Origin of the sequence: Nocardia arthritidis (assembly GCF_011801145.1) — a bacterium.
Classification (GTDB): Bacteria; Actinomycetota; Actinomycetes; order Mycobacteriales; family Mycobacteriaceae; genus Nocardia; species Nocardia arthritidis_A.
The window spans coordinates 4,871,969-5,102,654 of record NZ_CP046172.1; the positions used below are offsets into that span (position 1 = coordinate 4,871,969).

Annotated in this window: 194 protein-coding genes, 1 tRNA gene and 1 pseudogene (1 of these 196 only partly in view); 82 read left to right on the top strand and 114 right to left on the bottom strand. The window is 67.6% G+C overall.

The annotated features are described in order from the left end of the window. The 4 genes from F5544_RS22045 to dinB all read right to left on the bottom strand — a co-directional run. On the bottom strand, positions 1–1,273 hold the 5' portion of the coding sequence (locus F5544_RS22045; RefSeq protein WP_167474945.1) for a hypothetical protein. Its footprint begins 287 nt before the window's first position; only the first 1,273 of its 1,560 coding nucleotides appear in the window; its start codon is at positions 1,271–1,273; its stop codon lies beyond the left edge, outside the window. 9 nt (positions 1,274–1,282) lie between these two features. Continuing rightward, positions 1,283–1,663: a hypothetical protein gene (locus F5544_RS22050; RefSeq protein ID WP_167474946.1), complete on the bottom strand. Its 381-nt coding sequence runs from the start codon at positions 1,661–1,663 to the stop codon at positions 1,283–1,285. Between the two features lie 84 nt (positions 1,664–1,747). Then, positions 1,748–1,885 carry a hypothetical protein gene (locus F5544_RS22055; RefSeq protein WP_167474947.1) on the bottom strand — a complete coding sequence of 46 codons (138 nt, stop codon included), beginning with the start codon at positions 1,883–1,885 and terminating at the stop codon, positions 1,748–1,750. A gap of 152 nt (positions 1,886–2,037) precedes the next feature. Further along, positions 2,038–3,273: a DNA polymerase IV gene (gene dinB / locus F5544_RS22060; RefSeq protein WP_167474948.1), complete on the bottom strand. Its 1,236-nt coding sequence runs from the start codon at positions 3,271–3,273 to the stop codon at positions 2,038–2,040. 245 nt (positions 3,274–3,518) lie between these two features. Between dinB and F5544_RS22065 the strand changes: the two genes are divergently transcribed. Then, on the top strand, positions 3,519–4,847 hold the full coding sequence (locus F5544_RS22065; RefSeq protein WP_167474949.1) for a hypothetical protein: 1,329 nt from the start codon (positions 3,519–3,521) through the stop codon (positions 4,845–4,847). Between the two features lie 150 nt (positions 4,848–4,997). Here F5544_RS22065 and F5544_RS22070 read toward each other — a convergent pair whose 3' ends face one another. The 7 genes from F5544_RS22070 to F5544_RS22100 form a co-directional block, all read right to left on the bottom strand. After that, positions 4,998–6,434, bottom strand: coding sequence for an FAD-binding oxidoreductase (locus tag F5544_RS22070; RefSeq protein ID WP_167474950.1), 1,437 nt, complete (start codon positions 6,432–6,434; stop codon positions 4,998–5,000). 96 nt (positions 6,435–6,530) lie between these two features. Next, a complete protein-coding gene (locus tag F5544_RS22075) occupies positions 6,531–7,031 on the bottom strand; it encodes a pyridoxamine 5'-phosphate oxidase family protein (RefSeq protein ID WP_167474951.1) in 501 nt (166 codons plus the stop codon). 116 nt (positions 7,032–7,147) lie between these two features. Then, complete coding sequence (locus tag F5544_RS22080) at positions 7,148–7,645, bottom strand: SET domain-containing protein (protein WP_167474952.1); 498 nt, start codon at positions 7,643–7,645, stop codon at positions 7,148–7,150. Between the two features lie 18 nt (positions 7,646–7,663). Next, a complete protein-coding gene (locus F5544_RS22085; RefSeq protein ID WP_167474953.1) occupies positions 7,664–10,156 on the bottom strand; it encodes an Hsp70 family protein in 2,493 nt (830 codons plus the stop codon). Continuing rightward, entirely contained in the window at positions 10,153–10,533 is a 381-nt protein-coding gene (locus tag F5544_RS22090; RefSeq protein ID WP_167474954.1) for a hypothetical protein, read from the bottom strand. Before F5544_RS22090 ends, F5544_RS22085 begins: the two co-directional genes overlap by 4 nt. 25 nt (positions 10,534–10,558) lie before the next feature. Further along, complete coding sequence (locus F5544_RS22095; RefSeq protein ID WP_167474955.1) at positions 10,559–13,426, bottom strand: tetratricopeptide repeat protein; 2,868 nt, start codon at positions 13,424–13,426, stop codon at positions 10,559–10,561. 257 nt (positions 13,427–13,683) lie between these two features. Continuing rightward, positions 13,684–14,136: a DUF6010 family protein gene (locus F5544_RS22100; protein ID WP_238847383.1), complete on the bottom strand. Its 453-nt coding sequence runs from the start codon at positions 14,134–14,136 to the stop codon at positions 13,684–13,686. On the opposite strand from F5544_RS22100, the gene F5544_RS22105 reads away from it, so the two are divergent. Beyond that, positions 14,102–15,019 (top strand): GlxA family transcriptional regulator, encoded by a 918-nt coding sequence (locus tag F5544_RS22105; RefSeq protein WP_167474957.1) that lies wholly within the window; start codon positions 14,102–14,104, stop codon positions 15,017–15,019. The genes F5544_RS22100 and F5544_RS22105 overlap by 35 nt on opposite strands. A 23-nt stretch (positions 15,020–15,042) precedes the next feature. Here the strand turns inward: F5544_RS22105 and F5544_RS22110 are convergent, their stop codons facing one another. Genes F5544_RS22110 through F5544_RS22125 form a run of 4 tightly spaced genes read right to left on the bottom strand, consistent with a single transcriptional unit; the run spans position 15,043 to position 17,405 of the window. Then, on the bottom strand, positions 15,043–15,348 hold the full coding sequence (locus F5544_RS22110) for a transcriptional regulator (protein WP_203217628.1): 306 nt from the start codon (positions 15,346–15,348) through the stop codon (positions 15,043–15,045). After that, positions 15,336–15,800 carry a hypothetical protein gene (locus F5544_RS22115; RefSeq protein ID WP_167474959.1) on the bottom strand — a complete coding sequence of 155 codons (465 nt, stop codon included), beginning with the start codon at positions 15,798–15,800 and terminating at the stop codon, positions 15,336–15,338. Before F5544_RS22115 ends, F5544_RS22110 begins: the two co-directional genes overlap by 13 nt. 55 nt (positions 15,801–15,855) lie before the next feature. Further along, positions 15,856–17,001, bottom strand: coding sequence for an RNA polymerase sigma factor (locus tag F5544_RS22120; RefSeq protein ID WP_167474960.1), 1,146 nt, complete (start codon positions 16,999–17,001; stop codon positions 15,856–15,858). Next, positions 16,998–17,405 carry a YciI family protein gene (locus F5544_RS22125; protein WP_167474961.1) on the bottom strand — a complete coding sequence of 136 codons (408 nt, stop codon included), beginning with the start codon at positions 17,403–17,405 and terminating at the stop codon, positions 16,998–17,000. Before F5544_RS22125 ends, F5544_RS22120 begins: the two co-directional genes overlap by 4 nt. A 319-nt stretch (positions 17,406–17,724) precedes the next feature. Between F5544_RS22125 and F5544_RS22130 the strand changes: the two genes are divergently transcribed. Next, a complete protein-coding gene (locus F5544_RS22130) occupies positions 17,725–19,068 on the top strand; it encodes a DoxX family membrane protein (protein ID WP_167474962.1) in 1,344 nt (447 codons plus the stop codon). A gap of 63 nt (positions 19,069–19,131) precedes the next feature. On the opposite strand, the gene infA is transcribed toward F5544_RS22130, so the two are convergent. The 6 genes from infA to F5544_RS22160 all read right to left on the bottom strand — a co-directional run bounded on the left by infA (position 19,132) and on the right by F5544_RS22160 (position 23,002). Continuing rightward, positions 19,132–19,356 (bottom strand): translation initiation factor IF-1, encoded by a 225-nt coding sequence (gene infA / locus F5544_RS22135; protein ID WP_167474963.1) that lies wholly within the window; start codon positions 19,354–19,356, stop codon positions 19,132–19,134. Then, positions 19,353–20,141 carry a GNAT family N-acetyltransferase gene (locus F5544_RS22140; protein ID WP_167474964.1) on the bottom strand — a complete coding sequence of 263 codons (789 nt, stop codon included), beginning with the start codon at positions 20,139–20,141 and terminating at the stop codon, positions 19,353–19,355. The genes infA and F5544_RS22140 overlap by 4 nt, the downstream gene beginning before the upstream one ends. Before the next feature lie 186 nt (positions 20,142–20,327). Further along, entirely contained in the window at positions 20,328–20,576 is a 249-nt protein-coding gene (locus F5544_RS22145) for a hypothetical protein (protein ID WP_203217629.1), read from the bottom strand. Between the two features lie 30 nt (positions 20,577–20,606). Continuing rightward, positions 20,607–21,557: a class I SAM-dependent methyltransferase gene (locus F5544_RS22150; RefSeq protein WP_167474966.1), complete on the bottom strand. Its 951-nt coding sequence runs from the start codon at positions 21,555–21,557 to the stop codon at positions 20,607–20,609. Between the two features lie 10 nt (positions 21,558–21,567). Continuing rightward, positions 21,568–22,350 (bottom strand): hypothetical protein, encoded by a 783-nt coding sequence (locus tag F5544_RS22155; protein ID WP_167474967.1) that lies wholly within the window; start codon positions 22,348–22,350, stop codon positions 21,568–21,570. Between the two features lie 31 nt (positions 22,351–22,381). After that, a complete protein-coding gene (locus F5544_RS22160) occupies positions 22,382–23,002 on the bottom strand; it encodes a TIGR03086 family metal-binding protein (protein WP_167474968.1) in 621 nt (206 codons plus the stop codon). Between the two features lie 348 nt (positions 23,003–23,350). Here F5544_RS22160 and F5544_RS22165 point away from each other — a divergent pair, with 348 nt between their 5' ends. After that, positions 23,351–24,208 carry an LLM class flavin-dependent oxidoreductase gene (locus tag F5544_RS22165; RefSeq protein ID WP_167474969.1) on the top strand — a complete coding sequence of 286 codons (858 nt, stop codon included), beginning with the start codon at positions 23,351–23,353 and terminating at the stop codon, positions 24,206–24,208. Positions 24,209–24,262: 54 nt separating this feature from the next. Here the strand turns inward: F5544_RS22165 and F5544_RS22170 are convergent, their stop codons facing one another. After that, on the bottom strand, positions 24,263–24,826 hold the full coding sequence (locus F5544_RS22170; protein ID WP_167474970.1) for a CGNR zinc finger domain-containing protein: 564 nt from the start codon (positions 24,824–24,826) through the stop codon (positions 24,263–24,265). A gap of 87 nt (positions 24,827–24,913) precedes the next feature. Between F5544_RS22170 and F5544_RS22175 the strand changes: the two genes are divergently transcribed. Beyond that, complete coding sequence (locus F5544_RS22175) at positions 24,914–25,789, top strand: alpha/beta fold hydrolase (protein WP_203217630.1); 876 nt, start codon at positions 24,914–24,916, stop codon at positions 25,787–25,789. A gap of 39 nt (positions 25,790–25,828) precedes the next feature. Here F5544_RS22175 and F5544_RS22180 read toward each other — a convergent pair whose 3' ends face one another. Further along, positions 25,829–27,067, bottom strand: coding sequence for an FAD-dependent oxidoreductase (locus F5544_RS22180; RefSeq protein WP_167474972.1), 1,239 nt, complete (start codon positions 27,065–27,067; stop codon positions 25,829–25,831). Positions 27,068–27,158: 91 nt separating this feature from the next. Between F5544_RS22180 and F5544_RS22185 the strand changes: the two genes are divergently transcribed. Together F5544_RS22185 and rox (F5544_RS22190) are read left to right on the top strand one after the other, a co-directional pair. Next, complete coding sequence (locus F5544_RS22185) at positions 27,159–28,151, top strand: helix-turn-helix transcriptional regulator (RefSeq protein WP_167474973.1); 993 nt, start codon at positions 27,159–27,161, stop codon at positions 28,149–28,151. A 296-nt stretch (positions 28,152–28,447) separates the two neighbouring features. Continuing rightward, positions 28,448–29,869: a rifampin monooxygenase gene (gene rox, locus F5544_RS22190; RefSeq protein WP_167474974.1), complete on the top strand. Its 1,422-nt coding sequence runs from the start codon at positions 28,448–28,450 to the stop codon at positions 29,867–29,869. Here rox (F5544_RS22190) and F5544_RS22195 read toward each other — a convergent pair. Beyond that, positions 29,821–30,645, bottom strand: coding sequence for a MerR family transcriptional regulator (locus F5544_RS22195; RefSeq protein ID WP_238847384.1), 825 nt, complete (start codon positions 30,643–30,645; stop codon positions 29,821–29,823). The two genes, rox (F5544_RS22190) and F5544_RS22195, sit on opposite strands and share 49 nt — an antisense overlap. Then, entirely contained in the window at positions 30,642–31,454 is an 813-nt protein-coding gene (locus F5544_RS22200; protein WP_238847385.1) for an alpha/beta fold hydrolase, read from the bottom strand. Before F5544_RS22200 ends, F5544_RS22195 begins: the two co-directional genes overlap by 4 nt. Positions 31,455–31,994: 540 nt before the next feature. On the opposite strand from F5544_RS22200, the gene helR reads away from it, so the two are divergent. The 3 genes from helR to F5544_RS22215 all read left to right on the top strand — a co-directional run bounded on the left by helR (position 31,995) and on the right by F5544_RS22215 (position 35,641). Then, positions 31,995–34,163, top strand: a complete 2,169-nt coding sequence (gene helR / locus F5544_RS22205) for an RNA polymerase recycling motor ATPase HelR (RefSeq protein ID WP_174867386.1) — start codon at positions 31,995–31,997, stop codon at positions 34,161–34,163. Between the two features lie 154 nt (positions 34,164–34,317). Then, complete coding sequence (locus F5544_RS22210) at positions 34,318–34,581, top strand: hypothetical protein (protein ID WP_238847386.1); 264 nt, start codon at positions 34,318–34,320, stop codon at positions 34,579–34,581. 58 nt (positions 34,582–34,639) lie between these two features. Continuing rightward, positions 34,640–35,641 (top strand): hypothetical protein, encoded by a 1,002-nt coding sequence (locus tag F5544_RS22215; protein WP_167474976.1) that lies wholly within the window; start codon positions 34,640–34,642, stop codon positions 35,639–35,641. On the opposite strand, the gene F5544_RS22220 is transcribed toward F5544_RS22215, so the two are convergent. Further along, entirely contained in the window at positions 35,631–35,972 is a 342-nt protein-coding gene (locus tag F5544_RS22220) for a hypothetical protein (protein ID WP_238847387.1), read from the bottom strand. The genes F5544_RS22215 and F5544_RS22220 overlap by 11 nt on opposite strands. A 316-nt stretch (positions 35,973–36,288) precedes the next feature. On the opposite strand from F5544_RS22220, the gene F5544_RS22225 reads away from it, so the two are divergent. Next, positions 36,289–36,729 carry an SgcJ/EcaC family oxidoreductase gene (locus F5544_RS22225; RefSeq protein WP_167474977.1) on the top strand — a complete coding sequence of 147 codons (441 nt, stop codon included), beginning with the start codon at positions 36,289–36,291 and terminating at the stop codon, positions 36,727–36,729. On the opposite strand, the gene F5544_RS22230 is transcribed toward F5544_RS22225, so the two are convergent. Both F5544_RS22230 and F5544_RS22235 read right to left on the bottom strand, forming a co-directional pair. After that, positions 36,709–37,845, bottom strand: coding sequence for an alkaline phosphatase family protein (locus F5544_RS22230; RefSeq protein WP_174867388.1), 1,137 nt, complete (start codon positions 37,843–37,845; stop codon positions 36,709–36,711). The genes F5544_RS22225 and F5544_RS22230 overlap by 21 nt on opposite strands. Before the next feature lie 42 nt (positions 37,846–37,887). Further along, positions 37,888–38,199: a nuclear transport factor 2 family protein gene (locus tag F5544_RS22235; protein ID WP_167474978.1), complete on the bottom strand. Its 312-nt coding sequence runs from the start codon at positions 38,197–38,199 to the stop codon at positions 37,888–37,890. Positions 38,200–38,410: 211 nt separating this feature from the next. On the opposite strand from F5544_RS22235, the gene F5544_RS22240 reads away from it, so the two are divergent. The 3 genes from F5544_RS22240 to F5544_RS22250 all read left to right on the top strand — a co-directional run bounded on the left by F5544_RS22240 (position 38,411) and on the right by F5544_RS22250 (position 42,567). After that, on the top strand, positions 38,411–39,286 hold the full coding sequence (locus F5544_RS22240) for a TIGR03621 family F420-dependent LLM class oxidoreductase (RefSeq protein ID WP_167474979.1): 876 nt from the start codon (positions 38,411–38,413) through the stop codon (positions 39,284–39,286). Between the two features lie 35 nt (positions 39,287–39,321). Next, a complete protein-coding gene (locus F5544_RS22245; RefSeq protein WP_167474980.1) occupies positions 39,322–40,182 on the top strand; it encodes a TIGR03621 family F420-dependent LLM class oxidoreductase in 861 nt (286 codons plus the stop codon). 105 nt (positions 40,183–40,287) lie between these two features. After that, positions 40,288–42,567 (top strand): ATP-binding cassette domain-containing protein, encoded by a 2,280-nt coding sequence (locus tag F5544_RS22250; RefSeq protein ID WP_167474981.1) that lies wholly within the window; start codon positions 40,288–40,290, stop codon positions 42,565–42,567. A 13-nt stretch (positions 42,568–42,580) separates the two neighbouring features. On the opposite strand, the gene F5544_RS22255 is transcribed toward F5544_RS22250, so the two are convergent. The 3 genes from F5544_RS22255 to F5544_RS22265 all read right to left on the bottom strand — a co-directional run bounded on the left by F5544_RS22255 (position 42,581) and on the right by F5544_RS22265 (position 46,111). Then, positions 42,581–43,807 (bottom strand): lipase family protein, encoded by a 1,227-nt coding sequence (locus tag F5544_RS22255; protein WP_167474982.1) that lies wholly within the window; start codon positions 43,805–43,807, stop codon positions 42,581–42,583. Between the two features lie 135 nt (positions 43,808–43,942). Then, positions 43,943–44,464 carry a CPBP family intramembrane glutamic endopeptidase gene (locus F5544_RS22260; RefSeq protein ID WP_203217632.1) on the bottom strand — a complete coding sequence of 174 codons (522 nt, stop codon included), beginning with the start codon at positions 44,462–44,464 and terminating at the stop codon, positions 43,943–43,945. Between the two features lie 282 nt (positions 44,465–44,746). Next, positions 44,747–46,111, bottom strand: coding sequence for a serine hydrolase domain-containing protein (locus F5544_RS22265; RefSeq protein ID WP_167474983.1), 1,365 nt, complete (start codon positions 46,109–46,111; stop codon positions 44,747–44,749). Positions 46,112–46,376: 265 nt separating this feature from the next. Between F5544_RS22265 and F5544_RS22270 the strand changes: the two genes are divergently transcribed. Then, entirely contained in the window at positions 46,377–46,529 is a 153-nt protein-coding gene (locus F5544_RS22270) for a hypothetical protein (protein WP_167474984.1), read from the top strand. A gap of 137 nt (positions 46,530–46,666) precedes the next feature. Here the strand turns inward: F5544_RS22270 and F5544_RS22275 are convergent, their stop codons facing one another. From F5544_RS22275 to F5544_RS22295, 5 genes and pseudogenes are all read right to left on the bottom strand, one after another. Then, the gene (locus F5544_RS22275) at positions 46,667–46,990 is read right to left on the bottom strand and encodes a DUF1048 domain-containing protein (RefSeq protein ID WP_167474985.1); all 324 of its coding nucleotides are present in this window, start codon (positions 46,988–46,990) and stop codon (positions 46,667–46,669) included. A 1-nt stretch (position 46,991) separates the two neighbouring features. Next, a complete protein-coding gene (locus tag F5544_RS22280; protein WP_167474986.1) occupies positions 46,992–47,348 on the bottom strand; it encodes a DUF1048 domain-containing protein in 357 nt (118 codons plus the stop codon). Continuing rightward, positions 47,345–47,653 carry a PadR family transcriptional regulator gene (locus F5544_RS22285; RefSeq protein ID WP_167474987.1) on the bottom strand — a complete coding sequence of 103 codons (309 nt, stop codon included), beginning with the start codon at positions 47,651–47,653 and terminating at the stop codon, positions 47,345–47,347. The genes F5544_RS22280 and F5544_RS22285 overlap by 4 nt, the downstream gene beginning before the upstream one ends. 463 nt (positions 47,654–48,116) lie before the next feature. Then, the gene (locus F5544_RS22290) at positions 48,117–49,694 is read right to left on the bottom strand and encodes an AAA family ATPase (RefSeq protein WP_203217633.1); all 1,578 of its coding nucleotides are present in this window, start codon (positions 49,692–49,694) and stop codon (positions 48,117–48,119) included. A 217-nt stretch (positions 49,695–49,911) separates the two neighbouring features. Then, positions 49,912–50,439, bottom strand: a pseudogene (locus F5544_RS22295) (enoyl-CoA hydratase-related protein); the annotation flags it as partial. A gap of 380 nt (positions 50,440–50,819) precedes the next feature. On the opposite strand from F5544_RS22295, the gene F5544_RS22300 reads away from it, so the two are divergent. Continuing rightward, positions 50,820–51,386, top strand: coding sequence for a TetR/AcrR family transcriptional regulator (locus tag F5544_RS22300; protein ID WP_167474988.1), 567 nt, complete (start codon positions 50,820–50,822; stop codon positions 51,384–51,386). Here the strand turns inward: F5544_RS22300 and F5544_RS22305 are convergent. After that, positions 51,362–53,224, bottom strand: coding sequence for a Na+/H+ antiporter (locus F5544_RS22305; protein WP_167474989.1), 1,863 nt, complete (start codon positions 53,222–53,224; stop codon positions 51,362–51,364). The genes F5544_RS22300 and F5544_RS22305 overlap by 25 nt on opposite strands. 96 nt (positions 53,225–53,320) lie before the next feature. Between F5544_RS22305 and F5544_RS22310 the strand changes: the two genes are divergently transcribed. After that, a complete protein-coding gene (locus F5544_RS22310; protein WP_167474990.1) occupies positions 53,321–54,214 on the top strand; it encodes an alpha/beta fold hydrolase in 894 nt (297 codons plus the stop codon). A 35-nt stretch (positions 54,215–54,249) separates the two neighbouring features. Beyond that, positions 54,250–54,852: a TetR/AcrR family transcriptional regulator gene (locus F5544_RS22315; RefSeq protein WP_238847388.1), complete on the top strand. Its 603-nt coding sequence runs from the start codon at positions 54,250–54,252 to the stop codon at positions 54,850–54,852. A gap of 117 nt (positions 54,853–54,969) precedes the next feature. On the opposite strand, the gene F5544_RS22320 is transcribed toward F5544_RS22315, so the two are convergent. Then, positions 54,970–55,380 (bottom strand): hypothetical protein, encoded by a 411-nt coding sequence (locus F5544_RS22320; protein ID WP_167474991.1) that lies wholly within the window; start codon positions 55,378–55,380, stop codon positions 54,970–54,972. Between the two features lie 280 nt (positions 55,381–55,660). Between F5544_RS22320 and F5544_RS22325 the strand changes: the two genes are divergently transcribed. The 4 genes from F5544_RS22325 (at position 55,661) to F5544_RS22340 (ending at position 60,047) form a co-directional block, all read left to right on the top strand. Next, positions 55,661–56,629: an enoyl-CoA hydratase/isomerase family protein gene (locus F5544_RS22325; RefSeq protein WP_167474992.1), complete on the top strand. Its 969-nt coding sequence runs from the start codon at positions 55,661–55,663 to the stop codon at positions 56,627–56,629. Positions 56,630–56,755: 126 nt separating this feature from the next. Continuing rightward, positions 56,756–57,268 (top strand): hypothetical protein, encoded by a 513-nt coding sequence (locus F5544_RS22330; protein ID WP_167474993.1) that lies wholly within the window; start codon positions 56,756–56,758, stop codon positions 57,266–57,268. A 640-nt stretch (positions 57,269–57,908) separates the two neighbouring features. Beyond that, complete coding sequence (gene rox / locus F5544_RS22335) at positions 57,909–59,348, top strand: rifampin monooxygenase (RefSeq protein WP_167474994.1); 1,440 nt, start codon at positions 57,909–57,911, stop codon at positions 59,346–59,348. Between the two features lie 81 nt (positions 59,349–59,429). After that, the gene (locus F5544_RS22340) at positions 59,430–60,047 is read left to right on the top strand and encodes a DUF1707 SHOCT-like domain-containing protein (protein ID WP_167474995.1); all 618 of its coding nucleotides are present in this window, start codon (positions 59,430–59,432) and stop codon (positions 60,045–60,047) included. 19 nt (positions 60,048–60,066) lie between these two features. On the opposite strand, the gene F5544_RS22345 is transcribed toward F5544_RS22340, so the two are convergent. Then, the gene (locus tag F5544_RS22345; protein ID WP_167474996.1) at positions 60,067–61,026 is read right to left on the bottom strand and encodes a quinone oxidoreductase family protein; all 960 of its coding nucleotides are present in this window, start codon (positions 61,024–61,026) and stop codon (positions 60,067–60,069) included. Beyond that, complete coding sequence (locus F5544_RS22350) at positions 61,023–61,256, bottom strand: hypothetical protein (protein ID WP_167474997.1); 234 nt, start codon at positions 61,254–61,256, stop codon at positions 61,023–61,025. The genes F5544_RS22345 and F5544_RS22350 overlap by 4 nt, the downstream gene beginning before the upstream one ends. A gap of 99 nt (positions 61,257–61,355) precedes the next feature. On the opposite strand from F5544_RS22350, the gene F5544_RS22355 reads away from it, so the two are divergent. Beyond that, the gene (locus tag F5544_RS22355; RefSeq protein WP_167474998.1) at positions 61,356–61,979 is read left to right on the top strand and encodes a TetR/AcrR family transcriptional regulator C-terminal domain-containing protein; all 624 of its coding nucleotides are present in this window, start codon (positions 61,356–61,358) and stop codon (positions 61,977–61,979) included. Positions 61,980–61,988: 9 nt separating this feature from the next. Here the strand turns inward: F5544_RS22355 and F5544_RS22360 are convergent, their stop codons facing one another. Together F5544_RS22360 and F5544_RS22365 are read right to left on the bottom strand one after the other, a co-directional pair. Further along, a complete protein-coding gene (locus tag F5544_RS22360) occupies positions 61,989–64,145 on the bottom strand; it encodes a molybdopterin oxidoreductase family protein (RefSeq protein ID WP_167474999.1) in 2,157 nt (718 codons plus the stop codon). Positions 64,146–64,291: 146 nt separating this feature from the next. Continuing rightward, a complete protein-coding gene (locus F5544_RS22365) occupies positions 64,292–65,512 on the bottom strand; it encodes an MFS transporter (RefSeq protein ID WP_203217634.1) in 1,221 nt (406 codons plus the stop codon). 59 nt (positions 65,513–65,571) lie between these two features. Here F5544_RS22365 and F5544_RS22370 point away from each other — a divergent pair, with 59 nt between their 5' ends. Beyond that, on the top strand, positions 65,572–66,555 hold the full coding sequence (locus F5544_RS22370) for an ArsR/SmtB family transcription factor (protein ID WP_167475000.1): 984 nt from the start codon (positions 65,572–65,574) through the stop codon (positions 66,553–66,555). A gap of 11 nt (positions 66,556–66,566) precedes the next feature. On the opposite strand, the gene F5544_RS22375 is transcribed toward F5544_RS22370, so the two are convergent. Together F5544_RS22375 and F5544_RS22380 are read right to left on the bottom strand one after the other, a co-directional pair. Continuing rightward, entirely contained in the window at positions 66,567–67,454 is an 888-nt protein-coding gene (locus tag F5544_RS22375; protein ID WP_167475001.1) for an SGNH/GDSL hydrolase family protein, read from the bottom strand. A gap of 101 nt (positions 67,455–67,555) precedes the next feature. Then, positions 67,556–68,374: a class I SAM-dependent methyltransferase gene (locus F5544_RS22380; protein WP_167475002.1), complete on the bottom strand. Its 819-nt coding sequence runs from the start codon at positions 68,372–68,374 to the stop codon at positions 67,556–67,558. 65 nt (positions 68,375–68,439) lie between these two features. Between F5544_RS22380 and F5544_RS22385 the strand changes: the two genes are divergently transcribed. After that, positions 68,440–69,024 (top strand): TetR/AcrR family transcriptional regulator, encoded by a 585-nt coding sequence (locus tag F5544_RS22385; protein WP_167475003.1) that lies wholly within the window; start codon positions 68,440–68,442, stop codon positions 69,022–69,024. 85 nt (positions 69,025–69,109) lie between these two features. Here F5544_RS22385 and F5544_RS22390 read toward each other — a convergent pair whose 3' ends face one another. Further along, positions 69,110–69,520, bottom strand: coding sequence for a nitroreductase family deazaflavin-dependent oxidoreductase (locus F5544_RS22390; protein WP_167475004.1), 411 nt, complete (start codon positions 69,518–69,520; stop codon positions 69,110–69,112). A gap of 966 nt (positions 69,521–70,486) precedes the next feature. Here F5544_RS22390 and trxA point away from each other — a divergent pair. The 5 genes from trxA to F5544_RS22410 all read left to right on the top strand — a co-directional run bounded on the left by trxA (position 70,487) and on the right by F5544_RS22410 (position 74,162). Continuing rightward, positions 70,487–70,822 (top strand): thioredoxin, encoded by a 336-nt coding sequence (gene trxA, locus F5544_RS22395; RefSeq protein ID WP_167475005.1) that lies wholly within the window; start codon positions 70,487–70,489, stop codon positions 70,820–70,822. Next, positions 70,823–71,077, top strand: a complete 255-nt coding sequence (locus F5544_RS22400; protein ID WP_167475006.1) for a mycothiol system anti-sigma-R factor — start codon at positions 70,823–70,825, stop codon at positions 71,075–71,077. A gap of 99 nt (positions 71,078–71,176) precedes the next feature. Then, the gene (locus F5544_RS46445) at positions 71,177–72,403 is read left to right on the top strand and encodes a protein kinase domain-containing protein (protein WP_238847389.1); all 1,227 of its coding nucleotides are present in this window, start codon (positions 71,177–71,179) and stop codon (positions 72,401–72,403) included. Next, positions 72,316–73,392 carry a hypothetical protein gene (locus tag F5544_RS46450; protein ID WP_238847390.1) on the top strand — a complete coding sequence of 359 codons (1,077 nt, stop codon included), beginning with the start codon at positions 72,316–72,318 and terminating at the stop codon, positions 73,390–73,392. Before F5544_RS46445 ends, F5544_RS46450 begins: the two co-directional genes overlap by 88 nt. 53 nt (positions 73,393–73,445) lie before the next feature. Continuing rightward, positions 73,446–74,162 carry a metal-dependent hydrolase gene (locus tag F5544_RS22410; protein WP_167475007.1) on the top strand — a complete coding sequence of 239 codons (717 nt, stop codon included), beginning with the start codon at positions 73,446–73,448 and terminating at the stop codon, positions 74,160–74,162. A 307-nt stretch (positions 74,163–74,469) separates the two neighbouring features. Here F5544_RS22410 and F5544_RS22415 read toward each other — a convergent pair whose 3' ends face one another. Continuing rightward, complete coding sequence (locus F5544_RS22415; protein WP_167475008.1) at positions 74,470–75,621, bottom strand: phytoene desaturase family protein; 1,152 nt, start codon at positions 75,619–75,621, stop codon at positions 74,470–74,472. A gap of 88 nt (positions 75,622–75,709) precedes the next feature. Between F5544_RS22415 and F5544_RS22420 the strand changes: the two genes are divergently transcribed. Both F5544_RS22420 and F5544_RS22425 read left to right on the top strand, forming a co-directional pair. Continuing rightward, complete coding sequence (locus F5544_RS22420; protein WP_167475009.1) at positions 75,710–76,201, top strand: RNA polymerase sigma factor; 492 nt, start codon at positions 75,710–75,712, stop codon at positions 76,199–76,201. Then, entirely contained in the window at positions 76,198–76,659 is a 462-nt protein-coding gene (locus F5544_RS22425) for a hypothetical protein (protein WP_167475010.1), read from the top strand. The genes F5544_RS22420 and F5544_RS22425 overlap by 4 nt, the downstream gene beginning before the upstream one ends. Position 76,660: 1 nt before the next feature. Here F5544_RS22425 and F5544_RS22430 read toward each other — a convergent pair whose 3' ends face one another. After that, positions 76,661–77,113, bottom strand: a complete 453-nt coding sequence (locus F5544_RS22430; protein WP_203217635.1) for a MarR family winged helix-turn-helix transcriptional regulator — start codon at positions 77,111–77,113, stop codon at positions 76,661–76,663. Positions 77,114–77,218: 105 nt separating this feature from the next. Between F5544_RS22430 and F5544_RS22435 the strand changes: the two genes are divergently transcribed. The 3 genes from F5544_RS22435 (at position 77,219) to F5544_RS46460 (ending at position 79,161) form a co-directional block, all read left to right on the top strand. Then, the gene (locus F5544_RS22435; RefSeq protein WP_167475012.1) at positions 77,219–77,917 is read left to right on the top strand and encodes an SDR family NAD(P)-dependent oxidoreductase; all 699 of its coding nucleotides are present in this window, start codon (positions 77,219–77,221) and stop codon (positions 77,915–77,917) included. A 375-nt stretch (positions 77,918–78,292) separates the two neighbouring features. Beyond that, positions 78,293–78,874, top strand: coding sequence for an SMP-30/gluconolactonase/LRE family protein (locus F5544_RS46455; protein WP_238847391.1), 582 nt, complete (start codon positions 78,293–78,295; stop codon positions 78,872–78,874). Between the two features lie 32 nt (positions 78,875–78,906). Beyond that, positions 78,907–79,161, top strand: a complete 255-nt coding sequence (locus F5544_RS46460) for a hypothetical protein (protein WP_238847392.1) — start codon at positions 78,907–78,909, stop codon at positions 79,159–79,161. Positions 79,162–79,173: 12 nt separating this feature from the next. Here F5544_RS46460 and F5544_RS22445 read toward each other — a convergent pair whose 3' ends face one another. Then, entirely contained in the window at positions 79,174–79,734 is a 561-nt protein-coding gene (locus F5544_RS22445; RefSeq protein WP_167475013.1) for a TetR/AcrR family transcriptional regulator, read from the bottom strand. A 74-nt stretch (positions 79,735–79,808) separates the two neighbouring features. On the opposite strand from F5544_RS22445, the gene F5544_RS22450 reads away from it, so the two are divergent. Next, positions 79,809–81,419 (top strand): FAD-dependent monooxygenase, encoded by a 1,611-nt coding sequence (locus F5544_RS22450; protein ID WP_167475014.1) that lies wholly within the window; start codon positions 79,809–79,811, stop codon positions 81,417–81,419. Between the two features lie 191 nt (positions 81,420–81,610). On the opposite strand, the gene F5544_RS22455 is transcribed toward F5544_RS22450, so the two are convergent. Beyond that, on the bottom strand, positions 81,611–82,699 hold the full coding sequence (locus tag F5544_RS22455) for a hypothetical protein (protein ID WP_203217636.1): 1,089 nt from the start codon (positions 82,697–82,699) through the stop codon (positions 81,611–81,613). 94 nt (positions 82,700–82,793) lie between these two features. Between F5544_RS22455 and F5544_RS22460 the strand changes: the two genes are divergently transcribed. The 3 genes from F5544_RS22460 (at position 82,794) to F5544_RS22470 (ending at position 85,109) form a co-directional block, all read left to right on the top strand. Further along, a complete protein-coding gene (locus F5544_RS22460; protein WP_167475015.1) occupies positions 82,794–83,600 on the top strand; it encodes a HugZ family protein in 807 nt (268 codons plus the stop codon). A gap of 86 nt (positions 83,601–83,686) precedes the next feature. Further along, positions 83,687–84,193 carry a VOC family protein gene (locus F5544_RS22465; protein WP_167475016.1) on the top strand — a complete coding sequence of 169 codons (507 nt, stop codon included), beginning with the start codon at positions 83,687–83,689 and terminating at the stop codon, positions 84,191–84,193. A gap of 46 nt (positions 84,194–84,239) precedes the next feature. After that, the gene (locus tag F5544_RS22470; protein WP_167475017.1) at positions 84,240–85,109 is read left to right on the top strand and encodes a TIGR03619 family F420-dependent LLM class oxidoreductase; all 870 of its coding nucleotides are present in this window, start codon (positions 84,240–84,242) and stop codon (positions 85,107–85,109) included. A gap of 95 nt (positions 85,110–85,204) precedes the next feature. Here F5544_RS22470 and F5544_RS22475 read toward each other — a convergent pair whose 3' ends face one another. Together F5544_RS22475 and F5544_RS22480 are read right to left on the bottom strand one after the other, a co-directional pair. Continuing rightward, entirely contained in the window at positions 85,205–86,047 is an 843-nt protein-coding gene (locus tag F5544_RS22475) for a fructosamine kinase family protein (protein ID WP_167475018.1), read from the bottom strand. 204 nt (positions 86,048–86,251) lie between these two features. Then, positions 86,252–87,028, bottom strand: coding sequence for a helix-turn-helix domain-containing protein (locus F5544_RS22480; protein ID WP_167475019.1), 777 nt, complete (start codon positions 87,026–87,028; stop codon positions 86,252–86,254). Positions 87,029–87,145: 117 nt separating this feature from the next. Here F5544_RS22480 and F5544_RS22485 point away from each other — a divergent pair, with 117 nt between their 5' ends. Further along, positions 87,146–87,949 (top strand): thioesterase family protein, encoded by an 804-nt coding sequence (locus F5544_RS22485; protein WP_167475020.1) that lies wholly within the window; start codon positions 87,146–87,148, stop codon positions 87,947–87,949. A gap of 10 nt (positions 87,950–87,959) precedes the next feature. On the opposite strand, the gene F5544_RS22490 is transcribed toward F5544_RS22485, so the two are convergent. Both F5544_RS22490 and F5544_RS22495 read right to left on the bottom strand, forming a co-directional pair. Next, positions 87,960–88,469, bottom strand: a complete 510-nt coding sequence (locus F5544_RS22490) for a mycothiol transferase (protein WP_167475021.1) — start codon at positions 88,467–88,469, stop codon at positions 87,960–87,962. 373 nt (positions 88,470–88,842) lie between these two features. After that, positions 88,843–89,466 (bottom strand): YczE/YyaS/YitT family protein, encoded by a 624-nt coding sequence (locus F5544_RS22495; protein ID WP_167475022.1) that lies wholly within the window; start codon positions 89,464–89,466, stop codon positions 88,843–88,845. A gap of 307 nt (positions 89,467–89,773) precedes the next feature. Between F5544_RS22495 and fadD11 the strand changes: the two genes are divergently transcribed. The 3 genes from fadD11 (at position 89,774) to ileS (ending at position 95,495) form a co-directional block, all read left to right on the top strand. Next, a complete protein-coding gene (fadD11, locus tag F5544_RS22500; protein ID WP_174867614.1) occupies positions 89,774–91,594 on the top strand; it encodes a fatty acid--CoA ligase FadD11 in 1,821 nt (606 codons plus the stop codon). An 87-nt stretch (positions 91,595–91,681) separates the two neighbouring features. Next, positions 91,682–92,071 carry a hypothetical protein gene (locus F5544_RS22505; RefSeq protein WP_167475024.1) on the top strand — a complete coding sequence of 130 codons (390 nt, stop codon included), beginning with the start codon at positions 91,682–91,684 and terminating at the stop codon, positions 92,069–92,071. 274 nt (positions 92,072–92,345) lie between these two features. Next, entirely contained in the window at positions 92,346–95,495 is a 3,150-nt protein-coding gene (gene ileS, locus F5544_RS22510; RefSeq protein WP_174867390.1) for an isoleucine--tRNA ligase, read from the top strand. Here ileS and F5544_RS22515 read toward each other — a convergent pair whose 3' ends face one another. The 4 genes from F5544_RS22515 to mshC all read right to left on the bottom strand — a co-directional run bounded on the left by F5544_RS22515 (position 95,496) and on the right by mshC (position 98,669). Further along, positions 95,496–95,888 carry a YybH family protein gene (locus F5544_RS22515; protein ID WP_167475025.1) on the bottom strand — a complete coding sequence of 131 codons (393 nt, stop codon included), beginning with the start codon at positions 95,886–95,888 and terminating at the stop codon, positions 95,496–95,498. A gap of 202 nt (positions 95,889–96,090) precedes the next feature. Then, complete coding sequence (locus tag F5544_RS22520; RefSeq protein ID WP_167475026.1) at positions 96,091–97,143, bottom strand: MBL fold metallo-hydrolase; 1,053 nt, start codon at positions 97,141–97,143, stop codon at positions 96,091–96,093. 25 nt (positions 97,144–97,168) lie between these two features. Next, entirely contained in the window at positions 97,169–97,345 is a 177-nt protein-coding gene (locus F5544_RS22525; RefSeq protein ID WP_167475027.1) for a hypothetical protein, read from the bottom strand. Positions 97,346–97,430: 85 nt separating this feature from the next. Further along, entirely contained in the window at positions 97,431–98,669 is a 1,239-nt protein-coding gene (gene mshC / locus F5544_RS22530) for a cysteine--1-D-myo-inosityl 2-amino-2-deoxy-alpha-D-glucopyranoside ligase (RefSeq protein WP_167475028.1), read from the bottom strand. Between the two features lie 222 nt (positions 98,670–98,891). Here mshC and F5544_RS22535 point away from each other — a divergent pair, with 222 nt between their 5' ends. After that, a complete protein-coding gene (locus tag F5544_RS22535) occupies positions 98,892–99,761 on the top strand; it encodes an LLM class flavin-dependent oxidoreductase (protein ID WP_167475029.1) in 870 nt (289 codons plus the stop codon). Between the two features lie 971 nt (positions 99,762–100,732). Here the strand turns inward: F5544_RS22535 and F5544_RS22540 are convergent. The 4 genes from F5544_RS22540 to F5544_RS22555 form a co-directional block, all read right to left on the bottom strand. Further along, positions 100,733–101,533, bottom strand: coding sequence for an SCO1664 family protein (locus F5544_RS22540; RefSeq protein WP_167475030.1), 801 nt, complete (start codon positions 101,531–101,533; stop codon positions 100,733–100,735). A 3-nt stretch (positions 101,534–101,536) separates the two neighbouring features. After that, positions 101,537–102,121: a DUF3090 domain-containing protein gene (locus tag F5544_RS22545; protein ID WP_167475031.1), complete on the bottom strand. Its 585-nt coding sequence runs from the start codon at positions 102,119–102,121 to the stop codon at positions 101,537–101,539. A 72-nt stretch (positions 102,122–102,193) separates the two neighbouring features. After that, on the bottom strand, positions 102,194–102,949 hold the full coding sequence (locus F5544_RS22550; protein WP_167475032.1) for a histidine phosphatase family protein: 756 nt from the start codon (positions 102,947–102,949) through the stop codon (positions 102,194–102,196). Positions 102,950–103,184: 235 nt separating this feature from the next. Continuing rightward, positions 103,185–104,105, bottom strand: a complete 921-nt coding sequence (locus F5544_RS22555; protein ID WP_167479402.1) for an undecaprenyl-diphosphate phosphatase — start codon at positions 104,103–104,105, stop codon at positions 103,185–103,187. 379 nt (positions 104,106–104,484) lie between these two features. On the opposite strand from F5544_RS22555, the gene F5544_RS22560 reads away from it, so the two are divergent. From F5544_RS22560 to F5544_RS22580, 5 genes are all read left to right on the top strand, one after another. After that, positions 104,485–105,444: an aldo/keto reductase gene (locus F5544_RS22560; RefSeq protein ID WP_167475033.1), complete on the top strand. Its 960-nt coding sequence runs from the start codon at positions 104,485–104,487 to the stop codon at positions 105,442–105,444. Between the two features lie 61 nt (positions 105,445–105,505). Then, positions 105,506–106,615, top strand: a complete 1,110-nt coding sequence (locus F5544_RS22565; protein WP_167475034.1) for a heme/hemin ABC transporter substrate-binding protein — start codon at positions 105,506–105,508, stop codon at positions 106,613–106,615. Positions 106,616–106,674: 59 nt separating this feature from the next. Beyond that, positions 106,675–107,748, top strand: a complete 1,074-nt coding sequence (locus F5544_RS22570) for a FecCD family ABC transporter permease (RefSeq protein WP_167479403.1) — start codon at positions 106,675–106,677, stop codon at positions 107,746–107,748. Positions 107,749–108,164: 416 nt separating this feature from the next. After that, on the top strand, positions 108,165–108,881 hold the full coding sequence (locus F5544_RS22575) for a hypothetical protein (RefSeq protein WP_167475035.1): 717 nt from the start codon (positions 108,165–108,167) through the stop codon (positions 108,879–108,881). A 14-nt stretch (positions 108,882–108,895) separates the two neighbouring features. Beyond that, on the top strand, positions 108,896–109,711 hold the full coding sequence (locus tag F5544_RS22580; RefSeq protein WP_167479404.1) for a heme ABC transporter ATP-binding protein: 816 nt from the start codon (positions 108,896–108,898) through the stop codon (positions 109,709–109,711). 309 nt (positions 109,712–110,020) lie between these two features. On the opposite strand, the gene F5544_RS22585 is transcribed toward F5544_RS22580, so the two are convergent. From F5544_RS22585 to F5544_RS22605, 5 genes are all read right to left on the bottom strand, one after another. Next, positions 110,021–110,158, bottom strand: a complete 138-nt coding sequence (locus F5544_RS22585) for a VOC family protein (protein ID WP_167475036.1) — start codon at positions 110,156–110,158, stop codon at positions 110,021–110,023. 151 nt (positions 110,159–110,309) lie between these two features. Next, positions 110,310–110,660: a DUF2568 domain-containing protein gene (locus F5544_RS22590; RefSeq protein WP_167475037.1), complete on the bottom strand. Its 351-nt coding sequence runs from the start codon at positions 110,658–110,660 to the stop codon at positions 110,310–110,312. A gap of 70 nt (positions 110,661–110,730) precedes the next feature. After that, positions 110,731–112,767: an MMPL family transporter gene (locus tag F5544_RS22595; protein ID WP_238847393.1), complete on the bottom strand. Its 2,037-nt coding sequence runs from the start codon at positions 112,765–112,767 to the stop codon at positions 110,731–110,733. Positions 112,768–112,825: 58 nt separating this feature from the next. Continuing rightward, positions 112,826–113,359: a hypothetical protein gene (locus F5544_RS22600; RefSeq protein ID WP_238847394.1), complete on the bottom strand. Its 534-nt coding sequence runs from the start codon at positions 113,357–113,359 to the stop codon at positions 112,826–112,828. 6 nt (positions 113,360–113,365) lie between these two features. Continuing rightward, positions 113,366–113,722 carry a hypothetical protein gene (locus F5544_RS22605; protein WP_167475040.1) on the bottom strand — a complete coding sequence of 119 codons (357 nt, stop codon included), beginning with the start codon at positions 113,720–113,722 and terminating at the stop codon, positions 113,366–113,368. A gap of 175 nt (positions 113,723–113,897) precedes the next feature. Here F5544_RS22605 and F5544_RS22610 point away from each other — a divergent pair, with 175 nt between their 5' ends. The 3 genes from F5544_RS22610 to F5544_RS22620 are packed head-to-tail and all read left to right on the top strand — an operon-like array spanning position 113,898 to position 116,337. Next, positions 113,898–114,962 carry a YncE family protein gene (locus tag F5544_RS22610; protein ID WP_238847395.1) on the top strand — a complete coding sequence of 355 codons (1,065 nt, stop codon included), beginning with the start codon at positions 113,898–113,900 and terminating at the stop codon, positions 114,960–114,962. Continuing rightward, a complete protein-coding gene (locus F5544_RS22615) occupies positions 114,962–115,252 on the top strand; it encodes a DUF5703 family protein (RefSeq protein WP_167475041.1) in 291 nt (96 codons plus the stop codon). Before F5544_RS22610 ends, F5544_RS22615 begins: the two co-directional genes overlap by 1 nt. Before the next feature lie 5 nt (positions 115,253–115,257). Then, on the top strand, positions 115,258–116,337 hold the full coding sequence (locus F5544_RS22620) for a quinone-dependent dihydroorotate dehydrogenase (RefSeq protein WP_167475042.1): 1,080 nt from the start codon (positions 115,258–115,260) through the stop codon (positions 116,335–116,337). 108 nt (positions 116,338–116,445) lie between these two features. Here F5544_RS22620 and F5544_RS22625 read toward each other — a convergent pair whose 3' ends face one another. Then, on the bottom strand, positions 116,446–116,811 hold the full coding sequence (locus F5544_RS22625; RefSeq protein ID WP_167475043.1) for a hypothetical protein: 366 nt from the start codon (positions 116,809–116,811) through the stop codon (positions 116,446–116,448). After that, positions 116,808–117,095, bottom strand: a complete 288-nt coding sequence (locus F5544_RS22630; RefSeq protein ID WP_167475044.1) for a hypothetical protein — start codon at positions 117,093–117,095, stop codon at positions 116,808–116,810. Before F5544_RS22630 ends, F5544_RS22625 begins: the two co-directional genes overlap by 4 nt. Positions 117,096–117,399: 304 nt before the next feature. Between F5544_RS22630 and F5544_RS22635 the strand changes: the two genes are divergently transcribed. The 3 genes from F5544_RS22635 to F5544_RS22645 all read left to right on the top strand — a co-directional run bounded on the left by F5544_RS22635 (position 117,400) and on the right by F5544_RS22645 (position 120,977). Continuing rightward, positions 117,400–118,383 carry a PfkB family carbohydrate kinase gene (locus F5544_RS22635; RefSeq protein WP_167475045.1) on the top strand — a complete coding sequence of 328 codons (984 nt, stop codon included), beginning with the start codon at positions 117,400–117,402 and terminating at the stop codon, positions 118,381–118,383. Between the two features lie 169 nt (positions 118,384–118,552). After that, a complete protein-coding gene (locus tag F5544_RS22640; RefSeq protein ID WP_167475046.1) occupies positions 118,553–120,067 on the top strand; it encodes a PfkB family carbohydrate kinase in 1,515 nt (504 codons plus the stop codon). 217 nt (positions 120,068–120,284) lie between these two features. Then, positions 120,285–120,977: a GTP cyclohydrolase II gene (locus tag F5544_RS22645; RefSeq protein WP_238847396.1), complete on the top strand. Its 693-nt coding sequence runs from the start codon at positions 120,285–120,287 to the stop codon at positions 120,975–120,977. On the opposite strand, the gene F5544_RS22650 is transcribed toward F5544_RS22645, so the two are convergent. The 3 genes from F5544_RS22650 to F5544_RS22660 form a co-directional block, all read right to left on the bottom strand. Next, a complete protein-coding gene (locus tag F5544_RS22650) occupies positions 120,931–121,365 on the bottom strand; it encodes a VOC family protein (protein ID WP_167475048.1) in 435 nt (144 codons plus the stop codon). The two genes, F5544_RS22645 and F5544_RS22650, sit on opposite strands and share 47 nt — an antisense overlap. A 62-nt stretch (positions 121,366–121,427) precedes the next feature. After that, entirely contained in the window at positions 121,428–122,879 is a 1,452-nt protein-coding gene (locus F5544_RS22655; protein ID WP_167475049.1) for an HAD hydrolase-like protein, read from the bottom strand. After that, on the bottom strand, positions 122,852–124,849 hold the full coding sequence (locus F5544_RS22660; protein WP_167475050.1) for an alpha/beta fold hydrolase: 1,998 nt from the start codon (positions 124,847–124,849) through the stop codon (positions 122,852–122,854). Before F5544_RS22660 ends, F5544_RS22655 begins: the two co-directional genes overlap by 28 nt. A gap of 268 nt (positions 124,850–125,117) precedes the next feature. On the opposite strand from F5544_RS22660, the gene F5544_RS22665 reads away from it, so the two are divergent. Then, positions 125,118–126,944, top strand: coding sequence for an AMP-dependent synthetase/ligase (locus tag F5544_RS22665; protein WP_167475051.1), 1,827 nt, complete (start codon positions 125,118–125,120; stop codon positions 126,942–126,944). Between the two features lie 54 nt (positions 126,945–126,998). On the opposite strand, the gene F5544_RS22670 is transcribed toward F5544_RS22665, so the two are convergent. The 3 genes from F5544_RS22670 to F5544_RS22680 all read right to left on the bottom strand — a co-directional run bounded on the left by F5544_RS22670 (position 126,999) and on the right by F5544_RS22680 (position 129,519). After that, positions 126,999–127,532 carry a YbhB/YbcL family Raf kinase inhibitor-like protein gene (locus F5544_RS22670; RefSeq protein WP_167475052.1) on the bottom strand — a complete coding sequence of 178 codons (534 nt, stop codon included), beginning with the start codon at positions 127,530–127,532 and terminating at the stop codon, positions 126,999–127,001. Between the two features lie 14 nt (positions 127,533–127,546). Beyond that, positions 127,547–128,902 (bottom strand): M20/M25/M40 family metallo-hydrolase, encoded by a 1,356-nt coding sequence (locus F5544_RS22675; RefSeq protein WP_167475053.1) that lies wholly within the window; start codon positions 128,900–128,902, stop codon positions 127,547–127,549. 68 nt (positions 128,903–128,970) lie between these two features. Further along, positions 128,971–129,519, bottom strand: coding sequence for a GtrA family protein (locus F5544_RS22680; RefSeq protein WP_167475054.1), 549 nt, complete (start codon positions 129,517–129,519; stop codon positions 128,971–128,973). Positions 129,520–129,613: 94 nt separating this feature from the next. Here F5544_RS22680 and F5544_RS22685 point away from each other — a divergent pair, with 94 nt between their 5' ends. Further along, entirely contained in the window at positions 129,614–132,274 is a 2,661-nt protein-coding gene (locus F5544_RS22685; RefSeq protein ID WP_167475055.1) for a beta-ketoacyl synthase N-terminal-like domain-containing protein, read from the top strand. A gap of 93 nt (positions 132,275–132,367) precedes the next feature. On the opposite strand, the gene F5544_RS22690 is transcribed toward F5544_RS22685, so the two are convergent. From F5544_RS22690 to gmd, 9 genes are all read right to left on the bottom strand, one after another. After that, positions 132,368–132,742: a hypothetical protein gene (locus F5544_RS22690; RefSeq protein ID WP_167475056.1), complete on the bottom strand. Its 375-nt coding sequence runs from the start codon at positions 132,740–132,742 to the stop codon at positions 132,368–132,370. Between the two features lie 137 nt (positions 132,743–132,879). Further along, positions 132,880–134,211: a cytochrome P450 gene (locus F5544_RS22695; protein WP_167475057.1), complete on the bottom strand. Its 1,332-nt coding sequence runs from the start codon at positions 134,209–134,211 to the stop codon at positions 132,880–132,882. Between the two features lie 28 nt (positions 134,212–134,239). After that, a complete protein-coding gene (locus F5544_RS22700) occupies positions 134,240–135,517 on the bottom strand; it encodes a flavin-containing monooxygenase (RefSeq protein ID WP_167475058.1) in 1,278 nt (425 codons plus the stop codon). Then, positions 135,514–137,079, bottom strand: a complete 1,566-nt coding sequence (locus F5544_RS22705) for a glycosyltransferase family 87 protein (RefSeq protein ID WP_167475059.1) — start codon at positions 137,077–137,079, stop codon at positions 135,514–135,516. The genes F5544_RS22700 and F5544_RS22705 overlap by 4 nt, the downstream gene beginning before the upstream one ends. A 36-nt stretch (positions 137,080–137,115) precedes the next feature. Continuing rightward, a complete protein-coding gene (locus F5544_RS22710; RefSeq protein WP_167475060.1) occupies positions 137,116–138,270 on the bottom strand; it encodes a nucleotide disphospho-sugar-binding domain-containing protein in 1,155 nt (384 codons plus the stop codon). Beyond that, the gene (locus tag F5544_RS22715; protein WP_167475061.1) at positions 138,267–139,463 is read right to left on the bottom strand and encodes a class I SAM-dependent methyltransferase; all 1,197 of its coding nucleotides are present in this window, start codon (positions 139,461–139,463) and stop codon (positions 138,267–138,269) included. The genes F5544_RS22710 and F5544_RS22715 overlap by 4 nt, the downstream gene beginning before the upstream one ends. Continuing rightward, a complete protein-coding gene (locus tag F5544_RS22720) occupies positions 139,464–140,411 on the bottom strand; it encodes a GDP-mannose 4,6-dehydratase (protein ID WP_167475062.1) in 948 nt (315 codons plus the stop codon). It abuts the gene before it with no gap. Position 140,412: 1 nt separating this feature from the next. Continuing rightward, a complete protein-coding gene (locus tag F5544_RS22725; RefSeq protein ID WP_203217320.1) occupies positions 140,413–141,681 on the bottom strand; it encodes a class I SAM-dependent methyltransferase in 1,269 nt (422 codons plus the stop codon). Next, positions 141,678–142,700 carry a GDP-mannose 4,6-dehydratase gene (gene gmd, locus F5544_RS22730; protein ID WP_167475063.1) on the bottom strand — a complete coding sequence of 341 codons (1,023 nt, stop codon included), beginning with the start codon at positions 142,698–142,700 and terminating at the stop codon, positions 141,678–141,680. Before gmd ends, F5544_RS22725 begins: the two co-directional genes overlap by 4 nt. Before the next feature lie 85 nt (positions 142,701–142,785). Here gmd and F5544_RS22735 point away from each other — a divergent pair, with 85 nt between their 5' ends. Continuing rightward, positions 142,786–143,544, top strand: coding sequence for a polyprenol monophosphomannose synthase (locus F5544_RS22735; RefSeq protein WP_167475064.1), 759 nt, complete (start codon positions 142,786–142,788; stop codon positions 143,542–143,544). A gap of 45 nt (positions 143,545–143,589) precedes the next feature. On the opposite strand, the gene F5544_RS22740 is transcribed toward F5544_RS22735, so the two are convergent. Genes F5544_RS22740 through F5544_RS22755 form a run of 4 tightly spaced genes read right to left on the bottom strand, consistent with a single transcriptional unit; the run spans position 143,590 to position 178,718 of the window. Then, a complete protein-coding gene (locus F5544_RS22740) occupies positions 143,590–144,003 on the bottom strand; it encodes a cupin domain-containing protein (RefSeq protein ID WP_167475065.1) in 414 nt (137 codons plus the stop codon). A gap of 13 nt (positions 144,004–144,016) precedes the next feature. Then, positions 144,017–145,708: an alpha/beta fold hydrolase gene (locus tag F5544_RS22745; RefSeq protein ID WP_167475066.1), complete on the bottom strand. Its 1,692-nt coding sequence runs from the start codon at positions 145,706–145,708 to the stop codon at positions 144,017–144,019. After that, on the bottom strand, positions 145,705–157,377 hold the full coding sequence (locus tag F5544_RS22750; protein ID WP_167475067.1) for a thioester reductase domain-containing protein: 11,673 nt from the start codon (positions 157,375–157,377) through the stop codon (positions 145,705–145,707). Before F5544_RS22750 ends, F5544_RS22745 begins: the two co-directional genes overlap by 4 nt. Further along, a complete protein-coding gene (locus F5544_RS22755; RefSeq protein WP_167475068.1) occupies positions 157,374–178,718 on the bottom strand; it encodes a type I polyketide synthase in 21,345 nt (7,114 codons plus the stop codon). The genes F5544_RS22750 and F5544_RS22755 overlap by 4 nt, the downstream gene beginning before the upstream one ends. Positions 178,719–179,071: 353 nt before the next feature. Here F5544_RS22755 and F5544_RS22760 point away from each other — a divergent pair, with 353 nt between their 5' ends. After that, the gene (locus F5544_RS22760; protein WP_167475069.1) at positions 179,072–179,644 is read left to right on the top strand and encodes a GNAT family N-acetyltransferase; all 573 of its coding nucleotides are present in this window, start codon (positions 179,072–179,074) and stop codon (positions 179,642–179,644) included. Between the two features lie 409 nt (positions 179,645–180,053). Here F5544_RS22760 and F5544_RS22765 read toward each other — a convergent pair whose 3' ends face one another. Together F5544_RS22765 and F5544_RS22770 are read right to left on the bottom strand one after the other, a co-directional pair. Continuing rightward, positions 180,054–180,785, bottom strand: coding sequence for an arginase family protein (locus F5544_RS22765; protein WP_167475070.1), 732 nt, complete (start codon positions 180,783–180,785; stop codon positions 180,054–180,056). 59 nt (positions 180,786–180,844) lie between these two features. Beyond that, the gene (locus F5544_RS22770; protein ID WP_167475071.1) at positions 180,845–181,201 is read right to left on the bottom strand and encodes a winged helix-turn-helix transcriptional regulator; all 357 of its coding nucleotides are present in this window, start codon (positions 181,199–181,201) and stop codon (positions 180,845–180,847) included. A gap of 144 nt (positions 181,202–181,345) precedes the next feature. Between F5544_RS22770 and F5544_RS22775 the strand changes: the two genes are divergently transcribed. Together F5544_RS22775 and F5544_RS22780 are read left to right on the top strand one after the other, a co-directional pair. Beyond that, entirely contained in the window at positions 181,346–182,218 is an 873-nt protein-coding gene (locus tag F5544_RS22775) for an NAD(P)-dependent oxidoreductase (protein ID WP_167475072.1), read from the top strand. A gap of 122 nt (positions 182,219–182,340) precedes the next feature. Then, positions 182,341–182,425, top strand: a tRNA-Leu gene (locus F5544_RS22780). A gap of 460 nt (positions 182,426–182,885) precedes the next feature. On the opposite strand, the gene F5544_RS22785 is transcribed toward F5544_RS22780, so the two are convergent. Next, positions 182,886–183,218 carry an immunity protein TriTu family protein gene (locus F5544_RS22785; RefSeq protein WP_167475073.1) on the bottom strand — a complete coding sequence of 111 codons (333 nt, stop codon included), beginning with the start codon at positions 183,216–183,218 and terminating at the stop codon, positions 182,886–182,888. Between the two features lie 74 nt (positions 183,219–183,292). Between F5544_RS22785 and F5544_RS22790 the strand changes: the two genes are divergently transcribed. Continuing rightward, complete coding sequence (locus tag F5544_RS22790; protein ID WP_167475074.1) at positions 183,293–183,874, top strand: polymorphic toxin type 24 domain-containing protein; 582 nt, start codon at positions 183,293–183,295, stop codon at positions 183,872–183,874. A 29-nt stretch (positions 183,875–183,903) separates the two neighbouring features. After that, positions 183,904–184,299: a HEAT repeat domain-containing protein gene (locus F5544_RS22795; RefSeq protein ID WP_167475075.1), complete on the top strand. Its 396-nt coding sequence runs from the start codon at positions 183,904–183,906 to the stop codon at positions 184,297–184,299. Between the two features lie 295 nt (positions 184,300–184,594). On the opposite strand, the gene F5544_RS22800 is transcribed toward F5544_RS22795, so the two are convergent. Beyond that, a complete protein-coding gene (locus F5544_RS22800; protein ID WP_167475076.1) occupies positions 184,595–184,957 on the bottom strand; it encodes a DNRLRE domain-containing protein in 363 nt (120 codons plus the stop codon). A 5-nt stretch (positions 184,958–184,962) separates the two neighbouring features. Then, positions 184,963–185,211: a hypothetical protein gene (locus tag F5544_RS22805; RefSeq protein WP_167475077.1), complete on the bottom strand. Its 249-nt coding sequence runs from the start codon at positions 185,209–185,211 to the stop codon at positions 184,963–184,965. Positions 185,212–185,588: 377 nt separating this feature from the next. On the opposite strand from F5544_RS22805, the gene F5544_RS22810 reads away from it, so the two are divergent. Continuing rightward, entirely contained in the window at positions 185,589–185,762 is a 174-nt protein-coding gene (locus F5544_RS22810; protein WP_167475078.1) for a hypothetical protein, read from the top strand. Positions 185,763–185,920: 158 nt separating this feature from the next. Here the strand turns inward: F5544_RS22810 and F5544_RS22815 are convergent, their stop codons facing one another. The 5 genes from F5544_RS22815 to F5544_RS22835 form a co-directional block, all read right to left on the bottom strand. Next, positions 185,921–187,051 carry a CapA family protein gene (locus F5544_RS22815; RefSeq protein WP_167475079.1) on the bottom strand — a complete coding sequence of 377 codons (1,131 nt, stop codon included), beginning with the start codon at positions 187,049–187,051 and terminating at the stop codon, positions 185,921–185,923. Between the two features lie 62 nt (positions 187,052–187,113). Then, positions 187,114–187,593: a PaaI family thioesterase gene (locus tag F5544_RS22820; protein ID WP_167475080.1), complete on the bottom strand. Its 480-nt coding sequence runs from the start codon at positions 187,591–187,593 to the stop codon at positions 187,114–187,116. Positions 187,594–187,653: 60 nt separating this feature from the next. Next, complete coding sequence (locus F5544_RS22825) at positions 187,654–188,523, bottom strand: alpha/beta fold hydrolase (protein ID WP_342760379.1); 870 nt, start codon at positions 188,521–188,523, stop codon at positions 187,654–187,656. Further along, a complete protein-coding gene (locus F5544_RS22830) occupies positions 188,460–189,983 on the bottom strand; it encodes an NAD(P)/FAD-dependent oxidoreductase (RefSeq protein WP_167475082.1) in 1,524 nt (507 codons plus the stop codon). The genes F5544_RS22825 and F5544_RS22830 overlap by 64 nt, the downstream gene beginning before the upstream one ends. Next, entirely contained in the window at positions 189,980–198,442 is an 8,463-nt protein-coding gene (locus F5544_RS22835; protein WP_238846586.1) for a type I polyketide synthase, read from the bottom strand. Before F5544_RS22835 ends, F5544_RS22830 begins: the two co-directional genes overlap by 4 nt. Before the next feature lie 315 nt (positions 198,443–198,757). On the opposite strand from F5544_RS22835, the gene F5544_RS22840 reads away from it, so the two are divergent. From F5544_RS22840 to F5544_RS22855, 4 genes are all read left to right on the top strand, one after another. Further along, complete coding sequence (locus F5544_RS22840) at positions 198,758–199,333, top strand: hypothetical protein (protein WP_167475084.1); 576 nt, start codon at positions 198,758–198,760, stop codon at positions 199,331–199,333. A gap of 221 nt (positions 199,334–199,554) precedes the next feature. Next, positions 199,555–200,019 carry an ImmA/IrrE family metallo-endopeptidase gene (locus F5544_RS22845; RefSeq protein WP_167475085.1) on the top strand — a complete coding sequence of 155 codons (465 nt, stop codon included), beginning with the start codon at positions 199,555–199,557 and terminating at the stop codon, positions 200,017–200,019. A gap of 3 nt (positions 200,020–200,022) precedes the next feature. Beyond that, on the top strand, positions 200,023–201,048 hold the full coding sequence (locus tag F5544_RS22850) for a DUF6545 domain-containing protein (RefSeq protein ID WP_167475086.1): 1,026 nt from the start codon (positions 200,023–200,025) through the stop codon (positions 201,046–201,048). After that, positions 201,039–201,254 (top strand): hypothetical protein, encoded by a 216-nt coding sequence (locus F5544_RS22855; RefSeq protein WP_167475087.1) that lies wholly within the window; start codon positions 201,039–201,041, stop codon positions 201,252–201,254. The genes F5544_RS22850 and F5544_RS22855 overlap by 10 nt, the downstream gene beginning before the upstream one ends. Before the next feature lie 21 nt (positions 201,255–201,275). Here F5544_RS22855 and F5544_RS22860 read toward each other — a convergent pair whose 3' ends face one another. Beyond that, positions 201,276–202,136: a P1 family peptidase gene (locus F5544_RS22860; RefSeq protein WP_167475088.1), complete on the bottom strand. Its 861-nt coding sequence runs from the start codon at positions 202,134–202,136 to the stop codon at positions 201,276–201,278. A gap of 553 nt (positions 202,137–202,689) precedes the next feature. Here F5544_RS22860 and F5544_RS22865 point away from each other — a divergent pair. From F5544_RS22865 to F5544_RS22875, 3 genes are all read left to right on the top strand, one after another. Then, positions 202,690–203,439 carry an SDR family NAD(P)-dependent oxidoreductase gene (locus F5544_RS22865; protein ID WP_203217321.1) on the top strand — a complete coding sequence of 250 codons (750 nt, stop codon included), beginning with the start codon at positions 202,690–202,692 and terminating at the stop codon, positions 203,437–203,439. A gap of 11 nt (positions 203,440–203,450) precedes the next feature. Then, a complete protein-coding gene (locus F5544_RS22870) occupies positions 203,451–203,834 on the top strand; it encodes a MerR family transcriptional regulator (RefSeq protein ID WP_167475089.1) in 384 nt (127 codons plus the stop codon). A gap of 99 nt (positions 203,835–203,933) precedes the next feature. Next, positions 203,934–205,136, top strand: coding sequence for an MFS transporter (locus F5544_RS22875; RefSeq protein ID WP_238846587.1), 1,203 nt, complete (start codon positions 203,934–203,936; stop codon positions 205,134–205,136). Here the strand turns inward: F5544_RS22875 and F5544_RS22880 are convergent. After that, positions 205,099–205,668 carry a helix-turn-helix domain-containing protein gene (locus tag F5544_RS22880; RefSeq protein ID WP_167475090.1) on the bottom strand — a complete coding sequence of 190 codons (570 nt, stop codon included), beginning with the start codon at positions 205,666–205,668 and terminating at the stop codon, positions 205,099–205,101. The genes F5544_RS22875 and F5544_RS22880 overlap by 38 nt on opposite strands. 419 nt (positions 205,669–206,087) lie before the next feature. Between F5544_RS22880 and F5544_RS22885 the strand changes: the two genes are divergently transcribed. Both F5544_RS22885 and F5544_RS22890 read left to right on the top strand, forming a co-directional pair. Next, a complete protein-coding gene (locus tag F5544_RS22885) occupies positions 206,088–206,675 on the top strand; it encodes an NADPH-dependent FMN reductase (protein WP_167475091.1) in 588 nt (195 codons plus the stop codon). An 11-nt stretch (positions 206,676–206,686) separates the two neighbouring features. Continuing rightward, a complete protein-coding gene (locus F5544_RS22890) occupies positions 206,687–207,145 on the top strand; it encodes a YybH family protein (RefSeq protein WP_167475092.1) in 459 nt (152 codons plus the stop codon). Between the two features lie 63 nt (positions 207,146–207,208). Here F5544_RS22890 and F5544_RS22895 read toward each other — a convergent pair whose 3' ends face one another. Further along, positions 207,209–208,114, bottom strand: coding sequence for an NADP-dependent oxidoreductase (locus tag F5544_RS22895; protein WP_167475093.1), 906 nt, complete (start codon positions 208,112–208,114; stop codon positions 207,209–207,211). Positions 208,115–208,535: 421 nt separating this feature from the next. Here F5544_RS22895 and F5544_RS22900 point away from each other — a divergent pair, with 421 nt between their 5' ends. Next, positions 208,536–209,258, top strand: coding sequence for a class I SAM-dependent methyltransferase (locus F5544_RS22900; protein ID WP_167475094.1), 723 nt, complete (start codon positions 208,536–208,538; stop codon positions 209,256–209,258). A 48-nt stretch (positions 209,259–209,306) separates the two neighbouring features. On the opposite strand, the gene F5544_RS46465 is transcribed toward F5544_RS22900, so the two are convergent. Then, a complete protein-coding gene (locus tag F5544_RS46465) occupies positions 209,307–209,549 on the bottom strand; it encodes a DUF1304 family protein (protein WP_238846588.1) in 243 nt (80 codons plus the stop codon). A gap of 447 nt (positions 209,550–209,996) precedes the next feature. On the opposite strand from F5544_RS46465, the gene F5544_RS22910 reads away from it, so the two are divergent. Beyond that, on the top strand, positions 209,997–210,800 hold the full coding sequence (locus F5544_RS22910) for a maleylpyruvate isomerase family mycothiol-dependent enzyme (protein WP_167475095.1): 804 nt from the start codon (positions 209,997–209,999) through the stop codon (positions 210,798–210,800). A gap of 16 nt (positions 210,801–210,816) precedes the next feature. On the opposite strand, the gene F5544_RS22915 is transcribed toward F5544_RS22910, so the two are convergent. From F5544_RS22915 to F5544_RS47110, 3 genes are all read right to left on the bottom strand, one after another. Then, positions 210,817–211,056, bottom strand: coding sequence for a hypothetical protein (locus tag F5544_RS22915; protein ID WP_167475096.1), 240 nt, complete (start codon positions 211,054–211,056; stop codon positions 210,817–210,819). Positions 211,057–211,178: 122 nt separating this feature from the next. After that, entirely contained in the window at positions 211,179–213,815 is a 2,637-nt protein-coding gene (lanL, locus tag F5544_RS22920) for a class IV lanthionine synthetase LanL (RefSeq protein ID WP_167475097.1), read from the bottom strand. Positions 213,816–213,932: 117 nt separating this feature from the next. Continuing rightward, complete coding sequence (locus tag F5544_RS47110; protein WP_275106960.1) at positions 213,933–214,064, bottom strand: hypothetical protein; 132 nt, start codon at positions 214,062–214,064, stop codon at positions 213,933–213,935. A 233-nt stretch (positions 214,065–214,297) separates the two neighbouring features. Here F5544_RS47110 and F5544_RS22925 point away from each other — a divergent pair, with 233 nt between their 5' ends. The 3 genes from F5544_RS22925 to F5544_RS22935 all read left to right on the top strand — a co-directional run bounded on the left by F5544_RS22925 (position 214,298) and on the right by F5544_RS22935 (position 217,759). Next, positions 214,298–215,359: a radical SAM protein gene (locus F5544_RS22925; protein ID WP_167475098.1), complete on the top strand. Its 1,062-nt coding sequence runs from the start codon at positions 214,298–214,300 to the stop codon at positions 215,357–215,359. Positions 215,360–215,512: 153 nt separating this feature from the next. Then, on the top strand, positions 215,513–216,985 hold the full coding sequence (locus F5544_RS22930) for an alpha/beta fold hydrolase (protein WP_167475099.1): 1,473 nt from the start codon (positions 215,513–215,515) through the stop codon (positions 216,983–216,985). 27 nt (positions 216,986–217,012) lie between these two features. Then, a complete protein-coding gene (locus tag F5544_RS22935; protein ID WP_167475100.1) occupies positions 217,013–217,759 on the top strand; it encodes a chitinase in 747 nt (248 codons plus the stop codon). A gap of 15 nt (positions 217,760–217,774) precedes the next feature. Here the strand turns inward: F5544_RS22935 and F5544_RS22940 are convergent, their stop codons facing one another. After that, positions 217,775–218,974 (bottom strand): M20 metallopeptidase family protein, encoded by a 1,200-nt coding sequence (locus tag F5544_RS22940; protein WP_167475101.1) that lies wholly within the window; start codon positions 218,972–218,974, stop codon positions 217,775–217,777. Next, a complete protein-coding gene (locus F5544_RS22945; protein ID WP_167475102.1) occupies positions 218,961–220,292 on the bottom strand; it encodes an MFS transporter in 1,332 nt (443 codons plus the stop codon). The genes F5544_RS22940 and F5544_RS22945 overlap by 14 nt, the downstream gene beginning before the upstream one ends. A gap of 123 nt (positions 220,293–220,415) precedes the next feature. On the opposite strand from F5544_RS22945, the gene F5544_RS22950 reads away from it, so the two are divergent. Further along, positions 220,416–221,438, top strand: a complete 1,023-nt coding sequence (locus tag F5544_RS22950; RefSeq protein WP_167475103.1) for an Lrp/AsnC family transcriptional regulator — start codon at positions 220,416–220,418, stop codon at positions 221,436–221,438. A gap of 12 nt (positions 221,439–221,450) precedes the next feature. Here F5544_RS22950 and F5544_RS22955 read toward each other — a convergent pair whose 3' ends face one another. Both F5544_RS22955 and F5544_RS22960 read right to left on the bottom strand, forming a co-directional pair. Next, the gene (locus tag F5544_RS22955; protein ID WP_167475104.1) at positions 221,451–222,209 is read right to left on the bottom strand and encodes an MBL fold metallo-hydrolase; all 759 of its coding nucleotides are present in this window, start codon (positions 222,207–222,209) and stop codon (positions 221,451–221,453) included. An 11-nt stretch (positions 222,210–222,220) separates the two neighbouring features. Then, positions 222,221–223,027, bottom strand: coding sequence for an alpha/beta fold hydrolase (locus F5544_RS22960; protein ID WP_167475105.1), 807 nt, complete (start codon positions 223,025–223,027; stop codon positions 222,221–222,223). 93 nt (positions 223,028–223,120) lie between these two features. On the opposite strand from F5544_RS22960, the gene F5544_RS22965 reads away from it, so the two are divergent. Continuing rightward, positions 223,121–223,549: a MarR family winged helix-turn-helix transcriptional regulator gene (locus tag F5544_RS22965; protein ID WP_238846589.1), complete on the top strand. Its 429-nt coding sequence runs from the start codon at positions 223,121–223,123 to the stop codon at positions 223,547–223,549. Between the two features lie 76 nt (positions 223,550–223,625). On the opposite strand, the gene F5544_RS22970 is transcribed toward F5544_RS22965, so the two are convergent. Continuing rightward, positions 223,626–223,775 carry a hypothetical protein gene (locus F5544_RS22970; protein ID WP_167475106.1) on the bottom strand — a complete coding sequence of 50 codons (150 nt, stop codon included), beginning with the start codon at positions 223,773–223,775 and terminating at the stop codon, positions 223,626–223,628. Between F5544_RS22970 and F5544_RS22975 the strand changes: the two genes are divergently transcribed. After that, a complete protein-coding gene (locus tag F5544_RS22975) occupies positions 223,774–224,037 on the top strand; it encodes a hypothetical protein (RefSeq protein ID WP_167475107.1) in 264 nt (87 codons plus the stop codon). The genes F5544_RS22970 and F5544_RS22975 overlap by 2 nt on opposite strands. Positions 224,038–224,045: 8 nt before the next feature. On the opposite strand, the gene F5544_RS22980 is transcribed toward F5544_RS22975, so the two are convergent. From F5544_RS22980 to F5544_RS22995, 4 genes are all read right to left on the bottom strand, one after another. Continuing rightward, positions 224,046–224,393, bottom strand: a complete 348-nt coding sequence (locus F5544_RS22980; protein ID WP_167475108.1) for a hypothetical protein — start codon at positions 224,391–224,393, stop codon at positions 224,046–224,048. A 1-nt stretch (position 224,394) separates the two neighbouring features. Continuing rightward, complete coding sequence (locus F5544_RS22985; protein ID WP_167475109.1) at positions 224,395–224,769, bottom strand: hypothetical protein; 375 nt, start codon at positions 224,767–224,769, stop codon at positions 224,395–224,397. Further along, positions 224,766–226,094 carry an amidase domain-containing protein gene (locus F5544_RS22990; protein ID WP_167475110.1) on the bottom strand — a complete coding sequence of 443 codons (1,329 nt, stop codon included), beginning with the start codon at positions 226,092–226,094 and terminating at the stop codon, positions 224,766–224,768. Before F5544_RS22990 ends, F5544_RS22985 begins: the two co-directional genes overlap by 4 nt. Positions 226,095–226,250: 156 nt before the next feature. Then, the gene (locus tag F5544_RS22995; protein ID WP_203217322.1) at positions 226,251–227,864 is read right to left on the bottom strand and encodes a glycoside hydrolase family 15 protein; all 1,614 of its coding nucleotides are present in this window, start codon (positions 227,862–227,864) and stop codon (positions 226,251–226,253) included. Positions 227,865–228,211: 347 nt separating this feature from the next. Between F5544_RS22995 and F5544_RS23000 the strand changes: the two genes are divergently transcribed. Next, on the top strand, positions 228,212–228,892 hold the full coding sequence (locus F5544_RS23000; protein ID WP_167475111.1) for a class I SAM-dependent methyltransferase: 681 nt from the start codon (positions 228,212–228,214) through the stop codon (positions 228,890–228,892). A gap of 26 nt (positions 228,893–228,918) precedes the next feature. Here the strand turns inward: F5544_RS23000 and F5544_RS47575 are convergent, their stop codons facing one another. Beyond that, positions 228,919–229,827: a helix-turn-helix transcriptional regulator gene (locus F5544_RS47575; RefSeq protein WP_428847066.1), complete on the bottom strand. Its 909-nt coding sequence runs from the start codon at positions 229,825–229,827 to the stop codon at positions 228,919–228,921. Positions 229,828–230,686: the final 859 nt, after the last annotated feature.

Below are 230,686 nucleotides of genomic sequence, written 5' to 3' on the forward strand. Positions count from 1 at the left end.
GGACGACATGTTTTCCGGTGGCGTCGATGCACTTGGAGATCGCCTTGTATCTGTTGAGGCTCGGGGTGAGAATCGCGATTCCGGCGTGCCGTTGCGCGCTGATCGCCGGTTCCGGATAGTGCACCGTCAGCGTGGTGGTGATCTGGCAGTGGTCCGGGATATCGCGCAGGATCCGGGGGAACAGTGCCGTGGAATTCGGTCCGGCGAAGATGCCGAGGCCGCCGGTCACCGGGCCCGTGCTCTGAATCCGCTGCGGCAGCCGCGGCGCGGTCACCTTCAGGTTCGTCGGGAACTGCGCATTCTTCGGGGTATCGATCGCCTGTGACGCCGCGGCGGCGATGGCGTTCATATCGGCGTCGATATCGTTGCGCAACTGATCGAGCGCGGCGGGATCCGGGTCGATGAATTCACCCGGATTGCCGTCGATGTAATCGAGGTCGTTGAGCCACTGCTGATGCAGGTTGCGCAGCCGTGCGCATTCGGTGAGCACATCCTGTTGATGTTGCAGATCGGCGAAGTTCGGTCCCTTCGGCAGCGGCAGCACACCGTAATCGTCGAGCAGCGCCAGATAGGGAACGGCGTGGCCCTCTAGTTCCTTCGGGAAGCCGACCGCGCGTTTGGTCATCGTGTCGACCCCGGTCGGCAGTTCGAGATTCTGTCCGCCCTCGACGAAACAGGTGACCTTGGTGCGATGGCTGCTCACCGTATCGGTGAAGGTTTTGTCGAAGGTGCCCGAGGCGCTGAACGCCGCATAGCTGGCCGACAGGCCCGCGGCGATCTTCTTGGCATCCGTCTGGTCGCGGGTCGCGACCTCGACGACCCCGAAAAACTGTCCGCCGGAAAGGATTCCGCGAACGAACAGGTCGCCGAACTCCTCCCGGAACCGATCGGTGTCGCCGTTGGCGAGCAGCGCCGCCGCCTCGGGTTTGATACCGGGGCTGAGCACGCTCTGGAACGCCTCGGTGACCTGCACCGCGACGATCAGGAACACCGAACTGGAATGCACCTTGCAGCTCTGTGCGAAATCGAATCGGGCCGAGGCCGAGAACAATCCGATGCCTCCGCTGGCCTTGGCCGAGACACCGACCGAGTTCAGCAGATCCTCGACCGTCTCCACCTGCTCCATATGAAATGAGATGGTCGATCCGCCCGCGTTGGGCACCGTGCTCGGGGTGCCGGTGGCCGCCGCGTTGCGGGCCGACCCGCTCGCGGAATCGACGCCGACCGTGAAATCCATGCCGTGTACGAAGGGAATTTCGCGACTGGTGACCATGACGCGCTCTCAATTGGATCCGGAGCCGGGCCAGACCGGTCCGCACACGTTGGAAGTCAAACCCACTCGGCACACCAGGGTTTCGAGGTGTTCGTGGCCGCGCCAGTCGTTGATGGCGTCGGCGTAGCGGTCGCGTTCGGGTCCGCTCCAGTAGCCGTCCTGGGTCGCACCGACCTCCAGCATCGGGTGGTCCGCGCGCGGGCACATCGCCAGATATTTGTCGTTCGGTTGGTCGACGGGGCCTTCCCAATCCGGTTCCAGCGGCGTGAGCATGGTGTCGCTCGGTATCTGCACCACCGATGCGACCAAGGCGATCAGACCGCCGACCTTGCCGAAAATATCGTGCAGAACAACATGTCCCGCGGCATGTAGCCCGAATTCGGTGGCCAAGAACGGGAATTCGGATTCATCGGATTTCTCTCCACCCCGGTCGGCCGGCAGGGCGATGCGTTCGGCGCGTCCGGTCGCGACGCCCTACTGGTAGATATCCAGCAATTCCGGTGAATACGGTGGGAGATGTTCTTCGTCGGGTAACCGGAAACCCGCGAGCAATCCCTGCTCCCACACATCGCCCTTGACTTCGTCGCTTTCGAATGGATTGACCGTGGCCATGAAAAACACCTTCTTGTTCCCACCCGAGGTTCGCACTGATCGAACCCGATGGATAAAAGTCTGGCGAGCGCGTCGTCCGAAATACAGCGAATCGAGGCATTATCGGGAAAGCGGGGACCTGGGCAGTCGTCCGGGTGGTTTATGCCCTCGATTCAATCGGGCAGCAGCGGCACCGAAAGTCCCTCGCCGCGGCCGAGCAGCGCCGCGCGGGTGACCGCGCCGGAACCGAAGCGCTCCCGGAGGCTGTCCAGGGTGGCGTCGAGGGTGTTGGTGGCGCGCGGGGTGAACGGGAGGGTGAGTTGGATGTGGTCGGCATCGTCGAGGTTGGTCAGCGCGAGGCCGATGAGGGTTATTCCGCGTTCCTGGATGAGCGGCATGGCCGCGGCGAGCAGCAGCAGGGCGGCATGCAGCAGGGCGGCGGTGTCATCGGTGGCGGCGGGCAGGGTATGTGAGCGGGTGGCGCGGGCGAAATCGTCGAAACGCAAGCGCAGCACCACCGTTCGGCACACTCGGTCGGCGGCGCGCAGGCGGCGGCCGAGCCGGTCGACGAGCCCGTGCAGGTAGGCCTCGATCTCGTCGGGCGGGCGGTAGCGGGTGCCGAGCGCGCGCTGGGCGCCGATGGAGCGGCGGCGGCGTCCGGTCTCCACCCGGCGCGGATCCCTGGCCCAGGACAGTGCGTGCAGATGCCGTGCCGCGGCCGGACCGAGGATGCCGCGCAGCGGCCCCTCGCCGAGTTCGGCGAGCTGACCCACCCGGGTGATGCCGTGTTCGTGCAGCGTGCGGGCGGTGACATCGCCTACGCCCCAAAGCCTTTCGACCGGCAGCGGATGCAGGAAGTCGAGTTCGCGGTCGGGTTCGACCAGGCGCAGCCCGTCGGGTTTGGCGACCGCGCTGGCCACCTTGGCGAGGAATTTGTTGCGGGCGATGCCGACCGAGATCGGCAGCCCCACCTCGCGGCGGATCCTGGCGCGCAGCCGATGCGCGATGGCCTCGGGCTCGCCCGCGATGCGACGCAGCCCGCGCACATCGAGGAAGGCCTCGTCGATCGAGATGCCCTCCACCAAAGGCGTTGTGTCCCGGAATATTTCGAATACCGCCCGGCTCGCCTCCGCATAGGCCGACATGCGCGGGCGCACCACGATCGCCTGCGGGCACAGCCGCCGCGCCTGCCCGCCGTTCATCGGCGTCCGCACCCCGAACGCCTTCGCCTCATAACTGGCCGCCAACACCACCCCGCCGCCGACGATCACCGGTTTCCCGCGCAACCGCGGATCGTCCCGCTGCTCCACCGACGCATAGAACGAATCCAGATCCGCATGCAGGATCGAGGCATCCGAGCGCGCGACTATCCGCTCTCGCACACCCTCTCCGCCTCCGGACACGAACATATGTTCGCATAGATCCGGAACTGGCGCGTCGAACCTTCTGGCAGCCCCTGTTCCGCGACGCCATCGCCGACGGCGCGCCCGTGCACGACCGAGTGCCCGGCACGGCCTTCATCGACCAGGAATAAGCGCTCGATAGGCGGCAAGTCCGTGCCTTCGGGAAGATGCTGTCCGGCAAGGATTTGGGGTTGTGGACTGACTGGGAAAATCGGGTGACTGTCCGGGCTCGGCGACTCTAAGGTCGCGTCATGTCTATGGACGAGGGTGACGACGATACGGACGACCCGGAGTCCGGCGAATCGTCGTGGGCGGAGCCGAGTACGTTGCTCGGGATGATCCAGCGCGGGCGCGGAGCCTGCCTGCGCGACGCGCGGGCGCAGCCTGCGGTGGCAGGCCAGTTCGTGGTCGACTGCATCGTTCGCGATCCTCGATGGGACCGTCAGGTCGAGCAAAGGGGTTGGCTGTACGCGACTCTCGTCGCCGACCTGGGGGTCGATCTTTCCCGGTTGTGCGCGGCATACAGCGGCCCGGCGGACCCGTACGGAGACGCCGACGCCTGGCTCGCCACAGGCGTTCTCGGGCTGCTTGCCCGTCGCGGTGTCGATGGCGCTGTCACCGAGCTGCGGCACTACCTGCGATCGGGGCGTGACCTCGACCAGGCGCTGGACGCACTGATTCCGTTCATCGATCATCCCGAGGCCGAGGGATTGCTCGACGAAGTACTGGAGGTGGCCGACGACGAGCAGCTGGAGTCGGCGCTCACTTCGTACCGTTGGTTCGATTTGTCCAGGCCGCCTTGGCCGGACTGGCGGGGTGCGAGCGCGCGCATCGAACGGGTCATCGCAGTGGCCGAGCAGACGCGGGCAGCGCGTGAACGACCAGTGTTCGATCGCGCCGCACGGGAGGCCGCAGCACGCGAAAGGGTGCTGCGAGCCGCGATCGAGTCCGACCTCATCACCGCGGCATCGGCGTCGGAGTTGACCGAGGAACGCTGGGAGACAACGCTTTTAGCCATCGCACCGGACCTGCTCCAGGAATCTCCGAGCGTCATTCGGATCGCGGTGCGCAGATGTCTGAAGAAACTACGTTCACCGCACGCACTGACTTGGGCGCGGGCGAACGCCGCCCTCGACGGCGCCGTGGCGTGGGCTGCCTTGCGTCTGTTCGCTGACGTTGCCGAAACGTCAGACGCTCCTTGGCTGCTCGAGCTCCTGACCGAGGCCGTAGCTCGTGGCAACGACTACCTCTACCAGCAATACGACCTCGTCGCCGCGCTCGGCCGCCTGGATCATGTCGCCGGCCTCGCGACGGTCGAAGGGATCTTCGACAACACCGTCTACTCGGTTCTCCGCAAACAGTGCGCGATGACGTTGAGCCGCCTGGCACCGGATTTCGCCGAAGGTCGGGCAGTCGAATGCCTCGACGACTGCGAATCCGAGACGCGGGAATTCGCCGTCGCGCACGCGGACATGTCGGCTCCCGAGGTCTGTGAGCGCATCGGCCGGATGGCCGACGATCCCACAGAGGATGACGACAACCGGCGAGCCGCCGCGGCTCGAATTCTGCAGCGACGCTGAGACGTTGATGGTGACTCGCGACATCAATCCACCGGACCGTCTTGAACCGCACGGGGCAGCGGCACCAGAATTCGCACCGCAGCCCGTCGGGATCGTCATACTGAGGCCACAGCGAGGTGGAACGATGGCGGATTCGTGCGAACGCCTCGGTCACCGTGCGCTGATCGACTGCGGGTGGCGGAAGAAGCCGTCGGGGTCGTAGCGGTGAGCGATCTCGGCCAGTCGGGGGTAGTTCGTGCCGTAATACGCTGTGCGCCAGTCGATCAGTGCCGGGTCCGGCAGGTTCTGGTAGGTGTATGGCGAGGACCAGCGGCGCAGGACCGGGTGGCAGGTGTCGATCCAGGCGGAGCCGTTGGCGCGCAGTTCGTCGGTGATCTCGCCGTGCGCCTCCACCACCAGACCGGCATAATACAGATGGTCGCGGTGCACGAAAGCGGTTGCGTCGGAGGGGATTCGATTGCATGCCCCGCCCATCGCGCCCAATTCGAGGGCGCGAATCTGATCTCCGGCGCGTCCGTCGGCGAACGCGGCGAGGATTTGTTCGATGCCTTCGGCGGGGATCGGTTCGGGGACGAAATGCCCGCGCTCCCTGTGCCATCCATCGCGCGGCAGCCTCGCCTCGGGATTGGTGCCGACTCGATGTGCCTGCGCGCGAGTGAGTTCCGCGCATCCCATCCACGTGCGCAGCGTGTCGTAGTACGAACCGGTGTGCCGGAAACCCGCTTCCGGTTCGCGGTCGACGCGCCGCCGCAGATCGTCCAGCAGCGCGGGTAGTTCGCTTGGATCGCCGAGCCACGCCCCCAAGACCAGCACCTGCGGCTGCCCTCCGGCTTCCGGATGCTCCAGGGCGAAGCGGACATTCGACGCGAGGTCGTCGGGTGCGTGCGGCGCCCATTCCTGCCACGCGGCCCATACCTGCGGGGCGGCGGACCAGTCCCAGCTCAGGCTGTAACTGGTGACGGGGGTCGCCGGGACCGCCTCCAGCACCAGTTCGGTGACGATGCCCAGGTTGCCGCCGCCGCAACCGCGCAGCGCCCAGAACAGGTCGGGGTGCCGCTCGTCGTCACAGGTCAGCACGCTGCCGTCGGCGAGCACCACCTGTATCTCGCGCACCCGATCGCAGGTCAGCCCGTATTTGCGGGTCGCGATTCCGATTCCGCCGCCGAGCGTCAGCCCGGCCAATCCGACGGTGGCGCAGGTACCGGCGGGAACCACCCACCCGCCGGGCGCGGTTTCCTCGAGCAGATCGATGGTCTGAATTCCCGCTCCGGCGCGGATCAGCGTCTGTTCGCGCCGGACTCCGGCGATCCCACTGACATCGATGACCAGCCCTTCGGTGGTGGAGTGCCCGGCGCAACTGTGCCCGCCGGATCGCGCGGCCACGGGAAGCGCGTGCGTCCGGGCGAAGAGCACCGTCTCGCGGACATCGTCCACGGTCACGCAGTAGGCCACCGCGGCGGGCCGGACCGTGTCGAATTCCCGGATCTGCAGGGCACGCGCGTCGTCGTAACCGGGATCCCCGGGTCGCACCAGCCGACCCGCGATCCGTGCAGTCAACCTCTGCCACGCCTTCTCGGGAATGACCACCGCGCCGTTCTCCTCCCATACCTCACCTCGAACCGAAGGAGCATACGGTCAGCAAATCCAGGCGGCCAGTGGTTTTTCCGGCTGAACGGGTGGAGCTCAGGCGTTTTCGCGTTCGGCTCGCTGCCGCATCAGCTCTTCGACCGCGGTGGGGAGGGTGGTGTCGAAGTCGATGAGTTTGGCCCAGGTCGGGGTGATGACGATGCGGACCATGCCGTCGTAGAGCGAACGAACCTCGGCCTCCCACACGACGCGCTGCTCGGGCGTCATCTCATAGCCGCTGCCACTCATCTGCAGGTACTCCTCCGGAATGCCGTCGACCACGTCCAACTCCGCCCGGCCGCGGATGAGCAGGATCTTCGGCGGATGCACCTCGGTGTCGATCGTCAACGCCACCATCGGATTACGCCGCAGCGAAGGCAGTTTCGGCGCGTTCTTCGAGGTGCACACCACGATCTGCGAACCGTTCCAGACGAAGCCGACCGGAACGTTGCGCGGCGTGCCGTCCTTGGCGACATACGCCATCCGCAGCAGGTCACGGTTCAGCAGTTCCCGGCTGATCGGCAGATTCAGGATCGCGTTGATCTCATTCGGTCCCATGATGGCTCCTTCATATCGTCGAGGCCCGTTCGGCCGCTCGTACTCCTGGGACGGAGCCGCCCGACCGTTCTCGACATCGCCGACACAAAATTCGCGGAATTTTTTTCCGGAGCCGATCAGCCGATGCGGCGGGCAAGATACCGAGAGAAGTAACCGCGGTACTTGGCCTGCAGATCGGGCCGCTGCCAGTCGCGGCCGTCGATCACCCGGCGGCATGTCGAACGCCCGCAGGAGCAGTCCATCGAACCGTCGTAGTCGTCGAACAGCGCATAGTCCGTGGTCAGCTCCTCGCCCCGGGCGATATCCCGCATGGCGACCAGCAGAATATTTCCGGCGAACCCGACGTTGGGCTCGCAGGAGTGGTTGATGAAGAGCATCACGCGTTCGTATTCGTCATCGGTCTTCGCGACGAGGTGCAGGTTGTCGTCGATCTGAATCTCCGAATTCTGCAGGTGATTCGGCAGTCGGCGCAGATCGTCGGTGGTGACGATATGGCCGCCCTTCACCGCGACGGTCTCGCCCGCGGCGATCGGTGCGACGGCGACGAGGCCCCGGCCGGAGATGGTGCTGTCCGCACCCTTGACCGCTTTCGGGGTGATCCAGGATTCCACCATGGCTCCATCATTCAATGGTCAGGCGCCGCGGATTGTGCTGAAGGGGTCGGGCTCGGCGGGTGGTTCGGCGAACAGTTGGCGCAGTCTGGCGTTGATCATGCGCAGGCGGGTGACCTCGCCGGCTCGGACCGCGGTGTTGCCCTGTTCGATCAGATCGTCCGCTTGCCGGAGGTCGATCATTTGGTTGCGGTCTCTGGCCAGGCTTTCGAAGATGAGGATGGGCAGTTCGCCGGTGTGGTCGAGGATTTGGCGCCACAGCAGGCTCAGCTCCGCGGTGCGCTGGCGCAGCAGATCCGGCGCCCGGCTCTCGATCGCGTCGCGCACCGCGACCTCGAGGTTGTCGAACTGTCTGCGGTAGATCTCGTCGCGCACCTCGTCGACGGCGCGGCGGACGTAGGCGAGCAGTTCTTTGGCCCGGACCACCAGGCTCGGCCACAGCAGCTCGTCTTCGGCCTCATCGATCGCGGCCCGCAGGTCACGCAAGCGCTGCTGCGCGGCGACGGCGGCGTCGGGATCGGCCGCGGCGGCCTCGACCAGTTGCTGGGTGTCGGTGGCGGTCTGCTCGTCGTCGATGCGGGCCAGCAGCAGCTCCGAGGTCGGGTTGCCGATATCGCGGTGCCGCTGCCGGACCGTGGCCAGTCGCTCCAATTCCTGCTCGGTCTCGCGGCGCAGGACGGCGGCGTCGGGCAGGGTTTCGGTGTGCAGATCGATGACGTTCTCGAATTCGGCGTCCAGATACGGAATGTAGGCGCGCGCCACCATGATTCGGGACGCGTCGATCTCGAGCGTCACCTCGATCTCGCTGCCCTCCGGGATGCTGCGCTCGACTTGATCGGCGGTGATGTCGAGGCGGCCGATCGTGCGATTGCGGTCGCCCCGAGCGTGTTCACCCTCCAACACCGGAATCCGGATGAGGCCGGTGCGCCCGCCACCGCGATGCACGGGTGCGGCGGTGCGCAGCCGCTTGCGTGCGCGAGCGGGCAGCGGGGTGCCGCGCTCGATCAGCCGGACGGTCGTGTTGTCCGCGAGGCCGACATTGAGCGAATGGATCAGCGGCGGTTGAGTTTCCACCGCGCCGACGGTGTAGGTCAGCGTGTTCGGCGTGAGTTCGCGGCGGGTGCCGCTGGCGTCGGCGAGTTCGATCTCGAAGGTATTCGCGGCCCCGGCCTGCGCCCACAGCGTGGTGCTGAATACGCCGGTCTCGGCGACGGCGACCTTGCCGCCGCGCCACGGTGGCCGCGATGTCGAATTCACCAATTCCACTGTGAGCCCGGCCGGTACGGTGCCGTCGGCGGCGGCGATGCGGCCGATGATCAGCGGTTCGGTATCGGGGCCGACGGGGGAGTACTCCAGCTGGACGGTGAATCCGCCCGGTGCGGCCACCGGTGCCGCCCCGCCCGGAATCCGTTGTGTCCCAGCGAAGATCGCCGCACCGCGGGCGACGACGGTCAGCGGGTCCTGGCTGAAATCCAGCGGGATGCCGAGTCCGTGCTCGGGATGGGTGAGATGTTCCCGCAGATACGGCGACAGGGTCGGTCCGCCCACCAGGATCAGTTTGGCGATATCGCCTGCCCCCAGCCGCGCCTCCTCGAGCGCCTTGCGGCACAGGTTCACCGACCGGGTCAGGAACGGTTCGGCCAGCCGCTGGACATCTTCGCGGCGCAGTTCGTAGTAGAACTCGAAGCGCCGCCCGGCGCCGTCGTCGAGGTCGATCTCGATATCGGCGGACGTGCCGCGCGACAGCGCGATCTTCGCCTTCTCCGCGTGCAGCTTCAGCTTGTTCACCACCGGCCGCCAGCGCGCGGCGCCGCGGGCCAGATCGGTGAGCCCGAATTCCGCACGCACCGCGGGGATCAGCAGCTCCTCGACGATGCGCCAGTCGATCTGCTTGCCGCCCAAATGATTATCGCCGCGGTGGTTCAGCACGGTGAACTCGCCGTCACGCAACTGGATCACCGCGGCGTCGAAGGTGCCGCCGCCGAGGTCATACACCAGCCAGCGGGCGTTCTCGTCCGCGGACTGGAAGCCGTAGGCCAGCGCCGCGGCGGTCGGCTCCTGCAGCAGCGGGGCGAACCGCAGCCCGGCCGCCTCGGCCGCGACCCGCGTCGCCTCGCAGGAACTCATATCGAATGCTGCGGGAACCGTGACGACGGCCGCCTCGATATCCTCACCGAGCCGCTGCGCGACATCGGCGCGCAGCGATTTCAGTACCTCGGCCGAGAGCTGGGGTGGGGTGAGTTCCCGGCCGCTGGCCGCGAATCGCACCTTCTCCTGGGCGGTTCCCATGCGCAGCTTGAATTCCGCGGCGGTGTTGTCCGGGTCGGATTCGGCGCGCTCCTTCGCGGCCCGGCCGACGCGCAGCTTGTCCCGCTTGTCGATCCAGACGGCGGACGGCGTGGTGTCGGCGTCCTCGTTGTTCTTGATCACCTCCGCGTCGACACCGCGTAGCACGGCGACGGCGCTGTTGGTGGTGCCGAGATCGATGCCGAAGTCGACGGTCGTGCGGCTCATCGCTGCGCCTCCGAATCGGTCTGCGCCGCACCGTTTTCCGGAACGGCGACGATGATCTGGCCGCGCTGGGAGAGGTGACCGTCGATATACACGGTCGGCGTGATGGTCTCGGTGACCGTCTCGTGGGTCACCGCCGCCGAGGGTGCGAAGGCGACCACCTCCACCGACTGTCCGGCGTCGAATCGGTCACCGGTGTGCGTCTGCACGACGACACCGGCGTCGGCCAGCGCGTCGCTGAGCGAGTTCACCTGCCGGGTAATGGATTTCAGCAGCTTGCCGGGATCCTCGGCGTGATGGTCGGCGCCGAGTTTGTCCCGCAGCCGCCAAACGCCGGTGGCCAGATCCACCAGCAGTGGGCGGAAATCCTTGTCTTGCATGCATTCTCCCCGTTACCGGCGGCCGCTACGGCCGCTCGCCTTTGCGCCAGCCCTCGGCCAGCAGTTGTTGGACGCGTGGATATTCGAAGGCGCGATTGGGCGCCTCGGTCGCGGTCTGCGACTTCGACATCGCGACACCGATGAGGATCGCCGCGACGCCGAGGACCGCGGCGCCGATCGCCCCCGGCGGGTGGCTGGCGCCGAGTGCGGCGATACCGCCGATGAACGCGGCGAGGAATCCGATGAAGCCGAGGAACCCGCCGAATCCGCGCAGCCGCGCACCCGGCGCGTGCTCGATGCGGCACTGCTCGCAGCGCGGCACGTCGATGTGCAACGACTGCCAGCGCGTGGTGTTTCCGCGGCGGGTGACGTTGTTGTGCAGGCCGACACGGTATTTCGCCGGGTCGGCTCCCGGCTGTCGCCCACAGAACCAGCAGAAGGTGCGGAGTCGTTCGGCCTGTTCCCGCTCGGCTCGGATGCGGGTGAGCACGGTGTCCTGTTCGCGCAGGTAGTCCAGCGCGTCCTTACCCCGTACCGTCGGCCGGATCCGATCCATCAGTTCCACGGTGGCGTCCAGGTCGCCGGTTTCGTTGAAATATCCCACCACGCAATGGATTACGGTGGTGGCGATCCGGTCGTGGGCCGCGTCGACGGCCTCGGTGTTCGGCTGGGGCGCCGAGCGCATGCGCGCCAGCGGTTCCTGGGTGTCGGCGAGCAGGTCGCGGGCCACCTGGGCGCCTTGCTTGGGAGCGTTGGCGGTCTTCTCCCGAGCGAGGGTGCACTGGTGCGCGACGTTCGCGCTGGAGGTGGCCGCCCATTCGGCGGCGAGCCGGTCCAGGATCGAGCGGGTGGTGGCAAGCGGGGCGAGGCGTTCGAGGATGTTCAAACTCGTAGGTACCGAACGTGTTTCGTTGAACTGGGCGATATCGCAGGAGATCGCCGTGCGAACCAGGTCGTCGTGGGCGCCGCTGCCGATCGGATCGGTGGCGGGCTGCAGCCTATCGATGATCAGCAGCGGGAGCTTGGCGTTGTCGAGCAGTCGGCCGGCCACCGCACCCGCGTCCTTGGGATCCTTCTGGACGGCCCGGGACGCGTCGTCGGCGAGTGTTCGGGTGTGCGCGGCCAGTTTTCGGACCGCGAGGTCACGCGCGCTGTCGACGGCGGCCGGGTCGAAGCTGCTCGGGCGGCCCGCGATCTGCTCGGCGAACCGGGTGAGCACGTCGGTGTGCAGGTCGGCGGCCGGGCGGTCACCGGCGACGGCCGCGCGGACCAGCAGGTCGGTGTGCAGACGCAGCAGCGCGGCGGGTAGGGCGGCGCGCAGTTCGGCCAGCGCGGCGGTGCCGACCCGGCTGTCGCCGATGGCTTCGGTCCTGGCGCGCAACCACTCCCATGAATCGGCGGCGCAGATGGCGGCGTCCCAGGCGGTCAGGGCATCGAGCCAGGTTTCGGCATGGCGCCCGAGCGGTGACTCCATCGCCTGAATGTGGCGCACGACGGCGAGGTTGTGCGCGGCGATGCCGGCCCGCGGCAGCCGTTCCAGCCAGATCCGTTCCAGACCGGCGAGATCACCCGGGCGCGGACCGTCCTCGCCCGGCCATATCCAGAACAGCTCCTGGATCAATCGCTGTGCGGGCTCACGCAATTGGTTCAGTGCCGTCTTCGCCTCGCCCGGCTCCGGTTGCGACGGCGTCGGGAGCAGCGGTGTGAGCGCCAAGGGCGCGCCTAGTCGTTCGGCGGCCTCCAATTCGGTGACCCGCTTGCGAATTCGGCGGCCGTCGGCGTCGGTGGGCAGGTCGGCGAGGCGGAAAGCGTTGCGCCGGTAGGGCGAGTCATCGATGGCCGCGTCGAGGGCGGCCGTCACACCGGTCGGCGAGCCCGCCGCGGCGAACCCGAGGGTGGCCAGCGACACCGGCGCCCGCACCACCTCGGGCGGGATACCGCGCGGGGGCGCGGATTCGTCCGGCGCCGCGACCACACCGATTTTCACGAGGTTCGACTTGGCCGTCTCGAAACCGTTGGCGGCGCTGCGTTCGAACCAGGCGGTGGCGGCCGCCTCGTTGCGCCCGGACGGCCGCATCCACAGCCGATGCCCGAGGTAGTTCATCGCGGCGGCGCTGCCCGCGGCGGCGGCGCGCTCGTACAGCACGATGAACATCGGATCACCTTCTCGCTCAGCGAGTTCGGCGAGCGCGTAGTCGGCGCGGGAGTCGCCGTGGGCCGCGGCCTTCTCGTACCAGCGGCGGGCTCCGATCGGATCGCGCGGCTCGATGCGCTTGTCGAGCAGGTTCCCCACCGTGAAATCGGCCTTGTCGTAGTTCGCCTCGGCCGCCTTCACGAACCAGGGCAGCGCCGAGGCGTAGTCCGGTGGGTCCATGGCCTCGAACAGGCAGCCGATATTGAACATGGCGATGCCGTCGCCGTTTTCGGCGGCCTTCTCATACCAGTGGCGTGCGCCGGCGAAATCGCGTGGGGTAGTCCACTGGTCGAGGACGAATGCCAACCGGAAGTAGGCGTCGGCGTATCCGGCGGTCGCGGCCCGCTCGTACCAGTGGCGCGCGGACCGGTAGTCCGGCGGGTCGAGCCGGTACTGGCAGATGATCCCGATATTGAACATCGCGACCTCGTCGCCGTTTTCGGCGGCCTTCTCGTACCAGCCGATCGCGGTGCGGTGATCCCGCTGATCCCGGCTGTCGTCGAGCAGATAGCCGAGCCGGAAGTACGCTGCGGTATGCCCGGCCGCCGCTGCTCGTTCGTACCACTCGCGGGCCCCGGAACGGTCGCGCGGCGACGACGTCTCCAAGAAGTAGCCGAGGTCGTACATCGCCTTCGCGTCACCCGAGGCGGCCGCCTGCTCCAGACCGGCACGGTTCGACGGATCGTAGGTGGTGCTCACCGGATTGTTCTCCCCATCCCCATATTTCCCGCCCAGGCCGCCGGGACCTCTCCCGACTGAACTCTACAATGGCACATGCCATCCCGCGCACACACCTCCGGAAACTCCGCCAGGCTCCGCCGTGCGGGGAACTGGCCTGCGGCGTATCGGCCGCTACGGCAACGGGATTCGCCGCCAACTCGGAATCGCCGACGGCAGAGCGTTTTTCTCGGCATCGGCCGATGCCGGTCGCAATCGCCGGGAGCTTGCCGAGGCGGCTAATCGACAGGCGCGCTGGGCTGGCGGGATGTGCGGCCCCGGATCAACGCGAGCAAGTTGGGGCCGCCGCGTAGGCACCAGAGCGCGATCACGGGATCGCAGACCGCGCAGCCGAGCGAGGAATTGTGCGCGAAGGGGACGATCGGATGGCCTTTGAGGTGATGTAGCACGTCGACGGCGCTGTGCAGCAGCCAGGCGATTCCGATGAACGTCCACGAATTCAGGCCGCGGAACGCGCAATACGTGATGAGGGCGGTGAACAGATATTCCCAGCCGCCCAGGCCGCCGCCGCTGAGATAGGCGGCTCCGGCTCCGGCGATCATAATCGCGTTGAACGTGCGTCGATGCGGTTCCCGGATCAGTGACATCAGCAGGGCGTACACGGCGCCGATCAGCAGCGGCGCAACAACATTGGCGATGACGGACGGCGTCATACCGTTCGACTTGTCCACTCCCATCGAGGTTTTCGACCGCACTCGGATACCGGACGGCCGCCGCGCCTATCGGGTCCGCATCTGCGCCGAGCGACCGGAGGTGGATGCGGGCGCATTCGCCCTGCGGGCGCCATGGGGTCTGGACGCGGTGGCCGAGGCGGATACCGTGATCGTCCCCGGGGTCGCCGATCCGACCGCTCCGCTCTCGCCGAACGTGCGCGACGCGCTCCGGGCCGCCGCCGCTGCGGGCACCAGGATCGCCTCCATCTGCACCGGGACGTTCCCCCTCGCGGCCACCGGACTCCTGGACGGGCTGCGGGCGACCACCCACTGGATCGTGGCGGACCTGTTGGCGGCCACCTATCCCCGGATCGAGGTCGATCCGGCGGTGCTGTATGTGGACAACGGCCAGATCCTGACCTCCGCGGGCGCCTGCGCCGGACTCGACCTGTGTCTGCACCTGATCCGTCGCGACTACGGCTCGGCCGTGGCGGCCGACGCCGCCCGCCTGTCGGTGATGCCGCTGGAACGCGAGGGCGGGCAGGCGCAGTTCATCGTCCAGCCGCATCCGCCCGCGCCGCGCGGCGCCACCCTGGAGCCGCTGCTGCTGTGGTTGCAGGACAACATGTCCGGTGATCTCACCATCGCCGATATCGCGGCCCAGGCGGGCACCAGCACGCGAACTCTGCTGCGGCAGTTCCGGACTCAGGTCGGCACCACACCGCTGCGCTGGCTGCACCGCGCACGGATCCGTCGTGCCCAGCATCTGCTGGAGACGACCGAGCACACGATCGAACGCATCGGCGCGCGAGTGGGTTTCGGCTCACCGACCGCGTTCCGCGACAACTTCAAGCGCACCGTCGGCGTCACCCCGAATGCGTACCGCCGCGCCTTCCGGTGAGGGTTCGCGAAAGACGTTGCGGGTCAGTCCGATGCTGTGGTTTCGCCCGCCTTGCGGGTGAGCTCGGTGAGGGCGGCGAGGTGGGCGTGGTAGGCGGCGCGGCCCTTGTAGGTGAGGGCGAGCCAGGTTTTCGGTTTGCGGCCGTCGTAGCCCTTGGTGACGGCGATGTATCCGGCGGACTCCAGCAGGGTCATCGCTTTGGAGAGGGTGGATTTGTTCAGGCCACAGATATCGGTGATGACCAGGAATTCGGCTTCGACGCAGCCGTCGAGGAATGCGACGAGCTTCAGCCGCGGCAGGGAGGCGAACAGCTCGTTCAGTTCTTCCATCGGGCCTTCCATGGTGTGAGCCGCGGCCGGGCCTGGTCGAACCAGATCCATCCGCCCATGATGGCGCTGCTGAGGATTTGTAGCCACAGGTCCCACCGCGAACTCTCGAGACCATGGGGCGGCATCAGCGCAATCGACAGTATCAACACCAGATAGAACTTCCACGACGGCTGCGGAAGTGGCATGATGCCGCGCGCCCGCCGGGTTCGGCGCAGCCATTGCAGAAGTTTGTAATACACGAAGCCCGAGGCGATTCCGGGGATTCCGAAGATCGATGCGCGCAACGGATCGTCGCTGTGATCGATCGCCGTACTCAGCAGGAATACGGTGAGCGCCGTCATGAAACCGGCCGCTATGGGTCCCCACATCGGCAAAGCAGTGGCATCCTTCGCCTGCCGAGTGGTGGCGGCGGCGATATCGAGCGCCTCCTGCGGTGTCTGTGCGTCGTGCATGAGCTGACCGTATATCAACAAGTTTCCATTCGCCAACCAGTTTCTGCTGGTACTTCTAGGGGCGTAACAACTGCCGTACCCGGGCCGCCTCGCGGGTGAGGTGGTCGCGCTCGGGCCCGCTGGTGGCCGCGCGAGATGCCTTGGCGTACAACGCGGCCGCTTGTTCGAGGTCGCCGTCGCGTTCGAGGAAATAGGCGCGGGCCGCGGCGTGGCGGGGCAGCTCCGGATCCAGTTCGGCCAGCGCGGCCAGTCCGGCCCGGGGTCCGTCGGCCTCGCCGACCGCGACGGCGCGATTGAGCCGCACCACCGGGCTGTCGGTGCGCAGCAGCAGTTCGTCGTACCACTCCACGATCTGCGGCCAGTCCGTCTCGGCGGCGCTCGGGGCATCCGCGTGCAGGGCGGCGATCGCGGCCTGGGCCTGGTATTCGCCGAGCCGGTCGCGGGCCAGCGTGGTCCGCAGAATCGCCACGCCCTCGGCGATAAGGCTTGCGTCCCAACGGGTTCGGTCCTGTTCGGCGAGCGGCACCAGGCGACCCCCCGGTCCGGTGCGCGACGCGCGGCGCGCATGATGCAGCATCATCAGCGCGAGCAGCCCCGAGACCTCGGGCTCATCGGTCGAGGCGGCGAGCTGGCGGGTGAGACGGATGGCCTCGGCCGCCAGGTCGATATCCCCGCCGTAGCCCTCGTTGAAGACGAGGTAGAGCACGCGCAGCACGGTCGCGAGGTCGCCGGGCCGGTCGAGCGGCAGTCCCGCGATCCGCCGCTTGGCCCGGCTGATCCGTTGCGCCATGGTCGCTTCGGGGACGAGATAGGCCGTCGCTATCTGCCGGGTGGTCAGGCCGCCGACCGCGCGCAGCGTCAACGCGACGGCCGAGCTAGGGGACAGGCTCGGGTGAGCGCACAGAAAATAGAGCCACAGCGAGTCGTCGGATGCGGGCACCGCACCGGCGGGCGGCTCGATCTCCACGGCGAGTTCCCTTCCCCGCCGGGATGTTTCGGCGCGGACAGCGTCGAGGAACTTGCGCCAGGCGGCCGCGACGAGCCATGCCTTGGCATCGCGCGGCGGATCGTCCGGCCAGGTCTCCAGAGCCCGGATCAGGGCCTCCTGCACGGCATCCTCGGCCGACGCGAAATCGGCTCCGCGCCGTAGCAGCACACCGATCACCGCGGGGACGAGTTCGCGCAGCAGCGATTCGTTCACTCGGTCACCGTTGGCCAGTCGGTGAGCAGCGGTCGTAACTCCAGCCATTCCTGGATTGGTTTCCCGCCCGCGCCCGGAGCCGCGGACAGCTCGCCGGCCAGTTCTAGCGCCCGCTCATAGGTTTCGACATCGATAACCATCCACCCGGCGATCAGATCCTTGGTCTCGGCGAACGGACCGTCCGTGACGGGCGGGCGCCCTTCGCCATCCGAGCGAACGAACGTGCCCTGCGGCGACAGCGCCCGATGGTCGACGAATTCGCCGGTGGCCTCGAGTCGCGCGGCGAAATCCTGCATATATCGCAGGTGGGCCGTCAGCTCCTCCGGTGTCCAGCGGTCCATCGGCACGTCGTTGGTCGCTGCCGGCGCGCCCCGATAGTGTTTGAGCAGCAGGTATTTCGGCATGATGGTCTCCTCGGTTCGTTGCGGCCAATTCTGGCCGAGTTGATCTCCGGACCGAGACTGGGTCGTGTCTCCCGATCAGGGTTGGTTGATCGGCTCGCTGTGCGAGGCTGATCATGCATCATGTTCGCCGTGGTGACGGTGGCTGGTGATCGGTAGCGGGTGCTGACGGACAAGCCTGTGGGAGTAGAGCATTCGGCCGGGCGTACTCCGCAGGTAGCAGGCGCGAATCAGCTTTCCGGGTGAAGCCGGGGCGGCATCCGGCTCGGTAGCGTTGCACCGCGAAGACTCCGCTGGGCGTCGAGCGACGAGGTGTTGGGAAATGACCGCCACGGAAACGGATCTCGCACCGGACACCGGCAGGCATGCGGACCACGCCTGGAATCCGGTCACTCGCATCGTGTTCCGATTCTGCTTCAGTTACTTCGGGCTGTTCTGCCTGTTCTTTCCGTGGATGTGGTTCAGCTACCTGATTGCCTTCCGCCGAGTGCTGCCCGATGACGCGACGGTCTGGTCGGCACGGCCGGTGGCCCCGATCGTCGGCTGGGTGGGGCGTCACCTGTTCGGCGTCTCGGCGGTGCCGAATCCGTACTCCCAAGGCGACGACCCGTTCGAGTGGGTGCTGGTGTTCTGCATTCTGGTCGCGGCCGTGGCGGTCACGGTGATGTGGTCGCTGCTGGACCGGCGTCGCACCGAGTACCGCGGTCCGGCGGACGGTTTTCTCCTCGCCATGCGGCTGGCCCTGGCCGGGCAGATGTTCTATTACGGTGTCGCGAAACTGATCCCGAACCAGATGCCCGAGCCCCCGCTCGCGACCTGGCTGCAGCGGTTCGGGGACTTCAGCCCGGACATGGTGCTGTGGAATCAGGTCGGCTACTCCCAACCGTACGAAATGCTGCTCGGGGCGGCGGAGGTGCTGGGCGGCGTACTGCTGTTGCTGCCGAGGACCGCGGTGCTGGGCGCGATGCTGTGCCTGGCGGACATGGCACAGGTTTTCGTGCTCAACATGACCTTCGGTGTGTCGGTGAAACTGCTGTCGGCACACCTGATTCTCTTGTCGGTGGTGCTGCTGGCACCGCGGACGCGGCAGCTCCTGGACGCCGTCGTGCTGGGCCGTGCGACCGCCGCGGTCCCAGGCGGCCGACGGTCCCGGCGGACGATCACCACCCTGCAGGTGGCCGCCCTGATCTGGCTGGCCGTCGGCAACGGATACCAGAACTGGCGCCTGTGGTACGAAATCGGCGGCGGCCGACCGGTTTCGGCGTTGTACGGAATCTGGGAGGTGACATCCTTCGACCGCGACGGGCAGTCGCGCCCGTTACTGCTGACCGATCGGGACCTCTGGCGGCGCATCGTCTTCGACGACCCGGACACGATGACCTACCAACAGACCGACGACCGGCTGGTGCCGGTGATCGCGCACATCGACACCGCGGCACACCGCGTGACCCTGTCCCGGCCGGACCCCGGATCAGCACCGAGCGAAGGACCGGACCACCACCCCTCGGGCTCCTCGTTCGCCGTCCTCGATTATCAACGCCCTGAGCCGAACCACCTGCGGCTCACCGGCGATCTCGACGGTCACCACGTCACGATCACCCTCGACCTGGTCGACCCCGCCTCGTTCCCGCTGCGCGCGAGCCGATTCCAGTGGGTGCAACGATGAATCCGAGCTCGGTGGCGGGAGTGAGGGTGGCAAGCGTCGGCGCTTGCCACCCACCCGACCCGGTTATGTCCGGTATCGGAAGAGGATCCGGCCACGGGTCAGGTCATACGGGCTGAGCTCCAACAAGACCCGATCGAACGGCATGATCTTGATGTAGTTCCGCCGTACCTTTCCGCTGATGTGCGCGAGCACGATGTGCTTGTTGGCGAGCTCCACCCGGAAGGTGGCGTTGCGCAGGCACTCCAGCACGGTGCCCTCGATTTCGATGCCCTTGCTCGTCTTGGTCATCGCAGCACCAGTTCCAGGTTGCTGCCGACGCGCCGGGCGCCGATGCTGTCGAAGAGTGCCGTTGCGGCGGTGTTGGATTCGTTCACTTCGGCGTACGCCGGGCCGCGACCGTCCCGGTGCAATGCGCCGAGCGCGTGCGCCAGGAGCGCCCGCGCCACACCGGTGCGTTGCTCCGCGGCCAGGACCGCGATAAGGCCGATGCGCGGCTGCCGGATCGCCCGCACCACGCGAATCAACCCGATATAGCGGCCCGATCGCACCGCGACAGCGTATTTCGACGGGTCGACGACGGTGTCGCCGTCGCGGCGGGGCAGCACTTCGGCGGGCATACTGTGCCAGCCGACGGTGGCTTCGACTTCATCGCGGATGGCCCGGTCCAATGCCCGCAGCGGATGGTCCGCGGCGGCCGTGATCGTGACCCCCGGCGGCGGTGCGGTGGCGTCGAGTCCGGTGATCGCCGGATCGGTGGGCACGGAATACTCCCACTCGCGGCGGCTGGGCGCGAAGCCCGCCCGCCGCCAGCCCGCGATCAGGTCGGATTCGACCTCGTCCACCACGGTGTAGAGCGGCCGTGGCAGTTCAGCCCGCACGGCCGTGGCGAGTTGGTCGAATACCGTTGCGTGCCAGGCGTCGACGCTGACGAAGCGCCGCCCGTCCGGCCTGCGGGCCACATCGGCGCTGCCGACCACCCGGCCGTCCACCGCGGCATGCCACTCGGTGTCGGTGACCCGCGTGATGATGGCGGCGGGCTCGCCTGTTTCGAATGTGAAAGGTTGTGCGTACATGGTTGTCGCCTTTCGGGATTGCCTTTGTTCAGGCGCTCCCGGCGACAACTACGACGTTCGCCCAACCGTGACGACGAGGGGGAGCACCCACTTCGATGCAGTGTTCATGGGTCTCACCTCCTGGGACGATGTCACGGTCCCGGTAGGTTACCAACAGTGCCGGTTTGTGGGCCACTTCTTTTTCCGTCAATGCACGGACTGCTGGTAGCAGGCCACGTCGTACTGCGATTGGGATGCGTAGTGCTGGCCGCCGGTGCCGCCGTCGGCGCTGTTGATCCCCGGCTCATTGAACGCTGAGCCCGGGCTGTTCGCCGAGTGACCGGGTGTATTCGGCTCGACCTGTTGACACGATTGGTTCGGTTGCCCGGTATTTCCGGTCGGATTCGCGGCCGCGGGCGCGGCGAACAACACACCCGCGCCGATGGTGATTGCCACGAGGGCCATAACCTTGCGCCGCCCGAATAGTTATTGCCCGTTGCCGAGGGTGCCGCTGACGTAGAGCACATCGCCCATGCGCATATCGTCCGTCAGGGGCGGAAGATCGTTGGCGGAGAACAGGTCCCGGACGTTGATGCCGGTCAGCGCCCAACCGCGCGCGGTCAGGTAGGGGGCCGCTTCGTTGCGGGCGCCGTAATATCGCAGCCTCGCCATGTCGGTGTCGAAACCCTGCGCGCGCCAGCGTTCTGAGATGCGCCGCAGGCTTTCCTTCGTCTTGTCCTCCTCGCCGGGGCGCGGGTTGGGCCTGCTTTCGGTGGCCACCCGGCTGCCCGGCGCGCTGAGTTCGGTGATGGTGTCCAGCAGGCGGTCCTGCACCTCGGGTGGCAGGTAGCCGAGCAGCCCCTCGGCGCTCCACGCGGTCGGCCGGGACGGGTCGAATCCTTTGTCGCGCAATGCGTTCGGCCAATCATCACGCAGATCGACCGCGACCACCCGGCGTTCGGCGGTGGGTGCGGCGCCGAACTCGGCCAGCGTGCGGGTCTTGAATTCGACGACCTGCGGCTGGTCGATCTCGTACACCACGGTGCCGGGCGGCCACGGCAGCCGGTACGCGCGGGAATCGAGTCCCGAGGCCAGGATCACGACCTGGGTGATGCCGGCGTTCGTGGCGTCGAGGAAGAACTCGTCGTAGAACTTCGTCCGCACCTTGGCCGCGTCGATCCAGATCTGCCCGACCAACTCGTCGGGTGGCGCTTCGCCGGTCGCCAGCCGGGTGAGGAGGTCGACGCCGACCGCCCGGACGAGCGGTTCGGCGAACGGGTCGTCGATGAGCCGACGGTCCGCGCGAGTCGCTATCGCCCGGACCGCCGCGGCCATGGTCGCGGTCGCGCCCACACTGGATGACAGGTCCCAGGCGTCGCCCTCGTATCTGCTGGACTGCCTTGAACTTTCGTCGCTGGATGACGAGGTCTCGGTCATGGTCGGCAATCTACGCGCGGCCACCGACAGTCGGCGCGGTCGAGAACGATTCGAGGTTCAGGATCGCGATGTGATCCTGCTGCGCGATGGCGAGGCGCGTTCCGTTCGGATGCGCGGCGGCTACCGGTGTCGGTATATGTGTGACGCCGTAGCTGCTGTCCTTCGCTCCCGCATCCACATCGGGCCACTCGGCGAGCAGCCGTCCCGACCCGGGGTCGATCAGCCTCGGGTGACCGTGCAGGGACATGATGCGCGCACCGCAGGCGATCATCGTGCCGACCGGGTGGGTGACCGTCGAGCGGTGCAACCAGCGAGCCGAGCCGACGGACCAGATTCCGAGCTGCCCTGGCCCGAGCACATCGGAATCGCTGTCTTTGTTGTCGAGTGGATCGTCGTTCGATGCGGCGACCGCCACCCGGTCGTCGTCGAGCCAGCACGCGGATTCGACCTCGGCGTAGATCGCGTCCAGCGGCAGAACTCCGGGTCCGTCGAGCACCTTCGCGTCTTCGGCGGCAGCGGCGAGGTCGAAGATCATGGCGATCCCGTAGGGATGCCAAACCCAGCCCGCGACAAGGAGATAGCGCCCGCCCGGGCTGATCGACAGCCTGGAATGGAAGACATCCGTCGGTGACCGTGGTCCCTCGGTTATGCGCCGCCCGGTCTCGGCGTCGTCGATCTGCAGCACGTTGTACTCGTCCGGGCAGTGTACGACGACCTCGCGCCCGTCGGGCAGTGCGCCGAGGGTGATCGGATAGTCGAAATCCTCTGCATCGTCCCCCCTACGTACGGCCAACGCTACCGCATTCCCGGGGCGGCGTGCACGCTCAGAACGGGGTTCTGTTCGGGTTCCTGCCCATTCGGTGCAGTAGCCGATTCTGTTGTGTCGCATCGTGTTCGGGCGTGCCTTCGGGGGCCGCGAAGAAGCGGTGCGTTGTGTCGGCAGCGGTGGGGGTTTCGGACAGTCCGGCGTAGATCTCGTCGAGGTGGTGGTCGATCCACGAGATCAGGGAGGTGTCGAGGGTGTCCGCCGTGTCGATGGCGCGCGCGAGATCCCAGGTGTGGATGGTGTTGTCGGTGGTCCGGACCGCGAGCGCCTGTTCGCCGGTCACCCGGCCCAGCGGGTAGTCGAGGATCTGCCGCAGCGCGCCGGGACGGGTGAACGCCTCGGCACACAGCCGCACGGATCGGGTGTAGGCGTCCGCCGGGTCCGAGCCCAGCGCGTCGGCGTCGCGCAGCCGCAGGAATTCCGCGCGGGTGCCTCCGTCGACGAGCCCGACGTAGTTGAGGTTCCCGCGGGTCACGTGATTGACCAGCTGGCGCACATTCCACGCCGAACACGGAGTCGGCCAGCACCACTGCTCGGGCCGGATCGCGCGCAATTTCTCCCCGAACTCGTTGCTGGACAGCAGGAACCGAGCGACGATTCCCTCGAAACAGTTGGTCACGCCGGATAGCGTCTCCCACACCGCAGACCGCGGCTGGCGGGAATCGGACCTCGCGCTATGCGGTGCAGGTTCTGGTCACGTGGCACAGCTTGGCCGAGCTGACCGCCGCACCATCATGCGCCCGCTGACGGTTGAACGCACACCGATCGCGCTCACCGTACCGTCATCGCCGAGCCGCTACGATCAGCAGATCTTGCATGCGGTGCCGAATCGCAGTGTGTGCGGATTCGAGCGTTGGATGGTCCGAATGCGGCGGAAACACATTGCAATCCGGCACGGGATGGCGGTATCGGGCGATCTTCGGCGATGGTGTGGCCACAGTGTCGCCTCGGCGTCGAGGCTGGTGTCATGAAAATCGTCATCGGCCTGCCGAATCACATCGCCGGTGTGCCCGGCCCGGTCATCGGTGAATGGGTCCGCCGCGCCGGGCGGCGCGGGTTCGCGGGTGTCGGCACCATCGATCGTCTCGTATATCCGAGTCTGGACTCGATCGTCGCGTTGGGGATCGCCGCCGGAGCCGGTGCGGACCTCGAATTGGTGACCAATATCCTGCTGGCGCCGCTGTATCAGCCGACGGTGCTGGCCAAACAACTCGCGAGCCTGGCCGATGTCGCGGGGGACCGGCTCGTCATCGGTGTCGGCGTCGGTTCGCGGGAAGACGACTATGCCGCCGCGGGCGTCGATTTCGCCGCCCGCGGTCGCATCCTCGACGAACAGATCGCGATCATGCGCCGGGCGTGGCGCGGCGAACCCGTCGCCGACGGCACGCCGTTGTGTCCCGCGCCGGTGCGGATTCCATTGCTCGTCGGTGGCAAATCGAATGCCACGGTGCGGCGGGCGACCACCCTCGGTGACGGTTGGGTCGCCGGTGCGCTGCGCGACTATCCGGACCAGTCGGCGTTCGCCGACCGGATCCGGGCCGGTTGGAAAGAGGCGGGCCGACCCGGTGATCCCGTGATCCACGCTTCGGTGAACTTCGCGATCGGCGACGACGATATCGCTCAGGCGGGACGCGAACATCTGGGCCGCTACTACGGATTCAACCCCGCATACGCCCAGCTCAACGTCGACGACATGCTCACCGACGCCGCCGACGCCCGCGAAACCGTCCGCGCCTACCGCGATCTCGGCTTCGACCGGCTGATCTTCCACCCCACGGTGACATCGGTCGAGCAGGTCGACCGCCTCGCCGACGCGATCCTCTGACGGTCGCGAATTCGTCTGCGGCGCAGGAATTCTGGAGCTCGGCGAGGGGCGCGTCTAGGGGTTCGGGGCGGGCTTGTGGCGTTGGTAGTAGCGGGCGACGCGGGCTCGGTTGCCACAGCGTTCGGGTGAACACCATTGTCTGCGTGGATGGTTGGGGAGGAACAGCAGGACGCAGTCGTCGGCGGCGCAGCGCCTGAGTTCGGTGATGCGGGGGTCGGTCAACAGGTCGGCGGCCGCGTCGGCGAGGACCGCGGCGAGGCGGGCGCCGGGTGATCCGTTGCGGCGGACGACGGAGACGACGGATCGGCCGTTCCATTCCAGGTGCGGGGTGGCGGGTGCGGCGGATCGGGCCTCGTCGAGCGCGCGCAAGGCGGCGGCGGGTGGTCGGCGGGCGTGCAGCAGAGCTTCGAGCGCGGTGGTGGTGTGCTCGCGCACGGCCCGCACCATCGCCAGGTCGTCCCGGGTCGGGCGGCCGGTGGCTCCGGGTATCCGCTCGGTTTGCAACCGCAGCCAATGTGCCAGTTGCGCGGGCGTTTCCAGTAGGTCGCCGACGGCGGATCGGGTGTTGACCAGGTCCAGCGCCAGCGGCTCACCGATCAGCGGTTCGGCATCAATCACGGGCTAATGGTAACTCGATGAGTTGACGCATTAGAAGAAGATGGTCTAGTACTAATGCATCATCATCTGAAGAAAGCATGTGAAGAAATGGTCGAGCTGCCTCGGGTCCGGTACGGTCGCGTCGATGTCGACGGCGTCGATGTGTTCTACCGGGAGTCGGTGCCGGAGCGCCCGGACGCGCCGGTGTTGTTGCTGCTGCACGGTTTTCCGTCCGCCTCACACCAGTTCCGCCGGCTCATCGACGTGCTCGGCGCCGAATACCGGCTCGTCGCACCCGATTACCCGGGCTTCGGAAATACCGTCGCGCCAACGGATTTCGAGTACAGTTTCGACCGTCTCGCCGAGGTCGTGGACGGTTTCGTGCGGCGGCTCGGACTGTCCCGTTTCGCCATGTACGTCTTCGACTTCGGCGCACCGGTCGGGTTCCGGCTCGCGGCCCGCGACCCGGAACGGATCACCGGCCTGGTGGTGCAGAACGGAAATGCCTACGAGGCCGGATTATCCGATGGCGCACGCGAATTCATCGCGCTGCGCCCCGGCCGGGATGGCGCCGAGGACACCATCCGCGGGCTGCTCACCCTCGACGGCACCCGCGGCCAGTACGAGCACGGCGTCACCGAGACCGCCCTGTTGTCACCGGACGGCTGGACGCTGGATCAGCACTATCTCGACCTGCCGGGCCGCGTCGAGGCGCAGCTCGCGCTGGCCTTCGACTACCACTCCAACGTCGCCGCCTACCCGCGCTGGCAGTCCTGGCTGCGTCAGCACACGCCGCCCACCCTGATCGTCTGGGGCGCGAACGACCCCTTCTTCCCCGCGCCCGGCGCCCACGCCTACCTCGCCGACCTGCCCGATGCGGAACTGCACCTGTTCGACACCGGCCATTTCGCGCTCGAAACACATCTCGCCGAAATCGCCCCACTCATCGCGGATTTCCTCGACCGGCACTCCGTCCGGCCCTAGATGTCACCGTGGCCGATTCGAAATCCATCCGCGGCGCCGTCAGTGACGCAGCCGGGCGGCCGCGGCGAGGAGTGGGGTGCCCAGGGCGGTGGCCGCGGCGCCGAATGTGGTGTCGGTGGCCAGGATCCATCGGACGGTTCGCATGGCCAGGGTGAGGACTTCGCTGCCGCGTCGACGCATGCCCGCCTCGAAGTGCGCCACCGCGTCGGTGAGGGTGGTGGTGCCGTCGGTGGCGGCGCGCAGGTGCTCGAGCAGGCTGGCGGCGTCGCGGATGGCCGCGCCCGCGCCCATTCCGGCGGTGGGTGGTGTGGCGTGCACGGCGTCGCCGAGCGCGGTGATCCGGCCCGCGGGCCAGGGCGCGAGATCGTCGGCGCGGGTGGAGGCGGCGTTGAAGCGGAACGCGGCCACGCTGTGCGAGTCGGCCTTGGCGATGACCTCGAGCGTGTGTTCGGCCCAGCCCCGTGTGCGGAACCGGCCGAGCAGCGCGGCCAGCAGCTCATCTCCGCGCAGGTCACGCAGGGAATCCGTGGCCGCGGATTCGGGGAACATGGCGCCCCAGATATAGGTGGGTCCGGTGGTGACCGACATTCGCAGGTCCGGAGCGTCGAGCGCGGCGTTGCCTACCGGGTCGAGGAAGCCGATGTAAAGCGCTGCCGCGCGCGGGCCGATCGCCGTCCCCGAACGTAGCCGCAGCCGCCGCTGCTCGCCGGGGCCGAGGTCGCCCAAAAGGGTGCGGCCGGAGAACCCAATGATGCCCGCCGGGCTGTTGGTCGGGCCTCCCGCCAAGTGGCGGGCCACCACCGAGTGCGCGCCGTCCGCACCCACCACGAGATCCGCCGAAACCGGTGCCCGGTCGGTGAACAGCACCCGGGGTGCGCCATGGTCGTCGTACCCGACACCGGATACCCGGTGACCCAGGTGCAGACTGTCACCCGCGGCTTCGGCCAGCAGCAGCCGCAGGGTGATCCGGTCGACGTCGACGCTGCCGCTGCCGCTCAGATCCGGCCCGTGACCGAGCAGCCGTCCGCGGCGATCCCAGAACGCGTCGCGCTCGCGCAGCCGCAGCGCCGAACCCGATGCCAGCAGCCGCCGCATGATCGCCGGTTCCACCAGTTCTTTCAGCGCGGTCTGCGCCCGCTCGTCGAGGGTGATGTGGTAGCCACCCGTCGCCGCCACATCGGTATCGCGGTCGAATACCGCGACATCGAATCCTCGGCGCCGCAATCCCGCACCCAGTGCGAGCCCGCCTATTCCGCCACCGACCACGACCACCCGCATACCGACCGTCCTTTCCGTTATCTGCCGAACCGAGGCAACCTTGGCATCGGTAGTGGACACCGAGTGGCCGCTACCCGGTCATGATGGGACGATGGCGAATACCGCACACCGGGCGTTGCGACTGCTGTCGCTGCTGGGATCGGGACGGTGCTGGCCGCTGCGCGAGCTGGCCGCCCGGCTCGGCGCCAGCGAACGCACCGTCCGCCGCGATATCGAAACCCTGCGCCTGCTCGACTACCCGATCACCACCGTCCACGGCCCCGACGGCGGTTATCGGCTCGGCGCCGGGCACACCCTGCCGCCGCTGCTGTTCGACAACGACCAGGCCCTCGCGGTCGCGGTGGCCCTGCAGACCGCGCCGAGCACGGTATTCGGGCTCGGGGACGATGCGGCGCGGGCGCTGGCCACGCTGCATCAGGTGATGCCGCCCGCCCTGCGGGCATCGATGGAATCCCTGCGCCTGACCCGGTTGCGGAACTACTGGGAGTTCCCCGCGCCGCCCATCGATCCGGCCGCGCTGACCGTGGTCGGCACGGCGGTGCGGCGCCGTCACCTACTCGTCGTCGAGACATTGCGGCCCGACGGCACCCGCCCCGAACCCGGAGAACCCGACTTCCTGCCCGCGCATCGGGTCGAGCCGCATCACCTGGTCGTCTGGGCCGCGCGGTGGTACCTGGTCGCCTACGACCGCACCGACGGCGAATGGCAGGTGCGGCGCGTCGATCGATTGCACGCCCGCCCCACCACGCAGCCTTTCCGAGCCCGCGACCTACCCGGCGATGACCTCGCCCAGTTCGTGATGAGCACCCACAACCGCGGCGACACACCCGCTCCCTGGCCGTGTACCGGCACCGCCCGGCTCGACCTGCCCGCTCATATCGTGGCCCGCTGGGCGCCGGGCGGCTCCGTCGTGGAATATCTGGATGCCGAGCACTGTCGGCTCACGCTCGGCGCCTGGTCCTGGGCGGGTGTCGCGGGCATTCTCGCCACGTTCGATTCCGAACTCACCGACCTGCACCCGCCCGAGCTCGTCCACGCCTGCCGCCGACTGGCACGCCGATGGGCCACGATCGAGGACGCCTGAGCGGTGACCACCGAGCCGTTGTTCCGCGTACCGGTGACCATCTGCGGTAGCGATGCGGGCGCGTGGCATCCGAAAAACGTTGCGGTGGAAGTCATTTCGCGACACACCCGCGAAGTGTGATTTGCTGTGAGTTGTCGGCCGATCGCAGGCCTGCGAAAAAGGGAAAGCGCATCGCCTTCCACCTTCAATCTATAGCGGACCCCGGGGCTTGCGGCAAGACCGGGGTGGTGCCGCAGAATCGCTGGCCGAGACCATAACTCGGGGTTGTCCCGCCGGGTCGGGAAGTTGAGGTTGTGATGATTGATGTGATCGTCGTCGGTGCCGGACCGACCGGGGTGATGTTGGCCAGTGAGTTGCGGTTACAGGGCGTCGATGTGCTCGTGCTGGAGCGGGACGCGGAGCCGACGAAGGTTGTCCGCGCGCTCGGCCTGCACGCGCGCAGCATCGAGATCCTGGACCAGCGCGGTCTGCTGGATCGGTTCCTCGCGCTCGGGCAGCGGTACCCGGTCGGCAGTTCCTTCGCCGGAATCGCCAAGCCCGCGCCGGAGGGGTTGGATACCGCGCATCCATATGTGCTCGGTATCCCGCAACCGGTCACCGATCGCTTGTTGACCGAGCATGCCGTCGAACTCGGGGTGGAGATCCGCCGCGGCCGTGAACTGGTTGGGCTGAGCCAGGACGAGGGCGGCGTCACCGCCGAACTGGCCGACGGCACCCGGATGCGCTCGCGCTATCTCGTCGGCTGCGACGGCGGCCGCAGTACGGTGCGCAAACTGCTCGGCGTCGGTTTCCCCGGCGAGCCGACCAGGGTGGAGACGCTGCTGGCCGAGGTGGAGCTGGACGCGCCACCGGAAACGGTGCGCGCGGTGATGACCGAGGTGCGCAAAACTCAGCTGCGGTTCGGTGCGGGTCCGCTGGCCGACGGCGGCTACCGCGTGGTCGTGCCCGCCGCCGGGGTGGCCGAGAATCCAAGGGTCCCACCGACTTTGGACGAACTCAAACAACAGCTGCGGGCGACCGCGGGCACCGACTTCGGCGCGCACTCGCCGCGCTGGCTGTCCCGCTTCGGCGATGCCACCCGGCAGGCCGAACGCTACCGGGTCGGACGGGTGCTGCTGGCCGGTGACGCGGCGCATATCCACCCGCCGGTGGGCGGGCAGGGGCTCAACCTCGGGATCCAGGACGCGTTCAACCTGGGCTGGAAGCTGGCCGCCGAGGTCGGTGGCCGGGCACCCGCCGGGCTGCTGGACACCTATCACACCGAACGCCATCCGGTGGCCGCCGACGTGCTGGACAACACCCGCGCGCAGATCGAGCTGATGTCGCTCGAACCGGGCGCGCGGGCGGTGCGCAGGCTGCTGTCGGAGCTGATGGACATCCCGGAGGTGAGCCGCCGATTGACCGAGCAGATCACCGCCATCGGGGTGCGCTACGACCTCGGCGACGAACACGACCTGGTCGGCAGGCATATGCGGGATGTGGCGTTGAAGCGGGGCCGCCTCTACGAGCTGATGCGCGGCGGACACGGGCTGCTACTCGACCGGACCGGCCTGCTCTCGGTGGCGGGCTGGACCGACCGGGTCGATCACGTCGTCGACAGCACCGAGGAACTGGATGTGCCCGCGGCGCTGCTGCGACCCGACGGTCATATCGCGTGGGTCGGTGACGATCAGCCGGAGCTGTCCGAACGTCTGTCGAAGTGGTTCGGCGCGGCCTGAACGCGTTCGATGTTGGTCCAGCCGGTCCAGCCGCGTTGCCGGAGCAGTTCGATGAGCCTGCGGGCCGGAGGGGCGGCGTCGAAGGCCTGTGTGTCGAGCAGTTCGGCGAACAGCGGCTCTAGGTCGGCGTCGCCGACGTAGTCGTCGCCGTGCTCGTCGGCGAGCTGGGTGAGGTAGCCGGCCATCGTGTCGGCCAACTCGACCAGGCTCGCATCGTCGACGGTTCCGTCGAGCACCCGGCCCAGGGTGCGATAGAAGGTGACGAGTCGCGGGTCCGCGATCTGTACTCGCTTGCGCGCCAACCATTCCGGGATTCGGTCGGGTGCGTGCGCGGCCAGCGGGATCCAGCCGTCGCGTTCGATGCCGACGATGCGTTCGTCGATGCCGAGCGCCCGGAGGTGGTCCAGGAATTCGACCACCTCCGGCGGCAGCGCCAGGCCGTCTCCGGCGACGAGGCGGGCGATCCGCTCGCGGTGCCGCTGCCGCTGCCGGATCTCCATCCGCAGGCGTTTGTCGATATCGGCTGCGGCAGCGGCGAATTCGTCAGGGTCGGCCTGTATCAGCTCCCGCACCCGGGCCAGCGGGACACCGGCCGCGGCGAGGGTCCGGATCTTGATCAGCTCGAGCACGGCGGCCGCGTCGTATCTGCGATATCCGCAGTGGTCGCGTTCCGGTTCCGGCAGTAGGCCTTTCGCGTGGTAGTGCCGCACCGCGCGCACCGTCACCCCGGCGTATGCGGCGAGTTCGCCGATGGTCAGCCTCGGACCGGTCGTCACGATGCGGTCCGGATGATCCGGGCGATGTTGGTGGCGTGGGTGACCGGCAGCCCGTGCCCGGCGTCGAGCCGGAACGTGCGGATATCCGGCCGCTCGCGGACGACTCGTTCGACGCCGGACCGCCAGTTCCGGTTGCGCCACACCGTTTCTCGGTCGTCGCTGTCGCCGGCCATCGAGGCGGACATGATCATGGTGATCGGCCGGTCGATCCGGCGGTATCGGTCGAGGATGGTGGAACGGACCGCATCGATCTCCAGATTCAGGTCCACGAACTGTTCGGCGGTGAGCAGCACCTGATGCGGTGTGCCCGCGGTGGGCTCGGCGGCGCGGCACAGCTGCTGCGCCATCGCACGGAATTCCGGCAGATCGGTTGCGGTGATGAATGGTTCGGGCACCGGATTCGCTCCATCGATGAGGACGAGTTCCGCTGCGCTGGTGGGGTTTTCGGCGGCGTAGTGCACGATGAGGTCGGCGCCCAGCGAGTGGCCGGCGAGCAGTGGCGGCGCGGGCAGGTCGCGGTTGAGCCGCGCCAGCACCGCGCCGAGATCTCCGAGGAATGCCTCGAAGGTGTACCGGTCACCGGCCGAGCTGCGGCCGTGGCCGCGCAGGTCGAAGCTGATGACCTCGAAATCGCGCCGCAGCAGTTCGATCAGTTCGGCCAGATCGGCCTGTGTCGTGAACAGTCCGGGGCACAGCACCAGCGGTCTGCCGATGCCGCCGCGCGTCACCGGGATGGTGACGCCGTCGTGGTGAATCGTGAACTGCCGCATCGTCTTGTCGTCGGGTGTTCCATCGGTTTTCGTGGTCACATCGACCATGGTGGAGGATTGCCCCTGCGTCATGGTCAAGCCGGTGGGCGCGCTTATCCTGTGCCGCATCGGAACCGGTGTGTTGGTAACCCGAAAGCGTTGGGACGCTGCGGAACTCGGATGGATCGGTCCCGGTGGCTCGCGCCGGGCGCGTGGAACATCGGCGAGACATCCGGGATGTGTTCTGGTGTATTCGGTCCGGCGGCTCGCGTTGAGTATCGGCGAGATCCAGGATGCGTTCTGGCGGAACATCATCGCAGAAGATCCCCGCCACGCATCGGTGAATCACAATGGCCGGATGCCGAAGGGGCCGGGAGCGCGGCACACTGTGATCGGGGATAAGAAGACGATCGACGCGCAGCACAACACCCGCACGAATTCTCTCTATTTAAACCTATACCGCACCCGGGGGCTTGCCGCAAGACCCGGGTCGTACCGCACAATCGCTGGCCGAAGCCGAAGCGGACATGGGAGTTGGGTATGCGGGTGCCGTCGTCGACGGATGGGGCGGGATCGTCGAGCCAACAGAAGGAGGGGTACGTGTCGGTTGACCGGTACGAGGACGAATTGCGGTCCGAGCGCGACTATGTGGCCGGGCTCTACACGCGGCTCGACACCGAGCGCGCACGGGTGAGGGGCAGATACGCCGCGGCGCTGCGGGGCACGGGCGGTACGCCGATGGAACGGGATTTCGAGGTGCGCGCGCTGGCGAAGGAGGCCAAGCGGCTGGACGTGGCCGATAACGGGCTGTGTTTCGGCCGGTTGGACACGCTTTCGGGCGACCATCTGTATGTCGGCCGTATCGGCATTTTCGACGAGGACGATGAATTCGAACCGCTGCTGCTCGATTGGCGGGCGCCCGCGGCGCGGCCGTTCTATGTGGCGACCGCCGCGACCCCGGAGAACATGCGCAGGCGGCGGCAGTTTCTCACCCGGGGGCGTCGGGTGGTCGATTTCACCGATGAGGTCCTCGGCCGTCCCGGCGGCGGCGAGCGCGGAGATGCGGCGCTGCTCGCGGCGGTGAACGCGCCGCGGGGCGCCGGGATGCGCGATATCGTCGCGACGATCCAGGCCGAGCAGGACGAGATCATCCGGCTGGAGCATCCGGGTGTGGTGGTGATCGAGGGCGGTCCCGGTACGGGTAAGACCGTGGTCGCGCTGCACCGCGTCGCCTATCTGCTCTATACGCGGCGCGAGCGGATGGAACGCGGCGGTGTGCTGGTTGTCGGGCCGAATCCGGCGTTCCTGAACCATATTTCGCGGGTGCTGCCGTCGCTGGGGGAGACCAACGTGGTGTTCATGACCACCGGCGATCTGCTGCCCGGCCTGCGGGTCACCGCCGAGGATGCGCCGGCGGCCGCGCGGATCAAGGGTTCGCTGCGGATTCTGGACGTGCTGGCGGCGGCGATCGCCGATCGGCAGCGGCTACCCGCGCAACCGCTGCCGATCGAGTTGGACGACGTCACGGTGCGCATCGACGCCGAGACCGCGGAGTGGGCCAGGGAAGAGGCCCGGGCGAGCGGTTTGCCGCACAACGAGGCGCGGGCGGTGTTCACCGAGATCATCACCTATGTGCTCGGCGAGCGGGCGGTCGGCCGGATCGGCCGGGGCTGGCTGACCAGGGACGACCGGGAGGCGTGGGAGGCGCTGAGGGTGGACGTGCTGGCCGAACTCGCCGAGAACGACGCGTTCGCCGCCGCGCTCGACGAACTGTGGCCGATCTTGACGCCGGAAAAACTGCTGGCCGAGCTGTACGCGTCGCCGGATCGGCTGCGGGCGGCGGGTGCGGATATGGCGCTCGCCCGCACCGACGGCGCGGCCTGGACGGTGTCGGATGTGCCGCTGCTCGACGAGTTGGTCGATCTGCTCGGCCGCGACAAACCGGCCGACGAGTCCGCGGAGCGGGAGCGCCGGGCGGCGGCCGAGTACGCGGCGGGCGTGCTGGATCTGATGATCGGCCGCGAGGACATGATGGACGACGAGGACCATCTGATGGCCGACGACCTGCTGTACGCCGAGGATCTGGCGGAGCGTTTCCTCGAGCGCGACACCCGGGAACTGGCCGAGCGGGCCGCCGCGGACCGGGAGTGGACCTACCGGCACGTGGTGGTGGACGAGGCGCAGGAACTGTCCGAAATGGATTGGCGGGTGCTGATGCGCCGCTGCCCGAGCCGGTCTTTCACGGTGGTCGGCGATCTGGCCCAGCGCCGGTCGGCCGCCGGTGCGACCTCGTGGGAGGCGATGCTGGCGCCGTATGTGCCGGGCCGCTGGGTGTACCGGTCGCTGTCGGTGAACTACCGCACTCCGGCGGAGATCATGGCCGTCGCCGCCGCGGTGCTCGCCGAATTCGCGCCCGCGATCCGGCCGCCGGAGTCGGTGCGCGCCTGCGGTGTGCCGCCGTGGTCGAGGCGGGTCGCCGCGCACGAAATACCCGCTGCCATCGAGGAATTCGTGCGCGCCGAGGCCGGTCGCGAGGGAACCAGCGTGGTGATCGGCCCGCCGGATGTGCCGGGCGCGGTGACGGCGGCGCAGACGAAGGGTCTCGAATACGACGCCGTGCTGGTGGTGGAGCCGGAACGGATCCTCGCCGACGGGCCGCGCGGCGCGGCCGAACTGTATGTCGCCCTCACCCGCGCGACACAGCGCCTCGGCGTGCTGCATTCCGGCCCGTTGCCGCGGGCGTTGAGCGGACTCGGCGCACCGGCGTAGCGGTCGGCGGGCTTCGGCAATAGCTAACTTCTGCTAGGCGATATCTGAAACATAGTCTGCTGCAACGACATTCGAGGTGCTACTTTTGTGCCCACATTCCTGATCATCAACGGGGGCTGTTGTGGGCGAAATAGTCGGACTCGACTTGGCGACCTTGTACCGTCTCACGGACGAACTGTCCGGGCATGCCACGAAGATTGCCGGAATCACCGTTTCGGCCAAGGTGACCATGCCGGGTTCGCCGGTGCAGTCGGCGTGTGATCAGGCCGTCGGGGCGGTGCACAAGGCATACGGCTTGATCGGCAAGAACATCGAGGCGATGGCGACGGCCGCCAAGTACGGCCTGAAAACATACGAGTTCATGGAGAAGACGAATACCGACCAGCTGCGCCGCTACACCAGCGGCGCTGGGGTCTGACCGTCATCGATGGCGAGTATCGCTGCTGGGTAACGGTTTTCGATCGCGGGTGAGGTGAATGACAACGATCAGCCATGTGCGCGGCTGCAATCCACAGTCGATGCTCGACTTCGCACAGGATCTGACGACGAAGAACAACGAGTTCACCGTCGCAGTGGACCAGATGGCCGGCGACGTAGACATCGCCATGGACAGCTGGCAGGGCAAGGGAGCCGCCGCGGCGGCGGAACGCGCGCTCGCGCACAAACTTTCGGCGAATCACCTGAGCGAGACCGTGGTCTCGCTGATCGATCACACCAATGCCTTCGGCACGGAGCTGTCGACGCATCGCACGTCGCTGCTGGATATCGTCGACCGCGAGGTCAAGCAGGCGGGGATGACGGTCGACGACAGCGGTAATGTCACCGCGCCGAAAGTGCCGCAGGGCGGCCCGGACAGCGCCACCTGGCGGCTGCTGCAACAGTCGATCGACGGACGGGCCGCGAGCATGCAGTCGCGAATCAAAGCGCTGCTCACCAAGTTCGGGGACGCCGAAACGAAAGCGGCACAGGCCATCGCAGGCGATATGCGGCTGCTGAGCGGCTACGAGAAGTCTCCGGACAAAGCGCCGATCGGTCCGCGCGTGCAGTCCATCCTCGACGGAAAGACGCTGCTGCCAACGGATCCGAAGCAGCTGCACGACTTCTGGCAGACGCTCACCCCGGCGGAGAAGGACGCGCTGTGGCAGCACGACAAGAACATCGGCAACCTGGACGGCCTGCCCGCCGCCGATCGCGACCACTACAACCGGATGAACCTCGATTACCAACTGTCCCGAGCACAAGCCGGTGACCCGAAATACCAGGGAGGAGGTGCGCGGCGGCCGGGCGGCGAGATTCGGTGTCGCGGCCCAGCGTTCCCATTCCTTCTCCAGTTCGGCGCGCTGCCGGGTGAGGGTGCGCACGGGTGCCACCTCGCAAACCCCATCGTCGTTGTGAGCTCAGTTTCGCTCTCTCATGATGGCGTATGCAGGGGGGCGCTGCGGGGGTTTTACCGGGACGGGTTCCGTTTTACTTCTTGATGAAAATCCCTGCCACATCGGCGTTCTTGATCGGGGTGTCGGCGTTGGCCTGTACGCCGCACAGCACGCCGACCGAGGCCATCGTCAGATCGACGACGGTGCCCGCGGGTTCGTGATCGTCGTTGGTCTGCTGTTTGACGAATTTGGTGATGGTGACGCGCTGGGTGTCCTGATCCTGTTTGACATATTCGCTGCACGGGGTGTCGCCGCCGCGGTTGAGCGCGGTCTTGACCTCGGAACACCCCGTGAGCGCCGCCGCGATCGCGGCGCAGAGCAGTACGGTCGCGCCTGCGGCGGCGCGGGGTCGCGGGCGCGGGAAGTCTCGCGTCATCCTCGTGTGTTCCTCGGGGTCGGTCGGACGGGTCGCCCCAGCCTATGCCAGTGCCCGGTGCGGCGGCCGCCCCGGCGCGCTGCCGCCGGGCGCCCGTTCGGATCAGCTTGCCGGGAACTGTGTTTCCTCGCGGCTGAGGGTGCGGGGGATGTCGAAGGCGGCCAGTTTGTCGGGGTGCCCTCCAGACACGGCGCACCACCCGGATCTGGCATGGCATGACTCACATCACATCCACTGGACCTCAACCGCTGTTCGTATTCGATGCTCGAAGCGTCGGGTGATCCACGAAAAACCAGGGAGGGCACGGTGATCGGTGATGAGCGTCGATGACATCCTGGCGCTGATGCGACAGAGTTGGGAACGCGGTGACGCCAGCTCCTACGCCGCCCTGTTCACCGAGGACGCGACGTTTGTCGACGTGCTCGGACGGGTGCAGCGGGGGCGGGCGGTGATCGCGCGCGAACATCAGAAGTTGTTCGACACCATTTATCGGGACAGCCGGTGGGCGGGCCGCGTCGAACGCGTCGCGGATCTCGGCGACGGTGTGGTCGTGGTGAACAGCGTCTCCGAGTTGTCGGTGCCGCGGGGGCCGCGCGCCGGTATCACGGCGGCCGTCCAAACCATGGTGGTGGTCGACGGATCGATCGCCTGGTTCCACAACACGGTGCGCACCGGGCTGGCCGATTTCGCCGACCACGATGCCGATCTGGCCGCGCTGTCCCCGCTCGGCTGGGCCTCAGGCGCGGAAAGTGCGTAGCGGGACGTTCATCTCGGCGGCGGTGAGCGAACCGTGGTGTGCGGCAAGGGCGGATTGCAGGGGTTCGACGCCGGTGCGCACGACGCCGCGGCTGCCGTGCGCGACGACGACGAGATCGCCGATGCGGTCGGCGACGTGGGTGGCGACGGCCGGGCCGAACCAGCCGCGGGCGATGGCGGCGTCGCGGGTGAGCACCTCGAAGTCGGCGCCGAGGGTGGCGCGCCAGGTGTCGGCGACATCGGCGGCGGCGCCGTCGCGGGTGTAGACGTGGCGGGCGCGGGCCTCGCCGCCGAGTTGGGCGACGCCGTCGCGCAGGGCGACGGTGGTGTCGAAGTCGACGCGGTCGGTGAGCGCGACCATGCCGTGGTCGGCGGTGACCACGAGAATCGCGTCGGGCGGCAGGTTTTCGGCGATATCGGCGGCGAGCCGGTCGACGTGGGTGAGTTCGTGGCGCCAGGCCGGCGAATCGGGTCCGCGCATATGCCCGGTGGTGTCCAGGTCGGGGTGGTAGGCGTAGACGAGTGCCCGGTCGCCGTCGCGGATGGCGGTGGCGACCTGGGCGATCAGGTCGCCGTCGGAGACCTTGGCGCGGAATACGCAGCCGCGCAACACCGCTCTGGTCAGCCCGGAGTCGGCCTGCCCGCGCGGCGCGACCTGGGTGACGGCGACACCGTCGGCGGCGGCGCGTTCGAAAACCGTTGGGGTGGGCTGGAACTGCTCGGGCACCAGGCGGGCGCGCTGATCGGTGCCGTCGCCGTGCAGCCGCCAGGCCAGCGGCGCGAGCGGTTTGTCGTGGCCGGGCACCCGGAACAGGTAGCCGACGATGCCGTGCGCGCCGGGCGGGACGCCGACGCCGAACGAGGCCAGGCTGGTCGCGGTGGTGCTGGGGAAGCCCGCGGTCATGGTGGCGGGTGCGAGGCCGGACAGGAACGGCGCCGCGGCCGGATGCGCGGCCAGCGCGTCGGCGCCGAGCCCGTCCACCAGCAGCACGCAGATCCGGCGCGCGGTCAGTCCGAGACCGAGCCGGTCGGTTTCACCGGGCACGCCGAGGCAGGCCAGCAGGGACGGCAGCAGATCCGCGAGTGACCCGGTGCCGTAGCGGGGCGCGACGAACACGTGCGCAAGATATCAGTCCGGGCGACGGCGGGTGGGATGTGTTCAGGCCTGGCCGGTTTCGAATCGGCTGATCTTGCCGTCGCGCACGGTGAACCGCCAGGCGGTGCGCATGGAACCCCAGCGTGAGTTGGTGTAGTCGGCGACGAGTTCGGTGCCGCCGGGGCCGACGGATTCGACGTTCATCCGGCCGTTGGCGCCGAAGATCTCCGAATCGGTCCATTGGGCGAGGTTGCGTTCGACGCCGTCGTCGGACATGGTGGCGTCGTCGGTGAGCGTGGCGAAGAAGCGGTCCGGATCGTTCTGGTTGAGCGCTTCGACGAACTCCTGCACCGCGGGATCTAGCTGTGTGGCCATCGGTTAACCCTCTCGTATCTGGTGAAACGACATCGGGCGACATGCAGCGAACACTCGGCGACCACTCTATTGCACAGTTGGTCACCCGGCCTGTTTTGCCGTCACGGCGCGGCTTTCGGTACGACCGCGAGGAATTGGGTTTCCGGCCTTGTCCGGACGGTGACGTCACTGGGACGTGGCGGGATGGCGTGGCTCGGGGTAGAACGGCGGCATGACTGTGCGGTCGTTCCGGTTCGGCGTGAATATGACGGTGCCCGACTCGCGGGCCCGGTGGATCGAAAAGTGCCGTAGGGCCGAGGAATTGGGTTACGACGTGATCGGTGTCGCCGATCATCTGGGGATGGCGCCGCCGTTTCCGGCGATGATCCTGGCGGCGGAGGCGACCGAGCGGGTGCGTTTGACGACGTTCGTGCTGAATGTGCCTTTCTACAATCCGGTGCTGCTGGCGCGGGACGTGGCGGGTGCGGACCTGTTCACCGACGGCCGGGTCGAACTGGGTTTGGGTGCCGGATATGTGAAGGCCGAATTCGACGCGGCGGGTATCGCGTTCGAATCGGGGCGGCGGCGGGTCGAACAACTCGCCGAGACGGTGGTGACGCTGCGGAAGTCGTTCGCGGGCGAGGGTTTCCAGCCGCATCCGGTGCAGCCCGGCGGCCCGCCGCTGCTGATCGCGGGCTGGGGTGAGCGGCTGCTGCGGCTGGCCGCCGAGCACGCCGACATCATCGGATTCACCGGCGCGGCCAGCGCCGCGGACGGCCACGGCCTGCGCATCGCGGGCCCGACGGAGTTCGATGCACGCATCGCATATCTGCGCGGGCTGCTCGGCGGACGCGATGTCGAGCTGAATGTGCTTGTGCAGCGGGTGATGACGCGGGACGAACAGCAGGAGTTGCTGCGCCAGCACGCCGCGCTGCTGCCCGCGGAACTGGTCGAGCATCCGGGTGAGTCACCGATCTTCCTCACCGGCTCCCCGGCCGAAATCGCGGAACGGGTGCGTGGACATCGGGAACGGTTCGGGTTCAGCTACCTCACGGTCCTCGAGGACAGCATGGAACGATTCGCGCCGGTGATCGAACTGCTGCGATGACGTCACAGTGACGTCGGCCGGGGTATAGAGGACACGTGACGGTAGCGCGTGATTTCCGGTTCGGCGTGACGATGGTGGTCTCCGAATCGCGGTCGCGGTGGCGGGAGAAGTGCCGCCGGGCCGAGGAATTGGGGTTCGACGTGATCGGTGTCGCCGATCATCTCGGCGCCCGGCGGCCCGCGCCGTTCCCGGCGTTGCTGGCGGCGGCGGAGGCGACCGAGCGGGTGCGGCTGACCACCTTCGTGCTCAATGCCGCCTTCTACACCCCGGCGCTGCTGGCCCGCGACGCGGTGACGCTGGACCTGTGCACCGACGGCCGGGTGGAGCTGGGTTTGGGTGCGGGATATGTGCGGGCCGAATTCGAGGCCGCGGGTATCCCGTTCCGGTCCGGCGGGCAACGGGTGGCGCACCTGGCCGAGGTGGTGACCGGGCTACGGTCGGCGTTCACCGGCACGCCGCCGCGGATTCTGCTCGCGGGCTGGGGCGACCGGCTGCTGCGGTTGGCCGCCGAACAGGCCGATATCGTCGCGCTGCCGGGCGCGTCGGCGGTGCGCGACGGCGGCCGGTTGCGGTTGGCCGGGCCCGGGGAGCTGGATGCGCGCATCGCCTATGTGCGCGGGCTGCTGGGTGCGCGCGCGGCGACGGTGGAGTTCAACAGCATGATCCAGCGGGTCGCGGGCCCGGGCGAACGGTCGGGGCTGCTGGACCGGTATGCCCGGATCTTCGAGACCGAATTGGTGGCGGCGCCGGAGGAGATGCCTACGCTGCTGCTCGGCACGCCGCGCGAGATGGCGGCGCGGGTGCGGGAGCGCGCCGACCGCTACGGGTTCACCTATTTCAGTGTGCTCGAGGATGCGATGGAGGCGTTCGCGCCGGTGCTCGAGCTGCTGCGCTGAACGTGTCGTTGCGCAGGCGCGCGGACGATAGACAACCGACAGTTATGTGATTTGCGTCACATTTACGCCCGCATTTTCCGGGTGTCGGATGGCATGGTTGTCGGCATGCCATTCACCGATGCCACAGTCTCCGATGTGATCCGCGTGCTGGGGGCCAGCGAGCACAACCTGCGTGACGTGTCGCTCGATATCCCGAAGAACAAGATCACCGTGTTCACCGGGGTGTCCGGCTCCGGGAAGTCCTCGATCGTGTTCGACACCGTCGCCGTGGAGGCGCAGCGGCAGCTGTACGCGACGTTTCCGGCGTTCATCCTGAATTTCCTGCCCCGCTACGAGCGACCGCACGCGGAGGCGATCGACAATCTGACCGCGCCGGTGATCATCGATCAGCAGCCGGTGGGCGGCGGCCCGCGCTCGACGGTGGGCACGATGACCGATATCTATTCGATGGTGCGGGCCATGTTCGCCCGGTTCGGCAGCCCGTCGGCGGGTTTCGTCTACCACTATTCGTTCAATGTGCCGCAGGGCATGTGCCCGGAGTGCGACGGGCTGGGTGTGACGGTGCGGGTGGATCCGGACCGGCTGGTGGATCGCAGCCGCTCGCTCAACGAGGGCGCGATCCTGCTGCCCGGCCACGGCCCGGGCGGCAACGAATGGAAGCTGTACGGCGAGTCGGGGCGTTTCGATCCGGACAAGAAGCTGGCCGACTACACCGCCGAGGAATTCCACGATCTGCTCTACGGCAGCGGCGGCACGGTGGAGTTGACCTTCGCCAAGGGCACCTGGAAGGCGAATTACGAAGGGGTGGCGGCGAAATTCACCCGCACCCGGCTGCAACGCGACACCTCGGCGTTGAGCGAGAAGACGCGCGAGCAGATGCAGCGGTTCCTCACCGAGGGTGTCTGCCCGTCCTGTGCGGGCGCCCGGTTGAACGCCGCGGCGCTGGCCACCCGGATCGATGGCCGCAATATCGCCGACTGGTCGCGGATGCAGATCACCGACTTGATGACGGTGGTGGCGGGGATCACCGATCCGGCCGCACGCGGGCTGGCCGACGCGATCGCCGCCGCGCTGGGCCGGGTCGCCGATATCGGGCTGGGCTATCTGAGCCTGGACCGGCCGACCTCCACCCTGTCCGGCGGTGAGGGGCAGCGGTTGAAGATGGTGAAGCATCTGTCCAGCACGCTGATCGGGTTGACCTACATCTTCGACGAACCCAGCGTCGGCTTGCATCCGCGCGATGTCGGCCGGTTGAACACACTGCTGCGGGCGTTGCGGGACAAGGGAAATACGGTGCTGGTGGTGGAGCACGATCCCGATGTCATCCGGATCGCCGACCATATCGTCGATGTCGGGCCGCGCGCGGGCGTGCACGGCGGGCGGATCGTATTCCAGGGCGGGTTCGCGGAGCTGCGGGCCGCCGACACCCCGACCGGGGCGGGGCTGCGACGGCCGTTCGCGGTGAAGACGCGGTTCCGGGAACCGCGGGGCGAGTTGCTGATCGAGCATGCGGACGTGCACAACCTGAAGGATGTGACGGTCGGCATCCCGGCGGGTGTGCTGACCGCGGTGACCGGTGTCGCGGGGTCGGGGAAGAGCAGTTTGATCCGGGATGTGTTCGTGCGCCGGTATCCGGAGGCGATCTTCGTCGACCAGTCCGCGATCGGTGCGTCGTCGCGGTCGACGCCGGCCACCTATCTGGGGTTGCTGGATCCGATCCGGAAGCTGTTCGCCAAGACCACAGGGCAGTCGGCCGCGTTGTTCAGCTTCAATTCGGCGGGCGCGTGCAAGCAGTGTGAGGGGCGCGGGGTGATCGTCACCGAGATCGCCTACATGGATCCGGTGACCACGCACTGCGACGCCTGTGACGGCCGCCGGTTCTCCGATGACGTGCTCGCGCATACGGTGCGCGGCGCCTCGATCGCCGATGTGCTGGCGATGTCGGCGGAGCAGGCGCTGGAGTTCTTCGCGGAGAAGGCGATTCATGCGAAGTTGCGCACGATGAACGAGGTGGGTCTGGAATATCTGAGCCTCGGCCAGGCGATGAGCACGCTGTCCGGCGGTGAGCGGCAACGCATCAAATTGGCCACCCAGCTGGGCAATGTCGGCAGCGTGTATGTGTTGGACGAGCCGACCACCGGCCTGCACATGTCGGATGTGGATACGCTGCTCGGCCTGTTGGACGGTTTGGTGGATCGCGGCAATACGGTGGTGGTGATCGAACACAACCTGGATGTGGTGGGTCACGCCGACTGGGTGATCGATCTGGGGCCCGACGGCGGTAAGGACGGCGGGGAGGTGGTGTTCACCGGGACTCCTGCCGAGTTGCTGACCCACCCGACCTCGCTGACCGGGGAGTATCTGCGGAAATACAAGGCCGCGTAGGTTTTCGCGGCGGTCAGACGGTGCGGCCCAGCCAGCGGTCGATCTGGTCGAGCCCCGCGGGCAGCGCCGCGCAGGTGAAATGCTCGCAGGGGAATTCGTTGAGTACCACCGACGCGCCGCCGGCCACCCATTCCCGGGCGAGGGTTTCCGCGCCCTCGACCGGGATCCACTGGTCGAATCGGCCGTGCCACAGGTAGATCGGCATGGTCGGGATGAGCCCGCCCGCGCGGGTTTCCCGCAGGATCTGCTTGGCGATCGGTGTTTCGTACGGGTCGACCTTGGTGAACAGCGACAGCGACAGCGGCACCGGTTCGGGGATCAGGCCGAGCGGGGCCGCGTCGACGCAGAAGTTCTTGATCAGCCGCAGTCCCGCGGCGCCGAGGTCGTTGGCCAGGTCCAGGGCGCCGGGGGTGACACGCGCGACACCCACCACCGCCATCAGATACAGCACGGAGGCGGAGTATCGGCCGTCCATGGTGGCGCGGGTGAGGCTGAGGTCGGCGGGGGTGCCACCGGCGGCGGCGCCGCGCAGCACCAGGTCCGGCGCGTATTGCGGTTGTAGTTGCGCGGCCCAGACGGTGGCGGTGGCGCCGCCGCTGTAGCCGATCATCGCGGCGGGGCTGCCGTCGAGTCCGGCGGGCGGGAAGTGCAGTGCGGCGCGCAATCCGTCGAGTACCTCGCGGCCCATGGTCGGTCCGTGCGCGTAGGCCATTTTGGGTCCCTGGTAGTCGGTGACCACCACCGCGTAACCGCGCCACAGCAGTTGGCGGGTGATGTCGGGGATTTCCAGTACGAGGCCGTGCACGAACTCGTAGGACGGGTTGCATTTCAGGCCGAGGCTGTCGATGGCGTAGTTGTCGGCCACCACCCGCCCGTTCCAGTCGATCGGTTTGAGGATGGTGGTGACCGAGGCCTCGGGGGCGCCGTCGGCGGCGGTGGTCCGGAACCAGGCCTGCCAGGCCTGGAAGGTGGCGGTCAGTTTCAGCGGCGCGGTGACGGTGATGGCGCGGCTGGCCAGGATGGTGCTGTTGGGGAGGTCGTCGAGTACGCCGTCGGTATGTGGCGCGGCGGTGGCGCGGGTGGGGAACTTCAGGTCGAGGAAGGCGTCCCCGGTCGGGTCCGGGTACAGATCACTGGCCTGGACGGGGTCGGCCCCGGCCGGGGTGGCGGCGAGCACCAGCAACACCAGTACAGCGAGGGCCGACCACGCGCGCCGCGGCCGACGGGGCAGGAGGGTCACGCTCCGACGTTAACCGAAGGGTTGCCACGGTTCCGGGATTTGCCCGGGCGAGCCGGATACCGATCGGGTCCCGGCCCAGATCTGTTGTAAATGAATACATTTCGCTTGGCCGGGTCGTCGTAGCTCTCCGCCGCGTCACTGAATGCGGTGCAGCGCGACGGCGAGGGCGGCGAATGTCGCCATGGTCGAGGTCACGCCGACATGCATTCCGATCGATACGCGGATGTCCTTGTTGCGCCAGGCGAGCCAGAATCCCGGGAACATGAAGATCACCCGCGACACGAACACCCACGGTGTCCAGAAGTGGTACAGCGAGAACAGGACAGCGCTGACCACCGGCGCCCATCCGCCCAGGTGGGCGATGCGGGGCAGCAGGAATCCGCGGAAATACAGTTCCTCGATGAGGGGGAGGGCGATTCCGGTCAGCGGCAGGCAGATCAGCATCGCGGTGAGCGCGACCGAATGCGGGTATCCGTGGAGGAATTTGGTGGTGCTGCCCGCGCCTTCGGTGAACGGGACCCAGGTGAAGAAGTGGTGCAGGAAGAAGCGGTTCATCGGTGCGGTCGCGAAGCTCAGCACCGTCATCCACACGATGAGCGGGATGACCATCGCCACGAGTTTCCCGCGCGGGACCGGCTTGTCGGTGTAGTGCAGCACGCCGCGCAGCGTGACGCGGCCGTTGTGCTTGTGGCCCAGCCACAGCAGCCCGAACAGGATCGGTATCAGGACCAGGCACAGGGCGATCGCCCAGCCGATGAGGATCGGATATCCGATGGCCTTGATGAAGGGTTCGCCGATGAGCAGGTAGGCGGCGACGATCAGGGCGCCGGGGACGAGATGCAGTGCGATGGACAGTGGTAGGGGTGGCGGTCGCTCAGCAGCCGCTCGGCTATTCCGTTCGGTCGCGTGTTTTCCAGGGTGCGCATGACAAGGGGTTCGCTATCCGAGGCAGGATCGGACGGCCTCGGCCAGGTTCGCCGCGCGGGGGTCGTCGGGCCGCATGTCCCAGAGGTTGGTGACATAGCTGAAGCCGACACCGGCATCGGGGTCCGCGAAAGCGGTCGATCCACCGGAGCCCGGGTGACCGAACGATGACGGTCCGACCATCGGCAGCGAGGGGCAGGCTCGCCAGAACCCGAGCGACATGTAGAAGGAGCGGTCGGGCGGGATGTTCAGCTCCGGTGGCAGCCCGTACATCCGCGTCTTGTCGGTCTGGACGACTGTCGCCCTCTTGACGGTCGCCGGGTCGAGCAGCCGCACGCCGTCGACGTCGCTCACCGTGGCGGCATACATCCGTGCCAACGATCGCGCGTCGGCGACCATGTTCGCGGCCGGGAACTCGGCCGCGCGCCAGGCGCGGGTGCGGTAATACGCGGACGGGGAGTCCGCGGTGTTGTCCAGGGCGCCGCCGAGTGATCCCGCGCGGGCTTCGACCGAGTCCGGACCCCACCCGGCCTTGATCCATGCGGTGACCGTGGCCGCATCGAGCCCGGTCACCTTGATCATCCCGGCGGTCAGCTCTTCCAGGTTGAACGGAGCGGTGTAGTCGATATGGGCTACCCGTTGCTCGTCTTGCTCGGGCAGCCCGATCCAGGCGCTCAATCCGAGCGGGGCGGCCACCTCCTCGGCGAAGAACCTGCCGAGCGACTTGCCGGAGATCCGGCGCACGATCTCCCCGACCAGGAATCCGAACGTGACGCTGTGGTAGAGGTGTGCGGTGCCGGGCTCCCATAGCGGCCGCTGCGCCTCGAGTGCGCGGATGACCGGATCCCAGGCGCACGCCTGCTCGAAGGTCAGCGGTCCGTCGATGATCGGCAGACCGACCTGGTGGGAAAGCAACCAGCGCACCGGGATTCGCTCCTTGCCCGCGGCGCCGAACTCCGGCCAGTACTCGACCACCGGTGCGTCGAGATCCAGTTGACCGCGCTGTGCCAGCAGATGGGCGCAGATCGCGGTGGCGCCTTTGGTCGTGGATGCGACCTGGGCGATGGTGTCTTTGCGCCACGGTCGGTTCGCCTGGGGATCGGCCTGGCCGTCCCACAGGTCGACCACGCGGCGGCCGCCCACGTAGACGCAGCACGCCGCGCCCCCCGCGGCATGGATTCCGTTGAAGTTCGCGCGGAACGCGTCGGCGACCTTTCCCCAGCCGTCCTCGACACCGCCGGGACGATCGCTCCCTGAGCTCTTGGAGTCGTTGGCGCAGGCGGCGAGACCAGCGAGCGCGCCGACGCCCAAGGCACCCTTCAACAGGGTCCGGCGCCCAACGGGTCCGGGCGCGAATGTCCTGCCTGTCGTGCCGTCCATGGTGTAATCCTTTCCAGGGATTTGAAATTCAGGGATCTGAAGACGGAAAACCCGTGTCACTCGGCCGGTACTGCCCGAGTGGCGTGCGAGAAGCACTCGCGGCCCGCGGTATCGGCGGCGGGCACGGCTGTCAGTGCCATGCCGGGTTGGATGAGGGCATGGCGAATCCGCGTGTGTTGTTCGGTGCGTGATTGTCGGCGGGCGGCTCAGCCGACCCGCTCTGTGAAGTGGCCCGTCCGGCAGGTCACGATGCTGTCAGGAGACCTTGTGGCGGGTAAGTGGCGAAGACGCCCGCGACGAGGACGGCGACACACCAGCCCAGGGCGATCCGAGTGTCGGTGCCGATGGGCTGCTGCGTGAACGGGTCGCGAATCATGTCGACGATGTGATTTCTCAGGGCATGGACGTCACCGGCTGATGTCCGGCGACGGCGCGCCGGGCCGGGTATCGGGTCGGCAGACCGCGAGCCACGCCGATACTCCGGCCGACGAAGGGAAGCCCATGATTTTCGGCGATGCTACTGCGACCCCTTGGCGTGGCCCACCGACCGCCGCGCTACAGGTCCTCGGCAATCTCTTTGTCGATGGACTTCTGGTAGATCTGGGCATATGTCGGTGAGTCTTTCACCAGGTTATCGCAGAAAGCCGCGACATCCTTCCCGATGAGTTCCGTGACTCCTTTGCCTGCGGCGACGCCTTCCTCGAAGAAGTCCACAATTCCAGGAAGTAGACTTCCGTCGAACAGCCCGACCGGCCCGGTCTTGAAATAATACTTTTGAATCTCATGGTAGACGATCTGGTAATCGGCTGGGAGTGCCTTGACCCGCGCGGTATGCGCTCGCCATTGTTTCTTGCCTTCGATGATGTCGCGGATGCCCATCTTATTCTCCTAGCTGACCCAGTTTTCTCGCCACATTCTTGTTCAGTTGATCGCGCCATTTATCGACGAAGCTCATGGCTCCTGCTTCGCCGGCGATCGCCGCACAGAAGCCCTTGATATCGTGGCCCAGTGCCTCATGAACGCTCTGACCCTCCGACGCCGTTTCCTCGATAAATCCGAGGACATTGTCGAGAATCGGCATCAAATTGCGGCCCGAGAAGTCCCCATAGGGGAAGAGATTGGCTTTTATTTCTTGCCACGCCGCTTGATATTCGGGCGGAAGGGTTGCGGCCCGAGCTTCGAAGGCTTCGAATTCTCTGTTGAGATCGCTACCCGTGATCTTCTCCCAAAAGTTCATTTCTTGCTTTCCTTGAGCTCATTGATCCGCGACGAAATGTATTCCCATTTCGCCCAGAATGTCGCGAGTTCGCTGCGCCCCGCGTCGTTGAGTGTGTAGAACTTGCGCGGCGGGCCGACCTCGGACCGCCGTTTCGAAACCTCGACCAGCTTGTTCTTCTCCAGCCGGAGCAGGATCGTGTAGACCGTCCCCTCGACCACATCCGCGAACCCGAGCTCGTTCAGCCGCCGCGTAATCGCGTAACCGTACGTCTCCTCGCTGCCGATGATCTCGAGAACGCAACCCTCGAGCGTCCCTTTCAGCATTTCCGTCAAGTTGTCCGTGGCGTCCTCCTTCAACCCAGCTACTCGGTGCTACCGAGTACTACTAAACTGTAACACAGAGTAGTTGGCTGGGCACACCCGCCGGAAATCCCTTGAGTTCGCATACCGCACAGCGCGAACCAGCTATTCCGAATGGATCGAAAGACCAACTGCCGCAACAGGATAGGCGAGCATCGCCGACTCGGCTTTCCATTGGTTCACCCTCGACCCGGATCCGGCGCGCTTCGCCCACTGGGCGATAGACCTGGCCGAAACAATGCGTCATCGAGGACCTCGGCACCGACCCGGCCATCGAACTGCTGGGCTCTGTGGGTGGCCCCCGACGCGATCGCGCGGCCCCGCAACACATCTCTATGGACCCGAGCGGCCCGCCAAGTTGAGACAACGCGAGGCCGCCCAGGGCATGATCGCCGACCCTGGAAGCGGGCGAATCGAGGTCGTTCCGTCAAGCTCGCAGCAGGGTGACTTCGCGGCCCGCCGGCGTGGTCGCCGTGCTGAAGGTGGTGCGGTCGGTGATGGGGGCGGCATCGGTGCGGCGGTCGAAGATCGCGAGCACTCCGGTCGGCAGGCCGAGCCGGTCGAGGTAGCCGTCGAGCTGGGTCAGCCCTTCGGAGAGCGGGTCGGCCTGTTTGTCGCGCCAGACTTTGAGTTCGATGGCTTCGCGTTGTTCGGCGCGGTGTCCGTCGGTGCCGGTATAGGGCTGCCGGACCAGCAGGTCGATGCGGCCGTGGCCGATGCCGTATTCGCGGTCGATGTGGCCGCCGCCGTTGACGATGCGGTGCAGGTAGGCCATCAACACCAGTTGGGGCGCGGTTTCGTGGTAGTTCTGTTTGGCTGTGAGGATTTCGCCGTCTTTTTTCCAGAAGGCGGCGAATTCGGTAAGCAGGCGGGGGAAGTCGAGGCGACCGTCGGGCAGCCGGAAGCTGGCGGGTTCGACGTGAATGTTGTTCTCGACGCCGGCGCCCAGGACGCGGACGATGACTTCGTTGTAGATGGGGTTGGCGATGCGGACGGTTTTGTCATTGGCGATGAGTCCGAGGTCGCGAACATAGGTGACGTCGTCGTTGAAGGTGAGATCGAGCGGGGTCATGGTCCCCGCGATCAGGGGTTCGATCACCCGTTGCACGCGTGGTTCGGTGAGTTTGGCGACGAGGGAGTCCAAATGTGTTGCGCGGGCGAGGATCAGTCGTTCCTTCGCTTCGTCGATGTGATCATCGGTGATGGTGGTCTGGATGCGCATCTTGTCGATGACTTCGGCGGCGAGCGCGTTGACCAGCCATGGCTGGCCTTGGGTGTAGTAGTAGGCCAGATCGAGTGCGGCACAACTGAATTCCTGCCCGGTGGCGGCGGTGTGCTGTGCGTAAAGCGTCGCGACCTCGGCGCGGGTGAAGTCGCCGATTCGAATCGAATCGACTTTGATGTTGAACGGGCTCGAGCTACTGAGTCGGGTCGGATCCCCACCCGAGGCGGACTTGTAGTCGCGTACGTCGCGCATACCGCACAGCACAACTGCATGGACGAAGCCCTTGCGGTTCGTCGTGTAGCCGTCGCGCAGCTGCCGTAGGACGCTGACCAGGCTGTCCCCGCGAATCGCGTCGATCTCGTCGAAGAACAGGACCAGCGGACGCGGGCACTGGCGGGTCCAGGCGGTCAATCCCGTGACCAGTGCGGAACCTGGCGACGATTCCGGCCACGGCGTGGGCGGCAGCAGTTCGGACGGAAGGTCGGCGGCCTCGGCGGCCGCCCGAATGCGGGCGAGAATCTCGCGGACGGCGCCGGTGAAGTCATCGCCGAACGGCACTGCCACCTCACAGGAGAAGTGCAGGGCCACATACCGGCCCTCCGCCGTGAGTTCTCGTGCCAGTGCCGCCAGACTGGTGGTCTTCCCGGTTTGCCGTGGCGCGTGGACGACGAAATACTGACCCCGGGCGATGTGGCGATCCGCATCCGTAATCCGTTGCGCCGCAGGCAGCATGTAGTGCAGGTCCTCATCACACGGCCCGGTGGTGTTGAAGTACTTCACGCGCCCTCCTGCCTCGACCCAGCGACGTGCCCGGATGCGGGCCGACTGCTGCGCAGCCTACCTGGCAAGGGTTGGGTGGCCGGGATCGTGCTCGCCCCGCTTCGGGACCGGGTGATCTCGTCGATGAAGCCGACGCGCGCACCGAGCCCCGGCGCTACGCGAATCATCTCGCTTGCCGCATCCGCCGAATCGCGTAATAGGTTGCCGCGCAACGGTTTTACTTGGTCAGGGCGGTGACGGCGGCGGCGAAGATGGTGTTCTTGATGGCGCCGAGGGTGGTGGGGTCTTTGGGGCCGAGGGAGTGAGGGAGTCGGCGGGGACGGCGGCGTCGACGAGATCGTGTGCGGCGGCGTCGGTTCCGCCTAAGCGGCGGCCGGTGGTCATGGACGCGATCGCGGTTCGGGGGGTGAGTTCGGCTTGGATGAGCGCGGCCATGCCGGGGGTGAACCGGATGTGGATGTCGATCTCCGGGAAGCAGAAGTAGCCGCGGTCGGCGCGCATCACCCGGTAGTCGTGGGCGATGGCGCCCGCGGCCGAAGGCGTGGCCGGGCAGCGCGGCGACGGTCGGCACGGGCAGGATGAGCAGGTGGGCAAGCCGCGCCTGCACCCGGTTCACGTACCAGGTGGCGCGGTCGGGATTGGCTGTGAGCCAAGCCAAGTCGAGGCCGTTGCTGTAGAACTTGCCGGTGGCGGTGGTGACGAGGGCGTGCGCGCCATCGTCGAGCACGGTGTCGAGCAGGGTGTCGCGGCGTCGGGGTGCCGTTCGGCGAAGACCGCGGGGTGTCGACGGCGGCCGATACCGCCTCGATGGCGGCGGTCACCAGTTCGGTTTGCAGTGTGAGGAATCGGCGCGCGGCCCGCAGCCAGGTGCGGCCGAGCAGTTCCGCGCGCGACCCGAACGTGTGGTAAGGCGCGCCGTTGGCGATGCCGGTGGCGGCGGCCTGCAGTTTTGTCCACTGCCGGGAGGGATTTCGGCCCGCGCCGCACACCGGGCGCGACACTCCGTTATCCTTTCGCGAACCAGCAAAGGCGCGGGCGATCCGGGAGCTCCCACGGGGAGCCGGTGTCCACAGCACGGCCTGCGGCTCACGCGGATACCCGACCCGAACAGAACGGCGATCGGCGATGTCACGTGTGGTCAGCAAGGAGCAATATTTCGACACCGCGCTGGAGGTGCTGGCCGAATTGGGCTTCAAGGGCCTCAATATCGGGTTGCTGTGCCGCAGGCTGGGGGTGACCAGCGGCTCGTTCTACCACCATTTCGGCAGTTGGCAGGGTTTCGTCGACGCGCTGCTCGAGCACTGGGAGCACCGGCAGGTCCGCATCCTGCGCAATATGAACTTCAACCAGGGCAATCCCGACGACGATATCCGCGCCATGTCGGATCTGGCGGCCGGTCTGCACCATGCCGCCGAGGCCGCCATCCGCGCCTGGGCCGCCAACGACGAATCGGTGAACGTCGCGGTCAAACGGGTCGACGAATCCCGCAGGCGCACCGTGCACAAGGCGATCATGGGCGTGGTGCGCGACGAGGACACCACCGCCGCGGTCACCGCGCTCGGTATGGCGATGCTCATCGGCTACCAGCAGATCGCCGCGGGCGGGCAGGATCTGTCACTGGACCGGCTGCTCACCCAGTACGCGCGGCTGATCTACTCCTACCGCCGTCAGCCGAGCAGTTCGTCCACATAACACCAGCGCCACGCCTCGCCGGGTTCCACGCTGCGCATCACCGGATGTCCGGTCCCCGCATAGTGTTTGGTGGCGTGGTTGCCCACCGACGAATCACAGCAGGCGACATGCCCGCAGGTCAGGCACATCCGCAGATGCACCCAGACCAGGCCCTCGTCGAGGCATTCCCGGCACAGATCGGGTTCGGCGGGTTCGACCACCAGCGGCGCGGCCCGCAGATGCGCGCAATCCGAGGCCGCGACCGTGGGCGCCTCCAGGGTTTCGGTGCGTTCCTCATCGGATTCGGCGTAACGGTCGATCATCGATTCCTCGAGATCCAAACGGGCCAGCACATATTGGAGGATCTCGTAGTCGGCGCCACCCGAATCCCGCACGCGCAGCACGGTTTCCCGTTCGGCGCGCAGCATTTTCAGCCGGAGCCTGCGGTATTCGGCGGTGGGCGTCGCCGATTCCGATTCCGAGCGACCCAGCCGCTCCCACGCGGAGTTGGTGCGCCAGGCCACCCGGTCGCGCAGCGAATCGATGACGCTGGACGGGGTTTCGGGCGTGATGTGCTCCTCGAGCGCGACCAGCCCGGCGGCGGTGGCCTGCTGCAACAGATTCGCCTTCTGCAGCGCGTCCTCGGCGCGGCTCGGCCCGCGCAACTTCAGCCGCCGCACCAGCCACGGCAGCGAAGTTCCTTGCAGCAGCAGCGTTCCCGCGACCACCACCAGCGCGACCAGTTTCAGCACCGGCAGCTGCGGGGTGTCGGCGGGTAGCAGCAGCACCGCCGCCAGGGTGACGACCCCGCGCATCCCGGCCCACGACACCACCGCCGAATGTCCAAGGCGCTCATCGGCTTCCAGCGATCCGAACCGCCGGAACAGCGCCGCGGTGGGGAACACCCACAGCGGCCGCGACACCATCACCGCCAGCAGCGCCCCGGCCACCGCGACGATCAGCGTGCGATGGTCCAGGCCGCTGCCCCACGCCTCCTCCAGGATCGCCCGCGTCTCCAAACCGATGATGAAGAACACCGCGCTCTCCAGGATGAACTGGATGGTGCGCCAATTGGTGCGCTCGGAGATCCGCGACGCCGCGCTCTGCCACACCGGCGCGTTGTGGCCGAGGATCATCCCGCACACCACCACCGCGATCACACCGGACGCGCCGATCGCCTCGGCGGGCAGATACGCCACGAACGGCGCCAGGAACGACAGGGTGGTGTCGAGCACCGGATCGCTGATCCGCCGCCGCAGCACCGCGAGCAGATACGCCACCACCACCCCGACCGCGGCGCCGCCGCCCGCGGCGAGCAGGAAATCCCCGCCCGCCTGGAATACCGAGACGGTGCCCGCCGCGGCCGCGATCGCGGTGCGCACGGTCACCAGCGCGGTCGCGTCGTTGAACATCGACTCGTCCTCGAGGATGGTCACGATCCGGCGCGGCATCCCGATCCGGCGCGCGATACCGGTGGCGGCCACCGCGTCGGTCGGCGCGACGATCGCGCCGATCGCCACCGCCACCGCGAACGGCACCGGCAGCAGCCACCACACCACCGCCGCCACGGTGAACGTGCTGAACAGCACCAACCCCACCGACAGCAGCGCGATGGTGCGGATATTGGCCCGGAAATCCACCAGCGAGGTGCGGATCGCGGAGGTGTAGAGCAGCGGCGGCAGGAATCCGAGCATGATGATCTCCGGATCCGGGCGCACCTGCGGCACGAACGGCAGATACGACGCCACCACCCCGGCCAGGGTCAGCAGCAGCGGTTCGGAAATACCGAACCGCCGCGCCGTGGCCGCCAGCGCGGCCGCCGACGCAACGAGTACCACCAGGCCGATCGCGACATGCACCGTCGCATTCTGTCAGAGCGCGCCCCGGGTACATGACACGTGCCGAGACCGCGGAACCGGTGCGACTTTCGGCGTTCCCGCGCAATGCTTGTCGCCATGGACGAGTTCGCTCACTGGCGCGCGCAAGGACACCGGCACACCCACCGCGGACACCAGATCTTCCGGGCCGAGGGCGGCGCGGGCGCCGAGGGCACGCTGCTGTGCCTGCACGGCTTCCCGTCCGGTTCCTGGGACTGGCATGTCCTGTGGCCGGATCTGTGCGCGCGGTTCGCCCGGGTGCTGGCCCCCGACATGATCGGCTTCGGATTCTCCGCCAAACCGCGCCACTACGACTACCGCATCGCCGATCAGGCCGATCTGCAGGAAAACCTGTTGCGGGAGCTGGGGATCGGGCGGGTGCATCTGCTCGCGCACGACTACGGCGACACCGTCGCCCAGGAACTGCTGGCCCGCGACGGCGAGCGCCGCGCCGCGGGCGACGAATCCCTGGTGATCGAGTCGGTGTGCCTGCTCAACGGTGGCCTGTTCCCCGAAACCCACCGCCCGCGCCCGATCCAGCGGCTGCTGGCGAGCCCGGCGGGCGGACTGGTCGACGCGCTCACCACCGAACGCGCCTTCGCCCACAGCCTTGCCGCGGTGTTCGGGCCGCGCACCAAACCGGACGCGGCAGACCTGCGCCGGTTCTGGTTGATGTGGTGTTCCCGGCACGGACATCGCAACGGGCACAAGCTGATTCGCTATATGGCCGAACGCAGGCAGTACCGTGCACGCTGGGTGGGCGCGCTGTGCGCGGCACAGGTGCCGGTCCGGCTGATCGACGGCCTGCTCGACCCGGTGTCCGGTGCGCACATGGTGGCCAGGTACCGGGAGCTGGTGCCGGACGCCGACGTGGTGGAGCTGCCCGATGTCGGTCACTATCCGCAGCTGGAGGCGCCCGCGGCGACCCTGGCGGCCTTCCTGGAATTCCACGACACCCGGGTGCGCTCCTGAACCACCCGTTATGGCGGGTGCCATAACATGGTGGGGTGGCCACCGCACGACGAGCACGCACCGACGGACCCCGCACCCGCCTGCCCAACGCCCGGCAGGCGATGATCGAGGGCGCGGTGGAATCGCTGCGCGTGCACGGCGCCACCGCCACCAGCGTCGACCGGGTGCTCGCCGCCACCGGCGCGCCGCGCGGCTCGGTCTACCACCATTTCCCCGGCGGGCGCACCCAGCTGGTCACCGAGGCGCTGACCACGGCGGGGGAGTTGATGAGCCGGTTCATCGAACAGCTCACCCGCGACGCCGATCCGGTGACCGCGCTCGAGCTGTTCGGCGCGTCGTGGCGGCAGATGCTGCTGGACACCGAATTCCGCGCCGGCTGCCCGATTTTCGCGGTCGCGGTCGAAACCAACGACGACGCACCGGAATTCGCGGCGACCGCGGCCGAGGTGTTCACTCGCTGGGAGCGCGCGCTGACCGAGCTGCTCACCCGCGACGGCTATCCGGCCGACCGCGCGGCCCGGTTGTCCACGCTCACCGTCGCCGCCATCGAGGGCGCGGTGGCGATGTGCCGGGCCCGGCGGGACACCGGCCCGCTCGACGACGTCATCGCCGAACTGCGCGCGATCATCGCGCACTGACGGACGGCTCGACACCCGCGCGTCGATCTCGTCCGATGACGCGACGACTCGATGTCGATACCGACGCGGGAAACGCCTTCTGCGGGCAGGGGATCGGCCCCGCGTTCGAATTTCGGGCTAGCCGAGTGTGACCTTCGTGTTGTTACCGGCGACGACCATATCGTTGGCATCGACGAGCGCCATTCGCACCTGCACCGTCTGCCCCTTCGACATCGGCGCCTCCTGGCCGCCGGGCCCGGTGAGCATCACGACGGTGGTCTGGTCGGATCCGTCGCAGGTGACGGCATTTTGTGCGCCGGTGGCCGACGGGCTTTCGGCCTCGGGTGCGCCCACCATCACTTTCACGGCGGTGACGCCTGCGGAGGCTTCACAGTTGTAGGCGACCTCGACGTTGACCGGGCCGACGCGTTGCAGGTCGATGGTGTTCGCGGCCAGCGCGGTAGGGGTGGCGGCCAGTATCGCGAAGCCCAGCGCCGCGGCGACGGTCGCGATGCGGGCGGGACGACGGTGGTTCCGGATGATCGACATGGTGCACGGTCCTCCTGGGTAGGGGAAGCAACTCGGCACGAAAGATCTTCGGACAGTGACAACTATCCTCTGCCGATGCGGATGCCCGTGGCAGGGGCGGCGTAAACCGGGAACCCTTTCGAGCGCGCGGCGTACGACCGTGGTCGGATCTTCGCTTGACGCTCTTGCCGTGACGCCGCGACACAGTATTATGGTATGTGCCATAAATGCTAGGGGTTATTCGAACAGCGTTGCGCCGCAATGACTTCGGCGCAGCATCCAGTGCGCCGAGGAGACGCCGATGACGACCGCCGAACTCCAGCTCGAAACCATCCGGGTCGACCAACGGGGGCGGGTGCTCACCGCCACCGTCATCGCCCCGCCGCTCAATTTCGTCACCCCGGCGGTGGTCCGCGACCTCGACACGCTCACCGCCACCGCCGAACGCGACGGCACCGTCGGCGCGATCGTGCTCACCGGCGGGCTGCCCGGCCGCTTCCTCACCCACGCCGACCCGGCGGCGCTCACCGGCATGATCGAGTTACCGCACCCGTTCATCCCGGCCCGGCTGGCCGCACCGTTCGTCCCGGTCCTCAACACCGCGCTGCGCATTCCCGGCGCCACCCGCGTCACCGAACGACTCGGCGGCCTCGGCACCGGACTGGTCTGGGGCTACCGGTGGAAACGCACCACCCTGCGGATGAACCGCTCCCGCATCGTGTACCTGGCCGCCATCAACGGCCCCGCGCTCGGCGGCGGCCATGAAATCGCCCTGGCCTGCGATCTGCGTTATGCCGCCGATGCCGAACACGTGAAATTCGGTCAGATCGAATCGCTGGCCAACCTCATCCCCGGCGGCGGCGGCACCCAGCGGCTACCCCGGCTCATCGGCGCCGCCAAAGCCATCGAACTCACCCTCGAGGGCGCACCCGTCGACGCGGCGACCGCGCTGCGGCTCGGCCTGGTGCACCGGCTCACCCCCGAAACCGAACTGCTCGCCGAAACCCAGTCCACCGCAGCACGTTTGGCCGCCCGCAACCCCGTCGTCGTCGCCGAACTCAAACGCGCCATCTACTTCGGCCCGAACCGCCCGCTACCCCGCGGCCTCGACCACGAACTGGCCGCCTTCCTCTCCACCGGCACCACCAAATCCGCCACCCGCACCACCAAGGCCTTCTTCGAAGACCTCGACCGCCTCGCCGACACCCCCTTCCTCGCCGCCCCCAAAGCCTGGCTCGACGGCACCCGCGTCGACCAGACCAGCGACTGATCCGCCCGCACAGCATCCGATGCGGTGACCGATCAGGGGACACGCACGTGTCCGCGCCGATGGGTCTCGACAGGCGACCCCCGCCGGATTCACACTGTGTTTCAGCCGAATTCCCAAGGGGCACAAATGAAAAAGATCGTACTGCTGTTCAGCGTCGCCCTGGCTGCCGGTATCTTCCTGGCACCGTCACCCGTCGCCTCCGCCGCCGTCGATCAGGCGTGCACCGTCAACGAGGTCGCAACCTTCAGTCCGCCGCTCACCGACAACCCGCAGACCGTCACGATCACCACCGAGGGCAATCTCTTCGACTGCACCAGCGGCTCGGCACCGACCGGCACCTACGCGGAAACGCTCGTCGTACCGGGATTGAGCTGCACGAACCTGCTGGTCAGCGGAAGCGGAACCCGGGTGCTGACCTGGGTCGGCGCTGCGGCACCGAGCACATTCACCTACAACCGGACGGCCACGCTGGTCAACGGCAACGTGCAGGTCGTATTCCTCGGCGAAATCGCCTCCGGCACATTCACTCCGGATCCGGCCAAGGAAGAACTCACCGGACCGGCGCTGGATCCGACCGCATGCGCGACCACCGGCGTGGCGCGGCACGACAACAACGGCACACTCACCATCGGGATCTGAACCCGGCCGCGGCGACGAGTCCGCCCGGCCATCGGCACCCGGCTGTCGAGAGGGGCAACGCAGTGGTTGTTCTGTGCTGGTCGCCGTACCGGAAAGCGTCGTCACCATGTCCGACGGGACCGGCTCGATGTGCGACTGGGCGACACCCTCCTCGCGCTCGGTGCCTCGGGCGGAATGGGCACCGCCACAACGCAATTGGCGGCACTGACCGGAGCGACCGTCATAGCGGCGGCCCGCAGCCCGGCCAAGGCGGCAGGCCTGCGGGAACTGAGGGGCACAGCCTCGCAATGGCCGCCGAGGCGCACCGCTTCCTCGAGCACAGCACCGACACCGTGGGCCGAGTCGTCCTCATTCCGTTACGACTACCGCTCACCACCCGAGACCTGTTCTCCGCCAACGATCTTCCACCCCTGGCGGACGACCTACGCATGAGCGACAAGACCGCGGAGTGGTCGGTGGGGCGGAAATTGATTGGACGGGATTCGGTTCGGGTTGTTAGCGTGCGCGAGACCGTGACGGCACGCGAGGAGGTGAGACCCATGAACGCGACAACCAGGTGGGTGCTCCCACTCGTGTGCACGGTCGGGCGGTAGGTGTCGCCGGGAGCGCCTGGAACAAGGCACTCCCGAAAGGCAACACCATGCGTTTCACCTCCGATGTCATCATCGCCGGATGCGGGCCGACCGGTGCGATACTGGCCGCCGAACTGCGCCTGCACGAGGTGCGAGTACTGGTTCTGGAGCAGGAACCCGAACCCAATTCGTCTTACGTCCGCATAGTCGGACTGCACAGTCGCAGTCTCGAGCTGATGGCGATGCGCGGGCTGCTGGACCGCCTGCTCGAACGCGGCAGACGACGTCGCGCCGACGGAATCTTCGCCGCCATCCCCAAACCCGCACCCGCCGACCTGGATTCCACGCACGCCTACCTGCTGGGCATCCCGCAGCCGGTGCTCGAGCGGATATTCGAGGAGCACGCGATCGCATCGGGCGCTCAGGTCCGGCGTGGTTGCGCGGTAACGGGTTTCGAGCAGGACGACTCCGGCGTCACTGTCGAATCGGCGGGCGGGGAGCGGCTGCGGTCGCGCTATCTCGTCGGTTGCGATGGTGCGCGCAGCGCGGTGCGCAAACTGCTCGGCGTCGGCTTCCCCGGCGAACCCGCGCGCACCGAGACGCTGATGGGCGAAATGGCGGTGGGTGTTCGCGAGGAGGAGATCGCCGCCCGAGTCACCGAAATCCGGGAAACCAACAAGACATTCGGCCTCACGCCCTTCGGCGAAGGACGCTACCGCGTCGTGGTCCCCGCCGCCGGAGTCCGCGAGGATCGCACCGAGCCGCCCACTCTCGACGATTTCCGGCAGCAGTTGCGCGCCGTCGCCGGAACCGATTTCGGCGTGCACTCCCCGCGCTGGCTGTCCCGCTTCGGGGACGCCACCCGGCTGGCCGAGCGTTACCGGGTGGGACGGGTGCTGCTGGCGGGCGATGCGGCGCACATCCATCCACCGATCGGCGGGCAGGGCCTCAACCTGGGCATTCAGGACGCGTTCAACCTCGGCTGGAAACTGGCCGCACGGATCCGCGGCCGAGCGCCGGAAACATTGCTGGATACCTATGAAGCCGAACGTCATCCGGTCGCCGCGGACGTCCTGGACAACACCCGCGCGCAGATGCAGCTGCTGTCCCCCGAACCGGGCCCGCGGGCCGTGCGCAGACTGTTCACCGAACTGATGGACTTCGACGAGGTGAACCGCCACCTGATCGAGAAGATCACCGCGACCGACATCCGCTACGACCTCGGCGACGGTCCCGACCTCCTCGGCCGCCGCCTGCGCGATATCGACCTGAAGCAGGGCCGCCTCTACGACCGGCTGCGCCGTGGCCGCGGCCTGGTACTCGACCGCACCGAACGGCTGATCGTCGACGGCTGGCGGGACCGAGTCGACCTCATCGCCGATCCCGCTGCGGCACTGGATGTTCCGGCCCTGCTGCTCCGGCCCGACGGCCACGTCGCCTGGATCGGCGAACACCAGCAGGACCTGGACCGTCACCTGACCCGCTGGTTCGGCGAGCCCGCCGACTGACGTGCTCGAATCCGGCTACGGCGCCGGGGATTTCGGCTGACAGCGGTGTACGGGCAGCGCCGGCACGGCTACGGTAGGTGGATGGGTGGGAACGACCAGCTGGAACCGCAGCCATCCGATCCGGAGGCCGCCCTGGCGTCCGACGCCGATCGGGACCAGGTCACGGCACAGCTGGAAAAGGCCGTCGGGCAAGGGATCCTGACGCTCGACGAGTTCGCCGACCGCACCGACCGGGCACTCGCGTCCCGCACCCGCGCCGAATTGAGCCGGATCGTGGCCGATCTACCGAGCACGGCACTGCGGGTGCCCGCCGACACATCGATCACACTGAAGACCGGCGCCGGAACCGTCAGACGGGAAGGTTATTGGACAGTGCCCAACCGTATCGACGCCGAATGCGGAATGGGCACTGTGCGCATCGATTTCACCGCCGCGAACTGCCCGCACCGTGAGGTGACGCTCAACGCGACCTGCGGCAGCGGCACGATCGTCGCGATCGTGCCGCGAGGCTGGGAAGTCCGCCTGGAACAGGTAAGCAGCGGTATGGGTTCGGTGACCAACCGGGCCACCGCACCCACCGACCCGACCATGCCGGTGCTGCACGTCTACGCCAAAACCGGTGCGGGCGTAGTGAAGATCAAACACCCCCGCGAACCCGGCATGTCGGGCGTACTACGCGAATGGCTCGGCATCCACTGAACCGCCGACGCGCCCCAGCCTATGGCAGGACGACGAGTCGTCTCCCGCGCAGATCGGTTCGCTGCCACGCGGTTTCGATATCACTCAGCGGAATCGTCACCAGGTCGAAGGTGAGCTCGCCGGACCGCGTCCACTGCACGACCTGCCCGTACACCGAGCCCATGGTCTCGGCGTCGAGTCCTTTTGCCGCACCGTAGATCTCGACTCCGGAGGTGCGCAGGCTCTCGGCGGTGAGCGTGAGCTCGGGGCCCGCGGCCTCCCCGGCCTGGATCACGCGCGTCGGTTTTCCGAACGCGAACGACTCCGGAACCAGTGTGCGCAAAAGGATTTCGGTCGGCCGTCCCCACAGGTAGTCCAGGACCACGTCGTAGCCGTCGCCCTCGGCGTCGGTGAACGCTCGTGCCAGCGCGTCGTCGCCGACCGCGGTGTTGATGACCGTGTCGGCACCGAGTTTCCGCACCTCGCGGAGCTGATCGTCGTCGCGGCCGGTCGCGACGATCCGCCCGGCTCCGAGCAGCCTGGCCACCTGCACCGCGAGTCGCCCGGCGACGCCGGTGGCCCCTTGGATCAGCACCGTCTCGCCGGGAACGAAACCGGCGGCCGTCGTGATGGACATGCCGGTGATGGCTGTGGCCAGCATGGTGGCGACGGCCGGATCGATTCCCTCGGGGATCGGGGCGTACGCGTCGGCGGCCACCACGGTCCGCTCGGCGAGCGCACCGTAGGGCCGCCGGGGGTTGCCGAAGCCGACGAGGGTGCCGTCGGGTAGTGCGCCGATGCCGTCGAAGGCGGGGATCACCGGGAGTTCGGTGACGAATTGCCCACTGGCGTAATGCGTTCCGGCCGCGATCGCCTTGTCGACCTGCTCGACCGCGACGGCCTTCACCTCGATGATCACTTCGCCCGCTCCGGCCACCGGATCCGGGAAGTCCTCGTATCGGGGAACGCCCCCGATCTCGTGCAGGACCGCGGCCTTCATCGCAGATCCTGGCCGAAGAACACCGCGATCCGCGTCTGCCAGCCCACCAGCACCCGCGGCGGGCGGGCCGGTGAGTGATTCCACCGGTGATTGACAGCGTGGTGGCGTCGCGCGTGCTCGTGGCGCGTGATGCCCTGGTGGCCGGGAGCTTGCTCGACGTGAGCGGGAATCCCGGGGACGCGGTGGGTCGCCCAGTGCAGCAGATCCCGCATCGAATGCCGGTGTGTCATTGTCATCCTCCTGTTTGCGGTGTCGGCGAGAACGCATGCCGTCTCTATCACCGATAGGGAAAACTCTATCAGTGATAGAGTCTGGGCGGGAGGTGTGTTTTGACATTGGACCGACAACGCATCGTCACCGAGGCGATCGCATTGCTGGACGACGAAGGACTCGACGGAGTCACCCTGCGCAAGCTCGCCGCACGACTGGGAGTGCGGCAGCCGACCCTGTACTGGCATCTGCCCAACAAGGCGGCCCTGGTCACCGCGCTCGCCGAAGCGATCCTCGATCAGGAGTTCGGCGAGCTGTCACCACCGGCACCGGAGGAACCCTGGCAGGACTGGCTCGGCGCACTGGCCGAGCGGCTGCGCCGCGCACTGCTGGCCCACCCCGACAGTGCGCGCATCCTATCGGCATCCCAGCTCTCACTGAAAATGGCCGACATCTCCGAGCTGGCGATGAGCACGCTGGTGGCACGCGGAATCCCGCTGCACCGCGCCCGGGTGATCGTGCTGACGGTGGAACGCTTCACCGTCGGCCACGTCCTCGAAGAACAAGTCCCACGCCCGACCCCCGACACGATGCACGACTTCGACATGGCGGAATTCACCCGACAGCACCCGACCGTGATAGCCGGGATCACCGAATACTTCCGGCCCGGCCGCACCGTCGACGACCTGTTCAGTGAATGCCTCCAGCTGGTCATCGCGGGCGCGGCGAGCACCACCGGATAACCCTCGAAATCAACTGGGGGACAGGGGAGTTACCGCGACCCACGTCCCGTTCACCGCCGCGGCGCCCGAGAACGAATCCACCAGCGCCGGATCATGCAACAGGTTCACATTCGCACCCGGATGCGCCGCGGCGACCGACCAGACACCCGGCTCCCGATGACCCCACCCGTGCGGGATCGCCACCGTGCCCTGACGGATATCGTCGCTCACCTCGACCGGCACCACGATCGAGCCGGTCGCCGAACGCACCGCTACCTGTTCACCATCCGACAGATTCCGGGCCGCCGCATCCGCGGGATGCATCAATGCGGTACAGCGATCCCGGCCCTTCACCATCGACGGCAGATTGTGCAACCACGAATTGTTGCTGCGCAGATGACGGCGGCCGATCAACCGCAGATCGAAACCATCCGGCGGGGTAGTGCCCGCGACACCACGACCCGCGTCATCGATCAACGCCCGCGCGGCGGCGACGAAATCCTCCGGCGCCAACCGCACCCGCTTATCCTTCGTCCCGATCACCTGCCGCAACCGCGGCCGCAACGGACCCAGATCCACCCCACCGACCGACTCCCGCGCCCGGCGCACCGTCAACCCCCGCCGCCCGCGCCACAACACCCCATACGGACCCGTCGCCACCGCCACCGCCGCCAACCGCAACGGGCTCACCTGATCGAACACCGACCGCACCAACCGCCCGGTGAACCGCCGCGCCGGCAACGGCAGCAACTCGGCGACCAACCCCGCCGCGATCTGCCAATCCTCCAACCCATCCGCGGGCGGCGCGAAAACCCGCGCGTCGTACCGCAGATTGTTCCGCACACTGAACACCGGGAACAGCATGTCCACCTCCTCCCGCTCCAGCGGCGACACCGGCGGCAGAATGATGTCCGCATGCCGCGACGTCTCGGTGACATACATATCGATCGCCACATGAAAATCCAAGCCCGCCAACGCCTTCGCCATCCGGCCGGCCTGCGGCGTCGACAACGCCGGATTTCCGGCATAGGTGATCAACGCCCGGATCCGCCCCGGCCCATCGGCCAGCATCTCCTCCGCCAGCACACCCACCGGCAGCTCCGACCGGAACGCCCGATGCGCACCCGACCGATCCGTCCACGCCCCATACCCCGTCGGCAGATACTTCGCGAACCGCGCCACATCCACCGCGGGCGAGGCGAACATCTGCCCACCCGGCCGATCCAGATTCCCCGTCACCGCATTGATCGTGTTCACCAACCAATGCGTCACCGTGCCGGTCACCTGCTGACACACCCCGATCCGCGCATACAGCACCGCCGAATCCGCCGCCGCGTGCTCGCGCGCCAACCGCCGGATCGTCGCCGCATCCACCCCGGCATGCGGCGCCGCGACCTCCGGCGAGAAATCCGCCACCAACGCCCGCAACTCACCCCACCCCGAACACTGCGCGCGCACCGCCCGCTCATCACACAACTTCTCCGTCACCAGCACATGCAGCATCGCCAGCAACAAATACGGGTCACCACCCGGCGCCACCGCGACATGCTCATCGGCCAACCGCGCCGTCTCGGTGCGCCGCGGATCGATCACCACCACCGTGCCGCCGCGCTCCCGCACCGCCCGGATCCGGTCCCGCGCACCCGGCATCGTCGTGATCGACCCGTTCGACACCGCCGGATTCGCCCCCAGCACCACCAGCCGATCCGTCCGATCGATATCGGTCACCGGCATCAACACATTCGACCCGAACATCCGCCACGCCGCGAACTCCTGCGGGAACTGATCGATCGACGACGCCGAGTAGAAATTCCGCGTCAACAACACCATCCGCAGCAGCACCGCATACAGCACCGAGGAACTGTGCGCCGCCGGATTACCCAGATACATCCCGATCGCGCTCGGCCCATGCGCCCGCCGCACCGCCCGCAACCGCCGACCCACCTCGGCGAACGCCTCATCCCAGCCGATCGGCTCGAACCGGTCACCCACCCGGCGCACCGGCGTCCGCAACCGATCCGGATCGTCGTACAACCCGCCCATCGCGGTCGCCTTCGGACAGATGTACCCCCGCGAGAGCACATCGTCCGGATTCCCCTCGATCCTGGCGACCCGATCACCGTCGACGGTCACCAGGATTCCACAATGTGCCTCACACAAGGTGCACTGCCGCGCAATGGTCTTCATCGGACATCCTGTCTGCCGGAACACCTGCCGTGAGGGTACCGCGCGGTCCGCGTCCGGGGCGGCGCCGCGATCACCCCATGTTCGAAGTCGATCGTCGTGCATGCCAACGGGCCGAGGCAATTGGACCGTGGTCGGAGAAGCCGCTCCTACCTGGGATGGATCGCGACATCGTTACGGAGATCCCGGACCGCGGACGAGACCAGCGGAAACAACGCCGCGACAGCGAATCCGATCCCACCGCACAGCGCGACATACTCGGCACCCCACCGCCCGACCGCGGGCGCGGCAAGCAACTGCCCGACCGGAACCGCCGCGAACGAGAGCAGATCACTGTAAGCCCCGACCCGGGACAGCAGGTGCCGGGGCACATGCTGCTGCGCCGAAACCTCCCAGGCCGTGCCCACCGCGGTGAATCCCATACCCGCCACGAAGGCGCACACCAGCAGCCACGGCAGTCCCGCACCGCAACCCAGCGCCACCAACGCGGTGCCACCGAACGCGCCCACCAACTGCCCGGCACGCAGCAAATACCTGGGAGCGTATCGATACATCAACGCACTCATCACCACCAGACCCACAGCACGCACACCGAGCACCAACCCCCACGCCGCCGGACCCTCCCGATGCCTCGTCAACGCGGGCCCGACGATCTGCCACACACCGGTGGCGAACAGGTTGATCAGGCAGAACGACAGGGTGGTCAGCCACACCCAGCGGATGCCGCGAAAGGCGCGCCAGCCGTCCCGCAGGCTGGCCACCAGGCCACCCGTCTTCGCCGCTATCGAGGTGCGCAACGGCAGGCGCGACAGCAAGACGGCGGCGATCACGAAGGTCAACGCGTCGACCGCGATAGCCCAGCCACCACCCACCGTGGCAACCAGAATCCCGGCCATGGTCGGCCCGAGGATTTTCGTGGCACTCTTGACGCCGCCCAACAGCGAATTCGCCCGCTGCAACGCCGCGGCGGGGACCAGCTCCGGCACTATGCCACGCAACGCCGGCGCCGCGAACGCGTCGAACGCCCCATTGACCAGCTCCAGACCGACCACGACCGGCAGACTGTAATGCCCGCTGAGCAACACCGCCGCCACCGCCGCCTGCGTCAGGCCCGCACCGAGATTCGCCGCGATGAGTACCATGCGGCGGGGGAATCGGTCCGCAACCGCACCTCCGACCAGCAGCAACACCACATGCGGGACAAGCTGAGCGGTCAGGACCGAACCCAGATCGCCGAGCCGGCCGGACGCGGCGAGCACCGCCAGTGCCAGCGCCACCGGCGTCATGGCGCTACCCAGCAGCGAGATCAACCGAATCAGGAGAAATTGGTGGAACAGCGGGGTCAACCGCCGAGTGGAAGTATCGTGCACGCCGCGATGCTGCCGACCGGGCAGACCGACACACCAACGCTTCGCGAAAATACGAAACGATGACCCTGCTCAAACTGACCGCCGACGCCCTGACACGCTGCCGATTCGCCCTCTCGCCACTCGCGGAAACGATCGGAGCGCTCATCGCACTGCAGCGCCGGCGAATCGATCCGGGCCAGGAAATATGGCACACCCGATTCCGGGTGGACTACGACGACTGGCTCACGCGCGATCCGATCGCCGCCGGACTACTGCCACTACTGGCCGCCACCAAACTGTTCCCCGACCTCGTCGCACAACCGCCCGCAGCCGGAGCACACACCCACATCGACAACGAACTCGCCGCGGTCGCAACAAGTTCCGATACCCAGGTACGCGCGACGGTCACCGCGTCGATCGGCCAGAGCTGGCAACCGCAACAGACGGCATGGCTCACACTGGACGGGCTGGCCCCCCGCATCGCCGACACGCTGCGATACGGCTGGAACCATTTCGTGGCACCGGACTGGCCACGACGCCGAGCCATCCTCGAACGCGACATCACCTACCGGACCGCCCTGGTCGGCGACCACGGCTGGCAGCACGCCATAGATTCGCTGCGATCACGGCAGGTATGGTCCGCGGCCGACACCGCGATCCGCTTCAGCGACCGCCCCATACCCGATCGTGAAATCACCGACGAGGGACTGATATTCGTGCCACGCACCACCGGCGGCGGCTGGTGGACCTGCGAGCAGCCACCCCGATACGCACTCGTATATCCGGCGCGCGGTGCCGCGACCCACCCCGAAACCGCCGAATCGGACGCGCTGGCAAAGCTTCTCGGCCCGGGCCGGGCCAGGGTGGTGCGCGAACTCGCGCAACCGGCGACCAGCAGCCAGCTCGCCGCCGTCCTGGATCTCTCACTCGGTACGGTCGGCGCCCACCTGTCGGTGCTCCGCGACGCAGGCATCGTCGCAGGCACACGGACAGGGAAAAACGTGGTGTACCGCCTCACCGACCGCGGTCGACGGCTCGTCACCACGCTCTCCTCGGCCTGGTGAATCCGCGGCTCTCAACCGCGCAGCGCCGCCAGCACCTGCCGGGCCTGATAGTCCGCGCCCAACTGATTCGGATGGAACGGCACCGCCGGGCCCAGCGGATCCGTCGACAACGGCAGCAGACCCTCCACCCAGCGCGTCCCCGCGGGCTGGCACGCGTCATGACCACCGCTGGCCCGGTAGGTGTCGACGAACTCGACACCCTTCGCCGCCGCGACCCGCGCCAGCATCGCATCCAACTCGGCCAGCTTGGCACCCAACCAGCTCGCATCCGCATCCGAGATCGGGATCATCGGGAAACAACCACCCGAGGTGCCGATACCCTCGAAATAATCCAGCAGCAGAATCCGCGCACGCGGCGACCGCGCCCGGATACCGTCGATCACCGACGCCACCTTCGACTCGGCCGCCGCGATCCGCTCCGACATCCGATCCACCCCACCGGACACATTCGCATCCCGGCACACCGACACCGCCGGATTCGCGGTCAGGCAGTTCTCCACAGTCTCCGCCAAACCAGCGTCATTGCCGCCGATCCCGAGCGTCACCAGATCCGTTGCCGCGCTCAAACTGTCGAACTGCGGCGGATTCGCCGGACCGAACCGCACCGACTGCGACTCCGTCATATTCTCCGTCGTCGCACCACCGCACGTCGCGTCCCGGAACGTCGGCACCACGAGCGCCGCCGCGACCTGCTTGGCGTAACTGTTGCGGCTCTGCGCACACCCCGCCGACACGAACTCGGTGCTCACCTGGCTCAACGTGGCATCGGCCGCCCACGAATCACCCAGCGCCACATACTCGTTCACCGCACGCGGGGCCGCATGCGCCGCCACCCCGCCCGCCGGCACCGCAGCCCCGATCGCCGCACACGCGATCACCGCACGCGCCGTCCTACCCATTACCGCCTCCATCGTCGGACGACCGTCCGGTTATGTTCCGAGGACAGCTTGGCAGACCAGGCCACGAATCGCCGTATCGCGCAGTTGAATACCGTCTGCAGTTATGCAGACGATGCCACCAGGACCTCGGTCGAATATCCCATCGGGAAGGCGCCGCCCACCGCGTCGACCGCGGCACCGAGACCCGTGAGGAGTTCCGCCAGCAGCGCCGCGTCCAGCAGATTGTGCCCACCCATCGTCGGCACCTGATCCAGCCATTCCTCCCGGGTGTAGGTCTGCACCCAATCGACCCGCCACTTCTGCGGCTCGGCGAATCCGCCCGCCTCCCGGATCCCCTCCTCGGCCGCCGCGCTCATCGCCTTGTACGCGTCCGCGACCGGCCGCAGCCAAGTCCGCCCGAACGGCGAATCCGGCACCAGCCGCGTGTACACCTCCGCGAACCGCTCCGCCAACTCCATCGGCGGCTGCGCGCCGTTCCAGAACACCGCCAGCACACCATTCGGCCGCAAAACCTGACGCGCCTTCGCCGCGCCCGCCACCGGATCCACCCAGTGCCAGGTCTGCCCGGCGATGACGGCGTCGAAGGTGCGGCCCGCGGGCTCCCATGTTTCGAATTTCGATTCCTCGACCTCGAATCCGCTCCGCCGCGCGAATTCGGCCATCCGCGAATCGGGTTCGACGCCGCGCACCCGGCAGCCCGCCGCACGGAACTGCCGGGCCGCGATGCCGGTGCCGATCCCCACATCGAGCACCTCGGGGCCCGGACTCGATGCGACGATCCGTTCCACCATCGCATCCGGATACCGGGGACGGGTCCGGTCGTAGCGCTCGACATTCGCACCGAACGATTCGGCGACCTGACGCTGCTTGTGAACCTCACGGGCCGTGGCCGGCAAGGGTTCGGGAGATATAGTGGGCATGCGCCCACACTAGTGGGCACCTGCCCACTAGAACAATGGATTCCACCAACAGCGAAAGGGGAGCAGTGCCAACCGGTGTGGCCCTCCGCGACGTCCGCCAACAACTCTTCGACGCCGCCGAACGCGTCCTGCTGCGCGACGGACCCAACGCGCTCACCAGCCGAGCCGTCACCACCGAAGCCGGCGTCGCCAAAGGCGTACTGCACCGGCACTTCACCGACTTCGACGCCTTCCTCGCCGAACTCGTCGCCGACCGACTCGTCCGAATCCAACGGCAAGCCAACGCATTACAGGAAGCCGCGGGCACCGCGACCGTCGTCGACAACCTCACCGACGCACTGCTCACCGTCTTCGGCTCGGTCGCACTCAATATGGTCGCCCTCATCACCGCCCGCGACGAACTACGCGCCCGCCTGCGCCGAACCCACCCCACCGGCATCCCCATCCTCACCGAGGCCGCCGATATGGTCCGCACCTACCTCACCACCGAACAAGACCTCGGCCGAATCGCCCCCGACGCCGACATCCCAACGCTCGCACTGAGTTTGATCGGCACCGGACACATGGTGTTCGCGGGACGCGACGGCGAGCCGATCGACGCGGATTCGGTGCGGAACGTCGTTGCGCCGATAGTGAAGAATGCGGGGTAGTTTCGTCACTGTGACGATTTAATGGTTGATCTTGGACGCCGGGGGAGAAGGCTTGCCAGGCACACCGATTCGCCGATTCCCATAATCAGGCGAGCTTCACTCTCAGATATTGCGTAATCCCTACGCGCTCAAAGGTCCGTCGTCGCTTCAGCGAGAGCATCGGCAAGGCTGTTGCCGCGTCGATCACTTCGGGCTCTGTCACGTCCCGGGTTTCGCCCTCGGCCGATACTGTCGCCCGCCCGGCGGCGAGCACGTTCTGCAGCCAGTCCACTCGGGTCCCATAGCCCAGCGGAATGATGAACCCGTCCTGCACACGATCCGCCCCGACCGGTGTCGAGTACTGTTTACCTGATTTTCTGCCGGTATGCCGGATGACGGCGGCGTACGAGTTCTTTCGCCCGGCAAATGCACCCATGACTGGGTTGAACAAATACTTGTTCGCGATACGAATCGCGCGCAGTAGCGGACGGGGCCAGGTTCCTGGTGCAATCGCCATCTCGCCGATGCTACGCGTCCGTCGGCTGCGATTCTGGGCTCGAAGGCGTTGCTGGTGAATAAGTTTCACCGGAGAGCCAGCTCACCACAATACGTCACTGTGACGTATTGAAGGAGGATGGGCGGATCAGGATCTGGTGCCGCGAATATGCCTCGACCGAGGCAAGCCACACCGATGCCTCAGTTTGGATGAGGGCCGCCTCAGATCCGATGAGGCGGGGACATCAACAGCGACAACAACATTCAGCACACCCAACATCCCAACAGCCCCTCCGTTGTAACGCCGATAATCAACACTATGTCAACCTAGAGTCAAGGCCGCCGGCATACTCCCCGGATCCGCCGCTCTCCCACTCGCGGATAAGGTCGTATGGAAGCGACCTTTGTCGAGCGCCTACCGATGTTGATCATTGACCCATAACGCGAATCCGGGTGAATCCCAGTCGCAGTGCCATTTCGTCCACATATTGTCGAACGACCCGTTGATGCCGGCATCGTCACAATCCCGGTAGCTCGCGTAGACCTGGTACACGTACCACGATTCAGCATGTGCGGTGCCGGCCAAGAATGACACCATCAGGGCACACGCCATCCCCGCACCCTGCAACAGACGACCGCCCCATCGCAATCCCTCTACGAGTTGTCGTGGAAGTTTTTGGGAATCAACGAATCCAAACATAATTCAACCTCTCAGATAATCCCCTGGGAACGGCTCATATATCCATCAGACTTTATATACCCGGTGACACGCTGTCATTGACCGAGTGCGTACGAATCCATTGATTAATTACGCACTTACTCATACCCAGGTGCGGGTTTGGATCTGATGGCATTTCGCAAGGCCATATTTCTTCGGTGCCTCCGGTGACGATCCCACGGCACTACCGGTCTATCCGGGCCGACCCGTGTTTCCCAGATACGGCAACGATCTTTGGAGCTCGCCGAGCGGGGAAGCAAGCTCGACGGTATGGAGTCCCACATTGTCAACGTCACCGATGCGACCTTCGAACAGGAGGTGTTGGACAGCGAGCGGCCCGTGGTGGTGAATTTCTGGGCCACCTGGTGTGGGCCGTGTAAACGGATGGCGCCGATCCTGGAGGAATTCGCGGCCGAAAACCGCGGGGAATTCGTGGTCGTCCGCGTCAACATCGACGAAAACCCGTTCACTGTGCGGGAATACGGCGTCATGGGCGTACCGACGACCGTATTGGTGCGCGAGGGCGCCGAACTCGGCCGCATCGTCGGCGCGGTTCCGAAAAAGGTCCTGCACGAAAGCCTTACCGCCGAACTCGACCGAAAGTAGTTGACCCACATCGGCTGCCACCTGGTCATGGCGCACCGGTGGCTGTTCCTCGACGGCGAATGCGATGACGCCAGGTGGGCGGCACTGGCCGCGCACCTGGCGCACTGCGACACCTGCCTGCTGGAATACCGGTCCGCGGCCGGGCTGAAGGCCGCGCTGCGGCGAGCCTGCGGCTACGAACCCGCACCGGCGACACTCCCCATCCGCGTGCGCCACGCATTGCCATACACCCTTCCCACCCAGGAAACGAGGTAGAGCCGTATAGCGAGCGGCGATAACATAAAAGGTTCGCCCAGCGACGAAGATCATACTTCTCGGAATTGGGCCGGGAACCTTCCATGGGAGCAGGCCGCGATGGAACGTGTCGACCGGATGACGGTCACCCAGAACGCCTTGATGCGACTGGTAGACGCCTTCGCCGGCGCATGGCAAACCGCGGCCGACCCACCCGACCTCGCCGACCACCTCCCTACCGACGCCGCACTGCGCCGCACCGCCCTCATCGAACTCATCAAGGTAGACCTCGACAACCGCTGGGCCCACACCAAGAACGCGCTACGCCTCGCCGACTACCGCGAACGCTTCCCGGAACTCGACACCGCACCGCTGCCACCCGACCTCATATACGAGGAGATCACCGCCCGCAGCCGCGCCTGCGGACATATCGACCTCACCGAATACGAACAGCTCTACCCGCAACAGATGAGCCGCATCTCCGGACAGCTCGCCGACGAGAACTTCCGCACCACCCTGCTGTCCGACCCGACCGCGCTCACCGCACTCGACACCATCACCGCGGGCAGCACCCTCGACGACTTCGACCTGCTCACCGCGCTCGGCCGCGGCGCATTCGCCCGCGTCTTCCTGGCCAGGCAACGATCCATGCAACGACTCGTCGCCGTCAAGATCTCCCGCGACCGCGGCAGCGAACCGCAGACCCTCGCCCAACTCGACCACGAACATATCGTCCGCGTCTTCGATCAGCGCCAACTCCCCGACGAACACCTCAAAATCATGTACATGCAGTACGTTCCGGGCGGCACCCTGCTCGGCGTCCTGCACCACCTGCGCCGCACCCCGGTCGCCCAACGCTCCGGGAAACTGCTGCTCGACGTCGTCGACGCGGCCGTCAACGCCACCGGAGTCAGCGAACCACACCCGTCCGCCACCAGAACCGAACTCGCCCAACTCACCTGGCCCGAAACCGTCGCCTGGCTCGGCGCCCGACTCGCCACCGCACTCGACTACGCGGGCCACCACGGCGTACTGCACCGAGATATCAAGCCCGCCAACGTCTTACTCACCGCCGACGGCCAACCCAAACTCGCCGACTTCAACATCAGCTTCAGCCGCCACATCCCCGGCGCAGGCCCGGCCGCCTACTTCGGCGGATCCCTCGCCTACATGTCCCCGAACAACTCGCCGCCTGCCACCCCACCATGGCCACCACCGCCGCCGACCTCGACACCCGAAGCGACCTGTACGCGCTCGGCATGGTGCTGTGGGAACTGCTCACCGGACGGCTCCCCTTCGCCGACCAACCCGGCGCCGGCGAATCCGACAGCTCCCTGGCCGCCATGATCGACCTGCGCGGCCAACCCATCGAGGCACGCTACGAGGCCATGGCACCCGCCGACTGCCCGCCGATCCTGCGCCACGCCCTGCTCACCTGTCTCTCCCCCGAACCCGCCGACCGCTACGCCAGCGGCGCTGAACTCGCCCACCAACTCCAGCTCAGCCTCGACCGCACGGCCCGCGACCTCGTCGACCCGCCCGCGCGCAGCATCCGAGCCCGCTTCCGGATGCGGCCGATGCCGGTCGTCACGCTGTCCAGCGCGCTCGGCCAGCTGCTCGGCGGACTGTATCTGATGGGGCACAACACCAGGCTGCTGCAGCACACACTCACCGCGTCGGCACAGACCGGGCTGGACCACCTGGCCACGATCGTCATCGCACTCGGCTATCCGCTCGGCGTCGGACTGCTGCTCTACTGGTGCCGACTGGTATTCCTGATACCCGACGGACTGCGCCGCGGAAAACGTTACGACGAGGCGACTTTGGCCCGCGCCCGGGCCGACACCCTGGCATGCGGCGATCGGATCGCCGGTGTCGCGTTCACCGGTTGGCTTGTGGCGCTTGGCATTTTCCTGATCCAGCTACATCGCACAGCCGACCTATCCGCCGGACTGCTCGCCAACCTCATCGCCTCGCATATCGTCGCGGCCGCGGTAGCCGTGGTCTACACCTATTTCCCCGTAACGTTTTTCGTGCTCCGCTGGTACTACCCCGGCCTCGTGGCCGCCGGACACACCTCACCGGAGGACACCGCGCGACTACGTCTGCTCGCCCGCCGCAGCCGCGTCTATCTCGGTGTGGCGGCGTCGGTTCCGCTGATCGGCGTCGCCGCCGGATTGGCCTTCCTCTCCCCCGAGCAACAGCAGATCGTCATCGAATCCATTGTGGCGCTGTGCGTCGTCGGCCTGCTCGCCTTCGTCATCGCGCTGCGGGTGTTCTACACGCTCGATTCCGATCTGCACGCGCTGCGCCGCATCGCCGATCCACGTGACTGACCCGACTATTCCGGTCGGCATGAATTACCTTGTGGTCAACTAACGTTCATCCGGTGCTAGGACATTCTCATGCGACCAGTGGCGCGTTGGCCTGGTCGGCGGCGGCCGTCGCGCTGCCGATCTCGGCGTTCACCTATCCGGTAATCGGCAGCGGCGCGGGCCATCTCGGCATCGTGGACCTGCTGCTCGGTACCTTTCTCACCGCGGGCGCCGCGCTGCTGCCCGACGCCGACCATCCGAACGGATCGATCGCCCATGTCCTGGGGCCGGTTTCACATTTCCTCTGCAAGATCATCTCGAAAGTCAGTGGCGGACACCGGCATGCGACACACTCCTTCGCCTTCGTCGGCCTGGTCGCCTACGGCACCTGGGCCGGTGAGCACTGGCTCGGCCGCAACTTCACCCTCGGACTCGTCTTCTTTCTGCTCGCCCTCGCCGTACGAGCACTCCACCTGTGCCCGCCCGGCAAGGGATTCCAGTCCTACAGCGTGGTGATCGTGCTCGCGGTGGTCGGCACGTTCGCCATGGACCACTGGATCAGCGACAAACCGGCCTGGCTCCCCTTCGCCGTCGGCCTCGGCGCCCTGGCACACCTCGCGGGCGACTGCCTCACCGACCGCGGCTGTCGCCTCTTCTGGCCGTTCGGATGGCGCACCTGCATCCCGATCATCGAACGCACCGGCAACCGGCTCGAAATCTGGGTGCTCTCACCGCTGTTCACCGCGGGGACACTCGCGCTGCTGTGGTTCGCGGTGACTCGTCAGCCGTGAGATTCGGTGTGGCTCAACGGGACTCTCCTGTTGAGCCACACCACCCCGCTCGTCTGAGCGGTCTTTATGTAGTGAGAGGTTTGCTCAACGCAAGGTCGATGAAAGATATAAATTAGTAAATGCGCATATCCCGATTATCATATGTCGGATCCAGGAGCTACTCGGCAATCGAGACTGTATCGACCGCCGGTGACAACATCTGCCCCAGGCGTAGCTGGTTTCGCAAGTACCTCTACTCCCCCGCGAAGGCGACGCCGATCCAGCACTGTCCGCGATCGGCGTCACTCCCCCACTCGAGCGTTGGGAATCAGACTCGTACGCGAGCCTCGGCCGCCGTGGAAGTTTCACCGAGCTCTTGCAAGGCGCGCTGGGCGGCGCTGATCCCGACCTCGCTAAGCAACCCCGGAGCGGCCGACTGGTCCGTGGCGACCGCCAGGGCATTGCCGCGGCCGACGGCCGGGCGGTCGTGCCATGTCGTCCCCGGCAGATCGATGGCTCCGGTGCAGTCGGTGCGAACGGCTCTGCGCTGCCACTCGACCGCGGAGCGCCAGCCGGGCCAGGACAGATCGAGCAGTTCCGCCACCCGGCGTTCCGCATCGGTCTTTCCCTCGCCCGGGGCGCACGCGGCAGAGATCTGGACGAGCTCATGCCCGGGCGGAGCCAGCGTGGAATCGGCGAGGCTGTAGCGGGCGACGTAGATCCGGTTGTCGACATCCAATATGCGGAACCAGGCCGGACCGTTATCGACTCGCAAGCCGAGGTCGAACGTCGCCACGCGGGCGCTGGACCAGGTCAACGACTTGTCACCGGTCAACTGGCGTGCGGTGGCGAGGCTGGTGGCCAGGATCGTCGGGCCGGTGGGCGGCGCGGGTACCCGTGTCTCGGTGTGTATGTGCGCGCCGAGTTCGGCGGCGCGCTCGGCGAGCAGATCGACCAGCGTGGACCATCCGCCGACCACGTACCGGGCGCCACCGGCCATCGCCCGGCGCAGGCGTTCATGGGCGAACGCGGCCGACAGCCGACCGGGGTCGTGGTCGAAGGTGAAGATGAAGACCACTCCGATAATGGCCTCGGCCGTCGCGGCGTCGACGTGCCGCAGCAGCCACGTCCGCAACGATTCCGCCGCGGGCGCCTCATCGGGTAGCCCGGCGATGGCCTGGTCCAGCCAATCCGGCCACGGCGCGAGGCGACCTCCGGCCCGGACCAGGGTCTCGTAGCGCGGCGCCGCCACGATGGGTGGAGTCAGCCCGCGGCGCTCGAGCCACGCCCACCACGGCCCGTCCACGTAGATCGCATGGGCGCCGAGGTTCGCCCGGTAGGGAGCCGCCAGCGTGCGCGCCCGCCCGCCCAGCTGGGAATGCGCCTCGGTGACGGTCACCCGCCAGCCGCGCTCGGCCGCTTCGATGGCGGCGGTGAGCCCGGTCAGTCCGGCGCCGACGATGTGCAGGTCTGTATTCACAAAACAACCTTTCTGTCATGTCCTCCTAGCTGAAGGTGGCGGGAAACCCGCGAAAGGTTCCGGCTGACATTCTTGTAATCTTCCTGGCGTGGACCCGGGGATCGTCGCGGCCGCCCAGCAAGGGGACGCGCTCGCATTGGACCGGCTGCTCGACGAGTTGGCCCCGTACGTCCGCCGATTGTGCGCTCGGATCGCCCCGGCGACGGCCGACGACGCGACTCAGGAGTCTCTGCTGGCGATCTTCCAGGGACTGGCATCGCTGCGCGCCCCCGAGGCGATCATGACCTGGGTCCGGTCGGTCACGGTTCGGACGGCGATCCGGCTGGCCCACCGGGATGATCAAGAGGTCGCCGCGGACGAAACGCTCATCGGCCGGCCCGCCGTCTCGCTGGAAGGTCTGGTGGATATCGATGACGCGCTGGCGCGTCTGCCGGTCGCGCAGCGTGCCGTGCTGATCCTGCGCACCCGAGAAGGTCTCAGCGAACAGGAGATCGCCACCGCGTTGGGGATCCCGATAGGTACCGTCAAGTCCAGACTGCACCGGGCAAGGGCCGCGTTCCGGGAGGAGTGGGAATCGTGAACGATCCGGTGACATCTCGGGATATCGATCCGATCGATCGCCTGGCCGTACTCGCGGCCGCCATGCCGGGCGCCGTCGTCGGGCAGCGTCGCATCGCGGCATCCTTCGATGCGGTGTGGCAGGTCATCGCGGACCTCGAAAACGCGACCGCCCGCTACGAACCCGGCGTGGCCGCTGTCCGCATCACCGAGCGACGCGGGGAATTTCTGCGACTTCTGGTGCGGGACACCGCGGGCCGCGAGGACGCGATGGAGGCCAGGCTCCGGCCGGGCTGGTGCCTGATGCAATCCGACACCATTGTCATCGGCTTCGCCGCCCGCCCCGTCGGTGCCGAGACTCTGCTGGCGCATCTCGAGCACCGGCGCGGGCACACTCCCGTGCCTGGGGACAGCGATGCCGCCCTCGCGAAAATCGACCAGGAACTGCGCACCATCGAACGGCTCGCCACCAACAGCTGACCTACTGGGCCTTGGTGATCACGGTGAGCAGAGCCCTCCTCAGCCGCTCGGCGTCCGGATTCTCCAACGCGGCCAAGAACTTTCGTTCACAGCCGTCGATCACCTCGGCGCCGCGGTCGAGCATGTCGCGCCCCTGCTCGGTGAGCCCGACGGTGTTCTTGCGGCGATCATCGGGCTGGGGTTCGCGTTTCACCCAACCTTTCGCCTGTAGCTGATCGACCAGCGCGACCATGGTCGTCCGGTCGACGCCCAGCAGGTCGGCCACTTCCTTTTGCGAACGTCCCCGCTGCTGGTCCAGGCAGTTCAGGGCCGCCCATTGGTGCGGGCTGATGCCGATCGGCTCCAGCTCCGTCGTCGTCAGCTCGAGGTACCGCAGCTGCGCGTGTTTCAGCAGGTATCCCAGCCGGGGAAGTGCGTCGTCGCCGGGTGGTCGCGGCTGATCGTGGGCGGGCACATCACGAATCATATCTATTTATGATCGTCAGCATTCCTGACGTTCAGCTAACATGACGGATGCGGCGTTGCGTCGCACAGTTTCTCGTTCGCATCAGGGGTGTACATGTCCAAATCAATCGCAGTATTCGGTGCCGGACCCGGCCTCGGGCAAGCCGTCGCCCACCGGTACGCAAAGGAGGGCTACGACGTTGTGCTCGTCGCCCGGCGCAGACAACCGCTCGAAGCGTTCGCCGAAAGCCTGACCGGCGTGACCGCGTACATCGTCACCGCCGATCTCGCCGACACCGAGGCCGTACCCGACTCGGCCGCGCGGATTCGCGAGATGGTCGGCGACCTCGATGTGCTCTACTACGGCGCCGCGGCCAACGGGTTCATTCCGGTACTCGACCTGACACCCCAGCGCGTGCGGGATCTCATGCCACTGGGTGTCTATTCGTTACTCGCGCTGGTGCGAGAGTTCTTGCCGCACATGATCGAACAGCGCTCCGGTGCGATCCTCAGCGCGCAGGGAGCCAGCGCGACGCAGGGCTATCCGCACGTGTCCGGCGGGCTCGCGATCGCCGCTCAGCGCAACTACCTCCAGGCCCTCCATGCCGAGGTGGCCGATAAGGGCGTCTACGTCGGCGGTCTCTACATCGGCGCGGCCATCAAGAACACGCCGTTCCACGCCTCGATGGAGGCGGCGAAGGCCGCAGGTGAACCCGTGCCGCAGATTCCCGTCGCCGATCCGGAACAGCTCGCCGATCTGCTCTGGAATATGCACGACACCAAGGGCGAGGCCGAAGCCAGATACCCCGCGTAAGCGAATCCGCCTGCGCACGAAACCAATTCGCGATCCCCGGCCCGATCAGGGGCTCCGATTCGTCTGAGCCCCTCCCCTCCCGGCTAGGTTCTTGAGGGGTTGGAATCGTGAGGTTATCTGGGATGGTGAAAGCAACATAGTTAGATGCGCATATCTACATTTCCAGATGTTGTAACCTGAGTCGTGGGGACGACCGTTTCCCCGGGACTCCCGCTTGCCGGATCGTTAATCTGAGGCATGGGTACCTCACCGGTGATGCGGCCACAGCGCTGGACACCTCCCCCGGCTCCGGATCGCGCACGTCGAACCCGCAGTGCCCCACCGCTTCCCGAGCCGCGCCGAATCGAACTTCCCGGCACGGGTCCCGAGGATGTGGTGCTCACCGCTGACGGACAGGTGATCGCAGGTCTGGCCGACGGGTCGGTGCTGCGAATAGACCCGTCGGACGGCACCGTCACCACCATCGCCGATACCGGCGGCCGCCCGCTCGGATTGCACGCTGACCCCGACGGTTCCGTCCTGATCTGCGATGCCGCCCGCGGCCTGCTGGAGCTGCACCCCGATGGATCCATCGAGGTGCTGGTGGACGAGATCGACGGCGCCCCACTCCCCTTCGTCAGCAACGTCGTTCGCGATACCGACGGCACCATCTACTTCTCCGCCTCGACCACCCGCTACAGCCTCGCCGAATACATGGGTGATCTGCTCGAGCATTCCGAAACGGGCCGGCTGTTCCGCCGCGACCCGTCCGGAAAGGTGCAGACCCTGCTCGACGGGTTGAAGTTCGCGAACGGTGTCGTCCTCTCCCCGACCGGTCCTGTGTGGTGGTCGCCGAAACCGCGGGCTATCGGCTGTCCCGCTATTGGCTCACCGGACCGAAGGCGGGCACCCGGGATTTCCTCATCGAGAACCTTCCCGGATTCCCCGACAATCTCGGTCTCGGCAGCGACGGGCTGATCTGGGTCACCCTGCCGACGGCACGAAATCCGTTGCTGGACCGGTTCCTTCCGCTGCCGGGCATCCTGCGGCGGGTGGTTTGGGCGCTGCCGGAATGGGTGCAGCCGAAACCGGCCCGCACGGTGTGGGTGCTCGCGGTCGATTTCGACGGTAATGTCGTGCACGATCTGCAAACCGATGGCGCGAACTTCTCGTTTGTCACCGGCGTCGCGGAACGGGACGGCACGCTGTATCTCGGCAGTCTCACCGAGCACGCGATCGCCATCAGCCGGATACCGACGGCCTGATTCGGAAAACCATTACTCCAGAAACCCGCGCAGGACCGCGTGCGCGATAGCCGCCGTGTCGAGCGCGGGTACGTCGAGGGCGACGCGGTCGAGCGCGATCCCGGTCAGCAGCGACACGATCGCGTCGACCTGGTCGTCGGTGGCGTGCGGGTATGCGGCGCGAATCTGCTCGGCGCGGGTGCGCACGGTGACCGCGCGCAGCTCCCGCATGAGGTGTGCCAATTCTGGGTCGCGCGCCGCTTCCACGGAGAGTTCGAAGCGGGCCAGATAGCGATTGCGGGCCGGTCCGTTGCCGGCGTCGACGGCCTCGGCCAGTAGGTCCGCCACCTGGTGCGACGTAGCGGAAGTGCTTGCGGGGCGCTGCTTTTCGGCCTCGGTCTGCTGGTCGAGGATACGCCGCGCGATGGCCGCGTACAGCGCGGTGCGGGTCTTGAAGAAGTTCGAGGTGGTGCCCACCGGGACACCGGCGGCCGCGTCGACGGCGCGATGCGTCACGCCGTCGAGTCCGACGTCGTCGATCATCCGCAGTGCGGTGTCGGCCAACAGTTCTCGTCGATCGGTCTTTCTCGGCATGCCTTGATCTTACTACATCGTAGTATTACCTTGTTGTACTACAACGTAGTAACACGGGCTCGAGGTTGATTCTCATGACACAAGGCAAAATTCACGACATCAATGTTCTCGTGGTGGGCGCGGGCCCGACCGGCCTCACCCTGGCCGTCGAACTCGCCCGCTGCGGCGTGACCCATTTGGTGATCGATAGCAATGCGGCTCCTGCCGTCGGCTCGCGCGGCAAGGGTTTGCAACCCCGCAGCCTGGAGGTGCTCGACGACCTCGGTGTAGTCGACGAGATGCTGGCGCACGGCACCACCGGGCTCCCGCTGCGCATGCACCAGGGCCCGGAACTCACCGTCGAGCTGGCCACCGCCGGTTCCGGTCCGCGCCCGGGCATCCCCTACCCCGACCTGGTGCTGTTGCCGGAGTGGCGGGTGGAACAGATACTCCGCGACCGGCTTTCCGGCCTCGGCGGCGAGGTCGTCTTCGGCGCCACGCTGACCTCGTTCGAGCAGGATGACGCGGGCGTAACCGCGACGCTGGACAACGGCGAGACGGTGCGGGCCCGCTATCTGATCGGCTGCGACGGCGGGCACAGCACCGTCCGGCGCCGACTCGGTGCCACCATGGCCGGACGTACGCACGCCGACCAGTACTTCCTGGTCGGCGACGTGCGAGTGGCCGGTCTCGCCGATGATGCCGCCTACGCCTGGTTCACCGAAGACGGTGGCTACCTTGCTGTTTCACCACTGCCGCAGGCCGACGGCGCCTGGCAGTTCCAAGCCAATGTGGTGCCGGGTCTCGATGGATCGGTACCCGAGCCGACCTTGGAGATCTTCCGTGAGCTGTTCGCGGCCCGCTCCGGACGCACGGATGTCGTTCTCGCCGAGGCGAGTTGGCTGTCGCGCTATCGCTTCAACGCGCGCATGGTCGAGCACTACCGGCATGGGCGGGTCTTCCTCGCCGGTGACGCCGCGCACGTGCATTCCCCCGCGGGCGGACAAGGCATGAACACCGGCATCCAGGATGCCTACAACCTCGGCTGGAAGCTCGCCGCCACGCTCGGCGGCGCATCCGACGATCTGCTCGACAGCTATGAGCTCGAGCGAATCCCGGTGGCCGCCAAGGTACTTTCCGATAGCTCGCGCGGTTTCGAATCGGTCTTCGCGCTGCGTGGCATGCGCCGCTTCCTGCGCGATCACCTGATCTTCCCGCTGGTGCGGCGACCGGCCGTCATGCGCCGGCTGCTCACCAAGACCAACCAACTCTCCATCGGCTACCCCGACTCGCCACTCACCGTCGCCGCGACCGAGCGCCACCGCGGCCCGCGCCCCGGCGACCGCGCACCCGACGCCCGCGGCCGCACCGCCGATGGCACGCCGATCCGGCTGTTCGACCTCATCCGCGGAACCGATTGGACCGTCCTGGGATTCGGGCCCGAGACCCGCGGGGCACTGCGGCAGCTCGAGGCCACGCAGGTGCGCGCCCACCTGATCGTGGACTCCACTGCGGCAGCGAACGGATTCGCATCGGTACTGGTCGGCACGCAGGCACGGCACCTGTTCCGGGCGCGCCTCGGAACCCTGATCCTCATCCGTCCCGACGGCTACCTGGCCGCGCGCACCAGCGACGCCGACGTTCTCGTCGACTACCTCGCGGGCGTGCTGCCGCGGGGCGCACGTCGAACCCCGGCATTGGTTTGATCCGGAGTCGGTTGGGGTTATTCGACCGGCCTCCTGGATGCCGTTCGGTACCGGACAGATTCCGGAACCGGCTTCGGCCTCTCACCGGCACCTGCACGACAGTGGCATGCGCCGGTTCGGATCGGCTGTGCCGCAGGCGTGTTCGGTCGCACCGTGCGCCAACCGGACTCGACTCGGGTGCCCGGGAAGTGTCAGAACAGGCGCGCGCGGTGGGTGTCGGCCTCGACGCGGACGTCGGCGATGAACTGTTCCTCCGCGTCGTCGTCCTCGCCGTGTGCGATGTAGAGGAGCAGGCAGCCGCGGATGCCGTCGAGGAGGTCTTCCAGCAGGTCGAGGGCGGGGCGTACCGGGTCGAGCCTGCTGATCCGGAATTCGGCGAGCGCGGCCTCGCGGGCGGCGGCGTCGTAGTCGTATTTGCGTGCCTGCTCCTCGATTTCGGCGACGCGGGCGACGACGCTCCACGGTGCGGGCACATGTCCTTCGGCGACGGCCATGGCTTCGGCGATCAGGTCGACGACCACCTCGGTGGGGGTTTCGCCGGAGGTGAGCCGCTCCAGCACCATGGTCGGGGTTTCCACCTGGAGGGCCTCGATGTCGTCGGCCTCGGCGATCACGTCGGGTGTCGGCAGGCCCGCGAGTTCGGCGGCGGCCTCCGCGGCGGCGTAGAGCCAGTGGGCGGCGGCGACGGAAGCGGAGGCGGGATCGAGTTCGGTGAACAGTTCGATGGTGCCGAGCGGGTCGGCGCGCAGCAGGTCGTCGGCGGCCTGTACCTGGGCCGGGGACACGTCGGGGCGGGACAGTTCGACGGCTTGGCGGGCGCGGCCGGACAGGTCGCCGAGTTCGGCGGATTCGATGGCGGCCTGTTCGTGGCGGACCTCGTCGAGGATGGTGGCGCGCAGGTCGGCGTCGTTGATGGCGTGCAGGACGCGGCCGACTCGGTGCGCGGATTCGATGACGCCGCTGTATGAGACGACGAGTCCGTGTTCGGTGGGCAGGTTGGGGTTGCGCAGGCCCGCCTCGACCTCTTTGAAGTTGCGGCGTTCTTCGGCGCGGCGCCAGGCTTCGCTGTTGGGCACGTCGGGGTCGCCTGCCGCGCTGGCCGGGTGGGTGTATGTGCGCCACTGGAAGCGGGACAGCGTGGTGAGGTTCGACGCCAGATCCGTTGCGTGCTCGGCGTTCAGCGGCGGCAGCGTCGCGACGATTTCGGCGAGGTCGCCGCGGCCTGTCGCCCAGGTGGCGACGAGTGCGTTGCGGTCGGTGTCGAAGGCGTATCGGGTCACCGGGCAAGTCTGGCGGATCCGCGGCGGTTCCGCTCGGGCAATTGGGGTGTTTCTGTTTCCGGGCGCGGCGTTTCGGCGTGGCACGCTGGAGGATATGACACTCGATCACGGTGACCCCGGTGATGCCCCTTCGGTGCCGCCGCCGACCGCGCGGCTGGACAATCCGGCTCGTCCCTCGGCGGCCGAGGAGGCCAGAACCGTTGCGGCGGCGACGAATACGGCTACGTTGGCGAGTTTGAGCGCGGATGGCGGGCCGTGGGCGTCATTCGTGATGTATGGCCTGTTGGCGGGCCAGCCGGTGCTGTGCGTGTCCCGGCTGGCCGAGCATGGGCGGAATCTGGCGGCCGATCCGCGGGCCAGTGTCGCGATCGTGGCGCCGGATCCGCCGTTGGATCCGTTGGCGGGTACCAGGATCACGCTGGCGGGTGTGGTGGAGCGGCCCGCGGGCGCGGAGGCGGATGCGGCGCGGGAGGCGCATCTGGCCGCGGTGCCCGCGGCGGAGCACTACATCGATTACAGCGATTTCTCGCTGTGGGTGTTGCGGGTGCGGCGGATCCGGTGGGTCGGCGGGTACGGGCGGATGGATTCGGCGACGGCCGAGGAGTATGCGGCGGCGGAGCCGGATCCGGTGGTTCCGCTGGCGGGCCGGGCCATCTCGCATCTGAACGACGATCACGCCGATGCGCTGGTGGCGATGGCGCGGCGGCTCGGCGGATATCCGGATGCGACGGCGGCGGCGTGTGAGCGTGCGGACCGGTACGGGTTGGATCTGCGGGTGAGTACGCCGCGCGGGGTGGCGCGGACCCGGGTGGGTTATCGGGCTCGGATCGACGATATCGACGAGTTGCGTGCCGCGACGGTCGAATTGGCGCGGCGGGCGAAGGGACGTCAGGGTTCGTAGAGTCCGTATATCCTGCACCGTGGAAGCGAATGATCCGGTGGTGCATCGCGTTTCCGGGTACGACGAGCGCGAGGTGAGTGCGGCCGATGATCATCGCCGAGGGGCCGATCTTCCAACTCTGCTGGGTGGTGGCGGATCTCGCCGCCGCGCGGCGCGAGTTCAGCGAGCGATACGGCGTCGCGGAGTGGTTCGCGATACCCGATGTGCGCTTCGGTCCGGAGTCGGGTGAATTGCGTGGTGCGCCCGCCGATTACACGATTTCGGTGGCGCTCGGGTATGCCGGTGGTCAGCAGTTGGAGCTCATCGAGCCCGGGTCGGGTGCGAGCCTGTATCGGGAGCAGCTGGATCGGTCCGGTCCGGGGTTGCATCACATCGCCTGGGTGCCCGCGGATTTCGATGCGGCGCTGGTCGCCGCGCGGCGGGCCGGGCGCGAGCTGGTCGCGCGCGGGTCGTTCGGCGGGATCGGTATGGAGTTCGCCTATTTCGATGGTGGTCCGCTCGGTTCGTATGTGGAGCTGATGCGGTTGTCGCCGCGGATGCGGACGATATTCGACCGGTTGATTCCGGAGGGGTACACGAATCCATGGGTGTAGGAACGGATTCGGGGCGGCGGGCCGCACAGACGAAAGGCGAATGATCATGCGCTTCACCTACGCGGAGACGATGACCGATCCGTCCTACTATGTTCTGCTGGCCAGGGCGGCCGAGGCGGCGGGGTACACGAGTATGGCGGTGGCCGACAGCATCGCTTATCCGCGCGATTCCGACGCCACCTACCCGTATACGCCGGATGGTGGCCGAGAGTTCTTGGAGGACAAGCCTTTCGTGGAGGCGTTCGTGTTGAGTGCGGCCATGGCGGCCGCGACGACGACGCTGCGGTTCACGCCGTTCGTGTTGAAGCTGCCGATCCGGCCGCCGGTGTTGGTGGCCAAGCAGGCCGCGTCGGTGGCGGCGTTGAGCGGCAATCGTTTCGGGCTCGGTGTCGGGATAAGCCCGTGGCCGGACGATTTCGAGATCATGGGCGTGCCGTTCGACGGGCGCGGTGCGCGGATGGATGAATGCATCGATATCGTGCGCGGGCTCACCGCGGGTGGTTACTTCGAATTCCACGGGCGGTTCTACGATATTCCGCCGATCAAGATCAATCCGGTGCCGTCGGAACCGCTGCCGATCCTGGTCGGCGGGCACAGTGGGCCCGCGCTGCGGCGGGCCGCCCGGCGCGGCGACGGCTGGATGCACGCGGGCGGCGACCCGGCCGAACTCGACCGGCTGCTGGCCGAACTCACCGCGCTGCGGGCCGAATACGGCACCCGCAAGGATTTCGAGGTGCATGTCATCTCGCTGGACGGATTCACCGTCGACGGTGTGAAACGCCTGGAGGACAAGGGTGTCACCGATGTCATCGTCGGTTTCCGCAACCCGTACACCACCGAGCCCGACACCCAATCCCTCGATGCCAAGATCGGCCAGCTGGAGCGGTTCGCCGAAAGTGTCATCGCTCGCTGCTGAATGCCGTGAACCGGCCTGGGCGGACAATATCAGCCGTAGATAGGCGGAAATCCCGCGAACAGGCTCGAAATTGTCCGTTCAGGCCGGTTGGTGCGCTAAACGGCGAGCGCCGCTTCGGCGGCGGCGAGCGTTTGGCGGCGGTAGCCGGGACCGAACAGGACGACGTGCACCAGGAGGTGGTGCAGTTGATGCAGCGGGACGCGGGTGCGCCAACCGTCGGCGAGCGGGTGGACCTCGTTGTACGCGGACAGGATTCGGTCGAGGTGGGGCGCGCCGAAGAGGGCGAGCATGGCGAGGTCGGTTTCGCGGTGGCCGCCGTGTGCGGCCGGATCGATGAGCACGACGCGGTCCGGGGTCCAGCGCAGGTTGCCGGACCACAGGTCGCCGTGGATGCGGGCGGGCGGTTCGGGTGGTCCCGCGATCACATCGATCCGGTCGATCACGCGTTCCAGCAGGCGGACGCCGTCGACGCCGAGATGGGTCGCGGCGCGCGGAAGATACGGTGCGAGACGGTATTCGGCATACCAGCGGCCCCACGGGCCCGCGCTCGGCGTGTTGTCGAGGGGCAGTTCGGCGATCCAGCCGGGCCACGGCGCGCCGTAGGAATCGGGCGAATTCGCGTGCAGCGCGGCAAGTTCCCGACCGAACCGGGTAGCGGCGGCGGGTGTCGGCGCGACCTCGGGCAACCACGGCAGCACCAGCATCGAGGCATCGACGCCGAGTACCTCCGGTACGAGTTCCGCTGAGCCTTCCGCCAGCCAGCGCAGCCCGGCCGCCTCGGCCGCGAACACCCCGGCGTCATCCGATGCCTTCACGAACACCATTCGGCCATCGGATAATTCGGCTCGAAATAGGGTCCAGGCGTGACTCGCGCCGAGCCCGGTCAGCGTCCGCACCGGGACGCCGAGCAGTTTTGCGATATGGGTTGCGTGGTCCATCGCACCTCCACCTTCCAGAGCCATCCGAGCCATCCACCGGAATCAGACCTCGGCCCGATGCAAGTGCCTAGTGGCCGACACACCTTCGTCGTCTCCTGTTCCAGCTCGGTGACGAGACCGATCCGGGCGCCGGGTTCATCGCATCCGCAGTGTTCGGATGCCCGGTGGCGAAGCGGCACGAATTATCTTCTCGGCCAGCTGGTGTCACCGTAGTTCGGTCAGGTACCGCTGCGTCTGCTGGTCGGCGGGGAAGAACGATTCGATCGCCAGTTCGGCGACGGTCACGTTCATGGGCGTGCCGAAAACCGTTGTCGCGCTGATGAACGACAGTTCGCGTCCGTCGTGGCGCAGCCGCATCGGCACCACCGCCTGATCCGGGTCGGGCAGCTCCGGATCGGCCTCCCCGCCGGGATAGGACAGCATTTCGTCGCGGAGTTCGGCGAACTCGGGCGTGCCGGTGACCTCGATCTGACGGTTCAGCCGGGCGAGCAGGTGGCCGCGCCATTCGGGCAGGTTGATAATCCACGGTGCCATGCCGTCGGGGTGCAGGCTCAGCCGCAGCGCGTTCACCGGCGCGGTGAGCAGCCTCGAGTCGATGCCGGTCAGCAGCAGCGCGACGCCCTTGTTTGCGTCGATCATGTTCCAGCACTGGTCGATCGCGAGCGCGGGATACGGCTCGTGCCCGGCCAGTATCTGGCGCAGCGCGCCGCGCACCGCGTCCATCGCGGGCGTGTCCAGGGAGGGTTCGGCGTAGGCGGGTGCGTAACCCGCGGCCAGCAGCAACCGGTTGCGTTCGCGCAGCGGAATGTCCAGATGCTCGCAGAGGTGCACGAGCATGGCCCGGCTCGGTGTCGAGCGGCCGGTTTCGATGAAGCTGAGATGACGGGCCGAGGTCTCGGCGCGTCCGGCCAATTCCAGTTGGCTGAGCCTGCGTTCGAGGCGCCAATGCCGCAGCAGGTCACCGGCTGTCTGGGTACTCATCGTGCCGATCCTAGGAAGATCGGTGCGGCGTAGCCATTACCTCGCGGGTAATGGCGCCCGCCGACATGCCGGATCCGGCGCACCGGAGGATGATCATTACCGACGCGAAAGGAGTCGATGTTGACCACCACCGCCCACTACGCCTACGACACCGATACCGCGAATACCCGGGTCGCCGAACACGAGTACGCGCTCGACCTGTCCGATCGATGGCATACCCCCGCGGGCATCGCGAACGGCGGTTACCTGCTCGCGAGCACCCTCCGGGCGCTGCATCGGGATATGGCGCAACCGGATCTGCTCGTCGCGTCCGCGCACTACCTGCGCCCCGGCACCGCGGGCCCGGCCCGCGTCCGCACCGAAGCGATCCGGGCCGGGCGCCGCACGGCGACCGGGCAGGCGAGCCTGTTCCGCGACGAACGCGAAATCCTGCGTGTGCTGGCCACTTTCACCGACCTGTCCACCGCCGCCGGGCCGACATCGATCACCGGGCGGGCGCCAGACCTGCCCGCGCCCGAGGAGTGCACCGACCCGCTCGCCGCGGGCCTCGAACTGCCGCCCATCGCCCGGCGCGTGCAGACCCGGATGCCGAAGGTGCCCGGATTCCTGCGCGGCGAACCCGGCGGCACCAGCGCCAACGAATTCTGGCTCCGATTCGCCGACGGCCGCGACGCCGACCCGATCGCGCTGGCGATGCTGGTCGATTCGACGCTGCCCGCGGTATTCGACCTCGGCACCGTACCCGCCTCGGCCACCGTCGAACTCACCGTGCACATCCGCAACCGTCCGGCACCGGGCTGGCTGGCCTGCCGGGTGGCCACCCGCTACCTGATCGACGGATACCACGAGGAGGATTTCGAGATCTGGGACAGCACGGGCACTTTGGTGGCGCAGTCGCGGCAGCTGTCGCTGATTCCCTGATTCGCGCGGTTCAGCCGATGCGGCCGAGTACGCCGCGCAGGTATGCCGCCTGGCCTGCGTGCTGCAGATCGTCGGAGATGACGCTGACCAACCGCACCGCGAGCGTCACCGGCGGATCCCAGCGGGTGTCGACGATGCGGGGCAGGTCGGCGTCGGTCAGGCCGCGTACGTAGCGCAGGGTCCGCTCGTGCACCGCGTCGTAGTAGCCGGTGAGCAGTTCGGCCGAAACCCGCACCGCGGCAACGTCGTCGGCGGAATCACCGTAGCCGGTGGCGCGCTTGTCGAACGGCAGGGCGAACCGGTCGTACCAGCCGTTGGCGGTCCACACCTGCTCCATGCCCGCCACCTCGGACACGTGATCGTCCTGCACCCGGGTGAGATGCCAGATGAGCCAGGCGATCGTATTCGCGCCCGGATCCACCCGGTAGGTCAGCTCCGCCTCGGACAGTCCGTCGACGGCGGCGTGCACCTCTTCCCTGATCCGTTCGAAGGCGTCGGTCAGCACCTCGGCACTGGTCATGATGGTCGGCTCCCTTCGGCCTCGCGGATATTGCACCGACGACGGTAGTCCGATGCGAAACCAGCCAGGGCGCAGGGGCTCTCGCCGAACCGACTCCCGTGCGTGGCACTCGCCCAAGTGGCGCTGCCGGGCGGACCTCGCCCTCAACCCGCCAGACCGAGCTCTCAGGCGAGGCACTCACCTAAAGAGGCGGAACCGGACGACAGCCCGCACCGAGCCGAGCAACTGCGCGAGGCACTCGCTTAAAGCGCGCTGCCAGCCGGAGCTCGCCCTCAGCCCGCGCCGAACCGAGCTCCTGGGCGAAACACTCGCCGAATTGGCGCTGCCGGGCGGAGCCCGCGCTGGGCCGAGCTCCTGGGCGAGGACTCGCTCATCAGGCGGTGACGGCCGCGGGTTCCGCCGGACGACGGTCGGGGAAGCCGGGCAGCCAGCGGCTCACCAGCGGGATGAACAGCTGGATCAGCGGGCCGATCCCGAACGCGTACACCAGGGTGCCGATGCCGACGCTGCCGCCGAGTAGCCAGCCGGTGACCAGCACCGTCACCTCGATTCCGGTCCGGACCACGCGCACCGACCGGCCGGTGCGCCGCACCAGGCCGGTCATCAGTCCATCGCGCGGGCCCGGGCCCATTCCGGCGCCGATGTAGAGGACGGTCGCGATGGCGTTCAGCAGCACCGCGGCGGCCATCGCGGCGATCCGCACCGGCAGCCCCGGCCACGGCGGCAGCAGCGCCAGGCCCGCGTCGACGGACAGCGCGATCACCACCACATTGCTCACCGTGCCCAGACCGGGCTTCTGCCGCGACGGAATCCAGGCCAGCAGCACCAGCGCCCCGGTGGCCGCGGTCACCGCGCCGAAGCTGACCGGCACGTGCCGGGCCACACCTTGATGGAACACATCCCACGGATCCAGGCCGAGCCCGGCCCGCACCATCACGGCCATCGAGAACCCGTACAACCACAACCCGGCGTAAAGCGCCAGCAGACGACGAACCATGCCGCCAGCCTTCCGGACAACTGGACGGCAAATACAGAGCCAATCAGTAATGACTGGCCTGACAACCGGACCGCCGCGACCGCGGATCCTTCCGCGCACGCGAGATCCGCCGTATGCCGGATCATCGCTGAAAACTCGTGCGGCGCAAGCTCTTCTCCGACCTGGGAAGCCGGAAATCTATTGGTATGCGGAAGATCCCGATCGAATCCGCGGCGGCGGCCGGGCGCGAAATTATGCGAATTGTCCACTCGCGGCCCGGTTCCCCACCTACCGTCACAGTAAAAGAGCACGGCCGTACCGAACGAGGCTGACGATGACCGAACCGAATACCCTCTGTGCCGCTTTCCAGCGTGTCGCCGCGATCGATCCCGGCGCGGTCGCCGTCCGATCCATCGGCGGCACAACGTCATTGACCTGGCGCGACTACGCCGACGAGGTGCGCGCGGTGGCGGCGGGTCTCGCGGGCCTCGGCATCGGCCGGGGCGATACGGTCGCGCTGATGATGGCCAACCGCGTCGAGTTCTATCCGCTGGAGGTCGGCGCACAGCACGTCGGCGCGACCTCGTTCTCGGTGTACAACACGCTGGCCCCCGAGCAACTGGCCTACGTCTTCGCCAACGCGGGCAACAGGGTGGTGTTCTGCGAGGAACAGTATGTCGAGCGCATCCGCGGCTGCGGCGCGCCCATCGAAACCATCGTCTGCATCGACGGCGCCCCGCCGGGCACCATCGGCGTCGACGAACTGAAGGCCTCGGCCCCCAACGATTTCGACTTCGATGCGAGCTGGCGGGCGGTACGTCCGGACGATATCGCCACCCTCGTCTACACCTCCGGTACCACCGGCAACCCCAAGGGCGTCGAGGTGACCCACGCCAATCTGCTCGCCGAGGCGGTCGCCTTCACCGCGGTGCTGCCGGTGGCCTTCGGCGACCGCCAGACCTCCTACCTGCCGACCGCGCATATGGCCGACCGGCTCACCGCCCTGTACCTGCACGAAATCTATGGCAGCCAGCTCACCGTCGTGCCCGATCGCGCGCAGCTGCCCGCCGCGCTCGTCGACACCAGGCCGACCATCTGGGGCGCGGTGCCGCGGGTCTGGGAGAAGTTCAAGGCCGCCATCGAATTCTCGGTCGCCAGCGAATCCGATCCGGCCACCCGGGCCGCGCTCGAATGGGCGCTCGGCGTCGCGGCCCGCAAGGCCGACGCGAAACTGCGCGAGGCGCCCGTCGACGCCGAGCTGGCCGCCGAATGGGACAGGGCCGACCGCCTGGTGCTGTCCGGTATTCGCGCGAAACTCGGCCTGGATCAGCTGAAATGGGCACTATCCGGCGCCGCGCCCATCCCGCCGCAGACGCTGGCCTTCTTCTACGGCCTCGGCATCTCGATCTCCGAGGTCTGGGGCATGTCCGAACTCAGCTGCGTGGCCAGCGTCAGCCCGCCGCACGAGATCCGGCTCGGCTCGGTCGGGCGCATGCTGCCCGGTATGCAGGCCAGGGTCGCCGAGGACGGTGAATTCCTGGTGCGCGGCCCGCTGGTGATGCGGGGTTATCGCAAGGATCCCGAGCACACCGCCGAGGCCGTCGACGCCGACGGCTGGCTGCACACCGGCGACATCCTCGACGTGGACGGCGACGGCTATCTGCGGGTGGTCGATCGGATGAAGGAACTCATCATCAACTCCGCGGGCAAGAATATGTCGCCCGCCAATATCGAGAACGCGATGAAGGCCGCGACGCCGCTCATCGGCGCCATCGCCGCCATCGGCGACAACCGCCCGTACAACACCGCGCTGGTGGTGCTCGACGCCGACTCCGCCGAACCCTATGCGGCACAACACGGTTTGGCCGATGCCTCGCCCGCCGCGCTGGCCGCCGACCCGGGTGTGCTCGCCGAGATCGCGCGCGGTATCGCCGAGGGGAACGCGACGCTGTCGCGGGTGGAACAGATCAAGCGGTTCACCGTGCTGCCCACCTTCTGGGAGCCCGGCGGTGACGAGGTGACGCTCACGATGAAGTTGCGGCGCAAGCCGATTGCCGCCAAGTACGCGACGGAGATCGATCGCCTCTACGCCGATGATCCGGCGGATTCGGTGCGCGAACCGGCGGCGGGCGCACCGGCCGCGAGCTGACTCGGACCTTTCCGGCTTGCCACCGGTTCGCCGCGCTGATAGAACGATCCCGGCTCGGGGATCGCCTCCGGGGGAAGGGAAATATCAATGCGGAGAACGGTTATCGTCGCCGCGACGCTGCTCGCCCTCACCGGCGGGTTCACCGCGGTGGCGGGTCCGGCCGGCGCCGTCGACGACAAGGCGACCTGCGCGGTCGTCGACGCGTCGGCGACCGATCTGAGCAAGCGGGTCGACGCGCTCGACTCGAAGGACTACGGCTCGATCGCCGAGCTGAAGCGGATATACGCCGACACCGCAGGGCAATTCCGCGCCGCAGCGGACAACGCGAACCCGGGCACGGTCAAGGACGCGCTCAACGCGGCTGTGGCACAGATGGATCGGGCCGCCACCGCGGCGGACGCCGATCTCGGTGCGGTGCTGAAGGATCCGACGTTCGTCGCCGCGATGGACGCGGTGGACAAGGCCTGCGGGCTCTGAGACGGTTCCCCGGTGAACACGGCCGATAAATGTGTCGCGTGCGTTCGGCGACGGTTGCTAAAGTCGCCGGACAGCGTCGATCCGGCCATCACCGGGGAGCTTCCGGAAGAACAGAGGTTTCGCACCTCCCAGTAGAACCGGACGTGGGCCGCACGTCACAGCGGCGAACGAAGCGGCGCCGGTCTCGGCAGGCGCAAGCGGGGTGGTACCGCGGAGCTCCGGCTTCGTCCCCGCATGGGTGGGTTCTCATGCGTGTCGACGAAGCGAGGTTCCGATGACAGACCGAGCAGTGGTGTCGCCCTTCACCGCGTTGCCGACGCGGGTCGAGCTGCCGGAGCTGGACGCGCGAATCATCGAATGGTGGCGCGCCAACGATATTTTCCGCCGCAGCCTGGATCGCACCCGCGAAGGGGCGAGCTGGGTGTTCTACGAGGGTCCGCCGACCGCGAACGGCGCACCCGGCACCCACCACGTCGAGGCCCGGGTGTTCAAGGACATCTTCCCGCGCTACCGCACCATGAAGGGGTACGCGGTGCCGAGACAGGCCGGCTGGGACTGCCACGGGCTGCCGGTCGAACTGGCCGTCGAGAAGGAACTCCGGCTCTCCGGCAAACCCGATATCGAGAAGGTCGGCGTCGAGGTGTTCAACGCGCGCTGCCGCGAATCGGTGCTGCGCCACGTCGGCGAATTCGAACTGCTCACCCGGCGGATGGGTTACTGGATTGACCTCGAAAACCCTTACACCACAATGTCACCCGAATACGTGGACAGCGTGTGGTGGTCGCTGAAGAAGATCTTCGACGACGGCCGCCTCACCGGGGACTTCCGGGTGGCCCCGTACTGCCCGCGCTGCGGCACCGCGCTGTCCGAACACGAGGTGGCCCAGGGCTACGAGACCGTCACCGATCCCTCGGTGTACGTGCGGTTCCCGCTCGTCGAACCGTTGGCCGGGCACGCCGGCGCACACCTGCTGATCTGGACCACCACGCCATGGACGCTGGTCGCCAATACGGCCGTCGCGGTGCATCCGGATCTCACCTACGTCCTCGTCCGCACCGCGGACGGGTTGTTCGTCGTCGCCGAACCGCTGGTGGCGACCGTGCTCGGGGAGCACGCCGAGACGCTGGCCCGGTTCACCGGCAGCGCGCTGGCCGGGCTCGCCTACCGGCGCCCGTTCGATCTGGTCGATATCCCCGGCGCGCACCGCATCGTGCGGGCGGATTATGTAACCACAACGGACGGAACGGGTTTGGTGCATCAGGCGCCCGCGTTCGGCGCCGACGACCTGGCGGTGTGCCGCGCCGCCGGATTCCCGGTGGTCAACCCGATCGGCGGCGACGGACGGTTCCTCGACACCGTGGCGCTGGTCGGCGGGCTGTTCTTCAAGGACGCGAACCAGGTGCTCGTCGACGACCTCACCGCGCGCGGGCTGCTGTTCGAATACCAGCCATTCGAGCATTCCTATCCGCACTGCTGGCGCTGCCACACGCCGCTGATGTATTACGCGCAGCCGTCCTGGTACATCCGCACCACCGGTGTCCGGGACGCGATGCGGCGGGAGAACGAGCACACCACCTGGTTCCCCGACCACATCAAACACGGCCGCTTCGGCGACTGGCTGGCGAACAATGTCGACTGGGCGGTGTCGCGCGCCCGCTACTGGGGGACGCCGCTTCCGTTGTGGCGCTGCGTATCCGGGCACGTCACCGCGATCGGATCGCGCGCCGAACTCGGTCGCCTGGCCGGGCGCGACCTGTCGGATCTCGACCCGCACCGCCCCTATGTCGACGCCGTCACCTTCGACTGCCCCGACTGCGGGCAGACCGCCACCAGGGTGCCGGAGGTGATCGACGCGTGGTACGACTCCGGCGCCATGCCGTTCGCCTCGCTCGGCTACCCGTATGTCGCGGGCAGCGCAGCGGCGTTCGCGAAACGCTATCCGGCGCAATACATCTGCGAGGCGATCGACCAGACGCGCGGCTGGTTCTACACCTTGATGGCCATCGGCACACTGGTATTCGACCGCTCCCCCTACGAGAACGTCGTCTGCCTCGGGCACATCATGGCCGAGGACGGCCGCAAGATGAGCAAACACCTCGGCAACGTCGTCGCCCCGATCCCGTTGATGGACGCGCACGGCGCCGACGCGCTGCGCTGGTTCATGGCCTGCTCCGGCTCGCCGTGGTCGTCCCGCCGGGTCGGGCCCGCGCCGCTCGACGACATCACCCGGCGCGTACTGCTCACCTATTGGAGCACCGCCGCGTTCTTCACCCTGTACGCGAGCCACACCGACTGGCGGCCCGGCACCGCCCGCCCCGCCCGCGACCGGCCGATCCTCGACCGGTGGGTGCTCGGCGAACTGCACACGCTCACCCGGGCCGTCGAGGACAGGTTCGACGGCTACGACACCGCGGGCGCCGGACGACTGCTGGCCGGGTTCATCGACGACCTGTCCAACTGGTACGTGCGCCGCAGCCGATCCCGCTTCTGGGACGGCGAACAAGACGCGCTGTCAACGCTTTACGAATGCCTCGACGTGCTCACCCGCCTGCTCGCGCCGATCGTGCCGTTCATCACCGAGGAGATCTGGCAGACCGTCATCCGCCCCGGCGATCCGAACGCCGCGGAATCGGTCCACCTCGCCGACTGGCCCGTCGCCGACGCCGCGCTCACCGGCTCCGACCTCGCCGAACAGGTCGCGGCCGCGCGCGCCGCCGTCGAAGCCGGGCGCGCCGCCCGCAAAGCCAGCGGGCTGCGGATCCGGCAACCCCTCGCGCGCGCATACGTCGGGCTGCCAGCACACATCCGGCTCCCACCCGAACTGATCGATGTGATCGCGGATGAGTTGAACGTCAAGGAGATCGGTTCGCTCGACACCGCGGGCGCGTTGACCGATATCTCGATCAAACCCGAATTCCGTTCGCTCGGTAGACGATTCGGCAAACAGACGCCAGCCGTCGCCGACGCGATCCGCACCGCGCCCGCCGCGGCCGTCGTCGAAGCGCTCCGCGAGCACGGCACCGCGGCCGTCGGCGCCGAACGGTTCGAGATCGGCCGCGACGACGTGCTGATCACCGAAACCCCGCGCACCGGCTGGCTCGTGGAAACCCAGCGCGACACCACCATCGCGCTGGACACCACCATCACCGCCGAACTCGCCGCCGAGGGCATCGCCCGCGACGTCGTCCGCGCCGCCCAACAGGCCCGCCGTGACGCCGGATTGGATATCTCCGACCGCATCACCCTGACCGTCGCCACCGACGACGAGGTGCGCGACGCGATACGACAGCACCGGGAGTTCGTCGCGCGCGAAACGCTCGCCGACGAAATCGCGTTCGTCGCAGAGCTTTCCGATGGCTATCGCGGAACGGCCGGAGCCTCCGAGGTTCTCGTGCGGGTCGAGCGAATCGGCCCAGCGGAGTGATCACTTGGTGCCGAAGGGGTTGTCGATCAGGTATCGCCAGCGGCCGTGCTCATCCCGACGCACGACGTCGGCCGCTGATCCGTGCAGGTCGAGCGGATAGCCCTGTGCGGTAACGCCGTTCATGGACCAGTCCACGACCAGCAGTGCGATGTCACCGACCGGATAACAATGCCGGAGGTGTGCCTGGATCGGCAGACCGTAGCCGCGGAGGTGGGCGTTGGCCGCTGAACGGTCCTGACCGCGCGCCGGATTCCCGGCGGTAGGCACCGTGATGCCGTCCGGCTCGTAGAGTTCGTCCAATGCGGCCAGGTCATTGTTGTTGAACAGTTGGACCCATCGGGCGATGAACTCGGCGAGTTCGGCTCGCAACGGGGCGTCATGATCGATCGTCATGACTATCGGATCATAACACGTTGCAGCACAGTCGAATTGGCGATCTCCCCCAGCTCGCACCGGTCACAGTTCGAAGGTCAAGCGGCCAGGGTCGATGTAGTCGGCGGGGTCGTGCATGAGGCGCAGCGCCGGGGAGAATGCGGTCGAATTCGGCGCGCAGCGGGCTGTCGTATGTCGAATTGGCGATTCGACGCACTCCCGGTCACAGTTCGAAGGTCAAGCGGCCGGGGTTGACGTAGTCGGCGGGGTCGTGCATGAGGCGCAGCTCCGGGCGGACGCCGGGTGGGATGCGGTCGAATTCGGCGTGCAGCGGGCTGTCGTATCTGGCGGCGGGGGCGGTGATGCCCGGCAGCCAGTTGTCGTGATGGGCGGGGACGAAGACGGCGGGCGCGATCGCCTCGATGTAGCGGCGCGGATCGCGCAGGCCGTTGCTGATCTGGTTGAAACCCTGTACAGCGCCGATGTGCACGGAGGTGTCGGGCAGTCCGGACAGGATTTCCAGCACCTCGGGCGCGCGCTCGGTGAGCGGACCCGACGAATCGTGCCAGACCAGGGCGAATCCCGGCACCCTGAACTGATACAGCAGCGAACCGCCCTCGGCGTCGGTGAGCCGAGCGAGGTTGTGCCGCAACGTATCCAGCGTCGGCGGCCGACGGAACACCGGACGCGGATCCGGCAGCGGGAAGAACCGCGCCGAGCCGTCGGGGCTACGCCGGGTCGGCGCGGAATGCAGGTGCCGGATCGCGGTGACCTCCACCGCACCGACCCGGAAGTCGTGCCGCGCACCGGGTTTCGCGCTGGCATCGCCCAGCGCCACCGTCGCGAAACTCGAATCCGCCACCTGCGCACGAATATTCGTCCCGTGTTCGGCGGTGCCGTATACCACCGCACCGCATGCCCGCGCGATCCGGCCCGCGTCGGCGGCATGATCGAAATGGCCGTGCCCGATGAAGATCGCCTCCGGCCGCAAATCGGCCAGGTCCTGCGCGGTGGCCGGGACGTAACCCACGCTGGTGAGCGTCGGCACCCACGCGTCGAGCAGGAACACCGAACCACCCAGCGCCAGCGCGTAGGTGGTGCAACCCACCCAGGACAGCACCACCCGATCCGCCCGCACCGCACCGGCTTTCCCGTCCACCGCATCGTCGCCGAAGAACCGGCGGCGCGCCGCGACCGTCCGCGGCGCGTCCGGGTCGGCAGCCGGATTCAACGTTTTCGTCGAGCCGAAGAGGTTGCGTCCCGGAAAGGTGCACATGGAAGCACCACATCACGCCACGGCGCTACGGGCAAGTGGTCACGCGAATCGGCGTGTCCGGCAAGAACTCTCGACCGAGGGCGGGCAGCGAATAGACACCCAGCGGCATGAGATCCCACACGCGCTGGGGTGTCAGGTCGAGCATCGGAATGAACCCGTTGGCCGCGGCGCCGAAGTAGCGGACGTCGAGATCGCCGACCATGCCGCGAATCCGCGCGGCCAATTCGGGAACGGCGTCGGTGTCGGCGGGAACGTGCGCCGCCCGGCATCCCGGGCACGATCCGTTCCTACAACCGCACACCCAGCAACGCGTCCACCGCGGTCCGCACATCCGCGGGCGCGGTCGCGTCCTGACCGCCGTAGTCCAGCGCCTGACGAGCCCAATGGTCCACGGCGTCAAGGGCTTTCGGGGTATCCAGATCGTCGGACAGATGCTGGCGCAGCCGGGCGACGGTATCGGCGGCGGCCGGGCCGGTGGACAGCGCGACGGCGCGCCGCCACAGCTCCAGCCTGGCCTGCGCCGCCTCCAGCACCGCGTCGGTCCACATGCGGTCCTGCCGGTAGTGCCCGGCCAGCAGGCCCAACCGGATCGCGGCCGGGTCGACACCGGTCCGGCGCAGCCGCGAGACCAGCACCAGATTGCCCTTGGACTTCGACATCTTCTCGCCGTCCAGGCCGATCAGCCCGGCATGTACGTAGTGGCGGGCGAAACGGCGGCCCGCGACCAGCGCCTCCGCGTGCGCGGCCGAATACTCGTGATGCGGGTAGATCAGATCGCTGCCACCGCCCTGGATATCGAATTCCGGGCCGATACGGTTCAACGCGATCGCCGCGCACTCGATATGCCAGCCCGGACGGCCAGGACCGAACGGGGCGGGCCAGGACGGTTCGCCGGGACGGGCGGCGCGCCACAGCAGGGCGTCGATGATGTCGCGCTTGCCGGGACGGTCCGGGTCGCCGCCGCGTTCGGCGAACAACCGCTCCATGGTGTCCCGGTCGTAACCGGATTCGTAGCCGAACTGCTCGGTGGCGTCGGCACGGAAGTAGACATCCGGGAACTCCGGATCGTCCACCACGTACGCCGCACCCGAGGCGAGCAGCTTCTGCACGAATTCGACCACCTCGTCGACCGATTCGATGGCGCCGACGTAGTCGCGCGGCGGCACGATCCGCAGCGCCGTCATATCCTCGCGAAACAGTTCGATTTCGCGGGTGCCCAGGTCGCGCCAGTCGACGCCGTCGCGGGCGGCGCGCTCGAACAGCGGGTCGTCGACATCGGTGACGTTCTGCACGTAGTGCACCTCGTGCCCCGCGTCCCGCAACACCCGGTTCACCAGGTCGAAGGTCAGATAGGTTGCGGCGTGCCCGAGATGGGTGGCGTCGTAGGGGGTGATCCCGCAGACATACATGGTGGCGGTGGGGCCGGGGGTCACCGGGCGCACCTGCCGATCGGCGGTGTCGTACAACCGCAGCGGCGGCCCTGCTCCGGGGACGGTCGGTAGGGCTATTTCGGACCAGGACTGCATGATTCGAGGGTAAAGGTGTGGTCGAGGCCATCCCGCCCCGACCCGGTCGAACCGGACTCGGACCCACCGTGCTACCCGGGTACGACCTGGGAAAACGAATGCGACGGCGGATGTCAATGATTGTCGTCTCACCGATCGATAACGCCGCGGCCGGGCGCGGCGCACCACGATTCGTCCCATCATCGGTCTCGACTTGTCGGTGGTTGCCGCTACGGTGGCGGCATGACGGTTCTCGGCGCAGTTTCCCTACCCCATCTGGCTCCCGAACAGCTTGCCGCAGTAAGCGATGCGGCCGAAAGCAGCGGCCTCGAGGAACTCTGGCTGTGGGAGGACTGTTTCTGGGGCGGGGCCATCGCCGCCGCCGCGACCGTACTCGCCCGCACCGAACGGGTGCGGGTCGGCATCGGCGTGATGCCGACCCCGCTGCGCAATGTGGCACTCAACGCCATGGAGCTCAGCGTGCTGCTGCGCGCGCATCCGGGCCGGTTACTGCCCGGTGTCGGGCACGGAGTGCAGGAGTGGATGGCGCAGATCGGCGCCCGCGTCGACTCCCCGCTCACGCTGATGCGCGAACAGCTGACGGCGCTGCGCGCGCTGCTCAGCGGCGAAAAGGTCAGCGTCAGTGGACGATACGTGCACCTGGACGAGGTGGCCCTCGCCTGGCCGCCCAGCACCCCCACACCCCTCATCGCCGCCGCCACCGGACCGAAGACGCTGCGGCTGTCCGGTGAATTCGCCGACGGCACCATCCTCACCTCCCGCACCGCACCGGAGGGTGTGCGCGCCGCCAAACAAATCATCGACGAGGGCGTCGCGAAATCGGGCCGCGCCCAACCACATCGAATCATCGTCAACGTCGACACAGTGACCGGCCCCGACGCCGCCGACCGGCTCACCCGCTGCCAACAGGGCCGCGAAGGTCAGCAACCGGGCGCGGGCGCCACCGGAGACGCCCAGTCGATCGCCGACGCCGTGCGGCGCTACGCGGAAGCCGGTGCCGACACCGTCGTGCTCCAACCCCCCGTCGACGACCCCGACCCGATCGAGTTCATCCGGTTCGTCGGGGCCGAGGTGCGGCCGCTGGTGGGCTGAGTTTCGGCTGCCGGGGTGAGTTCGGTAGGCGGGCACCGTGTTTCGTGAAGGATCACGTCAACTATCAGCCGGAGGAGTCGCGTCGACTGGGTAGCTGTGGGTTGGTGTTCCGGTTTTCCGCCTCGTTGGGGAGAATTCGGAGCGTCGGGTGCGTGCGACGGAACCGCCCAAGGTGGGCGCGGGTGCGTTGGTAGGCGGCGTTGCGGGCTCCGCCTCGGACCGGGGAGGAGTCGGTACGTCGAGTGCGTGGTCACGCTGCTACGACGACGGAATCGCCCGAGATAGGCGCGGAGTGCGTTTGGTGAGCGGCGCGGCGGCTGCGCACCACGGATGACGTTGTCCCCGCGTAGGTTTCAGCTTCTCGCGCGGTCAAACCTACAAGAAAGCCAGCCGCACCCCGTCCGCGGGCTCAACCCCCCGTACACCCAATGTTCGGTTCGAAGACGGGGTGCGGCGGCACCGGGACACGGCGTGACACGCCGACGATGGCGGCCGTGTCGTCCGACACGCCGTCACCAGCGAATTACCTACTGGTTCAAAGGGAAGCGCGACGGTACAGGCAAGGCGAGGACTAGCGTCGTCCGTGGTGCGAAGCCGTCGCCGCATGCCAACGCATTCCGCAACCCAGCTCGGGCGATTACGTCGTCGTAGCGGCGCGACCCACCGACCCAACACACCGATCCCTCCTGAACAGACCAGAATGCCAACGTCCCCGAGCCGCGACACACCCATCTCGGGCGAGCCGCTCGTCCTAACAACGCAACCAGGCACAAACGCACCCACCGATCCCTCCCGACTCGGCCAGAAGCATCCGAAGCCGAACCGAACTCCACGCGATGCAGCGAATTTCACAGCGGGCAGCGTGTTGGACGCGTAAGGCGGGCTCGGTCATGCGCCTTCTGTCGCGCGCGATCCGGCAGTGTGCGCAAAAGAACAATCGATGCGCCGATTCGGTTACGGCGGAACCGGATTCAGAACGCGGGCCAAGGGATGGGGCGGGCGGTGTCGGGGAACGGCATTATCGGCCGGTCCACCAGTGCCCGGGCCCGCGCGGCGAGCGCGTCGATCTCCGCGTCGGTGATGTGCCGGGACAGCGTGTCGGCGAGTTGGTTCGGCAGCGCCTTGGCGAAGGCGGCGATATCGGCGATCAGGTCCTCGCAGACAGGCTGACCGGCCCAACCCCACAGCACCGTCCGCAATTTGTATTCGCTGTGCAGACAGATGCCGTGGTCCACCCCGTACACCTGGCCGTCGACGCCCTCCAGCGCGTGCCCGCCTTTGCGGTCGGCGTTGTTCAACAGCACGTCGAGCACCGCCATACGCTGCAACCGCGGATCGTCCGCGTGGATCAGCGACACCTCGTTACCCGCCGCGTCCTGGGCGCGCAGCACCTCACGAAAACCATCGGGCACCGCACCGGCCGGGCACAGATCCACCAGATCCAGGCGATCGCCCTGATCGGTGTGATTGTCGGCGGCATCCACCCAGCGCTGCACCATGCCGGGCCCGAACGGACCGTCCCGCAGAATGGTTTCCGGAACAACCCCCCAACCCAACGCCTCCGAGATCAGATACGAGGCCACCTCGCGCCCGGCCAGGGTGCCGTCCGGGAAATCCCAGAGCGGCCGTTCCCCGCGCACCGGCTTGTACACCACCCGCAGCGGACCACCGGAATCCTCGATATCGCAGACCAGCGTGACATTGCTCGCGACGTTCACCCGACCGATCACCGTCAACTCACCGCTGTGGAACCGATCATCGGCCTGGGCCACCGATCACTCCTCTAGTTCGGCCGCGCCGAAGATATCTCCGCGCTTGTACCCGTTGGTGCGCACACACATATGCCCGCGCGCCGACAGCGGCTCCCCGCACAGCGGGCACGGCGGCCGCCCCGCGGCGATCACCCGCGCGGAGCGCAGCGCGAACTCCCTGGCCTGCACCGGCGTCAGGAATACCCGCACGGCGTCCGGGCCCTCCTCGGTGTCGTCGAGCACGACCGACTCGTCGACCTCGGTTTCGGTGATGGCGAGCAGTTCCACCACGACGGCGCCCGCGTCGGCGTCCCAGCCGAGGCCCATCGTGCCGACCCGGAACTCCGCATCGATCGGGGTGACCAGGGGCGCGTTATCGGTCACCTCGTCCGCCGGCGGCGGCACCGGTGCGCTGAAGCGGCGCGCGACCTCGTCCAGCAGTAACCCCATCCGATCGGCGAGCACCTTCACCTGCTGCTTTTCCAGCAGCACGCTCACGACCCGAGGTTCCTGCACGGCCTGCAGATAGAACGCGCGATCGCCCGGCTCACCGACGGTCCCGGCGACGAAACGATCGGGGGTGCGAAATACATGGATTGCTCGTGCCATCTGCACCTCCTGATACGTGACCCTGATCAACGACTACCCGCGGCGTACGGGTTCTACAACGCCGCTTATTCATTACAAGGAATCCGAGCGCTCCGCATTCCCATTATCCGCACCCGCGGCCGCTCCCAGCTCCCCGCCGGGAACCGGACCGGGGTCATCGGCCCGCCCCGGTGGGGAATCGGCAACGGCGCGTTGCGGTTTGATCGCCAATCCGGACAGATCGACGCCGGTGTCGTTGAGCCGCACCACATAGGGTGCGGTAGGGGTGTAGCGGACGACGCTCAACGAGGCCGGTTCCACCACGATCCGCTGGAAACCGTCCAGATGGATGCCGAGCGCATCGGCAAGCACCGCCTTGATCACATCGCCGTGCGTACAGGCCACCCACAGCACGTCACGCGAATGACGTTGGGCCAGTTCACGATCCGTCTCCCGGATGGCGGCGACCGCGCGGGTCTGCACCTGCGCGAGCCCCTCACCGCCCGGGAACGTCGCGCCGGAGGCGTGCCGCTGCACCACCTTCCACAGCGGTTCGTTCAACAGCTCCGCGATGGGCCGCCCGGTCCACTCGCCGTAGTCGACCTCGACGAGCCGGTCGTCGTAATCCGGTTCCAGCCCGAACTTCTCCGCCAGCGGCGCCACCGTTCGCTGACAGCGCAACAGCGGCGAGGCCGCGATGTGCTCGATGGGCAGTTCGGCGAGCCGGTCGGCCACGCCCCGAGCCTGCTCCGCGCCGCGGTCGGTGAGGTCGACGCCGGCGCTGCGGCCGGCGAGGGTGCGGGCGGTGTTCGACGTCGACACACCGTGCCGCAACAAAATCACCGTCATACGGCCAGCCTAATCGGCGCTGCCGGGCGGAGCCCGCCCGTAGACCCGCGCACGGCCGGAGCGAATGCGGAGGTACGCCTCGTGCCACCGCCGGATCGAGTCTGCCCGCGGACCGCGCCCGCTGCGGCCCGAGCCGCCGCTGCATCTCGGCAGTCCACGCAAATCCGCCCGAACGAATCCGGTCCGCAGTCCATGGCGCACCCGGTTCGCCCGAGAGGCATTCCTCCGGTCGCGCTCATGTGGCCGACACCGTTCCGGTCGCGAGCAGGCCCATGACGGTCAGCCCGAGCAGGATGCGGTAGCCGACGAACCAGCCGAGGCTGTGGTCGGCGACGAAGCGCAGCAGCCAGGCGATGGAGGCATAGCCGACGCTGAACGCGACGATGGTCGCGACGATCAACTGCGGACCGCTCGCGTTCAGGCCGTCGCCGGCGGGCGCGAACGCGTCCGGAATGCTGAACAGGCCGGAGGCGGTGACCGCCGGAATCGCGAGCAGGAACGAAAACCGCACGGCCGCTTGCCGAGTCAGCCCGGCGAACAATCCGGCCGACGAGGTCGCCCCGGATCGGGAGACACCGGGGATGAGCGCCAGACACTGCGCCAAGCCCATGACCAGCCCGTCGCGGGTGGTGAGCTGCTCGATCGGGCGCTGTTTGCGCCCATAGTATTCGGCGGCCGCGATGACCAGCGCGAACACGATCAACATGGTGGAGATCAACCACAGGTTGCGCGCTCCGGTGCGGATCTGGTCCTTCAGCAGGAACCCGAGCACGCCGATGGGGATGGTGGCGATGATCACATACCAGCCGATGCGGTAGTCGAGTTCGCGCTGCGCGTCCAGGTCGGCGTATTCGCGCGGGTCGGTGATCACCGGAAGTTTCGTGGTGACCCGGTCGCTCAGCGGAACCGTTTCCCGACTGCGCAGCCTGCTTCCCACTCCGGCGAACCAGGCGAGCACGATGCGCCAGATGTCCTTGGCGAAGTACACCAGAACCGCGGCCTCGGTGCCCAGCTGGGTCACCGCCGTGAACGACGCGCCCGCATCGTCACCGAAACACACCGCCGACACGATGCGCAGGTGGGCCGAGGAGGAGATCGGCAGGAATTCGGTGAGCCCCTGCACCAGACCGAGTACCAGCGCCTGCACCCACGTCATCGCCGTGCCCGTCACACACCCTCCTGCTCATCGCGCCCGAAAATTCCGTTCCGACTGGGCAATTGGTCCGCGCGGGGACGCGCGAAACCGGCACTCGCCGCAATCACGCAGCGACAGTACAGTGTCGGCCCGGCGCGCTGCGCGGGGCGGGACAAGTACGGCCGGGCGCGGGCTCTCGTCAGACCTCGTCCAGCAGCGCCATTCAGGCCAGCGCCTCGCACAGGAGCTCGGCCCGGCACAGACTGTCGTCAGGCTTCGCTCGGCAGCGCCTCCAGGCGAGCGCCTCGCACGGGAGCTCGGCCCCGCGCGGGCTGTCGTTAAGGCTCCGCCCGGCAGCGCCCTTTAGGCTTGGCGCCGTGACGAATGCGCGGACGCGGTGATGGAACAGCGAACGGTCGGCCGCAGCGGCCTACGGGTGTCGCGGATCGGGTTGGCGACCCACACCTGGGGATCGCAGACCGACGCCGACGACGCGGCCGGGCAATTGGTGGCCTTCGCCGAGGCGGGCGGCACCCTGGTGGACACCTCCCCCGCCTACGCGGGCGGTGCGGCCCAGGGGATACTCGGCGACCTGCTCACCGATCTCGTCCCGCGCGACGAATTGGTGCTGAGCGGTTGCGCGGGCGTCACCCCGCCGGTCGAGCCGCCGCTCGACGGTCCCCCGCCGCTGCGCCCGACGGTCGACGCGTCCCGGCGCGCCATGCTGCGCCAGCTCGACCAGACACTGGCCGACCTGGGCACCGACTACCTCGATATCTGGAATGTCGCGGTGTGGGATCCGGGAACGCCGCTCGACGAGGTGGCCGCGACCTTGGACGCCGCGGTGCGTTCGGGGCGGGTCCGCTATGCCGGGGTGCGCGGCTACTGCGCCTGGCAGCTGGCCAGCATCGCCGCGCTGGCGCCGATCACCGCGGCGCAGACCCAGTATTCGCTGCTGGCGCGCGCCGCGGAACTCGAATTCGTCCCCGCCGCAGCGCATCACGGCGTCGGGGTGATCGCGTCGGCACCCCTCGCCGGCGGCATCCTCACCGGCAAATACCGCGACGGCGTTCCCGCTGATTCGCGGGGCGCCGACGAGGCGACCGCCGCCGAGATCCGGCATCGGCTCGACGAACGCGCGACCCGGGTGGTGGACGCGGTGGTCACCGCCGCGGACGGGCTCGGCACCTCACCGCTGGCGGTCGCGCTGGCCTGGATCCGGGACCGGCCCGGCATCGCGAGCATGATCGTCGGCGCCCGCGATATCGGGCAGCTCACCGGGGTGTTGGCGGCGGAGACGCTGGAATTGCCGCGCGCCATCGCGGCCGCGCTGGACGACGTGAGCGCGCGCACAGAATGAGAGAGGCTAGCCTTTCCTGCATGAGTTACTGCGGTGACCGAAGAGCGGTATGGGTGCGGCTATGAGTGGCCGCACGGCAGAACGGATCTCGCGGGGCGAACGGCCGCGCACCACCGGCGGCTCGCTCGTGGGCACTCGAATCGTCAAGCGCCGGAAAGGATTCGCGCGCGTCGTAGTCGCCGCGCTGGCGGTGACGCTCGCGCTCGGCACGGTCGCGTGCGGCGGCTCTAACGGCCCCACCGCCGACGGGCAGCGCGGGCACACCACTGCGAAACTCGACAGCCTCGACCCTGTGCCGATCGGACCCGAGCCGACACCGACGCTGCCGGTGACGGTGCACTCCTTCGACGGCTCGCATGTCACGGTGACCGACGCGAGCCGCATCGTCGCCGTCGACCAATACGGCACCCTCGCGCAGACCGTGTACGCGCTCGGCCTGGGCCAGAAGCTGGTCGGCCGCAGCTCGCGCGCCAATTTTCCGGCCGTGCAACATGTTCCGAACGTCGCGGGCGGCAACGGCGCGCTGAATATGGAATCGCTGCTGGCGCTGCGTCCTTCGGTATTTCTCACCGATACCGTCACGGCCACACCGCAATTGCGCGACCAGCTGCGCGCCACCGGCGTGACGACCGTGTACTTCGACCCGTCGCGCACCATGGACGCGGTCGGCCCGCAGATCCAGGCCGTTGCCTACGCGCTCGGCGTGCCCGACGCCGGAAAAGCGTTGGCGCAGCGCACCCGTGACGAGATCGCCGCGGCCACCGCTGGCATCCCGAAGCACGACCAGTCGTTGAAGATCGCGTTCCTGTATCTGCGCAGCACCGCGATCACGTTCATCTCGGGACCGAATTCCGGTGCCGACGCGTTGATTTCGGCGCTCGGCGCGACCGACGCCGGTACCGCCGCCGGACTGAAGGAACCGTTCACCAGCATCACCAGCGAGGCGATGATCGGCGCCGCACCCGATGTGCTGCTGGTGATGACCGATGGGCTCGACTCCATCGGCGGCGTCGACGGTCTGGCGAAAATCCCCGGTGTCGCCCAAACTCCGGCCGGACGCAACAAACGCGTCGTCGATATGTCCGATACCGTGCTGCTCGGCTTCGGACCCAATACCGGGCGGGTGGTCGCGGCCCTCGGACAGGCCGTCTACGGCGGCAAATCCGCATGATCGAGCCCGCCGATTCCCCGACCGTCGGCACGAAAGACGCGGCAGCGGAACCGCATTCGATGCCCGGCGGTGTCACGCCGCGGCGCGGCATCTTCCGGGGAAGGTCGAAGACGACGCTGGTATTCGCCGGGGCGATCATCGCGCTGGTGGTGCTGGCGCTGGCCTCGGCGGCGATCGGGCAGGTGCCGACCACACCCGCCGAGGTGGCGGGCAGCGTGCTGCACCGGATCGGACTGGACTGGGGGCCGCTGCCCGCGCATCCGGCCGGTGAGGTGACGCTGTGGCAGGTGCGGTTCCCTCGGGTGGTGCTTGCGATACTCGTCGGCGCGGCGCTGGCGACGGCCGGTGCGCTGCTACAGGGCGTATTCGCCAATCCCCTTGCCGAGCCGGGGGTTATCGGCGTTTCGGCGGGCGCCGCGGTCGGGGCGGGCACGGTGATCGTGGTCGGCGGCGCGTTCGTCGCGGCCTGGTCGGTGGCGGCGACCGCCTTCGCCGCCGGTCTGCTGACCACGCTGCTGGTCTATCTGCTGTCCCGATCCAACGGGCGCACCGAGGTGGTGACGCTGGTGCTCACCGGCGTCGCGATCAACGCGTTCGCGGGCGGATTGATCGCCTTTTTGCTGTTCGTCGCCAGCCCGGCCGCGCGCGATCAGATCGTGTTCTGGCAGTTGGGCAGTTTGAACGGCGCCTCATGGGAGGCGGTCGGGGTGGTCGCGGTGCTGTGCGCGGGCGGGCTGCTCGCCGCGGTGCTCATCGCGCCGCGGCTGGACCTGCTCGCGCTCGGCGAATCGGCGGCCCGCCACCTCGGCGTCGACGTGGAACGCCTGCGGCGCGCGGTGATCCTGGTGGTCGCGGTACTCACCACCGCGGGCGTCGCGTTCACCGGCATCATCCTGTTCGTCGGCCTGATCGTGCCGCATCTGGTGCGCATCCTCGTCGGCCCCGGCCACCGGGTGCTCATCCCGCTCAGCGCGATCGTCGGCGCGGTCGTCCTCCTGACCGCCGACGTCTGCGCCCGCTCCCTGGTCAGCAACGCCGACCTACCCCTTGGCATGCTCACCTCACTCATCGGCGGCCCATTCTTCTTCTGGTTGCTGCGCCGCACCCGCTCCCGAGCGGGAGGATGGGCATGAGCCCCGGAACCGCACCACACCGCATCCGACCGCGCGGGCACTTCGACCTCGGCCACGTCGGAAAGGCGTGCCCCGGAACGGAACTCGAGCGCGTCGGCGACATTCGAGCGCACGGCTTCGGATCCGACTCGGACCACATCGGAAAGACCAGCCCCACAGCAGAATCCCAACGCGTGGACGGCATCCGAACGCACAGCTTCGAAGTCAACTCGCACCGCATCGGAAGGCTCGATCCCACCACGCAATTCCAGCGCGTGGACGGCATCCGAGCACATGGCTTCGGATCCGACTCGGACCACATCGGAAAGACCAGCCCCACAGCGGAACTCCAACGCGTGGACGGCATCCGAACGCACGGCTTCGCAACAGCATTCGAGTGCGCCGACGGCGCTCGAGCACACAGATGCGGACTCGACGTGAGCCACGACGGAAAGGTCGGTCCCGCAGCGGCATTCGAGCGCGCCGACGGCGCGGGCGACATTCGGGCGTGTGGAGCCGGTGATGATGATCAAGCGGACCGGGTGGCGGGCAATGGTTTCGACTTGATCTACATCGGAAAGGTCGGTCCCGCAGCGGCGTTCGAGTGCGTCAGCGGCGCGGACGACATTCGGGCGCACGGCTTCGGATTCGACTCGAGCCACATCGCAGAGATCAGTCCCACAGTGGAACTCGAGCACGTCGGCGAAATTCGAGCGCGCGACTTCGGATTCGACTCGGACCAAATCGAAACGATCAACCCCACAGCAGAACTCGAGCCCGTCGGCGACATTCGAGCGCACGGCATCGAATTCAACTCGGACCGCGTCGGAAGGCTCGATCCCACAACGCAATTCCAGCGCATGGACGGCATTCGAGCGCGCGACTTCGGATTCGACTCTCGCCACATCGGAAAGATCAGTCCCACAGCGGAACTCCAGCGCGTCGACGACCTTCGCGCGCACGCCTTCGAATTCAACTCGGACCACATCGGAAAGCTCGATCCCACAGCGCACTTCCAACGCGTGGATGGCATTCGAGTGCGTGACTTCGGAGGTGGTGGTGATCGGCGTTTGGCAGGTGCTCGCACGGCCCAGGTGGCGGGCGGTGGTCCGGTGCGGGGGTCGTGGCCGATTCCGGGCGGGGGTGTGCGGTGAGTGAGGTTCGGCGGATGTTCGTGCGGTCGCATTCGGTGCCGACGCGGCCCGAGCGGGGGGCGGTGACGTTGCGGGCGAGCGGGCTCGGGGTCGAGCGGGGTTCGCTGCGGGTGCTCGACGGGGTCGAATTCGCGGTGGCCGCAGGGGAAATCGTCGCGTTGGTCGGGCCGAACGGGGCGGGTAAGTCGACGCTGCTGGCCGCGCTCGCCGGGGAGCTGACGCCGAGCGCGGGTGTGGTGGAACTCGACGGTCGCTCGCTCGCGCACTGGTCGCCGCTGGATATGGCGCGGCGGCGCGCGGTGCTGCCGCAGAGTCACACCGTCGGATTCCCGTTCACCGCACGGGAAGTCGTCGCGATGGGGCGCGCGCCGTGGCAGCGCACCGAACTGCGCGAGCGCGATACCGAGCGGATCGCCGCGGCCATGGCCGCCGCCGATGTGGAACATCTTGCGACGCGGCCGTTTCCGGCGCTTTCCGGTGGTGAACGCGCTCGCGTCGCCTTGGCCAGGGTGCTCGCGCAGGACACCGGCACCCTACTGCTCGACGAGCCGACCGCCGCACTGGATCTCGGCCATCAGGAGTCGGTGCTGCGCCTGGCCGCCGAGCGCGCCGCGGCCGGGGCCGCCGTCGTGGTCGTGCTGCACGATCTCGGGCTGGCCGCCGCGTACGCCGACCGCGTCGCCGTCCTCGAATCCGGCCGGATCGCCGCCGACGGCCCGCCCCGCCAGGTGCTCACCACCGAACTCCTCACCCGCGTGTACCGCCACCCCGTCGAGGTACTCGACCACCCGGTCACCGGCGCCCAACTGGTCCTCCCGGTCCGCCGCTGACCAACCCGGACTGGGTGCGCCGCTCCCCGGCCCGCCGCTGACCTCACGGACCGCATGTGCCGCTCAGTCCGCCGCTGATCAACCCGGATCGCGTGCGCCGCTGCCCCCGGTTCGCCGCAGACCTCCCGCACCGCGTGCGCCCCTCAGTCCGCCGCAGACCAACCCGGATCGGGTGTGCCGCTACCCCCGGTCCGCCGCTGACCATCCGCATCGCGTGCGCCGCTCCCCGGGAGTCCTCGACAGTCCGATCTCACCTGTCCCACAACAGGTTGCTCACGGATGTCGCCGCGCGGAAAGACTTTCCGACGGTCAGGCCGCCTGATGCAGTTCGACGACATTCCCATCGGGATCCTGGACGAACGACTGGAGACCTCGACCTATCGGAGCAGGGTCGGACACCGCCGCCCCGTCGCGCTCCGCCTGATCCAGGCCGGTGGTCGAATCCATCCCGCAACTCCCTCGCCAACCTGGCGGGGAGACCCGAAAACCATTACCCGCCAAGGCATCCGCGTTCCGGACGGGAATCACTCACCGACCCGCTATCGTATCCCGTCCGGAAATCTCCGGCCCGTCGTTCGCCACGATGAAGTGCCGAGGCTCACGCCTGCCGCCAGACCAGGCGCAGCATCGCGTTCACGCCCCACAGGGCGAAGAACACCAGGCCCGCTATCGGCGAGAAGGCGAGGCCGATCAGCAGTGCCGCCAGGCCGAACCAGGCGATTTCGAGTGCGGCGCGGGCGGTTCCGCGCAGCGGGTAGCGAGCGTTGCGGCCGCCGCCCGCACCGAACAGCGACCAGGTGACGATGAAGACCGCGGGTGCGGCGACGGCCGCGCATACGCGGACCGCTATCGGCGCCGACAGCGTGCAGCCCCAGCCGATCGCACCGGCCAGCACGCACACTTCCAAGATGAACATCAGGCCCAGGTTGGCGCCTTTGAGCACACGCATCGTCAATCCCTCTCGCGAGTGCCAAGTGTCGCACCGCGACCGGCGATCCGCCGCCTGGGGAGCGAATCAGTCAGCGCCACACCAACTTCAGTACGGCCGGGGTGAGCAGCAGCCGGATGACGGTGGCGTCGAGCAGCAGCGCCGCGATCATGCCGTACGCGATGTATTTCATCAGCACCAGATCGGAGAAGCCGAACGCCCCGGTCACCACGATGAGTATCGCCGCGGCGGAGGTGATGACGCCGCCGGTGTGCGCGATCCCGTAGCGGATCGCCTCCGGCGCCGCCGCCCCGTTCTCGCGCGCCTCCGCCATCCGGGACAGCAGGAAAACCTCGTAGTCGGTGGATAATCCGAACACCACGGTCACGATCAACGCCAGCACCGCGAACATCAGCGGGCCTGCCGTGAAATGGAATATCCCCGCCCCGTGCCCCTCGACGAAGATCCAGGTCAGCACGCCCATGGTGGCCACGAGGCTCAACCCGCTCATCACAACGGCCTTGACCGCCAACACCATCGAGCGGAACGCCAGCCACATCATCAGCAGCGCCGTCACCACCAGGATCGCCACCAATAGCGGCAACCGATGCAGCAGCCCGTTGATGCTGTCGCGTTCCAGCGCGGGCACCCCGGCCACCATCACCCGAACCCCCGGCGGTTGCGGGATCGCGCGCAGCGCGGCGATCACCCGGTCGGCGTCGCCGCGGTGCACCAAACCCGCTTGCAGGACGTTGATTCCGCGCGTCGTCGGGACGGACTGATCGAATCGCCCGGTGAGCCCGGGTATTCGGCTCGCGGCGTCCCGGATGTCGCCGAGCTGCCGCGAATCCGCGCCCACCACAACCAGTTTCAGAGGTTCGGTGCGGAAGCTGGGAAACAGCTCGTCGAAGCGCTCCTGTGCGATCCGCGCCGGATTCTCCTGGGACAGATAGCGTTCGCTGATCCCGCCGAATTCGATATCGCGCAGCGGCAGGCTGAGCAGCAACAGTCCGAGCACGATCGGCACCACCACCAGCAGCGGTCTGCGCATCGCCCGCAGCGCGAGCCGGGAGAAGAAGCCCGCGTCGATCTGCGCCTCGGTCTTGCTGCGGGAGAACCGTTTCCAGCCGAGGAAGTCGATTCGATGGCCGATGATGCTCAGCACCGCGGGCAGCGCGGTCACCGAGAGCACCGCGGCCAGCAGCACCGAGCTGATCCCGCCGTAGGGCACCGAGCGCAGCACGCCGTTGGGGAAGATGAACAGCGCCCCGAGGCTGATCGCGATGATCGCCGCCGAGAACAGCACGGTGCGCCCGGCGGTGGCCACCGTGCGCGCCGTCGCCTCCTCGACGGTGTGCCCGGCGGCGAGTTCCTCGCGGAATCTGGTGACGGTGAACAGTCCGTAATCGATCGCCAACCCCAGACTCACCAAAGTGACTACGGCACTGGCGAATACGTTGACCTCGATATGGTCGGTCAGCACCCGCATCAAACCCTGGGTGCCGAGCACGGTGAGCCCGCCGATGAGCACCGGCAGCAGCGCCCCGACCACCCCGCCGAAGACGAAGTACAGCAGCACCGCGACGATCGGCAGCGCGATCACCTCGGCGCGGTGGATATCGTTCTGCATACCGGTGTTGATGCCCTCGACGACCGGCTGCAATCCGACCAACTGCACCGTGGTGCCGCCGGGGCCGCCGCCGGGCCGTCCCGCGCCGAATTCCGGTTTCACCGCGAGGTAGTTCTCCACCACGGCGGTGCCGCTGCCGCGCAGTCCGACGCTGGCGAACGCGTGCTGTTTGGTGGCGTCGGCGGCGTTCCCGGCGAACGGGCTGTCCCAGTAGCTGTCGATCTTCAGGATCCGATCCGGGTGCGCCGCAAGCAGTTTCGCCAAAGAGCCGGTGACGGCGGCGCGGACCGCCGGATCGTCGACGGTGGCGCCGGGCGGCGCGGTGTACAGCAGGATGACATCGCTGTCGGTGTCGCGGCCGAAGGTGCTGTCGGCCAGTTTCGACGCGGCCACCGATTCGCTGCTCTCGTCGAACCAGCCCTCCTGGGTGTAGCGACCGGACAGGTCCCGCCCGTACCAGGCGGAGGCCAGCACCGCCAGCACGAAGACGGCGAGCACGAGGTACCGGCGCCGGTGGATGAACCGCCCCCACCGTAGGGATCCGGAGCTGAGCATCTCAGCCGCAGGCCGGGGTGTGGTAATCGGCCGAGCGCAGGATGCCGCACAGGTCCGAACGGGAGATCTTCCAGCGGTCGTCGAGGTAGATGAAGTGCACGACGGTGGTGCGCACGTTGGCGCCGGTGCCGTCCTTGTCCAGGCGCATGGTCGCGGTCAGGGTGCCGTCGTGGTTGTCGAACACCGGGTCGGTGACGCCGTATATCGCCTTCGGATTGTCGTGCATCGCCTTGTACATATCGGGGATGGCGTCGCGGAACGCCTCGCCGTCCTCGATCAGCGCGGTGCGTTCGCTGTCGGGCAGCGACGGATCGAGCGCCCGCTTGATCTGGCTGTCGAGTTCGGCGGCGGTCGGCAGCGGATGCCGGGCGGCGCTGGACGCGGCGGCCGCCGAACTGGACAGGGAGGCGTTGGCCGAGGAACGGGCCGCCGCCACCGACGCCTCGTCCTCCCCTTTACCGCAGGCCGCGGTGAGCAGCAGAGCGGCGGCCAGGGCTGGTAGCGCGCGGCGCATGGCGAAAGAAGTGGTTGGCATCACCATCTACATACCATCGATCACGGCGCTGATCCGGCCCAGCAGCGCCCGGACCGTCGTCACGTCGCGGTCGGCGGTGGCCGCGACGACCGCCGCGTCCGGAATCATGTCGCGCACCAGCGCGATCACGCTGCGCTCGTCGTCGAGGTCGATATCGGTGGCGGGCGCCTGGGCCAGCGCGACGATATCGTCGGGCCCCGGCACCTCGATGTCCAGATCGGCGCGGTAGAGCTCCAGTTCCACGATGCCGCGCACGGTGCGGAAGGCGAACGGCCTGCCATCGGCCGCGGTGCCGAACCCGTGGGCGTAGGGACCAACGGTGATGTCATCGATGGCAAACCCCGATGGATGGTCGGCTTTCAACCGGATCTCCCTGACTTGGACACTGATTCAACTCAACGGTAACCCCGATCACCGACATTCCGGGTCCGGCGGGCCGGGCCGGGGGTCTGTCGCCAGCCCCGCGGACCACCGGCGTTCGGCATCATGGTCAGATGATGGTGTTGCGGTTGTTGCGTCGGTAGAAGGAGTTCGGTGGATGCGCCTTGACGGCAGTGTTCGGTTGGCGCTCTCGGGGCCCGTCACCCGTCCCCGGGTCTCCCTCCCCCGCGGCATATTCGCGAGCGCGCTGGCGCTGGCACTGCTCACCGGCTGCTCATCCAAACCGGGCAGCGACGACATGCAGACCCGCGATCCGGCGACGGCCGCCGCCGCGCCCGCGGCGACCACCGCACCGGCGGGCCGGGTGCTGCCGGTATCGCTGCCGGTCTCCGCGCTGCTCGCCGACGCAGGCACCGGACAGTTGGCGGCACTGGACGGCGCCACCCTCGCCCTGGTCGACCCCACCGTCGAACCACCCGCCGTGCGCACGGTCGCGCTGCCCGCGAAGGCTGCGAGCCTGGCCCAGGGCACGCCGGGCCAGATCCTGGTCGCCGCGCCGAACCGGATCCTGCGGGTGGATGTCGCCACCGCCTCGATCGGCGAGGTGGCGGTGGACGGTGACGCGCGCTCGGTGCTGCGGCAGGGCGACGGCTCGCTGCTGGTGGGCACGGCCGACGGCAAGGTGCGCACCATTGATCCGGATAACAAAGTGCGCCAAACGATTTCGGGTCTCGCCTCGGCCGACGGGCTGGCCGCCGCTGGAGACAAGGTGGCCGTACTGGACCGCCGCCAGTCCTCGCTGACCCAGGTAGAACTCGGAAAAGGCCGCCTCGGGCTGGCGCTGCGCGCGGGCGACGGCGCGACCAATCTGATCGGCGACACGCAGGGCCGCCTCATCGTCACCGACACCGCGGACGGGGAACTGCTGGTCTACACGCCGGGACCGCTCGTACTGCGCCAACGGTTCCCGGTAAGATCATCTCCTTACGCGCTTGCCTACGATCAACGGTCCGACACCGTGTGGGTGACGTGCACGCAGAGCAACGAGGTCGCCGGATTCGATCTGTCGACGGGTATACCGAAGGAAGTGGGACGTTATCCAACGGTCCGGCAACCGAATTCGGTGACCATCGATCAGCGCACCGGCGATCTGTTCGTCGGATCCGCGACCGGGGACGGGCTACAGCGGATCCGCGCGGACGAGCGGAAGAGAGGGCAGTGATGGCGGCGCCGAAACCCACGAAGGTGCGGAAACCGCGCTCGACGCTACCGAGCGGTTGGGAGACCTCCAGTGAGGATTACGAATACGTCCCACTACGACTACCACCCGATGTCAACCGGGTGACGGCGTCGATGCGCCTCACCATCCAGGCCGAATTCGGCGGCTGGGAGTTGTCCCGCGTGCGCGCGTACACCGACGGCAGCAGGCGGGTGCTGCTGCGGCGCCGAAAAACCGCGGCCGATCCGACCCAGCCGGCGCATGAGGCGTCGCAGCCGGAAGCGGGGATGTGAATCCGATGTACGCACTGCTGCTGCGCCTGATGTTCCTGCTGCCGCCGGAACGCATCCACCATCTCGCATTCGCCGCGATGAAGTTCGCCGGCTGGTTCCCGCCGCTGCGGTGGGTCGCGACCCGGCTGCTCGTCGCCGACGATCCGATCCTGCGCAATACCGCGTTCGGCGTCGATTTCCCGGCGCCGCTCGGTTTGGCGGCCGGCTTCGACAAGGATGCGGGCGGCGTGGATGCCTGGGCCCCACTGGGTTTCGGATTCGCCGAGATCGGCACCGTCACCGCGCAGGCGCAGCCGGGCAATCCGGCGCCGCGGCTGTTCCGGTTGCCCGCCGATCGCGCGCTGATCAACCGGATGGGGTTCAACAATCACGGCGCGGAGCAGGCGGCGCGGCGGTTGCGCCGCAGGCGCGCGGGCGGCGTGCCGATCGGCGCCAACATCGGTAAGACCAAGATCGTCGAACCCGCCGACGCCGCAGGCGATTACGCGATCAGCGCGGCGCTGCTCGGCCCGCTCGCCGATTTCGTCGTGGTGAACGTCAGCTCCCCCAACACGCCCGGCCTGCGCGATCTGCAGGCGGTCGCCTCGCTGCGGCCGCTGCTGCAGGCGGTGCTCGATGAAGTACAGGTGCCGGTGCTGGTGAAGATCGCGCCCGACCTGTCCGACGACGATATCGACGCCGTCGCCGATCTGGCCGTCGAACTCGGCCTGGCCGGAATCGTCGCCACCAACACCACCATTCGCCGCGACGGCCTGCGCACCGATCCCGCCGAGGTGGCGGCGATGGGCGCGGGCGGGCTGTCCGGTCCCCCGGTCGCCGACCGCTCGCTCGAGGTGCTGCGCAGGCTCTACCGCCGCGTCGGCGATCGGCTGGTGCTGATCTCCGTCGGCGGTATCGAAACCGCCGACCAGGCGTGGGAGCGCATCCTCGCCGGGGCCACCCTGCTGCAGGGCTTCACCGGATTGATCTACGGCGGACCGTTCTGGACCCGCCGCATCCACCGCGGGCTCGCGGAACGCCTGCGCGCCAACGGGTATCGCAGCATCGCCGAGGCGATCGGCGCGGAGCACGCCGCGCACGCCTGACGGGCACCCTCCGCACGCCCGACGCGGTTCGCGCAAAGCCCTCGGTTGCTCGCGCATGCAATCGCCCCCGCGCGAGGCCGATCGCTGTGCGCGAACCGCGTCGGGAGCTCATCGGTGGTGGGCATACGGCAGGTCGATGACTCGGTGCCGGTCGATCCTCGGTTGCGCGGCAACAGCTTCGGTCTGCATGCGCGCGGCGATTCGCTTGGCCAGCAGGATGATCGCGTGGTCGCGCAGCAGCCCCAGCCGGTCGGCACAGTCGTCGATTCTGGCCAGCTGCATGCGGTCGTGCACCCGGTCCGGATCGCTGAGCAGTTCGTCGAGTTCCATTCCGGCCGTTGCCTGTTCGCGGGTCAGGCGCCGGTCCGGCAGCCAGCTCAGCCGCCAGGCCCGGTCGGTGCCGGGCGTATCCCTGGCCGCCCATTCCGGGGTGATATCGCTGATGATCGTGGATTCGGTGGTGTAGAGGGTCATGGCGACCTCCTCTGGTTCAGCACGATGACCGCCTGCTGCAGCACGAGCCGCAGCAGGCCCGCGCACCGGGCCGCCCGGGCGAGCCGCAGCTCGTCGAGTTCGAAATCCGGTGTGCCGTGGATGATCTCGGCAAGTTCGAGTCCCGCGCGGGCCTGCTGTTCGGTGAGCAGCCGGTCCGGCAGCCAGCTCAGCCGCCAGGCGCGGACCCATTGATCGGTCAGGCGATCGGCCCGCTCCGGGGTCAGATCGCTGGTCATGTATTCGTCGGCGAATTCGAGAGCCATGGGCGCTCCCCTCGTGGTGCCGCTGCCTGCGTCCGCCCTGGGTGGCGGAGCCGGATGACCTTTCATCACCAGACCCTCCCGATTCTGGTGTGGCGGGAACCGCCCGAAATCAGTGTGGCATTTGACATCCCACAGGGTCAATGAATGTCTTTTGCCGTGACACCTTGGGAATTGACAGTTCCTGCCGCCGTTAAACCCGTTCCGGCGGCGGATAAATACGGAACTCGGTGCGCGGGGCCCGATCCCGAGAAACACTCCTATGCTGGTGGGGGCCAGCGACGTACCAGCTAGGGGGAAGGCGCGCATGACCCCGCGAAAGTCAGGCGGCTACACGGTGATCGGCGACGCGGTGGTCGACCACCTCTACCGGACCGACCGGTTGCCTTCCGAATCTCTACCCGCCCGTGGGCGATTCACCAGCAGCGTCGGCGGCCGGGGACTCAACTGCGCGGTTGCCGCGGCCCGGCTCGGCCTGCCGGTGCGGTTGATCGCCGCCGTCGGCGACGACGAGGCGGGCAGGCGGATCCTGGCGTATCTGCGGCGCGAGGGCGTCGACACGGATTTGGTGAAAGTCGTTCCGGGAGAACCGACTCCGGTCGACGCGCTGATCGTCACCAGCAGCGGCAGCACCGGCGCCATCGCACACCGGGACGAGGCGGTGCGGCTGCGCGAGGAGGACATCACCACCCCGGCCGCCCGCGAGGCGATCACCTCCGCCGCCGCCGTGCTGATCACCTTCGAACCGCCCGCGCTGGTCATCGAGCAGGCCATCCGGATGGTGCACGCGACACCGCATCGCCCGTGGCTGCTGGTGCAGCCCACCCCGCCGATCGGCATGCTCAGCTACTTCCGGCGCTACCTCGCCACCATCGACTTTTTGGTCGGAACCCGCGCCCAGCTCGGCACCCTGGTCCCCGGTTGCGCACCGTCGGCCGATTTCGACGCCGAGATCGCGCCGTGGCTGCTCGGCCACGGCGTCCGGTATGTCTGCGCCGTCGAGGGACTCGCCTGCCGGGTCCGCTTCGCCGGACCGGCGCTCGACATTCCCCGGCCCGCCGCGGCGGTGCTGGCCGAAACGCCCGGCGCGCGTTCGGCTTTCCTCGCCGCGCTGGCGCACCGGCTGATCCGGTCCGGACGTCCCGGACGTGCGGATTTCGTATTCGCCACCGCGGCGATGGCGGCGAGCCAGTCGTTCGGCGAGCTGCCCGACGCTATGCCGGTGGCAGACAGGATCAATCGGATCCTGGCACTGCCCAGCGACGCCGAGCCGACGCCGGAGATCGTCTGAAACGGTCGGCGGCGCAGCACGTTTCACCGACCGCGTCATTTGCCGCCAGGTCGGGTCAATTGCCGCGATATAGTGGTAATTGACGATTCCCTATTCGGTGAACCTGGTGAATGCGGTCTATCCTGAGCCGCGGCGCAATGCGGCAGTGACGACCACACGGAGGCATGGCATGGTCCCGCAGGACTCGGGCACGGTTGCCATCCGCAATATCCTCACCCGGCTGTGCAAACGCTCGGGCCTGAGCTCGGATCGCCTGCGCACCACCGAGATCGATGTCAAACCGCTGCTGGAACTGCCCGCAGTGCGCCGCTACGCCGAGTCCGAGGGCATAGACCCCGCCGAGGCGGTGCTGCCGGTGGTCCGCGAGCTGGCCCGCAAACTCGGCCCGACCAACCGGGTGATCGCCGACGCCGAACTCACCCTCGGCCTGCTCCGCGAAACAGATTGCACCGGAATCGATTTCGATCAGCTCTACGCTGCGGACCTGGGCGAGCGGCGGGCGTATCTCACCGACAACTGGCGCGGCCTGCACGAGGCCGTCGCGGCCGAACACATTCCGCCCGCACCGACGGTCCGCTCACTGCGCGCCACCCCCGAGCGGCGGGCCTTCACCGCGCTCGCCGGACTGCTCGCGCTCGACTCGGGATATCCGGCCGTCGGCGTGGAAGCCGCCACCGCGCCGCTCAATTCGGGTGCGGCGGGTGTCGTCACGGTGGTCGGCGAGGCCGTGATCTACCACATCTACCGGGTCGACGATATTCCCCGGGCCGGGGCCGCGATCGCGGGCCGGTTCGACGACCACCCCGGCGGCAAGGGACTCAACCGGGCCATCGCCGCCGCCCGGCTCGGGCTGCGGGTGCGGTTGGCCTGCGCGATCGGCGACGACGCCGGCGGGCGCCGGATCCTCGACCTGCTGCGCGGCGAACACGTCGACCATTCGCTGATCCGGACCGTCACCGACGCGCCGACACCGGTGAGCGCGATGATGGTGACCCGCACCGGAACCGCGGCCCTGATCACCGCAACCGACCAACGCATCCGGATCGACCCGCGCGACCTGGCGCTGCACGACGCCCTCGCCACCTCCGACGTGGTGATCCTCACCTTCGGCGGGCAACCCATCGAAATGGTCGAGCGGGTACTCGAATTGATCCGGCAGATGCCGAATCCGCCACTGCTGGTTGTCCATCCGGCGCCGCGAGTCGAGCAACCGCAGTACCTGATCCCCTACTTCGGCGTCATCGACTACCTGATCGGCACCCGCGCCGAACTCGCGGATCTGCTGCCCGCCACGTTCTCCGGATACGACGCCACCGACGCCCGACGCGATTTCGACACCGATACCGCACCCCGCCTGCGCGCCCTCGGTGTCGCGACGGTCTGTGCCATCGAGGGTTTCGCCTGCACCGTGCGCTCCGACGATGTGAACCTCGACATCGCCCGCTCCCCCGTCGCGCTGCTGGAGGAATCCCCCGGCGCCCAAGCCGCCTTCGCCGCCGCCCTCGCCTACCGCCTGATCACCACCGGCCGCACCGCCGAACGCCGCGACTTCGAATGGGCCACCGCCGCCATGGCCGCCACCCAATCCTTCGGCGACATCTCCGGCGCCATGCCCACCCTGCACGACATAGACCGAATCGCGAACCTCGAATCCCGCAAGGTGGCCCGGCCGCACGCCGGGTGACGGGAAAAAATCCTCGGTACACGAAGTCGGGACCACGCCGAGCGAATTCGGCCGGATAGGTCTATCGTCTCCCCACCGCACCGCATCGACGCCGTTGTCGAAAGGTCGCGGTGGCGGACACGCGACCCACATTCATCGCGGGCCCGACACGATGTGGCCGCTCACATTTCGGCCACCTCGCATCTCCACTCCCCACCCAGGAGCGTACGGAGGCACTGTGAGCAGCGAATTGTCATTCGAAGACACACGGCACATCTGGACCCGCAACGGGCGCCAACTCCCGGTCCGGGTGCTCGAACTACCCCACCAGCAGGACGGCGGCTACGCGCTGGTATTCGGTGAAATCGCGGACGATTGCCTCGTCCGAATCCATTCCCGCTGCCTCTACGGCGAGGTACTGGGCGCCGACGACTGCGACTGCGGACAGGAACTGGACAAATCCCTCGACCTCATCGCCCGCGCGGGCCACGGAGTTCTCATCTACCTGGAACAGGAGGGGCGCGGTCTCGGGTTGATCGCGAAGGCGCGCGGTATGGCATTGAGCCAGCGAATGGACATCGACACCTTCGAAAGTTACGAGCTACTCGGATATCCCGCCGACAATCGCTGCTACAAACTCGCGGCCGAAACCCTCCTGCTGCTCGGGCTTCGGTCGGTGCGGTTGCTGACCAACAACCCGCAGAAGGCGGATGCGTTGTGGGAGGCGGGCTTGCAGGTCACCGTCCTGGCGCTGCGCACCGAGGTCCGCAGTGAGCGCGCACAGCAGTATCTCGAGGCCAAACGACGGCATCGCAAGCATTGGATTCCCGACGACAGGACGCCGTGGGCGCCGGACCAGGCGATGTACGGTGACCCGGCCCCGGTCACTCCACCGCGTAGCGCGGGTCGCGGATATCGAGCGGCTCGGTGAACCTGAGGTAGAACCCAGCGGGATCGACAATGCGGAAATCCCTTGTCCCCCAGGGCTGCATCTTCAGTTGACCGACGACGCGGTCGTGGTCGTGGATCCGGTCGTACAGTCCGTCGATATCATCCACCATGAGCACCACCTCCACACCGTAGCCGCGCTGGGTCGAATCCGGGAATCGGCCGAAATAGCTTTGGTCGTAGACGAATTCGTTACCGCCCCAGAAGGTCAGGACATTGTTCTCCAATTGCACGACCAGGTAGCCTTTCTTGCCCTCCGGCGCCCGTTCCCACAGCACCTCGAAGCCGAGGCCGGTGTAGAAGGTCCGGACCGGATCGAAATCCGGCACGTGTAGCTCGACGAAAGTGCCCAATATCGGTGCCTCGCCCATTGTTTCGTCCCTTCTGTGTAGTTTGCCTCCCTACTGTCCCCCGGTGGATGCCCACCGAGGTCCTACAACCACAGCCGGAGCTGGGTGAGATCGCCGACGATGAAGCCCTCCGCCAATCCAGCGCGCCGGAAATCCGCACGATTGTCCAGTCCGGACAGCACGGCCACGAACGGGACGTCGTTGCCCGCCGCGGCGGTGTAGTCGCGCACACTGTCCCCGACGTACACGATTTCGTCGCGCTCGAAACCCGTCTCGGCGAGCCTGCGCAGCGGCCGCCGCAGCACCCGAGGATCGGGCTTGTGCGCACCGGTCTCTTCGCAACCGAAGACCTCGCCAGGGCCCGCGCCGAGCCCCAACCGCGCCAGATCCTGCATGATCAGCTCACGTTTGCCGGAACCTACTATCAGCCAGGGGATTCCGCGTCGCCGCAGCGCCTCGATCAACCCGCGCGCCCCGCGGGTCGGAATCGGTTTCTCCGCCGCCATGGCCGCGCCGTACGCGGCCTCGAACGCCACTGGATCGACCGCGGGCGCCAGCGCCGCCAGCATCGCATCGAACGGCAGGCCCCAGGCGGCCCGAATGGTCTCGATGCTCAGCGGAATACCGAAATCGGCTGCCGTTCTGCGCAATACCGGCCATCGGGTTCTCGCGGTCGCGGCGATCGTGTCGTCGAAATCGAGGATCATCGCCCGGCAGCGCGCCAGCAGCTCGGCGATACCCGGTGCGCCGCCGCCGAGGAGATTGTCGGCGATCAACCGGGCCTCGGCGACCAGATCGGTGATGCCGAGTCGCGCGAATATCGCCGCCGCGGCTCGCGCGTGCCGCCGCCCCTGCGGGTATTTCCGTTCCAGGACATCGATTTTCGCCAGGCCCAGGTGGCATCGCCCCGCGCTGGACGGCCGGTCGACCTGTTCGGCGCAGGTCAGCCCGCGCTCGAACAGCGGTCGCGCACCGCGCAGATTGCCCAACTCGTAATAGGTTTCGGCCAGATGGCTCAACGAGACGGCCGCACCCTCCACTACCCCCATCTCGTCATCCAGGCGCAGCGCCTCCGCGAACCGGCCACGCGCTGCCTCGAATTCACCCTCCCGCACCGCACACACCCCCAGTTCCACCAGTGTGGCCGCCCGGCCCTCGTCATCGGCGGTGGGCGGCGCGGTGGCCAGGATGCGTTCGAACAACGAGCGCGCCGTCGCGAACTCGCCGATACGCGAGGCGATGTGTCCACGCAGTCGCAGGGTTTCCCGGCGATCGGCCTCTCCCGCGGCCGCGGGCAGCGCCTCCTCGCTCGCCCGCAGGCAGCCCTCGGCCTCGGTGTATTCGCCGAGCCACACGTGCACCCGTCCGATGAGTGCGAACTGCCGGGCCCGCGCCACCGGGTCACCGGCCCGCAGCGCCGCCTCGGCAGCCTTCTCGCACAAGCGGATTCGATCGCGCCAGTGTCCGCGACCCCACAGGAAACCCGCCATGGATTCGGCGAAATCGATTACCGCGCGGTATTGCTCGGCAGGCACGCGAATGCCGTCTCCGCCTCGGTGCTCGGTCGATGATTCGCCGACTCCGATACGGAGGTAGGCGCGGTCGGCGAATTCCAGGATGTTCTCCCGCTCGCGTTCGAGCATGCGCACCGCGCCGGATCGGAATAGATATCGGCATGCGCAGCGGAATACGAACGGTAGTAACCGATGAGCCGGTCCTCGATGGCAACGCGGCGCTGCGGCGCATTCGTCAATTGCCGCAGCGCGTAGGCGCGGGTGAGTGGATGCAGCCGCAGCCGCCCCGGTTCGTCCGCTGCCGAGTGCAGAAAATCCACAAGCGCGGTGTCGGCGACGCACTGTATTTCGCGGCGCAGCCGCTCGCCATCGAGCCCGAGCGCAGCGCCGACGGCCTCACGCGACACCGTGACCGCGTGCAGCGCCACGGTAAGTACGACGACCTGCCCGGTCGGCGACAACACATTCCACGACCGGTCGAAGATCGGGTCGAAGATATCGTGATCGGCCGCGGCGCGCAGCCGTGCGATCGAGGAGCGCAAATCATCGCCGTCGTAACGCATCTGGGCCGCGGTGAGGCGAATAGCCAATGGATTGCCACCCGTTGCCGCAAGATACTCCCGCAGCAGCGCGCCCGCGCTGGAGGTCAGTGCCGCCACCTGGAGCCGATCGCCCTCTTCGTGAGCCAACCGGGCGCGGGCCTTGTCGTCGAGCCCGTCGAGGTCGATCGGCCACGCCTCGCGCGAATACCGCTGCCGGGCCGTGACGAGGAATTTGCTCCGCGCCGGGTCGACACCGCGAATCAACTCCCGGATCGACTCGTCGCCCGCGTCCAGATCGTCGATGATCACCAGACATCGTTCGCCGTTGAGGTGTTCGATCGTTCGTTTCAGTCGGTCGGCCGTCGGCAGGGCGCGCAGGTACCGGAAGTCCATCACCTCGGAGACGGCCTCGACGACGGCATCGAGCTGGGGCGTGCTCGCCGCCCGATCGCACCACATGACGGTGTCGAACTGTCTTGCACCGGAACGCTTCTCGGATTCGGTGAGGAGCCAGCCGATACGGTTCGCCAACGCCGATTTGCCCATACCGCCGAGGCCGGAGATACAGACCACCGGGTTGCGCGACGCGAGACCGTCTAGCGCGCGGCGCACTTCGGTCGCTCGGTCGACAAAGTTGATCGACAGTGCGGTGAGGTTGTGCCGCACCGTCGTTCGGGCGGGCGGCGGATCCGGTGGCGGTCGCGGCGGATCCGGTTCGTCGCTCGGCGGCCGCGCCACGAGCGCACCGAGCAGGTGACTGCGTAGCGTCAAGAACACAAGTGCCTGTGCAGAATCCGCAGCGATGATCGAGAAGTGATCGCCGGGAAGGGCTTTCACCTCGGGGAAGAGTCCGGCGGCCGAGGCGGGCCGGACGACGTTGTCGCTGGTGCCGGCGTACAGGTACAGCGGGATCGGGCAGTTCTGCGCGTCAACGGTTTTGGCGTACTGGATATGTTCCAGGACGATCTGCTGTGCGTCGGTCACCTTTTTCGCGATCGGGCGCAGCTCCGCCTCCTGCGGATGTTTCCAGAATCCGGATGCCGAGCGCCGCAGCAGGATGGCGAGTTCGGAGCCGGAGTTCGGACAGGCCAGCATCACCACCGCCGCGATCCGGCGCAGCTCCAGCCCGCGGCCGCGCTGGATCATCCGCGCCAGATATCGCTGCACGATCAGGCCGCCCTGACTGTGGCTGACGAGCACGATCCGCTCGTACGCCGCGACCCGCACGTCGAGGTAGGTGCGCAGATAGTCGGCGATGACGTCGTAGTCCGGAATGGCGCGCAGCGGGTTGAACCGGACCTTCGGGCTCTCGTACTGCATGGCGAACACGTCGAAATCCGACGTCAGCTCAGCGTCTTTCGCGATCCACGAGATGATGTCCGCCCAGGTCCGGGCGGACGAGAACAGGCCGTGCACCAGCACGACGGCCGCCCGCTTGGGTGTGTTCACCGCAGTTCCCCCACCGTCATCGATCGCGCCACCCCGGCACCGTCACCGAATAACGGTAGTCCGGGGCCAGCGGTATACGGCGGGCTTTCGCCTGGTCCGAGTCCAAGACGTTGCGCAGCCGCACGGTGATTGGCGTTACTGGCCGGTAATGCCGATCGCGATCGGCGTCGGCTGGCTATTCTGAGTGAGCCGCGCCACTCGGTGCCGGGTCATTCCGTATGTTGTTGCGCGGGGGTGGGGCGCCACGCTCAGATATCGGGACAAGGATATGACGACAGCAGATATCGGTTACGTGCACGAATCGGGTAAGACGGTTTATACGGTGCCCGAGGCGTTTCAGGAGACCAGGAAGTTGCGGCCTGGGCAGGTGGCGCTGCGGACGGTCGGCGGGACCCAGCAGATCACCTGGCGGGAGTACGGCGAGCGGGTCGAGGCGCTGGCGGCCGGGCTCGCGACGCTCGGCGTCGGGCACGGCGACACGGTCGGCATCATGCTCACCAATCGGCCCGAGTTCAACCTGATCGATACGGCCGCACTGCATCTGGGCGCCACTCCGTTCTCGGTGTACAACACCAGCTCCCCCGAACAGATCAACCACTTGTTCACCAACGCGGCGAACCGGGTGGTGGTCACCGAGCAGCGCTTCCTCGACGTAATCCGTTCGGCCGGAGTGGAACTCGCTCACATTATCGTCGTCGACGGACCTGCGGAAGGCGCGTCGACGTTGGCCGATCTCGAGGCGAATCCGTTGCCGGACTTCGATTTCACCGCCGCGTGGACCGCGGTGCGGCCTGACGATCTGGCCACGCTGATCTATACCTCCGGCACCACCGGCCCGTCCAAGGGTGTCGAGGTCAGTCACCGCAACGTGCTCGCGCAGGTCGCCGCGCTAACGAACGGGCCGTTGCGGGTCGGCTTCGACGACCGAGCCGTGTCGTACCTTCCCGCGGCGCATGTGGCCGACCGCATCTCCGCGCACGCCACCAACCTGCTCACCGGCGTGCAGATCACCACGGTCCCGGATCCGCGCGAGGTCGCGGCCGCGCTGCCCGACGCCCGCCCCACCACCTTTTTCGGCGTGCCACGGGTGTGGCAGAAGATCAAGGCGGGCCTGGAGGGCAGGCTCGCGCAGGAGCCGAGCCCGGTCAAGAAGGCGCTGGCCGGTTGGGCGATCAACACCGGAATCGCCACGGCCCGAGCCGATCTCGCGGGCCGGCGCGACCCGCTCCTGTCACTGCGGCACAAGGTGGCCGAGGCCCTGGTGCTTTCCAAGCTGCGCCACGCCATGGGACTCGACCAGCTGAAGGTCGCCGCCTCGGGCGCCGCGCCGATCCCACCGGAAACCCTCGAGTACTTCCTCGGGCTCGGCTTCACCGTCACCGAGGTATGGGGCATGTCCGAGACCACCGGCGTCGGCACCTACACCGAACTGGACAAACCCCGGCCCGGCTCGGTCGGCCGCGCCGTCGATGGGATGGAGCTGCGCCTCGCCGACGACGGCGAGGTGCTGGTGCGCGGCCCGATCGTCACCCGCGGCTACCGCAATATGCCCGAAAAGACCGCGGAGGCAATCGATTCCGAGGGCTGGCTGCACACCGGCGACGTCGGGACCCTCGATCCCGACGGCTACCTGCGCATCGTCGACCGCAAGAAGGAGCTGATCATCAACGAGGCGGGCAAGAACATCGCCCCCTCCAATATCGAGAACGCGGTGAAGGCCGTGTCGTCGCTGGTCGGCCAGGTGGTCGCGGTGGGCGATGCCAAACCGTATATCGCGGCGTTGATCGTGCTCGACCCCGACGTTGTCGCGTTGCGTGCCAAGGAACTCGGGATCACCGACGCCGATATCGCCGCCATGGCCCGGCACCGCGAACTCGTCGACGAGGTGGCCGCCGCGGTGCGGGCGGGCAACGCCAAACTGTCGCGGGTGGAGCAGATCAAGCGGTTCACGGTGCTCGCCGCGGTCTGGGAGCCGGGCGGCGACGAACTCACCCCGAAGATGTCGCTCAAGCGCAGCCCGATCGCCGCCAAATACTCCGCCGAGATCGATGTGCTCTACGCGAAGGAACCGCCGGAACACGTGGTCAACGTCTAGCTGTCCCTGGCGCGACTGCGGCCCTGAGCCGAAAGCTCAGGGCCGCAGCTGGTTTCACTGCTCGTAGGTGCCGATGATGGTGGCTCGCGCCAGGGTGTGCGAGAACAGGTTGAAGCCGAGGAAGGCGGGGCTGGCGTTCGCGTCGACCTCCAGCCGCTCCACATCCACCGCGTGCACCACGAAGAAGTAGCGGTGGTAGCCGTGGCCGGGCGGCGGGGCCGCCCCGACGAAACCGTTGAAGCCGCCGTCGTTTCGCAGCTGCACCGCGCCCTCGGGCAGCACGCCGCCCTCGCTGCCCGCACCGCGCGCCAGCGAGGTGACGCCCGCCGGGATGTTCGCCACCTCCCAGTGCCAGAATCCGGAGGCGGTCGGGGCGTCCGGATCGAAGCAGGTGACAACGAAACTCTTTGTCTCCGCCGGGAATCCGGACCAGGACAGCTGCGGCGACACATCCTTGCCGCCCGCGCCGAATACGCCGCTCACCTGATCGTTCGGTAGCGGCTGACCGTCGGTGACGTCCTCCGAGGTGACCGTGAAGGACGGCACCTGCGGCAACGCCGCGTAGGGGTTGTACGAATAGTCGGGCACGACAGGTCCTTTCGCTAGCTGTTCAGTAGAAAGTGTTCCAGTACGCGGGTTCCGAATTCGAGCGACGCCACCGGAACCCGCTCGTCCACCCCGTGGAACAGCGCGGAGAAGTCCAGCTCCGGCGGCAGCCGCAGCGGCGCGAAGCCGAAGCAGCGAATTCCCAAGCGCGCGAACGCCTTCGCATCGGTGCCACCGGAGAGCATATAGGGCACGGTGCGGCCGTCCGGGTCGTGGGCGAGGATGGCGGCGTTCATCGCGTCGACCAGATCACCGTCGAAGGTGGTCTCATAGGATTCCAGGTTGGTGATCCACTCGCGCTCGACGTCCGGACCGATCAGCTCGTCCACCTCACGTAGGAAGGCCTCCAACCGGCCGGGCACCACACGGCAGTCCACCACCGCCTCGGCGGTCTGCGGGATGACGTTGGCCTTGTAGCCGGCCTGCAGCATGGTCGGGTTCGCGGTATCGCGCAGGGTGGCGCCGATGATCCGGGATATGGTGCCCAGTTTGGCCAGCTGCCCGTCCAGATCCGGGCTCGCCGGATCGAATTCCAGACCGCTCTCCTCGGCCACCGCGGCCAGGAATTCCGCCACCGAATCCGAAATCACAAGGGGGAAGGTGTGTTTCCCGAGCCGGGCGACCGCGTCGGCCAGGATGGTCACCGCGTTGTCCTCGTGCAGGAACGAGCCGTGCCCGGCCCTGGCCTTGGCGCGCAGCCGCATCCAGCCGAGCCCCTTCTCGGCGGTCTCGACCAGATAGAACCGGCTCTCGGTGCCGTCGCGGCGCGGCACCGTCAGCGAGAATCCGCCGACCTCGCCGACCGCCTCGGTGACGCCGGCGAACAGGTCGGGCCGGTTGTCCACCAGCCAGTGCGAACCCCATTTGCCGCCGTTCTCCTCGTCGGCGAGGAAGGCGAATACTATATCGCGCGGCGGCACCGTGCCTTCCAGCTTGAACTGCCTGGCCACGGCCAGCATCATGCCGACCATATCCTTCATATCGATGGCGCCGCGGCCCCACACGTAGCCGTCGCGGATCGCGCCGGAGAAGGGGTGCACGCTCCAGTCGGCGGCCTGGGCGGGCACCACGTCCAGGTGGCCGTGCATCAACAGCGCGCCGCGATTCGGGTCGGCGCCCGCCAGCCGGGCGAATACATTCCCGCGTCCGGGCGCACCGGATTCCACGTATTCGGTGGTGTAACCCGCCTGATGCAGCTGGTCGGCCACCCACTGGGCGCATTCGCGCTCGCCCTTCGTGGTGGCCAGCTCGCCGGTGTTCGAGGTGTCGAACTGGATCAGTTTGCTGACCAGTTCCACCACCTCGCCGACGGCATGCGAGTTTCGGTTCGGATCTTCGACGGTTGCGGACACGTACCCTTTCCTACCATCTGGCGTGTCGCGCGACGCGCCGATCCCGGCACGCGAGGCCGCTCCGCCACTTAGTCCGGCTGCGTGGCGGGCAGGCCCGGGTCCAGATCTGGCTGAGCGGAAATCACGACCGCCGGTCGCGCGGCCGGGAAAACGAACCGGACGAACGCCCAGAAGCGGAAGACCATGCCCAGCGCCGTTCCGACGAGCTGCGCGGCGACGAAATCGGCCACGTTCTGGGCGAACGGCGACACCTGCGGCACCTCGAGATGCAACACGTACCGCGATACCCACAGCGGTGCGGTGTTGATCGCGATGGCCAGGAAACTCACCAGATAGAACAGCGCCGCCTCGTGGTGGGTGCGCCGCCCGCCGCGCGCGTCGAAGGACCACTGTTTGTTCAATATGTAGGAAAGGGTGATCGCCGCCAGTACCGCGATCACCTTCGCGGTAATCGGATGCGCTTGCAGCACACTGCCCTTCAGAGTCAGGAAGACCGCCGTGTCCAGGCTGAACGCCGCGACGCCCACCGCGGCGAAGCGGATGAGCTCGCGCCGCCGCGCCGCACTTCCCAGCGCGGACGTCAGCCGGGCGAAAGCAGGACGCTTGTGAAACTGCACAGGTACAGTGTCATCCGGATTCGGTTACCCCACAACAAGATCGATCGATTCACCGCGAAATCACCGTCGCGGCCCGATCGGGGCAGGTGAGACAGTGACGCAACCCGTTGCCGTGATCGGCATGAGCTGCCGCTTCGCCGGGGCGGCCGATTCGCCGGAAGCGCTGTGGCGCATGCTGATCGACGAGGTCGACGCGGTGGGCGCGCCGCCGCCCGGCCGCGGCCCGCAGCACGGCGCCTATCTGCCCGATGTCGCCGGATTCGATGCCGAATTCTTCGGTATCACCCCGCGCGAGGCCACCGAGATGGATCCGCAGCAGCGCCTCGCGCTCGAACTCGCCTGGGAGGCGTTGGAGGACGCCGGAATCCGGCCCGGCGCCGCACCCGATACGACCGTGTTCTTCGCCAACAAGTTCAACGACTATCGGGCGTTGAAGATCGCCCGCGGCGTGCCGCCCAATCCGTTCACCAGCACCGGCGACGTGGAAGGCGTTATCGCCAACCGGATTTCGTATTTCCTCGGCTTCGACGGGCCGAGTACGACGGTGAACGCCTCGTGCGCGGGCTCGCTCGTCGCGGTCCATCTGGCGTGCCAGGCGCTGCGCGCCGGTGAATCCTCGCTCGCGCTGGCCGGTGGGGTGCAGCTGAATCTGATCCCCGAGACGACGAACGGCCTGGCCCGGCTCGGCGTGCTGTCGCCACGCGGACGGTCACACACCTTCGACGCGACCGCCGACGGATACGCGCGCGGCGAGGGCGGCGCCGTCGTCGTGCTGAAACTCCTCGCCGACGCGCTGCGAGACGGTGACCGGATCTACTGCACGCTGCTCGGCAGCGCCACCAACAACAACGGCCACCACCGCACCATGCCCGCCAGCAGCTCGGCCGGACAGGAGCAGCTGCTGCGCCGGGCATGCGCGGCAGCGGGCGTCGATCCGGCCCGGGTGGATTACCTGGAAGCGCACGGCACCGGCACCGCCGTCGGCGATCGGGCCGAAATCGCCGCGCTCGGTGCGGTTTACGGCGTCGGCCGGGAGGGTGACTCACCGCTGATCATCGGATCGGTGAAGACGAATATCGGCCACACCGAGGCCGCGGCCGGACTTGCCGGGCTGGTGAAGGTGGCATTGGCGCTGTGGCATCGGCGAATTCCGCGGAGTCTTCATTTCGACTGTGCCGCAAGCGATCTCGGAGCGCTGGGGTTGCGGGTGGCCGATGCGGCGCTCGCGTGGCCGGAAACCGGGTGGCCCGCGCGAGCCGCGGTGAGCGCGTTCGGATTCGGGGGGTCGAATGCACATGTTGTGTTGGAGCAGGCGCCGGTGGGTGCTGCCGGATGGACCGGCGGCCTTCGCGAGGGGATCGACGGTGAGGCCGCGGCGGCGGACGGCGGCAGAGTCCAGCACGCAGGTAGCGAGGGCGCAGCCGGGCGGACCGGCAGCCTTGGCGAGGGAATCGACGATAGGGCCGCGTCCGCGGACGGCGGCAGAGTCCAACATGCGGGCAGTGAGGGCGCAGCCGGACGGACCGGCAGCCTCAGCGAGGGAATCGACGATGCGGCCGCGGCCGCAGACGGCGGAAGAGTCCAACACGCGAGTAGCGATGGCGCAGCCGGACGGACCGGCAGCCTCAGCGAGGGAATCGACGATGCGGCCGCGGCCGCAGACGGCGGAAGAATCCAGCACGCGGGCAGCGAGGGCGCTGCCGCACACGCGGATCGGCTGCTGGTGGTGTCCGCCCGCACCGAAGCGGCGCTGCGGGCGCAGGTGCGGCGGTTGCACGAATACCTGGCGGATCGCCCCGATGTCCCGCTCGACGATATCGCGCACACTCTGTGTACGAGAACTCCTTTTGCTCAACGGCTTTCGTTTGTCGCGGACAGCACGGCGGCATTCGTCGAGTTACTGGGCGAACAACTCGCCGCCGAGGCGACAGAACCCGGCGACGCCGAGTTGGCCCCGCTCGCCGCTGCGGCGCTGCGACCGGGTAGCGTGCCGCGCCGCGATGTGCTCACCGCCGTCGGCGCGCTGTTCCGGCGCGGTATCGAACCGGATTGGACTGCGGTGAATCCGGGCGGCCACGTCGTCTCGCTGCCGACGTATCCGTTTCAGCGGCAACGGTATTGGGCCACCGACGCTCTCGATTCCGTTGCGGCCGAGCCGGTCTCCACCGCAGCGGCGACTGAACAGGCTCCGCTCGAAAGTTCGCCTCCCCCAGCCGGTTCCGTCGAGGCGGTCGACGAACGTGCACTGCGTGACCTCGTCGCCGAGGAACTCGCCGCAGTAATCGGTGTGCAGGCCGCCGCGATCGACAGGCGGCAGAACTTCGACCGGCTCGGCGTCGGGTCGGTCCATGCCGTCGAGCTCAGCGGCAGACTCTCCGCGGAACTCGGTACGACCGTACCCGCGGCCATCGTCTGGGGGTGTCCGACCGTCGAACTCCTCGCTGCCGAGCTCGCGCGGCGACTACCCGCGACACCGGCTGAGCAGCCCGTCACCATGCCCCTGCCGGGAACCGCCCCCAGCGGAAGTCCGATCCGCTCCGGATCGGCGACCGCCGAACCCAACCCGCGAATACCCGCGACACCGGCTGAGCAGCCCGTCACCATGCCCCTGCCGGGAACCGCCCCCAGCGGAAGTCCGATCCGCTCGGGACCGGCGACCGCCGAACCCGCACCGCGAACGACCGTCGCGTCAGCGGAAGAGGATCCGCTCTCGATCGAAGAGCTCCGCACCCTCGGCCGAGAACTCCTCGGCTGATGCGGTCCGCATATCGGTGCCGCGGCCAGACACAGGCTGGTAATCCGGGTGTCGCCCGGCCGCAGGAGCCTGCCGCCGGGCAACACTGTCGGATTACAGCCCGCACGCCTTAGGGACGGCGTCGAGCGAACTCTGGAAGGCCGGATCCTCGATCACCCCGTCCAGGTCCGAATCCGACGCGGTAGCCACCCGATTCAGCTGTGCCACAGCGGCATAGAGCGCGGTCTTCACCGCGCCTTCGTCCGCGTTGGCGGCGGCCTCCGCGAATTTCGTTGCCTCGTCGGCGAGCAACGCCTTGAAATCCGCCATGTTGTCGATGCCACGACCGAGCTTATGCGCCTTGATGGCCGCATCCGAGACAGCCTTGCAGGTCACCTCATCGCTCACCGCGCTCGCGGGACCGGCAACCGCGGTCCACCCGCCGACCACTGCCACCAGTGTCATCGTGGTGAGAATCGTTCTCCGCATCCGATATTCTCCCTCTCCACGGAGCTGCGCCCCGAGCGGAGGTATTCCTATCAGCGGCCGCGGCGGACGACAAGACGAATCCGTCAAGGACACATCATCTTCCGATCATTCCGCGGCCGCGAAGAGCCGCACTCCTTTCAGTCCCGACGCACCGGGCGGATCCGGATCCCGTGCTCCGGCCGCAGGTTCACCGAGGCCAGCGGTACCACCGGGTGCGCCGGGTCCAGCTCCAGGCGGAAACGTTGCACGGTCATGGCGAGGACGAGCACCATTTCCGTCATCGACAGGTCTTTGCCGAGGCAGATGCGTGGGCCGCCGGAGAACGGGAAGTAGGCGAATTTGTGGCGGTCGGCCACCTCGGCGTCGGCGAAGCGCTCGGGGCGGAAGGCCTCCGGATCGTCCCAGAGTCGCTTGTCGCGGTGAATGTAGTACATGCACAGGGTGATTCGCGCGCCCGCGGGGACCTCGTAGCCGCCGATCACGTCGTCGGCGATGGGGGTGCGTTCGACGATCCAGGCGGGCGGGTACAGCCGCATCGTCTCCTCGATCACCATGCGGCAGTAGTCGAGTCGGCCGAGGTCGGCGAAATTCGGTGTGCGCGTGTCGAGCACATCGCGCACCTCGGCCGCAAGGCGCTCCTGTATCTCCGGATGCAGCGCCAGCAGGTAGCAGGCCCAGGACAGCGCGTTGGCCGGGGATTCGTGCCCGGCCACGAGCAGCGTCTTGATCTCGTTGAGCAGATCCTCCTCCCGCATGCTGTTGCCGTCCTCGTCGCGGGCGCGCACCAGCGCGGTCAGCACATCGGCGGTCTCACCGCCCTGCCTGCGCTCGTCGATGAGATGGCGCACCACGGCGTCGAGTTCGCCCACCTTGCGCGCCACTTGGCGGGCCTGCGGCGTCGGGAACGATTGCGGCAGCTTCAGCGGCGCGTTCACCCGTTTCATGATGAATGCGAACGCCGCCCGCATCGCCTCGGTGACCTGTGTTGTGTCCGTGGACAAGTCGATGCTGAACAGGATGCGCCCGGTCACGGCGAGCAGCAGTTCCACGTAATCGGCGTAGATATCCCGGAATTCGCCCGCCGCACCGTCCCAGCGGTTCAGCAGCGCGGCCGCGCTGTCGGTGATGCTGTCGGCGAAACCCTTGACATGCGAATGGGAGAACGCCGGATGGATCAGCTTGCGCTGTTTGCGCCAGTACTCCAGGTGGTTGGTGGTGAGCTGGCCGTCACCGAGCAGGATGCTGAACTCGTCGTAGATCGGGCTCTTGCGATAGTTGGTGTAGTTGTCCTTCAGGACGTACTCCGTCATCGCCGGATCGGCGATCAGGTAGACCAGCATGGGGCCCGCCTTCACCCGGACCACGTCCCCGTATCCACCGAGCAGCGCGCCGACGGTGCCCAGCGGATCCTTGCCGAGTTTCGGTAGCATGCGGCCGGTTTCGACCAGGCCGGGCCCAGGTGCCTTCATCGGGTTGTCTTCTTTCTGAAAGGTGCGGTCACCGCAGCAATTTCGCGTGCGCGCGCAACTGGTTGGTGTAGTCCTGCTTCTCCACCACCAGCGGGTAGCCGTCGGCGTTGTAGAGGCGCAGTCCCGCATGGAGATTCGGCTGCGGGTTGTGCGTCACATGATCGAAGCGGGTGATCCGGGCCGGGTTCTCCGCCTTGGTCACCAGATACTCGGCGACCAGATCGGCCTGCTGCGAGTAGATATCCCAGTGCGATCCGATCGGCCGCACCATCCCGACCACGAACAGGCCGGGTGTGCCCGGCGGAAAGATGTTGAGGTACAAGTCCGGTCGCGGACTGTCCGCCGCCCAGCGCAGGTGCGCGCGGTCGACCACCGGGTACGACGGGACGAAACCCGTTGCCAGGATCACCATGTCGACCTTCTCCTCGCTGCCGTCGGCGAAGGTCACCCGATCGTCCTCCAGTGCGGCGATATCCGGTTTCGGGGTGATGTCGCCGTGCGAGTAGTAGTGGTGCAGTTGATCGCCCAGCATCGGGATGACGATGCCGTCGGTGAAATCCGGCACCGGCAGGCCGACCGCCATGGACCGCCGCCGCAGATAGCCGAACAGCGCCTGGAACGCGCGCCTGCGCAGCGGTCGCCACATCCGCCCCTGCAGCAGGGTGTCGGTCGGACGGCCGAGCAGATATTTGGGCATGCAGTAGAAGCCGCGCCTGCTGCTGTGCAGGGTCTGCGCCGCGTTCACCGCGCAGTCGGACAGGATATCGGCCGCCGACTGGCCCGCGCCGACCACCAGCACCCGCTTACCCAGGATCTGATCCGGGCCCCGGTACTCGCTCGAATGCAGTACGGGCACAGTGCTGTTGCCGGGGATATCGATACTCCGGGCAGTGTGGTCGACGCCGGTGGCGATGACCACGCCCGCGTAGCTGGTGCTGGTACCGTCGCCGAGCGTCACCGTCCAGCCGCCGTCAGCGGGTTCGATCCGGCGCACCTCGGTCTGCAGCCGGATCCGCGGCCACAGCTCGTATTCGTCGGCGAATGCGTGCAGATAGCGCAGCACCAGTTCGTGCCCCGGATAGTCCGGATAGTCCGCGGGCATCGGGAACCCCGGAAATGCCTGCACCCCTTTGGAAGCGATCAGGTGGGTGTTGCGGCTGACCGGTGAGCCCGCGCGCCGCGCGTCCCAGATGCCGCCGATTCCGTCGGCCGCCTCCAGCACCTCGAAATCGATGCCGCGCGCGGCGAATGCCCGCGCGGTCGCCAAACCCGCTGCGCCGGCGCCGATTACGCAGTATGTGCTCATGCGGCGCCCACCGGGGCCGGTTTCGGCGCGTCGGTGCTCGACGCCTCTACTGCACCGGTTCCCTTGCTGGCGCGCAGCGAAAGCGCGAAACACGCTATGTAGATGATGAACTGGCCGATCAGCGTGAAGTACACGTTCGGCGTATAGAGCGCGACGATCAACCAGGCCACCGAAAGTACCGCGATATTCCGCTTACTGGTCCGCATCAGCCCGGCGTACACGGCGAACAACCACACCGCGCCCACCGCGATGTACACCCAAGGACCGAACGGGGCACGGAAGGAGGCCAGCGTCAGCACGCCGAGCCAGACCGCGAGAAGTTCGGCGCGGAAACGGGATCCGTCCGCGCCGGCGCGCAGCCGCCGCTGGATCCGCACCGCGGTGACCACGATCAGCACGAGCAGCAGCAGCGTGTAGATATTGGTGATCAACCGGGCAGGGCCGTGCGGGTCACCGATATTCCAGCCCATGATGTTCGCCTTGTACGGCAGCCCGAACGGTGAGTAGTTCACCAACTGGTTGGCCCGCTGCACCAGCACGAATTCGTGGAATTCGCCGCTGGCCAGCTTCGACCAGGTGCCGTCGGACAGGAACAGTTTCCACGGCTCCCAGCCGAAGATCGCCAGCGTGAGCAGCGAGTAGATACCGCACCACACCGCGGTCCAGATCGCGGGTCGCCAGCGCCGCTGCACGACGAGATAGGCGAGCAGGATCACCGGCGACACCTTCGCGACGATCGCGAAGGCCAATGCCGCGCCGCCGAATATGTTGCGCCGCACGTGGAACAGCGCCATCGCGGCCGCCGCGCCGACGTACAGCACCAGCACGTGGATATTGCCGATCTGCAAGGTCGCCAGCGTCGGCAGGCTCAGCCACACCACCGGCGTGAGCGCGGCGATAACACCGCCCTGCTTGCCGCCGACCCAGCGGGCGATGGCCAGCATGCCGATCAACACCAGCCCCGTGTAGAGCGCGTAGTAGAGCGCGCGCAGCGTCGCGAAATCATGGCTGAACAGCAGCAGGAACCGGGGCAGCAGCAGGAACGGCGGCGGGTACAGGTAGGCGTCGCGGTCCTGTGGCACCACGCTGGGCAGCACGCTGTCCGCGGCGGCCGAATCGTAGCGGTGGATGTTGTACAGGTTCGCCGGATCGTGTTCCGCCACAAGGGCGCCGCTGACGTAGCCGGTCAGGTGGCTCTTCTTCACCAGGAAGTCGTCGTTGGGCGACAGCGAGGAGCTCACATTGTTCGCGTCGAGGATGAACTGGGTGACCCGCGCCAGCATCACCACCACGACCAGGATCACCACGGTCCACAGCACCTTCACCAGGATCGGCCGCGCGCGCACCACCTCGCGCCACTCTGCCGGAATCCACGGCACCGCGACCAGGAAAAGCACTGCGGCACAAAGCAATCCGAGCACCCCGGTGAGCGGACCCGGCGATCCCGCGATGGCCAGCAGAATCATCACCAGCGGGGTGAGGATGCCGACGATGAAGACGGCATACATCGCCGCGTAATAGTCGAGTGACCCGCGGAACCGGGTCCATGTCCTGGATATCATCTGCAAAACCTGCTGTCTTCCAACGCTTTCTGGGTGTTATCCGGCGCGCGGCGCGACGATCCGCGCCACCACCTCGTGCGGGCTGGGCGCGGCCAGGATGTCGCGGCCTACCTGCTCGGCTCCGTCGCGGAACGCGCTGTCGCGCAGCAGATTCGCGATGCTGTCGGTCAGCGCGCCGCTATCGGCCTGCGCCGCGGCGTCCACCGCGGCCAGCCCGGCCCCGGTCCTGGTGATGCCGCGGGCGTAGTCGAACTGGTCGAACATCTGCGGCAGCACCAGCTGCGGTACGCCGTAACGGCAGGCGGTAAACCCGGTGGTCGAACCGCCGTGGTGGATCAGCAGGTCGCAGTCGGCCAGGAACAGTTGCAGCGGAACATCTTCCACCACCCGAACACCGTCCGGCAGTGCACCGACCGACGCCCGGTCGGCCGCCGAGAGCGTGACGATCACCTCGGCGTCCACCCGGCGCACCGCGTCGAGGATGGCCAGCAGCGGCCTCGGCCCGGTCAGGCTCAGCGTGCTGCCGCCGAGGCAGACCGTGATCCGTTTGCGCCCCTTCGTATTCCGGTGCCATTCGGGCAGTAGGCCGGTGCCGTTGAACGGGATGAAGCGCAGCGCCGTCCCCGCGGGTGCGTCGGGCGCCTGCAACGATGCGGGGCAGATATCCAAGATCGCCGCCGGATCGGCCAGGGCCGTACCGGATTCCGCCGCCAAGGCCGCGGTCCGCTCGGCGAAGGGTCCGCCCGTCGGGTCGATACCCCACCGATGCACCAGCACCGGAAGTTCCAGTGCCGCACCGAGCGCGCGCCCGACGGTGGCCAGCGGGTCCGACAGCACCATGTCGGCGCCCCAGTCCTTCGCCACCGCCACATACGCGTCCAGGTACTGGCCAGCCTGCCCGAACCAGCTCTGCGCGGCGAAGTGCCACATGCCCTGTCCGCTCGGCTGATCCCGGTCGGCGAAGACCGGCGCCGGGAACATGCTCGGATTCACCGCCTTTCGCAGCTCGTCCATCGGCACCTGTAGCTCGGGCAGGTCGGCCGCCTGCAGGCCCGACCGCAGCGCGGTGGCGGTGGCGTCCCGGCGGGCGGCGACGAGCACGTCGTGGCCGGCGAGCCGCAGCGCCCAGCAAAACGGCACCATCGCGAGCAGATGTCCGGTCGACGGTGTCGGTACCACAAGGACTTTCATGCCTGCTCCCCTTCCTTCGGCTTCATCCACTCCATCGGGTTCGTGTGCCTCGGCACCCATGACGGCGCGGATTGCTCACCGTTGCGACGCTTTTCGATGACCGCCAGGTTGTGGTAGAAGTGCGCGGCGCCGATCCACTCGTCGTGCGGACGGCTCTCGCGAGCGGCGTCCTGTTCGAAATCCTGCCGATGTAGCGCGTCCACCAGGGTTTTCAGGTAGCCGATGGAGGTCGACGCGTCGTCGAGCCGGGTACTGCTGCCGCCCCAACCCGACCAGTACGAGGTCTGGGTGTCCTCCACCACGTACAGCCCGCCGGGCCGCAGGTGGGCGAACAGCGCCTCGAAGGAGGTGATCACGTCGCCGCTGATGTGGCTGCCGTCGTCGATGATGATGTCGAAAGGTCCGAGCGCCGAACCCAATTCGCTCAGGAACGCGGCGTTGCCCTGGTCACCCCGCAGCGGTTGCAGGCGCGGTTCGGCGATGCCGGACTTGTCGAAGTAGTCCAGCCCGAACACCAGGCCGCGCCGGAAGTACTGCTTCCACATGCGCAGCGAGGCGCCGCCGACATTCGGCGCCGTATAACCGCCGATGCCGAGCTCTAGCACCCGGACCCGGCTGTTGCGCAGCGGCTCGAAATGCCGCTCGTAGTGCTGGGTGTACCAGTGCCCGCCCCATTTGTCCGAGCCGTACCGCAGCGAGAGCGTGTTGAGGTCGTAATGGTAAGGGCTACAGGCGGTCACGATCTGGTCGGCGGCCACTCCGGCGGCCTCGCGGGCGACCCGGAACGGATCGTCGGGTGCGAAGCTCGCCGGGCCGGGCTCATCCTTCAATGTGATCGCGCGGGTGGCGTTCACCGCGTCCGGCGGGCCGTAGACCGCGCGCAGCAGCTCCACCAGATCCTGGCGCACCACCAGCCACGGATCCGCCAGCGTGCCGGGCCCGACCGCGGGCTGCTCGGCGCCGAGGGTGAGCAGGTAGTCGAATTGCTTTCCCTCATAGGACAATTCGAAGACGGCGGTCACCGGTTGGGTCGGCGGGTTCGCGGCGCGGGCGCGCCAGGCGATCTCGGTCAGCACCGCCTCGGCCACGGCATCCGCGCCGATCTCGCCCAGCCGGGCCGCGGATTCCTCGTAAACCCCGTCCGCGATCGAGATCAGCTGGGCGGCAAGGACATTCTCGTCGTTCAGGTTCACTCATCCATCCGTTCCGCCGGCACGCACCGGCCTCGATTCCGCCTGTGGGCGCACACCCTCGGCCGCGAGCATGGCCCGGACCATGCCCAGGAAATCCACCGACGGCGTCCAGCCCGTTCGCGCGCGCAGCCGCCCGGCATCGCCGACGAGCGGCCGCTGCTGCCTGGTCAATACCGAAGGGCTTTCGCGCACATAATGTTTCCAGTCAAGCCCGGCCAGCCCGAAGGCCGCCGCGCAGAATTCGGCGACGGTGTGCCGCCGTCCCGTCGCGACGACGAACTCGTCCGGTTCGTCCAGGGCGAGGATCCGGGTCATCGCCCCGACGTAATCCGGGGCGTAACCCCAGTCGGCGCCCGCGTCGAGCCGGCCGAGCACCAGCTCGTCCGCCTCACCCCTGACGATCCGCGCCACCGCGCGCACGATCTTGCGGGTGACGAATTTCTCGGCGCGCAAGGGTGATTCGTGGTTGAACAGGATTCCGGCCGAGGCGAACAGTCCGCGTGCGCGATAGGCGCGGCAGGCCAGCAGGCCCGCCGCCTTGGTCACGCCGTAGATCGAGGACGGCCGCAGCCCCGTCTCCTCGGTACACGGCGTGCCGTCGCCCGCGCCGAAAACGTGCGCGGACGCCGCGTAGAACAGCCGGGTTCCGGTGCGGTGCCGCTCGATCGCCTCGGCGAAATGCTGCACCTGCATGGTGTTCACCCGGTGCGACGCCGTCGCGAGCGCGCGCGGCTCGGCAGGCGGGTCCTCCGACGAATGCTGCACGGCCGCAAGCAGATACACCTGCTCCGGCCGCTCCTCGGCGATGAGCCGATCCACCGCGTCCGGATCGGTGATATCGACCGGCCCGCCCCGGCCGAGCCCGAGCACCCGGCGGCCACGGGCGGCCAGCAGGTCCGACAGCAGCCTGCCGTCCTGCCCCGCCGCACCCGTGACGACAACCGTCATCTCACACCACACCCAACTCCGGCAGCGGGAACACCAGCCGCCCACCGGATTCCAGGAACTCGCGCTCCCGCTCCACCAGCATCGTGCGGAAATGCCATGGCAGCACGAAGAACTGGTCCGGCGCCTGCGCCCGCGCCTCGGCCTCCGGCACGATCGGAATGGCGGTGCCGGGGGTGAACTTGCCGAACTTGTCCGGGTTCACCTCGGCCAGGCACGGCAGCTCCGCCGGGCCGATACCGCAATATTGCAGCAGCACATTGCCTTTCGTCGACGCGCCGTAACCGAGCGTGCGCAGGCCCGCCTGCCGCGATCGGTCGAAGAAGTCGCGGACCCGGTCCCGGTGCTGGTCCACCCGTTTGGCGAAGTCGGCGTACAGCTGCGGCCCGTGCAGCCCGAGCGCGGCCTCCTCCGCGCGCATCCCGGCCAGCGCCGCGGCGTCGGCGTGCGCGGGCGTGCCGTGCTTGGCGAGCGTCAGCGCGAAGCTGCCGCCGTTGACGGTGTTGCGCTCCACCTCCAATACGGTGAATCCGCTGCGGCGGGCCATCCATTCGATCTGATCGAGGGTGTAGTACTCGAGGTGTTCGTGGCAGATGGTGTCGTAGGAGGTGGTGGCGAGCATGGCGGGCAGGTAGCTCTGCTCGAGCACCCAGATGCCGTCGTCGGTGAGCGCGTCGCGCACCGCCCGCATGAAGCCGAGCGGATCGGGCACGTCGTAGAACATGGCCACCGAGGTGATCACCTTGGCGCGCTTGCCGTTCAGCGCGGCCGCCACCGCCGGAGTGCCGAAGAAGCCGGGCACCACCCGCACGTGCGGCGGGTAGAACTCGCGGAACTTCTCCGCGAGCGGATCGATGCCGACCACCGATGCGGCACCCGGCGGATACCACTTCAGCAGCGTGGCATCGTTACTGCCGATATCGATCACGAGATCCTCTGGGCCCAGGTCGATCCTGGCCCGGATCCTGGCCACCCGGCGCCCGAGGTGGTCGATCATCGACCGGTTCAGCCCGGATCGGTATCCGTAACCGGCGGAGTACATTTCGTCGAAATTCGCGGTGTGGCGCAGCTGCACCAGCCCGCACTCGTCCGGGTCGGCCGCGCTAGGGTCGGAGCGCACGCAGCGCACCAGCTCGAGCGGGTAGCGCGGCACATCCGCCGCGTCGGCGGCCGGGAACACCCCGGTCAACGCCATCGTGCCCAGATCGACGACCGTCTCCAGCCGGGTGTTGCCACACACCCGGCAGCGGTCGATGGTCAGCGCTTCCGTCACACGTTCTCCATATCGTGGGCGACCATCAGCTGCACCAGTTCGGTGAACGTGGTGCGGGGCTGCCAGCCGAGCTTCTCCTTCGCCTTGGTCGGGTCGCCGGTCAAATGATGCACCTCGGCGGGCCGGAAGTAGGTCGGATCGACCTCGATCAGTACCCGCGAGGTGCGCCGGTCTATCCCCTTCTCGTCGAGTCCGGTGCCCTCCCAGATCAATTCGACGCCCGTCGCGGCGAAGGCGACCTCGCACAGTTCGCGCACGCTGTGCGTCTCACCGGTGGCGATGACGTAGTCGTCGGGTTCGGGCTGCTGCAGCATCATCCACATCGCCTCGACATATTCCTTGGCGTAGCCCCAGTCCCGGCGGGCGTCCAGGTTGCCGATGTAGAGCTTGTCCTGTTTACCCTGGGCTATCCGCACCGCGCCGCGGGTCACCTTCCTGGTGACGAAAACCTCACCACGCCTGGGTGATTCATGATTGAACAGGGTGCCGTTCACGGTGTACATGCCGTACGCCTCGCGATGGTTCACGGTGATCCAGTAGGCGTACAGTTTCGCCACCGCGTACGGCGAGCGCGGATGGAACGGCGTTGCCTCGCTGAGGATTTCGTCCTTCAGCCCGCCGTACAGCTCCGATGAGGACGCCTGGTAGAACTTGGTGGCGATACCGGTCTTGCGGATCGCGTCCAGTATCCGCAGCGTGCCGATCGCATTCGTCTCGGCGGTGAATTCCGGAATCTGGAACGAGATGTGCACATGCGATTGCGCGCCGAGGTTGTAGATCTCACACGGACGCACCTCTTCCAGGATCCGATTCAGGCTGCTGGAATCCATGAGATCGCCGTAGTGCAGCATCAATCTGCGTTGCGAATGGGTGTCCGAATACAGGTGATCGATGCGATCGGTATTGAAATTCGAGGCGCGCCGGATTATTCCGTGTACCTCGTAACCCTGCTGCAACAGAAATTCGGTCAGATATGACCCGTCCTGGCCGGTGATACCGGTTATCAAAGCTTTCCGCATCAAACCTCCAACCAGAGACTAACTCTTGCCGATCTTGTTGGGAATACCTGTTTTTCGGCAACCCGAGCCATTAGAATTCCGTTGCATGAGCACGGCCTCCGAAAGAACTTTGATCATGATTCCGACGTACAACGAGCGGCGCAATGTGGGGCCATTGCTCGCGCAGATCCTGGAACAGGGCACCGATTTCGATGTCCTGTTCGTCGACGACAACTCCCCCGACGGCACCGGCGAACTCCTCGACGACCTGGCCAAAGAGCATGCACCGCGCATTCACGTGCTGCACAGGGCCGGTCGTCAAGGCGTCGGCTCCGCGCATCAGGCGGGAATCCACTGGGCATATTCCGAGGGCTACCGGAATCTGATCACGATGGATTCCGATTTCGCGCATCCGCCGTCCTATCTGCCCGCCCTGCGCGCCGCCGCGGCGGGATACGACGTGGTCGTCGGATCGCGCTATCTGAAGGAGGACAGCCTCGACGACTGGACCCCGTTCCGCAAGATACTCACCCGGGTCGGACATTTTCTCACCGTCACCCTGCTGCGGATGCCTTACGACGCCACCGGCGCATTCCGCTACTACCGGTTGAGCACCGTTCCGGCGGGCGCGTTCGAGCTGGTTCGGTCCACCGGTTACTCCTTCTTCTTCGAAAGCCTCTACATCCTCAACGCGAACGGTTTCCGCATCGCCCAGATTCCGATTCACGTGCTGAACCGGACCGCCGGCGAATCGAAGATGCGCACCCGCGACGTGGCGACCAGCGTGCGCTTCCTTTTGACGCTGTGCGCGGAGAAATACCTGCGGCCCGCCCGCCACCGTGTCAGCGCGCCCGCACACGATTGATCCGTTCCGCCGGCCGCCCGATTACCGCAACACGTTCCGTCGACATCACCCGTTGCCTTCGAGCGTGTGCGGTAGCGGCGCGACCTGCACGATCGGCGGATCGCACTCGTCCCACGGCTTGGTCAGCATGGCGACGAACGTCAGCGGCGTGATCGAATACACCGTGTGCATCACCCCGATCGGGGTGCGGGTGCAGATGCCCTTGGAGACGTGGATGAATTCCTCCGGGCAGTCCGGATCCTCGTAGTCGTCCTTGGTCACCAATACCCCGGTGCCGTCGACGAACAGCAGGTACTCGACGAAGTGCGGGTGGTAGTGCAGGCCGCGGACCTTGCCCGGATGCATGTAGATCAGGTTGAACTCGAGCAGCGGTTCCGGCGGCACCCAGGTGAAGATGCCGCCGCGTCCGTCCCGCACGGTGTCCAGATTGCAAGTGGGCGTGAGGACTTCGATCTTCATAGGTATCCCTTCATCAGGCGGAGACCGCGGTCGGATGCGACGCGTCCATGCGCGCGGCGATGGCCTCGACCAGTGCGTCACGCTGGTCGAGCAGGAAGAAGTGGCCGCCGGGCAGCAATTCCGTGGAGCGCACCCCCGGCAGCACATCGCGCCACGCCTCCAGCTGCGTCGGCGCCACCTGGTGGTCCGCGCGACCGCCGAAGAGGTACACCGGGCAGCGCGGCGGTGCGGCGGGTACAAACCGGTAATCGTCGTAGATCTCGAAATCCGTGCGCAGCGCGGGCAGAAACAGCGCCAGCACCTCCGGCGTCTCCAGCACCTCCGGCGGTATGCCGCCGTAATGCCTTACGGCGGTGATGAATTCGTGGTCCGGCAGCGCCGATATGCGGCCGGGGCGCGGCAGGTGCGGTGCGGCGGCGCCCGCCAGAAACAGTGCCCGCGGGGCGATTCCGGCGGGCAGGCGGCGCGCGACCTCGAAGGCGGTCAGCGCGCCGAGGCTGTGGCCGAAGAACGCGAAGGGCAGGTCCGTCAGCGGAATCACCTGCGCTAGCGCCGCATCGACGAGCTCGCTGAAACCGCGGATCGGTGTCTGGTTCAGGTGTCGCTGCCGAGCGGGCAGTTCGGCTATGCACAGTTCGGCCCATTCGGGCAGGCGGGTGCGCCAGTCGGCGTACGCCGTGGCCTTGCCGCCCGCGAACGGGAAGCAGAACAGGCGCAGCCGCGGCGTACCGGAGGGTTTCCGGTGCATGGTGATGCCGGACGTAACAGGTTGTGCCGCGGTCTCTTTCCTTTCGACGGGCAGTGCCCGCAGATCTGCCACGGAGGCGACGCGAGTCACCGTCGCGCCGATGGCTTCGAAGAACTTCGACAGCGGGGCGGACGGGCCCACCTCGTACAGTTCGGTTTTCGCGCGGGTGAGCGCGCGCATATTCGCCGTCCAGCGCACGGGTGCGCCGATCTGGCGGATCAGGTTCTGCACCAGGGTTTCGGGACGGTGGAATTCGCCGGTGTAGTTCGATGTCACGGCCACCGCCCGCGCGGCGCGCAGCCGCGGCGCGCATTCGGCCAGCTGTCCGGCGAATTCGGCCTCGATGCCCCGCATCGCCGTCGAGTGGAAGGCCGCGCTCACACGCAGCGGCACGAACCGCAGCTCCGGAAGCCGTTGTGCCAGTGCGCTCCTGGCCGCCGCCACCGCGGCGGCGCCGCCGCTGATCACCAACTGCTCCGGTGAGTTCTCGTTCGCCACTTCGGCTCCCGCGTCCATCGCGATCTCGACGGCGCCGCTGTCGGCGATATCAGGCAGGATGAGCGCGGCCATCGCGCCGTCCCCCTCGGGTTGCGCCCCCTGCATCAGCGCGCCGCGGACCCGCACCAGCCGCACCGCGTCCGGGAACTCCAGCACTCCGGCCGCGACCAGCGCGGTGTACTCGCCGAGGCTGTGGCCGCCGAACGCCACCGGCCGCCAACCGAATTCGGCCTCCAATACGCGGTACGCGGCGATCTCCACGGTGAGCACGCACGGCTGGGTGTACTCGGTGCGGTGCAGCCGCGGATCCCGTTCGGTGCAGATCCGCAGCAGATCCGCCCCGACCACCTCGCTCGCGGTCGCGAAAGTCTCCCGGGCCACCGGGAATTCGGCGCACAGGTCCGCGCCCATCCCGACGCGCTGGGCGCCCTGGCCCGGAAATACCACGGTGCGGGTCATCGCGCGGCCTCCACGCTCGGACCGGATTCGGTCGCCGCGCCGGGCTCCGGCAGATAGCCCACCTCGGTGCAGTGCTTCAGGTACACCCGCACCAGCTCTTCCACCGGCGGGCAATCGATTCCGGCCGCGCCGAGCACCCGTCGGGTGTACGCGCAGTCGGCGTAGGAGCTCTCCTCGTAATGGATGGTGCCGAAGAGTTCGATGCCGTACTTGAACATCTCCAGCGTCTGGCTGTCGTAGCGCTCACCCGTGCCGAGGCGGTAGATCTCCCGGTCGGTGGCGCGGCGGTGGAATTCCTCCAGCGGGACCAGAGTCACGTCGTAGCCTGCCTTCTGGACATAGCGCACCACGTCGTAGTACCGCTTTATGTCCGGATTGGTGAGGTGGTATGTCTCCCGGTAGGTGGGCCGGTGCAGGGCGATGTGCACGATCGCGGCGCTCACGTAATCGACCGGGGTGATATCCCAGTGCACCGGCGTGAGCATGGTCTCGCCGGTCTCGATCATCGTCTTGAGGATGTCGTAGTAGGCGCCCTTCACCGAGACCTCCGAGAACGGATACTGCCCGGTGACGCTGTCGCCCATGATGTTTCCCGGCCGCACGATGTCCCAGCGCAGGCCGCGCTCGCTCGCCGCCCGGATCAGCTTCTCCGACTCGTATTTCGTCTGCTGGTACGGCAGATGGTCGTAGCCCTGGCCCAATTCGAGGTCGTGCTCGGTGAACGGCGGGTTGTTGAAGTTCAACCGGTCGCCGAGCGCGCTGAAACTCGAGACATAGACCAGATACCGGCCGCGCGAGCCGAGCGCGAATTCCACTGCCCGCCTTGTGCCTTCGACATTGATCGGGGCCAGCGCGTCGTAGAATGTGACCAGCGTGGTGCGGCCCGCGGCGTGGACGGTGAGATCGGTTTCCGCCGAAATCCGCTGCCAGGTCGGTTCGTCCAGGCCGAAGCGGTCCTGTGAGACGTCGCCGAGCACCGCCGTCACCCGTACTCGATAGGCCTCGTCGAGCGCGCCGTCCGGATCGTAGGTCCGCAGGAAGTGTTGGATACGGCGTTCCGCGGCGGCCTGTGACGTGCCGCGGACCAGGCAGGTGATGCGGACATCGGAGTGCGCGAGCAGGTCGTACAGCAGTTTGCCGCCGAGCACGCCCGTGACGCCGGTGACGAATACTGTGGCCACCGGAATGGGCGCGTCCAGGGTCAGTATCGGGATATCCTCTGCCGCAACGGTATTCGATATCTCGGTGGCCGTCTTCCCGGCAGTTCGCGCGCCGGTGACGATTCCGTCCCGCACGAGGTAGTCCGCCAGGGACGCGATCGTCGGATACCGTTCGGTCGAATCCGCCGGGATGCGGACGTCGTAGTGCTTCATCAGCCGGTTGAGCATCCGCACCGTCGCGACCGAGTCGAAGCCGAAATCGATGAACTCGGCGTCGAGGTCGAGGTCGGCGGGGTCGGATTTGGTGAGATCGGCGAAGATATCCCGGATTTCGTCGCACAGGGTGGTGCGGAGTTCGATGTCCTCGGCCTCGGTCGGTTGCTCGGTGAGTGGCTCGGCGGCAGTCTCGGGTTGCTGCTCGGCGGCAGTCCCGGGCACGGTCGGCTCATCTCGGTGCCCGACGCCGTTGGTCCGGTGCCCGTTGCGCCGCTCTGTCGTATCGACCGATTCGATCGGTTGCGCGACAACCGTTTTCGCGACGATCTGCGGCGGCTCGCCGCGGCGGCGGTAATCCTGCGGCACGATCCAGTGCCTGCGCCGCGCGAACGGATATCCGGGCAGGCTCACGATCCGTCCGAACGCCGTGCCGTACAACCGTTCCCAGTTCACCGTCCACCCGGACGCCCAGAGCTCCGCGAGGCGCGGCAGGTTGCCCGAACGCAGCAGCCCGGCCAATTCCGCACGGTCGGTGTCGGATTCGCCCGCGAGCTCGTCCGCGTCCCGATGGGTCCGCGCCACGCCGTGGAATACCGCGAGCCCCTCCGCGGGACGCGCGCCCGGACCGGACGCGGCATCGAGCAGCTCGACGAGCTCCGCCGTGCTGGTCGCCACCACGGCGAGCCGGTGTTCGAAGGGCGCCCGGCCGACGGCCAGCGTCCACGCCACATCGGCCAGCGGAATCGGCTGTGCCCGTAGGCGTTGCACCAGCCGGGCGGCCGCCTCGGCCAGCCTTTCCGCGTCGCGGGCCGACAGGACGACCACCCGTGCGCCGTCCTCGGGCTCACGCGGCGCGAGCGGTTCGGCGTCGGACACGATGACGTGCGCGTTGCCGCCGCCGGCGCCGAACGAACTCACCGCGGTCAGCCGGGGCGATCCGTCGCTGGGACGCGGCCATTCCGTTGGCGTTTCGATGACCCGGAACGGGGTGACCGCGAAATCGATACCCGGGTTCGGCGGATCGCTGTGCAGGTTCGGCGCGATGGTGTTCTCCCGCAGTTGCAGCAGCGCTTTCACCACCCCCGCCGCACCCGCCGCGGCCTCCAGATGACCGACGCTCGATTTCGCCGAACCGATACCGCAGTAACCGCGGTCCGGCGTCGTGCGGCGGTACGCCCGTGTCAGCGCGGCGATTTCGATCGGATCGCCCAGCGCCGTCCCGGTGCCGTGCGCCTCGACATAGCCGATATCGCGCGCGTCGACCCGCGCGACGGTGAGCGCGCGCTCGATCAACTCCGCCTGCGCCGCCGGATTCGGCACGGTGAACCCGTTCGTGCGGCCGCCGTGGTTGATGGCGCTGCCGCGGATCACGCCGTAGATCCGGTCGCCGTCGACGCGCGCGTGCCGCAGCGGTTTCAGCACCAGCGTGACGACGCCCTCCCCCGGAACATAGCCGTCGCCGCCCGCGCCGAAGGTGCGGCAGCGGCCGTCGCTGGACGCCCAGCGGCCGTAACCGAGCAGCAGGAACTTTCCGGGATGGATCGAGACGTTCACCCCACCCGCGAGCGCGTAGGCCGACTCACCGCGCCGCAGGCTCTCGCACGCCAGATGCAGCGCCGTCAGCGAGGCCGAGCACGCCGTATCCACCGCCAGGCTGGGGCCGTGGAAGCCGAACTGATACGAAACCCGGTTCGCCACCGCGAAATAACCGGAGATCGGGATGTTCACGAAGGCCTGGTATTCGGCGTAGCCGACGCCGACGAACACGCTCGCGTCCACCAGCCCGCGGGCGGCGGCGCTGGCGCGCAGCCGATCCGGCGGATATCCCGCGTCCTCCAAAGCGGCCCAGGATGTTTCGAGGAACAGTCGCTGCTGCGGATCCATCTCCTCGGCATCCTTCGGCGTGATGCCGAAGAAGCGGGCGTCGAATTTGTCCACGTCGTCGAGGAATCCGCCCCACCGCGCGTAGGTGGTCCCCGGCTCGTCCGGGTCGTCGGAAAGGTATACGCCGTGATCCCAGCGCTGCGGCGGCACCTCGACGATGCAGTCCCGGCCCGCCACCAGGTTGGCCCAGAACTCGTCGATATCGTGCGCCATCGGGAAGCGGCCCGCCATACCGACTATCGCGATATCGTCCTCGGCGGCAACCGGTTCCATCGCCGTCGCCGAGCGAACCGGCTCGGCCGCGACGGCCACGGGCTCCGGCCGTGTACCCGTCAGCTCCGTCAGGCGGTCGGCGTGCATGTCGGCGAAATAGCCCGCGAGCTCGCGCAGGGTCTGGTACTCGAAGAACAGGGTGCTCGGCAGCTCACCGAATTCGGCGACCAGCCTGTCGTTCAGCTTGCTGATGAGCACGGAATCGATTCCGTAGTCCTGCAACGGGATCCGGGTGCGGATGCGGGCCGGATCGAGACGGCAGTACTCGGCGAGCAGACCCTTCAGGTAGTCCTCCGCGACTCGCCACAGCTCCTTCCCCTGGGAGGGTGTCGCTTCGGCAGTGGCTTCGGCGGGCACGGTTTCGGTGACCGGTACGTCCGGCACCCAGCAGTGTTCGCGATCGAATCGGTACCCCGGCAGGTGCAACCGCCGCGCGGAATCGTGCGACCACGGCGCGAATTCGACATCCGCCCCTTCGACCCAGGCTCGCGCCACCGCGACGGGGTCGGTGAGCGCACGCGCGGATCCCGCCGCCGCCTCGGGCGCGACACCGCTGAAAACCCCTGCGAGATGGTCACCGTCGGCGAAATCGGCCAGGCGCGCGGCCAGTCCGTCGACGGACTCCGCGACAACGGCCAGCCGGTGTTCGAAGGCCGAGCGGCCGAATGCGAGCGTGTGCGCGATATCCGCGAGCCGCCATTCCGGATGCGCGGCGATCGACCGCCGCAGCGTCCGCGCCGCCGCCACCAGGCTGGAGGCGGTCCGCGCCGACAGCACGACGACCTGTGCGCCGCCGATCTCACCGTGCGGTGCGGGAATTCGCGCCGCGGGATAGTCGTCCACCACGAGATGCGCGTTGGTGCCGCTGAATCCGAACGAGCTGACCGCCGCCCGGCGCGTCCCCGCGGGCCAGTCCCTGGTTTCGGTATTCACGAAGAACGGTGAATTATCCAGTTCCAGCAGTGGATTCACCGTATCCGCGTGCAGCGTCGGCGGAAGCTTTCCGGCCCGCATCGCCAGCAGCACCTTGAACAGGCCGGCCATTCCGGCCGCATGCGAGGCGTGACCGATATTCGACTTCACCGAGCCGACCGGAATCGTCGCGACCGAATCGGTGTACCGGCGGAAGGCCGCGGTCAGCGCCTCGATCTCGATCGGATCGCCCAGTCGCGTTCCGGTGCCGTGTGTCTCGACGTAGCCGATGGTCGCCGGATCGATGCCCGCCGCCCGGTAGACCTCGAGTTCCAGCTCGGTCTGCGATCTGGCACTCGGTGCGGTGATGCCGTTGGTGCGGCCGTCGTGGTTCACCCCAGTGCCACGGATGATGCCGTGGATCGGATCTCCGTCGCGCTCGGCGGCAACCAGCGGCTTCAGCACGACGACACCAACGCCCTCGGCGATCACGAATCCGTCGGCGTCCGCACCGAAGGCGGCGCACCGCCCCTGCGCCGACAGCATGCCCATCGACGATGCGAGCAGGTGGTACTCCGGCGTGACGAATACCGCGACACCGCCGGCCAATGCGAGCTCCGATTCACCGGATCGCAGGCTGCGGCACGCCTGATGCACGGCGACGAGGGCCGACGAGCACGCGGTGTCGAGTCCCATGCACGGACCGGTCAGATCGAGGTGATACGCGACCCTGGCGGGCAGAATGGCCGGGCTGTTGCCGGTGAACATGTGGTGCGAACCGAAGGTCGCGCGATTGCGCAGCAGCGTCGCGTAATCCGAACCCGGTGCGCCCGCGAAGACGCCGCATCGCTTGCGCCGCAGCGACCTCGGATCGATGCCCGCGTCTTCCAGCGCCAGCCAACTGTGTTCGAGGAACAACCGCTGCTGCGGATCCATATGATCGGCCTCGGTGGGCACCAGATCGAAGAACGCGGGATCGAAAAGGCCTACGTCGTCGAGGAATCCGCCCCATTTCGAATAGGTCTTCCCGGGGGTCGCCGGGCCGGGCCGGAAATAGTCCGCGATCGGCCAGCGGCTGGGCGGCACCTCGGTCACCGAATCGACACCCGCGGCGAGATTGCGCCAGAACTCGTCGAGGTCCGCCGCGCCAGGGAAGCGGCCGGACATGCCGATGATCGCGATATCCATGCCGGATTCCGTTCGGTCCTGCCGGATTTCCGGCTCAGCGGTCCGGCCCGATGGCTCCGCGCTCTTCAGTGGTTCGGCCGGTGTCGGATCGATATCCGCTGCGCGACCCGACGATTCGGACGTTTCCCGCGGCTTCTCCGCGCCCCCGTCCTGCGCGACGCGCTGGGCCAGCGCCCGCGCCGTCGGATAGTCGAATACGACCGTCGGCCGCAGCGTGAGCGCGAAGCGGTCGTTGATCCGTTCCACGATCTTCACCGCCAGGATGGAATCAACGCCGTATTCCGACAGCGGCAGCTCCGGGCGGACTTCGTCCGGTGCGATACCCAGCCCGGCGGCCACGATGCCGATCACCGCGCGCTGCAACGCCTCCGGCACTGCCTGGCGCGGAATATCTTCCACAACAGCCGTTTTCGTTGCTGGGTGCACTGTCTCGGCGGGCCGGGGATCGTCTAGTTCCAGCTCACCCGCAGCCGTTTCGTGCCATGCCGCGAGCAGCCGGAAACTCGGTTCCGCGTCATCGGACAGCCCGGGGCCCCAGGCGTGTACGCCGCTGAATCCGGCCCGCATCAGCGCCGACCGCCACTGGTCCTCGGACAGCAGCGGCGAATTCACGATGCGCAGCTCCGGATCCCGGTAGCCGTGCCAGCCGTCGAGCAGGCCGAAGGTCAGTGCCAGCACCTCGAGATCGGTGGTCGCCTCGGTGAACGCCAGAACGCCGCCGGGCGCGAGCAGCCGCCGGATCCGACCGAGGGTGGGCCCGATCTCACCGACCGCGTGTAAAACGTTGGCGCACAGGATGAGATCGGCGCAGCCCGCCGGGAATCCCTGTGCCGCGGCATCCGCCTCGATATCGAGCACACCGAAGCGCATCCGCGGCTCGTCCACGAAGGTGCGTCTGCCGTGCGCGACGAAGCTCGCCGCGATATCCGTGTAGTGGTACTCGAACACAACGCCCGAGCCGATGAGCGCGGCCAGTGCCGCGTGCGTCGAACCACCCGTTCCCGCACCGATTTCCAGCACCCGCAGCGGCCCGTCGCCGGTCCGGCCGCGGGCCACCGCGCCGATCAGATCGGCCAGCAGGCCGTTCGCGAAATCGTATGCGGCGTTGCCGCGATAGATCGCGGCGACCAGTTCCAGCTCGCCGCGCGGGAACAGCACCTCCGTCGCGGCCATTTCGCCCCGCAGTACCCGCTGGTAGCTGTCGAGACACGAATCCAGCAGCGCGACATACGCTTCGCAGCCCGGGAAGCGGGCCAACAGATCGGCCCGCATCCAGGCCGACCCCGGCGGTGGCCCGACCACCCGCAGCCGGTCGTCGGCCCGCTCGACCAGCCCGTGCCGGTCCAGGATGTCCAGGCAGCTGGTGAGCAGGCGCTGATACTCCGTTCGCACGCCCAACATTTCGCGCACCGACCACACCGGCCACTCCCCGATGGTCAGGCCCATCTCGAACAGCACGCCGTAGAGCCGGACGGCCGCGTAACGGTTGAGTTCCGGTTGTCCGGGTTCGACGATGCCGCCGCGCCGCGCCGCCCGCTCGAATTCGGCCACCGCACCGTCGAAATCGGTGCGCGGCCGATCGAGAATCCAGTAATCCCGTTGATCGAAGGGGTATCCCGGCAGCGGCACCCGCCGGGACGGGGCGCCCCGCCCGGCCCAGTCGATCACGGCTCCGGTTACCCACGCCCGCGCCAGATCGGTATCGGATGTGCCGGATAGTTGTTGTGCCACCCCGGATTCCGCTTCCCCGGTAAACACTGCGCCCGGATCGCCCGCCCGGAACCCGTCCAGCGCGGCGGCCACCGCGGCGGGTGTCGTCGCCACCAGCGCGAGCCGATGCGCCAGCGCGGGACGGCCCAGCCGCAGAGTCCGCACCGCATCCGCGAAATCGGCCGGATCCAGGGTGCGGAAGTGTTCGGCCATGATCCCGGCGTAGTGCCGCAACCGTTCCGCCGTCCGCGCCGACAGCACGAATATCTCCGGCGCGCCGGACGGTGCGGGCCGGACTCGGTCGTCTACGAATTCCGCCAATACCACATGAGCGTTCGCACCGCCCGCGCCGAAGGCGCTGATACCGGCTCGGCGCGGCAGCGCCACCCCCGCCGATGTCTGCCGTGGCCAGTCTTGCAGCTCCCGCGCGAGCCGGAACGGTGTCGAGTGGAACGCGATCGCCGGATTCGGCTGCGCCGCATGCAGTGTCGGCGCGATCCGGCCGTGCCGGAATTGCAGCAGAATCCTGGTCAGGCCCGCGACGCCCGCCGCTGCCTCCAGATGGCCGATGCTCGACTTGGTCGCACCGAGCGCACGCGGCCGGTCGTTCTCCACGGAATGCCCGAATACCGTGGCCAGTCCGGCGATTTCGATCGGATCACCGAGTGCGGTTCCGGTGCCGTGTGCCTCGAGATAGTCGATATCCGACGGCGCGAGCCCCGCCTCGTCGAGGGCCGCGGCGATCACCTCGGCCTGCGCGGCCGGATGCGGCACACTGTAACCCGCGGTCTGACCGCCGTGGTTCACCGCGCTGCCCAGGATCAACCCGTGGATGGTGTCGCCGTCGGCGAGCGCGCTGCGCAGCGGTTTCAGATACACCGCGCCGACGCCCTCCCCCGGCACATAACCGTCCGCGCCCGCCGCGAAGGGTTGGCAGCGGCCACTTTCCGACAGCATGCCGATACCGCTCAGCAGCCGGAATTTATCCTCGTGCAGCAGCAGGTTCACCCCGCCGACCAGCGCGGCGTCGCATTCGCCCGCCAGCAGGGCGCGCCGCGCGAGATGCAGCGCGGTGAGCGAGGCCGAGCACGCGGTGTCCACGGTGAGGCTCGGGCCGCGCAGGCCGAGCGTGTACGAGGTCCGGTTCGCGATCGACGACGGAATCGACGCCACCGCAACGGGATCCCCGGTGCGGCTGGCCTCGACGCCGAGCAGCCGGTAATCGCTCCAGGTGGTTCCGACGTAGACGCCGACCCGCCGATCTCGCACGGCAGGCTCGTCGTGGTGGTATCCGGCGTGCTCCAGCGCCCCGTACGCCTGCTGCAGGAACAGCCGCTCCTGTGGGTCGAGCAGCGGTGCGTGCGCGGGCGGTATGCGGAAGAACATCGGATCGAAACCCGCTACGTCGCACAGGAATCCGCCGACGAACGGCTTGCCGCCGGTATTCGTCAGCCACCACCGCCGCGCTGGAACCGGCCCGACCGCGTCGTGGCCGTCACGCAGATTGCGCCAGAACTGGTCCACATCGTCGGCATCCGGATACCGGCCGCTGTATCCGACTATGGCGATCGCGTTCTCGGTCGCCGGTCGCGAAATATTCGCCGCCACCGGCATATTCGTTGCCGCAGGTTCGACGACCGGCCGCAACCGGGCCCGGATGGCGGCCGGGTCGCCCCAAACATACGCGGCATGGGCGTCCTCACCCGTACCCGCCGCGAGGAGCAGATCCAATCCGATCTCGGTGGGCAACAGGCCGACTCCGGCGCGGCGTAGCGCCTCGATATGGTCGCGTGGCGGCAGCATGCCGCCCTCCGCCCACAGCGGCCATCCGATCGCGACCACCCGGGGCCCGCCGTCCCGGGGCCGCTCGGCGGTCACGTCCAGATACCGGTTCGCCGCGGCGTAGTCCGCCTGCCCCGGGTTGCCCAGTACCGCCGATACCGACGAGAACAGCACGAGCAGCCCGGCGTCCGGCATCGCGGCGGCCAACCATTCGGTACCGCAAACCTTCGGCGCCAGAACCGGTTTCACCGTGTCGGCCCGGGTACCGGCGACCAGCCCGTCGCGTAGTTCGCCGGCGCCGTGGTAGACGACATCGATGCGTCCGTAGGTCGCGCGGGTGATCGCGGCGATCCGCTCGACGTCCGCGGCGACCGCGATATCGGCTCGCACGTGCACCGCCTCGCCGCCGAGCTCGGTGATGTCGGCCAGCAATCGCGCACCGTCGGCATCGAGCGGGCGGCGCGATACCAGCACCAGCCTCGCCCGATACCGGGCCGCCAGCCTCCGTGCAAGCAGCCTGCCGATCCCACCGAACCCGCCGGTGATCACCGCGACCGAGCCGTCGGCCAGCGCCGGATCACCGGCCGCGGCGGCGATTTCGCGCACCTGCCTGGTCTGCCGCCCGCCATTGCGGTAGCGGATTTCGGTGGCCGCATCGTCTAGTGCCACAGCGAGTTCGGCGCGCACGACCGTGGCGGCGTTCGTCGAGCCGTCACAGCGAACCGAACGCAGTACTGGATACGGTTGTTCGAGCCGGAGCGTTCGGGCGAATCCACCGATCATGGCCGCACCGGATTCGCCGACCCTACCGTCGCCGAACACGGCGAGGATGCGGCGCACCGGTGCGTCCGGCAGTTCGCCGACCGCCCGAACCAATTCGCGCAACGGCAGGTAGATCTGGTCGATCAGTAGCTGCGGGTCGTAGTCGACCTCGGCGAGCCGATCACCCCACAGATACACGGCGGCGTCGAAACTGCCCGGCCGGGTGGACAATTCGGCCAGCAGTTGGCGGATGTGCGTCGGATTCGCCGGGTCGATCACGAAATCGGTCGCATCGGCGGCGAATTCGGATCCGGGACGGACCCGGACGAGCGCCTCGCCCTCGCCGCGGTACGGCCGTTCCGCCGTGTCGAATACGAGCAGGCGATCCGGCGTCTGCGCCGAGTGCGTCCGTGTATCGGGTCGCCACTCGAACCCGAAGGCGAACAGGGCATCCCGGCTCGGATCGGGCGATTCCGCGAGTGGTGGTGTCGGCGAAGGAGCTTCCCCCATCCCTACCACTGGGGCCGATGCCGCCGGAACCTCGGCGGATACCGTTGTCGCCTCGAGCTCCGGTGCCGGTTCCGGCTCGACGCGCCGGTACCGTTCACCGACCTTGTCCGCGAGATGACCGGCCAAGGCATCGATTGTCTGGTATTCGAAAAGCAGTGTCGGATAAAGCGGTTCACCGACCCGTGCCTCCAGCTCGGCGGTCAGGCGGAGCAGGCGGCCGGAATCGAGGCCGAGCTCGTAGAAGCCGACGTCGGTGGCGATCGATGCCGCCTGCTCACCCAACTCCGCGGCGACCAGCACGACCAGGTCCGCGGTGATCGCGGCCCGCGGATCGCCAGTATCCGCCGCCTGGGTGGTATTCGCGACCGCTGCCGCCATGGCGGCTCGCACCGGTTCCGCAGCCACCAGTCGTTCGATATCGGCGCTGCCGCGAACTCGCTTGGAGGTCAATTCGTACTCGGCGATCGGCGCCCCGTCCGCCCCCCACACGGCAACATCCGCTTGGAGCAGATCCGTACCGCCGCCGCGCACGGTTGCCCGTACATATACCCGCCCCGGAGTTGCGCGCCACGCCCGCACCTTGCCGAAATAGATCGGTATGAAGGCACTTTCGTCGTCCACGCCCAGGCGGGCCGGATCGACGAACGGCACGATCGTCGACGCGTCCAGGAAGGTCGGATGCAGCAGGAAACCGGGGAGGTGCTGCCCGGCCTCCGCGCCGAGACCGAGCTCCGCGACGACGGTATTCTCCCGCCGCGCGAAAATACCTGTCGCCCGCATGAATTCGCGATGTTCGATACCACGGGCACCGCTCTGTCCGTACATTTCGGCGAGCGCGCGACCGTCACCGAGCTCGGCGCGCAACGCACCGATATCCGCGACGGCCGGTCCGGTAAGCGAATCAGCGAGCGCAACAACACATTCGGCGATCTGGGCGACCGGCCCGGCCGGGGTGCCCGCCGCGTCGAGGCGCTGACCCTCGATCCGGATCCGCACCGTGTCCGTCCGCCCCGACCGTCCATCGGTATTGCGCGTCACCAGGAACGTGATCCGCACGGCGCCTGCTGAATCCAGCGCCACCGGCCGGTGGAACAGCGCCTCCCGGATCACCAGGTCGGTGGGCGGGTGTCCGGCGGCCATGGCGGCGCGCAGGATCGTGTCCAGATACACGACACCCGGCAGGATCCGCACCCCGTGCACCCGGTGGTCGCGCACCACGGGATCGTCGGCCCGTACCGTCGTGGCGAAGCTCCCCAATCGAATCTCGTTCATACCAGGGGCTCCACGCGCAGGAAGGACGGAACGGGCACGGCGGGCGCCGGGACGAGCACACGCTGCGGCGGTTCCGCCTCGCGCGTAACGGTTTTCGGCAGCATGTAGCTCCTCTTGCGGAATACCGGCGGCGACAGCGGGCTCCGCACCGGGCGGTGCGCCGTCGGCGCCTGTTCGACGATCAGGTGGGCATTGGTGCCGCCGAAGCCGAACGAGCTGACGCCCGCCGCCCGGGGCCTGCCGTCGGCGGGCCGCCACGGCCGCAATTCACGGTTGACGTAGAGCGGCGAGCCGGTGAAGGCGAAGCGCGGGTTGAGGGCCGCGCAGTGCAGCGAGGGCGGCAGCGCACCGTGATGCACCGCCAGAATGGCCTTCACGGCGCCGGCGATGCCCGCCGCCGAAAGCAGATGCCCGATATTGGTTTTCACGCTGCCCACCGCGCACGGCTGGAGCCCGCCGCGATCGCCGAGCACCGTGGCCAGCGCCTTGAGCTCGATCGGGTCGCCGATCATGGTTCCGGTGCCGTGTGCCTCGACATAGGACAGCGCGTCGGGCGCCATGCCCGCCGATTCCAGTGCGGCCGTGATGACCTCGATCTGCGCGTGCATATTCGGGGTGGTGATGCCCATGGTGTGGCCGTCGTTGCCGATGGCGGAACCGCGCAGCACCGCGTATATCCGGTCGCCATCCGCGACGGCGTCGTCGAGGCGTTTGAGCATCAGCAGCGCCGCGCCCTCGCCGGGTACGAAACCGTCGGCGTGTTCGGAGAAGGTGGCGCAGCGGCCGTTCGGGGACAGCACACCCGCGGCGGCCAGCGTCACGAACGGCATTTCGTCCAGCAGCACCTCGACGCCACCTGCCAGCGCCGCGTCGAGTTCGCCCGCGCGCAGCGCCTGGCAGGCCAGGTGCACCGAGACCAACGAGGACGAGCACGCGCTGTCGAGCACGAGATTTCCGGCGTGCCAATCGAAATAGTCGGAGATGCGGGCCGCGATGAAGTTCTGCCCGATCCCGACGATGGTGTTGCGGTCGGCCACCGGGATCCGGTTGAAGTAGTTGGCCGCCCTGCTACCCGCATACACGCCGATTCGCTTGCCCGCCAGATCCGCTCGCGCGTAGCCCGCATCGGCGGTGGCCAGCGCCGAGACCTCCAGCAGCAGCCGCTGCAGCGGATCGAGCTGCCATGCCAGCGCCTCGCCGATGCCGAAGTATTCCGGATCGAAGAGCTCGATACCGTCGATAAACCCGCCCCATTTGCTGTTGGTGCGGCCGGGGCCGCCGCTCGGGTGGTAGTAGACCGACGGATCCCACCGCGCCGGATCCACCTCGCGGATACCGGATTCGCCGTCGGCGAGCAGCCGCCAGAAGGCGTCGGGGCCGTCACCGCCCGGCAGGCGGCAGCCGATTCCGACCACGGCGATCGGCTCCGCGGTCCGCCCCGAACCGCTCCCGTGGCCCCGGCTCGCGTATTGCGCGGTGGCGGGTACGGACCCCGCCTTCTGCCCCGAAAACTCATCGGGCTCAGGCGAGCTCGCGCCGAAGCGGGCCGGATACCGATCGGTCAGCAGTCCGGCGAGCGCGTCCAGCGTCGGGAATTCCAGCACCAGCGCCGGATCGAACGGTTCGCCGACCACCTCCTCGATGCGCCGGACCGCCGAGGCGATCAGCACCGAATCCGCGCCGTACTCCTCGAATCGGCGGTGTCCCTCGAATTTCGCCGGTGCCAGCTTCAATTCGTCGGAGAAGATCTGTAGCAGCTCCCGGAAGGCCACATTCGCGCCGCGCCCGGATTCGGCGGCCCGCACCGGCACACGGTCGTCCGGTACCGGCGCGCGACGGGCTGTCGTGGGCGCGAACGACGCTCGGGTCGAAAGCTCCAGCCGCGCACCGAGATACGGCAGCACCACGGGGGCGTCGGGGATGCCGAGGATGCCGTCGAGCAGCCGGACGCCGTCGGCCGCGGTCAGTGTCGGCAGCCCAGTGGCCAGATAGGCGGCGGTGCTCGCCTCGCCGAATCCGGTGTCCCGGAACGACGGCCAGTTCACCGAGCGGAACCAGGTGCGCCCCTTCGCATGCTGTGCCTCGGCGAAGCGGTCGAGGTACGCGTTCGCCATCGCGTAGTCGGACAAGCCGACCGAAAGTCCGGGCAGCACCGCCGAGACCGAGGAGAACAGCACGAAGAAGTCGGGCCGGTCCGCCGCGAGCGCCGCGGCCAGCGCCTCGGTACCCGCGAGTTTGGGGGCGAGTACCGCGGCGACACCCGGTCCGGTCTTCCGGACGAAGGCCGGGCTCTCGGTGGAAACCGCACCGGCACAGTGCAATACGCCACCGATCGGCCCGAGTTCGCGCCGCACCTCGGTGAAGAACCGGTCCAGCGCGGCGACGTCGGTGAGCTCGCCGGAATATGTGCGCACCGCGACACCGTCGGCCCGCAGCGCGAGCAGCCGGCGCACCTTGGCGGCGTCCGGGCGGTCGCTCGCCGCCAGCCGGTCCCAGGTTTCTTCGGGCGGTAGCGGCTCGCGACCCATGATCACCAGTCGCCGCGCGCCCCGGGCGGCCAGCGCGGCCGCGAATTCCGCACCGAGACCGCGGGTTCCACCGGTTACCACGTAGGTGCGGGTGGGGTCGACCGAAAACCCGCCGGCGGGCGTGGTGGCGGAGAGTTCGATCCGCTCGCGCATTCCGGCCCGATAGCGCACCCGCGGGGCGCCGTCCGTCGCGGCGTATTCGGTACCGAGTATCGCGAGCAGCCGTTCGGCCGTCACCGCCGCCCGGTCCTCGGCGAGTTCGATGCCGCAGGTGCGCACCTGACCGATTTCGGCGGCCAGACCCGCAGCCAGACCGCCGAGGGGGGCGAACTCCGGACCGTCGATGCCCGGATGCCCTGCGCTGATGTGCAGCAGCACCAGTTCGGCCCTGCGGGCGTCGATCACGCCCTGGTAGAAGCCAATTCGACCGAGATCCGCCGCCGCGACATTGTCCATGCCGAGGCGCGTCAGATCACACACATCGACCACACAGTCGGTGTCCGGATAGCGGGCCAGCATGGCGCGACCGAGTTCCGCGCCCGCGGCGAAGTCCGTGCGGCCCAGTCCATCCGGACGGTCGCCATCGGCGACCCGCACCATCCGCCCCGGATCGCCTACTGCTGCAAACAGGGCGTGCACCAGCGGCTCCGGTGTACCGGCGTCATATACGAACAGCGCACGCCGGGCCGGGAATTCACCGGCCGATGCCGCGGCCGCACGCCAAACAGGCACCAGCGCACGGATATCCGTCTCTGCGGGTACGGCATCCGCCACACTCGAACGTATTTCGCCCGAGCCCACCTGTTCCGGTACGTCCGGAATCCAGTACCGCTCCCGCGCGAACGGATAGGTGGGCAGCGGGATCCGGCGACGCGTGCCGCTGCCGCGCACCGCTTCCCAATCGATATCCGCACCGCCGAGCCAATCGGCGACCCGGCTGTCCGTCACCGAGATCGTGGCCTCCGGAACCCACGCGCGCACCGCGGCACGCAGTTCGGTCAGATCACGTGCGACGAAGACGGTCCGGGCGCCGCCCGCCTGCCGTCCGACCTGCATGGTGTACGCCAGATCCGCGAGGTTCGGCGCGTGATCGGCGAGGTGGCGATCCAGTGCGCCGACATATTCGGCGAGCCGCTGCGCGTCGCGCGCCGAGACCGGAACCACCTGCGCGCCAGACCATTCGGATGCCGGCCGCCGATCGACGTACTCCTCCACCACCACGTTCGCGTTCGAGCCGCCGGCGCCGAACGAGCTGATGGCGGCCCGCCGTGGCCGGTCGGCGCCGCCCCTCGGCCATGGCAGCGGCCGGTCCGGGATGCGGAACGGGGTCGCGCCGAAATCGATATTCGGATTCGGCGGGTCGGCGTGCAGCGACGCGACGATGGTCTCGTGCCGCAGTTGCAGCAGCACCTTGGTGAGCGCCGCGACACCCGCGGCCGCCTCCAGATGTCCGACATTCGACTTCACCGAACCGATCGGCAGCTCCGTCAGCTCGGTGTCACCGAATACCTTTGCCAGACCGTTGATTTCGATCGGATCGCCGAGCGCGGTGCCGGTGCCGTGCGCCTCGACGTAGGAGACCGTCGCCGGATCGACACCGCCGGTGCGCAGCGCCGAACGGATCACCGCCGCCTGCACATTCGGATTCGGCACGGTGAAACCGTTCACCCGGCCACCGTGGTTCACGGCGGTGCCCTTGATGACGGCGTGGATGGTGTCGCCGTCGGCCTCCGCATCGGCGAGGGGACGCAGCACCAGCGCGCCGACCCCTTCGCCCGCCACATATCCGTCGCCGCCCGCCCCGAACGAGCGGCAGCGACCGTCGCTCGACGCGAACTGGCCCTGGCTCAGCGCCACGAATTTGTACGGGTGCAGCGACAGATTCACGCCGCCGACCACAGCCAGTCGGCATTCCCCCGTCCGCAGGCTCTGGCAGGCCAGGTGCAGCGCGGTGAGCGAGGAGGAGCACGCGGTGTCGATCGCCATGCTCGGCCCCTGGAAGTCCAGCACATGCGACACCCGGTTCGCGATGCTCCAGAACGTCGAGCCGGGCAGCGTGCCCCGGCCGAGCCTCGCCTCCTCGGCGCCGAACATCTGGTATGTGCCCCACATGACCCCGACGAAAACGCCAGCCTCCTCGGGACGTAACCCGCTGCGCGCCAGATCGGCCCTGGTGTGCCCGGCGTCTTCCAAAGCGGCCCAAGCGGTTTGCAGGAAAAGCCGCTCCTGCGGGTCCAGGATTTCGGCCTCGCGCGGCGAGATGGCGAAGAACAGCGGATCGAAACGGTCGACGTCGTCTAGGAAGCCGCCCCACTTGGTATACGCGGTGTACGGGTGATGGCGATCCGGATCGAAATACCGCGACTGGTCCCAACGCTCCCGCGGGATTTCGGTGATGCAGTCCCGTCCCTCGATCAGCACCCGCCAGTATTCGTCCAGATCGCGCGCGCCCGGATAGCGCCCGCTCACACCGACGATCGCGATATCGCCGACGGTGGATCGCGGCGGTTCGGCGGCCACGGACGCGCCACCGGCGACCGGTCGCGGTGGTGCCGCGCCCACGTCCGCGCCGTGGTTCGCCTCGGCCGGCACGACCTGTCCGTCCGCCTCGCGGGCCGGGCGGTCCTGCGCCGAAATCCGCTGCCCGGCACCCCTGCCCAACTTCGTCAGCAGCCCAACTATGGCTCGCGGAGTCGGATATTCGAAGGCGAGTGTCGCGGGCAGCCGGTGACCGCTGCGCCGCGCCAGCTCGTCGCGGATCTCGATGGCGGCCACCGAATCCAAACCGAGCTCGTGCAGCGGGCGATCCAGGTCCGCATCGGGGGCCAGTCCGACGCACCGGCGCACCAGTTCGGTCGTCTCCGCCGCGAAATCCGCGTCACCGGAGGCTATTACGGGTATCTCCTCCGGTTCCACCATGTCGTGCAAGACATCGGGCACGTCCGCGCCCGGGGCGCTCAGGTTCGTAAGGTCCAGCGCCACACCAGCGACCGCGCCGTCGAATCCGGATTCCAGTGTCCGCTCCAGGATGTCGAGGGCCTGACCGGTGGTGAGCAGCCCGTATCCACGGCGGGCCAGGTGGTCGACGGCGCGCTCGTCCAGGCGGTCCGTCATCCCGGTCCGCGCCCACGGACCCCAGGCGATCGAGAGCGCCGGAAGCCCGGCGGCGCGCCGCGATTCGGCCAAACCGTCCAGGAAGGCGTTGGCGGCCGCGTAATTCGACTGTCCCGGCTGGCCGAGCACGCCCGCGGCCGAGGAGAACAGCGCGAAGAACCGTGGGGATCGCGCCATGGTCAGCTCGTGTAAGTTCCACGCGCCGTGCGCTTTCGGCGCGAGTACCGCCCCGGCCCGCGCGGCCGTCTGCTCGATCACCGAACCGTCGTCGATCACACCGGCGAGGTGCACCACCCCCGCGAGCGGCGACAGTTCGCGATCGATGCGGTCCAGGGTGGCGGCGACGGCGGCGCGATCGGTGACGTCCAGCGCGACGGTTTCGACGTGCACGCCCCGGCGGCGCAACTCCAGGATGGTGTCGGCCGCCGCCGCGCTCGGCGCCGACCGGCCCGCGAGCACCAACCGGCGCGCGCCCCGCTCGACGAGCCTGCGCGCCAGCGCGAGCCCGATACCACCCAGCCCGCCGACGATCAGCACCGTTCCGGATTTCACCGCCGCGATCGCGTCGGCATCGCGCCCGGCTCGGCGCGGCCGGGCCGCCACCAGCCTCGGCACCAGTCGGTCTCCGGCGCGGAGCGCGAGCTGGCGGGGCGCGTCGCCGTCGAGCATGGCGGCTACCAGGCCGTCCGGATTCCTGATCGCCTCATCATCCAAATCGATGATGCGGCAGCCGTTTTCACGGAGCTCCCGCTGCGCGGCACGGGCGAAGCCCCAGAGCGCGGCCTGTTCCGGCGCGACCCGGTCCACCGGACGGACCGCTTGGGCATCGCGGGTGAGCAGCCACAGGTCCGCGCCCGCGGCGGCCTGCACGAGGTGCAGTGCCGCGACCACCTCGCGGATCGATCGGTCGGGAACCGCCGCGCCGTCCTCGGAAAGCGCTGCCGCATAAACGATCCCGCGCAAACCGCTGAATGTTCCGAGCAGATCCCTCGTGTCCGCGGGCGAGGAGAGATCCACCTCGAAACCATCCGCGACTGCGCCGAATTTCCGGCCGGGCCGGGCGAGCACACAGTCCGCGCCCGCGGTTCGCAGCCGGGCAGCGATGATGTCGGCCGGGCCACCGGTCGCGCCGATCACCAGCCAGCGTCCCGCAGCCACGCCTCGTCTCGCCGGAGCCGCTGCACGCCAGGTGATTTCATAGAGGTGCTGGTGCGCTACGCCGTCGGGTTCGCCGCGGTCCCGCTGTCCGGCGGCGGTTCGCATGATTCGCAATCCCGTCGCGATCAGCACGGGATCGCCCTTCTCGTCGAGTAGTCGAACGTCGGCGACGCACACCTGCGGCGTCGACGTCACCACCCGCACATGGCCGTAGCGCGCGCTGATCCGTCCCGTCGGGACCGCCGCCCGGTCGATCGCCACCGGCACCCACGTCGCATCCGCCGATTCCGCCGGGATCGCGGCGACAGTGGCCTGGAACGCCGCGTCCAGCAGCACCGGATGCGGCATCTCCGCGCCGGTCTCGGTATCCGGATCCGACAGCGTCACAACGGCTTCCCGCTCGCCGGTCCGGACGTCGACCACCCGTTGGAAGGCCGGTCCGTAGCGCAGTCCGGCATCGGCGAGCCGCTCGTAGAATTCCGGGCCGGGGATCCAACCGTGGCACCGCCGCAGCGCCGCCGACAGGTCCAGGTCGTCCGCCGATCGAATGATGCTCTCGCCCTTGCTGATCCGGCCGCGCACGTTGGGCTGGTCGCCGCCGTCGGACACGGTCACCGCGAAACCGTCGGGCCGCGCCTCGAATCGAATGCCGACGCGGTGGGTGCCGGTCAGCAGTAGCGGCGTCGCGATGACGAGATCCTCGATCGTCACATGCGTGGCCGCGTTTACCCGCCGGGACATCGCGGCTATCGCGCTGACGTACCAGGCCGCCGGTACCGTCACCGCATCCCCGATCACATGATCCGCAAGGTACGCGGGCGTGCCAGGGCCGAGTGTTTCGGTGAATTCTCTTGCGGCGGCCCCGGTTTGAACAGATGCTTCCGAATCGGCTGCCCGCTCGGCGCGTTCGATCCAAAAACGTTTGCGCTGGAACGGATAAGTCGGCGCCAGCACCCGGCGCCGCCCGTGCGGGCCGTGCACCCGCTCCCAATTCACCCGCACCCCGGCCACATACAGTTCGGCCAGCGCCTCGGCCATCGTTTCGCGGTCGTCGTGGCCGCGCCGCAGTGTGGCGACGAAACGGGCGCCGGTTTCGACCGTCCGCCGCCCCAGTGCGGAAAGCACCGGCTGCGGCCCGATTTCGAGGAAGGTCCCGATACCGAGCCCGGCGAGCGCACGCAGCCCCTCCGCGAATCTGACCGGCTGCCGCGCGTGCCGCGCCCAGTACTCCGCGCTCAGCTCGCCGGGAACCATCGGTGCGCCGGTGAGATTCGAGATGAGCGGGATCTTCGGTTCCGTGAACGCGATCCCGCGGGCCGCCGCGGCCAGCTCGCCGAGAATCGGCTCCATCAGCGGCGAGTGGAAGGCATGTGACACGTCGAGCGGAACCGCTCGAATACCATTGTCCGCCAGCTCTATTCGCAGCCGTTCCAGTTCGGTGTCCGGTCCGGCGACGACGATCTGCGCCGGGCCGTTCGATCCGGCGACGACAACCGAAACGTACCGTGCGAGCAACGGTTCGACCGAATCGGCTCCGGCCTCGACGGCCAGCATGCCGCCGCCGTCGGGCAGCCGCTGCATCATCCGGCCGCGCGCGGCGACCAGCCGCAGACCGTCCGCCATCGAAAGCGCCCCGGCCGCGCATGCCGCGACGTACTCGCCGACGCTGTGCCCGAGGACCGCGGCTGGCGCGATGCCCCGGTCTCGCCACAGTTCCCAGAGCGCCCATTCGACCGCGAACAGCGCGGGCTGCGTGAAAATGGTGCGGTGCAACAGTTCACCGCGTGACCCGTAGAGCGCGTCGACCAGACCGATACCGTCCTGGATCGGCCCCAGCAGCGCATCGCATTCCGCCAGCGCCCGCCGGAATACCGGCTCGGTGTCGAACAGGCCGCGCGCCATCCCCGGATACTGCGAGCCCTGTCCGGTGAACAGCAGCCCGACCTTCGGGGACGCCGACCGCTCGACCCGGGCCCGCGGCGCCGGATCCGCCGCGATGGCGCGCAATTGCCGCGCCGCATCGCCCGCGTTCGCCGCGACCACGGCGATCCGCTCCTCGAAATGGCATCGCCCGGCCGCCGCCGTATAGGCCAGATCTCCGAAACCGGCATGCGCACTAGCCAATTCATCCGCCCACCGGCCCGCCGCCGCTGCCAGCGCCGCGGTGTCGCGCGCGGACAGCGGGATCACCTGCGGTCCGGATTCCCGCACCGCGCGAGCCGGTTCCGCATCCCCCTGCGCCAGGATCACGTGCGCATTGGTGCCGCTCATCCCGAACGAGCTGACGCCGACGACGCGCGCCCTGCCGGTCTGCGGCCAGGCCCGCGCGGTGCGCACGACCTCCAGCGACGTTCGCGCCCAGTCGATATGCGGGCTCGGCTTATCGAAGTGCAGGCTCGGCGGAATCTGCCCGTGCCGCAGCATGAGTACGGCCTTGATCACACCCGCGACCCCGGCCGCCGCCTCGGCGTGCCCGATATTCGTCTTCACCGAGCCGATCAGCAGCGGCGCCTGCCGTCCGGCGCAGTAAACCTCCGCCAGCGCGGCCGCCTCGATCGGGTCGCCCAAAGGCGTTCCAGTGCCGTGTGTTTCGACATAGTCGACATCGGACGGCCGAATTCCGGCCCGGGTCAGCGCATCGCCGATCACCCGCTGCTGCGCGGGCCCGTTCGGCGCGGTCAGGCCGTTCGACCTGCCGTCGTGGTTCACCGCGACGCCGCGCACCACGGCGAGTACGCGATCGCCGTTGCGGCGCGCCACCGAAAGTCGTTCCAGCACGAGCACACCACAGCCGTCGGCACGCACGTAGCCGTTCGCGTCGGCGGCGAAGGCCCGGACCCGGCCGTCCGGCGACAGTGCGGACAGCCGGCTGAACCCTATCGTCGTCTCCGGCGCCAGCTGTAGGTTGACGCCGCCGACCAGCGCGAGATCACAACGCCCGGCACGTAATCCGTCTTCCGCGGACTGCAACGCGACCAGTGAGGACGAGCAGGCCGTATCGAGAGTCACGGCGGGACCATGCAGTCCGAGCGCGTACGCGACCCGTCCGGCCGCGACGCTCGGCGCGGCCCCGAGCACCGAGTAGGCCCCGATCGCGGTGGGATCCGTTGCCAGCGTGGGTGTTCCGGGATACTCGCTGAAGCACAGGCCGACGTACACGCCGGTCCGGCTGCCCGCAAGCTCGCCCGGCGCGCGCCCCGACCGCTCCAGCGCCTCCCAGCTCGTCTCCAGCAGCAACCGCTGCTGCGGATCCATCGCCCTGGCCTCGGCGTCGCCGATACCGAAGAACGCCGCGTCGAATTCGTCCGCGCCGTCGACGAATCCGCCCCACCGGCTGTACATGCGGCCGAGCGCGGCCGGATCCGGATCGTAGAACGCCTCGACATCCCACCGCTGCGGCGGCACCTCGCTGATCGCGTCCCGACCCGACCACAGCAGCTCCCAGAACTCCTCCGGGGTTCGGACACCGCCGGGAAACCGGCACGCCATACCGACGATGACGATCGGATCGTCGGCAACCTCGGGTTCGGCCGGGACCACAGCCGAGCTCAACATCGCAGCCGGTTGCGGCTCGGCATCTACCGGCATAGCGGCCTGAACCCGCAGCGGTGGCGAAACCGAGGACGCCACCGGCATAACGGCCTGGACCTGCGGCTCAGGCGAAACCGACGACGCCACCGACGTAACGGCCTGGACCTGCGGCTCAGGCAGAACCGACGACACTACCGGCGTAACGGCCCGGACCTGCGGCTCGTGCGAAATCGATGGCTCCACCGGCGAATTCGCGCCGGGCGCCGCCACCTCGACGCCCTTGCGCCGCAACAGCTTCGCGATCTCACGCACGGTCGGGTAGTCGAACACCAGGCTCACCGGCAACGGCGTGCCGGACTCGGCGATCAGCGCGGTCCGCAGTTCCATCCCGGTCAGCGAATCGACCCCGCTGTCGTGCAGCGGCTGTTCCGGGTCCAGCGGCGCGGTCCGGTCCAGCACCCGCATGGTGACCCGCTGGACCAGCTCCTCCCATGGGGCGGTGTCCTCCGTCGCCCGTTCGCTCGTCGAATGTCCGTGTCCGGCTGCGCCGTTCCCCATAGTCGTACCGCTCACTACCGGTTCGTCCGGTGTCACTCTGGTATCGGACAGCGAAACGCTCTCCGATGAATGGTCTTTCGTGGTCGCCTCGGCGGAACCTGCTCGGTACCAACGCTGCTCGGCGAAATCGAATACGCCAGCGGTCGCCACACCGAGCGGCACCAACCGGTCCAGCGCCGCGGCGGCGTCGGTCACCCGAAGCGCGGGCAGGCCGCGCCGATCCAGATATGCCGTCAGTTCCGGGCGGCCCGCGGCCATTCCGACATCCCCGAACGGCCCCCAGGCGATGCTGAGCCCCGGCAACCCGTCCGCGCGCCGCCGCGCGGCGAGCGCGTCGAGCGCCGCGTTCGCCGCCGCGTAATTCGCCTGCCCCGGTGTGCCGAGCACACCGGCGACCGAGGAGTAGACGACGAACAGCTCCAGCGGCAGGCCGCGGGTGAGCTCGTCGAGATGTTGTGCCGCACGATATTTCGGCCCTAGTACGGATTCGAACCGGGACGGCGTCTGGTCGGTCAACACCCCGTCGTCCAGTACGCCCGCGCAATGGATCACACCGCGCAGTGGTCCAGATTCGGCTATGCCGCTGAGTAATGCGACGACCGCGGCCCGGTCAGCCACATCCACCCGGTGCTCCGACACCCGAACACCTTGTGCACGTAGCGATTCCACTAGTCGAACCCCGCCCGTGTCCGGCCCGCGACGGCCGACCAGCGCCAGCCTGCGCGCCCCGCGGTCGACCAGCCAGCGCGCCGCCGCGCCGCCGAGTCCGCCGAAGCCGCCGGTGACGAGATAGGTTCCGTCCGCGCCGAACCGCGGCGCGGGAGCCGCCTCGGCCAGCAGGACCGGCCGGGCCGCGACGTCGTACCGTCGCATGGCGTCGAACGCGGTCGCCGCGGCGGCGCACGGCCACGGCGTGTGCGGCGGCGGCGCGAGCGCGCCGCGCCCGAACAGCGTCAGCACGGTCCGCAGGATCTCGCCCAAGCGTGCACGGTCGATAAAAGCTGGATCAATCGGCCGGTCGGCGTCGTGGCCGGCGGAAATCTGCGCGGGGTCGGCAAGATTGACGAACCGGCCGCCGTCGGCCAGTATGCCGGGGGCGTTCCCGGTCAGGTTGCCCGCGAGCGCGTCGACGACCACGTCCATGCCCGCCCCGCCGGTATGCCTGCGCACTCCGTCGACCGTCCAGGCGGCTACGGCGGTAGGCAGTTCCGTCACATCGATACCCGCGGTCGCCGCCCATCGGCACAGTGCCGGCGGCGCGAATAGCACCGCACCCGCGTGCCGTGCCAATTGCACTGTGGCCATGCCGATTTCGTCGGCACGCGCGTGAATCAGCACCCGCTGTCCCGACCGCAGCCCGCCGATATCGAACAGCCCGTACCAGGCGGTGGTGAAGGCGACCGGCAGCGTCGCGCCCTCGGCGAAGGACAGCCGGCCGGGCAGCGGTGCCACCAGCCGCCGGTCGACGGTGACGTACCGGGCGAAACTGCCCTCCGCGAGTGCGACCACCCGGTCGCCGACCGCCAAACCGGTGACATCCGGGCCGACAGCGCTGATCCGGCCCGCGCACTCCGCACCGAGCGGGGCGGGCGATTCTGGGTGCGTGCCGAGGGCGAGCCAGATATCACGTCGATTGAGTCCGGTTGCGGCAACGGCGATTTCGACCTCACCGGGCCCGGGTGCGACGCGTTCGGCAGGCACGTTTCGCAAGAGTTCGAGCGCGCCGGATCGATCAGCCAGCAATCGGTAATTGGCGGCATCGGCGGGCAGTCCATCGGCCAAACGGGCCGCCAGCCAACGTCCGTCGCGCACCGCCAACTCCCGTGTGCCGAATCCGCCCGCTATCCCGGCCGCGACAAGCATTCCGTCAACCGGCGCCCCGGCTTCCAGATCCACCAGCCGCGAAGCCAATTCCGGATGTTCGGTGGCGAGAGTCCGGCCCAGACCCCAGAGCAGCGCCTGGTCCGGATCCGGTCGATCGCTGGCCGAAACAGCCTGAGCGCCAAGCGTTACCACGTACAGGGGCACGCTGCGCCATCCGGTCTCGACGAGCATTCGGATCAACCGGAGCGCGCCCGCGATCCGCACTTGCGCCGGTCCGTCCGTCCACGCGTAGACGATTCCCGGTGGCCGACCGTCGCCGACTGGCAATTCGTCGGACACGTCTTCCGGCCGCACGACGACCACGTCCGCCCGCGCCGCCAGACCCGCGGCCACCGCCGTGCCGACGACCCCGTCGGCGAAGACCACCCACCGCTGGACTTCCGCGTACTCGCGGCCGGATTCCGTTGGCTCCCAGCAAATGTGATGGAGCAGCCGGTCCACTCGACGGTCCGTCTCCGCGCCGGAAACCGGCGCATCGCCCGGGCCGGTATCCGCGGCAACCAGACAGGCGCCGGTGAGAACGGCAAGTACCCGCTCGGATTCGTCGATCATCGTGACATCGCCGACGATGACCCGATCGGACCGCTCGGTGACCCGCGCCCGGCAGCGCACTGTAGTACCGCCGACTATCTCCGGACCGAACAATTGAGCACGATCGATAGCGACCGGCAAATACATTCGATCCGGCCCATCCGCCGCCAACACCAGGCTGTGTAGGCATCCGTCCAGCAGAATCGCCTCGGCCCCGTCCGCCGCGGTCCGCAGCAGCGTTTCCGACTCGGTGGCGGTGATCCGCGCCGCGGCCACCCCACACCGGTAGTCCGCACCGAGCCGGAGGCCGTGTCCGGACAGGCGGTCGTAGTACTCCCGCCATGGCTCCCCGTCGGCCACGGTGGCAGCCGGTGCGGCAATTTCGGGTGAACCGGCCGCCGCGCGCAGTGCCGCCCGCGCGTAAATCGTTGCGCCGTCGCCGAATTCCACCGAATAGCCATCGCCGTCAGCCGTCAGCCGGACCCGCAACGCACCGTCGGCCCGCACCGTGATCGGCTCCAGCAGCCGAAGACCGGACACCAGCCAGCTCCGCGCACCCGGCAGCTCGGCCGCCAGCCGCGCCGAACGGCTGATCAGCCAGCCCGCCGGAACTGTTGGCATACCCTGCAATTCGTGCCCATCGAACATCGCCGGACCGATCGGCAGCGTATGCCGGATTTCGGATCGGGCCGCGAGCTCCAGCCAGTGCCGCTTGCGCTGGAACGGATAGGTCGGCAGCTCAACCGGCCGCCAGCTGTCCCTGGGATACATCGCAGCCCAGTCGATTTCGCCACCGCCCAGGTAACGCTCGGCTGTCTCGAGCAAGGTCGGCGCGGCCGCCGCGGAATTCACCACCGTCCCGGGCGCCACATCACCCGCCACCACCCGGCCGAGCGCGGCGCTCAGCTGCGCCACGGTGTCGAAGACGATGGCCACCCGCTCGGCGAAGTGGGTGCGTCCGACGTTCGCCGACGCACACAGATCATGGAGACCGCTATTCTCCTGCGTCCCAACATGTTCCGCGTATCGGTCCGCGAGCTCACATAGCGCGGCAGCGCTTTTCGCGGACAATGCCAGCAGGTGCGGACCGCTCTGATCGCGGCGCGGCGCATCCGCCTCGGGCGCCTCCTCCAGCAGCACATGGGCATTGGTGCCGCTGATGCCGAAGGAGCTCACCCCGGCGCGCCGCGGGCGGTCCCCGCGGGGCCAAGCGCGCTCCGCCGCGACTACCCGCACGCCGATCTCATCCCAGTCGATATGCGGATTACCGGATCGGTAGTGCAGCGACGCCGGAATCCGCCCGTGCCGCATGGACTCGACGACCTTGATGATGTTCGCGATCCCGGCCGCCGCCTGGGTATGTCCGAGATTCGATTTCACCGAACCGATCCACAGCGGCCGCTCGGCGGTGCGGTCGGTGGCCAGCACCCGAGCGAGCGCATTGACCTCGATCGGATCACCGAGCGCGGTGCCGGTCCCGTGCGCCTCCACATAATCGATATCCCCGGGCCACAGTCCGGCGTCAACAAGGGCGGATCGGATGACCTGTTCCTGCGCGGGACCGTTCGGCGCGCTCAGGCCCTGGCTGCGCCCGTCGGAATTCACCGCGGCGCCGCGGATCACACCGAGCACCCGGTCACCATCTCGGCGTGCGTCCGAAAGACGTTTCAGCACAAGCGTTCCCGCACCGTCGCTCCAGACGACGCCGTCCGCCCGCGCATCGAAGCTCTTGCACCGGCCATCGGCGGCCAGGCCGCGCGCCCGTGCGAAGTAGATATCCAGGGACGGCGTCAGCACCACGGTGGCACCGGCGGCCAGCGCCAGATCGCATTCACCCCGCCGCAGGCTCTGCACCGCCAAATGCACGGTGACCAGCGACGACGAACATGCGGTGTCGACCGTGAGGCTCGGCCCGTTCAGGCCGAGGAAGTACGACAGCCTGCCCGATGCGACACTCGCCAGATTCCCGGTGCCGAACCAGGCATTCGGCGGCACATCGGCCCGCGCCATCCGCTCGGCGTAATCGTTCGACATGATGCCGACGAACACCCCGGTCCGGCTGCCCGCCAGCCGCTGCGCCGGATACCCCGCCTGTTCCAATGCCTCCCACGAGGTTTCGAGTAGCAGCCGCTGCTGCGGGTCCAGCATCCGGGCCTCGCCTACGGAGATGTCAAAGAAGCCCGCATCGAAATCCCGCACGCCGTCGACGAATCCACCCCAGCGCGTATACGTTTTGCCCTCGGCATCCGGATCGGCGTCGAAGTAGGCATCGACATCCCACCGTTCCGCCGGAACCTCCGTCACCGCATCGGTTTCCGCGATCAGCAGCCGCCACAGATCCGCGGGCCCGCGCACGCCGCCCGGATACCGGCAGCCCATGCCGACGATAGCGATCGCATCGTTCGCGTCTTCTTGCGCTCGATGCTCAGTTGCACTGCGTGCCACTGCCTTTCGAAGCGACGCACCCGAATCGGCTTCAGCCGCCGCACCCGGCCGGAGCCGGACGATTTCGGCCGCGACACCGGCCACCGTCGGATGATCGAACAACAGCGTCGCGGGCAACCGCATACCGAGATCGGCGGCCAGACTGTTCCGAAGTTCCACCGCCAGCATCGAATCCAGTCCGAGCTCACGCAGCGGCACCCCATCGGCGACCGGAGTCGTCCGCCCGAGCGCCTTCGCCGCCAGCGCGCGCACTACCGGAAGAATGTCATCGAGCGCCGCACCGTCGACCGCGGAATCCCCGATCCCGACGCTTTCGCTCGCGGCACCGCTCGCCGCAACAACACCGACCGCGCGACCATCACCCGCGGCAGCTTCACCGACCCCGCGACCACCAGCCACCGCAGCATCACCGACCGCGGACCCACCAGCCGCAGCACCACCACCGACCGCCGACCCACCAGCCGCAGCAGAACCACCGGCCGCGCGACTATCAGCCGCGGCTGCGTTGATCGGCCCACCACCGGCCTCAACACCGCCAGCAACGAAACCACCAACCGCCAGACCACCAGCCGCCGCGCCGCCCAGCATTCCATCGCCAACCACGACACCAGCGCGACTACCAGCCGCAGCACCACCACCGGCCACGCCACCACCAGCCACGGCGGCGTTGATCGACCCACCACCGACCTCGACACCGCCAGCAACGGAACCACCAACCGCCACACCATCAACCGCCGCACCGCCGAGCGGTCCATCGCCAACCACAGCACCGGCGCGACCCACCGCAGCGATGTCCACCAAACCCCCAGCAGCAGTTGGGAATACCGCGACAACCCCTGACGCCCCCAGCAGCGCTCGCAGTGCCCGCAACCCCGCATCGACTGCAAGTTCCGCGACACCGTGCCGCTCCCACGCACGGCGAGCCGTATCACCGAGCGCTGCGGCCATACCGGTTCCGGACCACGGACCCCACTGAATGCTCAACGCCGCGAGACCGTTCGCAGAACGCATCCGGGCGAGCCCGTCCAGATATGCGTTCGCGGCAGCGTAATTCGCCTGTCCCGCGGTGCCGACGAGGGCGCTCGCCGACGAGAAGAGCACGAATATCGACAGGTCGAGCTCCGCCGTGAGCTCGTGCAGATGCCATGCGCCGGACGCTTTCCCGGTGAACACCCGCCGTACCCGGTCCGCGCCCTGATCCATCAGCAGCGCGTCGTCGAGCACACCGGCGCAGTGCACGACGCCCGCGAGCCGCGGCAGGTCGGCGCCGAACCGAGCGAATAACGCCGACAGCGCGACTCGGTCCGCGACATCCAGCCGCACCGTCTCCACCCGCGCCCCGAGCGCGGTGATCTCGCGGATCGCCGCCGCCGCCCGCGCATCGGGTTCGTGCCGTCCGGCCAGCACCAGTGTCCCGGCCCCCGCCTCGGCAAGCACCCGCGCCGTCGCCGAACCGAGTGCGCCCAGCCCGCCGGTGACCAGATACGCACCGGCACGGTCCAATTCGGCAGTTTCCTGCGCCGCCCCCGCGGTCAGCTCCGGCACGTATCGCCGCTTGCCACGCAGCGCGACAACGGGATCGGTTGCACCGGAGCGTAGTTCGCCGACGAGACGACGGTCCGCGACATTCGCTCCCGTGGGTAGGTCGACCAACCGGCAGCCGAGTTCGGGAAGTTCGGTGCGCACCACCGCCGCCAGCCCGCACAGCGCGGCCGCCGTGGGCCGGACTCGCTCGTCGTCCAACACCCCGACGGCACCGCCGGTAACGAGGTAGAGAGGTCCGGCATCGACCGTTTCCGCAAGCGCGCGAACCACCTTCAAGGCCGATTCGGTTTCGGCGCCCGCCGCGCCCGCGTCATCGCCCGCGTCGAAGCTGCTCAGGTACACAACCGCGCGCGCCGACGCACCCGATATACCCGACACGCCCGGCATATCGAATGCACCCGAAATACCAGACCCACCCGAAATACCGGATCCACCCGAAATACCGGATCCACCCGAAATACCGGATCCACGCACCGCCGACACGGCCGCATCAGGCTCGACGGCGACCGCGTCGTCGCCCGCCGCCCGCAGGGCCGCCACGAGCCGATCCGCCGCCGGAAGTCCGCCGATCACCAGCCAGGCTGCCGGACCTCGCGCCGCGGCGAACACAGACGATTCCCGCCAATCCTGGACGTGTACCGGAGCGGTCGCCCCGGCGTCGGTCTGCCCGAACCACAGATCTTCCACCTCACAGATCCGCGCACCCTCGGTGTCGAATATGGTGACGCGCACCGCCGTACCGGTCCGTACGGCCAGAACCCATGCCGCCGCAACGCTTTCCGCTCGATGCAGGCGCAATCGTCCGAGACCGGCGGGCAATCGGTTCACCGGCCCACCCGCCGTGACGAGCGCCAGCCCGGTCTGGATGGCCGCGTCCACCATGCACACGGTCGCGGCATCGGCCGCACCGGACAGCTCACCGGGCCGGGAGAGCCTGGCCAGCAGCGTATCCGCGCCCGCGCGCAGTTCGGTGATCCAGCGGAACCGCGGCCCGAAGGTCAGTCCCCCTGCGGCGCAACGGCGGTAGAAGTCGTCGGTGTCGGTGTATACGGAGTGGGTGCGCAACGCCTCCGCCAGATCGTCGGGGCCGGCCGCGCCATCGGTTTGCGGCACCACCGAAGCCATCACCGCGGCGGCCGAATCCGATCCGACCACCAGCCGGATGTCGACCCTGTCGCCCACCCGCTCGGCGATCGGTTCCCGCAGCTCATCGAGCGGAACAGGTTGTGTGAGAACGAAATCGACCAGTTCGCGGGCGAATCCCCCGGCCGCCCGCAACGCCGACAACGCCAGATAGGCGCCGGGGACCACCGGGGTGCCGCGGTAACGATGTTCGCCGAGATATGCGGTGCTCGTCACCGACGCCTCGGCAAAAAGTTGCACCGGGGCGGCTCCCGGGACCGCCAAACGCTCCCGCTCGAACGGATAGGTCGGCAGCCCGTTACGCCGCCGCGCTCCACTCGGAATCAGCGCGGACCATTCGATATCTGCTCCGGCACAATACATTTCCCCCACCCCGGACAAGAGCACGGAGTCGTCGGTCACCGACCGGCGCAGGCTCGGCACCCATCGCGCCGATATTCCGGCCTGCTGCCCGAACTCCAGCAGCACCGGATGCGGGCCCACCTCGATCGCGGCGTCGACGCCGAATTCGGCGAGCGTGCGCAGCCCCTCCGCGAATCGCACCGTACCACGGGCGTGCGCCCGCCAGTAGTCGGCGTCAAGTGGCCCGCCGAACGCACCGATGACGTTGGAGATCAACGGAATCGATGGCGTCCTGGCCCCGGGCGCCAGCTCCGCGATCGCCGCGGTGAACTGGTCGAGCACCGGATCGAGCAGCGGTGAATGGAATGCCGTCGCACCCGGCAGCGCGACCGACCGAACCTCCCGCCGCTGCGCCACCTCCCGGAACCGGCGCACCGCGTCCTCGACGCCCGAGACCACGAACTGTTCCGGGGTGTTGACCGCCGCCACCGCCAGTGTCGGCGCCAATTCGTCCAGCACATCGGCGAATTCGGCCGGATCGCCGAAGACCGCGGCCAATGTGCCCGGCCGCGGCGCGGCCTGCATCATCCGCCCGCGCACGGCGGCTATTCGCAAACCTTCCGCGACCGTCAGCGCGCCCGCGACCGTCGCCGCCACGAGTTCGCCGAGGCTGTGCCCGAGCACTACATCGGGCCGGACCCCCAACGCGGCCCACAGCCGGGCACAGGCTAGTTCGAAGGCGAAAAGCGCTGGTTGGGCGTATTCGGTCCGGGCGAGCACCGCATCGTCGGCCTCGCACAGCAGCGACCGCACCCGCCACCCGCCCGGCAGCTCGCCGAGCAGCTCATCGCACTCGTCCACTGCGGCACGGAATGCCGGATACCGTTGGTACCAAGCCGAACCCATACCCGAGTACTGCGCGCCCTGCCCGGTGAACAGCATCGCCACCCGAGGTTGTGCCGCGGCCACCGACCCGGCTCGCGGCGCGCGCAACAGTTGCGCCGCCTCGGCGGCGGTCCGTGCGACGACGGCGCGGCGGTGCCCGAAATGCGTGCGGCCGAGGGCCGCGGTGGCCGCGATATCGGCGACAGGCAGATTGCTGTCGGATAACTCTGAGGCATAGCGTTCGGTGAGTACGTCGAGTGCGGTTGACGTCCGCGCCGAAAGCACAAGCAACGCCGGATTCTCCGACGCCATCTGCATCGGCGGGTCCGGCGCCGCGGCCACCACCACGTGTGCGTTGGTTCCGGCGAACCCGAACGAGCTCACCCCGGCCACCCGCGGGCGCTGCGACGGCGCCCATTCGACGTCATCGGTCGGCACCCTCAGCGCCGTACCGTCCAGTGCGATCTTCGGATTCAGCGTTTCGAAACCGTACTGGCGCGGGATACGTCCGTGCTGCAGTTGCAACACCACCTTGATCAGTCCCGCGATACCCGCCGCCGCCTCGAGGTGGCCGATACGCGATTTCACCGAACCGAGCAGGCAGTGCGTCCCGTCGGCCCGGACCGCGCCGAATACCTGTGCCAGCGCTTCGATCTCGATCGGATCGCCGAGCGGTGTTCCGGTGCCGTGGGTCTCCACGTAGTCCAATTCCGCGGCGTCGCAACCGGCATCGGTCAGTGCGGCGCGCAGCAGTTCACGCTGCGCCACCGGATTGGGCGCGGTGAGCCCCATCGAGCGGCCGTCGTGGTTCACCGCCGAGCCGCGCAGCACCGCCCTGATCTCGTCACCGTCCGCGATGGCGCGCGAAAGCCGTTTCAGCACAACGATTCCCGCGCCCTCGCCGCGGACGTATCCGTTCGCCCGCGCGTCGAAGGGCCTGCAGTGACCGTCCGGGGAGAGCGCGCCCATCCTGGCCAGCGCCGCCGAGGTCAGCTCGGATTGCAGCAGGTTCACCCCGCCCGCCAGCGCCGTCTCGCACTCCCCCGCCCGCAGGCTGTTGATCGCCTGATGCACCGCGACCAGCGACGACGAGCACGCGGTATCCAGCGCGACGGCCGGTCCGCGCAGGCCGAGCTGGTACGCGACCCGCCCGGCGAGGATGCTCGGCATCGTTCCGGTCAGCGTGTGCGCATCCACCGAACGCGCCCCGTCAGGGGTGATGGTGCGCTGGTATTCCTGCCAGCTCACCCCGAGGAAGACACCGGTCCGCACCGCGCTCGCGGGCGGCAGCGCCGCGTCTTCCAGCGCCTCCCAGGCAACTTCGAGCACCAAGCGTTGCTGCGGATCCATCGCCGCCGCCTCGCGCGGCGCGATCCCCGCGAACTCGACATCCATCTCGTCCAGCGGCGCGCTCAGCAGCGCGGCCCGGCGGGTCATCCGATCGTCGACGTAACCTGTTCTAGGCCAACGTGTTTCGGGTACGTCGACGATGACGTCGCGGCTCGACGACAACAGCTCCCAGTATCCGCGTGGCCCATCGATGCCACCCGGTAACCGGCACCCGATTCCGATCACAGCAACCGGCTCGTGCGACGCGCATCGCTCGGATTCCAACACCTGAATCCGACGCAGCGCCCGCGTCAACATCCCCCGTAGCTCGACCCCATCATCTGACATCTGTGCTGCCCATCACATCTGCAACTTTGTGACAGCGAACAGTACGACGCCGCGATGACGTCGTCAATTGCAGGCCGTGTGCACAAAAGTAACCAAAGTTACCTACAGGTAGTTTGATCAAGATCAAATGATGTTGCCGGAATCGAAGATTCACCCTTGCATGATTCGCAACGGACTTCGGGTTACAGATATCCATTGCGGCCCAACGGGTTCGGAGCATCAACCGCCGAAGTCGGCTCAGTTATCCAGAAGCAAACCATAGGATCATCCCGTCGTGTCATGCATACGGCTGTGTCCCAACGCATTCCGCGAACCTATCGACAAGCGGTTCGCGGAGCGGCAGAATCTGAAACATGGCTGTCCGCGTACCTGGTCTCGTCGACGTCGAAAAGCTCAGGCGCACAGCGCAACCCACGCTCAGCACGAAAGACGGCCTCCTCCTGCGGCCGTTCCGCGCCGATGACGCGCCGGATGTCCTCATCGCCTACACCGATCCGGTGACGCGACAGTGGCACAACCGCCTCGTCGACACCGAGGACGACGCCCGCAAGCTCATCGAGGAGTGGCTACAGGGCTGGACCGCGGGTACCGACGCGCTGTGGGCGGTCATCGATGGCGACACCTTCGCCGCACGGATCGGCCTGCGCCGCTTCAGCATTCGCGACGCATCGGCCGAAATCGGCTACTGGGCAATGCCGAATGCCCGCGGTCGCGGCGTGGTACCGCGGGCCGTCGACGCCGTCACCGGCTGGGCCTTCGACGAAATCGGTTTCCACCGAATCGAACTCAATCATTCGGTACACAACCCCGCCTCCTGCCGCGTCGCCGAGAAGACCGGTTTCGCACTCGAGGGCGTAAAGCGCGCGGCCGCCATGCACGCCGACGGCTGGCACGATATGCACCTGCACGCCAAGGTCGCACACTGACCCTGTTTGTGCACTTTGCCCAAATTGGGCGGAGTTCACGTGTAGCGGCTCAGCCTCGAAATTCATTACATATTGCTATCTTTCGAGCGGCTTGCCGCAGACGTCGGCAGGATTTTTCACAAGTCGACCCCGCTCCCGGGCCGAGGCCGAACACGAGTCATACTGCCGCCCAGGCCGTCCCGGCACTTATACGGATGACCGCGGCACCGACAACTCGGCGAGCATCGCCGCGCGGGCGACACTCTGATTCACGGAATTCCGTTGTCCAGCTGGGAAATCGCCGTTTCGGCCGGACGCCGCCGTATCGTTCGGTGCGGCGGGCCGAGCGGCAGATGCCGTGCCCGGCTCCGGTTCGCCGATCCACCGGTACCCGTCCGGACTGCCACCGCCGGATCAGCACGACCACCGATCAGAGCAGCTCCACCACCGACCGCACCCGCTCCGCCGCGCCGACCCCGTCGTGCCACGTGCAGGCCAAGCCGACGGCCGCGACCCGACCGGTGTCCAGCACCCGCCCGACCGCCGCGGTGACCGCGCGCAGGCCGGGACCGCCCGGCGCGGGCACCATCAGCCCCGGCAGTTCCTCCGGATCGATCACGTCGAAGTCGATGTGCAGATAGATGGGGCCGTCCGGCAGCTCGCCGAGATCGGTCACCGGCCGCCGCCGAACCTCGGCCGTCTTCAGGTAATCGACCTCGGCCGGGTCCAGGTCGCGAGCGTCGGTGAGTACGACCCGCGACTCCGGGACGTCGCGCAGCCCGATGCGGTCCGCGACCAGCGGCCGCCCATAGCCGACCAGCATCCGCAACGGCAGTCCACCCAGATAGCCGGATGTGGTCGTCTCCAACGTCTGCAGGTCGCCGTGCGCGTCGAACCACACCACCGCCGGGTCGAGTCCGGCGCGCTGCAACCCGGCGACCGTGCCCAGCGCGGTGGTGCAATCGCCCGCCATCACGACCGGGCGCTCCCCGCGGCGCGCCGACTCCGCCACCCGCGCCGCGACCGACTCGTAGACGACCGCCATTCTGGCCCAACGATCTTCGGTCTCCGGCAGGTCGACGGTCAGCACGGCGTCCGCGGTGAGCGGAGCGTCCAGCTCCGGCCGCGATTCGTCAAGGTGGTACGGCACGAGAAAACGCATAGGCGCCAGCCTAATTCGGCACCCGGCTGCCGGGCAGCCGCTTTTCGCCGCCGAATCGCTCAGGCGGACAAGTGAACCCGATCCGCACCGATGCGCTCGATGCGCCGCCTACCCCAATCCGACAGCGGCACCAACGCCGCATTGAGCGCGACACCGACCTCGGTGAGGCGATACTCCACCCGCGGCGGAACCTCCCGGTACACCTCGCGGTCGACGATGCCGTCCTCCTCCAACTCCCGCAGCTGCTGGATCAGCATCTTCTCCGACACCCCCGGCAGCCCGCGCCGCAGTTCGCCGAAGCGCCGCACCCCGTTGCGCTCCAGCTCCCACAGAATCAGCGACTTCCACTTGCCGCCTACCACATCCATCGCCGCATCGATCCCGCAGAAATATGGCCCGCATCTCTTCGCACCCATCGCCCGACCTCGCTGCCTGCTCACAAACCACCCGGTAAGTACCAGACCAGATAGTAGGTACTTGTCCAGCCGACCGGCAAAGACCAATCTTGGATTCAGCGCGCTGACCACCACAATTTCCACCCCTAAGGAGTTGAATCGGCAATGCCGGACACCACACAGACCTCGGTGACGGTCCTCGGCCTCGGCCCGATGGGCGCGGCCATGGCGGCGGCCCTGCTGAAGGGCGACCGCCCCACCACCGTCTGGAACCGGACCCAGAGCAAGGCCGACGAACTCGTCGCCGCAGGCGCGACCCGCGCGGCCACCGTCGCCGAGGCGGTGCGCGCCGGTGACATCGTATTCGTCGTGCTCTCCGACCATGCGTCGGTGACACAGACCCTCGAACCGGTGGCCGCCGAACTGCGCGGCAGACAAGTCGTCAACCTGACCAGCACCACCCCTGACGAATCCCGCGCGCTCGCCGCATGGGCCGCCGACAACGGAATCGCCTACCTCGACGGCGGCATCATGGCCGTACCCGCCATGATCGGCCAGCCCGGCTCGACCATCCTGTACAGCGGCGTGACAGCCGTCTTCGAAGACAACCGCGAAACCCTCGAATTGTTCGGCGCCGCAGACTATTTCGGCACCGATGCCGGACTCGCCGCGATGTACGATTTCGCGCTGCTCACGAACATGTACGGGATGTTCGCCGGATTCTTCCAAGGCGCGGCCATGCTGCGCACCGCCGGCGTCCCGATCACCGAATTCGCCGAACGAGCCGTCGCCTGGGTAACCGCCATGGCCCAGCTCATCCCCGGATACGCCGCAACCATCGACTCCGGCGACTACGAATCGCAGATCTTCCAGCCGATCGAATTCCACAAACCGGCCGTCGACGCCATCGTCCGGGCCGGCCGCGACGCCGGCGTCCGCGTCGACATCATCGGCCAAGTACAGAACCTCATCGACCGTCAGATCGCCGACGGCGACGGCCGCAAAGCCTTCGAACACACCATCGAAGCCCTCGCCTGACCGAATCCGTCGCGCGCGGCCACCCCAGCCGCGCGCGACACCGGTCCAACCGCCCAAACCGCCCGATCAGCCCGTGATTTGGTCCAGGCCGACCGATCGGATAATCTTCTCGAGTACCACAGGTCCGGGTGGCGGAATGGCAGACGCGCTAGCTTGAGGTGCTAGTGCCCGTTATAGGGCGTGGGGGTTCAAGTCCCCCTCCGGACACTCCACTCGATGGACGGCTCATGCTCACACAGAGCGTGAGCCGGTTCTCGTTTCGTACCTTTTTGTGGGGGCGCAGCCCCCACGCCCCGCCCGGCGGGGCTTCGCCCCCCGGCCCCCCTTCAAGGGAGCGTGGTCCGCTATTCCGTTGCCACGTCACTCCGGCATCCCGACCGGCCCGCGACCTGTTTCTAGCCCAGGGTGCTTTTAGATCTCGAGTTTGTCGGCGAGATCGGCTGCTTGCAGGATCGCCAGCAGTCCACCGAGGCAGTCGACCATTTGCTGGATTTCTTCTCGGCTCATCCTATGGTCTGCAACGGATTTCGCCTCGATCGCAGCGATTTGCGCTTCAATCAGTTCGCAGCGAGGTCAGGACCTGCGACCAGACGCGCCTAATGGACCCAACGAAGTCCTGTCTCGATCGAGGCCTGCGAGGCGTCACCGCGAGGGACTGGGGCTAACTTCACCGTGCCGTGTTCCCGGCCATCCCCTCGATCCAGGCGACCAGCGCCGCCGCGGCCGCACGCGTCTCGGCGGGTGAACCCGAATCGCGGTGCTCCCGTCGCGCCTCGCCAGTCGCAACGGCGGCACACTCCAACTCCGCTTCGCCGCTGGCCCATATGGTTAGCTGCCCAACAGCATCCTCACTGTCGATCGCGAGCCACAGCGCAGGCTTAGGCCGATCCGCCGGTGCCGCCGTCAGAGTCAGCGCCAGGCCGCGCGCCGCAAGCGTCAGCTCATTCTCGTCGGTCCACGCGCGCAGCGTGTCCAGCAGGTTCTCGTTGCCAGCCATCATTTCTCCATCAGCCACTCAATGTTTTTCGCGGGCGGGAGCGATGGTGGGGGCTCGCCGCGCTTTTTGCGCCAGCCGTGCCTGCATCGAGTTCGGCCCGGGAACCTGCGTGTCCAGCTCTCATCGCCATCGGGCGTCTAGGAACAGCCGAGGTTTCCAAGGTCGCCAAAATCATCGACAAGTTCGCCGACCTGATCAAGACCGCCGTCAAAGCGGCGAAACTTCGCGTCGCCGTGAAGATCGAGCGCGCGACCACGAAGACGAAAGAAACCATCCAGCGCATCAAAGATCTCACGACCAAACTCGCGGAGAAACTAAAGAACTGGCGTAAGGCGAAGAAGCCGCTCAAAGACAACCTTGACAACGCGCAGGTTTGCACCGACCGGATGCTGCCGACGAAAGGCCAGCCGAATACCTATATGGTCAAGAAGGACGCGAACGGCAATATCACCAACTACACGTATTTCGACGAGGACGGCATTGCCACGAAGCGCGTCGACCTGACCGGGAAAGCGCACTACGACAAGAATACGGGCCAAGAAATCCCGACACCGCATGTCGTCGAGGTGCAGAAGAACCAGAATCCGAAGACAGGGGAATACTTCGGTCAGACAAAGCCAGACACCGTTCGACCGGCCACGCCAGAGGAGATCCCGTAGTGAGCCAAGATCAACAAAGTGGGAGTGATTTGGACGAGTTGCTGGCCATGTCGCGGAGTGCCGACACGGGCAATAGAGTCGACGCGGTGCAGGCCCTCGGTCGACGGATTGATCAGCCAGATGCATTCCACCGATTGACGGAAATGTTGCGTGATCAAAACGTCACGGTGATGGTGGACGCGGCCGAGATGCTGGCCCGACGCGGCGGAAATGGCGGGGTCCGAGCGGTCATCGAAGAGCTCGGACGGACGGCGGACGACCCGGACGCCGACTACATCATGTACAAGCTGGAGGAGCTCGAGGCTCTAGGAGAGGTGCCGATCCTGCGTATCGCCAGAGCGCTCGTCGCCTCTGAGGAGTCGCCTGATTTCCGTGCTGGACTGATCGATGTCGAAAACTATATGGGACATCACAATCCGAAATAGACGTTCGTTTCGCCCTCCGCAACCTCTGACCTGCTCGTCGGCCTAAACCGAGTCCCCGCGGCGCTACCGAGCGTGCGTTGTCGGCAGATTGATTCCGATCAGGCGCGGTACGTCGCAGATGTCCCACCAGGCGGGGTCTGTGGGGTGGGCGTCACGAATGTCGTTGGCGAAGCAGGCGATTGCGGCCACCGTGCCGGCGCTGAAGACTGCGGCGGTGTCGGGTGACGAATGAACGAGAGCCGCGGCGGGCTGCATCGCTGAACTACCTTCTGTCACAGCGTGTTATGGCAAACGTCTAGCGCGGGCACCGGGTGTGCTCGACGACCAATTCCGCGGGATGTTCGAGGGTGGTGTCCTCACGCGACGCGAAATAGCCGCCCGCACTGCCGGTGCTGTGCAGTGCGAAGGCGTAACCGGCGTTCGCGCGCACGGTGCCCGTCAGATCGAAGTTCACCCATGCCCCGGCCGGGGCGCCCTGTGCCGTGGCGAGGACCGGTCCGGTGCGCGGTTGTGTCTCCCAGTTCGCCGTCCCGTGATCCCAGCCATCCGGATCGAGCCCGTGCAGGACGAACCCGATCTCCGCGCTTCGCTGGGTTTTCGACCACAGCCGCAGGTGCGCGTCCCGCACACAGGAACCGGGCGGCAGACCGTCGAGCACGAACTTCAGCAGGATGCGCTTCTCACTGCTTCCCGCCGCGCCGTCGCATTGCGAGGTAACGCGTCCCGGCTCAGCGCGGCGGCCAAGGTGCTCCGGGCCAGTTTGTCGCCCTGGCACGCCGCCCGTTTCTCCAGCTGCCGAACGGTCAGGCCGCTCCAGCCGCGCAGCCGCCGAAGGGCATCGACGAACTCTGTCGCGGTGGTGACAACGCTCGGATCCACTCCGTCCCGATCACCATCCGCGTGGCCCGGCATCGCACTCTCATCTCCCGGGTAATCATCTAAATCCCTGCTCGCGCAGCATAATTCACGCTGGACCCGGCGGCGCTCCCCAGTCCGGGACTGTCCGGGACCGTCCCGCCGCCCGGCCGCCTTCCACTGGGACCGGATCCGATCTTTGCTCGATTCCGTAGGCATGGCGCCCAAGCCGATGCCGATATCGTCCGCACCGCTCCCGGAGGTGCGGCGCAACCGACCCGCCGTCCGAATCGGAGTCGGATGGCGAGCAAAGCGGATCAGCCCTTGCCCGTGCGGCCGGCGCGGTCGCGATAACCGGACTGTTGACGGCGGCCCCAGCGCAGGCCGCGCCGCAATCCCCGGCGCGCGCCGAGTGGGCGGGCCCCTGTGCCTCCATGAACTGCTGGGGCTCGAACCCGCAAGGCGGGTGCGATGACGGGGTGGCGACCGCCTACGACAACGTGGACGGTCTGGACATGTGGGTGTTCTACAGCAAGCACTGCGGCGCGAAGTGGCGCCTCGTGGACGACGTCAGGGCATGTTTCAAAGACCACCACTACGTCGGCTGACCACTCGACGCGCCTGCCCGGTGACGGTGCGCACCGTCACCGGGCCCGGTCCGTCTTTCGATGGCGACCCGACCCACCCGAATGATCGTCTCGGGTGCGGCACGGACACCCGGGCTTTCCGGCTGCATCCGCCGAAAAGCGCTGCGACGCCTGACGAATCATCCGCGGACGCGGCGTGGCAACACCGACAGTAGATCCTCGGGTCCGCGCGCGACGCGGATGTCGAAGCCGCGGCTGATGTGTTCGACGGTGGCGCGCAGCCATTCCGCGTCGGCTCGTCCGGTGCGTTCGAGCCGCATTCGCCGCACCCGCAGCGGCAGCATCCGCAGGCCCACCAGTCCGCCGCGCCGCGGATCGAGCGTGGCCAGATACAGCAGCCGCAGTTCGGGCCGATACGACTCGTACCCCTTGATGCCCTCGTAGTCGTCGATGACGTCACCGCACCCGTACAGCACCGGCCTGCCGCGATAGATCTCCACCGGCCGGGGATGGTGCGCGGAATGCCCGTGCACCAAATCCACACCGGCATCGATCAATCGGTGCGCGAACTCGATCTCGCCGCGCCCCACGCCGTACCCCCAATTCGGCCCCCAATGCACCGACACGATGGCCACATCGCCAACTTGCTTGTGCGCCATCACCTTTGCCGCGATTTCGGCGGCACACGCGGCCGACAACTCCTCGACCAGCCACACCCCTGGCCGACCGCGACCCGCACCCCAGGCCGAGGGCACCCCGCTCGACCGCGTCGCCACCGAACAAACAACCACCCCGCGCTCCCCCGGCAGCCGCATCGCCGCGGGCCGCCGCGCGGCATCGAGATCCACACCCGCACCGGCACTCCGGATACCCGCCGCGGCGAGCGCGTCGACCGTATCCAGCAGCCCCCGGTGACCGAAGTCCAGGACATGATTGTTGGCCAGCGCGCACACATCCGGCCGGAATGCGGCCAGCGCCGGAACATTGTCCGGATGCATCCGATAGTGGACGCTCTTCCGCACAGAGAACTCATCGCCGGCGGTGATCGAGGTCTCCAGATTGATCAACCGGACATCGGGCGCGAGATCATCTACGGCCACCAGCGCATCGCCCCACGGCCATGCGAACTCCACCGGCCGCGGAATCGCCCGATTGAGCTGCTCGGCCAATTCGACATATCGACGAGCATCACCCACATGCGGTTCCCGCAACACCGGATTCTCCGGATGCGGTAACACCTGATCCACCCCACGGCCCAGCATCACATCGCCGCCCAGCAGCACCGTCACCGGATCGGAATCGCCGACCATACCGCATCACCTGCAGATGCTCGAATCACGTTGCGGTCGATAGATATTCAACGACTTACCACTTACGGAGTGGGCATCGATACGACATGCTGCGCGGACATGGCCGTCGCCACCAGCTTGCCGTCGGCGTTGTGTGCTTCCGCGGAGACATAGATGGCCGTACGGCCCGCTTTGCGGACCACGGCGGTCAACCTCAGCCGCTCTCCGAGACGTACCGGGCGGAGAAAATGAGTCGTCAGCTCCAAACTCGTGGTCAGTCCGCGCGCGGTCAGGAAGCTGAGCGCCCCGATGACGTCATCGAGCATCGCGGACAGGAGACCTCCCTGCAGCATTCCCACGACGTTTCCGAATTCCTCGGACACCGTCACCGTCGCTGTCAATGATTGAGCGGGCACATATTCTTCGAATCGGAGGCCCAGGGTCTTCATCGATGGCGGAGGGAGCGCGAGGTCGACTCCCGGCGGGGTCGGAATGCCGCGAAAGATCGGGGTGATGTGCTCTGCGATCCGGTCGTGCCCGCGAATTGTCGCGTCGTCACTCATGCCTGGGCCTCGCCGCGCTCGGCTCCGGCAGGCGCGAAACGCCCTGTGCCGATAATTCTTTCACTTCGTTCGCGCATCGGTGGTTCCCCTGTCCCCGCCGCTGTGTTCCGCGGCCGTCAGAAATGTTTCCAGCATCGTGTTGAATCCCGGCGCGCGCGGGACGGCATGTCCCGCTCCGGGCACCCGGGCCCGCTGCGCACCGAGCCGTGCGGCGACGGCATCGCACATCCGCTCGGCCGCGGGGTGATGGTCTCCCGAGACGACCAGCGTGGGTATGCCCGCCTCGACGATCGCTTCGAATCGCGGATTCGCCTCCCAGGGGGAACGATGCTTGCGCGCCAGCTCCAGCGCCTGACGAATGGCGTCTCCCTTCCCGGCGAGCGCCTGCCGATCCATACCTGCCAAGGCCAGGAATTCGCGCTCGGCCTGTTCGTCGTCCGCGCTCGCGGCGAATCGACCGGCCAGGGCCGCGAACTCCCGGACGGATCGGTCCTGCGCCGCAGCGGTCCACAGCGGCACCTCGACCAGGGTCAGCGACCGAATCCGGTGCGGCAGTCGCTCGGTCACGAGACAGGCCCCGAAGCCGCCGTAGGAGAGGCCGACCAGATGCGCACCGCCGGGTATCTCCTCGATGAGCTCCGCCAAATCGTCGGCGTCGACGAGGAAGTCCTGCCACGGTGCGGCGGGGCTGGGGGAAAAGCCGCGACGACTGGGCACGATCAGTGACCATCGGGCCTCGAGTTCCCGTTGCCGGGTCCACGTCAGCTCCGCCGGGAACCCGCCGTGCACCAGTACCAGCGCAGGCCCGGTCCCCGACCTTCGGACGAACAGGGGTGAGTCTCTCGGATCAGACGGTTTTCCTGGGATCATCGCGCCTCGACTTCCTTCTCGAACTGCTCCGCCCACGATTCGAATCGGTCGACCTCGCATCGCATATCGCGAAGACACCGTTCGGCGGTCTTGTCCGTGAGCAGATCAAGGTGCAGCCGAGTGCAGATCGGGACCTTGCTGTATTCGACGAACAGATACCGGTCCGGATCGGCGGCTCGGGACGCGAAGATGCGCAGGCACGCCTGCATGCGCGACTGGATGCCGTGATATCTCGCCGCGATGGGGTGGAATTCGGCGGTCGCGTCCTCGTCGGTGAGCAGGCCGCGAAACAGCAGCTGCGCGGGAAGTGCCCAGTAGTACGACGTATCCCAGAGGATTTTGGTGAACATCGCAGGCGCATTCCCGAAGATGGGGTAATTGTCGTGGTATATCGACAGATAGCTCGGCCACAGATCCTCGAGCAGTAGCCGGTTGTAGATCCGCGCGACGTCAGCGGTCAGACGACCCTGGCGATCGAGTTCGATCAGCCGCGTCGTGATGGTATTCGTAAACGCGATGTAGTCGGACCCGGGGCTGTAGAAGGCGTCCAGGAAGACCGCCGCCTCACCGACGCAGGACCATCTGTGGTGCGAAAAGACTTGTCTGGACGCATAACTCACGTTCCGCAGCTTCAGGAAGTCGAGCGGCTCGGCCCGCTCGATGAACGCCGCGAGGGTCGGCTCGTACTCGGCAAGCCATTGGCGCGCTTTCGTTTCCGTCGCGTACGTCTTGAACGGGTGGATACGCTCGTCGGTGACGATGCCGATGCTCGTATTCCCGGACGACAGCGGGATCATCCACACCCAGTAGCCGCGGCCCATCAGGTGATTGGTGGAGAACCACCTGCGCTCCTGCGTCCTCGGCTTCCATGCCGGATTCGTGGCCGCCGCCATGGTTTCGATATCGTACTCGCCGCGGAAACGCCACCAGGCCGCGTTGATTCGGTGCGGGCTCGAAATGCCGAGGCCGAGTTTGCGTTGCAGCAGCCGGTGGCGACCGGAGGCGTCGACGACGAAGCGCGTCCGGACGGCGCGTTCGGCGCCATCGGCCGCCACGAAGCGAACGATGTGATCATCCTCGGTACCGGACAGATCGATATCGATCACCTTGGCCGACTCGACGAGATCGATGCCCAGGTGGCCGGCGCCGCGTCGCAGATCCCGCTCGAGGATGCCGCGGTCGACCTGATACGACGGCACACGGGGGAACCGCCGCGTACCGAGCTCGGGCCGCGCCTCGAAGGGTCCCCGGGCATCGCCGAAAAAGTAGCGGAGCCCGAGCTTCGGCAGCTGCCGCGTGTTGAAATGCCCGGTGAGGCCGAGTTGCTGGGTGAAGTAGTGCGAACTGGCTTCGACCGTCGATTCCCCCACCTTGTGGGCAGCGTCGGCAATATCCCCCGAGGTCCGTTCCACCACCAGGACCGTCAGGCCGGGCATGGCCCGCTCGAGCTGTCTCGACAATGTCAACCCCGCCAAGCCGCCCCCGCACACCACGACGTCGTAACGTTCGGCCGGTTTCATCGTCGTTCTCTGCCCCGGCTGCTCTGCGCCGATCCATCCAGAGTGGTGAACGTCGGGTATTCGTCCGCCACGGACAGCTCATCGGCGATCGTCCGCATCACCCGCGCGTCCGGGTTCCGGATGAACAGGTGATCACCGGAAACTGTTGTGAGCGTGAACCTTCCGGTCGTCAGCTTTTCCCACGCCCGCAGCTGATCCATCCCGAACAACGGGTCTGTGGCCCCACGGAGGATCGTGATCGGGGCCCGCACCATGACACCGTGCTCGAATCGATAGGCCCCTAGCATCTCGAGGTCCGCCCGTATCGACGGGATCAGCGGCCCGAGCGAGGCGTCGTCGTCGATCGGTGCGGTGAAAAGACCGTTGTCCCGCAACACCGCGAGCACCTGGCCGTCCGATGCGTGGTCCAGGTCGAAGCCGTCGCGAATGTGCTTCAGGCTCCGCACATAACCTTCGACCAGCGCGGGCGAGAGCCAGCCGGCCACGATCAGCTTCGTCGGAACCTCGGCATATTGCCGCTCGAGGTGCTTGGTCAGCTCATAGGCGAGCAATCCGCCCATGCTGTGCCCATAGATCGCGAAGGATCTGTCGAGGTACGGCAGCATGACATCGGCCAGCTCCGCGACGAAAGCCGAGATCGAGCCGATCGGAGCCTCATCGATGCGATTCTCCCGGCCGGGGGGCTGAATTCCCAGAACCTCGATCGTGCCGGGTAGGTGGTCGGCCCACGGCGTGAACACCGACGCGCCACCACCGCTGAAGGGCAGCGCGAAGACGCGCAGCCACGCCGTATCGGATCGGCCCCCTGCCGGATGGATCCAGCGCTCCGGGCGACGCGTCGCGACCATTGGTAGGGGCGCGGCCCCTGGCTCCCCGCCACAAACCTGGGCGAGCACCTCGGTCGCGAGTTCGACGAGGGTCGGCCCGCGCATGAGACCCATGGTCGGAAAGTCGATCTCGAGTTGTTTGGCCAGCACATTGCGGATCTGGCCCGCCATGAGCGAATCCATACCGAGGTCGGTCAGCGGAACGTCGAGCGCCAGGCGTTCGACCGGCATGCCGAAGATTCGCGCGATCTGCTCGGAGAGCGTCGCGACGAGCCGCGATTCCCGCGCGTCCGCCGGGAGCCCGCGGAGCTCGGCACGAAGGTCCTCGGTACCGACCGCGACCACCGAGCCGGTGGTGCCCTCCAGGACGAGATGAGCGAACCGCGGTGAGCTGCGCAGGATCGGCATCACCTGACTCATCTTCGCCCAGTTCACGCCGAATACGCTGGCGCGGCCGACCCCCTGGGTCAGACAGCGACCGACGAATCCCAGCGCATTGTCGGGCGAGATTGCCGTCCACCCCAACCGAGCGGACATGTCGAGTCTGTTGCGAGCGAGGAAACCCACCGCGCCGAGGGCGCCCCAATTGATCGTCAGGCCGGGCAGTCCTAGCTCGCGGCGATGCGCGGCCAGCGCCTCCAGGAACCCGTTCGCCGCCGCATAGTTGGCCTGACCCAATGTTCCGATGTTCCAGGCCATCGACGAGTACATGACGAAGGCGTCCAGGTCGAGTTCCCGCGTGTGGTGGTGCAGATGCCACGCGCCGTCTATCTTCGGCCGCACGGCTCGCAGGAACTGCTCCTCCGTCATGGCGGACACCGGCACATCCTCGAGCACCATCGCGGAATGGAATACGCCCCGCAGCGCCGGTAGCGTCGCCATCCGCCCGAGCAGCCCCTCGACCTCGGCCTCGATCGACACGTCGGCGCGTTCCAGCACCACCTCGGCGCCCTGGGCCCGCATCGTCGCGATCGGCCGCTCGTTCTCGCCATCGATCCGCGCCCGCCGCCCGACCAGCACCACGGTGCGCGCCCCCCGATCCACCAGCCATTGGGCGGTCCGCAGACCGAAACCCGTGTATCCCCCGGTGACCAAGTAGGTGCCGTCGGCATCGAACGTCACGTCACCGCTCGCGCTCGGATGGATGAGAAGCGCTGCGTCCGGCTGGAATTCGACGACGACCTTGCCGATCTGCTTCGCGGCCGCCATATACCGGAACGCCGAGGTCACCTCGCCCGCACCGAAGACCCGGCGGGGAAGCGGGGGTAGCTTGCCCGAGGCGACGGCCTCGAGAACCTTCGTCACGACCTCGCGACACCGCACCGGGTCGTCGAGCAGTAGCCGGTCGATATTTATCGCCGAGTAGCTCAGATTATTGCCGAACGGCTCCAGGCCCAGCTTGTGGTTGTCGCGGATATCCCTCGTGCCGATCTCCAGGAAGCGCCCGCCCGGGCGAAGCAAGTCGAGACTCTTCGCAATGGTGTCCCCCCGAAGGGAATTCAGCACGACGTCCACACCGTCGTGGCGACGTCGAATCGCTTCCGCGAACGCCGGCGAACGGGAATCGAAAGCCTCCTCGACACCCAACGATCGAAGGTACGCCCGCTTGTCCTCGCTACCCGCGGTGGCGAGGACCGTCGCACCGAGCGCGTGTGCGGTATGAACCGCGGCAAGCCCGACGCCCCCGGCGGCCGCATGGACGAGAACCCGCTCACCCGGGCGGAGCCGACCGACCTCCACCAGCGCGTACCACGCGGTCAGATATGCCATCGGCAATGTCGCGGCCTCGGCGGCCGAGAGATTCGACGGTACTGGGAAGACCAGCCGGGCGTCGGTGGCCACCATCGAGCCGAAGCACCCGCGAGCAAAAGCGACGACGTGGTCTCCCGCGACCAGTCCCTCGACATCGGATCCGACCTGTGTGACAACCCCGGCGCATTCCATCCCGAGGTTCTCCTCGTAGAACCCGCCGAATATCGCCGCCTCCGGCAGCATTCCGAGCGTCAGCAGGACGTCGTGGAAGTTCAGGCCGGTGGCGAGCGGCCGGATGGCGACATCACCAGGGCCGAGGGCGGGCCGGGCCCGCCGTTCATATCGAAGCCGTTCGATCCCGGGTTCGGTGGGGACGGCGAGCGTACAGGGGGTCTCGTCCGATACGCGGGCGAATGTGGCGGCGGACGCATCGAATTCGGTACACGAGACATGTTCGAGACGGTCGGTGAATCGCGTGCCCGCGCGAAAGGCGACCTCCTCCCCCGCCGTTCGCACGTGGAGCAGCTCATCGAAGAGCTCGGCGGCCCGTTGGTCAGCGGCGGCGGCCGGGTCGAAGTCGATGATCTTCGTACGGAGGGTGCTGTGCTCGCTGGACAGCACTCGAAGGATGCCCCAGCTCGGCACCTGGGTGAGCGTCACGTGCTCGTCCCGATCGAGGGCATGTGCCCCGGATGTCGCCACCCAGAATCGCGGCGGTGTGGTCCAGTCCAGCTCCTCGACCGCCCGCGCCAGCGCGATCACGCTGTAGGCTGCGTCGCGTTCCATCGCGGGGAGCAGTTCGGCGGTGACCGCACGCCCGGCGAAATCCAGATTCCACAAATGCAATACACCGGCCACACCCGCGGTGTGTGCCCGCACCTGCTCCAGCACGCTCTTCAAATCCGCGCTGCTCGTCGGGCGCACCCGGAAACTTCGGGCGTCGATCCGCTCGAAGACCTCGCCGCGTGTGACGATGACGCTTGCGGCAGCCGCCGCGCCGAGCAGGGCGAGATAGCGTTCGCCGACGCCGTCCGCATCCGCCAGCACGACCCATGGCCCCGGCTCGACGCGCGGCTGGTGGGGCTCGAGGTCCACCGCCCGGGTGCGCGCCACGATGACCGAGTTGCCGGACTGCCGCGGCGTGGTCATCTCGGAGAAGATCTGGACGTGTTCGAGGCCCGCGGTGGGCAGGAAGTCACGCCAAACCGCCTCCGGCATCAGGGGATAGCGGGGCCGAAGCTCGTGGTCGGCGAACTTCCACCACCCGGTGGTCGTGCCGAAGGTCAGGTCGAGCCACTGCGGCGGAACCGTCACCTCGACGATCAGGAGCAGTCCCCGCGACGTCATCAGGCGTTCGACATTCTCGAGGGTGGCCCGCAGGCTCACGGTGGCGTGCAGGACATTCGACGCCACGACGATGTCGAAGTAGTGCGGATCGAAGCCCTGCGCCTCGATATCGCGCTCGATATCGAGGATTCGGTAGTCCACGAAGTCGAAATCGGTGAACCGCCGGCGTGCCTTGGCAAGGAACAGTTGCGTGACATCCGAGTACACGTATTCCGCACGGTCGGCGGGCAATTCGGGGAGAACGTAGCCGGTCGTGCCGCCCGTGCCGGCTCCGATCTCGAGTACGCGCAGCGGCCGGCCGCTCGGCAGGGCTCGTACGCACTCCGCGACGACCGCGCCGACGATGCGGTTGGTCTGTTCGAATGAGAGCGAGGTGCCATAGAGGTTCGCGACCGAGGCGAATTCGGTCTCCGGGAAGATGAGCTCGAGGGGATCGACGTCGCCGCGAAGGATGGCGGCCTGCTCCCGTCCGCAGCGTTCCAGCACCGCGTACTCGGACTCGCATTCCGGATGCCGCTCGCGCAGCCGAGCAAGCATCTTTTCGGTATCGGCACGAGCGGGCTCGATCCGAATCCGCCACCCGTCGGCGTCGTTCTCGATGATTCCGTGCAGCGCAAGCAGTTCCAGCAGACGACCGAGGTACTGCCATTGTTTGTCGGGCACCCCCGTCTCCCGCGCGATCTCCTCCAGCGTGCAGTGCCGTCCCCGCGAGAATTTCAGGCCCAGTTCGTGAAACGCCTCGGTTACGTACGCCAGGCACAACCGATCCATCTCCGGTTCCGTCACCGCGTGGTACTCGCGGTTGATCGACCGGTTCCGGGGCTCATCGATCAGCGGTTCGACGGCCGCTCGCAGGGCCGCGTCGGAGGGTAGGAAGTCGGCCGGGATGCGTGCTGTCGTGTGCACCGGCGCCGGCCGCCAACGGTATTCGTAGAGCCACTGGAGGATGGCGTCGCTCTCATCGATGTCCTGGGTGACCGATTGGAACCTGAGCCCTTCGAGCTCGGCCACGATCGTTCCGACGTCATCGACGATCCACAGATCTCCCTGGCGATACCGCGGGTCGTCGCCGGGGTAGGTGCGCCCGTAGCAGGTCAGGCGGCCACGCGCCGTGGTGTGAAAGCTGAACCGCCGGACCGCGACCGGAAGATAGAGCCCCTCGGCATCGCCGCCGGGCGAATCGCGGCCCATCGCGACCGACAGCGATTGGAAGCACGAATCGAGTACGGCCGGATGGATCGTATGGCGCCGCGCCTCATCCGCCACGGCTGTCGGCGTCTCGATCCGTGCGCGGGAACAGCCGTCGCCATGGGCGAGCTCGACGATCGCGGTGAACGCCGGGCCGAGCAGCAGGCCGCCGTCGCGGAACCTGGTGTAGACAGCCGCGGGCTCGATCTCGACGACGCCCTGCGCCTCGAGTGCGGGAAGCACGGCGGTGGGGGCGCCGCGCCGCAGGGTCCCCACCGAATGCAGGGTCCAATCCTTGTCGCTGCCCTGACGGCTGTACACGCTGTAGTGCAGCGCGTGGGTCAGAATCAGCTGGACGACGGGAGCCGGGCGGTCGTCGAATATGAAGAGCGCACGGCGGAATTCGACATCCTCGAGCGAGTACGGACCAGCACCGAATGCGCTCGCGGCACAGCCGAGCACCATGTCGAGGTATGCCGCGGCGGGAAAGACGATGGGGCCTTGGACGCGATGGTCCGCCAGCCACGGGAATCGAGCCAGGTCCAGGACGAGTTCCCAGATATGCTTTCCCGGCTCGTCCGCGGCGCCGCTCTCGGTCCCGACGAGTGGATGCATCGGCGACGGGAATCGCCTGCTCCGTGACAATGGCGTTTCGAGCCAATGGGTTTCGCGCTGCCACGGGTAGAAAGGCACCGGTACGCGTGCCCGGGTCCGGTCGAATACGGTGTCCCAACACGGGTCGAAGCCCGCCGCGTAGAGCGAGGCGAGGGAGTTCGAGAGGGTGACGCGATCACCGCGCCCACGATGCAGCGACTCGACGACGACCCCCTCGGCGCGCCGATTGTCGAGCAGTTCCGCGATGGCCGTCGCGTGCACGGGATGGGGACCCAATTCGACGAATACGAGGTGCCGCTCGTCGATGAGGCGATCGATGGTGGGCGCGAACAGCACGGGCTCGCGCATGTTCCGCCACCAATACGCGGCATCGAGCGCGCCGGTGGGAACGATATCTCCGGTGACCGTCGAATACATCGGAATGGCTGCCGGACCCGACGCGACTCCGGACAACGCGGAGAGCAGTTCGTCCCGAAGCGGGTCCATATGGTGGCTGTGGAATGCCACCCGGACCGCAAGCGTGCGGCAGAAGATCCTGTCCCGCTCGAGCTCGCGCTCGATCCGTTCGAGGGCATCGGGGTCCCCGGTGAGCGCCGTCGATTCCGGGCCGTTGAGCGCCGCGACGGCCACCCGCCCGCGGTGTGCGGCGATCCGGCGTTCCACCTCGCCGTGCGGCAGGCCGACGGCGAGCATCGTCCCCTTGCCGGATGCTTTCTGCTGCAGCCGACTTCGATGGACGACGACACGCACCGCGTCCTCGAACGACAGCGCCCCCGACACACAGGCCGCGGCGACTTCGCCGATGCTGTGACCGAGGACCGCCGACGGGACGACACCCCAGCTCTGCCACAGATTCGCCAGCCCGAGCTGCACCGCGAACAGGGCAGGTTGCGCGATGAAGGTCTCATCGATCCGGCTATCGGCTCGGTCCCGCCGAAGCTCCTCGGCAACGGTCCAGTCGACGTACGTGCCGAGCTCCGCGTCCACGCGCTCGACGGTTCGCCGGAATACCGCGCTCTCGTCGAGCAGCTCGCGCGCCATGCCCCACCATTGCGGGCCCTGCCCCGAGAAGACGAAAGCCGCGTGCGCGGCGCCGGGCGCCTTCACACCGCTCCGAAGCCCGGCGGGCGATGAGCCTCTCGCCACATCGCGAAGGGCGTCGCGCAACCCGTCCGCGGACGAACACACCATGGCGAGACGATGGTCGAAATGTGGACGGGCCAGCGCCTGCGTGGCCGCGACGGCGGGCAGCGCCGCCGCTGTCGCCGGATCGTCGAGGAAGTCGGCGTAACGGTCCGCGTACGCCCGCAGTGCCGCCGTCGTCCTCGCACTGAGTGTGAACAGCACGGGTTCTCCCGCCGCACGCTCGGTCACCGTGTCTCGGCGCGCCGCGGCGGCATCGTCCGGCGGACCTTCGAGGATCACATGGGCATTGGATCCGCCGAATCCGAACGAATTGACACCCGCCAGGCGCGGTCTGCCGCGCGGCCACGATCGGCGGGCCCGCACCAGCCGCAGGCCCAATTCCTCGAACGGGATCGTCGTATTCGGTACCTCCGCGTGGATGTTCGCGGGGATCTCACCGTGGGTGAGAACGAGGCATGCCTTGATGATTCCGGCGATTCCGGCCGCCGACTCGAGGTGACCCAGATTCGACTTCACCGCGCCGATGAGGCAGGGTTCGCGCTCGGTGCGTCCTGCGGCCAATGCCTTTCCCAGGGCGCGTGCCTCGACCGGGTCGCCGACGGCCGTACCCGTCCCGTGCGCTTCGACGTAGCCGATGTCGGCCGGGTCGACGCCGGCATCGCGACAGGCGTCCACGATCATCTGCGCCTGCGCGTCCTCGCTGGGCACGGTGATGCCGTTCGTGCGACCATCCTGATTCGTCGCGCTGCCACGGATCACCGCGTAGACGCGGTCGCCATCGAGGACGGCCGAGGACAGCGGCTTCAGAATGATCGTGCCCGACCCCTCGCTGCGAACATAACCGTCACCCGCTCCACTGAACGACTTACACCGGCCGTCGGGCGACAGAAATGTTCCCTGACTGAACCCGATGGTCGCCTCGGGCACGAGTATCGCGCTGACTCCCCCGACAATCGCCATCGTCGCTTCGCCACCGCGAATGGCACGGCACGCGAGGTGGACGGCGACCAATGAGGACGAGCATGCCGTGTCCACCGTCATGCTGGGACCGTGTATGTCGAGCAGATACGAGACGCGGTTGGCCACAATGCAATTCGCGAGACCGGCCATCGTGTGGCCATCGATCAGATACCGGTTGTCGGGATTGAGCTGGATGATGCCGTAGTCATGACCGGAAACCCCTGCGTATACAGCGGTTTTCGTGCCTGCGAGGCGTTCGGGAACGATTCCCGCGTCCTGTAGGGCTTCCCATGTCGTCTCGAGAAAGAGGCGCTGTTGCGGGTCCATCCTGGCGGCCTCGTGGGGCGTGATGCCGAAGAAATGCGCATCGAATGCGGTGACATCGTCGAGGTATCCACCCCATCGAGTGCGAAGATGCCCCGGTCGGCCCGCATCGCGGTCGTAGAAGGCAGCATCCGACCACCGGTCCTGCGGCACCGCTCGAATGGCATCGCCTTCCTCGAGCAGGAGGCGCCAGAAGTCGCTGACATTGCAGATCTGTCCTGGGAACCTGCAACCTATCCCCACGACAGCAATGCCCTCATGCTTCCGGCCGATGGTTGCCGAAAACGCGCTGGAGGCCATGTTCCCCTGTCAACCCATGTCGCCGATCTCGCAGTCGCACAAGCCATCTCGCGGTCCATCCGCATCGATTACCGCGCACGGCAGCACTCACTGTATCGCGTCCGGCGACCATTCGCGGCGTGCTCGACAGGTAGCTTGACAGCGACACATTGATGTGCATATTTGTGCATTTATGCCGACAGGCGGGTGCCTCCTTCGACTCACAGGCCACTGAAGCCTGGCCCGCGGGAGGCGGCCTTGCCTTGCCCACCCCGGAAACCAAGCATGCGTGTGCGTAATGGTAATCGATGCGCAGACAAGTGGTATCGTGTCTCTATGGGCGACGAATCGGGCGCCGGCGACGCCGTGCAGCGCCCTAGGGGCGAATCGGCCGGACAGCGCTTCGGACAACAAGTGAAGGCGTTCCGGCAGCGCAATCTCCCCGATGTGCTGATCACGCATCAGCGCATCCAGGACTTGGGTGGTCCCACGCGGAATGTCCAGTCCCGGATCGAGAGCGGGCAGGTCGACGTCGTGAGTGCTTCCACGGAGGCGAAGTACAACCGGGCGCTCGAGGCCCTGGGACTGCCGCCCGGGAGTGCGACCGCGGCCCTGCACCATGGCGGCACACTCGGCCCGCCCACCGACGCGCAACCTGCCCCGGCGGCGGAGCACGACGATGTCGAAAGCGGAGTGAGCGCGCTGCAGAATCTGGCCCGCAAGCACAGGTCCGTCGTGGATCTCGTGACCGAGCTCGAACGGCTCGGCATCGATTTGAAGCGGGCACGCAGCCATACCGAGGGCTATCAGCTGGTCTTTCCCAAGAGCGCGATCGACCGGCTGCTCCAAACTCTGCAGAATGTCGCCGAACCCGCACCCACGGAATCCGGCCCGGACAACCCGACGGAATAGCGAAATTGAACTAGAATCGCTAACGCCGGCCGGCACTTTCGGCTAGCCAGCCCCATTGAGCCGGGGAGGGAAATCGTTTTTGAACGCGGTCTACATTCGATCGGTCGCTGCGCAGCCGCCCTCGCGCCCAGGCGGCACGTGACATGCGGAAACCATTCCGGAGCAGACTCTCCGTCCTCGCGCGGAACCTCATCCGAGGCGAGATTTCCACGCGGGCTCGGTTGCAAAGCCTTGTCGATGGTCTCGATCTGCCCGCGGACTGGACCATCGAGGAGTTCTTCGCGGAACTCGAGCGCATGCGCGGGCGGCGGATCGTGCGATTGCCGCTGCCGCCGACGGCTCCGGTCGGGTTGTGCGGGTTGTGGCTGGCGTGCAAGCGCTATGACGTGATCTTTCTGCGGCAGTCGTCCGATCCCGCCGCGGAACTGCACGTGGCTTTGCACGAGGTCGGCCATATGCTGCTCGATCACGGACAGGACGCATCGATCTCCACGGTGGAATTGACGACGCTGACGAGCGGTGTCGCGCTGGACCGAGAAATCGATCTCTCCACGGTCCGCGCCGCCCGCGGAATATCCAGCTACGACTCCGAAGAAGAGTACGAGGCCGAACTGTTGGCGTCGCTGATCGGCATCCGCGCCCGTACCGTCGGACCACGGCGCGATCCGATGTTGAAAGAGATTTAGCGCATGTGGCCGCACGACCATCTGTCCACCTGGGTCACCATGCCCGCGACAGTATTCATAGTGGCCATCACGATCATCCGATTCGCCTTGATCCGGCGCACCTCCTTATTCGGCCGTCTGATCAACGCGATGATGGGCTTCGATTCGGTAGCGGCCCTGCTGCGTGAACCGGTGATCGCCCGCCGCGTAGCCGGCGTCGTTCCCGGCGGCCTGCCCACGGTGTTCGATACCTGGCACTGGCTGACCGTGATGGCCTGGGCGTGCGGACTCGGGATGGTTCAGCTGTACCACTACGGCCCGGTGCGCTACCGAATCCGGTTCAAGGTCGTGCTCGGACTGGCGGCTGCGCTCAGCGCCGTATTCCTCGTTCTGAGCGATCCGGCCCGAGCCGCGCGGATGTCGTCCATCGCCGAATACGGGGGCTGGCGATACGGCGTCTACGTCGGATTGTGTTCGGCGCCGCCGGTCATCGTCGCGTTGTACTACTACGTGCTGACCCGCAGGGGCACGGTAGGCCGGACCACCACCCTGTGGGAGCGGATTGTCCTGACCAGCCAGCTGAGTTTCGCCGTCGCCAGCTTCCTGCCCATCCTCTCGATCGTGGTCTTCGCGGCCTCGGATGCCGCGGGAGTCGGCAACGCGTTCACCCATCACATGTACGACGTGATGACCGATGGAATCACCTCGGGTGAGCCAGGGTTGCTCTTCTTCGCCGCTGCGGTCGTGGCATTGATCCCGTCCGCGGCACAGGCCGTCATGCAACTCCTGCGACTGGATCGCGATTCACGCACCGTGCGTCGGCTGTATCCGGTGTGGCGGGATCTGACGGCCGCCGCACCACAGGTCGTGTTCCGACTCAAATGGGTGGACAACTGGAACGCCGCACCGCAGGAACGTCTACATCGCCGCCGGATGGAAATCCACGATGCGGCCGAAATCGTCGCCAGATACGTAGTGCCCTTCCGGATATCGTCGACGCATCGATCGACGCCACCGTCGACGAAGACGACCAAGAGCACATGCGGCTGATTACCGAGCTGGCCCTGGCGACCGAACGGCTCACCGACAGCGATGGCGCACCCGCGGACGATCCGACCGCGGTCGGGGGTGGCGTACCCGACGAGCAGACACTGCTTCGGTTGTGGGAACCCGCGAAAACCCTGCTCCGCGCGACCGACCGGCGAAACCAGCAGTCGGCCACCGGGACAACGACGTTCTCGTCCGCCAGAGACTGATCCCCGAGGTACGGACGTCCGTCACCGCGCTACCGATCGGATCGCCTCGGTGACCGAGGCCAGGGCCATCAGCCGGACGGTGTCGACATCGGACTCGACCTCACCCGTCGCGGCGGCGATGAATCCGTCGCCGTCGAAACGAGTATGCGGCGGCGTGAGCGCGCGGGCGAGACCGTCGTGGGCGCCCTGGGCGACGATGCGGCAGCCCACCTTGGTCAGCCGGGCGTTGGTCACCACGGCGCCGATGGTGGTATGGGTGCGCGCGCCCGCGAACTCGCGCAGCTGCTCGAGCTGCTCCACCGCTTCCAGTGAGACACTGGCGGCGCCGTCGTCTATATCGCCGAAAGCGTTGACCACGCATAGGGCGCCCACGACCACATCGCCCAAACGCTGTTCGGCGTAACCGATTCCGCCGGGACGCCGCCGCGGGCCGCGCCAATGGGCGACATACGCACCGGCACCCGCGCCGACGCGGCCGTGCAGGACCTGTTCGCCGAGACTTGCCGCCGCGGCGGTGTATCCGTGTTCGGCGGTCGGACGCGCGGCGGAGTCGCCCGCGCACAGGTCGAACAACGCCAGCGTCGGAACGATGGGGACCTTGCCACCGGGGGTGGGAACTCCCCTCCCCCGCTCCTCGAGGTATCGCATCACTCCGTCCGCCGCGGCGAGCCCGAAGGCCGAACCACCGGTCAGCACAATGGCATCCACCGAGGAAACGACCTTGTCCGGTGCGAGCGCGTCCAGTTCCCGGCTGGCCGGTGCGCCGCCACGCACCTCGCAGGAGGCCGTCGACCCGTCCGGCAGCATCAGCACGGTGCATCCCGTCTCGCCGACCGAATCCGTCCAATGACCGACACGCACTCCAACGACCCCGATTGTCATGTCCCGCTCCGATCCGCCTACCGGCACCCGCTGATCCTGCGACAGCTTACCCATTTCGACAAGATCAAAGGCCGGATTATGCGCATCGCTTCAAATAAATGCACATCTATGCCCACATATGCGTTGACATGCCCATCTGCGCCTTTTAGACTCATCCCATGGGCGTGAGAGCCGGGGCGCCTCGGGGCAAGATTCCGGTGCGATGCTCCTATCTCGCACGAGGGGGGAGATCGGCACATCGCACCGGAATCTTGCCGAGCCGGATGCCGCCGTCGATCGGCCAGGACCTCATCGCGATCCCGAGGGCGCAACCGCGAGACCCAACGCTGCGGCGGTGCCCATACGCCAGATCTCGTCGACCGTCTCCAGGTCGGCGTAGCCACCTTCGGCAAGAGCCAGCGCGGCCCCGGTAGCCCGCTTTTCGCCTCGCGCTGCCGGTTCGGTCAGCGCGAAAGACGTTCTGCGCGACGGGGAATCGGTCCCGGGAGTGCTCGTCTTGCGCTGCGATCGCCGACTTGACCTTCACCCTGGGGTCAAGGTTTAGCGTCCTGGTATGAGCGAATCGACTTCACTCCAGGGACGCGCGGTGGTGATCACGGGTGGCGGCACCGGGATCGGGCGGGCAGCGGCACACCAATTCGCCGCTGCGGGTGCGGATGTGTTGGTGACCGGGCGTACCGAGGCCACCTTGAAAGAGACAACCGATGGCACCGACGTGCGTTTCGTAGTGGCCGACGTCGCTACGGCCGAAGGCCGTACCGCGATCGTGGACGCGGCAGTGCGGGAGTTCGGCCGGATCGATGTGCTGGTGAACAACGCGGCGATCACCCGGCCCGCCGACCTCGGTGAGATCGATCCGGAGGCTGCCGAACGACAGTTCGCCACCAATCTCGCCGGACCACTGTTCCTGACACAATCAGCGCTACCGCACATCGGGACCGGCGGGACGATCATCAACGTCACCTCGAACTCACCGCACCGGGGCTGGCCCGGCTCCTCGGTGTACGGAGCGACCAAGGTGGCGATGGACTTCCTCACCAAGACATGGGCGCTGGAACTGGCCGACCGCGGCGTCCGCGTCGTGTCGATCGCGCCCGGCATCACCCGGACACCCATCCTCACCAACGCGGGCCTGACACCGGAACAAGTGGACTCGGCCCTGCAGTACCTCAGCCGCATACCGCTGGCCAGGGCGGCCGAACCGGACGAGATAGCCTGGTGGCTCGTGGCCGTGGCCCGCCCCGAAGCCGGATATCTGACCGGCCAGGTCATCCGGGTGGACGGCGGTTTGAGCGCGGTATGAGGCGAGGCGGAATGCGGATCGGTGAGCTTGCCGAGCGGGCAGGGGTGACCCGCCGCGCCCTTCGGTATTACGAGGCGCACGGGCTGCTGCCCGACCGGCGCACGGCGAATGGGTATCGGGACTACGACGAGCGTGCGGTACGCCGAGTGGACAACATTCGCCGACTCCTGTCGGTCGGATTCACCGCCGAGGAAATCGTCGAATTTCTACCCTGCCTGGAATCGGAGATCGTGCTCGATCCCGTATGCCCGGACAGTGCCGAGCCGATCGCCCGCAAACTGTCCGCCGTGCAGTCCACCCTCGACGAGCTCACCGAAACCCGCGACCGACTCGCCGCGCTACTCGCCGCGGTCACCTCGGGCCCGGTTACCGGCCCCGTGAGCAAGGCGGGCTGATCGCCCAAAACGCGGATACGCGAGGTCAATTGGCGTTCGGATCGAATCCTCCGGCTTTTCGGTTGCCTTCGGCTCGGTCCTGCGACGTTGGATTCGAGCATGACCAACATCATGATCGGCACGAGGCGCACACCACCGCAGACCCATCGGGCGTGGCCCGCGCTGCTCACTATGTTCCTGGGCAGCTTTTCGCTGGTGACCGCCGAGTTCCTGCCACCTGGTGTGCTGACGCTCATAGCATCCGATCTCGGGGCCACCGAGGGTGTGGTCGGGCTGTCGGTCAGCGCCACCGCCTTCACCGCCTTGCTGGCGGCCGTGGGGTTGAGCGCGGTGTTTCCCCGGCAGGATCGGCGCTCTCTGTTGTTGGCGTTGACCCTGCTCGCCGTGGTCTCGAATGTTGCTGTGGCGCTGGCGCCGAACCTCGCGGTGCTACTGGTGGCGCGGTTGCTGCTCGGATCGGCGATCGGAGGGTTCTGGTCGATGTCGCTGGTAATCGCGACTCAGCTGGTGCCGGCCGAGCGGGTCGGGCGGGCGATGATGATCGTCAATGCCGGCACCACGGTGGCCACGGTGGCCGGGGTCCCGGCCGGAGTTCTCCTGAGCAACAGTGCCGGGTGGCGAATCGTCTTCGGCGTCGCCGCGGTGCTGACCGTCGTCGCGACCGTTGCTGTCCGGGTGGCACTGCCACCCATCACGCCTACGCCGGGCATCAGCTGGGCGGCGATGGGAGCAGCGTTGCGCGCCCGGGGTGTGGCGCTCGGGTTGATCAGCGTCGTCGCTGTCATCGGCGGGCACTTCGCCGGGTTCACCTACATCCGGCCGGCTCTGGCTGAACGGCTCGATGCCGAGTCGGGGGTAGTCGCGATCCTGCTGGCATTGTTCGGAGTTGGCGGATTGATCGGCAACTTTGTCATCGGAGCCCTGGTCGATCGCTGGCTGCGTGGGTTGCTGGTCGTCGTACCCGCCGTCATCGGGCTGGGCATCGCCGGCGTCGCCGCTGGGATACCAGTTCTCGGGTACGTGGCCGCCGTGGTGTGGGGCGCGGCGTTCGGCGGCATCCTCAACGTCGCCCAGCTGTGGGTGACCCGGGCCCTGCCCGATCGGGTCGAGGTCGCTGGCGGGCTGCTGGTGGCGGGTTTCCAGACCGCGATCATCCTCGGCTCCGCGATCGGCGGGGTGGGCGTGGACGGCATCGGGCTTGCCCCGACCTACCTCGTCGCCGCGGCCGCCGCCATCGCCGGGGGCGTCCTGCTCTGGGTTTCGCTCAACCGAGCCGACGCTGCCGCCACTGAGTCGGCGTGAGTCCGGTATGCCGGCGGAACGCCCGGCCAAAGGCGGTCTGGGAGCCGTAACCGAGCCGGTGGCCGATCGCGCCGATCGACAGGTCGGAGCTGGCCAGCTGTCGCTTCGCGTGTTCGATTCGGACGCTCGCCAGATAGCGACCGGGCGTCTGACCGGTGGCGGTCCGGAAGCGGGCGGCGAAACTGGTCCGCGAGGCCAGCGCGATCCGGGCCAACTCCTCGACTGTCCACTCCCGGCCCGGAGCCCCCCGGATAGCCGCGACCGCCTTGGCCAGGTCGGGATCGTTCACCTGCATCAGCCACTGGTGCGGTGCGCAACCGCGGGCATGCCAGGACGACACCGCGATGGAGGCGAGCAGCGTCACAATTCGATTGCCAACCACACCGTGCGGGCGCTCGCATTCGCTGACCAGGTCGCGCAGCATCGCGGTAACCGTCGGTTGATCGTTCGCGAAGCCGGTGACCAGCATCGTCTCCGGCAAAACGGTCCCGGTGGTGTCGCTGCCCGCCGAGGCGAGCCCGACCCGCAGCACATCCGCCGTGGACAGCCCGACCAGACTGAGCCCTTTCCCTGCGAGATGAACAGGAAGTCGCCAGGAGCCAAGTCCTGCGACCCGCCGATGGTCTCAACCCGGACCAGCCCGGTATTCACCAGCAACGCCACTGGCGCGGCGCGCGGCACGAAGATCCGATCGCAGGCGGATAGATCGATCGCTTCACGATCGACAAAGTGCCAACTCAGGCGTTCCAGCACAGCGTCGAGACTCGACGCGACAGAGTCGGCCGGACCCATCGAGACACGGTCTTCGGCAATGGTGCCGATCGGTTCGCTCACTTTCAGGCGAACCTCTGCCAGTTGGCCGACTATTCCTCGTGACGCCCTGACATTCCGGACCGCTGCGTCGTCGGAAGGTCGGAGCATTCGCACAAAGCTGGACAGGAGTTTTCGGAAATGACCAGAATCGGCATCATCCTCGGCAGCACCCGCCCCAATCGCAAGGGCGCGCAGATCGCCCGGTGGGTCCTGGACACGGCGGCACAGCGCGACGACGCCGAATTCGAACTGATCGACCTGCGCGACCACCCCCTCCCGCACCTGGACGAGCCGATGCCGCCGATGTTCGGTCCCTCGGTCCACGCCGACACTCGCGCCTGGGCCGAGCGGATCGCACCGTTCGACGGCTTCGTGGTGGTGACACCGGAATACAACGGCGGCATGCCCGGAGTGCTGAAGAACGCCCTCGACCATCTGTTCGCCGAATGGACGAACAAGTCAGTCGGATTCGTCTCCTACGGCGTCAACGGCGGAGCCCGCGCGGTCGTGCAGCTGCGGACGGTCTGCAGCACGCTCGGCATGGCCGACGTGGGCTATCAGGTCTCGATCTCGGTGCTCACCGATTTCGAGAACAACACCACCTTCACACCACGCGACCACCATGTCGCCGCCCTTGGCAAAACACTGGATCAGCTGATCGGCTGGAGCACCGCGCTGGCACCCCTGCGCGCCGCCGCCGAATCCGCCACCCTCGCCCATTCCTGAGGAAACGAATCATGAATGCACTCAACGACTTTCAAGCTCGAGCCGACCGCGATGAAATCGAGATCCGCGGGCAGATCGACAAGCTCGTCGAAGCATTGGGCGCCAAGGACCTCGAGGCCATTCGGCAGGTGTACACGACCGACGTCGTATCTTTCGATATCGAGCCGCCGCTCCAGCATGCCGGGATCGCGGCGAAACTCGAGAACTGGGCGCGGGTGTTCCGGTTCTTCGAGACCGTGACCTACGAGATCCGCGATCTGACCTTCACCGTGGGCGGCGATGTGGCCTTCGGGCACGCCTTCGCCCGCCTGCGCGGCACGCTGCCGAGCGGGGTGACACCGCACGGAATGTGGGTCCGGGTCACCTACGGCATGCGCAAGATCGACGGCGCCTGGTTGATCGCCCACGACCAGGTCTCGGTGCCGCTGGACATCCTCAGCGGCAAGGGCATGGTCGAGCTCGAACCCTGACGGTTCGGCCCGAGCAGACCGAAACGCGCCGCGCGCCAAGGCATATCGGGGCCCCGGACGCGCTCAGAAGGTCACGACGACTTTGCCTTTGCGGTCGGCTCGCGCGAAACGTTCATGGGCAGCGTGGATTCGATGGATTCCGAAGGTGGAATCGACGCGGACGCCGAGCAGTCCGTCATCGACGTGCCTGGCCAGTTCGCGCAGGCCGGCGCCGTCCTCGCGGACCTGGTTGACGGTGGTGCGGACGTTGCGCGCGGACAGGTCCGGGACGGGCCCGGCCTGTGTCGCGATAGAGGCGTAGCGGCCGCCGTCGGCCACCGCATCGGTGACGAACGCACCGAAGGTGTCGAATACGGCGTCGTAGCCGCCGGCCCGCAGCGCGGCGGGCTCGGTGGTGGCGAACTTCGCACCGATGGACCGGACGACGTCGAGCTGGCTTTCTCGCGAAACCAGCGCGTCGACCTGGGCGCCACGCGCATGCGCGAGTTGCAGCGCCACCGCGCCGACCGCACCCGCGGCGCCGGTGACGAGGAGGCGGTCCCCGGCCGAGACCGCCAGCCAATCCAATGTCTGCAATGCGGTCAGACCGATCAGCGGCAGCGCGGCGGCCTCGGCGGCGGTGATCGATTTCGGCGCGGGGGCGACCGAATCGGCCGGTAGCGCGACCAGATCGGCCCAGGTTCCCGTGCCGGTTCCGAGTTGATGCGACATCGCGAACACCCGCTGTCCGGGCCGCAGATCGCTTGTGCCGCCGTCGATCACGATGCCGGCCAGATCCCAGCCCAGTGTCATTGGCAAGGGCGGTGTTCCCTCCCCGATCGCACCCTCGCGCGTCTTGTCATCGACCGGGTTGATGCTGGACGCGACAGCTGCGATCAGGACCTCGCCGGGACCGGCCTCGCTATCGGGGACCTCGTCGACCCGCAGTGAACCCACGTCACCGAACCGATCGATCCGAACCGCACGCATACGCCTACCTCCTGCTACTCGATGGTCAACACCGCCAACCTCGCCGGTTTCGGCCCTTATTCCCCGGATTCGACGCGCTACCGCGCTGGCCGACGCGGGCGGCGACAGCGGGACCGCGAAGGGCGTGCTCATCGGGCAGGGTGCCACCGCGGTCGGTGCGCACCCGGCGCAGGCCTGCGGTTACTCCGCCGAAGCGACTACCGGGCTGCTCACCTCGACCGGGCCGTCGAGGCCATCCCCGCGACCGACTCGAGCTGGCAGGTGGGCGGGACCGAACCGCGAGGCTGCCCGCGGACCGGGCCGTCGGCGTTCCGCTGAATTTGGCCCTCCCGCAACGGAGTTCGCCGCTTCGCGCGCGAATTCGGTGTGATGTATTCGAAATTAGTTCGACCGGGGCGAGATGACGCGACACACTCGCTCTGTGCACGGGCAACGCGGGACAGACGACACAGGGCAGGCGCTGGTCGGCGACTACGACGACGATCCGGGGCGTTTCGCCGCCAATCAACGTGCGACACAACGGTTTCTGTCCAGGCACAACGTCCATGCGGACGTGGCCGACAGATTCGCCGCGGAGCGCATGCGATTGGTCGCCGATATCGGCGGGGGCAACGGGGAGTTGGCACGCCTGCTGAACGGTCACGCGATAGCTTCGGTGGTCGTCGACCGCGCCCGTTACAGCGCGAAGGCGCCGAAGCCGGTCGTGATCGCGGACGCGTACCGATTACCGTTCCGCGACAACACATTCGACGGGGCGGCCATGCTGTGGATGCTCTATCACCTACCCGATCCGCTGATCGCGTTGCGCGAGGCCCAGCGAGTTGTGCGCCCTGGTGGCCTGTTGGCGGTCAGCGTCCCCAGCCGCTATAACGATCCCGAATTGGCTACGGTGACACCGCGCTGGGGTCTGCCACTGAGCTTCGACGCCGAAAACGGCGCCGATATCCTGGCGCGGGTATTCGATGTCGTCGAGGTCGACCGCTGGGATGCGCCCCTGCTTCGCCTGCCCGACCGTGACGCGCTGACCCTGTATCTACGTGGTCGCGGTGCGACAGATCCGCAAGCACGCGCCGCCGCGCGAGCCATCACCCCACCGCTCACTGTGACCAAACGCGGCATGCTCGCCTGGGCACGCGTCACCTAGCGGCGACCCACAACGGCCGGTCGGCGCATCACGAGCTCGCCGCGGCCCTCACCGTTCGGCCAACGCGGCGAGCAGTGTCAGAAGGGGAAATACGCCCTGGATCGCCGCGGCCCGAACGAAGTGGCGGTCACCGGCGACGAGCACCACGGCGGCGGCGAGCATCGACCCGCACCCCATCACGACGAGCGCCCAGCCCGCCGCGGGCGCCGATCGCACCAGCACGACGCCCACCAGTGTGCCGATGGCCAGAAACAGGTTATAGAAGCCCTGATTGAAGGCCCATTTCCGCACCGCGGGCAGGTCGGCCCGCCGCTACCCGGAACGTCTGTTCATGAACCTTCGGATCCGCGAAACGCACCGATTCCAGTACGAAGATGACGAGGTGCACCAGCGCCGCGGCCGCGGCGAGCACCTGCACAATCGCGAGCACACGCACTCCCTCCGACGAACGACGAGCCGGGCGAACCGCGAACTTCGCTCCGCAACGCGGATTCATCGACGGCCTCGGTCCAGCAGCAGGATAGGCCGGTTCGCGATCGCGCCGGAGGACGCCACGCTGGTGCTCGGAGATCGAGTGGACGGCCGCACCAAAAGCCGCACAAACGAAGTCACTCACTCGGCGTGCCGGATGCGTCGCGACGTGGGCGTCCACGGATGCGAAAGTTGGCGCGACACCGATGAATTCGACCGGCGCGGCCGGTCATAACCATCGCGACGAACACACGAAAGGACCATCCGATGACCGAGCTGAACGCCGAACGCGCCCGGCGAGCGATCGTCGAGCACACCCGACGTCTGGCGGAATCAGCCGCCGCGGCCGGACCTGACGCCGCCGTGCCGACGACCCCGAAATGGACCATCACCGAGCTGGTCGAGCACGTGGGCCGAACCCAGCACTGGGTCGCGGAAATCGTCGAGCGGCGCATCACCGACCCCGCACAACTGCCGACGCAGCTGGCCGTGATGCCCGCCGACCCGCGCGAATGGCAGGCGTGGCTGTCGGAGTCCGCGCGGCGAGTCACGAGCGCGTGCTCCGATGACGCGCTCGACGCACCGGTGTTCAACCCCGCCGCCGACGGACGGTCCGGGACTCGATTCTGGCTGTCCAGCATGCTCAACGAGGCGGTCGTGCACGGCTTCGACGCCGCCGACGCGGCGCACCGGCCCGCCGACATAGACCCCGACATCGCGGCCGCGCTCATCAGCAACCACTTCGCGATGCTGACCGCCCCCACGTGGGAGATGCAGCGGCCCGAGTCGGCCAACGCCATCCGGGGCACCGGGCAGCGGCTGCGGTGGACGGCCACCGACATCGCCGACGAGGCGGCCGCGTGGAACGTCGAACGGCGGCCCGACGGGGCGAGGTGGCAGCCCGGAACCCGGCCCGCCGATGTGACGGTGAGCGGCCCTGCCCGATCGCTGCTGCTGACCTTGACCCGACGACTCCCGCTCACCGACCGTGCAGCCACCGGCATCGGTGTCGACGGCGACATCGACCTCGCCCAGCACTGGCTCGACAACACCGCCCACGTCGCCGGCTGAGCGGCGGCGTATCGCATCACCTGATCGTCCACCGATCGCCGTTCGCACCAAGGGCCAGTAGGAGTTCCGGTTCGAGGCAGTCGCGGGTGATGAGCGCCGCGGGCGACCGGTCGCGCTCCAGCGGCGAGTGTGACCCGGCTGCGGCGAGGACGCCGGTGTCGAGTTCGGCGCGCACGCCGGGAGCGAAGTCGTCGAAAAACGTTCGGTAGCAGCCGCCGAGCACCACCCTCGCGACATCGGGGGGATGAGCGGACACCCGTCCAGTGGCCGAGCCCGCACCCCAAATTCCCACGGCCACTATGGAATTGAGCCGCAGAGTCCAATGGCCGAGTACCGGGATCGCTCGCCGACCTGGAGGGGTTGATTCGCGTAGTGCCGTCAGATTTCGCACCGAGTCCCGTAGCACGGTTCGGCTATCCATGGGCGGGGGCCGCCGTGTTCGAGCCGGAGCAGGAAATCGACCCAACCCGCAACGCCGACAGCGTAATCCGCGCCATAGGCCGTTGTCGTCTCGTCGGCGGCGAGTAGGCGGCCGCCGTGTATTCCGGCGCGCGCCGCCAGCGCCGCGGCGATATCTTCGGCTCGTTCGCGGTAGTGGTGGTCGCCGGTGGCCGCGTACATGTCCAGGAGTAGTTCACCGCTGCCCGCGAGTCCGTGGCACATCGTGGATCCGGCCATCCAGCGACGGGCCCACACGGCGTCGGCCGCCCGCTCGGCCCAGTGCAGGGCCTGCTGGTCGCCGGTGCATTGCCAGTACCGCAGCAGGAAGGCGCCGATGCCGGCCGATCCGCTGCACCAATGGTCGAGCAGCCGGGTCCGGTCGCGCGGTCCGATCGGCCACAGCGCGCCCACCTCGGTGTCGACGCCGACCGTACCCAGGGTTTCGGCCGCCTCGGCGGCCAACCGGACCCAGTCCGGCCGATCCAGTCGGGTACCCGCGGCGAGCAGGAAGGCCCCGATGCCGGCCGTACCGTGCGCGAACCCGTAGTCGACGAATCCCGCGTAACGCGAACCGAATTCGTTCGGGACCGGCCAGCCGAGTGCACCGTCCCGGTATTCGGCCCGCTCGGCTAGCCGCGCGGCGTATTCCGCCGCACGGTCGCGGAATATCGGTGATCCGGTCGAGGTCCAGAGCAGCAGTGCCGCGCAGCCCGCCCCGGCCAGGCCGTGGGTGATGTCCGGACTCGGCCCGTCCGGCGGGACCTGGGCGAACAGCTCCACGCCCGCATGCACGAGATCCTCGGCACCCAGCACTCGGCCCGCCGCGCACAGCGCGACGGCGGTGCCCGAACGGCCGATGTACAAGCCGGGCAACGGATTACGCTGCGCCCCGAGTCTGCGCACGATCCAATCGGCGACAAGCCGCAACGCGACCCTGCCCCGGTCGTCACCGGCCTCGGTGATCCGGGTCAGCGTGCCGAGCACCCCGGCCGCGCCGTTGTAGAGATTGCACGGATCGTTTCGCCGACCGCCGTTGCTCGTCGGCGCCAACCGCTCCGGGTCGTCGGGGGTGATCGAACCGAGCAGGTAGTCGATGCCGTCGGCCAACAGGCGATCGCCGCCGGTCGACCGGCGGCGACGGGTGTTCGGGCGGGGGTTGTCGGTGGTCAAGAAGGCGCGAACCCGATCGAGGGACCAGCGCGCCGTCGGGTCGTCGTCGAGCAGACCGAGCAGCAACGGCGCGGCCGCGGCGATATCACCGTCGGTTTCGGCAGCCGCCTCGAGCAGCAGGGCGAGCCGTTCCCGGTTACTTCGGCCGGGCGAATCATCGGGCGCGAGACCGGGTTTGGCACCGGTACAGAGCAGGAAGAAGATGGCGCCGAGCGCATGCATATCCGCCGCCGGGCTGGCCGGGGCGCCCGAAACCTGTTCCGGTGCGGCGCAATCCGGCGTCCAGCCGGACATCGGCGTGTCACCGGGCCCGCGGGCGAATTCGAGATCGATCAGGACCACTGTGCCGTCCGGGCGGACCATCACATTCGAGGCCGAAAGATCGCTCAGTACAACATTTTCCGCGTGCACCGCGGCGATGGCCGCGGTAAGCCGCAGCGCGATGGCTCGCCAGTCCGGCACGCCGTACTGACGGCGGCGCCATTCGAATAGCGTTGTGCCCGCGATCAACTCCTCGACCAGGAACAGATCGCCCTCCTGCTCGAATAACGCGTGCAGGCGCGGCGTCACACCCGAATGGGCGAGCAGCTCGAGCATCCGCGCCTCATTACGCCTGGCATCCTGCACATTCCAGCCGTGCGGCCCGTCACCGACCCCGGCCCTCGCCTGTTTGATGATCACCTCGGCGCCGGTCAAGCGGTCGGTCGCCTCGAAGACACCGCCCTTGTTGGCGTGCGCTATCGCCCGACGCACCTCGAATCGGTTCGCGAGCAGTACGCACTCGACCATGCCGCCGGACGGTCGAGTCGGCTCGAACGGGTCGAGCGCCCAGGGCGGCGGAGCGAACCACGCGTCCCGCCTGTCCTCGACCAAGCTGGCGTCCGGCGCGGTGACCACCGCGAGGTAGCCACCGTCGCTGCCGAGCGTCTCTTCGGCGACGAACGCCCCGTATCGGTAGTGGACCAGACTGCCCGCGGCGTAGGGGCGGTCGGACAGAATCGTCGGCCCGGCGAATCCGGCGGTGACCTCGTGCAGTCGCGCCGCCAGGGCTCTGAGCTGATCGTCATCGGCCGGATAGATCGTGATGAACTTGCCCGCGCCGCCGCGCGGATAATCGGCCGAATTCAGCTTCCGGACACCGTCGAGCGAGGCCGCGAACTTACAGATGCAGCCCGCGTCGAGCACGACGCCGAGCACGCGGTCCAGCACCGCGACAGCCGAACCGGTCGTCGCCGAGATATGGAGTTTCCAGCCCTGACGCGGCCTGCGGTAGCGATCCGGATCGAGGTGGCACCAGAAATCATCGGTCCACAGTCGCCAATCGGACTGTCTCGAAAGATGATTCACGGCCAGATCGACGAGCGGTGATCGCACGATCGGATCGACGGGTGAGGTATCGGCCACGGGTTCAACTCGATTCGACTGCGCTGGACGGATTTCGGTGATCGCGGTGGGGAGATCCGATGCGACGGATGCACCTTCGAACCGCTCCCCACCGCTCGGAGCCGAGCTCGGCCTACATCAGTCCTTGGCGTGGCAGGCCGAGCCCCAGGTGGGGTCGGGCCAGATGACGGTGCCGACACCGTGATCACGTTCCGGAAGTGTCTGCAGCGCGGCCACTTCGGTGCTCACCATCTTGGTCTCAGATTCCATCGTCATTTCCTCATATGGTGTCGAGAAGGCTATTCGCCTGTCTCACTGGCGAATCGGGTCTCATCGACCCGACAACGACCGGCCGGATTGCCGGGCATGGCTCCAGTGTTCGGCGCGGCGGTACCGATCGCGCCATACCGGTCCGCTCAGCGGACCGGCCGCCCGGTGCTGGGCTCCGGCGTTGTTACGGTGCCTGAATCGAACCCAATTACCCTGGCGGAAGGGGTTTTTCGATGATCGCTGCCGATGGTCCGGTCGGGATAATCTGGGATATCACCTACGCGTGCCCGCTGCGGTGCATGCACTGTTACTCCGAATCCGGCAGACGACCGGCCATGCACCCGACGCGTGATCGGCTGCTTCGGATGACCGATGCGTTCATCTCGCTTCACCCAACCGAAATCGCGATCGCCGGCGGTGAACCGCTACTGGTGGACGGCCTTTCGGAGGTCGCCGAACGTTTCTCGGCGGCGGGCATCGCGGTCATCCTGTACACCAGCGGCGCACTCGTGGATCCGCCGAAGGCCGAGCAGCTGCTGCGGCAATTCCGCACCGTCGCGGTGAGTTTGGACGGCGCCACCGCTGAGGTGCACGACCGGATCAGGGGGCGCAGGCCGGCGTTCGAACGGGCAATGGCCGCGTTGGAATTCCTGGACCGGGCCTCGCGCCGACTGAAGACCGACGGCGCTTCGCCCGCCACCATCGGGATCGAGGTTTCCATCATGCGCAGCAATCTGGCGCAGGTGGAAGATTTCTGCACGGCCATCGCCCCACGCTTCCCCGAACTCGCGCATCTGGTCTACACGATCACCATGCCCGCCGGACTCGCCAACCGCGCGGGCTTCGTCGAGCACGAACTGCTCGACGACGCCGAATCCCGCCGTCTCACCAGCCCGGAGTACCTGGAGCGGCTACGGGATCTCGCACCCGCGGGGTTGGACATCAGGGTCGAAGACCACTGGCGGGACATGATCCACCCCGACGACGTCGCCGCCGGGCGCATCATGCCGATCATGCACGTCAGGCCGGACGGCGGAGTGCACGCGATGCCGATCTACGAAGGTACGGTCGGCAGCATTCTGGAGGAACCGCCGATGACGCTCTGGCGCCGAGCGGTCGACAGATGGACCGATCCGTTCGTGGTGCGGACGCTCGCTCCGGTCCGCACCACGCGAGACTGGGCGGCGGCCGCCAGACGCATCGACTATCACTTCGGTGATGCGGCCGATCGCGCCAGGATCGATCGCCGACCGGTTTTCCCGGCGCAACCCCACCTCCGGACACCCCTTCGGTGAATCGTTCATCGTTCGCGGATCCATAGCCGCTGTCTCGGTGCGGCACGCGGCTTCGCACAGCGGAACATGCGGCCCCAGTGCACTGGGGATCGAGCGCACCGCCCGCCCGGCGGCGGATACTTCCCTCGGGGCAGTTGTCCGAAAGGATTCCGGATGCGAAGCGGGATAAGGTCTTCGGCCGTCGTCGTGGTGACGGCGGTACTGATCACCTGGCTCACCGCATGCGAGAGCCGGGCGCCCGAGGCGCGGCCCTGGTGTCCCGCGGTGCCGGGCCATCACGTGGATTGCGATGTGGTGACCCGGAACCTGGTCGAGTCGCGGCGCGACCTCGGCACGACCGATGTGGGCTACGCGGTGGTGCGGCACACCGGAGCCGGAGCCGCCGCGGGCACCATCGTGCCCAATCCGGGCGGTCCGGGTGTGCCGGTGATCGCCGAATCCGGCGAGTGGGTTCAGCGGGTCTCCGGTCTGCTCGACCGCTACGACCTGCTGCTCATCGACCCGCGCGGCACCGGAGTGTCGTCGGCGGTGGATTGCGGTGTTTCCACCGCCGACTTCAATCTCGGCTCTCGCGAACAGCAGCGGGACGCGGTCGCCACCTGCGCCGACAAGCTCGGTCCGCGCGCGGCGGGCTACACCTCGGCGGCGACGGCCGATGATTTCGACGCGGTGCGAGCGCGGCTCGGCGCGGACCGGCTGGTGCTGTACGGGAGTTCCTACGGCACCTATCTGATGCCGATCTATGCCGCGCGCCATCCGGATCGGGTGCGTTCTATCGTGCTGGCCGGCGCCTACCCGCTGGACTTCGATCTGCTGCAGCGCCCCAATGCGGAAGCGGTATCGCTTGTCCTGCAACGGATCTGCGAGCGAAGCCGGCTCTGCGACGGAAATACCGCGGTGGCCGACCTGCACACGGTGGCCGCCAGGTTGCGCACCCAGCCGATCACGCTCACGCACCCTCGGCCGGTCGTACTCACCGAGGGCGAACTGGCGAATCTCACCTTCGAGACCGCCACCAGCGATGTGGGCCAGGATCCGAACGCGCTCGTACCGCTGGGCATGCTCCCGGCGGCGTTGCACGAGGCCGTGCGCGGAAACGACGGCCCGCTACGCGATTTCGCCGAACGCGGGCTGGCCGAACCCGACGACGAAAACATCGGCCTGTACATCGCCGTGGCGTGTAACGACTACCCCACCCTGTGGGCGTCGAATGCCACTGTGCCGCAACGTGAACAGCAATACCGGCAGGCGGTCGCGGGAATCGACCTCGGCGCCTTCAGCGCCGAGGGATTCGATGCCGGACAGCGCGACGGCGGGGATGTCTGCATCCGCTGGCCCGCCGTGGAGCACGTCCGGGCCGACAGCGCCGCACTGCCCGACGCCCCGGTGCTGGTCCTGGCGGGCGATCTCGACGCGATCACCCCCGTCGCCAACAGCAAGCGCGCCGCCGCCCAATTCCCGCACGCCACTTTTATTTCCGTGCCCAACCTCGGCCACACCCCCAACGAGGAACCCAGCGGGTGCGTGGCAGGCATCGTGGCGCGATTCATCGAGACCGCAAGCCCCGACCCGGAATCCTGCCTCGACAGCATCCCGCCGATCAAGGTGACTCCCTCGGCGAATTGACCGATCCACAATCCGGAAGCAAATGTCATGACACAGCGAATACGGTCGTCCCTCTCCCGCACCCTGTTCCGTTCCGCGATCGCGCTGAACGCCGTGGCGATCATGATCGGGCTGATGGTCGCCGGTGCGGCGACGCCTGCCGCCGCCACCGACTCGTTCGTGGTCAGCGAGGCACAGTTCGACCAGATGTTCCCGAACCGGAACCCCTTCTACACCTACCAGGGCCTGATCTCTTCGCTGAGCGCGTACCCGCAATTCACCACCACCGGCAGCGATGCGGTGCGTGCGCGCGAGGCCGCGGCCTTCCTGGCCAATGTGAGCCACGAGACCGTCGGCCTGCGGTACATCGTCGAGCAGAACACCGCCAACTACAGCCACTACTGCGATCGAAGCCAGCCGTACGGATGCCCGGCCGGTCAGAGTGCCTATTACGGGCGCGGCCCACTACAGCTGAGCTGGAACTTCAACTACAAAGCGGCCGGTGACGCCCTGAACCTCGCGCTGCTGAACGACCCATACCTGGCGGAACGGGACCCGGCCGTCTCCTGGCAGACCGCGCTGTGGTTCTGGAACAGTCAGCCGGGCGCCGGGACGATGACCCCGCACGACGCGATGGTCAACGAACGGGGTTTCGGCGAAACAATCCGCAGCATCAACGGCGCTCTGGAATGCGACGGCAGAAATCCCGCCGAGCGCGACGACCGAATCAATCTCTACCGGGCATTCGTCGGCGTGCTCGGCACCGACGTCGGCCCGGGCAACATCTCCTGCTGACCGCCCTGGCCATCGCTATGCCGGGGTCGGCGCCGCGAGGCGGCGGATGGCGAGGTCGGCGTACAGGGCCGCGCCGTCTGCGAGTACCGATTCGTCGAACTGAACACGCGGCGAGTGGTTGATCGGGGCCGTCGCCGGGTCGGCGCCCTCCGGTGGTGCGCCGAGGCAGACCATGGCGCCGGGTATCTCGCCGAGGATTCGGCTGAAGTCCTCGGAACCGGCGGCCGGATTGTCCTGCCACGCAAAGCGTTCCGCGCCGAACAGTTCGGTGACGGCGCCGGCGGCGAATTCGGCTTCACGATGATCGTTGACCGTCACCGGGTACAGCTCGATGTAGTCGATGTCGACGTCCAGACCGTGCGCGTCCGCCAGCCCGCGCACGGTGCGGACGAAACCATCCTTGACTCTGGCGTGTGCCTCGGCCGAGTAGGACCGCACGGTCGCCTCGAAGTACGCCTCATCGGGGATCACATTGTGCTGGGTGCCGGCGTGTAGTGACCCCACCGTGATCACCACCGGGTCATGGATGTCGAAGCCGCGGGTCACCATCGTCTGCAGCGCCAGCACCATCTCGCATGCGGCCGGAATCGGGTCGAGCGCCCGATGTGGCATGGAGCCGTGACCACCGGCGCCCCGAATGGTGACGCGCACCGTATCCGAGGCGGACAGCAGCGGGCCGCGGCGCGTGGTGAAAACGCCGGTGGGGATCTGCGAGCTCATCACATGCAGTGCGTATGCGGCGACCGGGCGGGTTCCGGCGGCGTCGAGCACGCCCTCGGCGACCATGTGGCGGGCGCCGTCGTAGCCCTCCTCGCCGGGTTGGAACATGAAGACGACGTCGCCGTCGAGCCGGTCGGTATGCGCGCTGAGCAGCCGCGCCGCCCCGGCGAGCATCGCGGTGTGCAGGTCGTGGCCGCAGGCGTGCATCCGGTCCGCGGGGGCGGCGAAATCCAGGCCGGTCCGCTCGGTCACCGGCAGGGCATCCATATCGCCGCGCAACAGCACGGCCGGCCCGGACCGGGCACCGCGCAGCACCGCGGTCACCGACGAAAGCGATTGCCCCAGATGTATTTCCAGACCGAGGCCATCGATCGCGGCGAGGACCTTCTCCTGTGTTCTCGGCAGCTGCAGCCCGAGCTCGGGCTCGCGATGCAGGGCGCGGCGCAGCTGGACAAGATCTCCCTGGATCGCTGCGGCATCGTCACGGACGGACATCGATGGTCTCCCTCAATTTATCGGTAAAACAGCGGACTTTGGTCATGGTGAACGTGCCGGCGAAGCCGGCGATCGCGGCGGCGAGCACGTAGTACGGGACGGCCCGGGTCAGACCCGCGCCGGTGAGCGCCTCGGCGACCATGGGGAAGGTGCCACCGAACGCGGCGATGGTGGTGGCCGTGACGATGCCGGTGCCGACGGCGCGGATCTCGACGGGCATCAGCAGCGCGCCCAACACGTTGCTCACCGCCATGGAGGTGGCCGCGCCCAGTCCCAACCCGATCGCCGCGATCTGGAACGGAATCAGCCCGCTAGCCATGGCGACGGTCAGCGGCAATACGCCGATCATGTTGAGGCCGAAGCCGATTCGGATGACGCGCAGCAGTCCGAAGCGGTCGGCGAGCGCACCGGCGACCAGCATCCCGACGAGCACGATGGCGAGCACGATCGTCATGAACCCCGTGGCCGTTGCCGCCTTGGCGACGCCGAGCGCGGCAGCGTACTTGGGGAGGTAGACAAGCGCGAAATAGTAGGAGACGGTGCCGCCCAGCGTGTTGAGGAACAGGGCGATCACCGCATGCGGATGGTCACGGAATATCGACGCGATCGACGAGCGGCGGCGCGACGCGGCCCGGTCGCCGCGTTCGAACTCCGCGCTTTCGGGCGCGAATGTCCGTACCCACACCGCGAGCAGGCCTAGCAGTCCGCCCGCGGCGAAGGCCACCCGCCAACCGCCGTCGCGCAGCGCGTCGGCGCCGACCCACGCGGTCAGGATCGCGACGGCCCCGAATACCAACAGCGAGCCGAACATGATGCCGCCGTAGGAGATCGCGCTGAACAGGAAGCGCCGCCGCGGCGGCGCGGTCTCGGCGACATAGGCCGCGACGGTCGGCCCCTCCCCGCCGTAGGCGAGGCCCTGCACGATCCGCAACGCGATCACCAGGACCGCCGACCAGGTCCCGATCGTCGCCGCGCCCGGCATGACCGCGATGGCGAAGCTCGCCATCGCGATGATCGACATGCTCACCAGCAAGGCCACCTTGCGCCCGCGACGGTCGCTGATGCGGCCGAATACGACGCTGCCGATGGGCCTTGCCACGAATCCGACGGCGAAACCGCCGTAGACGGCCAGCATCGAACCGACCGAATCGGATCCGAAAAGGTCGGGGGCGAAGAACGCGGCGAACACCACATACACGCTCCAGTCGAAGGATTCGACCACCGCGCCGACTGTCGCGGCGGCGAGTTCGCGCCGACTTCCGGATACCTTCGAGCCGGGTGGGGCCGGGGATCCACCGAACGAGATCGCGGCTGTCATAACTTGGTTCCTCTTCCCTGCACCGGGCGGCGGCTCGGTGGTGAACGATGGGTGCCGGGAACGCTATAGTGCCGTTCGAAGTTCATCCGAAATTCGCAGCTATCGTTCAATGAAGGCGTAAAAATGCAAGATTCGGTCGCTTTCGACGAGCTGGAGCTGCAATTGATCAACGCGCTTCAGCTCAATCCCCGCGCGCCCTGGAACCTGATCGGTGAGGTGCTCGGAGTCGACCCCGTGACGGTGGCGCGGCGCTGGGATCGGCTGACCGCCGCCGGGCTGGCCTGGATCACCGTCTACCGCGCCCAGCTCTCGCTCGGGACGGTGATCGGTGCGTGTATCGAAGTGCGTTGCGCCGCAGGGAAAGCCGGCGCCGTCGCCGATCGGCTGTGTCACGACCGGCGAGTCGGGACCATCGAGCACATCACCGGCGACAGCGACCTCTTGTTGACGGTGTTCGCCCCCGGCCTCGCCGACCTGTCGACCTATGTGCTCACCTCGCTGGGCCGGATCCGGGGCGTGCGGGACTGCCGGACACATGTGATGACCGCGATCCACGCCGAGGGCAGCCGCTGGGAGTTGCGGGCGCTCGATCCCTTGCTCGGCAACCGGATTCGCGCCTCACGGCCCGACCCCCAACCGGCCCCGCGCCAACCGATCGGCCCACGAGACGCGGCGCTGCTCACCGCACTCGAGCGCAACGGGCGCGCCGGCTTCGCCGAACTGGCCGCCGACAGCGGGGTCAGCGTCTCCACCGCGCGCCGCCGCGTGAGTTCCCTGATCGCCGCACAGCACATCACCCTGCGATGCGAAGTGGCACAGCCGATGTCGGGATGGCCGATCAGCGCGACGCTGTGGTGCCGAGTGGCGCCGAACCGCCTCGACACGGTGGCCGGGCAGCTGGCGACCCTACCCGAGACCCGCCTGTGCGCCTCGGTGACCGGTGGCCGGGCGAACCTGATGATCTCGGTGTGGCTGCGCTCCGCCGGCGATATCCACCGGCTCCAAGCCGCACTCGCCGAGCAGGTCAGCGAGGTGGAAGTGGTCGACGTCGCCCTCGCGCTCCGGCACGTCAAACGCCTCGGTCGGCTACTCGACGATCGAGGCCGCGCAACAGATTTCGTCCCACTCGACATCTGGCCGCACTAGCCCGCGCATCGGTCATCCGACTCGCACCGCCGTTCCGGGCAGGACCATGCGGACTTCGACATCGGGGGCGAGGCGGGCGACCGCGTCGGCGTAGTGGCGGGGGTCGCGGTCGCCCTTGGTGATCATCCGATCGCCGAGGCGGCCGCTGTGGAAGGCGTAGTGGTGCGGGATCGCCAGCGTCGGGCGCAGGACGGCGGTCAGGGCCGCGGCTTCCTCGGCGTCCATGACGACCTGGCGCATGTTCATCGGACGCACGCACAGACCGTTGGTCGGCAGGATCGCCAGGTCGATCTTCCCGAAACGCGAAGGGAGCGTGTCGAGTTCGGGTACCCGCAGTGAGTCACCGCCGAAAAAGACTGTGCGCCCGCCGGATCGGAGTACGAAGGTGACCTCGTGGACACCGTGCTCTCCGGGTGTGGCCGTCACCGTGAGCTCGCCGACGGTCGTGGACTCCCAGGCCTCGATGGTCCGCAGCTCACGAAATCCCTTGCGGGCCGCGATAGCCGTCACGGTGGCGGGACCGATCAATGGAATATCGAGGTCGAAACCGCCCGCGACCAGGGCGTCCAGATCGCAGTGATCGTAGTGCTCGTGGCTGATCACGACGGCGTCGATGCGGCCCAGTTCGGCGACGGTCGCGGTGACCGGTTCGCCCTGGTGGTAGGTGGCGGTCTCGGTGAACCACGGGTCGGTCAGGACCCGCAGCCCGCCGAACTCGATCAGCTGGCAGGCGTGTCCGATGCGGGTCACGGTGAGGTCGGTAGTGGTCACTGTCGCGGTCCTTACTTGGGCAGGTCGAGGTCGAGGATGGCGCCGAGCAGTTCCTCCGGCGTCTCGACCTGGGGCAGGTGGCCGGTGCGGGGCAGCAGGGTGAATGCCGAGCCGGGAATCGCCGCGGCATAAGCCCTTCCGTAGTCCGGGTCGGCGATGCGGTCGCTTTCGCCCCAGATCACGTGGACCGGCACGTCGATGGCGGCCAGGCGTGCGGCCAGAGTCGGATCGGTCATGGCCGGGCCGGTATAGCCGATCAACGCCAGCACGTCCGGGCTGGGACCGGTGCCGCCCTCGGGCGCGATCGGGGCCTTGTTCGGGTCGTGCCAGGAGAAGGCGCGGATCTCGTCGACGGTCTTGCCGCGCACATCGGTCATCGGGTGGCCATCGACCTCGATGCCGATGGCGTCGACGAGGACCGCGCCGCTGACCCGCGGACTGGCTTGGAGGGCGATCTCGGCGGCCAGCCAGCCGCCGAAGGAGTTGCCGAGCACGGTCACGTCACTGAGGCCGAGCCGATCGAGCAGTGCCACATACGCTTTCGCGAGCGCGCGGACGTCGGTGAGCCCGTCCGCCTTCGGGGTGCCCGCGAAGCCGGGGTGGGTCGGCACCAGCACACGGGAGTGGGTGCGCTCGGCCAGCAGGTCGGCGAATCCGGTCATGGTGGACACTCCCCCGCCGCCGTGCAACAGCAGGAAGGGCCGGGTGCGGTCGTGGTCGGCGACGGTGATCTCGACGGGACCGACCGGATCGGTTGTGAGGGTGTGGATTTCGGTGCGAGTGGGCCGCAGGCTGCCGGCCGGAACGGTGGTGCTCATTGCCTGATCCTTCGAACTATCGATGTAAGGAACCTGATATCAGGAACCTTATATCAGGTGACTTATATAAACAACCTTCTCTCGAGCGCTAGGATGAGCGTCATGAGCTATCGACCAGCAGAGGTGGGCCTGTCCGTCAAACGACTCCAGTACCGCCACCACCGCGCGCTCAATCGCGCCCTGGCACCGCTGGGACTGTCCCTCGTCCAGTGGGACACGCTTCGCCACCTGCAGCGCAACCCGGACGCCTCACTGCACGACCTGGCCGTCCTGACCTTCCAAACCGACCAATCCTTCGGCTCGTTGGCCACCCGCATGGCCGATCGCGGGCTGATCGAACGGATCCCGGGCCCCGGCCGCGCCGTCCGCCACCGGCTCACCGAACAGGGAGAACAACTGCGCGCCGAAGGCCAGGCGATCATGGACTCGATCGCCGAGCAGTCATTCCACGGCCTGTCGCAATCCGAACTGGATCAACTCGGCGCCCTTCTGGACAAAGCCCTCGCTTCCGATCCGTTCTAGGACGAGATCAATTCGCAGACCGAAAAGTGTTGCGCCGGTTTGCTGATGGCTGTCGAGCGCGTCGGAGATCGCCGGGTCAGGAGTTGAGCAGGGCGGGCATGACGACGCTGTCGATGTAGCGGACGAAATCGTCGAGGGTGAGCGGATCGGTTGCGAAAACCTTGTCGTGCCGAAGAAGCTGAACAGCAGATGCGGCAGGTTTCGCGGTCGTCGATCTGCCGCGCATGTCGACCCCAGCGTTTCTGGGGCAACCGTTGGTGACGCTGCCGTTCGCCGCGTTTCTCGCCATCACCAAGGGGCCCGCGGCGGCCTGGCCGATCATGCACGACGCGACGATCACCATGTTGCGCTGCTACAGCGATTCGGCGTTCGAAGCGCTCGGCAAAGCCGCCGACCCCGCACTGCACACCGATATCAGCCGACTTTCGCAAGGCCGGCGCTTCAGCCTCCCGGCCGAGCCGAAACTGATCGTTTACCGCCGTCGCTGATCGACCGCCTACCGGCCCGGATTCGGTTCCTGGCGAAGGCCGTTCAGGACCGTGAGGTCCCGGTCGAAGCCGATCACATTATCGTGGTCGACCGTCTGCAGCGCGTTGGCGGCGTCGATGATCCCCCTCGCATTGGTGGCGAGATCGTCGATGAATCCGTTCACCAGCTTGTGCAGATTCGTCGCGTAGGCAACCAATTTCGGCCCCGCGCTGAAGCCCTCGTTATCCGATGCCGCCATGGCCTGCGTATCGAACCATTTGTCGGTTTCGGTGCGGGCCGCCGTCGCCATCGAATCCAACAGGCCCCCTGAGGATTTCACCTGTTCGGGCGCGATGTAGATCGCGTCGTCGGACATCTCAGTTTCCCCTCTCCCACCGGTCCGGGCACGGCAGCTCCGGAACGGGCCGGTTGTTGTATTCCATACCGCCCCACACCGTTACGAGGTAGAGCGCCCCGATCACCGTCGCCGCGACAACCACGGCGGCCGTGATGCGCACCGCACGATCACGGATCTTCACGAGCAGATAGATTGCCAGCGCGGCGGTGAGCACCATGAGCACGGTGATGACGTAGAGGTAGGTCCGCTCGGCCGGATCATAAGGCCCGACAATGCATCCCTCGCCCGACCAATCGCTGGCGCGATCGCGCACCATCCCGATGCGGATCACCAACGTGACGACCGTCGCGATCGGCAGCGCGACGAGCGGCAGCAGCCACAGGCGTCTGTTCACCAGGTGACCTTCGGTCGCACGACCTCCACCTTCTGCCGACCGTCGCCCTCCTCGAATTCGGGCAGGCGACCGTCGAACGGATAGTTCTCCGCATTACCGGAATGCTGTGTGTACAAGACATTTCCGTCGGGCAGCACCGAGGTGACGACCACCGTGTGATGGGTTTGTCCCGCGTGCAGTTTTCCACCCGCGTCCTCGGTCATGGTGTAGTACATGAGATCACCCGGCTGCGCACCGGCCAGGCCCGCCCGATGGTCGGATGACGCGACGACCTGACCGCCGTGATCCAGGAAGAATTTCCGGTTCAGATCGGCCGCGCCCCACGACGGCGTGTGGCTCCAGCCGGGCGGCAGGATATCGGGATGACCGTTCGTTCCGTCGCTCCATCCATCGCGATCCCAGTGCCGCGGCGGCCAGAAGTCCTCCTTCTGATGCATGCCACCTCCGTAGGCCAGCACCATGGATGCGAAATTGGTGCAGTTGTCCTTGTCTTCCCAGTCGATCGAGGTGTCGTTGGCGTGCTCGCGGGCGTACTTCAACGCGCCGATCGTGCTGTATCCGTTTTCGGGGCGATCGATTTCCTTCTTGACGCTGTCGGGAATTCCGGGCAGATCGTACAGCTCGATCGGGGTGGCGAGCTTCAGTTCGCTCTGCTGCTGCGGGGTCAGGCTGTTCCACCACTGCTCGACCAGATTCGGCGGCAGCCCGTCGGGAATGGTGTCGCGGATTTCCTCCAGCGCCCGTTTCGCGTCGTCGGCCTGAATCTTCTGCGCCTTGCCGATCATATCCTCGAGGTTCTGATCGGTCGTCGTCGACGGATCCAACTTCGAAGCGTCGTCTATGGATTGGGCACACAGCCGATCCGCCTGATCGGCGGCTTCCAGCGCGTCCTTGATCATCTGCTGGGCATCCCGCAGTGCCCGGCCGGTCCGCACCTGCTCCTCGGGCTCATCGTGGTGCACCCAGGACGGAATGGAAATGGTGCCGGTGGCTTCGTCGACATTCAATCCGGCGTTCAGCGCGACCTGCACGCCGTCCTCGAGTTCACGCTGCGCGATCTCGACCGCGCGGCCGAGCGTATCGAGTGGATCGACGGTGGCCCTGGCCAGAATCGATGCGACCTCGGCCTGATCGGCGATGCGAATCAGCGTATCTTTCGCGGCCGTTCCCAGATTGCTACGCCAATGCTCGTCCAGCGGTTTCACGCCGTTGTCGTGAATGTCGTCCTTGATGCGCTCACACTGTTTGGCGGCCGCCAACATGTCGTCGGCCGCGGCGATCCACGACCAGGGTTTGGCATTGCGAAGTTGCGAAAATGTCACCATGTTCGATCCCCCCGACAGCGGTCAGTCAACCCTGGATCATCCGCGATATCACATACTCTGTCACGCCCCTTGTTTCGAGGTCACGGGGCCTGCGGGACAGTCTTCGAAATGGCTGCGATGCAACGTGATTGCCGAGCGGTCGGCAGCCGAGGGGGATCAGCCGGGTATTCCGTATTCGCGGGCCCGGACCGCGGAGAGGAATGCGGCATAACTCCATGACAGGTTCCGGACGCTCTTCTGATATCCGGAGGTGGCGTCGAACTGCTCGCTGAGTTCGAGATGATCGCTGTGGAAGACAAGAGCGTCGAGCATCCGATCGCCCGCGGTGCGCAGTGCCGTAACAGCCGCGTCGGGCGTGGTGGAGGCGCCGATGCCGAGTTGGTCGAAGAATCCGGCGGAGTTGTTGTCCAGCGGAACCGTTTTCGTGGCATCGATGTGCGCGGCGAGCCGATAGTGCAACTCGGCGAAGTTGGCCGTGCACAGCGCCCACGGATGGTCACCCACCTGTGCGTCGGTGTCGCCGTCGTACACGTCACCCGGATATCGGCCGAGCAGCGGGCCGATGCCTCGCCCGCGGTCCTCGCCGTTGATCGGGTAGAAGTACTTCGACGCCGGATCGGCCCACTGTGCGCGCAGCAGTGCCGCGGTGGCGAGCAGCCTGGTGTCGGCCACCGCTACCCCGCCGTAGACCGCCGCCATCACGATGTCGATATTCGGATCGTATGGTGCCCGATAGTTGTTCGGCGCGGGCAGCATCGACTGGTAGTACGAGCCGGTCCAATGGCCCTCCAGTGAATTCTCCAGCCAGCCGATGGCGGTCGTCAGCCAGTCCGGGACGCCGATTCCCAGTGGGTCGGTTGTCATCGCGCGTAAACACCGCAGGTGCACCGAGCGCGCGAAAAAGGAAGCGCCGTATACCTCTTCCCACAGGTTGTAGGTCTCGCCCTGATACGAGTCGCGCAGAAAGTTCAGGTTCGCCGTGACGACGGCGCGTGCCGTCGTCCGCGTCGCCGCGTCGAGCGCGCCGTACATGGCCAGGATCGCCAGCGTCTGCAGCGCCGGTCCGTCCGCCTGGTCGGTCCAGTTCCGTGGGGTGCCGTCGATGAGGTAGCAGGCCCGGTCGAAGTCGCCGCCCGAATCCTGGCACAGCCGTGCGAAATTCACGTAATCGATGAGCGGCTGATCGGTGGCCATCGGCCCCACCGCGAGCTCCATGGCGACGACGGCGGCGTCCCGGGTCCAGTTGTAGACATAGTCCTGCGACACCCGCGTCGCGCTGTTCTCCCACGAGGGCGAGGCGAGCACGCATCCCGGCCGCGAGAGGGTCCCGACGTTCACTGGATCCTCGAATACGAACCCGTCGGAGGCGATGTTGCGGAACATCAACCAGAACAGATACGACGCGATCCGCGTCAGGTCCGACTGCGCCAGCGACGGTCGGACGAGCCCGTAGTCCAACGTGTCCATCCGGATTCCCTTCCCGGACAAGGCTACAGCCGAAGGGCAGCCTGACCTGTGCGATAGCGGCATCACGACCGTGCCCGGCCGGTCACCCCGGATGGTGAGCGCGGCGCGCACGCCTTCGTCCCGGAAGCCCGGTGGCATCCGGATATCGATGATGGCCGACGACAGGACTCGTTCGTCGCGGGATGCGGGAATTTCGGTGCCCATCACCCAGCGGGGTGGCCCCGGTAAGGGGTCGACGAGACGGCGGGCCAGCACACAGATATGCCAATGCACGGTGTTGCCAGTGCCACCGTGAAGACGCATGGTCGCACTACCGACCGCGCGGGCTCTCGCTTCGAAACTGGTTACACGCCAGCGAAATCGACACCGAGAGCCGACATTTATGCGCAGACATCAACAGAAACCGCTGCTGCCGAGCCGATTTCACCGCCACAGCATGGCCACAGCCCGGAATGGCCGGTGCGGCAACGCCGATCGCCGCGCGGGCCTGGCTCGACACCGTCACCGCCCTATCGGGAAGCGATCTCGCCGTCGCACCGGCGATGGGCGGCGCCGCTGTGCACCGCAATAGCCGTCAATCGGCAGCCGCATTCCGGATGTCATGAAATCCGTTGAACACCTTCGAATTACACGAGCAGAGAGCACACGACATGAGATATCCGTCCGTCCCCGCCGCAGGCTGGGCGCTGGGCGCCGGTGCCGCCGCGGCTGCGGCCGTACTGTGGTTCGGCGACCGGGCACCGTTCCCGTACGGTCAGCGTTGGATGTTGGACATCCCGCTGCCGCTGCTGACCGCCGAACGACTGGATGCCGTGCTCCGGCCACGCGCGGGCGAGCGCATTCTCGAGATCGGGCCGGGCACCGGGTTGCAGTCCCTACATGTCGCCCCGCAGCTCGGAGCGGACGGACAACTGGACGTTCTCGACATCCAGCCGGCCATGCTCGAGCACGTCAGGCGCCGCGCCGAGGCCCGGTCCATCACGAATATCGTTGGCACCCAGGGCGATGCGCGAAACCTGCCGTTTCCGGAGCACACCTTCGACGCCGTGTACCTGATAACTGCGCTCGGCGAGGTCCCCGAACCGGAACGGGTCCTGCGGGAGGCCGTGCGGGTACTCAGCCCAGCCGGGCGTTTGGTAGTCGGCGAATTCTTCGATCCGCACTGGATCCCTTTCGGGCGGTTGCACACCATGGCCGACTCCTGCGGGCTGCACCTCGCCGCTCGGAGCGGACCGACCGTCGCCTACCTGGCGCGATTTCAGCCGTGCACCGGCCGTCCGGTTGCGCGACAACACCCGGCCGAGCTGTCACGCGGCCCACGGTCTTGCTGAGATCACCTCGGTGACAAGTCCGGTGGTCAAAGCTGCGGAAGTGCAGGCAAGAAGGGGGCGGTTCGAATCGTCAGTTTACTCAATCTGATGCTGATCTCGAGTCGATCGTTTTCCCGAAGTGGGAACTCACAGATTCCCATACGGGCCTCTCGGGTTGCCCTACGATTTCCGTCGTCCCGGACGGTCGAGATGGCAATTGCTCGAGCAACCCATTTACCGGGCGGTAGGCAGCCCAGACTGAACGCTCCCTGGTTTGCGACAATAAGTAGCGCGGCGGCCGATGTCAGCGGGTTTGCCGCGGAGAATATACTCATGTACCCGCGGCCCACTATGGCTCCACCCGGGTCGGATAATTTTCCGCACAATAGCGTGGTGCCGGACTCCCTACGGCAGTCGGCATGTTGCTCGGACCATCTCAGCGGCACCCGCTCACCTCGGACGTAGCGACGATACTGCGAGGGACTCAGTCCGACCGCTTCGGTGAACCGCGACGTGAATGTCCCGTAACTCAGGTATCCGACGGCACAGGAGATATCGGAGACGTTCATCGACGTGGTCGCCAATAACTTCTTGCTTCGCGCCAGACGGATTGCCGCGAGAAACCGAGCCGGTGACCAGCTGGTTTCGGCGTGAAACCGTCTGACGAAGTAAAACTTGCTGTATCTGGCAACATCGGCGAGGTCATTCAGTGAGACCTGTTGCCCACAGTTGTCCCACATATATTTGATGCTGTCAGCGATATGGTCGGACACGAACTCTCCCAAACTCATAACAATCCAGGGATGCCTGAGTTGGCGGCTGCGGAGGCGAGTTCTCCCACAGCCGTTCGGCCGCAAAATAACTGAGAAATAGCGCTTAGCGCTCGGGCAACGAAACGTGGTCGCTGCCGCCGATTTGAAACTGACCGGCCGCCTCTGGCACCGAGGTCGAACCATTCAGGTGTCGTTGCAAAGGGCGCACGCCATTATGAAAATGTCGGTGGTCCTTCGGCCGCGGAATGAACGGGTGGTGTGTGAAGCCGTCGATTCCGCAGGGGGATGCACTTCTCCTCAGTGCCCCCTTCCCCCGTAGCCCCAACGCAAGCCAAAAGCCCCAAGTCAAGCGAACGGAGTGCCCGACGGCGGCTCGGATGGCCACCGTGATTGACGCAACTGGACGGTAGAATACTTCCATTTTCTAGATTGAGCAACGAGGAAGCATGCCCAAACACGGTCCGATCACAGGTTCGGATGTCGGCGCCGAGCGCGGCGCGTCAGCGGGGACAGCGCCGAGGTTGTCTGAAACCGAGAGCGAGCGAAGGCGTTTCGCGTTCGAAGGCACCGCGCCGGGAGAAATGATCACGGCCGGTGGATGACGGGAAGGACGCACCTTCGCCGAAGATCCATCAGTCCGGGAAGTCTTGATCGTGCCGACGCGCCGACGCCGGCCGGAAGACACGTCCGCGCTTTCGGCAATTCAGGGCGTCGCCACCGTTGGGGAGAAGGCCGGTTCGACCTCGGCGCGTGCCCGCAGAGGCGGCGCAGCACCGGCTCCACTATAACAATATATTAATATATAGTAACAAACGTCGGATGGCGCGCCTTCACTGGAACGGCTACGCGAGGTCGCGGCGGATCCTCTGACCACATGCGCCGGACAGGATGCCGCGTCGGTTCCAGGTCAGAGAGTCCCCCGCAGACGGCCGCTTCACGAACACCTACCTGATCCGCTGCGCACCCAGATCGCCAGCAGTAGAGCATATTTCACCGTTACCGCAGGTCTACCCGCATGCCGACCAGCGTGCGGTCCATTGAC

Excerpts from the sequence above, each read along its gene's own strand:
- F5544_RS22055 (WP_167474947.1), bottom strand. The coding sequence starts at position 1,885 with ATGGCCACGGTCAATCCATTCGAAAGCGACGAAGTCAAGGGCGATGTG.
- F5544_RS22390 (WP_167475004.1), bottom strand. The coding sequence starts at position 69,520 with ATGGCGATTGCACCAGGAACCTGGCCCCGTCCGCTACTGCGCGCGATT.
- F5544_RS22810 (WP_167475078.1), top strand. The coding sequence starts at position 185,589 with ATGAACTGCTGGGGCTCGAACCCGCAAGGCGGGTGCGATGACGGGGTG.
- F5544_RS22345 (WP_167474996.1), bottom strand. The coding sequence starts at position 61,026 with ATGAAGGCCGCGGTCCTGCACGAGATCGGGGGCGTTCCCCGATACGAG.
- F5544_RS22615 (WP_167475041.1), top strand. The coding sequence starts at position 114,962 with ATGGCGGCGCCGAAACCCACGAAGGTGCGGAAACCGCGCTCGACGCTA.
- F5544_RS22180 (WP_167474972.1), bottom strand. The coding sequence starts at position 27,067 with ATGCGGGTGGTCGTGGTCGGTGGCGGAATAGGCGGGCTCGCACTGGGT.
- F5544_RS22875 (WP_238846587.1), top strand. The coding sequence starts at position 203,934 with ATGACCAACATCATGATCGGCACGAGGCGCACACCACCGCAGACCCAT.
- F5544_RS22650 (WP_167475048.1), bottom strand. The coding sequence starts at position 121,365 with ATGGGCGAGGCACCGATATTGGGCACTTTCGTCGAGCTACACGTGCCG.
- F5544_RS22110 (WP_203217628.1), bottom strand. The coding sequence starts at position 15,348 with ATGGAAGAACTGAACGAGCTGTTCGCCTCCCTGCCGCGGCTGAAGCTC.
- F5544_RS22085 (WP_167474953.1), bottom strand. The coding sequence starts at position 10,156 with ATGAGCCGCACGACCGTCGACTTCGGCATCGATCTCGGCACCACCAAC.
- F5544_RS22505 (WP_167475024.1), top strand. The coding sequence starts at position 91,682 with ATGCGGAGAACGGTTATCGTCGCCGCGACGCTGCTCGCCCTCACCGGC.
- F5544_RS22750 (WP_167475067.1), bottom strand. The coding sequence starts at position 157,377 with ATGAACGAGATTCGATTGGGGAGCTTCGCCACGACGGTACGGGCCGAC.
- F5544_RS22495 (WP_167475022.1), bottom strand. The coding sequence starts at position 89,466 with ATGGTTCGTCGTCTGCTGGCGCTTTACGCCGGGTTGTGGTTGTACGGG.
- F5544_RS22550 (WP_167475032.1), bottom strand. The coding sequence starts at position 102,949 with ATGACGGTGATTTTGTTGCGGCACGGTGTGTCGACGTCGAACACCGCC.
- F5544_RS22285 (WP_167474987.1), bottom strand. The coding sequence starts at position 47,653 with ATGCTGAAAGGGACGCTCGAGGGTTGCGTTCTCGAGATCATCGGCAGC.
- F5544_RS22520 (WP_167475026.1), bottom strand. The coding sequence starts at position 97,143 with ATGTGCACCTTTCCGGGACGCAACCTCTTCGGCTCGACGAAAACGTTG.
- F5544_RS22705 (WP_167475059.1), bottom strand. The coding sequence starts at position 137,079 with ATGATATCCAGGACATGGACCCGGTTCCGCGGGTCACTCGACTATTAC.
- F5544_RS22460 (WP_167475015.1), top strand. The coding sequence starts at position 82,794 with ATGACACTCGATCACGGTGACCCCGGTGATGCCCCTTCGGTGCCGCCG.
- F5544_RS22620 (WP_167475042.1), top strand. The coding sequence starts at position 115,258 with ATGTACGCACTGCTGCTGCGCCTGATGTTCCTGCTGCCGCCGGAACGC.
- F5544_RS22105 (WP_167474957.1), top strand. The coding sequence starts at position 14,102 with ATGACGGACGGCGTCATACCGTTCGACTTGTCCACTCCCATCGAGGTT.
- F5544_RS22585 (WP_167475036.1), bottom strand. The coding sequence starts at position 110,158 with ATGGATTCGACCACCGGCCTGGATCAGGCGGAGCGCGACGGGGCGGCG.
- F5544_RS22235 (WP_167474978.1), bottom strand. The coding sequence starts at position 38,199 with ATGGCCACACAGCTAGATCCCGCGGTGCAGGAGTTCGTCGAAGCGCTC.
- F5544_RS47110 (WP_275106960.1), bottom strand. The coding sequence starts at position 214,064 with ATGGAATCTGAGACCAAGATGGTGAGCACCGAAGTGGCCGCGCTGCAG.
- F5544_RS22565 (WP_167475034.1), top strand. The coding sequence starts at position 105,506 with ATGAGTGGCCGCACGGCAGAACGGATCTCGCGGGGCGAACGGCCGCGC.
- F5544_RS22855 (WP_167475087.1), top strand. The coding sequence starts at position 201,039 with ATGCGGCTGATTACCGAGCTGGCCCTGGCGACCGAACGGCTCACCGAC.
- F5544_RS22860 (WP_167475088.1), bottom strand. The coding sequence starts at position 202,136 with ATGACAATCGGGGTCGTTGGAGTGCGTGTCGGTCATTGGACGGATTCG.
- F5544_RS22485 (WP_167475020.1), top strand. The coding sequence starts at position 87,146 with ATGTTGACCACCACCGCCCACTACGCCTACGACACCGATACCGCGAAT.
- F5544_RS22280 (WP_167474986.1), bottom strand. The coding sequence starts at position 47,348 with ATGAACTTTTGGGAGAAGATCACGGGTAGCGATCTCAACAGAGAATTC.
- F5544_RS22465 (WP_167475016.1), top strand. The coding sequence starts at position 83,687 with ATGATCATCGCCGAGGGGCCGATCTTCCAACTCTGCTGGGTGGTGGCG.
- F5544_RS22130 (WP_167474962.1), top strand. The coding sequence starts at position 17,725 with ATGACCGCCACGGAAACGGATCTCGCACCGGACACCGGCAGGCATGCG.
- F5544_RS22185 (WP_167474973.1), top strand. The coding sequence starts at position 27,159 with ATGGCGAATACCGCACACCGGGCGTTGCGACTGCTGTCGCTGCTGGGA.
- F5544_RS22980 (WP_167475108.1), bottom strand. The coding sequence starts at position 224,393 with ATGTCCGACGACGCGATCTACATCGCGCCCGAACAGGTGAAATCCTCA.
- F5544_RS22360 (WP_167474999.1), bottom strand. The coding sequence starts at position 64,145 with ATGAAGACCATTGCGCGGCAGTGCACCTTGTGTGAGGCACATTGTGGA.
- F5544_RS22300 (WP_167474988.1), top strand. The coding sequence starts at position 50,820 with ATGTCACGTGTGGTCAGCAAGGAGCAATATTTCGACACCGCGCTGGAG.
- F5544_RS22250 (WP_167474981.1), top strand. The coding sequence starts at position 40,288 with ATGCCATTCACCGATGCCACAGTCTCCGATGTGATCCGCGTGCTGGGG.
- F5544_RS22080 (WP_167474952.1), bottom strand. The coding sequence starts at position 7,645 with ATGGTGGAATCCTGGATCACCCCGAAAGCGGTCAAGGGTGCGGACAGC.
- F5544_RS22350 (WP_167474997.1), bottom strand. The coding sequence starts at position 61,256 with ATGACACACCGGCATTCGATGCGGGATCTGCTGCACTGGGCGACCCAC.
- F5544_RS22820 (WP_167475080.1), bottom strand. The coding sequence starts at position 187,593 with ATGAGTGACGACGCGACAATTCGCGGGCACGACCGGATCGCAGAGCAC.
- F5544_RS22965 (WP_238846589.1), top strand. The coding sequence starts at position 223,121 with ATGAGCGTCATGAGCTATCGACCAGCAGAGGTGGGCCTGTCCGTCAAA.
- F5544_RS22220 (WP_238847387.1), bottom strand. The coding sequence starts at position 35,972 with ATGACGCGAGACTTCCCGCGCCCGCGACCCCGCGCCGCCGCAGGCGCG.
- F5544_RS22075 (WP_167474951.1), bottom strand. The coding sequence starts at position 7,031 with ATGGGACCGAATGAGATCAACGCGATCCTGAATCTGCCGATCAGCCGG.
- rox (WP_167474974.1), top strand. The coding sequence starts at position 28,448 with ATGATTGATGTGATCGTCGTCGGTGCCGGACCGACCGGGGTGATGTTG.
- F5544_RS22240 (WP_167474979.1), top strand. The coding sequence starts at position 38,411 with ATGACTGTGCGGTCGTTCCGGTTCGGCGTGAATATGACGGTGCCCGAC.
- F5544_RS22960 (WP_167475105.1), bottom strand. The coding sequence starts at position 223,027 with ATGAGCACCACCGTTCCGGCCGGCAGCCTGCGGCCCACTCGCACCGAA.
- F5544_RS22710 (WP_167475060.1), bottom strand. The coding sequence starts at position 138,270 with ATGAAAGTCCTTGTGGTACCGACACCGTCGACCGGACATCTGCTCGCG.
- F5544_RS22895 (WP_167475093.1), bottom strand. The coding sequence starts at position 208,114 with ATGCGTGCGGTTCGGATCGATCGGTTCGGTGACGTGGGTTCACTGCGG.
- F5544_RS22890 (WP_167475092.1), top strand. The coding sequence starts at position 206,687 with ATGAATGCACTCAACGACTTTCAAGCTCGAGCCGACCGCGATGAAATC.
- F5544_RS22570 (WP_167479403.1), top strand. The coding sequence starts at position 106,675 with ATGCCCGGCGGTGTCACGCCGCGGCGCGGCATCTTCCGGGGAAGGTCG.
- F5544_RS22950 (WP_167475103.1), top strand. The coding sequence starts at position 220,416 with ATGCAAGATTCGGTCGCTTTCGACGAGCTGGAGCTGCAATTGATCAAC.
- F5544_RS22870 (WP_167475089.1), top strand. The coding sequence starts at position 203,451 with ATGCGGATCGGTGAGCTTGCCGAGCGGGCAGGGGTGACCCGCCGCGCC.
- F5544_RS22600 (WP_238847394.1), bottom strand. The coding sequence starts at position 113,359 with ATGCCAACCACTTCTTTCGCCATGCGCCGCGCGCTACCAGCCCTGGCC.
- F5544_RS22990 (WP_167475110.1), bottom strand. The coding sequence starts at position 226,094 with ATGGTGACATTTTCGCAACTTCGCAATGCCAAACCCTGGTCGTGGATC.
- F5544_RS22945 (WP_167475102.1), bottom strand. The coding sequence starts at position 220,292 with ATGACAGCCGCGATCTCGTTCGGTGGATCCCCGGCCCCACCCGGCTCG.
- F5544_RS46445 (WP_238847389.1), top strand. The coding sequence starts at position 71,177 with ATGGAACGTGTCGACCGGATGACGGTCACCCAGAACGCCTTGATGCGA.
- F5544_RS22475 (WP_167475018.1), bottom strand. The coding sequence starts at position 86,047 with ATGGACCACGCAACCCATATCGCAAAACTGCTCGGCGTCCCGGTGCGG.
- F5544_RS22840 (WP_167475084.1), top strand. The coding sequence starts at position 198,758 with ATGGGCGACGAATCGGGCGCCGGCGACGCCGTGCAGCGCCCTAGGGGC.
- mshC (WP_167475028.1), bottom strand. The coding sequence starts at position 98,669 with ATGCAGTCCTGGTCCGAAATAGCCCTACCGACCGTCCCCGGAGCAGGG.
- F5544_RS22380 (WP_167475002.1), bottom strand. The coding sequence starts at position 68,374 with ATGCCCACTATATCTCCCGAACCCTTGCCGGCCACGGCCCGTGAGGTT.
- F5544_RS22590 (WP_167475037.1), bottom strand. The coding sequence starts at position 110,660 with ATGCGTGTGCTCAAAGGCGCCAACCTGGGCCTGATGTTCATCTTGGAA.
- F5544_RS22515 (WP_167475025.1), bottom strand. The coding sequence starts at position 95,888 with ATGACGATCGATCATGACGCCCCGTTGCGAGCCGAACTCGCCGAGTTC.
- F5544_RS22740 (WP_167475065.1), bottom strand. The coding sequence starts at position 144,003 with ATGAAGATCGAAGTCCTCACGCCCACTTGCAATCTGGACACCGTGCGG.
- F5544_RS22755 (WP_167475068.1), bottom strand. The coding sequence starts at position 178,718 with ATGTCAGATGATGGGGTCGAGCTACGGGGGATGTTGACGCGGGCGCTG.
- F5544_RS22625 (WP_167475043.1), bottom strand. The coding sequence starts at position 116,811 with ATGACCCTCTACACCACCGAATCCACGATCATCAGCGATATCACCCCG.
- F5544_RS22535 (WP_167475029.1), top strand. The coding sequence starts at position 98,892 with ATGACGGTTCTCGGCGCAGTTTCCCTACCCCATCTGGCTCCCGAACAG.
- gmd (WP_167475063.1), bottom strand. The coding sequence starts at position 142,700 with ATGCGGAAAGCTTTGATAACCGGTATCACCGGCCAGGACGGGTCATAT.
- dinB (WP_167474948.1), bottom strand. The coding sequence starts at position 3,273 with ATGTTCGTGTCCGGAGGCGGAGAGGGTGTGCGAGAGCGGATAGTCGCG.
- F5544_RS46450 (WP_238847390.1), top strand. The coding sequence starts at position 72,316 with ATGGTGCTGTGGGAACTGCTCACCGGACGGCTCCCCTTCGCCGACCAA.
- F5544_RS22445 (WP_167475013.1), bottom strand. The coding sequence starts at position 79,734 with ATGCCGAGAAAGACCGATCGACGAGAACTGTTGGCCGACACCGCACTG.
- F5544_RS22665 (WP_167475051.1), top strand. The coding sequence starts at position 125,118 with ATGACGACAGCAGATATCGGTTACGTGCACGAATCGGGTAAGACGGTT.
- F5544_RS22370 (WP_167475000.1), top strand. The coding sequence starts at position 65,572 with ATGACCCTGCTCAAACTGACCGCCGACGCCCTGACACGCTGCCGATTC.
- F5544_RS22115 (WP_167474959.1), bottom strand. The coding sequence starts at position 15,800 with ATGCACGACGCACAGACACCGCAGGAGGCGCTCGATATCGCCGCCGCC.
- F5544_RS22975 (WP_167475107.1), top strand. The coding sequence starts at position 223,774 with ATGTCGACCCCAGCGTTTCTGGGGCAACCGTTGGTGACGCTGCCGTTC.
- F5544_RS22375 (WP_167475001.1), bottom strand. The coding sequence starts at position 67,454 with ATGGGTAGGACGGCGCGTGCGGTGATCGCGTGTGCGGCGATCGGGGCT.
- F5544_RS22225 (WP_167474977.1), top strand. The coding sequence starts at position 36,289 with ATGAGCGTCGATGACATCCTGGCGCTGATGCGACAGAGTTGGGAACGC.
- F5544_RS22275 (WP_167474985.1), bottom strand. The coding sequence starts at position 46,990 with ATGGGCATCCGCGACATCATCGAAGGCAAGAAACAATGGCGAGCGCAT.
- F5544_RS22580 (WP_167479404.1), top strand. The coding sequence starts at position 108,896 with ATGTTCGTGCGGTCGCATTCGGTGCCGACGCGGCCCGAGCGGGGGGCG.
- F5544_RS22435 (WP_167475012.1), top strand. The coding sequence starts at position 77,219 with ATGTCCAAATCAATCGCAGTATTCGGTGCCGGACCCGGCCTCGGGCAA.
- F5544_RS22785 (WP_167475073.1), bottom strand. The coding sequence starts at position 183,218 with ATGATGGCTGGCAACGAGAACCTGCTGGACACGCTGCGCGCGTGGACC.
- F5544_RS22640 (WP_167475046.1), top strand. The coding sequence starts at position 118,553 with ATGGTCCCGCAGGACTCGGGCACGGTTGCCATCCGCAATATCCTCACC.
- rox (WP_167474994.1), top strand. The coding sequence starts at position 57,909 with ATGCGTTTCACCTCCGATGTCATCATCGCCGGATGCGGGCCGACCGGT.
- F5544_RS23000 (WP_167475111.1), top strand. The coding sequence starts at position 228,212 with ATGAGATATCCGTCCGTCCCCGCCGCAGGCTGGGCGCTGGGCGCCGGT.
- F5544_RS22555 (WP_167479402.1), bottom strand. The coding sequence starts at position 104,105 with ATGACGTGGGTGCAGGCGCTGGTACTCGGTCTGGTGCAGGGGCTCACC.
- F5544_RS22265 (WP_167474983.1), bottom strand. The coding sequence starts at position 46,111 with ATGGACGGCACGACAGGCAGGACATTCGCGCCCGGACCCGTTGGGCGC.
- F5544_RS22165 (WP_167474969.1), top strand. The coding sequence starts at position 23,351 with ATGAAAATCGTCATCGGCCTGCCGAATCACATCGCCGGTGTGCCCGGC.
- F5544_RS22835 (WP_238846586.1), bottom strand. The coding sequence starts at position 198,442 with ATGGCCTCCAGCGCGTTTTCGGCAACCATCGGCCGGAAGCATGAGGGC.
- F5544_RS22995 (WP_203217322.1), bottom strand. The coding sequence starts at position 227,864 with ATGCGTCTTCACGGTGGCACTGGCAACACCGTGCATTGGCATATCTGT.
- F5544_RS22935 (WP_167475100.1), top strand. The coding sequence starts at position 217,013 with ATGACACAGCGAATACGGTCGTCCCTCTCCCGCACCCTGTTCCGTTCC.
- F5544_RS22330 (WP_167474993.1), top strand. The coding sequence starts at position 56,756 with ATGAAAAAGATCGTACTGCTGTTCAGCGTCGCCCTGGCTGCCGGTATC.
- F5544_RS22770 (WP_167475071.1), bottom strand. The coding sequence starts at position 181,201 with ATGGGTGCGAAGAGATGCGGGCCATATTTCTGCGGGATCGATGCGGCG.
- F5544_RS22175 (WP_203217630.1), top strand. The coding sequence starts at position 24,914 with ATGGTCGAGCTGCCTCGGGTCCGGTACGGTCGCGTCGATGTCGACGGC.
- F5544_RS22970 (WP_167475106.1), bottom strand. The coding sequence starts at position 223,775 with ATGCGCGGCAGATCGACGACCGCGAAACCTGCCGCATCTGCTGTTCAG.
- F5544_RS22940 (WP_167475101.1), bottom strand. The coding sequence starts at position 218,974 with ATGTCCGTCCGTGACGATGCCGCAGCGATCCAGGGAGATCTTGTCCAG.
- F5544_RS22340 (WP_167474995.1), top strand. The coding sequence starts at position 59,430 with ATGGGTGGGAACGACCAGCTGGAACCGCAGCCATCCGATCCGGAGGCC.
- F5544_RS22825 (WP_342760379.1), bottom strand. The coding sequence starts at position 188,523 with ATGCGAGGTCGACCGATTCGAATCGTGGGCGGAGCAGTTCGAGAAGGA.
- F5544_RS22760 (WP_167475069.1), top strand. The coding sequence starts at position 179,072 with ATGGCTGTCCGCGTACCTGGTCTCGTCGACGTCGAAAAGCTCAGGCGC.
- F5544_RS22695 (WP_167475057.1), bottom strand. The coding sequence starts at position 134,211 with ATGAAGGCACCTGGGCCCGGCCTGGTCGAAACCGGCCGCATGCTACCG.
- infA (WP_167474963.1), bottom strand. The coding sequence starts at position 19,356 with ATGACCAAGACGAGCAAGGGCATCGAAATCGAGGGCACCGTGCTGGAG.
- F5544_RS22490 (WP_167475021.1), bottom strand. The coding sequence starts at position 88,469 with ATGACCAGTGCCGAGGTGCTGACCGACGCCTTCGAACGGATCAGGGAA.
- ileS (WP_174867390.1), top strand. The coding sequence starts at position 92,346 with ATGACAGACCGAGCAGTGGTGTCGCCCTTCACCGCGTTGCCGACGCGG.
- F5544_RS22545 (WP_167475031.1), bottom strand. The coding sequence starts at position 102,121 with ATGGCACGAGCAATCCATGTATTTCGCACCCCCGATCGTTTCGTCGCC.
- F5544_RS22470 (WP_167475017.1), top strand. The coding sequence starts at position 84,240 with ATGCGCTTCACCTACGCGGAGACGATGACCGATCCGTCCTACTATGTT.
- F5544_RS22630 (WP_167475044.1), bottom strand. The coding sequence starts at position 117,095 with ATGGCTCTCGAATTCGCCGACGAATACATGACCAGCGATCTGACCCCG.
- F5544_RS22215 (WP_167474976.1), top strand. The coding sequence starts at position 34,640 with ATGACAACGATCAGCCATGTGCGCGGCTGCAATCCACAGTCGATGCTC.
- F5544_RS22830 (WP_167475082.1), bottom strand. The coding sequence starts at position 189,983 with ATGAAACCGGCCGAACGTTACGACGTCGTGGTGTGCGGGGGCGGCTTG.
- F5544_RS22925 (WP_167475098.1), top strand. The coding sequence starts at position 214,298 with ATGATCGCTGCCGATGGTCCGGTCGGGATAATCTGGGATATCACCTAC.
- F5544_RS47575 (WP_428847066.1), bottom strand. The coding sequence starts at position 229,827 with ATGGTTCGACCTCGGTGCCAGAGGCGGCCGGTCAGTTTCAAATCGGCG.
- F5544_RS22125 (WP_167474961.1), bottom strand. The coding sequence starts at position 17,405 with ATGCCGAAATACCTGCTGCTCAAACACTATCGGGGCGCGCCGGCAGCG.
- F5544_RS22450 (WP_167475014.1), top strand. The coding sequence starts at position 79,809 with ATGACACAAGGCAAAATTCACGACATCAATGTTCTCGTGGTGGGCGCG.
- F5544_RS22480 (WP_167475019.1), bottom strand. The coding sequence starts at position 87,028 with ATGAGTACCCAGACAGCCGGTGACCTGCTGCGGCATTGGCGCCTCGAA.
- F5544_RS22745 (WP_167475066.1), bottom strand. The coding sequence starts at position 145,708 with ATGACCCGCACCGTGGTATTTCCGGGCCAGGGCGCCCAGCGCGTCGGG.
- F5544_RS22910 (WP_167475095.1), top strand. The coding sequence starts at position 209,997 with ATGACCGAGCTGAACGCCGAACGCGCCCGGCGAGCGATCGTCGAGCAC.
- F5544_RS22310 (WP_167474990.1), top strand. The coding sequence starts at position 53,321 with ATGGACGAGTTCGCTCACTGGCGCGCGCAAGGACACCGGCACACCCAC.
- F5544_RS22150 (WP_167474966.1), bottom strand. The coding sequence starts at position 21,557 with ATGACCGAGACCTCGTCATCCAGCGACGAAAGTTCAAGGCAGTCCAGC.
- F5544_RS22690 (WP_167475056.1), bottom strand. The coding sequence starts at position 132,742 with ATGCGGAGAACGATTCTCACCACGATGACACTGGTGGCAGTGGTCGGC.
- F5544_RS22610 (WP_238847395.1), top strand. The coding sequence starts at position 113,898 with ATGCGCCTTGACGGCAGTGTTCGGTTGGCGCTCTCGGGGCCCGTCACC.
- F5544_RS22525 (WP_167475027.1), bottom strand. The coding sequence starts at position 97,345 with ATGGTCGGCGATCTCGACGTCCGCTACTTCGGCGCCGCGGCCAACGGG.
- F5544_RS22865 (WP_203217321.1), top strand. The coding sequence starts at position 202,690 with ATGAGCGAATCGACTTCACTCCAGGGACGCGCGGTGGTGATCACGGGT.
- F5544_RS22140 (WP_167474964.1), bottom strand. The coding sequence starts at position 20,141 with ATGTACGCACAACCTTTCACATTCGAAACAGGCGAGCCCGCCGCCATC.
- F5544_RS22090 (WP_167474954.1), bottom strand. The coding sequence starts at position 10,533 with ATGCAAGACAAGGATTTCCGCCCACTGCTGGTGGATCTGGCCACCGGC.
- F5544_RS22700 (WP_167475058.1), bottom strand. The coding sequence starts at position 135,517 with ATGAGCACATACTGCGTAATCGGCGCCGGCGCAGCGGGTTTGGCGACC.
- F5544_RS22560 (WP_167475033.1), top strand. The coding sequence starts at position 104,485 with ATGGAACAGCGAACGGTCGGCCGCAGCGGCCTACGGGTGTCGCGGATC.
- F5544_RS22765 (WP_167475070.1), bottom strand. The coding sequence starts at position 180,785 with ATGCGTTTTCTCGTGCCGTACCACCTTGACGAATCGCGGCCGGAGCTG.
- F5544_RS22775 (WP_167475072.1), top strand. The coding sequence starts at position 181,346 with ATGCCGGACACCACACAGACCTCGGTGACGGTCCTCGGCCTCGGCCCG.
- F5544_RS22805 (WP_167475077.1), bottom strand. The coding sequence starts at position 185,211 with ATGCCGGGCCACGCGGATGGTGATCGGGACGGAGTGGATCCGAGCGTT.
- F5544_RS22720 (WP_167475062.1), bottom strand. The coding sequence starts at position 140,411 with ATGACGGTTGTCGTCACGGGTGCGGCGGGGCAGGACGGCAGGCTGCTG.
- trxA (WP_167475005.1), top strand. The coding sequence starts at position 70,487 with ATGGAGTCCCACATTGTCAACGTCACCGATGCGACCTTCGAACAGGAG.
- F5544_RS22735 (WP_167475064.1), top strand. The coding sequence starts at position 142,786 with ATGAGCACGGCCTCCGAAAGAACTTTGATCATGATTCCGACGTACAAC.
- F5544_RS22850 (WP_167475086.1), top strand. The coding sequence starts at position 200,023 with ATGTGGCCGCACGACCATCTGTCCACCTGGGTCACCATGCCCGCGACA.
- F5544_RS22815 (WP_167475079.1), bottom strand. The coding sequence starts at position 187,051 with ATGGTCGGCGATTCCGATCCGGTGACGGTGCTGCTGGGCGGCGATGTG.
- F5544_RS22065 (WP_167474949.1), top strand. The coding sequence starts at position 3,519 with ATGTCTATGGACGAGGGTGACGACGATACGGACGACCCGGAGTCCGGC.
- F5544_RS22320 (WP_167474991.1), bottom strand. The coding sequence starts at position 55,380 with ATGTCGATCATCCGGAACCACCGTCGTCCCGCCCGCATCGCGACCGTC.
- F5544_RS22635 (WP_167475045.1), top strand. The coding sequence starts at position 117,400 with ATGACCCCGCGAAAGTCAGGCGGCTACACGGTGATCGGCGACGCGGTG.
- F5544_RS22325 (WP_167474992.1), top strand. The coding sequence starts at position 55,661 with ATGACGACCGCCGAACTCCAGCTCGAAACCATCCGGGTCGACCAACGG.
- F5544_RS22930 (WP_167475099.1), top strand. The coding sequence starts at position 215,513 with ATGCGAAGCGGGATAAGGTCTTCGGCCGTCGTCGTGGTGACGGCGGTA.
- F5544_RS22885 (WP_167475091.1), top strand. The coding sequence starts at position 206,088 with ATGACCAGAATCGGCATCATCCTCGGCAGCACCCGCCCCAATCGCAAG.